Below are 226,256 nucleotides of genomic sequence, written 5' to 3'. Positions count from 1 at the left end.
GCCCTCGCTCTTGGCGCGGCCGAGCGCCAGATCGGCGTGGGACAGCAGCGCGTCGACCTCGGCACCGTCCTCGGGCGCGACCGCGATGCCGATGTTGGCGCGCAGGACGATGCGGTTGCCGTCGATCTCGTAGGGTCGGGCGATCGCCTCGTCGATCCGCCGGGCGAGGTCGCCGACCTCGCGCGGGTCGGAGAGACCGGTGCGCAGCACCGCGAACTCGTCGCCGCCGAGCCGGCCGACGATCGCCTCCTCGACGACGCAGTCGACGATCCGTTCGGCCACCAGCACCAGCAGTCGATCGCCGACGTCGTGGCCGTAGGCGTCGTTGACGGTCTTGAAGTGGTCGATGTCGATGTGGAGCAGCGCGACGCGGCGGTCGGGACTGCGCTCGATCAGCGCGGTGGCGAGGCGGGCGGAGAACTCGGTGCGGTTGGGCAGGCCGGTGGTGGCGTCGAAGCGCGAGAGATGCTCGATCTCCTCCTCCGCCCGCCGCCGCGCGGTGATGTCCTCGTGGGTCACCGCGGCGCCGCCGTCGGCGGTCGGCGAGGCGGTGATCACGACGATCCGGCCGTCGAGGTACTCGTACATCTCCTGGCGCGAACGGCCTTCGGCGACGGCGACGCGGCACAGCGGCACGTCCAGCTCGCGGGCGCCGGCGCCCATCGCCTTGCAGCGCTGCATCAGCGGCAGCAGCGGCGCGCCGACCACCAGTTCGCCGGGACGGAAGCCGTACATCGTCATGAAGGCGTCGTTCCACACCACCAGGCGCTCGTCGGCATCGACGAGGTAGAAGCCCTGCGGCATGGTGGCGATCGCCGTCTGCAACCGGTCGTACTGGCGCGAGATCTGGGTGCGGCTGTCTTCCTCGAGGCGCCGGCGGGCCGAACCGAGTTCGGAGGCCAGCCGCGCGAAGGCCCGCGCCAGGACGCCGAACTCGTCGTCGCGATGGAGCAGACCGCCGGGCAGCGGCCGTTCGAGGTCGTCGTGGCCGTGGACCTGAGCGACGTGGCGGGTGACGCGGTCGAGCGGCACGGCGATGCGCCGCCCCATGTCGCCGGCCACCCCGAGCACCAGGAGGAAGAGCACCAGCGACGTGCCGGCGACCACCGTATAGGCCTCGCCGGTGCTGGTCACCACGTCCTGTCGGGCCGCCTCGTCGAGCCTGCGGGCCGTCGCTTCGAGTGCCCGCACCGCCCGGAAATAGTCGTCGTCGATGGTGCCGAGCTCGTGGCGCAACGACATCTGCTCGTCGCGCAGGGCGATGCGGGCGCGCTGGAGCGCGATCATGCCGCGGGAGCCGACGACCAGCTCCTCGATGTCGTCCCGGACGGAGGCGAGCTCGGTGCTGTCCGACCCCAGGCCGATCTCGTTCATCACCGGTGCGAGATCGCGGATGTCGGCGTCGAGACGGGCGAGCCTGTCGCGCCGGCGACGTTCGAAGTCGTCGAGGGCGATGCGCGTGGACAGGGCGCCGACATAGTCGCTCCACGTGCCGAAGCCGCTGAACTCGGCGAGGTCGCCGCGCAGGCGCGACAGGGCGGCGAAGCCCGGCAGCAGGCGCAGCGCCCCTTTCGGATCGATGGCGCGACCTTCGCCGTCGCGCAGCGCGCCGGTCGCTCGGGTCTCGAGGGCCGCGACCAACTCGTTCGCCCGCGTCAGGTCGACGACGACGCCGTCGCCGGCGATGTCGACCTGATTCTGCAGGGCCGAATCGCGACGGCAGGCGGCGAGTACCGAAGAGGCGATCCGGTTGAAGCGCTGTTCGGCGGCGGCGATGCGCTCCAGGTCGCGCGCGGCGCCGACCATCGCCGCGCGATCGGTCAACGAACGGGTGATCCGCTCGGCGGCGGCCTCGAAGGTCCGCAACTCGCCCTCGGCGGCGTCGACCCCCAGGCACTGCTCGGCGGCGGTGCGCACCGAAGCGCGGACCCGACGGCCGGCATGGGTGATCTCGAGCACGTCGGAGAGCAGCGGCGCGGTGACTTCGGACGTGCGATGCAACGTCGTCGCGATGATGTCGACGTAGCGGAGACCGAGCCCGCCGCTGGCCAGCAGCATCGCACCCATGAAGGCCATCGCGAAGGTCAGGCGTGTTCCGAGTCGGTGCCGGAAGGGCACGCCCTCGGCCGCCCCGCGTCCACTCGCCTTCACCATCTCGCGATACTCGCGCATCACTCGTCACCAGACCGCCATACGAGGAGCGCGACGATCGCCGGGAGCGAGCGCCGAAAGTCCCCCGATCGTCGGACCGGCCCATGCCGATCGACGACCCTTCGTCGGCCGCTAACATGCTTGTAATCGTATTAACAAGTGATTGCTGACCAATGCTGTGAGGCCACTACAGAATGACGCTCCGTCATCAAAGGAGTTGGACAGAGTCTACTTGTGGCGTCCGGTCGCACCCCCGGCATATTCAGACGAAAGCCGTAGAGGCCGGATGGCGGCGGGTGCCGAGCGGCCGATGCGGCCGGCCGGGAATACCCCCTTGAAAGACGCCGCCGCTTCGCCGATATCGACGATCGACGGGCACGTCGCCCTTTTTCATCGAAGACACGACGAAGACGAACGGTATCACGATGACCGAGACCAACGTTCACCCGACGGAATCTCACGCCTTCAAGGCCGAAGTCTCACGGCTGCTGCATCTGATGGTGCATTCGGTCTATTCCAACCGTGACATTTTTCTGCGCGAGCTGATTTCCAACGCGGCCGATGCCTGCGAGAAACTGCGCTATCTCGCCATCGAGACGCCGGCGCTCCTCTCCGAGGACGGCGAACTGGCGATCTCGCTCGCCGTCGACCCGGAGGCGGGGACGCTGACGGTCGCCGACAACGGCATCGGCATGGGCCGCGACGAACTGGCGGAGAATCTCGGCACCATCGCCAAGTCCGGCACCCGCGCCTTCCTCGAGGCGGCCGGCGAGGCGGGGTCGAAGTCGTCCAATCTGATCGGCCAGTTCGGCGTCGGCTTCTATTCGGCCTTCATGGTGGCCTCTCGCGTCGTCGTCACCTCGCGCCGTGCCGGCTCTTCGGAGGCCTGGACCTGGACGTCGAACGGCATCGACGGCTTCGAGCTGACGCCCGCCGCCGAGACCGACGCGCCGGCGCGCGGCACGGTGATCCGGCTCGAACTCTCCGAGGAGGGCCGTCCTTACGCCGACCGTGCGACGATCGAACGCATCGTCGAGACCTATTCGGCGCATGTTCCGGTGCCGATCCGCTTCCTCGAGCCGGGCAAGGACGCGGCGGCGCTGTCGGACGGCTCCGCGCTGTGGGCGAAGCCGAAGTCGGAGATCACGCCCGAGGCCTACAAGGAGTTCTACGGCAACGTCTCCGGCCAGTGGGACGAGCCGGCGCTGACGCTGCACTACCGCGCCGAGGGTCGGCACGAGTATTCGGTGCTGATGTTCGTGCCGTCGATGAAGCCGTTCGACCTGTTCGACCCGGCGCGCAAGGGCCACGTCAAACTCTACGTCCGCCGCGTCTTCATCGCCGACGACGTCGATCTGCTGCCGCACTGGCTGCGTTTCGCCCGCGGCGTGGTCGACAGCGAGGATCTGCCGCTCAACCTGTCGCGCGAGATGCTGCAGCACAACCCGGTGCTGGAGGCGATCCGCAAGAACGTCACGACGCGGCTGCTCTCCGAACTCGCCAAGACGGCGGAGAACGACGCCGACGCCTTCGCCGCGATCTGGGACGCCTTCGGCGCGGTCATGAAGGAAGGTCTCTACGAGGACGCCGACCGGCGCGACGAGCTGTTCAAGATCGCCCGCTTCAAGACCACGACCTCGGGCGAGGGCACGCGGACGCTCGCCGACTACGTCGCCTCGCTCAAGGAGAACCAGACCAAGATCTTCTACGTGCTGGCCGACGACGCGGCGCGCGCCGAGGCGAGCCCGCATCTGGAAGGCTTCCGCGCCCGCGGCATCGAGGTGCTGCTCCTGACCGATCCGGTCGACGCCTTCTGGGTGCGCACCGCGCTCGGCTTCGACGGCAAGCCGTTCCAGTCGATCACCCAAGGATCGGCCGATCTCGACGCCATCCCGCTGGCGGACGAGGGCGAGAAGCCGGTCGAGGCGGAGGCCGACGGCGTCGCGGCACTGGTGGTGCGGCTGAAGGAGGTCCTCGCCGAGGCGGTCTCCGACGTCCGCACCTCGACCCGCCTCGCCTCGAGCCCGGTTTGCCTCGTCGCCTCCGAGTTCGGCCCCGATCGCCAGTTCGAGAAGATCATGGCGCGCCATCAGGGCGCCTCGCCCTTCGGCAAGCCGGTGCTCGAGATCAATCCGCACCACGCCCTGGTCGCGGCGATCGCCGCCAAGGTCGGCAGCGACGACGGGCTGGTCGAGGACGCCGCCCATCTGCTCTTCGGTCAGGCGCGCATCGCCGACGGTGACGTGCCGGCCGATCCGGCCGACTGGGGCCGTCGTCTCGCTCGCGTGATGGAAAAGGCGCTCGGTGCCTGAGGAACCAAGACCGGCGGCCCCTGCGGGGGCGAGGCCGTGCGTGATGCTTCGAGACGGGCGCCCGCTCGGCGCCCTCCTCAGCATGAGGCGCTTTTCATTTTCGAAACAGTCACATACGCCTCATGCCGAGGAGCGGACCGAAGGTCCGCGTCTCGAAGCATCGCGCACATGGTTCGGAAAGACGCTCGAGCCCGCCGTCACGCCCCCGGCGCGCGGTGGCCGTCGATGGCGCCGAAGGCTTCGCCGATGCGGCCGACCTGCGGGGCGAGGCCCTTCAGCCGGTCGGCGACGCGGTCCTTCAGCAGGACGGCGATCTCGGGATAGTTCTCCAGCATGCGGCGGAACAGGGCGCGGCGGATCGACAGCAGCCGCGTCGGCCCGACGGCGAAGCCGGAGAGCACGCGGCGGGTCTCGACGATCATCGCCATCTCGCCGATCAGGCTGCCGGCGCCGACGCGCTCGACCATGCGGGGCGGGCGGACGCTCTCGTCGATCAGGTCGATGCGCCCCTCCAGCACCAGAATGCCGCCCTCGGCCGGGTCCCCGGCGGAGAACACCCGGTCGCGGTCGATGTGCTCGCGCGGTTCGGCGGAGAAGGCGAGAAGCTTCATGGCTTCCGGCCCGATGCCCTGGAAGAAGGGCACCGAGGCGAGCAGGCGAATGTCGCGGTCGAGAGCCATGGCTTTGTCGACGACCTCCCGGTCGGTCAGGGTACGAGCTTGTAGCCGCCGGCTTCGGTGACGAGCAGCTCGGCGTTCGAGGGATCGCGCTCGATCTTCTGGCGCAGGCGGTAGATGTGGGTCTCGAGCGTGTGGGTGGTGACACCCGAATTGTAGCCCCAGACCTCGTGCAGCAGCACGTCGCGCGAGATCGCCTTGTCGCCGGCGCGATAGAGGAACTTGAGGATCGCCGTCTCCTTCTCGGTCAGGCGCACCTTGGAGCCGCGCTCGTCGACGAGAAGCTTGGAGGCCGGGCGGAAGGTGTAGCGATCGATTGTGAAGACCGCGTCCTCGGTCTGCTCGTGCTGGCGCAGATGGGCGCGGATGCGCGCGAGCAGCACGGCGAACTTGAAGGGCTTGGTGACGTAGTCGTTGGCGCCCGCCTCGAGGCCGAGGATGGTGTCGCTCTCGCCGTCGTGGCCGGTCAGCATGATGATCGGCGCCTTGAAGCCGCCCTTGCGCAGGAGCTTCACCGCCTCGCGGCCGTCCATCTCGGGCAGGCCGACGTCCATGATCAGCAGGTCGACCGAATCGTTGCGCGCCGTCTGGATCGCCTTGGTGGCACCGTCGACGGAGGTGGTCTCGAATTCCTCGTAGAGCGAAAGCTGTTCGACGAGCGCTTCGCGCAGGTCGGTATCGTCGTCGCAGATCAGGATCCTTCGGGCCGTCATGGTCGGTCTTCTCTCGATCGCGCGCGTCGGCGCGCGACGCAGGTTTGAGCAGGAGATCACCCTTCGCGAAAGGGCGCAAGTCGGGCGCGGGCCGCGGGATCCGGGCTCAGAGGACGAGCCGCGCGCGGCGGATCTCGTAGAGCATGACGGCCGTCGCCACAGCCAGATTGAGGCTGTCGGCGCGACCGGCCATCGGGATCTTGACGATGCCGTCGCAAGTCCCGACGTGGGCCTCCGGCAATCCCGACTGCTCGTTGCCCATCATGAGCACGCAGGTCTCCGGCCAATCGACCGAGCGGTAGTCCACCGCTCCCTCGAGATGGGTACCGAAGGTCGGAATGTCCAGCCTACGCTTCCAGGCGGCGAACTCCTCGAGGCTCGCGGCGTAGAGCGGCACGTGGAAGAGCGAGCCCATGGTGGCGCGGACCGCCTCGAGCGCGAAGGGGTCGGTGGTGTCGCCGAGAAGGATCACGCCCTTCGCCCCGACCGAATCGACGGTGCGGATGATCGTGCCGAGATTGCCCGGGTCCTTGATGCCCTCGAGCGCCACGAGGACGCCCTGCGGCTTCGCCAGGTCCTCGAGCCGGCCGATCTTCTGGACGAAGGCGGCGACGACCATCTGCGGATTGTCGCGACGGCAGATCTTGGTCAGCACCTCGTCGGAGGTCTCGAGCACCAGCGCCCCGGCGGCCTTGGCGGCGGCGACGGCCTTCATGACGAGCGGCTGCGACTTCACCCGGCTCGCATGGACCAGCGTGCGGATCGGCCAGCCCTCTTCCAGCGCGTCGGTGACGAGCTTCAGCCCTTCCGCGAGGAAGAGGCCGCTCTCGGCGCGCTCCTTCTTCATGTGGAGGGCGCGCAGCTCCTTCACCACCGGGTTGGTGAGGCTGGTGATCTCCTTGACCGCGCCGGCGGGGGCGGCGGGCGCCTCCGGCGGACGGGCGGGGCGGTTGTGGCCGGGGCGGCGATAGAGATCGCGCGAGGCATCGCGCGGCGGGTCGCGGCGGGTCATTGCGGGGCCTCCGGCGTCCAGCGCACGAAGAGCGAGGTGGCGAGCCGGCGGCGGACCGCGTTGCCCGGCGCTTCCGCCTCACGGATGAAGAGCTCGCCCGAGGCGAGATGACCGCCGCGGCCGGCGAAGGCCTCCGCCGCCAGTTCGTGGAACGAGGCGTAGGACGAGCGCATGGCGTAGACGGTGAGGACGAGCGCCAGCGCGTCGTCGGAGAGGAGCCTGCGGCAGGACCGCAACATCTCCGGTAGGTGCTCGAACAGCTGCCAGACCTCGCCGTCGGGACCGCGGCCGTATTTCGGCGGGTCGAGCAGGATCACGTCGTAGCGGGCGCCGCGGCGGACGTCGCGGGCGGCGAACTTGCCGGCGTCGTCGCAGATCCAGCGGATCGGCAGATGGTCGAGACCGCTCTCGCCCTGGTTCTCGCGCGCCCAGGCGATCGACTTCTTGGACGCGTCGACATGGGTCACCTCGGCGCCGGCGGATGCCGCGACGAGGCTGGCGAGGCCGGTGTAGCCGAAGAGGTTCAGGACCTTGGGCTTACGACCCTGCGCCACGGCGCGGGCGATGGCGTCGCGCATCCAGGACCAGTGCGCCACCTGTTCGGGGAAGACGCCGGTGTGGCGGAACGAGGTGAAGCGGCAGGAGAACTTCGCCGCCTCGAAACGCATCGGCCAGGTCTCGGGCATGCGGCGGGCGAAACGCCAGCGGCCGGGGCCCTCCTCCTCGACGTCGCCGGTGAACTGGGCGTCGGCGGCCTCCCAGGTCGCCTCGGGCAGCCGCGGCGACCAGATCGCCTGTTCCTCGGGGCGCACGATGGTGACGTGGCCGTAGCGCTCGAGCTTGCGGCCGAAGCCGCTGTCGAGGAGGCGATAGTCGTCCCAACCGTCGGTCTCGAGCATGCGGGCGGCGAGCGCGTCGCCGGAGGGGCGGCGGGCGGTGAAGATCTCCGGATCGACCGGCGGACGGGCCACGGCCACGGGTTCGGCGCGCTCGCGCGCGGCGGTGTCGCGCGTCGAATCGGAGCGCGCGGCCTTCTCGGGGCGCTCGGCGGGGCGGCGATCGGCCTTCGAACGGTCGATCGGCGGGCGATCCGCCGACGGGCGAGGGCCGCGATCTTTCGGGGGCTTGCGGGAACGGTCCATCTGCGATGTGTTGTCCGAAGCCTCGGCCCCGGTCAACCGCCGGGGCGGAGAAAATCGACCAGAACCGGGGTTCGCACGTCCATCCGCCGCGCAACCGCCGCAATCCGACACGATCAACCTCGTCATGATCTCGCTGCCCGCCTCCATCCCGCCCGCGCTGCGCGCCCGTCTCGAGCGCATCCTCAAGTTCGCGATGACCGGCGGCATCGGCTTCGTCGTCGACGTCGGCGTGCTGACGATCCTCAACGCCGGGCTCGGCGTCGACCCCTACGTGGCGCGCATCTTCGCCATCGCGGTGGCGATGATCACCACCTGGCTGATCAACCGGCGCTACACGTTCGAGGTCCACGACAAGGCGACCACCGCCCGCGAACTCGCCGCCGAGGGCGGTCGCTACGGACTGGTCGCGGTCGGCGCGGCGCTCTTCAACTACGCGACCTATGCCGCGACGCTGTGGACGCTGACGGCGCTCGGCCTCGGGCCGGAGCACATCCTGCCGCCGATCGCCGCGGTGGTCGGCTCGGGCCTCGCCATGTTCGTGTCGTGGTTCGGCTACTCCCGCTTCGCCTTCCGCCACGCCGACCCGCTGCCGCCGATCCGCGAGGGGTGAGGCGCCACCTCCCCCGCTTGACGCGATCGGCCCTCACCTCGAGGATGAGCGCCGAATCGGGGATGGGCGGATGAAGGTCGCGGCACTCTTCGCCGGCATCGGGGGGCTCGAGAGCGGCCTCGCGGCGGCCGGCCACGAAGCGCAGGTCTTCTGCGAGGTCTGGCGTCCCGCCGCGCTCGTGCTGGCCGACCGTTTCCCCGACCGCGACGTGCTGCCCGACGTCCGTTCGGTCGAGAGCCTGCCGGCCCACGAACTCCTCACCGCCGGCTTCCCCTGCCAGGACCTGTCGCAGGCCGGCCGCACGCTGGGCCTCGCCGGTGCCAAGTCGAGCCTCGTCGATCACGTCTTCCGCCTGATGGACGTGGCCCGTCCCGAACACGTGCTGCTCGAGAACGTCTCCTTCATGCTGCGCCTCGACGGCGGCTCGGCGATGACGCGGCTGGTCGAGGCCTTCGAGGCGCGCGGCTGGCGCTGGGCCTATCGCACCGTCGACACGCTCGCCTTCCTGCCGCAGCGCCGCCGCCGCGTCTTCATGCTGGCGAGCCGGACGCTCGACCCGGCCGAAGTGCTCTTCGCCGACGAGGCCGAGCCGGTCGAGGTCGCGACGCGGATCGACACCCACGCCCACGGCTTCTACTGGACCGAGGGCATCCGCGGCCTCGGCTGGGGGCCGGACTGCGTGCCGACGCTGAAGAACGGCTCGTCGGTCGGCATCCCGTCGCCACCGGCGATCCTGATGCCCGACGGCGCGGTCGTCACCCCCGACATCCGCGACGCCGAACGGCTGCAGGGCTTTCCGGAAGGATGGACGCGGGCGGCGGAAGATGCCGGGCTCTCGCGCTTCCGCTGGTCGCTCGTCGGCAATGCCGTCTCGGTGCCGGTGGCGCGCTGGATCGGCGAACGCCTCGCCGCGCCCGGCGCCCACGACACGACCCGCGACCACGATCTCTCCGACAGCGCCCGCTGGCCGGATGCCGCGCGCTTCGACGGCAAGACGCGTCATGCGGTGGCGATCGGGGCGCATCCGGTCGCCGGCCGGCACGAAGGGCTCACCGCCTTCCTCCGCCACCCCGGCAAGCCCTTGTCGCTGCGCGCGACGAGCGGCTTCCTCGAGCGGCTGGGACGGACGAAACTGCGCCTGCCGCAGGGTTTCCGCGAATGCATCGCCGATCACCTCGCCCGCCTGACGGCGGTGGCACCGCGGGCGGCGGAGTGAGCGCCATGGCGGAGGCGTCGGCGAAGCCGGGACGTCCCCTCCCCCAGTCGCCGGAACGCGCGCGCCTGCTCGCACGCGTGAAACAGAAGAAGACGAAGCCGGAGGAGGCGATCGCGCGCGATTTGCGCGATCTCGGCATCGCCTATCGCCGCAACGTGAAGGGGCTTCCCGGTTCGCCCGACTTCGCCAACCGGCGGCGCGGCTTCGCGATCTTCGTCAACGGCTGCTTCTGGCACGCCCACACCGGGTGTAGGCGCGCCACCACGCCGAAGAACAACCGCGCCTTCTGGGTCGCCAAGTTCGCCGCCAACCGGGCGCGCGACGCCGCGGCGATCCGGGCACTCCGGCGGGCGGGGCTGCGGGTCGTGGTGATCTGGGAATGCGAGGTCGCGGAGGCGCGCGCCCGGCTCGCCCGGATCTTCGCCTGCGAGGCGGTCGACGGCGAGACCTGCGCCGGCGCCGGGGAATCCGGGCCGACGTGATTTCGTTGGCTTTCCATCGCCGTTTCGTGCATAAGACCCGCGCAACCGACCCTGCTGGACGACATCCCGGCGGGGCCATGTCTGTTACTCGTCACCCGAAAGGATGATCACCCGATGTCGATCACGGCAGAACGCAAGCTCGAAGTCGTCAAGCAGTACGCGACCCACGAAGGCGACACCGGTTCGCCGGAAGTCCAGGTCGCGGTGCTCTCCGAGCGCATCGCCAACCTGACCGAGCACTTCAAGACCCACGCCAAGGACAACCATTCCCGTCGTGGCCTCCTGAAGATGGTCTCCTCGCGTCGTTCGCTCCTGGACTATCTCAAGGCCAAGGACGTCGCGCGCTACAAGTCCCTCATCGAGCGTCTCGGCCTGCGCCGCTGACGCCGGCGCGGGGGTGCCGGCACGGCCGGCCTCCCCGCGATCGAGCGACGAATTCCCGAGCGGCGCCCGCGTCGCTCATGGAAGAGACTCCCGGAGCGGCGCCAACGCCGCTCTTGGAAGATCATCGGAGCGGCGCTCGCGCCGCCCGAGGAAGTTTTGGAGCGGCGCCAGCGCCGCTCCGGCCTTCCGGCGGATTTCCGCCGAGGTGCCTCCGGCCGCCCGAGTACGGGTTGGCGGCCCGAGGCTCGCGGACCATGGCAGGATCGCCGGGGGCTCGTCCCGCAATCGCCCGAGCCCCCCGCCGTCTTGCTCATGGTCCAACGGACGAGGCCTCGCCCCGTCCGCCCCGAAACAGTCGACGCCCTGCCCCCTCGTGGCGAGCACGGAGCGTCGCGACGCGGCATCGCGATACGCGCGAAGCCGCAAGGACCGAAGAGACATGTTCAACGTTCATCGCGAAGTCATCGATTGGGCCGGCCGCATGCTGGTGCTGGAGACCGGCAAGGTGGCGCGTCAGGCCGACGCCGCCGTCTTCGCCTCCTACGGCGAGACCACCGTGCTGGCGACCGTCGTCGCCGCCAAGGAGCCGAAGCCCGGTCAGGACTTCTTCCCGCTCACCGTCAACTACCAGGAAAAGGCCTTCGCGGCCGGCAAGATCCCGGGTGGCTACTTCAAGCGCGAAGGCCGTCCGTCGGAGGCCGAGACGCTGACCTCGCGCCTGATCGACCGCCCGATCCGCCCGCTCTTCGTCGACGGCTTCAAGTGCGACACCCAGGTGATCGTCACCGTTCTCAGCCATGACCTCGAGAACGCCCCGGACGTCCTGGCGATGGTCGCGGCCTCGGCCGCTCTGACCCTCTCCGGCGTGCCCTTCATGGGCCCGATCGCCGCCGCCCGCGTCGGCTACATCGACGGCGAGTACGTGCTGAACCCGCAGATCGACGAGGAAGTCGAGAACAAGCTCGACCTCGTCGTCGCCGGCACCAACGACGCCGTGATGATGGTCGAGTCGGAAGCCAAGGAGCTCTCCGAAGAGGTCATGCTCGGCGCCGTCATGTTCGGCCACGCCGGCTTCCAGCCGGTGATCGACGCGATCATCCGCCTCGCCGAGAAGGCCGCCAAGGAGCCGCGCGACTTCACGCCTCCGGATCTCTCCGAGATCGAGAAGGCCGTGCTCGAGATCGCCGAGGCCGACCTGCGCGAAGCCTACAAGATCACCGTCAAGCAGGACCGCTACAAGGCCGTCGACGCCGCCAAGGCGAAGGTCATGGCCGCGCTGTTCCCGGCGGACGGCGAAGCCCGCTTCGACAAGGAGAAGGTCGCCGCGACCTTCAAGGAAGTCCAGGCCAAGATCGTGCGCTGGAACATCCTCGACACCGGCACCCGCATCGACGGCCGCGACCTGTCGACCGTCCGTCCGATCGTGGCGGAAGTCGGCGTCCTGCCGCGCACCCACGGCTCGGCGATCTTCACCCGCGGCGAGACCCAGGCGCTGGTCGTCGCCACGCTCGGCACCGGCGAGGACGAGCAGTTCGTCGACGCCCTGACCGGGACCTACAAGGAGAATTTCCTTCTCCACTACAACTTCCCCCCCTACTCGGTCGGTGAGACCGGCCGCATGGGTTCGCCCGGCCGTCGCGAGATCGGCCACGGCAAGCTCGCCTGGCGCGCCATCCACCCGGTCCTGCCGGTGAAGCACGACTTCCCCTACACGATCCGCGTCGTGTCGGAGATCACCGAGTCGAACGGCTCGTCGTCGATGGCCACCGTCTGCGGCTCCTCGCTCGCCCTGATGGACGCCGGCGTGCCGCTGAAGCAGCCGACCGCCGGTATCGCCATGGGTCTGATCAAGGAAGGCGATCGCTTCGCCGTCCTGTCGGACATCCTCGGTGACGAGGATCACCTCGGCGACATGGACTTCAAGGTGGCCGGTACCGCCGACGGCGTGACCTCGCTGCAGATGGACATCAAGATCGCCGGCATCACCGAGGAGATCATGAAGGTCGCCCTCGCCCAGGCCAAGGACGGTCGCATCCACATCCTCAACGAGATGTCGAAGGCGATCACCGCGGCCCGTCCGGAGCTCGGCGAGCATGCCCCGCGCATCGAGACGCTGAAGATCCCCACCGACAAGATCCGCGAAGTGATCGGTTCGGGCGGCAAGGTCATCCGCGAGATCGTCGAGAAGACCGGCGCCAAGGTCGACATCCAGGACGACGGCACCGTCAAGGTCTCGTCCGCCGACCAGAAGAAGATCAAGGCCGCCATCAACTGGATCAAGTCCATCGCCGCCGAGCCGGAGGTGAACGCGATCTACGAGGGCACGGTCGTGAAGTGCATGGAATTCGGCGCCTTCGTGAACTTCTTCGGTTCGCGCGACGGCCTGGTGCACATCTCGCAGCTCGCGCCGCAGAAGGTCGCCAAGGTCACCGACGTGGTCAAGGAAGGCCAGAAGGTGTGGGTCAAGCTCCTCGGCTTCGACGAGCGCGGCAAGGTCCGTCTGTCGATGAAGATCGTCGACCAGGCGACCGGCCAGGAGATCAAGAAGGAAGAGGGCGAGAAGGCCGAAGGCTGATCGCTCCCCTCCCTCGACGTTTCGAAGGGCGCCCCTCGGGGCGCCCTTCTGCGTTTCGGCCGCCCGAACGCCGCCTTACGGCAAGCTGAAGGGCCTCGTCTGGTCGAAATCGGGCGCTCGAGGCACAAGGACGGGACCCCGAAACGAGGAAACCCCGTCATGACCTCCCTGCGCTACGATCCCCTCACCCAAGCCCTGCACTGGATCATCGCCGTCGCCGTGGTGACCGCCTATGCCATCGGTCTCGTCCGCGAAGACCTGCCCAAGGGCGACTTCCGCACCTGGCTGCTGACCCTGCACATGTCGATCGGTCTCCTGGTCGTCGTCCTGTCGGTCGTGCGGATCGGCTGGCGCGTCGGCCGTGCGGCGCCGGCCCCGATCGCCGCATCGCCGGCCCTGCAGCTCGCCGCGCGCGCCGGCCATCTGGCGCTCTACGTCGCGCTGTTCGCGGTTCCCACGGTCGGCCTCCTCGCCGCCTGGATCAAGGGCCGCACCGTCGGCTTCTTCGGCCTGCCGCTGCCGTCGCCCCTCGCGGTCGACAAGCCCTTCGCCGAGCAGCTGGAGCATCTGCACGAGTTCGTCGCCCATGCCATGCTGCTGCTCGCCGGTGGCCACGCGGCGATCGCGATCGTCCACCAGTTCCTGCTGAAGGACGGCACGCTCGCCCGCATGCTGCCCTTCCTCGATCCGGCGCCGAACCGGCCGGCGGAATGACGCGACGCGGGTCGGCGGTCGATTCCGATCGCCGACCCGCTTGACCCAATCCGTTGCCGACCGGCCGCATTTCCGCGATGGTCGCGCCATGACCGAAACCGACACCCTTTCCCCGATCCGCCTCCTCGTCCTCGGCTGGGGCTATTCCGCCCGCCACGGCGTCGCCTGCCTCGGCCGCGACGTCGCATCGCTCGTCACCACCGCCCGCGAGGCCGAGAAGGTCGCGCGGTTGCGTGCCGAGGGTCTCGAGGTGATCGATCTCGCCGCACCGGACGCCGACGCCCGGCTCGCGCAGGCCGCGGCCGAAGCCACCCACGTGCTCGCCTCCGCCGGGCCGAGCGAGGCGGGCGATCCGTTCCTGGCGCGCGTCGCCGACGGGCTCGCGGCCGGCGCGACCGCCGGGACGCTCCGCTGGATCGGCTATCTCTCGACCGTCGGCGTCTACGGCAACACCGACGGCGGCTTCGTCGACGAGACGACCGTGCCGGTGCCGGCCTCGGAACGGACACGCTGGCGCGTGGCGACGGAGAGCGCCTGGAGCGATCTCGGCCGCCGGCTCGGCGTTCCGGTCGGCATCCTCCGGCTCGCCGGCATCTACGGGCCGGGGCGCAACGCCTTCGTCAATCTGGAGCGCGGCACGGCGCGACGGATCATCAAGCCGGGGCAGATGTTCAATCGCATCCATGTCGAGGACATCGGCCGGGCGATCGCCGCGGCGGCGCGGACGCGGCTCGACGGCGTCCTCAACGTCTCCGACGACGAACCGGCGCCGCCGCAACTGCCGATCGAATTCGCCGCCCGGCTGATGGGCATCGAACCGCCGCCGGAAATCCCCTTCGAGACGGCCGAGTTCACGCCGATGGCGCGGACCTTCTGGGGCGAGAGCAAGCGCGTCGGCAACGCGCGCCTGCGCGGCCTCGTCGGCGATCTCGTGCATCCGACCTATCGGGAAGGCCTCGCGTCGCTGTGGACCTCGGGCACCTGGCGCGGCAGCCCCCTCGACCAGGAAGACGCCAGCCCGCGCTTCCGGCGCTGACGCCGTTCAGCCCGCCGCACGCCCGGCGGCGGCGCGGCGGTGCGCCACCACCCGGCGGCGCCACCAGCCGGCGAGGCGGCCCTTGAGGGTGAAGGCGACGAAGAGATCGGCGAGCGGCCGATCCTCGGAGGCGAAGCCCGCCTTGTAGGCCTCGTCGCCGACGGTGAAGTCGAAGAGCGTCACGCCGTCGGCGCGCGCCGCGGCGATCAGATCCTCGATCATCACCAGACCGGGCGACCAGTTCTTCCATGCCGGATCGAAACCGGTGGCGAGGAGCTGGAAACTCGCGCCCGTGCGGGTGCCGAAGCCGGCGGCGAGCAGCTTTCCATCGAGGCGCAGCGTGGCGAGGCGGGCGATCGGGCTCGTCGCGGCGAGATGCCGCCAGAAGGCCTCGACCTCGGCGGGGTCACGGTCGCGGTTGGCTTCGGCGAAACGGGTGCGGCGCTGGGCGAGGAGCACCTCGAAGGCGTCGAGATCCTCGGCGGCGGCGGTGAGCCGGAAGACCAGATCGCCCTTGTTCGCGAGCTTGCGCCGTTTTCGCGCCAGCGAGCGGCCGAGCGTGCCGTCGATCGCCCAGTCGGGCGCGAGGTGCACGACGTGGCCGGCGTTGAGCGAGGGGGTGACGATGCCGATGCCGTGGCGCGGATCGGCGAAGCCGCCGAGATCGCAGGGCAGCTTGTCGAAGACGACGAGGTCGCAGGGCGGCAGCACCTTGACGAGGCGGCGCCAGATCGCCGCGAGGGCCGCCGGATCGGCGGCGACGTCGGGGGCGAGGATGGCGGCGTTGTAGTCGGAGGCGCCGCGATCCCAGAAGCGCAGGATGCGGACGGAGGAGAAGACCTCGAGCGACAGCGGCAAGCGCGCCACCACCCGCCCGTCACGGCCATCGCGCACGTGCGCCACGAAGAGCCGGGCGTCGAGCGCGGCACCGAAGGTCGCCGCCCAGGCGGCGAGCCATTCGGGATGCTGGAAGGGTGTGGCGACGACGGCGTCGGGGGCGTGGTCGAGCAGGGCGAGCGCCGCCGAGACCCCGTCCACGATCGTCGCCTGCCAGTCGCCGTCGTGTCGGCCGCCGTCGTCCATGATCGCCTCGTCGCGTCCCGACATCGGCCGGGATCCCTCTTGGATGCATTGGAATGCCGTGAAGTCAATCAAGGATTAACCTCGTTTCTGTTTCATGGACACCGATCGCGACGCCGTCGCGACCGGTCGACGCGTGCCGCCTCGCCGAGGACGGCTCGACCCCGACCACCGACGGCGCCCACCCGCAAAGGCGAGACCATGGCTTCTCCGACCGCCGGCCCCATTCCCGCGACCACGGAGCCCGCCGGGGCCCGGACGTCTTCGACGTCGGCCGCCGCGCTGGGCTCGCACGTCCTGTCGCGGCTGAAGACGATCGCGAAGATCGCCGCCGTGGTCTTCCTCGTCGCCGTCGCCGGTTGGGCGATCTGGCCGGCCAAGTACAAGGCGACGGCGCTCGTCGCCATCGACCCGCAGTCGCCGCGGATCTCGGGCGAAAAGGATCCGTCCTCGTCCAACGCCAACGAGGCGACCGTCGTCTCCTTCGCGGAAGTGGCGACCTCGGACAGTTTCCTGATCCCGCTCGCCCAGAAGCAGAACCTGATCGACGATCCGGAATATGCCGACGCCTCCGATCGCGGGCCGGCGGCGGTGGCGGCGGAGCTGCGCCGGAACCTCAAGGTGACGCGGCGCGGCCTCTCCTACCTGATCGACATCTCCTTCTCGTCGAAGGACGCCGACAAGGCGGCGCGGATCGCCAACGCGATCGCCGCCGAGATCGTCGAGCGCCAGCAGTCGCTCCGGCGCGGCGCCAACTCCGGCATTTCCGACGCGCTGCGCTCGCGCCTCGCCGATCTGCGCGCCGCCGTGCTCGCCTCGGAGAAGGCGGTCGCGGACTATCGCCAGGCAAACAACCTGCTCGACGTCTCGCCCGACGGCCGCGTCGGGCTGAAGCGGCTGAACTCGCTGACCGAGCAGGTCGGCCCGATCCGCGCCCGGCTCGAGGACGCCCGCGCCCGCTACGACAAGCTGCGCAAGGTCAAGGCGACCGAGGACGTCGATCCGCAGATCTTCCGCTCCGAACGACTGACCGAGCTGCAGACGCGGCTGGCCGAAGAGAAACGGCTCTCGGCCGCCGCCACCCTGACCTACGGCCCGCGCCATCCGAGCCTCGAGGCGGCGCAGGCGCGCATCGCCTCGATCGAGACGGCGATCAAGGCCGAGCGCAACCGCATCGTCGAGCAGGCCAAGGCCGAGGTCGACGTGCTGACCGAGCAGAATGCCGCCTACGAGGCCGAGATCGCCAAGCGCACCCGCGAGCAGCTGACGACCGACCAGAAGGAGGTCGTGCTGCAGGATCTGGTGCGTCAGGCTCAGGCCGATCGTCAGATCTACGAGCAGTTCCTCGCCCGCCAGAAGACCGCCCAGGAACAGGGCGACATCGGCCAGAGCGAGGCGGCCATCGTCTCCACCGCCGCGCCGCCGAGCACCACCGGTCGGCCGCCGCTGCCGATCATGGCACTCGCCGGCCTCGTCGGCGGCCTCGGCGCCGGCGTGCTGTGGGTGCTGTTCGGCCAGATGCCGTCGCCGGTCCGCCGCATCGAGCCCGAGGCACCGCCGGCGCCCGCGATCGAGACCGTCGACGTGCCGCCGCCCCCGCCGGCTCCCCCCGCACCCACCCCGGTCGTCGCGGAGGATGCGGTGCCGACCCCGCCGGCCCCCCCGACCGAGGCGGTCGTCGCGCCGCTCGTCGAGACCCCGGCCGCGCCCGTGGTGGCTGCGCCGATGCCGGTCGCCCCGATGGTCGAGGCGAAGACCGAGGCTCCCGCCGCCGTCGCGACGGTTGCGCCGGAGGTCGCGGCCCCCGTGGTCGAAGCTCCCGCGCCCGTGGCCGCGCCGGTCGCCGTCGCGCCCGTGCCGTCCGAGACCGCCGAACCCACAGCCGAAGCGACGCCGGTCGCCGCGCGCCGGTCGGCCCGACGGGCGAGTGCCGTCGCCGGCGATGCCGAGGCGGCACCCTCGGCGCGGCGCCACGATCCGGCGCAGCGGCGTCGGCGCATGCTGCGTCTGCTCGAGGCCCGTGACGTGCCGCTCGTCGCCGACGTCCGGCGCGAGGATCTGGCGAGCGACGGCGAGGGCCTCGCCGCCTTCGCCGCGACGCTCGCCGGCCATCTCGCCCGGTCACCCGGCCTCGTCGTGTCGGTCGTCGGCACCGGCGACGCCGATCTCGTCGGCGATCTCGCCGACGCACTCGCCGACGCGGTCGAGGCCGAGGACCACACCGTCGCGGTGATCGAGGGCGAGGCGGCGCTGGCGGAGCCGAGCGACGACGATCTGGTGATCGAGATTCTCGACGGCGATCTCGACCCGGAGGAGGGCGAACATCCCTTCGTGCTGGTCGCGGCCGAGGCGACGAAGAGCGGCGAAGAGCGGCTCGAGCCGCTGCTGGCGCGGTGGAGCGACGACCCCGAACGCGTCGTCGTCGCCGCCTTCGTCGGCGATCGCGCCTGAAGGATCGCGGGGCCGGGGCTCAGGGGAACGTCGTCACGGACTGGGGCGCGGCCGGCCGGGGGTCGGGGCGCGGCAGGTCTCGGGGTTGGCCGAAGCCGTCAGCGCGGCGATCAGCCAGTCGTTCCAACGGCCGGTGACCTCGTCCATCAGGGCGAAGTCGTTGGTGAGCTGCCAGTAGCTCCACGACCAGCCGCGCGCCTCGGCGGCGCGGGCCACACGGTACGTCCAGCAGAAGCGCGAACGGCTGTCGCCGCGCTCGTAGGCGCCGAATTCGCCGATCAGCACCGGCCGCCTCTCCGCCTTCGCCCAGGCGCGGATCGTGTCGAAGTCGCGCTCCAGCCGGGCGATCTCTTCCGCCGTGCCCCATTCGACGCCGGTCGCGTCCTTCAGGTTCGTCCAGTGCGTGCCCTGATGGGTGAAGGCGAAGGGCTCGTAGTAGTGGACGCCGACGATCAGATTGCGGTCGTCGGGCGGCAGCGACAGCTTGCCGAGCGCGGTGAAGTGGTTGGAGGCCGCGGGTCCGACGACCACCCGCCGCGTCGGGTTCTTCGCCCGGATGATTCTCAGCGCCATGTCGGCGAGCCGGTTCCAGGTGACGGGATCGACGGCACCGTCGGGCTCGTTGAGGATCTCGAAGACGACGCGGTCGTCGTAGTCGGCGAGCCGAGCGCCGAGCGTCGTCCAGGTCGCGGCGAGACGCCGTTCGCACGAGATCCGGTCCTTGGCGCAGGCGAAGGATTCGTGGACGTCGACGATCACCTGCAGCCGGGCGGTGAGCGCCGTGTCGATCAGGCTCCGCAGCACGCCGATCCAGCGGTCGGTCGGATGCCCGTCGGCGTCGAGATCGGCGAAGGGACGGGTGGCGAAGCGGACGTGGCCGAAGCCCAGTGCCTTCAGCCGGGGAAAGGTCGCGAGGTCGAAACGGGTGCCGTCGCCGGCGGTGAAGATGCCGTCGGAGTGGAACAGGTTGACGCCGCGCCCGAGATCCTCGGCGGCGGCGGCCGGCGTGACGGCGAGGAGGACGAAGAGGGCGGCACGGCGCCCGATCGCGGCAAGGGTCTGGGCGCGCGGCATGGCGGGCTCCGTCGGATCGATCCCGCCGTGATCCGACACGTTCAGCCGGTGCGCGTCAACAGCAGTCTGATGGCGGTGAAGTTGGTGTCGAGATAGCGCAGGCCGAGACGTCGCGGCTCGAGCATCGCCCGCCAGGCCCATTCCAGGCCGACCTTCTGCAGGAAGAGCGGCGCCCGCGAACGCTTGCCGGCGATGAAATCGAACAGGCCGCCGGCGGTCTTGATCACGCCGACCGAGGTCAGCCGGTCGAGATTGCGCAGTACGAAGTGCTGTTCGCGCGGCACGCCCATGCCGACCCACAGGATGTCCGGAGCGGCGGCGTTGATCGCCTCGACCACCGCGGTCTCCTCGGCCTCGGAGAAATAGCCGTCGCGTCCGGCGATCTCGGGCACGTCCGGATAGAGCCGGCGCAGATTGGCGACCGCGGTCGCGTTGACCTCGGCGGTGGCGCCGAGCAGGAACGAGCGGATGCCGGCCTGCGGCGCGATCGTCATGACGTCGTGGATGAGATCGGTCGTCGCGACGCGCTCGGGCAGCGGCGTGCGGCAGAGGAGCCGCGAGGCGAAGACCATCGGCATGCCGTCGGCATGGATGGCGTCGGCGGCGAGGAACAGTGCGCGGACGTCGGGCTCGCGGTCACACAGCGCCAGCACCTGGCCGTTGGCGGAGGTGACGAAGGGCGGGCGACCACCGCGGCCGCGGCGCGCGACGGCGAGATCGCAGAGGCGTCGCGCCGCGGTCGCGCGATCGGTGACGGCGATCGGCAACCCGCCGATCGTCGCGATCGCGCGTGCCTGGTCGGCGACCGGTGTTCCGTTGGCAGACGACGACAAATGGTGCTCCCGTGAACGCGGCCGGGCAATCGGCGAGCGTTCGTTTCTCGACCGTGTCCTATAGTCGCATATCGTTTCGATTTCCTCTCGTCACGCAATCTCTGCGCAACTTTTCGATCGATACGATTTGTTGGTTTTTTTCATCGCATGCTTCCCTGCGCTCGTCGACATCGCGTTTGAACGGGTTGCGATCTTGCGCTATCGAACGGGATGCGCGAAAGCGCGGGGGCGAGCCGGACGGGCGAGACATCGACCGACGGCCCCATCGCTCGGGGGAGCGGAATCGGGGTGCGCGTACTCTTCGTCCAGACACAGGTGGAGAACGCCGGCGCCCAGGAGATCTCGCGTCTCGTCGGGGCGGGCCTGGCGGCGCGCGGCCATGTCGTCCATCACCTGTTCTTCTACAGCCGCACCAGCGGGCCGGGCGATCTCGACAGCGTCGAGACCTGCGCGCCGGAGCGGCCCGACGGGCTCGTCGCCACGCTGCGGCTGATCTGCGCGGCGCGCCGGCGCATCGCCCGTTTCGCGCCCGACGTGATCCTGACCTTCCAGCACTGGGGCAATGCGCTGGGTGCGCCGATCGCCCGTTCGGTGACGCGCGCGCCGATCATCGCCAATCAGGTGTCGCCGCCCGAACTCGTCGGCTTCGCGGCGCGCGAACTCGACCGTCTGTGGGGCTTCCTCGGTCTCTACCGGACGATCACCACCAACTCGGAAGCGACGCAGACCTATTTCCAGCGCTATGCCGAGGCCTATCGCCGACGTCTGGTACCGGTGCCCTACGGCTGCGAGAGCAAGTCGAGCGACCTCGACCGTGCGGGCGCGCGGCGCGCACTGGGGCTTCCGGTCGACGCGCCGGTGCTGGGCTGCGCGGCGCGGCTGCATCCCTCCAAACGGCTCGACGCGGCGATCGCGACCCTGCCGCATCTGCCGGGGCATCACCTCGCCATCGCCGGCCAGGGCGCGGCGGAGGGCATGCTGCGCGCGATCGCGGCCGGTCTCGGCGTCGCCGACCGCGTGCATTTCCTCGGCGAGCTGAAGCCGAGCGACATCGGCACCTTCCTAGCCGCGCTCGACGTCTTCGTCTTCCCCTCGGCGGTGGAGACCTTCGGCCTGGCCGTGCTCGAGGCGGCGGTCGCCGGCGTGCCGGTGGTCGCCTCGCAACTGCCGGTGCTGCGCGAGGTGCTGGTCCATGACGGTGACGCGGCCGCGCTCTTCGTCGACGTCGAGAACCCCAAGGTCTTCGCCGAGGCGATCGCCCGTGTGCTGACCGACGGGGCGCTCGCCGCCAAACTCGCCGCGGCGGGCACCGCGCTCAGGCGGCGCCACTCGCTCTCCGGCATGATCGACGCCTATGCGGCGCTGATCGAGGACACGACCCGAGAGGGAGCGCCGCGATGAACGTCCTGCTGGTCGTCGAGACCGGGCGGACGCGGCGCTGGATGGCCGATCTGGCGGCCGATCTCGCCGCGTGCGGCCTCACCGTCCGTGTGCGCGTCACGGATACCCCGCCGGCGGCGACCATCGTCGCGCTGGCGCTCGAACTCGACCGGCTGGTGTCGCCGCGGCCGCGCCGCCGCGGCCACGAGCCCGTCGCCGCCGACGCCATCGCACCGTCGCCGGAAGACGGCTTCGCCGCCGACGCGGTCGTCGACTTCTCGGCCGAGCCGCGGCCGGTCGCGGGGGCCGCGACCTTCGCCGTCGCCTGGGGCGGCGCCTGCGGCGAGGACGCGCTGGTCGGCGCGGTGACCACCGGGCCGCTCGAGGCGACGATCTTCGACGTCGCGACCGGCACCGTGCTGGAGCGGGTGTTCCCGTCGTTCGAGACCGTCACGGGCCTGACCGACGCCGTCGGCGTCTGTGGTGCCCGCGCCGCGGCGGCGCTCGCCGCCCGTCTCGCCGCCCGGGCGCGCGACCGCGAACGCGGCCGACCCGACGGCACACGGATCGATCTCGCGCCCGCACGGCGGCCCGACCTCGTGCCCACGGCGAAGGCGACCGCGCTGCGGCTGGTGCGGCTCATCTATCACCTCGCCTGCCGGGCGCCGCACTGGCGGGTCGGCTGGCGGATGATCGACGGCCCCGGCCTCCTCGACGGCGCGGGCTTTTCCGGGCCCGCCTTCCGGCCGATCGCCGATCCGGGGACGCATTTCTATGCCGATCCCTTCGCGGTCGAGGTCGACGGGCGAACCTGGGTGCTGGTCGAGGATCTCGACCACGCCACCGACCGCGGGCGGATCGCGGCCATCCCCTTCGACGACGACGGCCCCTGCGGCCCGGCGGTGCCGGTGCTCGAGGAGCCGTGGCACCTCTCCTATCCGTTCCCGATCACCATCGACGGCGTGTTGCACATCATGCCGGAGAGCTCGACGGCGGGCGATCTCGGCCTCTATCGCTGCATCGCCTTCCCCGACCGCTGGGAGCGGGTGGCGACGCTGGTCGAGGAGCCGATCGCCGACGCCACCGTGGTCGAACACGGCGGGCAATGGTGGATGTTCTCGACCCTCGACGACCGCCGCGGCGGCTGGTCCGATCTCGGCATGATCCACCATGCCCCGTCGCCGATGGGGCCGTGGCGGCGACTCGACGGCATGCCGATGCCGATCGACGCCCGCATCGCACGACCCGCCGGCCATGCCTTCGTGCGCGACGGACGGCTCTTCCGCCCGGTGCAGGACTGCAGCCGCACCTACGGCGGCGCCGTCCACGTCGTCGAGACGACGCGGCTCGACGAGACGGCACTGGAACAGACGATCCGCTTCACCCTGGCGCCCGGACCGCACTGGCCGGGCGGACGGCTCCACACCGTCGGCCGGCTCGGCCGGCTCGAGGTCGTCGACGGCGCCGTGGTGCGGCCGAAATGGGACGCGATCGACCGACTGGTCGCCCGGCGCTTCGAACCGCGGAGCTCGGCATGATCGCGCGTCTCGTCGACCGCTTTCGCGGTCACACCATCCTCGGCGCGCTCTACGCGCTCGGCATGAAGGCGGGCGGGTCGATCGCCGCGCTGGTGATGTTCGCCCTGTCGTCCTGGACCATGGGGATCTCGGACTTCGGCGAACTCGCCGTCGTCTTCGCCATCGTGTCGCTCGCCGCGGTGATCTCGGTGCTCGGACAGGACATCCTCGTCCAGCGCGCCTGGGGCGAATATGCCGAGCATCGGCCGGATCTCGCCGCCGGCACCCTGCGTTTCGGCCTCGCCGTGACCTCGGTCGGCGCGCTCGTGTCCAGCAGCCTCTTCGTCGTCGGCGCGCACTGGGTCGACGGGCGGCTGACCGCGGCGGAGATCCTCGCCGCCGGCGCCTTCCTGCTGTCGCAGACCGGGCTGCACTTCACCTCGAACGTCGCCCGCGTCGTCTGCGGCACGCGCGTCTCGGAAGCGCCGCGCGAGCTGTTCTGGCGTCTGCCGCTGGTCGTCGCCGCCGGCGCCGCGGCGGTCTCCGACGGCCACATGTCGATCGCGCTCTTCTTCACCACCGCGGCCGCGGCGCAGATCCTGTCGATCGCCCATCTGGCGCTGCGGATCGTGGCGGCGCTGCCGCCGGCTCTGCGGACCGCGCGGCCGACCTGTCTCGTCGGCGTCTGGGCCCGGCGCAGCCTGTCGATGTGGCTGGCCGCGCTGGCGGAGGCCGGACACCAGTATGCCGACCTCATCCTGATCGGCCACTTCCTCGGGTCGAGCGCGGCGGCGGGCTATTTCGTCATCATGCGGATCGCGGCGATCTTCTCGATGCTGGCCGGCGGCATCCACAACTACGCCACGGCGAAGATCTCGACGCTCTATTTCGCCGGCCGCCTCGCCGATCTGCGGCGGCTGATCGCCCACATCTCGATGCTGACGCTCGGCGCCACCACGGTCGCCTTCCTGCCGATCCTGTTCGCCGGACCGCTGCTGCTGTCGGTGTTCGGTCCGGAATACCGCGGGCTGCAGGTCGAGCTGATCCTGATGTGCGTGATCCTGGCGGTGCAGGGTCTCGCCTGGCCGGGGCCGACGCTGATGCTCTTCATGGGGGCGGACGCGCTCTACATGAAGCTGGTCGGCGGCGCGCTGGTCCTGCGCATCGCGGCGCTGGTCGTGCTCGCGCCGACCTTCGAGATCCGCGGCGCGATCGGCGCGGTCGCCCTGTCGCTGATCCCGATGGTGATCGCGGTCTCGGCGATCTGCATCCGCCGCTTCGGCATCGATCCGACCGTCGCCTCGATCGTCACGGCACCGCTGCTCGCCGGCCGCGACGCGGAGCGGCAGGCCGAGATCGCCCGGCGGCGAGGCTCCGTCCAGAGTGGACGATCCGGCGAAAACAACCTCGATTTTACAGAAAAATAAGCAATGAATGTTCGACTCTGAATCGCCTCAGAGGAAACCGAATGCCGCGAATTCCCAAGATTCTTCATTATTGCTTCGGTCTGGCCGAAGACTTCGGCGGGAAACCGTGGAGCTTGTCGGCGCACGTCTGCGTTGCGAGTGCGGTTGCGCACATTCGACCGGACGCCGTGTTCTTCCACTACGAATACGAACCTCAGGGCCCGTGGTGGGAGCTGACGCGCAAGCTCGTGACGCCGGTGAAGATCACCGCACCGCGCGAGATCTTCGGCAATCCGGTCGATCATCCGGCGCACCGCGCCGACGTGGTGCGTCTCGAGCGGCTGATCGAACAGGGCGGCATCTATCTCGATGCGGACGTGGTGGTTCACCGCAGCTTCGACGATCTGCTCGACAATTCCGCCGTGCTCGGCACCGAGGCGATGGGACGAACGACCTTCGGAACCGCCAATGCCGTCATCCTGGCCGAGCCGAACGCGCCCTTCCTGACGCGCTGGTATCGCCACTACGACACGTTCCGCGGTCGCCGTGACAAATACTGGAGCGAACATTCCGTCCAGCTGCCGAACGCGCTGGCGGCGCGGCACCCGGACGAGATCACCGTGCTCGGTCCGCGCGCCTTCTTCCACCCGATCTGGCTGCTCGACCAGTTGGAGCTGATCTTCAACTCGACGCGGCCGATCGTCTTCCCCGACACCTGGGCGACGCATCTGTGGGACGGGCGCTCGTCGCGCTACACCCGCGGCCTGACGCCCGGCGACGTTCGGCGGCACGACACCAACTTCCATCGCTGGGCGCGGCCCCATCTCGAAGGTCTCGCCGACGACTACGGCGCCACGGGCGATCCGATCCCCTTCGAGAGCCGTCTGGCCGGGCGGGGCGAGTTGATCGTCGAGAAGCTCAGGCAGAAACTGCTCTACGAGCCCAAATACCGCCTCGCCAACCGGACGAAGACACGCTTCGACTGAACGGCCGACCGGGACGACGTCGGATGACCATGCAGGATTCGTCCATCGCTCTCCACGACCCGGCCGCGTTGCGGGCGGTGGCGGCGCGTTGGGTGGCGATCGCCGCCTATTTCCTGATCGTGATCGTCGGCATCGGTCCCTTCGCGCCGGGGCTGGTGGGCGCCGACCGCTCCGAGATGCTGCAGCAGCTCGTGATCGAGGCGATGTGGGTGACGATCGTCGCCGTGTCGCTGCCGCATCTGCGGCTCGGGCGCGTTCGCTGGGATCGCCGCGCCGGCCTCGTCGCCGCGCTGATCGGCTATGCCGTGCTGTCGTCGCTGTGGGCGATCTCGGCGGTCGGCCTCGCGGCGCCGACCAAGGGCGCCGTGCTGGCCTTCAACGCCTTCGCGACCTGGGTGCTGTTCTCGACGCGGCGCTGGGACGAGATCGTCGAGACGACGATCGCCGCCCTTGCGGTGCTCGACCTCGCCTCGCTCGTCGTCGTGGTGTTCCTGCCCGACGTCGGCGTGCTCTCGACCTGGATGCATGCGGGCCTGTGGGCGGGCGTCTACGATCACAAGCAGACGCTGGGCATCACCTCGGCGATCCTGCTCTACCTCTCGGCGACGCGGTTCCAGGCGCACGATCGCCCATGGCCGCGGGCCTGGCACGCGCTGGTGTCGATCACGGCGATCGTCTGCATGATCGGCGCCGGCTCGCGCGGCGGCCTCGTGCTGGGCGTCGGTGCCGTGGTGCTCGGCATCGGAGCCGGCCGCAGCCGTGCGATCGCCGCACTGACGAGCTTCGTGCCGCTGGGGACGATCGCCGTCGCCACGGCGCTGATGGGCACGTTGTGGATCACCGATCTCGCCTGGTTCCAGATCGGCCCCTTCGAGATCGACTTCACCGAACGCACCAAGATCTGGAAACACGCGCTCGACTATCTCGACGGCGGCAGCGCCCTGATCGGCTCGGGGCTCAACGGCTTCTGGGGTCGCAAGGACGTCGTCGATGCCTTCATCGGCAAGAACGTCTGGTTCCTCGACAACTTCCACGACGGCTTCCTGGCGATCTTCGTCGAATGCGGCGCGATCGGCCTCGTGCTCCTCACCGCGGTGACGATGGCCTTCCCCTCGAAGCTGCCCGACGCCGAGGCGTCGCGGGCCGAACGCGAGCGCAAGATCTTCATTCTCGGCTTCCTGACGCTCTACTACGTCATCAATCTGACCGAGACCTACTTCCTGCGCTCGACCAACGTGGTGTCGGCGGTCTTCCTCTACTTCCTCTTCGTGCTCTTCTCCTCGGTCGGCGAGGGCGAAGACCCGGTCTGAGCCGTCACGACCGGCCGACGACGCCCTTGTCCGCGAGACCGGTGATCTCGTCCGCCGAGAGCCCCAGCGCGCCCAGCACCGCGTCGGTGTCGGCGCCGAGCCGCGGCGAGGGACGATCCTGCACCAGCGGCGTGCCGGAGAGGCGGATCGGGTTGCGGATGCCCGGGACGGTGCCGCCTTCGGCCTCCGGGGCGGGAAGATCGAGCCGCATGCCGCGGGCGACGACCTGGGGATCGGCGAAGACCTGGGCCACGGTGTTGATCGGCCCGGCCGGCACGTGCGCCGCTTCGAGGCGTCCGAGAAGATCGTCGCGCCGGAAGAGCTTCGTCTTCGCCTCGATCATCGGCACCAGTTCGGCCCGCGCCGCGACGCGGCCGGCGTTGTGGACGTAACGCGGGTCGAAGGCGAGGTCCTCGAGATCGAGGATGGCGCAGGTGTCGCGCCACTGGCGGTCGTTGCCGGTGGCGATGACGACGTGGCCGTCGGCGACGGCGAAGACCTGATAGGGCACGATGTTGGGGTGGGCGTTGCCCATGCGGGTCGGCGAGCGGCCCGAGACCAGATAGTTCATGCCCTGGTTGGCGAGCATCGCCACCATCGTGTCGAGCAGGCTCATGTCGACGAGCTGACCGCGGCCGGTCTTCTCGCGCGCCGCCAACGCCGCCTGGATGCCGATCACCGCGTGGAGCCCGGTGAAGAGATCGGCGACCGCGACGCCGACCTTGGTCGGCTCGCCGTCGGGCTGACCGGTCAGCTCCATGTAGCCGCCGAGGCCCTGGATCATGAAGTCGTAGCCGGCGCGCGCCGCATAGGGGCCGTCCTGGCCGAAGCCGGTGACGGCGCACCACACGAGGCGCGGGTTCGCCGCCATCAGGGTCTCGTGGTCGAGACCGTATTTCTTCAGGCCGCCGACCTTGAAGTTCTCGATGACGACGTCGGCCTCGGCCACGAGGCGGCGGATCAGATCCGCCCCCTCGGGCTTCTCGAAGTCGACGGCGATCGAGCGCTTGCCGCGGTTGCAGGCGTGAAAATAGGCGGCGCCGAGATCACCGCCGTCGGCGGCCTTCACGAAGGGAGGCCCCCAGTGGCGGGTGTCGTCGCCGGCGACCGGACGCTCCACCTTGATCACGTCGGCACCGAGATCGGCCAGCGTCTGGCCGATCCAGGGCCCTGCGAGAATCCGGGCGAGCTCGACCACCTTGAGGCCGGAGAGCGGAGCGTCGGTCATCGCATCTTCCTCAGAAGAACGCCTGGATGCCGGTCTGGGCGCGGCCGAGGATCAGGGCGTGGACGTCGTGGGCACCCTCGTAGGTGTTGACCGTCTCGAGGTTCGCCGCATGGCGCATCACGGCGTATTCGATCTGGATGCCGTTGCCGCCGTGCATGTCGCGCGCCATGCGGGCGATGTCGAGCGCCTTGCCGCAGTTGTTGCGCTTGATGATCGAGATCATCTCCGGCGCCATCTTGCCCTCGTCGAAGAGCCGGCCGACCCGCAGCGCCGCCTGGAGGCCGAGGGTGATCTCGGTCTGCATGTCGGCGAGCTTCTTCTGGTAGAGCTGGGTGCCGGCGAGCGGCTTGCCGAACTGCTTGCGGTCGAGGCCGTACTGGCGGGCGCGCATCCAGCAGTCTTCCGCCGCGCCCATGACGCCCCAGGCGATGCCGTAGCGGGCGCGGTTGAGGCAGCCGAACGGGCCCTTGAGGCCGGAGACGTTCGGCAGCAGTGCGCTCTCGGGCACCTCGACGCCGTCCATGACGATCTCGCCGGTGATCGAGGCGCGAAGCGACAGCTTGCCGCCGATCTTCGGGGCGGAGAGGCCCTTCATGCCCTTCTCCAGCACGAAGCCGCGGATCTCGCCGCCGTGGGCGGCCGACTTCGCCCAGACGACGAAGACGTCGGCGATCGGCGAGTTGGAGATCCACATCTTCGAGCCGATCAGGCGGTAACCGCCGTCGATCTTCTCGGCGCGGGTCTTCATGCCCGCCGGGTCGGAGCCGGCGTCGGGCTCGGTCAGGCCGAAGCAGCCGACCCACTCGCCGGTGGCGAGCTTGGGCAGGTACTTCAGCTTCTGCTCTTCCGAGCCGTAGGCCTCGATCGGGTACATGACGAGGGACGACTGCACCGACATCATCGAGCGATAGCCCGAATCGACGCGCTCGACCTCGCGGGCGACCAGCCCGTAGGAGACGTAGCCGGCACCGGCACCGCCGTAGGCTTCGTCGACGGTGACGCCGAGGAGACCCAGGGCGCCCATCTCCTCGAAGATGGCACGATCGGTCTTCTCCTCGAGATAGGCGTCGACCACGCGCGTCGCCAGACGGTCCTGGGCATAGGCCCGGGCGGTCTCGGAGATCATGCGCTCGTCTTCGGTCAGCTGCTCGTCGAGGAGGAAGGGATCCTCCCACTTGAAGGGGGCACCCTTGGGGCTCGCCATTGTCGTTTCCTCGTTTCTTGGCCGGATGGGGGGAGACGCGATCCCGCGTCTCAGGTTTCGACGTCGAACTTGACGCCCTGCGCCAGCGGCAGGGTCAGTCCGTAGTTGATGGTGTTGGTGGCGCGGCGCATGTAGGCCTTCCAGGCGTCGGAACCGGCCTCGCGACCGCCGCCCGTCTCCTTCTCGCCGCCGAAGGCGCCGCCGATCTCGGCGCCCGAGGGGCCGATGTTGACGTTGGCGATGCCGCAGTCGGAGCCGAGCGCCGAGGTGAAGAGCTCGGCCTCGCGCAGGTCGTTGGTGAAGATCGACGACGACAGGCCCTGCGGCACGGCGTTGTTGAGCTTCAGCGCGGTCTCGAACTTGGTGTAGCGCATGACGTAGAGGATCGGCGCGAAGGTCTCCTCGACCACCGGGCCGCCCTGCGACGGCATCTCCACCAGCGCCGGGGTGACGTAGACGCCGCCCTCGCGGCCGGGAACCGTGACGCGATTGCCGCCGGTGACGGTGCCGCCGAGTTCGCGGGCGGCATCCAGCGCCTTCTTCATCCGCTCCCAGGCGGGCGCGTCGATCAGCGGACCGACCAGCGTGGCGCTGCTCGACGGATCGCCGACGGCGACCGAGCCGTAGGCGCGGCGCAGGCGGGTGACCAGCGTGTCGTAGATCGAGTCGTGGACGAAGAGGCGGCGCAGCGAGGTGCAGCGCTGGCCGGCGGTGCCGATCGCCGAGAAGGCGATGGCGCGCAGCGACAGGTCGAGGTCGGCCGAGGGCGCGACGATGGCGGCGTTGTTGCCGCCGAGCTCGAGAATGGCGCGGCCGAAGCGCTTGGCGATGCGCGGGCCGACGGCGCGGCCCATGGCGGTCGAGCCGGTTGCCGAGATCACCGGCACGCGCGGGTCGTCGACCAGGATCTCGCCGATCGGGCGGCCGCCGAGCAGCATCTCGAGCAGGCCGTCGGGGGCCTCGTTGCCGGCCTCGCGGTAACGCTTGACGGCGCGCTCGAACAGGGCGGCGACGGCGAGCGCGGTCAGCGGCGTCTTCTCCGACGGCTTCCAGACGACCGAATCGCCGCAGACGAAGGCGAGCGCGGCGTTCCACGACCACACCGCGACGGGGAAGTTGAAGGCCGAGATGACGCCGACGACGCCGACCGGGTGCCAGGTCTCCATCATCCGGTGCGACGGACGCTCGGTGGCGATGGTGAGGCCGTAGAGCTGGCGCGACAGACCGACCGCGAAGTCGCAGATGTCGATCATCTCCTGCACTTCGCCGAGGCCTTCCGACACGATCTTGCCGGCCTCGATGGTGACGAGGCGGCCGAGCTCGACCTTGTGGGCGCGCAGTTCCTCGCCGAGCAGGCGGACGAGCTCGCCGCGCTTGGGGGCGGGCACCGAGCGCCAGACGCGGAAGGCGGCGTCGGCGCGGCCGATGGCGGTCTCGGCCTCCTCCGCCTCGTGCTCGATGACGCGGCCGATCTCGGAACCGTCGATCGGCGAGGTCACCGGCAGCGTGCCGCCGCCGAACAGGGCGCGATCGACGCCGAGGGTGACGAGCAGGTCGTGGGTCTCCGCGGCGAGCGGGGTCGAAAGGGTCATGGGGCGAGCTCCGGATACTCGGCAGACAAAGGGGCTGGCCGGGCGACGCGTCCGTCGGCCGGTGTCGGGTCATGACAATCATGCTCGACAGGCCGCGAGAAAAGCGAGAAATTCTCACCAGGTCATGACAGTGAGGAATGATCCCCGTGTTTCGCCGCGGCTTCCTGCCCCCGATCGGTTCGCTGGTCGCCTTCGAATGCGCCGCTCGGCACGAGAGTTTCTCGCGCGCCGCCGAGGAACTGCACCTGACGCAGGGCGCGATCAGCCGGCAGATCCGGGCCCTGGAGGACCTCGTCGGCATCGCCCTGTTCGACCGGGTGCGCCAGCGGGTGGTGCTGTCGGAGGCGGGGCGGGCCTATCTCGCCGACGTGCGCCGCACGCTCGGTGATCTCGGCGAGGCGACGCATCGGGTGATGGGCTTCTCGGGCACGCGGGGCGTGCTCGATCTCGCGGTGCTGCCGACCTTCGGCGCGCGCTGGCTGGTCCGGCGGCTGCCGCGGTTCCTGGCGGCGCATCCGGACGTCACCATCAACATGGCGGCGCGGATCGCGCCCTTCGACTTCGCCAGCGACCCGTTCGACGCGGCGATCCACGTCGGCCAACCCGTCTGGGCGGGCGGGGTGCTGTCGCATCTGATGGACGAGGAGGTGGTGCCGGTCGCCGCACCGGGCTTCGCCGCACGCCATGGTATCGCCGCGCCGCGCGACCTCGAGGCGGCGCCGCTGATCCACCAGTCGACGCGGCCGACCGCCTGGGCCGACTGGTTCGCGGCGATCGACCTCACCACCGACGCGGTGTGGCGCGGGCCGCGCTTCGACCAGTTCTCGATGGTGTCGGAGGCCGCCGCCGCCGGGATGGGTGCGGCGCTGGTGCCGCGCTTCCTGATCGAGGAGGAACTCGACGGCGGGCGGCTGGAGATCCTCTTCCCGCTGCCGCTGGCGACGCGCTCGGCCTACTATCTGGTGCGGCCGGAAGCCGAAGGCCGCTCGGCGCTGGTCGCCGCCTTCGAGGCCTGGCTCGTCGCCGAGGCCCGGGGCGAGGGAGCACGCGATGAGGGCGCGCGCGATGGGTGATGCCGATCGCGGATCACCAGGGCTCGACCGTCAGCTCCGGCCACAGCACCGCCATCCGCGCCGCCTTGGCGGCATGGGTCGCGGCATTGTCGAGCACGCGGTTCGGCCTGACACGGAGGGCGAAGACGTCGTCGAGGCCGAAGGGGGCGTAGACGTCGATGCGGCCGTCGGCCTCCATCCGCAGCCCGACGGCATGGCAGACCGAGGCATAGCGGCCGAGCGCCTCGGCGCTCGACGACAGCGGGGCGTAGGGCGCACCGAAGCGCTGCTCGAACCAGAGATGGACACGGGCCTGATTGCGCGCCTCGACCGGGACCGGCCAATCGGCGAAGATCGCTCCGACGCGGGCGATGGCCCGGTCTTCCGCCTCGAAGGAGAGGTCGCCGGCATCGAACCAGACGAGATCGATGTCCTTCAGCCCGTAGCCGGAGGGGCGGCCGGTCAGCCGGTTCCAGACCGTCTGATAGACGGCGCCGGAGACGACGAGCCAATCGGGCAGGGCGAGATCGCGCGCCCGGACCAGCGTCGCGGCGATCAGCGGATCGCTCGCGACGATCTCGACCAGGTCCGCGCGGCGGGGTGCATCGTCGGCGAGCGGAGCGATCACGGCAATCTCCCGATGGAAGGGACCATGAAACAAAGCGATTGCGATGTCGAAACGATGAAGCGCCGGTCGCCACCGAGGACGGTGGAATGAGGCTCGTGCGCATCGCGGCGATCGTCCTCGCCTTCGCCGCGCTGTGGCCGGCGGCGGGGCTCCTCGCCCATTCGATCGGCCATCCGCCGACGCCCCTGATGCTGTGGCGCGGCCTCTCGGGCGAGACGGTGACGCGGCAATGGATGCCGCTCTCGCGCATCGACCGCGACGTCGTCGTCACCGCCATCGCCTCGGAGGACAACGGTTTCTGCGGTCACGGCGGGGTCGACTGGGAGGAACTGCTCGACGTCGTCGACGAGGAGGGCGGTCCGAGCCGCGGCGGCTCGACCATCACCATGCAGCTGACCAAGAATCTCTTCCTGTGGAACGGCCGCAGCGTGGTGCGCAAGGCGATCGAGATCCCGCTGTCGATGCTGGTCGATCTGGTCTGGTCGAAGGAGAAGATCCTCGAGACCTGGCTCAACATCGCCGAATGGGGGCCGCACGGCGAGTTCGGCATCGAGGCCGGCGCCCGGCGTGCCTTCGGCAAGGGGGCGGAGCGGCTCTCGGCCCGCGAGGCGGCGCTGCTCGTCGCCATGCTGCCCAACCCGCACACGCGCGACGCCCACGCGCCGAACGCGCGGGTCGCCCGGGTGGCGGGGATCATCGCGCGACGGGCGGCCAAGTCGCCGGAACTCGCCGACTGCATCCACCCGCCGAAGCTCTGAAGATCAGTCCAATGGCCATACAATGGTTCTTTGGAAGTCCGCATGCTCAAGCAACTCTGGCGCAACCCGAACACCTGGAAATGTTATGAGAACTATTTGCAACCCCATTGTTCTTGCCTGCTTCATCGCCGGCAGACAATCGGTATCTCCAGTAATGAGAATAATTCGTTCGACAGTCCTATTCACCGCATAATTTGCGATGTCCAGACCGATTCGCATATCTACGCCTTTTTGCTCAAAATCCGCCTTAAAATCATCGTCAGTCAGTTCCGTTCCCTTGACAGGTATTTTTTTCGGCTTGAAGCCTCGAAATTTCAAAATCCCGCGCCTGACAGCGATCAGATCCTTTGCAGCCAACTCGTGCAGCCAGTGATCAGAGCCATTGAATTCAAAATCCAAGCCAGAAACCGGTAGTTTTACTTTTCCACGATATGGCGCACAGTCATAATAAAGAATTCGTAGTAGCCACTCAGTCTCTCCGACACTCGCATGCGCTACTTTCTCGATATAATCCGGAATGTAATTGTACCCGGCCTTCCGGGTCAGTACGCGGAGATGCCCGCCATCGATCAGAACGCAAGCACGAATCATGAAAAGACCCCCGTTCGTTGCCGAGCGGGGGTCTTTTACATAAGGTGCCCGCCTACGGGCGTAGCGGATATGGAGGTATATGAGTCGCAAACACGACTCTCGTCAAGAGTCAATCTCGCATCACGCACGCTTTCGGCGAGAATTCCAAGATCACGCCTCGTCGAGCATGAACACGCGGCGCGGCATCAGTTCGCCGCGGGCGACCTCGCCGATCGCCACCAGTTCGCCGCCGCAGGTCGCGTAGACCGCGTCCTCGTCGGCGACGGCGTCGCGGCCACGCAGGATCACCGACTGGCCGCGGCGCAGACGGGCGGCGGCATCGCGGTTGATCGCCACTTCGGTCACTTCCTGGAGCCCCGCCTCGACCGGCGACATCAGCGCGCGGACGGCATCCGAACCGCCGGCCTCGAAGGCCGCCTCGAGTTCGGAGAGCGGGATCATGTCCTCTTCCTCGAAGGGACCGACGACGATGCGGCGCAGGCCGACGACGTGGCCGACGGTGCCGAGCCGCTTGCCCATGTCGCGGGCGAGCGCCCGGACATAGGTGCCCTTGCCGCATTCGCATTCGAAGACGGTGGTGTCGGCGTCGGGCATGTCGACGAGGTCGAGGCCGAGGATTTCGATCGGACGGGCCTCGAGCACCACCTCCTCGCCGTCGCGGGCGAGGTCGTAGGCGCGTTCGCCGTCGATCTTGATGGCCGAAAACTTCGGCGGCACCTGCATGATCTCGCCGATGAACTCCGGCAGGATCGCCTCGATCGCGGCGCGGGTCGGGCGCACGTCGGAGCGGGCGATGACCTCGCCCTCGCGGTCGTCGGTCGAGGTCTGGATGCCCCAGCGCACGGTGAAGCGGTAGATCTTGGTGCCGTCCATGACGAAGGAGACGGTCTTGGTCGCCTCGCCGAGGGCGATCGGCAGCATGCCGGTGGCCAGCGGGTCGAGCGTGCCGGCATGGCCGCACTTGTTGGCGTGGGCGAGCTTCTTCAGCCGCGCGACCGCCTGCGTCGAGGTCACCTCGAGCGGCTTGTCGAGCACGACCCAGCCGTGAACGTCGTCGAACTTCTTCCTGCGGGCCATGGATGGGCTGCCTTCCGTCGAATTCCGAATCTGGTCGATCGGGCGCGTCGCACCCCGAGGTCGCGGTCGCGCCTCACTTCGCCTCGTCGTCGCCGAGGTCGCGAGCGACTTCGGGACGATGCAGCACGCTCGTCACCGCGTCGTCGTCGTCGTAGCGGGTGTCGAGGATGAAGCGGATGTCGGGGGCGAACTTGAGGTCGATCCGGCGGGCGATCTGGCCGCGGAACCACTTCCGCGACCGCTCGAGCGCCGCCATGACCTTCTTGATGTCGCGACCACCGAGCGGCATCACCAGCGCGGTGGCGTTCTTGAGGTCGGGCGACATGCGCACCTCGGGCACCGTCAGGATGATGCCGTCGAGGTCGGGATCGGCCATCTGGCCGCGGGTCAGCACGTCGGCGAGCGCGTGGCGGATGATTTCACCGACGCGGAGCTGGCGCTGGGACGGGCCGGAGCCCTGTTCGTCGAAGCGGGACATGGGGTTCTTCTCTCGATGGGCCGGACGGCGGCGGCGATCGTGGACCGGCCCGAGGGTGGGCGGATCGACGCGGTCTGCCGGGCGGTCGGCGGTTCAGAGGCTCTCGCGGGGCGTCCCCTCGGCGACACGGGCCGCCACGGTCTCACGGACCGCGGCGAAGGCCGCCGCGTCGGCGAAGGCGGCGCGCGGGATCGGCAGACCCTCGCGACCGCCGGTCGCCAGGATCAGATGGGTCGACGTCTCGATGACGCGGCTCACGGCGGCCCAGGGAAAGCGCCAGTCGAAGGGACCGCCCTCGGTCTCCTTGACGCGGACCTCCTCGGCGCCGAACTCGACGGCGAGTTCCTTGTCGGCCAGCGGCATGCGGCGGAAGCCGGCGGCGGCGTTGAAGGCGACCAGTCTGTGGCGGAACAGCGTGCCGGCGACGACCAGGGCGATCAGGCCGTAGAAGGGATACCAGTCCGAGCCGCCGCGCATCGCGTCGTCGAGCATCGACTTCGCCGTCGGGTCGGTCGACTGGAGCATCGACATGACGATGGTCACCATCGACAGCAGCACGACGGTGACGGCGAGCCGGAACAGCAGCGGCCGGAACGCGACGGCCGAAGACAGCGCGACCCAGTCGGCGCGCGCCATGCGGAAACGGAAGGTCTCGGACATGTTCGTTCCTCGGTCGGGGGTCGGACCCGACGGGGATGGACGGGATCGGGCGACGCCGAGGCGTCGCCCGGATTCTTCTCACCCGATCACAGCGAGCGGGCGATCTCTTCGACGCGGTAGCACTCGATGACGTCGCCGGCGCGCATGTCCTGATAGGCCTCGAAGGACATGCCGCACTCCTGGCCCGACATGACTTCCTTGGCATCGTCCTTGAAGCGCTTGAGCTGCGAGAGCTTGCCTTCGTGGATGACGACGTTGTCGCGGATGAGACGGACCGAGGCGCCGCGCTCGACGGTGCCGTCGGTGACGAGACAGCCCGCCACCTTGCCGACCTTGGAGACCGCGAAGATCTCGAGGATCTTGGCGTTGCCCAGCATCGTTTCGCGGATTTCCGGCGTGAGCATGCCGCTCATCGCCTTCTTCACGTCGTCGACCAGGTCGTAGATGATGTTGTAGTAGCGGATCTCGACGCCCTCGCGCTCCGCCGCCTCGCGCGCTTCCTTCGACGCGCGGACGTTGAAGCCGATGATCGCGGCACCCGAGGCCGAGGCCAGCGTCACGTCGGATTCGGTGATGCCACCGACGCCGCCGTGGATGACGCGGGCACGAACCTCGTCGTTGCCGAGCTTTTCCAGCGCGCCGACGATCGCTTCGAGCGAGCCCTGCACGTCGCCCTTGACGACGAGCGTGAACTCCTTGCGACCGGCGGTCTTGAGCTGGTTCATCATCTCGGTCAGCGAGCCGCGCGCCGACGAACCGCGGGCCTGAGCCTTCTCGCGCTTGAGGCGCATGCGGTAGTCGGCGACCTCGCGGGCGCGGGCCTCGTTCTCGACCACGGCGAAGCGGTCGCCCGCCTCCGGGGTCTCCTGGAAGCCGAGCACCTCGACCGGCATCGACGGCGCGGCATCGCGCACCGCCTCGCCCTGGTCGTTGAGCAGCGCGCGGACGCGGCCCCAGGCGTGACCGGCGACGAGGATGTCGCCGACCTTCAGCGTGCCGCGCTGGACGAGAACCGTCGCCACCGCGCCGCGGCCCTTGTCGAGCTTGGCTTCGATGACGGTGCCCTCGGCGGCGCGCTCGGCGTTGGCCTTGAGTTCGAGCACTTCCGACTGCAGCAGGATGGTCTCGAGCAGCTTGTCGAGATTGATGCGCTGCTTGGCCGAGACCTCGACCTCGAGCACGTCGCCACCGAGCGATTCCACCACGATCTCGTGCTGGAGCAGGGCATTGCGGACGCGCTGGACGTCGGCCTGCGGTTTGTCGATCTTGTTGATCGCCACGATGATCGGCACGCCCGCGGCGCGGGTGTGGTTGATCGCCTCGACCGTCGTCGGCATGACGCCGTCGTCGGCCGCCACCACCAGGATGACGATGTCGGTGGCCTTGGCGCCGCGCGAACGCATCGCCGTGAAGGCCTCGTGGCCGGGGGTGTCGATGAAGGTGATCTTCTGGCCGTGGAGTTCGACCTGATAGGCACCGATGTGCTGGGTGATGCCGCCGGCTTCGCCCGCCGCCACCTTGGTGGAGCGGATGGCGTCGAGCAGCGAGGTCTTGCCGTGGTCGACGTGACCCATGATGGTCACGACCGGCGGACGGCTCTGCATCGCGACGACCTCGTCGGGGGCGGCGAACAGGCCCTCCTCGACGTCGGATTCGGCGACGCGCTTGACCGTGTGGCCCATGTCGACGGCGATCAGTTCCGCCATGTCGGCGTCGATCACGTCGTTGATCTTCATCATCTGGCCCTGCTTCATCAGCAGCTTGATGACGTCGACCGCGCGTTCGGCCATGCGGTTGGACAGTTCCTGGATGGTGATCGTCTCGGGCAGGATCACCTCGCGGGAGATCTTCTCGCGCGGCTCGAAGGACTGCATGCGGCGCTGCTGGCGCTGGACGCGGCGCTTGAAGGCGGCGACCGAACGACCGCGACCGGCCTCCTCGTCGTCGCCCGACTGGGCGGTGACGACGGTGAGCTTGCCGCGCTGCTTGTCGTCGCCCTTGGTGCGGGTCGGCTTGGGCGGCGGCGGGGCGACCATGCGGCGCTGGGCACCAGCCGGCGGACGCGAGACGGGACGACGCTCGTCCTCTTCCTCGACGGCACGGGCCGGACGCGCCGGGGCGGCCGGAGCTGCGGCGGCGGGACGGGCGGCCTCGGCGGGCTTGGCGGCGACCGGGGCCTCGACGACCTCCGGCTCGGGCGCGGGCTCGCCGCCGGCGGCGATGCGCTCGGCCTCGGCGATGCGGGCGGCCTCGACCTCGGCGGCACGGCGGGCGGCCTCGATCTCACGCTCCTTGCGCAGGCGCTCTTCCTCGATGGCGCGCAGACGCTCTTCCTCGACGCGACGGACGCGATCCTGTTCGTCACGGACGCGGGCCTCGGCGAGGGCTCGCTCGCGGGCGGCACGCTCGCCGGCCGACAGGGTCTGCAGCACGACGCCGGAACGCGGCGGGGCCGGACGGGCGGGCGCGGCCGGAGCGGCCGGCGCCGGAGCGACCGGCGCCCGAGCGGGGGTCGGAGCCGGAGCGGCGACGACCGCCGGCCGCGGCGCGGGCGCCTCGACCGGCTTGGGCGCGACATGGACCGGGGCGTGGCCGTGCTCGACCTCGCCCGGCTTCAGGATGCGCTTCTTCTTCGTCTCGACGACGACCGTCTTGGAGCGGCCGTGACTGAAGCTCTGCTGGACCGTCGCATCGGTCTTCAGCTTCAACGTCAGTTTTTTCTTGACGTCGACGTGCAGGGTCTTCTCGCCGGAGCTGTTCGTGTCGTTCATTTGCCCGTCATTCCTGCGGCTCGGTGCCGCTCGTCTGAGCGTTATCGTCGTTCGACGGTACCCGCGTGATCGCCTCGCCACGGTACCGGCCGAGCGCCGAAGCGCGCTCGAGGAAGATTTCGGCCGCTCGTCCGTGAAGCAGCGCAGCATGTATCACATTCGACCGCCCCAATGCCAAATCCAATTGGGGCCCGGCGAAGATTCGGACGACCGGACAGCCGCCTTCTCCTCCGAAGCGGCGCCTCAGCGCCGCCGTCAACTTGTTGATGCCGTCCGCGCCAGCTTCCGCGGCATGGACGACACAGACGAGACGCTCGCGCGCCACCGCCGCTTCCACCTTGGCGAAGCCGGTCACCACCAGCCCCGCCTTGCGCGCGAGACCGAACGTCCCGAGCGCATGATCGTTCATCAGCCGGTCGACCAGGGCGGGAAGCCCGGGATCGACCGTCACCTGCGCCCTGAGGCCGCGGGCGAAGAGGCGCTTGGCGACGGCCTTCTCGACGGCCGTCCGCGTCGCCTCCACCCACACCCCGCGACCGGGCAGATCCCGCTTCAGATCCGGCACCACCGAACCGTCGGGGGCCAGGACGAAGCGGATCAGATCCGCGATCGGCATCACCTCGCGCGAGACGATGCAGGTGCGCGAGACGTCCCCCTTCTTCGGGGGGCGCTCGTCGTATTCGGCCGGACCGTCGAGCGGTCCGTCTTCGTGCGCGGCCGTGCCGTCGAGCGGCGCGGCATCGGCCTCAGTCGTCGGCACTCTCCGCCTCGTCTTCCTCGGCTTCGGCGACCGGCGCCTCGATCCAGCCGGCGGCGACGCGCGCGGCCATGATGATGGCCTCGGCCTCGGCGCGGCTCAGTTCGAAGCCGTCCAGCGTGCCGCCGTGCTTCTCCACTTCACCGTTCTTGCGCTCGGTCCAGCCGACGAGATCGTCGGTGGCGCAGCCGGCGAGATCGTCGACCGTCTTGATGCCTTCCTTGCCGAGGGCGACCATCATCGCCGTCGTCACGCCGGGCACCTCACGCAGGGCGTCCTCGACGCCGAGTTCACGGCGTTCGGCGTCCTGGGCGGCCTCGAGCGCCTCGAGATGCGAGTTGGCGCGGGCCTGGATCTCTTCCGCGGTCTCCTCGTCGAAGCCTTCGATGCGGGCGATCTCGTCGACGCCGACATAGGCGATCTCTTCGACCGTCGAGAAGCCTTCGGTGGCCAGCAGCTGGGCGACGACCTCGTCGACGTCCAGCGCGTCCATGAAGAGACGGGTGCGCTCCGCGAATTCCTTCTGACGGCGCTCCGATTCCTCGGCCTCCGTCATGATGTCGATGTCCCAGCCGGTCAGCTGCGAGGCGAGGCGGACGTTCTGACCGCGGCGGCCGATGGCGAGCGACAGCTGGTCGTCCGGCACCACCACCTCGATGCGGCCGGCGTCCTCGTCGAGCACGACCTTGGAGACTTCGGCCGGCTGCAGGGCGTTGACGATGAAGGTCGCCGGGTCGTTCGACCACGGGATGATGTCGATCTTCTCGCCCTGGAGCTCCTGCACCACCGCCTGGACGCGGCTGCCGCGCATGCCGACGCAGGCGCCGACCGGGTCGATCGAGCCGTCGCGCGAGACGACGGCGATCTTGGCGCGCGAGCCCGGATCGCGGGCGACCGACTTCACCTCGATGATGCCGTCGTAGATCTCCGGCACTTCCTGGGCGAAGAGCTTGGCCATGAACTGAGGATGGGTGCGCGACAGGAAGATCTGCGGCCCGCGCTGCTCGCGGCGGACGTCGTAGACATAGGCGCGGACGCGATCGGCGTTGCGGAAGGCTTCGCGCGGGATCAGCTCGTCGCGGCGGATGATCGCCTCGCCGCGGCCGAGATCGACGATCACGTTGCCGTATTCGATGCGCTTGACGGTGCCGTTGACGATCTCGCCGATGCGGTCCTTGAACTCGTCGAACTGGCGATCGCGCTCGGCCTCGCGCACCTTCTGGACGATGACCTGCTTGGCAGACTGGGCGGCGATGCGGCCGAAGTCCATCGGCGGCAGCGGCTCGCCGATCCAGTCGCCGGGCTGGGCGTCGGGATTGCGCATGCGGGCGTCGACCAGCGGGATCTCGGTCGAGGGGTTCTGGAAGTCTTCGACCACCTGGAGGAGGCGCTGCAGACGGATCTCGCCGGTCTTCGGGTTGATCTCGGCGCGGACCTCCGTCTCGGAGCCGTAACGCGAGCGCGCGGCCTTCTGGATGGCGTCCTCCATGGCGGCGAGAACGATCTTGCGATCGATGACCTTCTCGCGAGCGACCGCATCGGCGATCTGGAGGAGTTCCAGTCTGTTGGCGCTGACTGCCATCGTCTTCTCCCTCGAGGTCCCCGGGTCGCGGCACCCGCCGGACCGTCCTCGTGACGTCTCAACTCAGTGGACGGAAGCGCCGTCCGTTTCGTCTTCCCCGGCCTCGGCCACGTCTTCCGCGGCCAGGGCATGCTTGGCCGCCCGGAAGGAGGCGGCGATGAGATCGTCGGTCATCACCAGCCGCGCCTCCGAGAGGAGCGCGAAGGGGAGCCAGACGGTGTCGGGCTGGCCTTCGGCGACATCGTCGAGACGAAGGCCGAAGGTGTCGTCGCGCATGCCCACGATCACGCCGCGGAAGCGCCGACGGCCGTCGTGGCCCTCGGACAGCTCGATCTTGGCGACGTGGCCGGACCAGCGTTCGAAGTCCGTGCGGCGCACCAGCGGCCGGTCGATGCCCGGCGACGACACTTCGAGGTGATAGGCGCGGTCGACCGGATCGTCGGCGTCGATGGCGGGGGCGAGGTTGCGGCTGATCTGCTCGCAGTCGTCGACGCCGATGGTGCCGTCGGGCCGTTCGGCCATGACCTGGACCGTGAAGCCGTTTCGGCCGGAGCACTTCACACGCACGAGGCGATAGCCGAGATCTTCGATCACCGGTTCGGCGATCGCCGCGATGCGGGCATCGAGCCCGGTTTCACGGATCAGTCGGGGTTCGTGGCGGGTGGTCAGCGGCGTGGCTCCGTCGGTCGGGATCGGCTTCGTCGGCAAAGGGGTCGTGCGACCAACACCGAAAGAGCGGGTCCCGGCGGGGGCCCACTCTCGTTTCGTCCGGAAGACGATCCAAGAATTTCTTGCTCGAGGCGCAACATAGTCGAATCGGCGCGGATTGCAAGCGGATCGCGCGTCGCGTGCCGATTCTCGTCCGATCACACCCTGCGGAAGATCAGATAGGCCGGCGTGCGACCCTCGCGGATCGCCTTCTCCTCGTAGCGCGTGCCCGGCCAGCCGGCCCAGGGCGTCTTCCAGTCGTCGGCGATCTCGGCCGTCCAGCGGAAGGCGGGATGGGCGAGGACCTCGGCCAGCGCCCAGTCGACATAGGGCGCCCAGTCGGAGGCGAAGCGGAACTCGCCGCCGGGACGCAGCACGCGGGCGATGCGGTCGAGATTGTCCTTCTGCACGAAGCGGCGCTTCCAGTGGCGCTTCTTCGGCCAGGGGTCGGGATAGAGCAGGTAGAAGCGGCCGATCGAGGCATCGGCGAGCGCGTCGAGCAGGAAGACCGAATCGGCATGGTGCAGCCGGATGCGGTCCTCTAGCGCCTCCTCGTGGATTGACACCAGCGCCTTGGCCATGCCGTTGACGAAGGGCTCGGCACCGACGAAGCCGATGGTCGGGTTCAGCTTCGCCGTCTCGACCAGATGCTCGCCGCCGCCGAAGCCGCTCTCCACCCAGACGTCGTCGACGGCGTTCGTGAAGAGCGTGCGCGGATCGAGACCGGGGGTCGAGACGTCGACGGCGAGGCGCGGCAGCAGCTCCTCGATCGCCGCCGCCTGGCCGAGGCGCAGCGCCTTGCCCTTGCGGCGGCCGTAGAAGGCGCGCGAACGGGCCTCCTCGGCGTCGTGCGGCTCGGCGGGGGGTTCCGCGGCGGGGTCGATGGTCGGGTCGATCAGAGTCGGGTCGATCACGGCGGGCCTCGATGCAGGAAGCGCACGCGGGATGTTCGTCCCGGCGTGCGCTTCGACGTGTCGCGACGATGTCGTCAGGCGCCGACGGCGGCCTTCAGGGCATCGACGAGGTCGGTCTTCTCCCAGGAGAAACCGCCGTCCTCGGCCGGCGCGCGGCCGAAGTGGCCGTAGGCGGCGGTGCGGGCGTAGATCGGCTTGTTGAGGCCGAGGTGCTCACGGATGCCGCGAGGCGACAGGCTCATCACCTCGCGCGCCGCCTTCTCGATCGCCGCGGCGTCGACCTTGCCGGTGTCGTGCAGGTCGACGTAGACGGCGAGCGGCTGCGACACGCCGATGGCATAGGCGAGCTGGATGGTGGCGCGATCGGCGAGACCGGCGGCGACCACGTTCTTGGCGAGGTAGCGCGCGGCATAGGCGGCCGAACGGTCGACCTTGGTCGGGTCCTTGCCGGAGAAGGCACCGCCGCCGTGCGGCGCGGCACCGCCGTAGGTGTCGACGATGATCTTGCGGCCGGTCAGGCCGCAGTCGCCGTCGGGACCGCCGATGACGAACTTGCCGGTCGGGTTGACGTGCCAGACGGTGTCGTCGTTCACCCAGCCGGCCGGCAGCGTCTCGACGATGTAGGGCTCGACGATCTTGCGGATGTCGGCGGAGGAGAGCGTCTCGTCGAGATGCTGCGTCGACAGCACGATCTGGGCGGCGCGCACCGGCTTGCCGTTCTCGTAGGCGACGGTGACCTGGCTCTTGGCGTCCGGGCCGAGCATCTTCAGCGGGCCGGTCTTGCGGGCGGTCGCCAGATCCTCGAGGATCTTGTGGGCGTAGTAGATCGGTGCCGGCATCAGGTCCGGCGTCTCGCGGCAGGCGTAGCCGAACATGATGCCCTGATCGCCCGCGCCCTCGTCCTTGTTGCCGGCCGCATCGACGCCGACGGCGATGTCGGCGGACTGGGCGTGCAGGTGGACGGCGATGTCGGCGTGCTCCCAGTGGAAGCCGTCCTGCTCGTAGCCGATGTCGCGGATGGCGAGACGGGCGAGGTGGCGCAGCAGGTCGTGGGTGATGCCGGCCGGGCCGCGGGTCTCACCGGCGATCACCACGCGGTTGGTGGTGGCGAGCGTCTCGGCGGCGACGCGCAGGTGCGCCGGATCCCAGCCGAGCTGCGGGCCGAGACGGAAGAAGGCGTCGACGATCTCGTCGGAGATGCGATCGCAGACCTTGTCGGGATGGCCCTCGGACACGGATTCCGAAGTGAAGAGATAGCTGGCGCGAGACACGTCTTCGGATCTTTCGGATCAGGCCCGAACGCGGATCCGCGGACACGCGTAAGGGCTCGTGGGATGGCTCGGTCCCGACCTCGCGGTCCGACCGCCGGAAGAGCCGGCGCGAGGCCGGCGAAAATGCGCTTCCCGTTTAGCAACGGCGCGCCGCGGTAGCAAGCGAGCGCTTCCGCCGCGACACGAACGTGGGAAACGTTTTTTGCCCGGAATGCGCTCTCGCGAAAACGCGCGGGACTTCCAGAAACGCATGGGGCGCGCGAACTCGCGTCCGCGCGCCCCGATCGAACGAACGGCGGGGACGATCACTCGTCCTCTTCGCCGGCCATCGCCTTGACGAGTTCGACCACCTTGCGGCGCTGCTTGGGGTCCTTGATGCGGATGAAGGCCTTGTTGAGCGACAGGCCCTCGGACGACGACAGGAAGTCGACGACGTAGGAGGTGGTCTGCGGCTCGTCGAAGCCCTGATCGCCGGCGACCGGGGCCTGGCCGGGGGCGTCTTCGAAGAAGAAGGCGACCGGAACCGAAAGCACGCGGGCGATCGCCTGCAACCGGCTGGCGCCGATGCGGTTCGTGCCCTTCTCGTACTTCTGAATCTGCTGGAAGGTGATGCCGAGGTGCTCGCCGAGCTTTTCCTGCGACATGCCGAGCATCATGCGGCGAAGGCGGACGCGGGAACCGACGTGGACGTCGATCGGATTCGGAGACTTCTTGCTGGCCATGATCATTCTTTCGCTTCTTATGTCGCTTGCGTTGGAAGGCGCCGACTCCATCGCAGGGGAACGAGCGAAACCGGCGTCGCAGCGGCTCGTCGGCGCGCATCCGCATGGCCGGTCCCCCCCGAGGACCGGTTGCGATCCGACCATGACCGGCGGGCTCTCGATCGAAATCCCGACGGCTCCAGTTCGCCATCCGCTGGTCGAACATTGAGTGCGCACGCACTCGAAGTCAACCAAATACAACCGTTTTCAAGAATCCGCTAACCGCCACGGTGAACGCGTCGGTAACCAGCCCATAAAAATACAAACAATACGAGCACCGCCGAAGGGATCATACCGAAACGTGAGAATACCGTGGATTCCGTAGACTTCGGAAGATCCGCGTCGACCACGCCGACACGACCCAAGGTCAAGTCGGCGACGATTCGTCCCATCGGATCGATCATTGCGGAGATGCCGTTGTTGGCGGCTCTTACAACCGGAAGGCCTTCCTCTACGGCACGTAGGCGGGCCTGGTGGAGGTGCTGCCAGGGACCGGGCGTCATGCCGTACCAGGCGTCGTTGGTGACGTTGAGCATCCACTCCGGCCGGTGCGCGGCCTCGACCACTTCGCCGGGGAAGACGATCTCGTAACAGACCAGCGGTGCGAAGGGCGGCAGGCCGGGCAGCGTCAGGGTGCGCAGGCCGGGGCCGGCGGAATAGCCGCCGCGCAGCTTGGTCAGCTGGCGCAGACCCACGCTCTCGAGCGCGTCCTGGAACGGCAGGTATTCGCCGAAGGGCACGAGATGGGCCTTGTCGTAGGCGGCGAGAATCTCGGCGTCGCGACCGATGGCGTAGATCGAGTTGTACCAGCGGTGACGGACGTCGCCGGCCGCCGGCGCCTCGCCGCGCACCGCGCCGGTGAAGAGCACGGTACGGTCGCCGATCAGCTGGGCGATGGTCGACAGCGCCCAGGGTTCGTTGGCGAGCACGAAGGGAAAGGCGGACTCCGGCCAGACGAGGTGGGTGATGCCGGGAATGCCGCCCGTACCGCCGGTGCCCGACCGGAGGTCGGTCGGCAGCGGCTTGCCGTCGGCGCCGAGCGCCGGTCGGCGGGAGAGCTCGACGTAGCGCTCCATGGTCTCGGTCTTGTAGTCGGCCGAGAACTTCTTCACCTGCTCGATCGCCGGCTGGACGATGCGGAAGCGGATGTCGGGAACGAAGGTGGTCGGGGCGAAGTGCAGCCGCACGGCGCCCCAGCCGACCACCGCGACGAAGACGATCGTGATCGCCGCGAGGAAGCGCAGGTCGGACTTGCGCCGGCTCGCCAACACCGCCGGGGCGGCGAAGACCAGCACCGCCAGCGGCGTCAGGCCGTAGCCGCCGAGGACGGAATCGATCTGCATCATCGGCTCGTTGGCGGCGAAGCCGTAGCCGATCAGGTTCCAGGGAAAGCCGGTCAGCACGTGACCGCGCAGCCAGTCGGCGACGAAGAAGCCGACGGCGAGCGCCGCGATCCGCGCCGGCCCCTCCGACCACAGCAGGCGGGCGAGCGCCGCGGCCAGCCCATGGAACAGGCCGAGGCCGATCGACAGCGTGGCGATGGCGATCGGCAGCAGCCAGCCGAACTCCTCGGCATCGACCAGGAAGGCGACGCCGATCCACCACAGGCCGGCGAGGAACCAGCCGAAACCGAAGGCCCAACCGACGAAGAAGGCCGGCCCGAGCCGAGCGAGGCGATGGCCCTCCTTCATGTCGGCGGCGCCGTCGAGCGCCCAGACCAGCACGGGGAAGGAGATCCAGAACACAGGGAAGGCGTGGAACGGTGCCAACGAGAGGGCGCCGAGGGCGCCGGCGAGCGCGACCAGACCGGCCCGTCGCCAACCCCAGGACAGGGTGACGGCATGGGCGATGGATTCGAGCATCGAGGGCGTCTCCTGGGCGAATCACGGCACGCGCGGCGTCGCCCCACCTCGTCGGCGGAGGACGACGACGTCAAGACGCTCGCGGCACGCTCAGACGGCGTCGACCGGACGACGTTGGAGCCGCAGGCGCTTGAGACGGCGGTTGTCGGCGTCGAGGATCTCGACGGCGAGCCCGGGCATACGGTCGGAGACGAAGATCTCGCCCACCGCCGGTACGCGACCGGCGAGCGCGACGATCAGGCCGCCGACGGATTCGACCTCGTCGTCGAGGCCGATGCCGGAGAAGTCGAAGCCGATCGTCTCGGCGGCGTCCTCGAGCGCGGTGCGGGCATCGACCAGCCACAGGTCGGGGCCGGAGGCGACGATGTCGGCATCCTCCTCCTCGTCGTGCTCGTCCTCGATGTCGCCGACCACGGTCTCGACGATGTCCTCCATCGAGACGAGACCGTCGACGCCGCCGTATTCGTCGATCACCAGCGCCATCTGGATGCGCTCGGCCTGCATCCGCGTCAGCAGGTCGTCGGCGCGCATCGAACCGGGGACGAAGAGCACCGGCCGGACGAGGCCGGTCACGCCCAGCTTCTGCCCGAGGTCGGCGCGGGCGAGGTCGAGCCGGGCGGTCGCCGGATCGTCGCCGATCTGGGCGGCACGGGTGACGTGGGTGACGAGATCGCGGATGTGGATCATGCCCACCGCCTCGTCGAGGCTCTCGCGATAGACCGGCATGCGCGAATGGCCGGAGACCATGAAGGCGAGGAGGGCGCGTTCGAGCGTGGTGTCCTCGTCGATGCCCTCGATGTCGGCGCGGGCGACCATGACGTCGTCGACGCGGGTCTCGCCGAGACGCAGGATGGCGCGGATCATCTCGCGCTCTTCGGTCGAGAACCCTTCCTCACCGGCTTCGTCGAGGGCGCTCTCGAGGTTTTCGCGCAGCTCGGCGGCGGACGGTTTCCAGCCCACCGCGGCGCGCAATCGATCGAGCCAGCTCTCGCCCGATCGGGAAGACTGTTCGCCACGGGCGTCGGCCGTCTCGGCCCTGCCCGCGGCGCCGGTACTCTGCCCCGAACCGGGGGAATTCGCGTCGCTCATCTCGCGTCGATCTCTTTCGCCATTCGAGCACCGATGGTGCGGCGCGCGGGCGGTTCGTGTCAATTCGCTCCTTCGCCGCTCTCGTCGGCGTAGGGATCGGCGATGCCGAGACCGGCCAGGATCTCGCGTTCCAGCGCCTCCATCTCCTCGGCCTCCTCGTCGGTCTCGTGGTCGAAGCCGAAGAGGTGGAGAAGGCCGTGGACGAGGAGATGGGCGACGTGGTCCTCGAGGGTCTTGCCCTCGTCGTCCGCCTCGCGCGCCGTGGTCTCGCGGGCGATCACCACGTCGCCGAGCAGCGGCCCCGGATCGTCGTCGTCCGGGTCGGCGGCGGGGAAGGACAGCACGTTGGTCGGCTTGTCCTTGTCGCGCCAGTCGCGGTTCAGCTCGCGGATGCGGGCGTCGTCGGTCAGCACCAGCGACAGCTCCGCCGCCTCCGGCACGATCAGCTCGTCGCGGGCAGCGACCGCGGCGGCGACGCGTTCGGCGAGCGGGCGCCATGCCGTCTCGTCGCCCCAGGCCTCGGCCTCGACGGCGATGTCGACGGTGATCGACGGCGTCTCGCTCACGTCCGCTCTCCGCGGTCGGGGCGGGTGATGCCGTATTTGTCGCGCAGGAGCATGTCGTCGGTGCCGAACTCGGCGCGGGCGGCGAGACGCGCCTCCTCGCGCGCCTTCTCGGCGGCGAGACGTTCGCGCGAGGCGTCGTCGTAGGCCTTGACGATGCGGCGGACGAGTTCGTGGCGCACCACGTCCTTCTCGGTGAAGTTCACCCGGATCATGCCGGGCATGCCGCCGAGGATCTCCAGCGCGTCGACGAGGCCCGAGCGGGTGCCGGACGGCAGGTCGACCTGGGTCGGGTCGCCGGTGACGATCATCTTGGAGTTCTCGCCGAGACGCGTCAGGAACATCTTCATCTGCATCGCGGTGCAGTTCTGCGCCTCGTCGAGCAGCACCACCGCGTTCGACAGGGTGCGGCCGCGCATGAAGGCGAGCGGCGCCACCTCGATCATGCCGGACTGCAGGCCGCGTTCGACCTTCTCCGCCGGCATCATGTCGTAGAGCGCGTCGTAGAGGGGGCGCAGATAGGGGTCGACCTTCTCCTTCATGTCGCCGGGGAGGAAGCCGAGACGTTCGCCGGCCTCGACCGCCGGGCGCGACAGGATCAGCCGGTCGACGTCGCCGCGCTCGATCAGGGCGGCGGCATAGGCGACGGCGAGATAGGTCTTGCCGGTACCGGCCGGGCCGATGCCGAAGACGAGATCGGCGCGGTCCATGGCGCGGACATAGGCGTCCTGCGCCGGCGTGCGGGCCGAGACGGTCTTGCGACGGGTGGAGATCTGCGCCGGGGCGAAGCGGGTCTTGGGCTCGAGGGTCGGCAGCGGCAGCTGCTCGGCCTCGCTCTCGGCCATGCGAATGGCGCCGTCGACGTCGCCGGGATGGACCTCGCGGCCGGCCTGGAGCCGTTCCCACAGGGTCTCGAGCACGGTGCGGGCGACCTCGCAGCGCTCGTGCGGCCCCTTGATCGTCACCTGATTGCCGTGGGCGACCACCGTGACCTGCAGGCGGCGCTCGATCTCGGCGAGGTTCTGGTCGAACTGGCCGAAGAGATCGGAGACGAGGCGGTTGTCGTCGAAGGCGAGGACGACATGGGTCATGTCGGAGGCGTGGCCCGTCACCGGGAAGTCGTTGGAAGACGGGCTCTTCGCATCGTTCACCGGGCACCTCCCTCGACGGCCGAATCGGACCTTCCGTCCGATGCTACACCGATCAGGCTCGCCGTCAGTGAATTCGGTGCGACGGCATCCACACGCACGCGCACGATCCGGCCGAGCAGCGTCTCCGGTGCGACGAGATGCACCGCCTGCAGCCAGGGCGAACGGCCGGCCATCTGGCCGGGGTGGCGGCCGGGCTTCTCGATCAGCACGTCCATCTCCATGCCGAGGCGCGAGGCGTTGAAGGCGCGGGTCGCGGCGTCGATCTCGGCCTGGAGCCGGGCGAGGCGCTCGATCTTCACGCTTTCCGCGATCTGGTCGGTCTCGCCGGCGGCCGGCGTGCCGGGGCGGGCGGAATACTTGAACGAGAAGGCCGAGGCGTAGCCGACCTCGGCGACGATCGACAGCGTGTCGGCGAATTCGGCTTCGGTCTCGCCGGGGAAGCCGACGATGAAGTCGCCCGACATCGCGATGTCGGGGCGGGCGGCGCGGATGCGGTCGATCAGGCGGAGATACTCGTCGCGGGTGTGGCGACGGTTCATCGCCGCGAGGATCCGGTCGTTGCCCGACTGCACCGGCAGATGCAGCCAGGGCATCAGCTGCGGCAGGTCGCGATGGGCTTCGAGAAGATCGTCGCTCATGTCGCGGGGATGGCTGGTCGTATAGCGGATGCGGTCGAGGCCGGGGATCTCGGCGAGCGCGCGGCAGAGCCGGCCGAGGCGCCAGGTCTCGCCGTCCGGACCTTCCCCGTGAAAGCCGTTGACGTTCTGGCCGAGCAGCGTCACCTCGCGCACGCCGGCGTCGGCCAGACGGCGGGCCTCGGCGAGGATGCGGTCGACGGGGCGCGAGGTCTCGGCACCGCGGGTGTAGGGCACGACGCAGAAGGTGCAGAACTTGTCGCAGCCCTCCTGCACCGTCAGGAAGGCGGTCAGGCCGCGGGCGATGGTCTTCTCGCGCGTCGCCGGGGCGAGATGGTCGAACTTGTCCTCGACCGGGAACTCGGTCTCGACGACGCGGGCGCCGTTCGAGGTGCGGGCGAGGATGTCGGGCAGGTGGTGGTAGCTCTGCGGGCCGAAGACCATGTCGACGACCGGCGCGCGCCGCGCGATCTCGCGGCCCTCGGCCTGGGCGACGCAGCCGGCGACGCCGACCAGCAGCTTCTCGCCGCGTTCCGCCTTCTCCGCCTTCAGCACGCGCATGCGGCCGAGCTCGGAATAGACCTTCTCCGAGGCCTTCTCGCGGATGTGGCAGGTGTTGAGGATGACCAGATCGGCCTCGTCGGCGCTCGCCGCCTCGACCCAGCCGTTCGGCGCCAGCGTGTCGGTCATCCGCTCGCTGTCGTAGACGTTCATCTGGCAGCCGTAGGTCTTGATGAAGACCTTCTTCGTCTCGCTCATGGAACCCGTCCGTGAAGGCTGTCCTGCAAGGCGGGGGCCTCCGGCCGCCCGCCGTATCGTTCGGCGCTCTCTATCGCAGAACGGCCGGCGGCGAAACCGCCCTGTCCGCGCAATCCGGCCTCACGCCGCGTCGCCCGCCTCCGCCTCGGCGGGCTCGGGCACCTCGACGACGATCGCCTGCACCGGGTGGAGGCAGGCGGAGAGACCGGCGCGCACGCCGGCCTCGAGTTCGGCGGTGAGGCTCTTGCGGTCGGTCCCGGCGCCGAAGGGGCGGGCCTCGCCCCAGACGATCTCGACGTCGATGCCGCCGGCGGTGGCGATGCCCCAGAGATGCGGCATCAGCTCGTCGTCGCCGACCCAGGCGACGCGGTGGCGTTCGGCCCGGCCGACCGGCAGGCCGGCGATGCGGGTGTAGGCGACGGTCATCGGCTGGACGAAGACCTCGTCGTGACCGCCGACGTCGATCGCCGCCCGCGCCGCGCCGAGCAGCGCCGAGCGGAAGGGCAGGACGCGGTCGCCCCACGACGAGGTGCCTTCGGGGAAGAGCACCATGCAGTCGCCCGACGACAGGCGGTCGGCGAGTTCGCTCGCCGCCTTGCCCGTCGCGGTGCGGCGGGTGCGGTCGACGAAGACCGAGCGCTGCAGTTTCGCGAAGAGGCCGAAGATCGGCCAGGTCGCCACTTCCGCCTTGGCGACGAAGGAGACCGGCATCAGCGAGCCGATCACCGAGATGTCGAGCCAGGAGGCGTGGTTGGGCGTGACCAGCAGCGGCCGGGCGGCGACCGGGGCTCCGGAGACGCGGATGCGCACGTCGAGCGCCTCGAGGGCGCGGCGATGCCACCAGCCGGGAAGGGTGCGGGCGAGCGGCCAGGAGAACCTGACCGCCAGCCACTGCAGGGGCAGCGCGACGACGGTGATCGCCGTCAGGCGGGCGAGCGCGATGCCGGCGCGAAAGGTCCTCATGCGCCGCTCCGATGTCTCACGGCGTCTCGGGCTCGTCGAGCGGCACGCCGTAGAGTTCGAGCCGGTGATCGACGAGGCGGAAGCCGAGTTCGCGGGCGATGAACTGCTGCAGCTTCTCGATGTCGGCGTTGCGGAACTCGACGACGCGACCGGAGCGCAGGTCGATCAGGTGATCGTGGTGCTCGTCCGAGACGGTCTCGTAGCGCGAGCGGCCGTCGCGGAAGTCGTGGCGCTCGATGATGCCGGTGTCCTCGAAGAGCTTCACCGTGCGGTAGACGGTCGAGATCGAGATGCGCTTGTCGATCGCGGACGCGCGGCGATGCAGTTCCTCGACGTCGGGATGGTCGATGGCGGCCTCGATCACCCGGGCGATGACGCGACGCTGGTCGGTCATGCGCATGCCGGCTGCGACGCAGCGATCCTCGAGCGGACCTTCTGGGTTGGCGGATCTGTTCGTCGGATGGTTCACGGGCGATCTCCCCCGGCCGGATCGAAGTCCATCATGGCGATTAACGAAGATCGGCCCGCATGACAAGCGCCGTGGCGCCCGGCACGCTGCCGTGGGCGTAGTAGCCCTTGCGCTCGCCGACCTTCTCGAAGCGCAAGCGGCGATATAGGGCGAGCGCCGCACCGTTTCCCGCATCGACCTCGAGAAAGAGCGAGGCGATGCGATCGCGGTAGAGCCGACGCATCGCCTCCTCCATCAGCGCGCGGCCGACACCGCGGCGGCGATGAGAGGGTGCGACCGCGACGGTCAGCACTTCCGATTCGTCGGCGACGGTGCGGAGGAGGACGAAACCGACCGCCGAGCGCGTGCCGAAGGCATTGGCGCGGCGGGCGACGACGCCGGTCACCGTCTCCTCCCGCAGCAGGGCGGCGAGATCGGCGGCGCTCCAGGCCGCCCCCGGAAATCCGGCGGCGTGGATCTCGGCGAGCTTCTCGGTGTCTTCCGCCCAGGCCTCCTCGAAGGAGAACATCGGCGTCTTGGCCCAGGGGCTCCACGGCGCCATCCACCAGGCGGCGCCCCACATGTCGTCCCACAGGCTCATGGCACGCCCTCCTCCGGCCCGGCGGGGCCGAGCAGCGCCGCGGGTGTCAGGCGGGCGAGACGGTGGCCGTCCTGCGGCTTGGCGTCGGCGGGGCGGACATAGAGCGGCGACGGCTTCTCGCAGACCCCGCCGCAGGCATCCAACTTGGCGAGCGCGAGGCGGGCGACGGTCTCGATGCCGGGGATCGTCGGGGCGTCGAGGCGGGTGAGCGTCGGCGCATGGGCGCCGACCAGCGCCGCGCCGGTGCCGACGAGGACGGCGTCCTCGGCAACCGCGCGGGCGGCGACGAGGGCGGGCGCGATCACCTCGGCACGGCCGAGGGCGCTGCCGTCGGCGGCGAAGCCCTGGGCATAGACCTCGTCCTTGCGGGCATCGAGGACGGCGAAGATCGCCCGGGCGGGAACGAGTGCCCGCGCCTCGGCGGCGAGCGCCTCGAGGGTCGGCACGCCGACCGCCGGACGGCCGGCGGCGAGGGCGAAACCGCGCACGGCGGCGACGCCGATGCGGATGCCGGTGAAGGAGCCCGGGCCGGTGGTCACGGCGAAGGCGTCGATCGCCGTGATCGCCGTGCCGGTGCGGGCGAGCAGCGCGTCGATCGCCCCCATCAACTTCTCGGCATGACCGCGGCCGATGATCGCGCTCGACGCCGTGACGTCGACGCGGTCGCCGTCCCGCACGAGCAGGGCGACGGCGAGCGCATCGAGCGCGGTATCGACGGCGAGGAGCTTCATGGATCGATCAATAACGCGAAAACGCACGCGCCATCAGCGCGACGAAGGTCGAGCGGACGATGCGGACGAACGCGGCCTCAGGAGGCCGCGCGTACTTCGCGGATCTCCGGCACGAAGTGCTTGAGGAGGTTCTGCACGCCGTTGCGCAGCGTCGCGGTCGAGGACGGGCAGCCGGAACAGGCACCGCGCATGGTCAGATAGACGATGCCGTCCTCGTAGGAATGGAAGGTGATGTCGCCGCCGTCGCCGGCGACCGCCGGGCGGACGCGCTCGTCGAGCAGCTGCTTCACCGTCGCCACGACGCGGGCGTCGTCCTCGGAATAGGCGCGGGAGGCGCCCTCTTCGGCGGCCTCGACCAACAGCGGCGCGCCGGACATGAAGAATTCCATGATGGCGCCGAGGATGGCCGGCTTCAGATGCTGCCATTCCGGGCCGTCCTTGGTCACCGAGACGAAGTCGGTGCCGAAGAAGACGGCGGTGACGCCCGGCACCGCGAAGAGGCGCTGGGCGAGCGGCGAGGCGGCGGCCTCGGCGGCGGAACGGAATTCGCGGGCGCCCTCGCCCATGACCTTGCGGCCGGGCACGAACTTCAGCGTCGCGGGATTGGGGGTGACTTCGGTCTCGATGAACATCGTTTCTCCTCTCTCGGTTTCAAGGGCCGAGCCGGATTTCGAGACGTTCCAGATAGGGCCTTCCGACGCAATCGTCCAGCGAGGAGAATCACGCGATGGCGGCGATGTCCTCGTCGGAGAGGTGGCCGGGGACGATGGTGACGGGCACGGGGAAGGAACCGGAGGCCCGTCCGATCGCGGTGACCAGCGGGCCGGGGCCCTCCGATCCGGTGCCGGCGGCGAGCACCAGCACGGCGATGTCCTCGTCGGCGTCGATCAGTCCTTGCACCTCGCCGGCGCGGCCGCCGAAGCGGACGACCTGTTCGGCCTCGAGCCCCGACATGGCGCGAATGCGGGCGGCGACCCGATCGAGCACCGCCCTCGCCTCGGCTTCGGCTTCGGCGCGCATCACCTGTTCGACGCCGAGGAAGCCGCGGAAGTCGGCGTCCTCGACGACATGGAGCAGCACCACCGCCCCGTCGGTATGGGCGGCGCGCAGGGCGGCGAAGACGACCGCACGGTCGCATTCGTCCGTGTCGTCGACGACGACCAGGAACTTGCGCCGGTGACCGGCTTCGTGCGAGCGGCGAGCGAGGACCATGGTGCGAGGCTGCCACGGCGCGGGCCGCGGTGGCAAGGGCGGGCGATCTCGGCAGATCGTCGCCCTCGCCGTTTCGTTTCTCAGCGCAGGAGGCCGACGATGTCCTTGACCGCGTCCATCACCGGGCGGGCGATGGCGGAGGCGCGTTCGCCGCCCTCCCTCAAGACGCCGTCGATGTAGGCCGGATCGGCGACCAGGCGCTTCATCTCGCCGCCGACCGGGCCGAGCTTGTCGACCGCGAGGTCGGTCAGCGCCGCCTTGAAGGCCGAGAACTGCGATCCGCCGTACTGGGCCAGCACGTCGGCCGCCGTGGTGCCGGCGAGCGCGGCGTAGATGCCGACGAGGTTGTCGGCCTCGGGACGCTCCTTCAGGCCCTCGACCTCGCTCGGCAGCGGCTCGGGATCGGTCTTGGCCTTCCTGAGCTTCTGGGCGATGGCGTCGCGGTCGTCGGTCAGGTTGATGCGGCTGAGGTCGGAGGGATCCGACTTCGACATCTTCTTGGTGCCGTCGCGCAAGGACATCACGCGGGTCGCCGGACCCTGGATGATCGGCTCGGGCAGGGGGAAGAACTTCGGACCCAGACCGAGCTCGGCGATGCGCTCGGCATAGTCGTTGTCGAACTTCTGGGCGATGTCGCGGGTGAGCTCGAGATGCTGCTTCTGGTCCTCGCCGACCGGCACGTGGGTGGCGCGGTAGAGCAGGATGTCGGCGGCCATCAGGCTGGGATAGGCGTAGAGACCGAGCGAGGCGTTCTCGCGGTCCTTGCCGGCCTTCTCCTTGAACTGCGTCATGCGGTTCATCCAGCCGAGGCGAGCGATGCAGTTGAAGACCCAGGCGAGTTCGGCGTGCTGGTGGACGCGGCTCTGGTTGAAGACGATCTGCGTCTTCGGGTCGATGCCGGCGGCGATGAAGGCGGCGGTCACCTCGCGGATCGAGCGCTGGAGCTCGGCCGGGTTCTGCCAGACGGTGATCGCGTGCATGTCGACGACGCAGTAGACGCAGGGATGGGTCTTCTGCAGCGCGACGAACTTCACGATGGCGCCGAGATAGTTGCCGAGATGGAGATTGCCGGTCGGCTGGACGCCGGAGAACACGCGCGGTTCGAAGGCGGCGGGAATCGCTTCGGTCATTTTGGATCCTCAGAGGCTCGGACCCGAACCCCTGTGGACGGGGAGGCGGCCTCGGGCGGCGTTATGCGCGATCCGTCGGCGCCTCGCAAGTCGCCGATCCCACCGGCGTCGGCGCCGGAGCCGCGGCGGGACGGCGGGTGAAGACGCGCGGATCGACCGCCCCGGTCGCCCACAGGAGGAGGCCGTGGACGGCGATGCCGGCGAGGATCGCGGCACCGACCGCCGTCAGCCGCAGCACCGTTCCGCCGCTCGCAAAGGCCGGATCGACGACGAAGAGGCGGGCGAGCCCGACCACCGCGGCCATGCCCAGCGCCGCGGCGAGAATGCGCGGCAGGCGGCGACGGGCGGCGGCGTCGAGGCGCCAGTGGTCGCGACGAAAGAGCGCGGCGGCGAGCAGGCCGGCATTGAGCCAGGCCGAGGCCGCCGTGCTCCATGCGACCGCCACCCAGCCGATCAGCGGCAGGAGGGCGAGCGACAGCGCGACGTTGAGACCGACCGCGACGACGCCGTGGATCATCGGCGTGCGGGTGTCGCCGCGACCCCAATGGGCGGCGGAGAACAGGCGGATCGCCACGAAGGCCGGCAGGCCGAGCGAATAGGCGGCGAGTGCGCGGGCGGCCTCGCGGGCGTCGTTCGCCGAGAAGGCGCCGCGCTCGAACAGCGCCGAGACGATCGGATGGGCGAGCAGCACCAGACCGAAGGCGGCGGGCAGCGCCAGCGCCAGGGCGAATTCGAAGGCGCGGCTCTGCACCACGTGGACGCCGTCGCCGGGACGGCCGGCCTCCTCGGCGATCTCGGGCAGCAGCACCTGCCCGACGGCGATGCCGACGAGGCCGAGCGGCAGCTGGTAGAGCCGATCGGCATAGTAGAGCCAGGAGACGGCGCCGGGTTCGCCCGAGGCGATCATCGTGCCGACGACGATGCCGATCTCGGCGAAGCCGCCGGCGACGAGACCCGGTGCGAAGGCGCGGGCGAGCCGTCGCATCGCCGGATCGGCGCGCGGCCGCGCCGGCAGCGGCAGGGCCCCGGCCCGTCCGGTGGCGGCGACGAGGAAAGCCGCCTGGGCGAGACCGGCCACCGCCACGGTGGTGGCGAGCAGTCGGCCGGCGAAGACGGCGTCGTGGCGGCCGACCACCAGCACGACGATCATCGCGACGAGCAGCAGCAGGTTGAAGAGGATCGGCGCGAAGGCCGCCGCCATGAAACGCCTGTCGGCCGCCAGGACGCCACCGAGCAGGGCGACGACGGTGATGCCGACGAGATAGGGGAAGGCGAGGCGGGTCAGCGTCACCGTCAGGGCGAGCTTGTCGGCATCGGCGCCGTAGCCGGGCGCCAGCAGCCGCACCACCGGTTCGGTGAAGACCCAGACCGCGACGGTGATCACCGCCACGGTCGCGACCAGCAGCAGTGCCGCGGCGCCGGCGAAGCGGCGGGCGGCGGCGCGGCCCTCGGCCTCGCGCACGGCGATGTAGCCCGGCACGAAGGCGGCGGCGAAGGCGCCCTCGGCGAAGAGCCGGCGGAAGAGATTGGGCAGGCGCAGCGCCACCACGAAGGCGTCGGCCACCGGCCCGGTGCCGAGCACGGCGGCGAGCATGCCGTCGCGCAGGAAGCCGAGGATCCGGCTCGCCAGCGTCGCGGCGCCGACGCCGAGGGCATTGCGCAGCAGTCTCATGCTCGGCACCCCGGATGCCGACGTCAGGCGGCGGGCTTGCGGCTGGTCTCCCGGGGCGTGCCGTCGAAGGCGCGCACGAGGTGTTCGCGGATGGTCTTCTCGCGCGACCGGTTCTCGACCTTGTGGCCGATCAGATCGGTCACGTAGAAGACGTCGACCGCGCGCTCGCCGAAGGTCGCGACATGGGCCGAGGCGATGTTGAGGTTGAGATCCGAGATCGCCCGCGTCAGGTCGAAGAGCAGACCCGGCCGGTCGAGGCCGGAGACCTCGATCACCGTGAAGCGATCCGACCAGGCGTTGTTGACCATGACGTCGGTCGGGATCTGGAAGGCCTTGAGGCGACCCTTGGCGGCGCCCTTCTTCTGCTCGACCTGTTCGGGCAGGCGTTCGGCGCCGGTCAACGTCTTCTCGATCAGCGCGGTGATGCGCTGGCCGCGGCGGCGTTCGTCGACGTCGTCGGTGAACTCGCGGCCGACGAAGATCGTGTCGAGCGCCAGACCGTCGGTGGTCGTGTAGATCTGGGCGTCGACGATGTTGGCGCCGGCCACGGCGCAGGCACCGGCGATGGCCGAGAGCAGGCGGGGATGGTCGTCGGCGAGAACGGTGATCTCGGTGACGCCCTCGAAGACGTGCGGCATGACCGAGGTGGCGAGGTGCTTGCGCCCCTGCGTCGCCTCGCGGATGAAGTTGGCGTGCTCGACCTTGCGGGCGACGTCGACGCGCAGCCAGTAGGGCGCATAGTGGCGCTCGACATAGGCCTGTTTCTCGATCTCGCTCCAGCCGACGAGCCGGTCGCAGAGCTCGTGCTTGGCGGCGGCGACGCGCTGGTCGCGGGTGATCTGCGAATGGCCGCCGGCGAGATAGGGCTCGGTCTCGTAGTAGAGCGTCCGGAGGAGCTGCCCCTTCCAGCCGTTGAAGACGCCGGGTCCGACGGCGCGGATGTCGGCGACCGTCAGGCAGAGGAGCAGGCGCAGGCGCTCGGGCGACTGGACGATCTCGGCGAAGGTCTCGATGGTGCGGCGATCGTTGAGATCGCGGCCCTGCGCCACCGAGCTCATCACCAGATGGTTCTCGACCAGCCAGGCGACGGTCTCGGTCTCCGCGGCGGAGAGGCCGAAGCGCGGGCCGACCTTGCGGGCGATCTTGGCACCGTAGAGCGAGTGGTCCTCGGGCCGACCCTTGGCGATGTCGTGCAGGAAGGTCGCGAGGTAGATCACCTTGCGATTCTGGATGCCGGGGAAGAGCTCGGTGGCGAGCGGGCATTCCTCGGCCAGCGTGCCGTTCTCCAACGCCGAGAGCTCGCCCAGCGTCCGCAGCAGGTGCTCGTCGACGGTGTAGTGGTGATACATGTTGAACTGCATCATCGCCACGACCTTGCCGAACTCCGGCACGAAGCGGCCGAGCACGCCGGTCTCGTTCATCCGCCTCAGGATGCGTTCGGGCGAATGGCGCGAGGCGACGATGTCGATGAAGAGGCGATTGGCGGTCTCGTCGGCGCGGATGGCCTCGTCGATCAGCGTCAGCGACCGCGTCAGCAGGCGCAGCGCATCCGGATGGAAGTCGAGGTTGTTGCGGTCGGCCTCGTGGAAGATGCGGATCAGGTTGACGGGATCGCGGGCGAAGACACCGTCGTCGGCGACGTTGATGCGGCGGTTGTCGACCGCGAAGGGCTCGCCGTCGCCGGTCTTGGGCTTGCGGCGACGGGTGAAGCGGCCGAGCAGGCGGTTGAGCGCCGGGGTCTGCTTGACGTGTTCCTCCTCGAGTGCCGAGCAGAAGATCAGCGTCAGGTCGCCGACGTCCTTGGCCACCAGGAAGTAGTGCTTCATGAAGCGCTCGACGGCGCGCAGGCCGCCCTTGTCGACATAGCCGAGGCGGCCGGCGATTTCGCGCTGGAGGTCGAAGGAGAGCCGCTCCTCGGCCCGGTTGGTGGCGAAGTGCATGTGGCAGCGGATGCCCCACAGGAAGTCGTCGCAGCGCTCGAAACGGCGATATTCCGACTGCGAGAAGACGCCCTCGCCGACCAGTTCGCGAGCATCCTTGACGCGATAGAAGTACTTGGCGATCCAGAACAGCGTCTGCAGATCGCGCAGGCCCCCCTTGCCCTCCTTGATGTTGGGCTCGACCAGATAGCGGCTCATGCCCTGGCGCTTGTGACGGTCGTCGCGCTCGGCGAGCTTCGCCGCGATGTAGTCGCGGCCGGTGCCCTGGACCACCTCGGCGTCGAAGCGCTTCTCCAGATCGTCGTAGAGCGGCCGGTCGCCCCAGATCCAACGCGCCTCGAGGATCGCCGTGCGGATGGTCAGGTCGGAGCGCGACAGGCGGATGCATTCGTCGACGTTGCGGGTGGCGTGACCGACCTTCAGGCCGAGGTCCCACAGCATGTAGAGGATGTATTCGACGACGCTCTCGCCCCAGGGCGTCTGCTTGTAGGGCAGCAGGAACAGCAGATCGATGTCGGAGCCCGGCGCCAGCGTGGCGCGGCCGTAGCCGCCGACCGCGGCGACCGACAGGCGCTCGGCCGAGGACGGGTTCTTGACCGGATAGACGTGGGCGACGGCGAAGTCGTAGACCACGCGGATCAGCTCGTCCTGGACATGGGAGATCCGTTCGGCGCAGAGCACGCCGCGGCGGTCCTCCATCAGCAGCGTCTGGATCTTCGCGCGCGACTCGAGCCGCGCTTCCTTGAGGATCGCCAGGACCTTGGAACGAACCTGCGGATTGCCGCCGTCGGCGCCGTCGGCGACCAGCGCGGTGAGGCGGCGGCGCAGGTCGGCGGAATCGATCAGGCCCTCGAACATCCGGGATGCGGTCATCGGCAGGCGGCGCTCCTCGTGTCGACGCGAGACGGCCGCTTCGCGGCCCTCGTCGATGTGACACCTTTGCCACGGCGCGCGAGGCTTTTCCATCGCCGATCACACCGGAATGCCTCGTTGCGCGGCATGCGACATCGGAAGGGGTTTACGTCCAACTACGTATTACCCTATCTAGGTCCGCCCTACGGGTTTCCACCGAGGGCGCGAGACGGGGACCGGGCGTGATCGTCCGAATGGTCTACCCGCTCTCGCCCATCGTCGCATCCCGCGGAGGATTTTTCGTGCTTCAGCTCTTCATCGGCGCCGTCGTCGCCACGCTCGTCTGGATCGTCGCCACCGTGATCTTCGGTTATCCGGCCCTCATCATCGGTGCGCTCACCGGCGTCGCCGTCATGTTCGCCTTCGTGATCGCGCTGACCGGCGGTGGCCTGTTCGGTTCGAAGAGCGGCTCGGCCGGTCACTGAGCGGCACGCACACGAGACGTTCGAGAGGCGACCTTCGGGTCGCCTCTTTCGTTTCCGTCTCAAGCCCCGCGGCGAAGCGCCGCGAGGGCGTCCTCGAGTTCCGGGTCGGCAGGCGGGCGCGTCGTGTCGGAGACCGTCAGCATGAAGGCGAAGAAGATCGCCGCCCAGCGGTCGTAGGCGACGGTGAGGGCGGACGTGACCGTCGCACGGCCGGCGGCGTCGCGGACGAGGAAGCCGTTCTCGACGGCCAGCGTCACGACGTTGGCGACCTGCGACTTGGTCAGGCCGTAGGTCTCGGAGAGGACGCCGAGGGTCGGCAGCGGCTGGTCTTCGCGGGCATGGGCGACGACCGTGTTGAGGACCGGCCAGCCGCATTCGTGGTGGAAGAAGCAGGCGAGTTCCGGCACCCGGCCGGTCAGCGGCTCTCCGCCGAGGAAGGCCTCGCCCATGGCGACGGCGACGTGTTCGACGAAGCCGGGTTCGGCGGCGAGGCGCTCGGCGCGACGCGCGCCCGGCTCGAGCAGGTCGAGATGGGTCATCACCCCGGCGAGCCAGGCCCGTACCGTCGCCATCAGCAGCGGGGTGGGCACGAAGATCGAGACGCGGCGATCGGCGCGACCGGCCTCGACGTCGACGAGACCCATTCGGCGCATCATGTCGAGCGTGGTGCGCACCACGCGCGGGCTGCCGCCGAGGGTACGGCGGGTCGCCGCCACCATCTCGCCGAAGGAGGCGCCGCGTTCCGATCCGACGAGGATGCCGCGGACGTGGAGGCAGAAGCAGAGGTTGACCACCCGAAACCGGATGTCGCGGCCGAGCAGCTTGTTGAGCGGCCCCCGACCTTCGCGGCGAAAGCGGTTCATCGAGACGGTGAATGCGGCGACGGCTTCGGGGAAGGCCGGGTCGGCGAGGAGCGCGTGCGCCCGTTCCGCCAAGTGATCTTCGCCGGCGATCGCCGCGTCGGCGCAAACGACCGATCGGTCCATGTCGAAACCCGTCCCCGTCCGACCGGCCCCGGCCGGATGCACCGGTGGACACGCGTCACGGCCGGCGTCGGCGACGTTATCAACGCCGATTCCGCCCCGTCAAGGCGCGTGGAAACGAATTGGACACGATTCGAGACGAAAGCCGATACGACCTGCGGCCCGCGAGTGCGGCGGTTCCGGCCCGATGCGAGACGCATCGGGCGTTCGGCCCTCGAAGAGCCCCACCGGGGCTCTTCGTCTCATCCTCGCGGAGACCCGCGAGGATGAGACCGGACCTCACCCATTGATGTCATACGCCGCCAGTGCAGCCATGTTGACGAGGTCGCTGTCGCGGGCGCCGAGAGGGACGATCTGCACCGACTTGTCGAGACCGACCAGCAGCGGGCCGATCACCGTCGAGCCGCCGAGGATGCGCAGCATGCCGGTGACGATGGTCGCGGCGTGGATCGCCGGCATGACCAGCACGTTGGCCGGGCCCTTCAGGCGACAGAAGGGATAGGCCGCCATCTTGGCCGGGTCGAGCGCCACGTCGGCCGACATCTCGCCCTCGTATTCGAAGTCGACGCGGCGGCGATCGAGGATTTCGACCGCCTCCTTCACCGACGCCGTGCGCACGCCCGGCGGCTGACCGAAGTTCGAATAGGCGAGGAAGGCGACGCGCGGCTCGTAGCCGAGACGACGGGCGGCGCCCGCCGCCTCCTCGGCGATGTCCGCCAGTTCCTCGCCGGTCGGCAGCTCGGTGATCGAGGTGTCGGCGATCATCACGGTGCGGCCGCGGGCGAGCACCAGCGACAGGCCGATGGCGCGATGGTTCGGCCGCGCGTCGATGACGCGGCGAACGTCGTTGAGCACCGTGGTGAAGTGGCGCGTCGTGCCCGACACCATGGCGTCGGCATCGCCCAGCGCCACCATCGACGAGGCGAAGTAGTTGCGGTCGAGGATGACTCGGGCGCAGTCGCGCTGGAGGAAGCCCGACCGCTGCTGCCGTTCGTAGAGGTGATCGGTATAGGCCTTGATGCGCGGCGAGGTCGCGACGTTGACGATCTCGACGCCGTCCGGCAGCTCGAGGCCGGCGGTCTCCGCCGTCTCGGCGATGCGGTCCTCGCGACCGACCAGAATGGCGGTGCCGAGACCCTGGTTGACGAAGGAGGCGGCGGCACGGATCACCGGCTCTTCCTCGCCCTCGGCGAAGACCACCCGCTTCGGCTTGGCCTTGATCTTGGAGAAGATGCGCTGGAGCGTGCCGGCGACCGGATCGCGGCGCGCCGAGAGCTGCTGGCGATAGGCGACCATGTCGACGATCGGCCGACGGGCGACGCCCGATTCCATCGCCGCCTGCGCCACCGCCACCGGGATCTCGGAGATCAGGCGCGGGTCGAAGGGCACCGGGATGATGTACTGCGGGCCGAACTTCGGCCGCACGCCGCGATAGGCGGCCGCCACCTCGTCCGGCACGTCCTCGCGGGCGAGCTGGGCGATCGCCTTGGCCGCGGCGATCTTCATGTCCTCGTTGATCGTCCGCGCCCGCACGTCGAGGGCACCGCGGAAGATGTAGGGGAAGCCGAGGACGTTGTTGACCTGGTTGGGATAGTCCGACCGGCCGGTGGCGACGATCGCGTCGTCGCGCACCGCCGCCACCTCTTCCGGGGTGATCTCCGGATCGGGGTTGGCCATGGCGAAGATGATCGGGTTCGGCGCCATCGAGGCGACCATCTCGGGGGTCAGCGCGCCCTTGGCGGACAGACCGAAGAAGATGTCGGCACCGGCGACCGCCTCGGCGAGCGACCGCTTCTCGGTCTCCACCGCATGGGCCGACTTCCACTGGTTCATGCCCTCGGTGCGGCCCTTCCAGACCACGCCCTTGGTGTCGCAGAGGATGACGTTCTCGTGGCGGAAACCCATCGCCTTGATCAGCTCGATGCAGGCGATGCCGGCGGCGCCGGCACCGTTGCAGACGAGGACCGCTTCGGAAATGTCGCGGCCGGTCAGGTGCAGGGCGTTGATGATGCCCGCCGCCGAGATGATCGCGGTGCCGTGCTGGTCGTCGTGGAAGACCGGGATGTCCATCAGCTCGCGCAGACGGCTCTCGATCATGAAGCACTCGGGCGCCTTGATGTCCTCGAGGTTGATGCCGCCGAAGGACGGGCCGAGATAGCGCACCGCGGCGATGAATTCCTCGACGTCCTCGGTCTCCACCTCGAGGTCGATCGAATCGACGTCGGCGAAGCGCTTGAACAGAACCGACTTGCCCTCCATCACCGGCTTCGACGCCAGCGCGCCGAGATTGCCGAGGCCGAGGATCGCCGTGCCGTTGGAGATGACGGCGACGAGGTTGCCCTTGGAGGTGTAGTCGTAGGCCTTGGACGGGTCCTCGGCGATGGCGCGCACCGGCACCGCGACGCCCGGCGAATAGGCGAGCGCGAGGTCGCGCTGGGTCGCCATCGGCTTGGTGGGTACGATCTCGAGCTTGCCCGGCTTGCCCTGTGCGTGGAACTGCAGGGCTTCCTGATCGGTGACGGCGAGGCGACCGGTCTTGGTCGCGGGCTTCTCGTTCGAGTCCATCTGTCACTCCGGGGGCGGGTCGAGGCGCCGCCTCTTGCTTCGGTGCGGGTTCCACGTGAAACCCTCGGGACGATGGGTCCCGTCGGGCTCCGCGCAAAAGTCGGGGGACGGCGACCTTATCCCCCGACGGCACCGCGTCAAGGCGGCGCGGGGCCGAAAACACCCCGCTTTTCGTCGTGATCGCCGCAAAAATCGGTTGTTTTCGCGATGCGGCGGTGGACAGCCTCGGTCGGCGGCGGCGAAGCGGTCGCGGCGGGGGATCGCATCGGCTATCTTCGCCCGATCCTCGCCCGTCGCCCTCCCCTGCCGCCGAGCCCTCAGCGCCATGACCGACACCTCGTCCCGCGATGCCGACCAGCGCCCGACGCCCGTCATGGAGCAGTTCCTGGAGATCAAGGCGGCCAATCCGGACAGCCTGCTGTTCTACCGGATGGGCGACTTCTACGAGCTGTTCTTCGGCGACGCCGAGGAGGCCTCCCGTGCGCTCGGCATCGTGCTGACCAAGCGCGGCAAGCACCTCGGCGAGGACATCCCGATGTGCGGCGTGCCGATCCACCGCGCCGACGAATATCTCCAGCGCCTGATCGCCCTCGGCTTCCGCGTCGCGGTCTGCGAGCAGCTCGAGGATCCGGCGGAGGCGAAGAAGCGCGGTGCCAAGTCGGTCGTCCGGCGCGACGTCGTCCGCCTCGTGACGCCCGGCACGATCACCGAGGACAGCCTGCTCGACGCCGGCACCGCCAACCATCTCCTCGCGATCGCCCGCACCGGCGGCGACGCCGAGACGGCGCGCTGGGGGCTGGCGCGCGTCGACATCTCGTCGGGCTCGTTCCGGGTGACCTGCGTCGACACCGGCCGGCTCGCCGCCGAGATCGCCCGCATCGATCCGCGCGAGATCGTGCTGGCCGAGAAGCTGTTCGAGGACGAGACGCTGAAGCCGCTGATCCGGCGCGAGAAGATCGCGCTGACCCCGGTCTCGGCGGCGCTCTTCGACGCGGCGACGGCGGAGGCGCGCATCGCCGCCTATTTCGAGGTCGCCGCCCTCGACGGCTTCGGCCGCTTCGAGCGTGCCGAACTCTCGGCCATTTCCGGCGTCGTCGCCTATGTCGAGAAGACCCAGGTCGGCATGAAGGCGCGGCTCGAGCCGCCGCGGCGCGAGGAGGATGCCGGCGGCATCCTGGCGATCGATCCCGGCACGCGGGCCAATCTCGAGATCATGCGCACGCTCTCGGGCGAGCGGCGCGGCTCGCTCATCGCCGCCATCGACCGGACCGTGACGCCGAACGGCCAGCGCCTCCTCGCCGAACGGCTGGCCGGTCCCTCGACCGCGGTCGCGGTGATCGGCCGGCGGGCCGACGCGGTCGCCTTCCTGGTCGACGACGCGACCTTCCGCCGCCAGCTGCGCGAGGCGCTCTCGACCGCGCCCGACATGCTGCGGCCGCTCGGCCGGCTGGCGCTGCAGCGCGGCGGCCCGCGCGATCTCGCCGCGATCGGCCGCGGCCTCGTCGCCGCCGGGACGATCGGCGGGGCGCTCGCCCGGCTCGCCGTCCTGCCGGAAGAGCTCGCCCGCGCCCGCGACGCCGCACTCGAGGCGCCGCAGGATCTCGCCGACGTGCTGGCGACGGCGCTGGTCGACGAGCCGCCGCTGCTCAGGCGCGACGGCGGTTTCGTGCGGACCGGCTGGTCGATCCCCCTCGACGAGGCGCGCGAGCTCTCGGCCGACAGCCGGCGGCTGATCGCCCGGCTGGAAGGCGACTACGTCGCCGCGACCGGCATCAAGTCGCTGAAGATCCGCCACAACAACGTGCTCGGCTTCTTCGTCGACACCACCCCGGCCCATGCCGAGAAGCTGACGCAGCCGCCGCATGTCGAGCGCTTCGTCCATCGCCAGACGCTCGCCAACGCCGTGCGCTTCTCGACCGTCGAACTCTCCGGCCTCGAGGCGAAGATCGCGTCGGCCGGCGAGCGGGCGCTCGGCATCGAGGGCGAAATCTTCGAGGATCTGACGCGGCGGGTGCTCGCCGCCGAGCCGGCGATCCGCGCTGCGGCGGAAGCGCTGGCGATCCTCGACGTCGCGGCCGGTCTCGCCGAGATCGCCGATGCCGAGGGCTGGGTGCGCCCGGTGGTCGAGGAGAGCCTCGCCTTCCGCATCGAGGGCGGCCGCCATCCGGTGGTCGAACAGGCGCTCAGGACGACGACCGGCGAGCCCTTCGTCGCCAACGACTGCGATCTCGGTCCGCGCGCCTCGGAGGGCGAGGGCCGGCTCGTCATCGTCACCGGGCCCAACATGGGCGGCAAGTCGACCTTCCTGCGCCAGAACGCGCTGATCGTGCTGCTCGCCCAGATCGGCGCCTTCGTGCCGGCGCGGGCCGCGCGGATCGGCGTCGTCGACAAGCTCTTCAGCCGCGTCGGCGCCGCCGACGATCTGGCGCGCGGCCGTTCGACCTTCATGGTCGAGATGGTCGAGACCGCCGCGATCCTCAATCAGGCCGGCCGCAACGCCCTCGTCATCCTCGACGAGATCGGCCGCGGCACCGCCACCTTCGACGGCCTGTCGATCGCCTGGGCGACGATCGAGCACCTGAACGCGGTCAACCGCTGCCGCGCCCTCTTCGCCACCCACTATCACGAGCTGACGACGCTGGCCGAGCGCCTGCCGCGCATTGCCAACGTCACCTCGGCGGTCCGGGAATGGAAGGGCGACGTCGTCTTCCTGCACGAGATCGTCGCCGGCGCCGCCGACCGCTCCTACGGCATTCAGGTGGCGCGTCTCGCCGGCCTGCCGCCCAAGGTGATCGAGCGCGCCAAGGCGGTGCTGCGTCAGCTGGAGGAGCAGGATCGCCGCGGCCGCCGAGACGCCTTCGTCGACGAGCTGCCGCTGTTCTCGGCGATGAAACCGGCCGCCGCGCCGGAACCCGAGCCCGCGCAGGACGACGGGCGGCTCGCGGCGCTGCTCGAGGCGATCGCCGAGATCGATCCCGACGACCTCACCCCGCGCGCCGCGCTCGACGCGCTCTATCGGCTGAAGGCGCGGGCGAAGGAGATCGAGGCCGAGGGCTGAGCGCCCTCGCCTCCCGTGCTTTCGCGGCCCTCAGGCCGCCGGCTGGGCGACGTCGAAGAAGTCGACCCAGCGCTTGGCGATCTCGGCCACCGGCATGATGACGAAGACGTCCGTCGTGCCGAACTGGTGGTCGATCACCGCGCCCTCGCCGATCTTGGCGCCGAGCTTGAGGTAGCCCTTGAGCAGCGGCGGCAGCGAGCGCATGGCGCCGCGCGGGTCGATCGCCTCCTTCGACAGACGGTCCATCGTCACGTAGCGCTCGGGAAGCGCGCGGACGGTCCAGTCGGCACCGGCGGCGAAGTGGTGATGCAGGAAGGACAGCGGCAGGGCGAGGCGCGACGGGTCGGTGCCCTCGAGGCTGGCGCAGCCGATCATCGCGTCGATGCGGTGACGACGGACATAGACCCAGATCGCCTGCCACAGCAGTTCGAGCGTCCGCTTGGCGCGCCACTGCGGCAGCACGCAGGAGCGGCCGAGCTCCAGGAACTCGAGGTCGGCGCGGGCGTCGAGCAGCGGCTGGACGTCGAATTCGCCGGCCGAATAGAAGCCGTCGTGGCGCTCGGCGACCGAGCGGCGCAGCACGCGGTAGGTGCCGACGATGCGCGGGCGGGTCTTGCCGAAGGGCTTGGACTCGGGCGCGTCGTGGTCGAGCACCAGGATGTGGTCGCAGATGGCGTCGAAGTCGTCGGCGTCGCGGCGGGTCATCGACGTCCACATGTCGGGCACCGCCGACATTTCCTCGTAGAAGACGCGGTAGCGCAGTTCCTGCGCCCGCTTCACTTCGCCGACGGTGCGGGCGAGGCGCGCCTCGAGGCTGCCGATGCGGCCGAGCGGCGCCTGGCCGCGCATGCCGCCGAGCGGCCCGAGCGGCAGCGGCAGACCGATGCCCGGCAGCACGTCGATGCGACCGGCGGGCAGGCGGCGGGGAGCGCCGATGCGGCCGAGCAGCGGAATGGGCGAAGCCGTGGAGGCGGAGGCGCGGAACATGGGCGACCCTATCGAGACGGAGCATGCCCGACGTCGACCAGCGCGCGCCGGTCCGTCGGCATGTTGTCGTCTGACCACGCCGGGGCAACACCGGCGTGACGGTTCCGCGAAGGATCGATGACGGTCCGGCTCAGCCGGCGGCGCGGCGCCCGGCGAGGGAAGCGGCGCGACGGTCGAACAGGGCGGCGAGCCGATCGCGATCGATCGGCTTGACCATGGTGGCGTCGGCACCGGCGGCGGCGGCACGTTCGGCGGCGGCCGGGGTGGCGTCGGCGGTCAGCGCCACGACGAGGGCGCGCGGGCCCTCCTCCGGTTCGCCGGCGCGCAGCGAGCGGATGGCGGCGAAGCCGTCGAGGCCGGGCATGTGGAGGTCCATCAGCACGACGTCGAAGGGGTGGCCCTCGGCGCGGGCACGTTCGGCCCGGTCGACGGCGGCGGCGCCCTCGCCGGCGACGGTCACCCGGTGGCCGGCGTGTTCGAGCGCGGCGCGGCCGAGCAGCGCGTTGATCTCGTTGTCGTCGACCAGCAGCACGTCGAAGCCGGAGGTCGCGGGCGAGGCCTGATGGCGCACGGTCGCGCGGCCGCGATCCTCGAGGGCGAGGGCTACGACACGGACGAGCGAGGCGGCGCGGACCGGGCGGACGAGATGGGCGGCGAAGCCGGCGGCGCGCAGGCCGGGCAGCGCCGAGCGACCGGTCGGCGGCACCATGACCACCGCGGGGGCGGCGATGCCGCTCGCCCGCAGGTCTTCGAGCACGGCGGCGGGATCGACCCCGCCGTGGGCGTCGACCAGCACGACGTCGAAGCCGTCACGACCGCCGAGAGCGGCGACGTCCTCGACCAGCCAGGCCTCGGCGCCGAGCGCATGGAGCCGGCGCACCAGCAGCGGCGGCTCGACGCCGGCGCGCGAGACGAGGGCGACGCGGCGGCCGCGCAACGGCCGTTCGGGTTCGGCGGCGGGGCCGACGGCGGGGAGATCGAGCACGAAGGAGAAGGTCGAGCCTTCGCCCGGCCGCGAGGCGAGGGCGATGCGTCCGCCCATGCGGTCGACGATGCCGCGGGCGATGGCGAGGCCCAGACCGGTGCCGCCGCGCGCCGGTTCGCCCTCGGCCTCGACGCGCGCCCAGGCGTCGAAGATGCGCGAGGCCTCGGCCGGATCGATGCCGATGCCGGTGTCGCGGACGCGGAACAGCACGCCCTCCTCGACCCGCTCGACCTCGATGGCGACGCCGCCGGTCTCGGTGAACTTCACCGCATTGCCGGCGAGGTTGATCAGCACCTGGCGCAGCAGCAGCGGATCGACCGCCACGGGGGCGGAGGCGGAGAAGGCGACATGGCCGACCAGTTCCAGCCCCTTGGCCTGACAGGGCGGCGCCAGCAGTTCGACCACCTCCTCGACCACCGCCTCGAGCGCGGTCGGCACCGGGCGCGGCTCGACATGGCCGGCCTCGAGGCGGGAGAGGTCGAGATAGCCGTCGACCAGACCGAGCAGCGCGGTGCCGGAGGAGCGCAGCGCGCGGACATAGGCCGTCTGTTCGGCCGTCAGGCTCGTCTCGCCGAGCAGGTCGGCGAGGCCGAGGATGCCGGTCAACGGCGTGCGGATCTCGTGGGCGGCGAGCGTCAGGAAATGGGCGCGGGCGTCGGCATCGACCGGGTCGGCGGACGGCGTCGCGGGGGTGACGGCCTCGGTGGGGGTCTCGGCGACCGGGTTGAGGCGGTCGACGATCACCGCGAGCGCGGCGACGACGGCGGCGACGATGACCAGATCGCGGGCGAATTCGGCATCGGCGACGGCGGCGACGGTCGCCAGCGCGATCGCCAGGAGCACGAAGCCGGCGTGACGGAGGTGGCCGTGGCGGACCTTCGGCGAGGCGTCGGCTCGGGCCGATCCGGGAGGGGTGTCGATCATCGCTGGTCCGCCGCGAAGAGGGTCCAGGTCGGGTCCCACGCGGCCACGGGCTTGAGCCGTGGGCAACGTCGTCGCGCGACCGGCGCGCCGCCGTCTTCGGCGTGCCTGCCGCGATCATCGCCGGCAGGCGTTGCGAAAGGTTTGACGCGCGGGCCGGCGCGGCGGTTTTCCACCGGCGACGGGGGTTTTCCACGCGTGAATCGCCGCCGGACCTGCGGCGGTCGATCGACGCATCGATCCGAGCGATCGGCAGCGGCGTTCGCTCAGGCGGCGCCGGCCAGACGTTCGCCGGCGCGGCGATAGGCGAAGCCTTCGGCGAGATGCAGCCGGGTGACGCGCGGGGCGTCCTCCAGATCGGCGAGGGTGCGGGCGACCTTGAGGACGCGGTGGCAGGCACGGGCCGAGAGCCGCAGACCGTCCGCCGCCTCGGTCAGCAGCCGACGGGCACCGGGCTCGAGATCGACCAGCTCCTCCACCAGGGCGGCGGGGATGTCGGCATTGGTGCGCAGACCGTCGAGGCCGCGCGCGGCGAAGCGCGACAGCTGGCGCTCCCGCGCCCGAGCGACGCGGGCGGCGACCTCCCGCGAGCCCTCGCGCGGCGCCGGCAGGAAGAGATCGGCGGCGGAGACCGCGCCGACCTCGACCCGCATGTCCATGCGGTCGAGCAGCGGTCCGGAGAGGCGGGCCTGATAGTCCTCGGCGCAGCGCGCGCCGCGGCGGCAGGTGTGGCCGGGCTCGCCGGCATGGCCGCAGCGGCAGGGGTTCATCGCCGCGACGAGCTGGATGCGGGCGGGATAGGCGACGCGATGATTGGCGCGCGCGATCACCACTTCCCCCGTCTCCAGCGGCTGGCGCAGACCGTCGAGCACCTGCGGCGCGAACTCGGGCAACTCGTCGAGGAAGAGCACGCCGTTGTGGGCGAGCGAGATCTCGCCCGGCCGCGCCCGGATGCCGCCGCCGACCAGCGCCGCCATCGAGGCGGAGTGGTGGGGGGCGCGGAAGGGGCGGCGATCGGTCAGCCGGCCGTCGGCGAGTTCGCCGGCGATCGAGGCGATCATCGACACTTCGAGCAGTTCGCGGGGGCCGAGCGGCGGCAGGATCGAGGGCAGACGGGCGGCGAGCATCGACTTTCCCGAACCGGGCGGACCGACCATCAGCAGGTTGTGGCCACCGGCGGCGGCGACCTCGAGCGCTCGTTTGGCGCTCTCCTGACCGCGGACGTCGGCGAGGTCGGGCAGGTCGTTCGCCGGTTCGCGCACCTTGGGCGCAGGGCGGGAGAGAACCTGCGTTCCCTTGAAGTGGTTGGCGAGCTGGGCGAGGCTGCGGCCGGCGACGATGGCGAGATCGGGGCTCGCCCAGGCGGCCTCCGAGCCGCTCTCGGCCGGGCAGATCAGCCCCTTGCCGAGCGCGCTGGCGGCGATCGCGGCGGGCAACACGCCGTTGACGGTGGCGATGGTGCCGTCGAGCGCCAGTTCGCCGAGGGCGACGTGCTCGCCGAGCTGGTCGCCCGGCATGGCACCGATCGCCGACATGATGGCGAGCGCGATCGGCAGATCGTAGTGGCTGCCCTCCTTGGGCAGGTCGGCGGGAGCGAGATTGACGGTGATGCGCCGCTGCGGCAGGGCGAGGCCGGCGGCGAAGAGGGCGGCGCGGATGCGTTCGCGGCTCTCGCCCACCGTCTTGTCGGGCAGGCCGACCAGCGCGAAGGTCGGATTGCCCGCCGTGATCTGAACCTGGACGTCGACCGGAACGGCCTCGACGCCCTGAAACGCGACGGTGGTGACTCTCGCGACCATGTTCCGCTCCTTGGCTCGGAGAGCATGGAACATTTCACGAACGATTGCAACCCGTCGGCGATCGCCACGTCGCGCAGGTTGTTTCATGCGAACATCACCGGAACGGAACCGACGATCAGTCGGGTTTGGCGAGGAGGTCGCGGCGGGTGAAGACGTCGAAGCCGACATAGACGACCTCGGCGATCGGCTTGCCCTTGCGGCGGGCGGCGAGCATCTCGGCGATGCGGGTGCCCATCTCGGCCGGACGCTGGCCGACGAGGACATGGGCGAGGCCGTCGCGCACCAGCCGCTTCTCCAGCGGCAGCGCATCGGCGACGACCAGGATCGGCTTGGCACGGTCGAGACGGTCCTTGTGGCGGCCGGCGATCTCGCGCCACACCGCCTCGTCGAGCAGCGGCCAGGCGCCGATGGAGACCACCGCGTCGAGTTCGGGATGTTCGAGGATCACCCGATCGACGGCCTGGGCGGCGACGCGGGCTTCCGCCGCGGTGGCGATCGGCGAGGCCGGGATCTCGCGCCAGTCGCCGCCGAGCGCGTCGCGTACGCCGGCGAGGCGATCGACCAGCACCGGCGAGGCGGCGTCGCCGGTGATCACCGCATAGAGACCGCCGGTCGGCCGCCAGCGCTTCAGCGAGGCGCCCAGCGCGCGGCCGAAGTCACGGGCGTCGGAACCGACGAAGGCGTCACGGGTCGCGGCCGGCAGGTCGGCGTCATAGGCGACGACCGGGATGCCGGCGGCGCGCGCCGCGGCCACGGCGGGCTGGACGTCGGACAGCGAAGCCGGCGACACGGCGATGCCGGCGACTTTCTCGGCGACGAGATCGGCGATGATCCGGCCCTGGCTGCGCGGCTCGTTCGGGCCGGGCGCCAGCATGGTGCATTCGGCGCCGCCGAGCTTCGCCGCCGCGGTCCGACAGCCCTCCGCCACCGCCTCGTGGAACTCGCTGCCGGCGGTCGGGGCGACGATCACGAAGCGATCGGCCGCCGCCGCGGCATGCCCGCCGGCGAGGAGGCCGAGGGCGAGCGATGCGGCGAACAGGCGGGACGACGGGCGAGCGGCGGGCGGCAAGGAGCTCTCCTCAGGCGCGGGCGGCGGCGATCTTGGCCTCGATCCGATCCCAGACCATGGCCGCGATGTCGGGGCCGCCGAGGCGACGGATGGCGCGGATGCCGGTCGGCGAGGTGACGTTGATCTCGGTGAGCCAGTCGCCGATGACGTCGATGCCGACGAGGATCAGGCCACGCTCTCGCAGGAACGGGCCGATCCGCTCGCAGATCTCGCGTTCGCGCGGGGTGAGTTCGGTCGCCGCCGCCTGACCGCCGCGCACCATGTTGGAGCGCAGGTCGTCGGCGGCCGGGACGCGGTTGACGGCACCGGCGAACTCGCCGTCGACCAGGATGATGCGCTTGTCGCCCTGGCGCACCTCGCTCTGGTAGCGCTGGATCACCCAGGCCTCGCGCCAGGTGGCGGCGAACATGTCCATCAGCGAGCCGAAGTTCTCGTCCTCGCGTTTCACGCGGAACACCGCCGAACCGCCGTGGCCGTAGAGCGGCTTCATGACGATGTCGCCGTGCTCGGCGCGGAAGGCGCGGATCTCCTCGGCGTCGCGGGTGATCAGCGTCGGTGGCATCAGATCGGGGAATTCGGTGACGAAGATCTTCTCCGGCGCGTTGCGGACGGAGGCCGGGTCGTTGACCACCAGCGTCTTCGGATGCACCCGCTCCAGCATGTGCGTCGTGGTGACGTAGTTGAGGTCGAAGGGCGGGTCCTGGCGCAACAGGATCGTGTCGAAGCGGGAGAGATCGACCCGTTCGACGGCGCCCAGCGTGTAGTGGTCGCCCGCCACGTCGCGGACCTCGAGGCGCTCGACCCCGGCGGAGACGCGGCCTTCGCGCAGCGCGAGGCGATCGGGGGTGTAGTGCCACAGGCGATGCCCGCGCGCCTGGGCTTCGAGCAGCAGGGCGAAGGTCGAATCGCCGGCGACGCGAATCGTGGCGATGTGGTCCATCTGGACGGCGACGTCGAGAGACATGCGGCTCGGTATCCTTCCGGGTGAGCGCGGGGGCCGACCGAGTTCTATCGCGGCGGCGGGGACGTGTCATACGAAATCCGATCGGAGAGATCGGGGTTTCGTATTCCGCTCTTCGAAAAAAACCGTTTCCGAACAATGGTTTTTTCGAAGAGTTGGATCCGGCGTCGCGAAGCGACCGGCCGGATCCCGCATCAATGCCGACGACGGGGGAGGTCGAGGTCGTCGGCGCGGAATGCATCGCTGACATGGGTCGGCCAACGGCCGGGGACAACCGCGACGATGTCGAATCGACGGTCGAGATCGGCGTGATGCGGGTGGGCGGCGACCCAGAGATCGGCGGCGGCGAGGATGCGGGCCCGTGCCGTCGGACCGACGGCGTCGATCGCGGCTGCGACCGATCCGCGCGCCTTGACCTCGACGAAGACCAGCGTGCGGCCGCGCTTCGCCACCAGATCGATCTCACCGAGCCGGCAGCGCCAACGACGGGCGAGGATGGCATGGAGCTTCAGCCTGAGCACCCAGGCGGCGCGGGCCTCGGCGGAGAGGCCGAGACCATAGGCGCGTCGACGGTCCTCGGTGCCGCGCCACGCCATGGGCGTCAACCCTCCGCCTTGATCGCCATGGCGCGTTCGTAGAGCGCCTTGCGGTCGGCACCGGTCAGCCGCGCCACCTCGGCCACCGCCTTGCCCGGCGCCTGACGGGCGAGCGCCGCGCGCAGCATGGCGTCGACGTCGGCCTCGGTCGCCTCTTCCGCGGCCGGCGGGCCGACGAGGACGACGACCTCGCCCTTGACGCTGCGGGCGGCGAAGGTCTCGGCCAGTTCGCCGAGCGGCGCGCGCACCACTTCCTCGAAGGTCTTGGTCAGTTCGCGCGCCATGACGCCGGCACGCGCCGGGCCGAAGACGGCGGCGGCGTCCGCCAGGCATTCGGCGAGGCGATGCGGGCTCTCGTAGAAGACCAGCGTCGCCGGCACGCGGGCGAGTTCCTCGAAACGATGGCGGCGGGCCTCGCGTTTCGGCGACGGGAAGCCGGCGAAGAGGAAGGCGTCCGACGGCAGGCCGCTCGCCACCAGCGCGGTCAGCAGCGCCGAGGCGCCGGGCACCGGGATCACGCGGTGACCGGCGGCGATCGCCTCGCCGACCAGCTTGTAGCCGGGGTCGGAGACCAGCGGCGTGCCGGCGTCGGAGACCAGCGCCACCGCCTTCCCCTCCTCCAGGGCGGCGAGGATGCGCGGGCGGCGCTCGGCGGCGTTGTGGTCGTTGTAGGAGACGAGGCGCGCGCGGATGCCGTAGCGGTCGAGCAGCACGCGGGTGACACGGGTGTCCTCGCAGACCACGAGATCGGCGCCGGCGAGCGTCTCGAGGGCGCGCAGCGTCACGTCGGCGAGGCGGCCGATCGGGGTCGCCACGACGTGCAGACCGGCGGGCTGACGGGGCGCGGGAAAGACGGTGGCGTCGATGCGGAAGGACGCGGCCCCGAGCGGCGCGTCGGCGCGATCGTTCGGTGGGAATTCGTCGTCGGTGGTCATGGTGGGATCCGGACAGAAACGGGGAAAAAACGGGCGGGGCGGCGGCCGAAACGCGCAGTCGGCAGGAAATCGCGTGGCGACGCTTTGACTTGTGCCGCTCGCGAGGCCAAAATTCGCCGCGATCGCGTGCCATGCGTCGAGTGGCCGACATCGACCGACGAGAGGTGTTCCTCCTTGCCGCGCAATGCCCCCTTCCTCGCCACCCGCCGAGGCTTCGTCACCGCCACCGTGGGCGGTGCTTCCGCGCTCGCGCTCGCCGGCTGCGGTTCCAACCTCTCCGGTGGCACCGGTGGGGGCGGTTTCGCCGAAGCTACACCGGGCGCGGCCCTGCCCGCCAGTGGCGACATGATCGGCACCGGATCCGTCCGCATCGGCCTGATCCTGCCGAAGTCGGCCGGTGGCCAGTCGGCCCAGATCGCCTCTCAGCTGCGCAACGCGGCCGAGCTGGCGCTGAAGGACTTCCCCGGCGCCGACATCACCATCCTGATCAAGGACGACGCGGGAACCACCGAGGGCGGCAAGACCGCCGCATCGGAAGCGATCTCGCAGGGCGCCCAGCTGCTGATCGGCCCGCTCAACGCGGTCGCCGCGCGCGGCGCGAGCGAACCGGCGCGTGCGGCCGGCGTGCCGATCGTCACCTTCACCACCGACACCACGGTGGCGACGCGCGGCGTCTATCTGATCGGCTTCCTGCCGTCGGCCGACGTCGAGCGCATCGTCTCCTATGCCGGCGCGCAGAACCGCAAGTCGATGGCGGCGATCGTCCCCGACGACGCCTACGGCGTGGTGGTCGAGGCCGCCTTCCGCGAACAGGCGGCGCGGTCGGGCATCCGCGTCATGGCGGTCGAGCGCTACAAGGGCGATCCGACCGACATGCAGACCAAGGCGGCGACCATCGCCAAGCTCGGCCAGCAGATCGATTCCGTCTTCGTCCCCGATGCCGGCTCCAATGCCGCGACGGTGATCCAGGCGATGGTCTCGGCCGGTCTCGACCGGTCGCGCGTCAAGTTCCTCGGCTCGGGCCGCTGGAACGATCCGTCGAGCCTCGCCGCGCCGGCACTCGCCGGCGGCTGGTTCCCGGCGGTCGATCCGCAGGCGGCTGACGGTTTCCGCTCGCGCTATCAGGCCGCCTACGGCTCGCCCGGCCCGCTCGCCATCCTCGGCTACGAGGCGGTGTTCCTCGCCGCCGGCCTCGTCCGCAACGCCGGCTCGCGGCCCTTCCGCGACGACGTGCTGCTGTCGCGCAACGGCTTCCTCGGCGTCACCGGCCTCTTCCGCTTCCGTGCCGACGGCACCTCGGAACGCGGCCTCGCGGTGATGGAAGTCGGCGGCGGCACCGCCCGCGCGATCTCGCCCGCCCCGAAGCAGTTCCCGCCGGGGACGTGAGGACGACGCGCCGTCCGCGTTTCGACGGGCGCGAGCCGTCGCATTCTTCGATCGACCGCCGTCGGCTCACCCCGCCTTCGGCGGTCGACGCGTTTCCAGGGCGCCGATCAGCTCGGCGAGCGTCGCGCGCAGGGCCGCCAGCCTTTCCGGGCCGATGATCCCCGCCGCTTCCGTCTCGACCTCGGCGCTGAGATCGATCAGGGCCGCCCAGACCGCCTCGCCTCGCGCGGTCGGCGTCACGAGCTTCGCGCGGCCGTCCTCGGGGTCGGGCCCGATCGTGACATAGCCGAGATCGGCGAGCGACTGCACCAGATAGGCCATGCTCTGTTTCGTCATCTGCGCCCGCTCGGCGAGATCGCTGACCCGCGATCCGGTCGGCAGGATGGTGCGGAACACGGTCGAGTGCGCCGGGCGGACGTCTGGAAAGCCGCGCTCGGCGAGACGAGCGTAGACGGCCTCCTGGAGCCGTTCGTAGGGCAACCGCAGGAGCGACCCGAGCGTCGTCTTCTCCTCCGAAATCGTTCGCGTCATCATGTGGACCCATATTGACAGAATGTCTGTCCAATTGATATGGACAGTTATTCTGTCTATATCGAGGGGCATCGAACCATGGAAGACCCGATCGAAAGAAATCTCGCGGTCGTCGCCGCGCATCTCGCCGCCGAAGGCCGCGACCCCACATCCGTCATGGATCTCTATACCGACGACATCGTCCTCGACATGCCGACCCGTGGTCTGTCCCTCGTCGGCAAACCGGCGATCGAGGCGAACTATCGGCGCATGTTCGGTGCGATGGATCTCCTCGCCATGGAGCCGATCGACCGCTTCGCCACCGAGACCCGTGTGGTCGACGAGATGCGGGCGCGATTCCGTCTCGTCCGCGAGGGCTTCGATCGGGCGCCCGTACCGATCGGCAGCCTCGTCGACCTTCATCTCCTGCACGTCTTCCGAATGCGGGACGGCAAGATCGCCCACGAAGCCGTCTTCGAGGGCTGGTCGCTGGTCGAGCCGGCCACCGCTGCGGGAGGAGCCTGACATGGCCTCCTCCTGGTTCCTGCGGGTCGGCGTCCTCTCCGCTCTCGCCGGCATGGGTCTCGGCATCGCCATGGCGATGTCCGAAGACCACACCCTGTCGCCGGTCCATGCCCATCTGAATCTGATCGGCTGGGTGACGATGTTCCTGGCCGGGCTCTTCTACGAACGCCGCCCGGCGCGCACCGCGGGGATCGCTCGGATCCATTTCGCCGTCGCGGTGATCGGGCTCGCGACCCTCATGCCGGGCATCACCGGGGTCCACCTCGGCTTCGCCTGGGGTGTCCCACTCGCCGCAATCGGATCGCTGGTGACACTCGCCTCGGCCGCGATCTTCGCGGTGGCCGTCTTCCGCGAAACGGCAGCCACGGCCGCAAGGCGCAGCCACGCCGCGTCTGCCTCGCGCGTCTGATGGCGAGCACACGAAGTCTCGACCCTTTCGAGACTTCGTGTACGACGGCAAGCCCGGCCGAGCCTCGCCCCCCTCAGGCCGCGAGATCGGCCACCACCGCATCGAGGACCGCGGCGCCGTCCTTGGTCGCGCGGACGCGGCGGGCGTTGCCGATGGTGATCGTCTCGACCATGCCGTGGGCCTCGAGATCGGCGAGACGCGCCGGATCGAGGACGCGGCCGGAGATGTCCTCCCAGCGGTCGAGATCGATGCCTTCGGTCAGGCGCAGGCCCATCAGCAGATATTCGTCGCCCTGTTCCTCGCGGGTCAGCAGCTCGTCGGTGTCGAGCGCGTTGCCGTGGGCCTCCACCAGGCGCAGCCACTTCTCCGGGTTCTTCTCGGTCGCGGTGGCGCGGCGTTCGCCGGCCTCGACGATGCGGCCGTGGGCACCGGCGCCGACGCCGACATATTCGCCGTAGCGCCAATAGACCAGATTGTGCCGGCTCTCGGCGCCCGGGCGGGCGTGGTTGGAGGTCTCGTAGGCCGGCATGCCCGCGGCTTCCAGCGTCTCGCGGGTCGCCTCCCAGAGATCGGCGGCGAGGTCCATGTCGGGCAGGATCAGCTTGCCGGCGCGGTGGAGATCGGCGAAGCGCGTCTCCTCCTCGATGGTCAGCTGGTAGACCGAGAGATGGTCGACGGCGAGATCGAGCGCCGCCTTCAGCTCCTCGCGCCAGGCCTCGACCGTCTGGTCGGGCCGGGCGTAGATCATGTCGAAGGACATCCGCGGGAAATGGGCGCGGGCGAGCGCGATGGCGTCGAGCGCCTCGGCGACGTCGTGGAGGCGGCCGAGACGCTTGAGATCGCGGTCGTCGAGCGCCTGGACGCCGAGCGACAGGCGGTTGACGCCGGCCGTCGCGTAGGCCGCGAAATTGGCGGCGTCCGCCGAATTCGGATTGGCCTCGAGGGTGATCTCGGCGTCCGCCTCGACGCTCCACAGCCGGGCGATCGCGCCGAGCACGGTCTCGACCGTCTTCGGCTCCATCAGCGAGGGCGTACCACCGCCGAAGAACACCGAGGAGACGCGGCGACCGGGGGTGCGGGCGGCGAAATGCTCGAGTTCGCGCACCAGCGCCCGGCCGTAACGCGCCTGATCGACGCCGCCGGGGCGGACGTGGCTGTTGAAGTCGCAATAGGGGCATTTGGATGCGCAGAAGGGCCAGTGCACGTAGATGCCGAAGCCCGGATCGAGACCCGCCATTCCCGTCTCCTTCGGCAGCCCACCATCCGAGCGAATCGCCCGCACGTCCGCCGCCGCGCGATGATTGCCCGAGCGCGCGGTCACAGACAACGCGCGGCGAAGGCGGAAAAGGCCCGTGCGCGATGGGAACGTCCGGTCTCGCCCGGCTTCAACCCGTGCTTCTCCTCGGCCGACATCTCGCCGAAGGTGCGGCTCTCGCCCTCCGGCAGGAACATCGGGTCGTAACCGAAGCCGGCGTCGCCCCGCGGCGGCCAGACCAGGGTGCCGTGGACCTCGCCGCGCACCGTCTCGGTGTGACCGTCGGGCCAGGCGAGGCAGAGGGCGGCGACGAAATGGGCGGCACGATCGGTGCTGCCCGACTGCGCCAACATCTCCTCGATGTTGCGCATGGCGCGGGCGAAGTCCTTGTCCTCGCCGGCCCAGCGCGCCGAGAAGATGCCCGGCTGACCGCCGAGCGCCGCGACGCAGAGCCCACTGTCGTCGGCGAGCGCCGGCAGGCCCGAGGCGAGGGCGGCGGCGAGCGCCTTGAGGGCCGCGTTGGCCTCGAAGGTCTCGCCGTTCTCCTCCGGCTCGGGCAGGTCGAGTTCGCCCGCCGACACGGCATCGATGCCGTGGGGGGCGAGCAGATCGCGGATCTCGGCGAGCTTGCCCTTGTTGTGGGTGGCGACGACGATCCGGCCGCCTTCGAGACGACGTGGGGTCATGGACGATCCTCCCTCTCCGGGCCGAGCGGCCGCGCTCAGCCGATGATGGTCTTCTGCAGGGCGACGAGCTCGCCGACGCCCTTTTCGGCGAGGCCGAGCAGCGCGTCGAGCTCGGCGCGGGTGAAGGGCTTGCCCTCCGCCGTGCCCTGGATCTCGACGATGCCACCGGAGCCGGTGATGACGAAGTTGGCGTCGGTCTCGGCGTTGGAATCCTCGGCATAGTCGAGATCGAGCACCGGAGTGCCGCGATAGATGCCGCAGGAGATCGCCGCGATGTGGTCCTTGAGGACCTCGCCCTTGAACATGTCGCGCGCCTTCATCCAGGCGAGACAGTCGTGCAGCGCGATCCAGGCACCGGTGATCGAGGCGGTGCGGGTGCCGCCGTCGGCCTGGATGACGTCGCAGTCGACGGTGATCTGGCGCTCGCCGAGCGCCTGCAGGTCGACCACGGCGCGCAGGCTACGGCCGATCAGACGCTGGATCTCGTGGGTGCGGCCCGACGGCTTGCCGGCATTGACCTCGCGACGCATGCGGTCGTGGGTGGCGCGCGGCAGCATGCCGTATTCGGCGGTGACCCAGCCGCGGCGCTGACCGCGCAGCCAGCCGGGCACGTTGTCCTCGAGGCTGGCGGTGCACAGCACGTGGGTATCGCCGAACTTCACCAGGCAGGAGCCCTCGGCGTGTTTGGCGACGCCGCGCTCGAGGCTGACGGAGCGCAGTTCGTCGGCGGCGCGTTTGGACGGGCGCATGGATATCTTTCGTTCGTTGGTCGTTTCGTAGGTCTCCCGTATCCCGCCGGGGGGCGGAGGTAAAGGCCGATCGGGGTCGCGGGACGATTGATCGGCCGCCGCCGTGATGTACGATCGAGGCCACGGCCCGATCGACGGGTCGACGGATTCAGCATGGCCCAGCCGCCGTTCCTCACCCAACCGCCTATCGCCGCCGGTGCCGGCAGCCTCGCCCAGCTCGACGAGCGCTCGCGCGAGATCTTCCGCCGCATCGTCGAGGGCTATCTCGACACCGGCGAACCGGTCGGCTCGCGCAACATCTCGAAACTGCTGCCGATGGCGCTGTCGCCGGCCTCGGTGCGCAACGTCATGGCCGATCTCGAACAGGCGGGCCTGATCTTCGCCCCGCACACCTCGGCCGGCCGGCTGCCGACCGAGAGCGGTCTGCGCTTCTTCGTCGATGCGATGCTGGAGATCGGCGATCTCGGCGAAGGCGAACGCCGCCGCATCGAGGCGGAGATCCGCGCCGCCGGCCGCACGCCGGAAGAGGTGCTGACCGAGGCGAGCCAGATGCTCTCCGGCCTCACGCGCGGCGCCGGTCTGGTGCTCGCCCACAAGGCCGATCTCAGGCTGAAGCACATCGAATTCGTCCGTCTGGAGCCGACGCGTGGCCTCGTCGTGCTGGTCGGCGAGGACGGATCGGTCGAGAACCGCGTCGTCGAGCTGCCGCTCGGCCTGCCGCCCTCGGCGCTGGTCGAGGCGACCAACTATCTCAACCGCACCATCCGCGGCCGCACCCTGACGGAGGCGCGGGCCGAACTCGAACGGCTCCAGGGCGAGCGTCAGGCCGAACTCGACGACCTGACCGCCCGCGTCGTCGAGGACGGGCTCGCCACCTGGGGCGAGGCGGCAGAAGGACGGCCGCAGCAGCTGATCGTGCGCGGCCGCGCCAATCTGCTCGACGATCTGCGTGCGGCGGAAGACCTCGAGCGCATCCGCTCGCTCTTCGACGACCTCGAGCGCAACCGCGACCTGATCGAGCTTCTCGGCGACGCCGAGCGCGGCGAGGGCGTGCGCATCTTCATCGGCTCGGAGGCGAAGCTGCATTCGCTGTCGGGGTCGTCGCTGGTGCTGGCGCCCTATCGCGACGCCGAGGCCCGCGTCGTCGGCGTGCTCGGCGTCATCGGCCCGACGCGCCTCCACTACGGCCGCATCGTGCCGATGGTCGACTACACCGCCAAGCTGGTCAGCCGGCTGATCGGGTGAGTTCGATTCGGAGGCGTTCGAATCGGATGCGAGACGATCGGGTTCCGTCTCCATCCAATTGTTTCAATTGGCGTTTTGTTTCGACTGTGGTGCGTGATGCTTCGAGACGGGCGCCCGAAGGGCGCGCCCCTCGGCATGAAGCGCATGTATTTGTTCTGAAACAGAAAAACACCTCATGCTGAGGAGCGGGCCGATGGCCCGCGTCTCGAAGCATCGCGCACCAAGGCAGGGAACCACCCCAAGGGTCCGAGAGCAGCCCCTCCGCCACCTCCGACGCCCCCATTTGCATTGTCCGCCGGGACGCCTACATGAGACGAACCGCGACGCCGTCCGCGCCCTCGAGAGACCCCCGGAGCCCCCCATGACCACGCCCACCGCTTCCTCCCCCGAGAGCTGGCACGGAACCACCATCGTCGCCGTCCGCAAGGGTGCCAAGGTCGTGGTGGCCGGCGACGGGCAGGTGACGCTCGGGGCGACCGTGATCAAGCACACGGCGCGCAAGGTGCGCCGGATCGGCCGCGGCGACGTGATCGGCGGCTTCGCCGGGGCGACCGCCGACGCCTTCACCCTGTTCGAGCGGCTGGAGAAGAAGCTCGAGCAGTATCCCGGGCAGCTGACGCGCGCCTGCGTCGAGCTCGCCAAGGACTGGCGCACCGATCGCTACCTGCGCCGGCTGGAAGCGATGATGATCGTCGCGGATGCCACCACGACGCTGGTTCTGACCGGCAATGGCGACGTGCTGGAGCCGGAAGGCGGCGTCGCCGGCATCGGCTCGGGCGGCACCTATGCTCTGGCGGCGGCGCGGGCGCTGATCGATCAGGATCTCGACGCCGAGGCGATCGCGCGAAAGGCGATGGCGATCGCCGCCGAGATCTGCGTCTACACCAACACCAACGTCGTCGTGGAGACGATCTGACATGAGCGACGGCGGCATTCGGCCCGACGATCCCGCCTTCTCCATCGGCCCGGCCGATCTCGACGCGGCGGTCGCCGCCGGCGTGATCGCGGCGGAGACCGCGACGGCGCTCGCCGCCTTCGCCACCGCGCGCGGGCGGGAACTGCCCGCCGCAGCCGACGAGGAGGCGGTGCGCTTCGTCACCTCGTTCAACGACGTCTTCGTCACCCTCGGCATCGCGCTGCTCACCGGCGCGGTCGTCGTCCTCGGCTTCCAGTTCGCGCCGATCGCGGCCGGTCCGGCCGTCGCCGTGCTCGCCTGGGGCCTCGCCGAGATCTTCACCGCGCGCCGCCGCATGGCTTTTCCGAGCATCGTGCTCGTCGCCCTCTTCGTCGCCGCCTGCGGCGGCAGCGTCGTCATGGCGAGTGGCGGCGGCGGCCCCTTCGTGGCGCTCGGCGCCGGCCTCGCCATGCTGATCGGCGGCTATGTCCACTGGCGCCGCTTCGGCGTGCCGATCTCGGTCGCCGCCGCAGCGGCCGGCGCGATCGCGATGACGGTCGGTCTCCTCGCCGGTGTCGCGCGGCCCTTCCTCGACGCCTATTTCGGCGCGGTCTGTCTGGTGTTGGGCCTCGGCGTCTTCGCGCTGGCGATGAAGTGGGACTTCTCCGACCGCGAGAGGCGGACGCGGCGCACCGACACCGCCTTCTGGCTGCACGTGCTGGCCGCCCCGCTGATCGTCCATCCGCTCGCTTCCCTGCTCGGCGCCGGCTTCGCCACCGTCTCGGGCGCGGCCCCGGCGCTGATCCTGGCGATGTTCGCGGTGATCGCCCTCGTCGCCATCGTGGTCGACCGCCGTGCCCTGCTCGTCTCTGCGCTCGTCTATTTCGGCGGCTCGATCCTGATGCTGATCCGCGGCGCCGGTTGGACCGGGTCGATCGACGAAGCCCTGACCGTCGGTCTCGTCGGCGCCGTGGTGCTCGGCCTCTCCGTCGCCTGGGCGCCGCTGCGCGCGGCCGTCCTCACATTCGTTCCGGCCGCGGTGCGCGCGGTCGTCCCCGCTCCCCGCGTCCCCCGAGGCCAAGCGTCATGACCAATTTCTCGCCCCGCGAGATCGTCTCCGAACTCGATCGCCACATCGTCGGCCAGAAGGACGCCAAGCGCGCCGTCGCCATCGCGCTGCGCAACCGCTGGCGCCGTCAGCAGCTCGAAGGCGCGCTGCGCGACGAGGTGCTGCCGAAGAACATCCTGATGATCGGCCCGACCGGCGTCGGCAAGACCGAGATCTCGCGTCGCCTCGCCAGGCTCGCCGACGCGCCCTTCCTCAAGGTCGAGGCGACCAAGTTCACCGAGGTCGGCTACGTCGGCCGCGACGTCGATTCGATCGTCCGCGATCTGGTCGAGATCGGCATCGGGCTGGTCAAGGCGCGCAAGCGGACCGAGGTCCGCGCCAAGGCCGAAATGGCGGCGGAGGAGCGCGTGCTCGACGCGCTGGTCGGCAAGTCCGCCTCACCCGCGACCCGCGACAGTTTCCGCCGCAAGCTCCGGGCCGGCGAGCTGAACGACAAGGAGATCGAGATCGAGGTGGCGGCGCCCGCCGCCATGCCGAACTTCGAGCTGCCCGGCATGCCCGGCGGCGGTTCGGTCGGCGTGATGAACCTCGGCGACATCTTCGGCAAGGCCTTCGGTGGCCAGCGCAAAGCGCGCAAGGTGACGGTCGCCGAGGCCCACGGGCCGCTGATGGCGGAGGAATCCGACAAGCTGGTCGATCAGGAGAGCGTCGTCACCGAGGCGATCCGCGCGGTCGAGGAGAACGGCATCGTCTTCCTCGACGAGATCGACAAGATCTGCGTCCGCGAGGGCCGCGGCGGTGGCGCCGACGTTTCACGGGAAGGCGTGCAGCGCGACCTGTTGCCGCTGATCGAGGGCACGACGGTCTCGACCAAATACGGGCCGGTGAAGACCGACCACGTGCTCTTCATCGCCTCCGGCGCCTTCCACGTGGCGACGCCGGCCGACCTTCTGCCCGAACTCCAGGGCCGCCTGCCGATCCGCGTCGAGCTGAAGCCGCTGACGAAGGAAGACTTCGAGCGCATCCTGACCGAGACCGAGGCGAGCCTGATCAAGCAGTACGTCGCGCTGATGGCGACGGAGGGCGTGACGCTCGAGGTCACCCCCGAAGCGATCTCGGAGATCGCCGGCGTCGCGGTCGAGATCAACGCCACGGTCGAGAACATCGGCGCACGGCGGCTGCAGACGGTGATGGAGCGGATCCTCGACGAGATCTCCTTCACTGCCCCGGACCGCTCCGGCGAGACGATCGTCATCGACGCCGCCCTGGTCCGCGAGAACGTCGGCGAGCTGGCGAAGAACACGGATTTGAGCCGGTTCATTCTGTGAGGTGGTGATCGATTCGGAAGCGATCGATTCGATTTCGAACCGATCGCCCGTCTCAAGCCCCATCCTTGGCCGCCGCCGCGCGCACCCGGTGGGAGAGATCTTTCAGCGACGCCTTCGACAGACCGCGGATGCGTTGGGCGAGAAGGTTCGCCAGTTCCGTCGCCTCCGGCGCGAGACCCGAGGTGTCGACGACGACGCGCGGGTCGGAGGCCTCGGCGAGGCGTTGGAGTTCCTCCGCCTCGTCCCAGATCACGTTGAAATAGGCGATGATGCGCTGGACCAGATACCAGGTCGGCACGCCGCGTTTGCCGTGTTCGAGCGCCGAGAGATAGGAGGCGGAGACGCCGAGGGCGCCCGCCATCTCCTTCAGCGTCACACCGCGCTCGTCGCGCAGCTGCCGGATCTTCGCTCCGAAGGGCGTCATGCCGTCCCCTCCCCGCCCCGCGGGCGCCTCAGCCGCACGTAGATCGCGCCGGCGCCGCCATGCGCCAGATGCGCCTCTTCGAAACCGATCACCCAATCGCGCAGAGACGGATCGGACAGCCAGTGCGGCACCGCGCGACGCAGGATGCCACGGTCGTGCGGGTCGCTTCCGGGCTTCGGCTTGCCCTTGCCGGTGATGACCAGAACGATGCGGGCGCCGCGCGAGCGCGCCAGTACCAGGAAGCCGCGCAGCGCCGAATGGGCCGCCTCCTGCGTCATGCCGTGGAGATCGAGCCGGTCGTCGATCGGCACGGCTCCGTTGCGCAGGCGGCGCTTGGTGCGGTGATCGATCCGCTCGAGCGAGGGCGGCGGCGCCACCGCGGGCGGCAGGTGCGACGACTCGGCGAAGTGTTTCACGTGAATCACCGGCAGGCGCCCGGACGGTTGGCGCCGCGTCGGGCCGGTCGGGCGCAGCGTGATGCGCTCGCGCGGGGGCGGGGGCGGGGGCGGGGGTTCCGCTTCGGCGACCGGCGACGGGGCGGCGACCGGAGCTTCCGCGACCACCTCCGCCGCCTCGGCGAGGGCGCGGGCGGCGGCGCGCGGGTCGAGCGGCTCGACCGTCTCGGCCACCTTGGCCCAGAGGCGGCGCTCGTCGTCACCGAGGAGACGGGTGCGGCGACGGGTGCGGCTCGAGCTCATGGCCGACCTCCGTCCCGCGGAACCAGGGCGACGAAGGCGTCCGGTACGTGGCGGATACGACCGGCAACCGCGGCAGCGGTGGGGCCGAGGCCGAAGAAGACGTCGCCGCGGGCCGGGCCGACGATGGCCGAACCGGTGTCCTCGGAGAGCATCAGCCGGTGGAAGGGCTCGATCGCTCCGTCCACGCCGGTCGGCAGATCGGCGGCGAGGAAGATCGGCGTGCCGAAGGTCATGAGCGTCCGATCGACGGCGAGCGACACGCCGGGCGTCACCTGCACGCCGGAGGCGGCGACCGCGCCGAGGTCGTCGTCGAGGCCGGTCTGCTCGGCGAAGAAGACGTAGGATCGGTTCTCGCGCATCAGGGTGCGGCCCTCGGCCGGGTGGTCGGTCAACCAGCGACGCAGGCGCTCGAGCGTCATCTCTTCCGCCGGGATCAGGCCGCGCTCGATCGCCAACTTGCCGATCGACGTGTAGGGGTGGCCCGCCTTGGCGGCATAGGCGAGGCGCATGACGCCGCCGTCGACGAGGCGGATGCGGACCGAGCCCTGGACGTGGACGAAGAAGGCCTCGACCGGATCGGCGAGATGGGCGAGCTCGAGCCCGCGGCCGGCGAGCGCCCCGTCCTCGAGCGCGGCGCGATCGTGGTAGGGGACGAGAGTGCCGTCTTCGCTCCGCCGCGCGAAGGCGTAAGAGGGATCGAGATCGGCCGGGCGATTGCCCGCGTCGACGTCGACGAGATCGTCGGGACGGGCGAGGAGCGGCACCGGGAAGCGCGGATCGTCGCTGCGGCGGGTGCCCTCGACCTCGGGCTCGAAATAGCCGGTGAGGAAGGGTTGCCCCTCGCGCGGCACGATCCGGCGGGGGGCGAACTGCGCCTCGAAGAAGGCGCGTGCGGCGGGCTCGTCGAGCGTTTCCGGCAGGTCGAGCGCCCGCGCGGACACACGGGCGAGGGCCGCGCCGTCGATGCCGAGGGCGCGTGTCTTCGGCGGCTTCGCCACGCGGTGCGGTGCCGCGCGGCGGAAGGCGGCGAAGGCGGGCGCGAGCGCCGCCTCGCCCCAGCCGGGGAGATCGGCGAAGGCGAGGGGAACGAGATCGGCGATCGCTTCGCTCATGTCGGTCGTTCCGCTCGCGGCATCGAGGCGACGGGTTGGGGCGATCAGGCGGCCGCGCGGGTTTCGACCAGGCGCCAGTTCGGATCGGACGAGCGGATCTCGCGGGCGAAGGTCCAGACGTCGACCAGATCGGCGAGGCGAGCGGCGTCACCGTCGACGACGGTGCCGTCGGCGGCGGTCGTCACCGAGATCACCTTGGCGGCGAAGCGCACCGTCAGACGGGCGACGCCCTCGGCCACCTCGGCCTCGACGATCTCGGTCCGGTCGAGACCGACGAAGGTGAAGTCGACCTTCTCGCCGCGCTTCTCGCGGGCGTCGATGCCGGCGGAGAAGCTGTCCATGACCTCCTTGGAGAGGAGCGTCTTCAGCGCCTTGCGATCACCGGCGGCATAGGCGGTGACGACCATCTCGTAGGCGATCTTGGCACCCTCGACGAAGCGGACCGGATCGAAGGCACGATCGGACGAAGCGATCATGCGCAGCGCAGCCGAGAGCGGCGTGTCGGGGGTGGTGTCGGGCACGGGCTCGGCGGCGGGCGCCGGGGCGAGGGGTTCGACGTCGCGGCGGACGGGATCGTTCGGCCGCGGCATCGGAATGACGTTGTCGTTGCCGGCGGTACCGTCGTCGGTGTCGTCGGGCAGTCGGAACGGCGGACGTTCCGATCCGTTCTTCTGACCCAGCACGCCGTAGAGGCGTACGAAGATCACCACCGCAATGGCGAAGAACACGATGGTATAGACATCCAGGCGCATTTCGATCCGATCCTCGGCGACTCGCCGGCGGGAGGCGCGGCGACGGTTCTTTCGACACGTTTCTCCTTATCTAGCAACTCCCAGCCCCATGTTCGAGGGGTAGGGGCGCGGAAGTCGCAGCGTCGCGACTTGTTCGCGCGTTCGCCCCATGCTAGCCAATCGCCACCCTTTCGGCCCGGACCGGCGTCCGGCCATTCCGGAGACTAGCGATGAGCGAAGAAAACGGCGCCGAGGCGCAGGCCCAGGCCCCCTCCCTGAACGTGCTCGTGCAGTACGTCAAGGATCTCTCCTTCGAGAACCCCAACGCCCCGAACTCGCTGGCGCCGCAGCCGGAGGGTCCGCAGATCGAGATCAACGTCAACGTCGGCGCCCAGCCGCTGTCGGCGACCGAGTTCGAGGTCGAGCTGAGGATCGAAGCCAAGGGCAAGTCCGGCGAGGCCGTGCTCTTCGCCGTCGAGCTGCTCTACGCCGGCCTCTTCCGCATCCAGAACGTGCCGGAAGAGCACCTCCATCCCTTCGTGCTGATCGAGTGCCCGCGTCTGCTCTTCCCCTTCGCGCGCCAGATCCTCGCCGAAGCGACCCGCAACGGCGGCTTCCCGCCCCTGCTGCTCGACCCGATCGACTTCGTCGCGCTCTATCAGCAGAACGCGGCCCGCGCCGCCGCCAACGTCAACTGACGTTCGCGCCGCGACCGAAGTGCACGAAGGCCCCGGAGCGATCCGGGGCCTTCTTCGTTTCGGAACCCGTGTCGGACAGATCTCACGCCTCGCCGACGACCGGAAAGTCGAGGTCGGCATATTCCGACCAGAGCGCCTTCTCACCCATCTTGGCGACGAAGGCGCGGTGGGCGGCATCGGCCTCGGGCTCGAGCCGCGAGGCGAGCGGCACCGGGCGAACGCGCGGGCCGTTGCGGGTGGCGATGCCGCCGTCGGCGCGGCGGTTGCGGCCGGGCTCGTCGGTGACGAGGCCGAGGGCCGCCTGGCGACCGCCGAGCAGTTCGACGTAAACCTCGGCCAGCAGCTCGCTGTCGAGCAGTGCGCCGTGCTTCTCGCGGCGGGAGTTGTCGATGCCGTAGCGCGAGCACAGCGCGTCGAGCGAGTTGGGGCCGGCGGGGTGGCGCCGCTTGGCGAGCGCCAGCGTGTCGACCATGCGATCGGGCCCGAGCGGCGGGAGCCCGAGGCGGGCGAACTCGGCGTTGATGAACTTGAAGTCGAATTCGGCGTTGTGGGCGACGAGGCGGGCGTCGCCGACGAAGGCGAGAAACCCTTCCGCGATCTCGGCGAACTTCGGCTTGTCGGCGAGGAACTCGTCGGAGAGGCCGTGGACCTCGAAGGCCGAGCGCGGCATCGACCGTTCCGGGTTGATGTAGACGTGGAAGGTCTGGCCCGAGACGATGTGGTTGACCAGCTCGACGCAGCCGATCTCGACGACGCGGTCGCCGGTGCGGGGGTCGAAGCCCGTGGTTTCGGTATCGAAGACGATCTCGCGCAAGGTGGCTCTCCCGGATCGGGCGCCATGGAATCAGCTCGCCGCCGCGGCTTCAAGCCTCGAGGTCGCGATGCTGCCCGTCATCCCCCGGCAAGCGCGTAGGATGCCCTCGACCTGGGCCCGCGCCGGGTCGATGCCGCGGGCGGTGTCGACGAGGAAATGCGAGCGCCGGCGCTTCTCGATGTCGGGAAGCTGGCGGGCGCGGATCTGGTCGAACTTCTCCGGCGTCATGCCGGGCCGGGCGAGGACGCGGGCGCGCTGGACCTCGGCCGGCGCGGTGACCGTCACGACGGCGTCGACGCGGCTCTCGCCGCCGGTCTCGAAGAGGAGCGGGATGTCGAGGACGACGACGGCGCGGCCCTTCGCGCTTTCGGCGGCGAGGAACCGCAGTTCGGCGGCGCGCACCAGCGGGTGAACGATCGCCTCGAGCCGCTTCACCGCCGCGTCGTCGCCGAGCACGCGGGCGCCGAGAGCGGCGCGGTCGACGCGGCCGTCGACGGTGGTGCCTGGGAAGGCCGCCTCGATCGGCGCCACGGCCTCGTTCGTGTAGAGCGCATGGACGGTCGCATCGGCGTCGTGCACGGGAACGCCGGCGGCGCGGAAGAGATCCGCGGTCGTCGACTTGCCCATGCCGATCGAGCCGGTGAGACCGAGGACGATCATTCGACCACTCCGAGATCGGCGAGGATCAGACGGCGCAGTTCCGGCGTCACCTCGGGGCGGCGGCCGAACCAGCGTTCGAAGCCGGGCACCGCCTGGTGCAGCAGCATGCCGAGCCCGTCGACGATCGGCAGACCGCGCGCCTTCGCCGCGGCGAGGAGCGGCGTCACCAGCGGCACGTAGACGATGTCGGTGACGAGGGTGCCGTCGGCGAGCGACGAAAGGTCGATCGTCATGCCGTCCTTGCCGGTCATGCCGAGCGAGGTGGTGTTGACGAGGATGCGGGCACCCGCGAGCAGCTTCGGCACCTCGTCCCAGCCGTGCGCCGTGGTGTCGCCGCCGATGCGGGCGGCGAGCGCTTCGGCGCGGGCGAGGGTGCGGTTGACCAAGCGGACGCGGAAGCCGCGGTTCTTCAGGCCCCAGGCGACGGCCGAAGCGGCACCGCCGGCGCCGAGCACGACCGCGTCGCCGGGGCGAGTATCCCAGCCGGGGGCACGATCGTCGAGATTGGCGATGAAGCCGGGGGCGTCGGTGTTGGCGCCACAGATCCGTCCACCGTCGATCCACAGGGTGTTCACTGCACCGGTCGCTTCCGCCACCGCATCCCTTTCGGAAGCGATCCGATAGGCGATCTCCTTGTGCGGAACCGTGACATTGCCGCCGACGAAGCCGGAGGCGGGCAGGTTCCGCAGGAAGTTCTCCACGTTCTCCGGGGACACGGGGATCTTCTCGTAGGAGCCCTCGAGACCCAGCGTCGCGAGCCAGTGGCCGTGGATCATCGGCGAGCGCGACTGGGCGATCGGCCAGCCGATGACGAAGGCCTTGGGAGCGGGAGCGTCGGTCATGCAGCGAGGTGTCCCGTGCGGCGCAGCTCGGCGAGGAGCGGCAGGAGCGGCAGGCCGAGGATGGTGAAATAGTCGCCGTCGATCGCCTCGAACAGCGTGATGCCCGGACCTTCCAGCTGGTAGCAGCCGACGGAGGAGAGCACGGCGTCGCCGACGGTGGCGCAGTAGGCGTCGAGGAAGGCGTCGGAGAAGGCGCGCATGGTCATGCGAGCGACCGAGACGTGACGCCAGACGACCGTCGACCCACGGGCGAGCACCAGCGCCGAATGGAGTTCGTGGGTTCGCCCACGGAGACGCTCGAGCTGGCGGCGGCCTTCGTCGCGGTTCTCCGGCTTGACGAAGCGTTCGCCGTCGAGACCGAGGGTCTGGTCGCAACCGAGGACCAGATCGGCAGGGCGGCGGGCGGCGACGTCGAGCGCCTTGGCCTCGGCGAGATGCAGGGCGATGGCGCCCGGATCGCTGCCTGCGGCGAGCAGCGGCGCCTCCACCGCGCGTTCGTCGACATCGGAGGGTTCGGCGGCAAAGGCGAGGCCGGCGCCTTCGAGAAGGGCGATGCGCGAGCGACTGCGCGAGGCGAGGACGAGGGTCTCGGTCATGGGATCCCGGGTTCAGCCGCGGCGATGGTCGCGCAGCAGATTGATGATGGCGGCGGCGGTCTCTTCGATCGAGCGGCGGGTGACGTCGATCACCGGCCAGTCGCGATCGGCGCAGAGGCGCCGCATCAGGCCGAGCTCGGCGGCGATCGACGGCCGGTCGACATAGGTCGTGTCGAAGGACTTCGAACCCATCGCCAGCACGCGGTTCTCGCGGATCTGGGCGATGCGGTCGGGGCTGGCGATGAGGCCCACCACCAGCGGCCGAGAGATGGTGAAGAGCGACGGCGGCGGCGGGATCTCCGGCACGATCGGGATGTTGGCGGTCTTGATGCCGCGGTTCGCCAGATAGATCGAGGTCGGCGTCTTCGAGGTGCGCGACACGCCGAGGATGACGACGTCGGCCTCGTCGAGGTCGTGCGGCAACTGGCCGTCGTCGTGCGCCATGGTGAAGTTCATCGCCTCGATGCGCTTGAAATAGTCGGCATCGAGCGAGTGCTGGGCGCCGGCGCGCGCGCTCTCGGTCACGTTCAGGAACGAGCGGAAGATGTCGAGCACCGGGCTCAGCACCGAGACGCAGGGTAGGCCCTGGTCACGGCAGAAACGCTCGAGCCGCGAGGAGAGCTCCGGGTTCACCAGCGTGTAGAGCACGATGCCGGGGAACTGCTCGATCTCGACCAGCGCCTTGTCGAGGTGGCGGTCGACTCGGATCAGGGGATGGATGTGCTCGATCGGCTCGATCGCCTCGTACTGGGCGGCGGCGGCGCGCGCGACGGTGATCAGCGTCTCACCCGTCGAATCCGAAATCAGGTGCAGGTGAAAGAACTTGGAGGATGTGTTCACGCAACTGTCCCCAGGCGGCGGGCAACGGTGGAGAAATCGGCGTCGGCGACCCGGCGAGGGTCACTCTCTCCCCTTCGTGCAATTCGATCAACAGGGACGAACGGCGAGAGCCGAACGGGGGTGTCGGATCGACGCGGTGGACGAGACATCGGTCTGGCGGGAATCGTCGACTCCTCGTCCACAGGCGCGATCTTCGAACGGTCTCGTCAACCTTTTGTAAAGACAGATTAACGAGAGGTTAACGAGGCGGTCGGTCGGAATCGCCCTTTCGAGACGGTGGCGCGTCGTCCGAACGGTTGGTTTCACGTGAGTCATTGTGGATCGGGCGAGATCCCGGTAATCCACCGTCAAAGAGTCACAACAATCTTCATTCGAAGAATGATTTGAAGAGTGACGGTGTGGATGGAGAGGACCCCGACATGGGCGATCGGAAGGTGATGGCGGTGCTCTCCGGCGAGAGCGTGTTTCCCCCGCCGATCTGGGTCATGCGGCAGGCGGGTCGCTATCTGCCGGAGTATCGGGCGACGCGGGCGGAAGCCGGTGGCTTCCTCGATCTCTGCTACACTCCGAAGCTCGCGACCGAGGTGACGCTCCAGCCGATCCGGCGATACGGCTTCGATGCGGCGATCCTGTTCTCCGACATCCTGGTCATTCCCGATGCGCTCGGCCGCAAGGTGGCTTTCCAGGAAGGCGAGGGGCCGGTCCTCGAACCCCTCGACTTCTCCCGTGTGGGCGATCTCGATCCGTCGACGATCCACGATCGTCTGGGACCGGTCTACGAAGCGGTCGAGATGATCCGGGCGGCCCTGCCGTCGGAGACTACCTTCCTCGGCTTCTGCGGGGCTCCCTGGACCGTGGCGACCTATATGGTCGCCGGCCGGGGTACGGCGGATCAGGGTCCGGCACGCAAGGCGGCACTGCGTGATCCCGTCGCCTTCGGCACGCTGATCGACGTCCTCGTCGAGGCCTCGATCGCCTATCTCGCCCGGCAGATCTCCTGCGGCGCCGACGCCGTGCAGATCTTCGACACCTGGGCCGGCATCCTCGACGAGTACGAATTCGCTCGCTGGGTGATCGCGCCGACCGCGCGGATCGTCGCCGGCGTGCGGGCGATCCACCCGGGCGCCAAGATCATCGGCTTCCCGAAGGGTTCCCAGGCACTGCTCGCGCGCTATGTCGTCGAGACGGGCGTCGATGCGGTCGGCATCGACTGGACCATGCCGCATGCCTTCGCCCGTGAGCACATCCAGTCGAAGGTCGCGGTGCAGGGCAATCTCGATCCGATGCGGGTCGTGGTCGGCGGCAAGGCGCTCGACGAGGGCGTCGACCGGGTCCTCGAGGGGCTCGGGAACGGGCGCCTGATCTTCAATCTCGGCCACGGCATCACGCCGGATGCCGATCCGGCCAACATGACGCGGCTCGTCGATCGGGTCCGTGCGGCCAAGCGGTGAGGTGACGGCATGGCGGCGACGCGCGAGGAAGTGGCGGTCAGGGCGAAGCGGGCGATCGTCTTTCTGGCGATCACCGGCGGAGCGCTCGGTCTCTCGGTCTGGGGCATCGGTCCCAAGGGCTACGAGTGGATCAAGTCGCTGCACGTGATCGCCGTCATCTCGTGGATGGCCGGCATGCTCTATCTGCCGCGGCTCTTCGTCTATCACTGCGGCGTCGCGGTCGGCTCCGAGGCGTCGGAGACGTTCAAGGTGATGGAGCGCAAGCTGATGCGCTACATCATCAATCCGGCGATGATCGTCGCCTGGGTGGCGGGTCTGTGGATCGCCATCGTGATGTTCGGCTTCAAGGGCGGCTGGCTCCACGCCAAGCTCGCCCTGGTGCTCGGACTTTCCGCTGCGCACGGCTATTTCGCCAAGGCGGTCGCCGACTTCGCCCGCGACGAGGGCCGGCGCGACCATCGCTTCTGGCGCTTCATGAACGAGGTGCCGACGCTGATCATGATCGCCGTCGTCATCCTGGTGATCGTCAAGCCGTTCTGACGTCCGGTCGGCGTGGGTGTCCCGCGCCCGATCTGCCGGTTCGAGACGGGGGCTTGTGCGAAGCGGCCGGAATCGCTATTTTCCCGCCACCTTCCTCAGAGACGGTTCTTCACGGCGTACGCGCCGGAAGTTCGGAGGCCCGGCAGCGCCGCTCCCCGTTTCGCTCCCCCCTCTCGCATGCCGCGGACGTCTCGTCCTTCATCGCTGCGGCATCGGACATCAAGCAAGACGTCGCCCGGCATCGTGCCGGCACCGATCGTCCATCCGTCAGAGATCCCCCCTCCATGCAGCAGCTCAAGCTCCAGGACCTCAAGTCCAAGTCGCCGACCGAACTCCTCGCCTTCGCCGAGGAACTCGAGGTCGAGAACGCCTCCACCATGCGCAAGCAGGAGCTGATGTTCGCGATCCTCAAGCAGCTGGCGGCGCGCGAGGTCGAGATCATCGGCGAAGGCGTCGTCGAGGTGCTGCAGGACGGCTTCGGCTTCCTGCGTTCGCCCGACGCCAACTATCTGCCCGGTCCCGACGACATCTACGTGTCGCCCTCGCAGATCCGCCGCTTCTCGCTCAGGACCGGCGACACGGTCGAGGGCCACATCCGCTCCCCGAAGGAAGGCGAGCGCTACTTCGCGCTGCTGAAGGTCAACACGATCAACTTCGAGGATCCGGAGCGCGCCCGTCACAAGGTCAACTTCGACAACCTGACGCCGCTCTATCCCGACAGCCGATTCAAGATGGAGCCGGAGGAGCCGACGTCGAAGGACATGTCGGCCCGCGTCATCGACATCGTCTCGCCGCTCGGCAAGGGCCAGCGCGCGCTGATCGTCGCCCCGCCGCGTACCGGTAAGACGGTCCTGCTGCAGAACATCGCCCGGTCGATCACCTCGAACCATCCGGAATGCTTCCTGATCGTCCTGCTGATCGACGAGCGCCCGGAAGAAGTGACCGACATGCAGCGCACGGTGAAGGGCGAGGTCGTCTCCTCGACCTTCGACGAGCCGGCGTCTCGTCACGTCCAGGTCGCCGAGATGGTGATCGAGAAGGCGAAGCGCCTGGTCGAACACGGCCGCGACGTCGTCATCCTGCTCGATTCGATCACCCGCCTCGGCCGTGCCTACAACACCGTCGTGCCGTCGTCGGGCAAGGTGCTGACCGGCGGTGTCGACGCCAACGCCCTGCAGCGTCCGAAGCGCTTCTTCGGCGCGGCGCGCAACATCGAGAACGGCGGTTCGCTGACCATCATCGCCACGGCGCTGATCGAGACCGGCAGCCGCATGGACGAAGTGATCTTCGAAGAGTTCAAGGGCACCGGCAACTCCGAGATCATTCTCGACCGCAAGGTCGCCGACAAGCGCGTCTTCCCGTCGATCGACATCACCCGCTCCGGCACCCGCAAGGAAGAGCTGTTGGTCCCGGCCGACATGCTCAAGAAGACCTATGTGCTGCGCCGCATCCTCACGCCGATGGGTACGGTCGATGCGATCGAGTTCCTGCTCGACAAGCTGCGTCAGACCAAGCGCAACGCCGACTTCTTCGACTCGATGAACACCTGATCGAATCGGCAGCGCATCGAACGACGAAGGCCTCGGAGCGATCCGGGGCCTTCTGCGTTTCGCGTCGTGTTTCACGTGAATCCGTGTGACACGCTCGAATCGGTGTCGATCCGACACGTGGGTCGTTCAGACGTAGCGCCCGGTTTCGAGCAGCGTCCTGAGTGGTCCCGGTTCGGTCAGCGGCAGACCGCACGAGCCTTCGCGACAGACCCAGGCCGTGGCCAAGCCGTCGATCGACGGCTTGCCGTGTGCCGGGTGGGAGGCCGGAAGGTCGGCGGTCGATTCGGTTTCGAACAGGATGACCCGCGGGTCGGTCGATTCGAAGACGACACGACGCAGCGGCGTCGCATCCGTCTCCTTCGGCACGACCAGCACCACCTCGACCGCGCCGATGGCGAAGTCGAGCGCCGTCGACAGCGAGGCCGTCGACCAGATGTCGGCGAGCATGGTGGTCGAGAGTTTCGTCAGGACCGCCTCGACCCGCTCGTGCCACCGCGCCTCGCCGGTCGGCGTCGCCAGACGGATGCAGTTGTCGAGCGCGACCGACATCGGATTGGGCGTCGCATCGTCCTTGGTCGGGGCGGGGCGCACGACCAGGGCTTCGGCATCGTCGGCGGTGAGGAACCAGCCGCCGGCCGGATCGGCATGGTGCCGGTCGAGCGCCTCCATCCAGCGCACCGCGTCGGCGAGCCAGGGGTCGCGGCCGAGCGTCTCGGCGAGGATGATCGCGGCGCGGGCCATGTGGGCGAGGTCGGAGGCGAGGCCGGGGAAGACGTCGCGGCCGTCGCGGTGGGCATGGGCGAGGCGATCGCCGCGGCTCATGGAATCGGCGACGAAACGATAGGCGCCGACGGCGAGCTCGATCCAGTCCGATCGGTCGAGCCGACGGCCGACCTCGACCAGCGCATGGATCGTCGCGCCGTTCCAGTCGGCGAGGACCTTGTCGTCGAGCGCCGGGCGGACGCGGGTCTCACGGCGGGCGAAGAGTTTCGCGCGCGCCGCAGCCAGGCGCGCCTCGCGGTCGCGGTCCCAGCGGCCGGTGTCCTCGAGGCGGGAGAGGACGACCTTGCCCTCCCAGTTGCCCTGCGGGGAGACGTCGTAGGCGGCGGCGAACTCGGTGGCGTCGGGGCCGAGGATCTCGCGGATCTCGGCATCGCTCCAGACGTAGAACTTGCCTTCCTCGTGCTCGCTGTCGGCGTCGAGTGCCGAGGCGAAAGCGCCGCCGGGCAGACGCATCTCGCGCGCCAGCCAGCCGACCGTCTCTTCGATTCGGGCGCGGAACGACGGATGGCCGGTCGAGGTCCAGGCGCGGCCGAGCAGCGGCAGGAGCTGGGCGTTGTCGTAGAGCATCTTCTCGAAATGCGGGACGAGCCAACGTTCGTCGGTCGAGTAGCGGGCGAAGCCGCCGCCGAGGTGGTCATAGATGCCGCCGCGGCTCATACGCTCGAGCGTCAGCGTGACCGCATCGGCCGCTTGCCGTCCGGCGCGCCGCCGCGAGGCCGACCAGAAGAAGTCGAGGATCGGCGTCTGCGGGAACTTCGGCGCCGAGCCGACGCCGCCGTTGACCGGATCGACCATGCCGAGCAGCCGATCGGCGACGGCATCGAGGAAGTCGACACCGAGCGACGGTGTCGGGCCGCTCGCCGCGCGCGCCGCCAGACGGCGATGGACCGCGCCGGCGTTCTTGTCGCATTTGTCGGGTTCCTCGCGCCACAGACGTGCCATTTCCTCGAGCACCGGAATGATGCCGGGATGGCCCCATTTCGCCTCGCGCGGAAAATAGGTGCCGCCCCAATAGGGCCGGCCGGCGGGATCGAGGAACATGGTCAGCGGCCAGCCGCCACGCTCGTTGAAGGCGTGGAGCGCCGTCATGTAGATGTGGTCGATGTCGGGACGTTCCTCGCGATCGACCTTGATGTTCACGAAATGCCGGTTCATCACCGCCGCGACATCGGGGTCCTCGAAGGACTCGTGCGCCATCACGTGGCACCAATGGCAGGCGGCATAGCCGATCGACAGCAGAATCGGCTTGTTCTTCTCCGCTGCTTCGGCCAAGGCTTCCGGGCCCCAGGGGCGCCAATGGACCGGGTTGTCGGCATGGGCGATGAGATAGGGGCTGGCGGTGTCGGCGAGCAGGTTGCGATCGGGCAGGGGCAAGGTCGTCTCCGCGCGGATGGGCCGTGATGAAACTGGCGCGCCGTGGCGCGTCGGCAAGGAGTTTCGAGCGAGGAATGAGCACGATCTATGCCATGGCGAGCGGTGGCTGGCCGAGCGGTGTCGCGGTCATGCGGGTCAGTGGACCGGCCTGTCGCGCCGTGCTCGAGGCGACGATCGGCCGCGTGCCCGGGCCGCGGATGGCGACGCTCGCGTCGATTCGGGACCGATCCGGTTCGCCGATCGATCGCGGTCTGGTGCTGTGGTTCCCGGCGCCCGGCTCCTTCACCGGTGAGGACGTGATCGAATTCCAGGTCCACGGCTCGCGCGCCGTGGTGCGCGCGCTCGCCGATCTCCTCGGCTCGTTCGAGGACGTGCGCCCGGCCGAGGCCGGCGAGTTCACGCGGCGTGCCTTCCTCTCCGGCCGGCTCGATCTGACCGAGGTCGAAGGTCTCGCCGATCTCCTTGCCGCCGAGACCGAGGCTCAGCGTCGGCAGGCGCTGGCGCAGAGCGAGGGGGCGCTGCGGCGGCTCTACGACGGTTGGCGTTCCGACCTGATCGATGCCCGAGCGGCGATCGAGGCCGATCTCGATTTCGCCGACGAGGACGACATTCCGGATTCGATCGCCGATCGCGCCTTCACCATCGCTGCGGCGACGATGGAATCGGTTTCGAAACATCTCGGTGACGCCCGACGCGGCGAGCGGCTGCGCGACGGCTTGCAGGTGGTGATCGTCGGCCCGCCCAATGCCGGCAAGTCGAGCCTGCTCAATCATCTCGCCCGGCGCGACGTCGCCATCGTCTCGGAAGAGGCCGGGACGACGCGCGACGTGCTCGAGGTGCATCTCGATCTCGCCGGCCGTCCGGTGACACTGGTCGACACGGCCGGTCTGCGCGAGGCCTCGAACCAGGTCGAGCGCGAGGGTATAAGGCGTGCGCTCGAGCGGGCACGGTCGGCGGATCTGATCCTGTCGGTCGGTGCACCCGACGCGGCGCACGAGTTGACCGAAGGTGTCGATGCGCCGACCTGGCTGGTCGATGCCAAGAGCGATCTCGGTATCGGTGTCGTCGCATCCGGGTCGTTCGATCCGACCAATCCGCGTTTCGCGGTGTCGACGGTGACGGGCGCGGGCATCGATGAGCTGGTCGCGGCGCTCGGTGCCTTCGCGACGGAGGCGCTGTCGGGGAGCGGTGGCGAGGCGGTTCCGACGCGGGAGCGGCATCGCGTTCTCCTCGGCGACGTGGTCGATGCACTGGGCCGAGCGATTCAGACTCGAAACGATCTCGTTCTGGCAGCGGAACATCTACGGCGCGCGACCGATGCACTGGGACGGCTCACGGGGCGGGTGGACGTCGAGGATCTGCTGGATCGCGTGTTCTCCAGCTTCTGCATCGGCAAATGATCGGTGTGTTTCACGTGAATCAGTCGATTCGATTCCGTTTCGAATCCGATGAATGACCATGACGGGTACGACATGACGAATGGCACGGTGATCGTGATCGGTGGTGGGCATGCGGGCGTCGAAGCGGCGGCCGCGGCGGCGCGGGCGGGGGCGACGACCCGGCTCATCACCCATCGCTTCGAGACGATCGGCGCGATGTCCTGCAATCCGGCGATCGGTGGGCTCGGCAAGGGTCATCTCGTCCGCGAGATCGACGCGCTCGGCGGCGTGATGGGTCGCGCGGCCGATCTCGGTGGCATCCAGTTCCGGCTGCTCAATCGCCGCAAGGGACCGGCGGTGCGCGGTCCGCGGGCACAGATGGATCGGCGTCTCTATGCCCGCGCCGTCCAGGACGCGGTGACGGCGACGGAGCGGCTCGAGGTGATCGAGGGGGAGGCGGCCTCGCTGGTCTTCGAGGGGCCTCGCGTCGCCGGTGTTCGGCTCGCCGACGGTCGGGTGCTCGCGGCCGATGCGGTCGTCGTCGCGTCCGGCACCTTCCTCAATGGGCTGATGCATGTCGGTCACGACAAGACCTCCGGCGGTCGGGTCGGTGACCCGGCGGTCGTCGGCTTCTCCGATGCGCTGGCGGCGGCCGGCCTGACGCTCGGTCGGCTCAAGACCGGCACGCCGGCGCGGCTCGACGGGCGGACCATCGCCTGGGATCGGGTCGAGATGCAGGAGGGCGACGACGTCCCCTCGACCTTCTCGATGCTCACCGACCGGATCGAGACGCCGCAGATCCGCTGCGGTATCACCCGGACGACCGACGCGACCCATGCGGTGATCCGCGCCAATCTCGATCGCTCGGCGATGTATGGCGGTCAGATCGACAGCCGCGGCCCGCGCTACTGTCCGTCGATCGAGGACAAGATCGTCCGCTTCGGCGATCGCGAGGGCCATCAGATCTTCCTCGAGCCGGAGGGGCTCGACGATGCGACGGTCTATCCCAACGGGCTCTCGACCTCGTTGCCGGCCGATGCGCAGCTGGCGCTGCTCCGGACCATTCCGGGGCTCGAGGCGGTGGAGATCTTCCGACCGGGCTATGCCATCGAATACGACTATGTCGACCCGCGCGGGCTCGAACCGACGTTGGAGGCGAAGGGTATGCGCGGCCTGTTCCTCGCCGGCCAGATCAACGGCACCACCGGTTACGAGGAAGCGGCGGCGCAGGGGCTGGTCGCCGGTCTCAACGCGGCGCGACGCGCGGGGGGCCAAGACGGTGTCACCTTCTCGCGGGCCGACAGCTACATCGGCGTGATGATCGACGATCTCGTCACCCGCGGCATCACCGAGCCCTATCGCATGTTCACCTCGCGCGCCGAGTTCCGCCTGAGCCTGCGCGCCGACAATGCCGATCGGCGCCTGACCCCGCTCGGGATCGAACTGGGGCTGGTCGACATCGAGCGGCGGCGGCGGTACGAGGCCAAGGCTGCGGCGATCGCCGATGTCGAGGCGCGGCTCGAGGGGCTGTCGCTGACGCCGAACGAGGCGGAGAAGGTCGGGCTCGCGGTCAATCAGGATGGACGCCGGCGCTCGGCCTTCGAGATTCTGGCGCATCCGGAGGTCGACTTCGCGCGGCTGGCGACGATCTGGCCGGATCTCGCCGACGTCGCCGAGGCGGTTGCCGAGCAGGTCGAGATCGACGCGAAGTATGCCGTCTATCTCGATCGCCAGGCCGACGACATGGCGCGGCTGAAGCGCGACGAGGCGGTGGCGCTGCCGGTGGAACTCGACTACGCGACCATGGCCGGGCTCTCCAACGAGATCCGCCAGAAGCTGCAGTCGGCGCGGCCGGGAACGCTCGGTCAGGCGGCGCGGATCGACGGTGTGACACCGGCGGCATTGACGCTCGTTCTGGCGCATGTACGCAAGTTGCAGGCAGCGAAGTCGGCCTGAACGATTCGAAACGGGACATGGATTCGGAACCGATACGATGACCGGCGACCCCTTTGTGCTCCTTCGGGACATCATGCCCGTTTCACGTGAAACAGAGGAACGACTCGCCATCTATGTCGAGTTGGTCCGCAAATGGCAGAAGAGCCAGAACCTCGTCGCGCCCTCGACGCTGCCCGACATCTGGCGGCGACACGTCGCCGATTCCGTCCAGACGCTCGCGGCGGTGCCGGACGCCAAGCGCTGGATCGACTTCGGATCCGGCGCGGGCTTTCCGGGTCTGGTGACGGCGATCCTGCTCGCAGACGTGGAGGGCGCGCGCGTCCATCTCGTCGAGAGCAACAAGGGCAAGGCGGCGTTCCTGCGGACGGTGGCGCGGGAGACCGGCGCGCCCGCCACGGTCCATGCCGAGCGGATCGAAGATTTCCAGCAAAAATTCGCCGAATCGGTCTCCGCGGTCTCGGCACGGGCCTTGGCGCCGCTCGAAACGCTGGTCGGTTGGGCGGCGCCACATGTGGCGCGCGGGGCCGTCGCCGTTTTCCACAAGGGACAAGATTTTGCGGCTGAAGTGCGCGAAGCCACTCTATCTTGGAATCTGGACGTGGTAGAACAGATCAGTCGGATCGATCCCGCGGGGCGGTTGATCCTCATCCGACGGATCGTTCCGAAAGACCCGGGTTCCAGGAGCATCGATCGATGACCGACCTGACGAAGTCGCCGCGCGTTCTCGCCCTCGCCAACCAGAAGGGCGGCGTCGGCAAGACCACGACCGCGATCAATCTCGGCACGGCCCTGGCGGCGATCGGCGAGGAGGTTCTGATCCTCGACCTCGATCCCCAGGGCAATGCCTCGACCGGCCTCGGCATCGCCCGGCGCGAGCGCAAGCGCTCGACCTACGACGTTCTGGTCGGCGACTGCGGCCTCGACGACGTGTTGATCGAGACCGCCGTGCCGCGGCTGTGGGTCGCGCCGTCGACCCTCGACCTGCTCGGCGTCGAGCTGGAGATCGCCTCGCATGCCGACCGCGCCTTCCGGCTGCGTCGCGCGCTCGCCGACTACATCGCCTCTGCCGGCGCCGACCGGCCGCACTTCTCCTACGTGCTGGTCGACTGCCCGCCGTCGCTGAACCTGCTGACGGTCAACGCCATGTGCGCGTCGCATTCGGTGCTGGTGCCGCTGCAGTGCGAGTTCTTCGCGCTCGAGGGTCTGTCCCAGCTCCTGTCGACGGTCGAGCAGGTCAAGACCACGCTCAACCCGCAGTTGTCGATCCACGGTATCGTGCTGACCATGTACGACGCCCGCAACAATCTCTCGGGCCAGGTGGTCGCCGACGTGCGCGAGCACATGGGCGACACGGTCTACGAGACGGTCATTCCGCGCAACGTGCGCATTTCCGAGGCGCCGTCCTACGGCAAGCCGGCGCTGCTCTACGATCTGAAGTCGGCGGGCAGCCAGGCCTATCTGCGGCTCGCCTCCGAGATCATCCAGCGCGAGCGCCGCTTCAAGGCCGACGCGGCGGCGTGAGGCCGGCCGAGACGAGTTCCGAACCGATCGACGACGGGGAGACGACGATGGAAGAGCGCAAGCGTCTGGGGCGCGGTCTGGCGGCCCTTCTCGGCGACATGGCCGAACCGGAGACGATGAGCGAGCAGGCGCGCGCCGGCTCCAAGCGCGTGCCGATCGATCTGGTCCATCCCAATCCGCGCAATCCGCGCCGTCACTTCGGCGAGGAGGAGCTCGCCGATCTGGCGCAGTCGATCAAGGAGAAGGGCGTCGTCCAGCCGATCCTGGTGCGGTCGGCGCCGGGCCGGGCGAACCACTTCGAGATCATCGCCGGCGAGCGTCGCTGGCGGGCGTCGCAGAAGGCGGGGCAGCACGACATTCCGGTCATCGTGCAGGAGGTCTCCGACAAGGAGGCGCTCGAGCTTGCGATCATCGAGAACGTCCAGCGCTCCGATCTCAACGCGATCGAAGAGGCCGTCGGTTACGAGCAGCTGATCGCCGAATTCGCCTATACGCAGCAGGATCTCGGCCAGGTCATCGGCAAGAGCCGCAGCCATGTCGCCAACACGCTGCGCCTGCTCAAGCTGCCCGATCCGGTCAAGGAGCATCTGCGCGAGGGTCGGCTGACCGCCGGTCACGCCCGCGCGCTGATCACCGCGGCCGATCCGGTGGGGCTCGCCGAGAAGATCGTCGAGGAAGGCCTGACGGTGCGCGACGCCGAGCAGCTGGCGCAGGCGCCGGCAACGGGCGAGGCGAAGCCGGCCAAGCCGAAGAAGGCGAAGGATGCCGACACGCTGGCGCTCGAGGCTTCGCTGACCGAGCTCCTCGGCCTCGCCGTGGCGATCGACCACAAGGCCGACGGCTCGGGACGGGTCGAGATCAGGTATCGCAGCCTCGAGCAGCTCGACGACATCGTGCGTCGCCTGAAGGACGGCTGAGGCCGGGCATCACGACGGGTAGAGAGGCGGCTTCGGCCGCCTTTTTCATTGCCGGAGCGGGCGTCGTGCGGAGGGTCAGCGCCGATCGGCGGCGCGAGCGGCCCGCGCCAGCGTGAGCGCGACGTCGGAGACGACCGCTTCGGCGAGCGTCGGCATGGTGCGGCTGCGCAGCAGGCCCTCGTCGAGCAGGCGGGCGGCGCGTTCGAGGCGCTCGCGGTTCCACAGGCCGAGCTGACGGACGAAGGCGTCGCGGCGGCGGAAGAAGATCGGCGGCTGGACGCCGGCGACGACGGTCGCGGCGCTGCGGCCCTGGCCGACCTCGGCGCGCAGGCGCTCGAGCAGCTGGAAATGCCGCATCAGGGCGGAAGCGGCGACCGAGACGTGGGTACCGGAGCTCGCCAGCCGCGCCAGCAGGCGATCGGCGCCGACCGGGTCGCCGCCGGCGACGGCGTCGATGAACTCGTCCATGGCGAGCGCGGAGGCATCGCCGACGATCGCCTCGACATCGGCGACCGTCACCTTCTTCTGGCCGAGGGCATAGAGGCAGAGCTTGCGGATCTCGCCGCGCGAAGCGAGGCGGTCGCCGCCGAGATGGGCCTCCAGCACCTCGCGGGCGTCGCGATCGATCGAGAGGCCGGCCTCCTGCAGTTCGCGATCGACGAGGCGGGCGATGTCCTGGGCGCCGTCGGCGTAGCAGGCGATGGCGAGCGCCGAGGCACTGTCCTCGATCTTCTTGCGCAGCGGCGCCGTCTTCTTCAGGTCGCCGGCCTCGAGCACGACGAGGCTGCCCTTGGCGGGCTCGTCGAGCAGCGGTTGGACGGCCGGCAGGATCGCCCGGGCGCCGCAGTCGCGCACCCAGACGACACGGCGCGAACCGAAGAGCGAGATGGTGCGGGCCTCGTCGACGAGGCGGGCGGGGTCGGAGACGAGCTCCGCGCCGTCGAGACGAACGAGGGAGAAGGGGTCGTCGCCCGGGCTCGCCGCGCGGACGATCGCCGTGGCGCGTTCGGTGACGAGCCCGTCGTCGGGCCCGTGGACGAGGACGACGCCCCAGCGCTCGCCGGGAGCCTTCAGGAAGGCGTCGACCTCGTGGGCCTTGAGGACCGTCATCGCGCCCGCTCCACGGCGTTCACGCCCATCAGGGCGCCGGGTGTTCGGCGAACCAGACGGCGATCTTGGTACGGATGTCGAGGGCGATCGCCTGGGCGGCGCGGTTCTCGGCATCGCGCTTGGCGCGGACGTCGGCGAAACGCTGCTGCGAATAGTCGTAGGCGGCGTTGGCGAAGGACGTGCCGGTGACCAAGGTACGGCCGGTCCCGACCTCGGTCAGCACCCAGTTGGCCGAGACCTGATCGATGTGGCCGGTCGCGAGATTGGCGTAGCGGTCGACGCCGACGGCGGTGTCGACGTCGGTCGTCGCGATCTCGAGGCGCCAACGCGGCTTCACCGGCTCGCCGGCACCGCCGGAGAAGCCGAAGACGAGGTCGTTGCGGATCTGCTGGCCGATCCGGCCCTTGGTCGAGACGTCGACATCCTTCAGCGCCGTCGTGGCGCCGCCCGAGGAGCCGTAGAGCGGGCGGATGCCCGTCGTCGTGCAGCCCGCGAGGGCGAGGCCGGCGACGAGGAGGCCCGCGACGGCGAGCGGGCGAAGGCCACGGTCAGGCGACGACATTGACGATTCTCCCGGGTACCACGATGACCTTCTTCGGCGGATTGCCGCCGAGCGCGGCGGCGACCGCCTCGAGGGCGAGGGTCGCTGCGCGCACGGCAGCTTCGTCCGCATCGCGGGCGATCGTCAACTCCGCGCGCTTCTTGCCGTTGACCTGCACCGGCAGGGTGACGGTGTCGTCGACGACGAGGGCACGGTCGACGCTCGGCCAGGCGGCGTCGGCGACGAGGCCGGTGCGGCCGAGCGCGGTCCAGCATTCTTCGGCCAGATGCGGCATCATCGGGGCGATCATCCGCACCAGTGCGTCGACCGCCTCCTCGACCGCCGCGGCGAGGCTCGCGTCGGCCTTGACCGCATCGGGACCGGCGAGAACGCGGCCGATGGCGTTGGCGAACTCGTAGAGACGGGCGACGGCGCGGTTGAAGCCGAGCTTCTCGATGTCGTCCTCGACCGCCGCGACGGTCTTGTGGGTGGCCTTGGCGAGAGCCAGGGCGGCCGCGGAACGGTCACCGGCCACCGCACCGCCGATCAGCTCGACGGCGTCGCCCACGAGCCTCCAGACGCGCTGGACGAAGCGGTGGGCGCCCTCGACGCCGGCCTCGGTCCAGATCACGTCGCGATCCGGCGGGCTGTCGGAGAGGACGAACCAGCGCGCCGTGTCGGCGCCCCAGGTGGCGATGATGTCGGAGGGGTCGACGGTGTTCTTCTTCGACTTCGACATCTTCTCGATCGAGCCGATGGCGACCGCGCCCGAACCGTCCTTCATGCGGGCGGTACGGCCGGCGTCGGTCTCGTCGATGACGATGTCGGCCGGCGAGACCCAGTGGCCGTCGGGACCCTTGTAGGTCTCGTGGACGACCATGCCTTGCGTGAACAGGCCGGCGAAGGGCTCGTCGAGGCCGACGTGGCCGGTCGCCTTCATGGCGCGGGTGAAGAAGCGCGAATAGAGCAGGTGCAGGATCGCGTGCTCGATGCCGCCGATGTACTGGTCGACCGGCAGCCAACGGTCGGCGACCGCGCGGGTGGTCGGGCCCTCGGTGTTCCACGGGTCGGTGAAGCGGGCGAAGTACCAGGACGAATCGACGAACGTGTCCATCGTGTCCGTCTCGCGGCGCGCCGGCTTGCCGCACTTCGGGCAGGCGACGTGCTTCCAGGTCGGATGATGGTCGAGCGGATTGCCCGGCTTGTCGAAGCTGGCATCATCGGGCAGCAGCACCGGCAGCTGGTCCTTCGGCACCGGCACGGTGCCGCAGTCGTCGCAGTGGACGACCGGGATCGGGCAGCCCCAGTAGCGTTGACGCGAGATCAGCCAATCACGCAAGCGGAAGTTGACCTTGCGCTCGCCCTGCGGCGCGCCGTCGACGATCGTGCCCTCGAGGCGCTTCGACACCGTGTCGAAGGCGGTGTCGACGTCGAGACCGTCGAGGAAGTCGGAGTTGAAGATCGAACCGTCGTCGACGAAGGCCACGTCGGCGACCGTGAAGGTCGCCGCATCGGCGCCCTTCGGCAGCACCACGGGCGTGACTTCGAGCCCGTATTTGCGGGCGAAGTCGAGGTCGCGCTGGTCATGGGCGGGGCAGCCGAAGATGGCGCCGGTGCCGTAGTCCATGAGGATGAAGTTGGCGACCCACAGCGGCACCGTCTTGCCGGGGACGAAGGGATGCTTCACCCGCAGACCGGTGTCGAAACCCTCCTTCTCGGCGGTCTCGAGCACGGCCACCGAAGTGCCCATGCGGCGGCACTTCTCCTGGAAGGCGGCGAGTTCGGCGTTGGTCTCGCCGAGGCTCCTGGCCAGCGGATGATCCGGCGACAGGGCGACGAAGGAGGCGCCGAACAGCGTGTCGGGGCGGGTGGTGAAGACCTTGACGGTCTTCTCGCCCTGCGGACCCGGGGTGGCGAGCTCGAAGCGGACCTCGAGGCCCTCCGACTTGCCGATCCAGTTGCGCTGCATCAGGCGCACCTTGTCCGGCCAGCGGTCGAGACCGTCGAGCGCCTTCAGCAGGTCATCGGAGAAGGCGGTGATGCGGAAGTTCCACTGCACCAGCTCCTTCTGCTCGACCAGGGCACCGGAGCGCCAGCCGCGGCCGTCGATCACCTGCTCGTTGGCGAGCACGGTCATGTCGACCGGGTCCCAGTTGACCTTGGAGGTGCGGCGATAGGCGAGGCCGGCGTCGAACATGTCGACGAACATCGCCTGCTGGTGGCGGTAGTAGCCGGGATGGCAGGTGGCGATCTCGCGATCCCAGTCGAGCGACAGGCCCATGGCCTTCAGCTGGCCGCGCATGTAGGCGATGTTCTCGTAGGTCCACTTGGCGGGATGGACCTTCTTCTCGATGGCGGCGTTCTCGGCCGGCAGACCGAAGGCGTCCCAGCCCATCGGATGGAGCACCGCGAAACCCTTGGCGCGCTTGTAGCGGGCCACCACGTCGCCCATCGTGTAGTTGCGCACGTGGCCCATGTGGATGCGTCCCGACGGGTAGGGGAACATCTCGAGGACGTAGTACTTCGGCCGGGTGTCGTCGTTCCTGGTGGCGAAGACGGACGCGTCGGCCCAGGTCTTCTGCCATTTCGGTTCGGTCGTGCGGGGATTGTAGCGTTCAACGGCCATGGGAAGGTTCGAAGTCCGTATCCGGGGATGGGGCGCGGGGCCTCGGCGCGCGGGCGCGAAGCGGCGCGAAATGCTCGGCCCGACCTTCAACAGAAAGCACCCCCTCGGTCAATGGTTCGAAGCCGCGCGGGGGCGGATTTCGGCGCGCGGAGGATGTCCCGCGACACCGATCGGGAGGCTGCCGTCGCCGTCGCGACGGATGACGCCGGCCGATCGGGCGTGATATGCGGGCGACGACGTCCCCGATCACCCGGAGAGCCCCATGACCGCCGCCGACCGTCTCGCCGACATCCGCCGCCGCATCGTCCGCGCCGAGAGGACCGCCGGTCGTCCGGACGGGGCGGTGACGCTGGTCGCCGTGTCCAAGACCTTCGGCGTCGAGGACATCCGCCCGGTGATCGCGGCCGGCCAGCGGATCTTCGGCGAGAACCGGGTGCAGGAGGCGGCCGCCAAGTGGCCGATCCTGCGCGGCGAGACCGACGGGATCGAGCTGCACCTGATCGGGCCGCTGCAGTCCAACAAGGCGGCCGAGGCGGTGGCGCTGTTCGACGTGATCCACACCGTCGACCGCGACAAGATCGCCGCGGCGATCGCTGCGGAGGCGGCGAAGCAGGGGCGCAAGCCGCGACCCTTCGTCCAGGTCAACACCGGCGCCGAGCCGCAGAAGGCCGGCATCGATCCGCGCGAGACGGTCGCCTTCGTCGAACGCTGCCGCAGCGTGCACGGTCTGGCGATCGAGGGGCTGATGTGCATCCCGCCGGTCGAGGACGCGCCGGGTCCGCATTTCGCGCTGCTGGCGAAGCTCGCGCGCGACTGCGGCGTGAGCGGTCTGTCGATGGGCATGTCGTCCGACTTCGAGATCGCCGTCGGTCTCGGCGCCAGCCACGTGCGGGTCGGCAGCGCGCTCTTCGGCGGTCGGTCGTACCCGGTCTGAGGCGAAGACACGCGGAACGAGTCGGCGGAATCGCTGCGACTCCGAGATGATTTCGAATCCGAAACGATCGACCTCGAGCGAGACTCGTGGGCGGGCATTCTCGAAGTACGACGAGGGGTTGGGGCGGAGGCGCCGGCGCGGCCGTCCTGGGCCTTCCCTGCGAATCCTGGAGGGGGTCGCGTTCCGACTCGATTCGTGAGCGATCCAATTGCATCCGAAACGAGTCGGCGGAACGGGATGCACCGATGGCGAGTCCCGGTGCGTCGTCGCCCGATCAGCCGACGACCATGACGGTGCGGCGACCGAGCCGCGGCAGCAGGCGACGCATGTCGGCGGGGGCGAGGGCGACACAGCCGGCGGTCGGCTCATAGCCCGGTCGCGCGCAATGGAAGAAGATGGCGCTGCCGCGACCGATCGACCGCTGCCGGACATTGGCGTCGAGCACGATGACGATGTCGTAGAGCCCGTCGTCGCGCCGCATCACTTCGTGCGATCCGGCGAAGGGCAGGTGGACCTGCCGATTGTAGCGGCCGTCGCCGATGTCGTCGCACCAGCCGTCTTCCGGCCGGATCGGCACGAGCGGGAAAGGGGCCGCGACCGGCAGGCCGCGATCGTTCCGTCGATAGCCGTGGAGCAGGGCGAAGCGGCCGACCGGCGTGGCGCCGTCGCCTTCCCGTTTCATCCGCGTGGTACCGGACCGACCGAGCGCACAGGGCAGCGTCAGGCCGGCGCCGGTCAGGATGCCGCGGGTCGGCCGGCCGGGCAGCGGGCGGACGCGGAGGACGATCGGTGGGCGGGGGGGGAAGACGGTGCGGCGGAGCATGGCGGGCGTGCGAATCCGGTGGAGCCGCGATCCTCGCACCCCGACCGGTCGGCGTCGAGCGCAGGGCTCGTCTGCCTACGGGTTTCGGCCGATGCCGACGGCGTCGAGCGAATCCTAGAATGCTTCGATCTTCACCGGAACCTGCGGCAGGACCGTCGTGGTCGGCCGCCACGAGAGGACGACCTCCATGTCGACGACGGACGATCTCGCATATGCCTTCGCGGGCGAATCGCAGGCCAATCGCAAGTATCTCGCTTGGGCCGAGAAGGCCGACGAGGAGGGCATGCCCGGCGTCGCCAAGCTCTTCCGCGCCGTGGCGGCGGCCGAGACGATCCACGCGATCGCCCATCTCAAGGCGATGGGCGGCGTCGAGGCGACGGCGGCCAATCTCGAGAAGGCGATCGCCGGCGAGCACGAGGAGTTCACCGAGATGTATCCGCCGATGGTGGAGCGCGCCGAGGCGGAAGGAAACCGCAAGGCCGCCCGCTCGATGCGCTTCGCGCTCGAGGTCGAGAAGGTCCATCACGAGCTCTTCCAGGCGGCGCTCGCGGCGGTGAAGGCCGGGGGCGATCTCGGCGAGATCGAGCTGCACGTCTGCCCGATCTGCGGCCACACGGTGATCGGCGCGGCGCCGGACGCCTGCCCGGTCTGCGGCGCGCGCGGCGAGTTCTACGACGCGGTCGACTGAGACGAGACCCGCTCCGCCCTGCCCGGGGCTCGATCCTCGGTCGGGCGGAGCGGCCGATGCCGGACGGGGCAGGAGGCGATCCATGAAGATCACCGTGGTGGGAATGGGCGCGGTCGGCACCGAGGTGGTCGGCCATCTGCTGAACGCCGGCGTGGCGACGGAGATCGTCGCGATCGACAAGGCGCTGGACAAGGCGCGGGCGGAGATCTGGGACTTCTCCCACATCACCTCCTTCATCTACGCGCAGAACCCACGGCTGGTGGTCGGCGACTTCGACGACGCCAAGGGCAGCGACATCGTGGTGATGACCGCCGGGGCCAACATCAAGCCCGGTCAGACCCGCGACATGCTGGTGAAGATCAACACCGCGATCATGCGCGAGATCATCGCCGAGGTGGAGCGGACGTCGCCGAACGCCATCGTGCTGATGGTGACCAACCCGGTCGACATCCTGACCCAGGTGGCGCTGCGCCATTCGTCGTTTCCGAAGGAGCGGGTGATCAGCCTCGGCACGATCATCGACACGGCGCGGTTCATGCGCATCGTCTCCGACCACGTCGGCATCGACCCGAAGAACATCTTCGGCTGGGTGATCGGCGATCATTCCGAGACGAGCTTCATCCCCTGGAGCCTGTGCAACGTCTGCGGTCTCGACATCGAGACCTATTGCTCGCTCAACGGCGTGGCGCCGATCGACCGCGACGGCGTGCGCAAGCGGGTGATCCAGATCGGCCTCGACATCCTGGCGGGCAAGGGCAACACCAACCACGGCATCGCGGCGAGCGTCTATCGCATCATCCGGGCGATCGCCGGCGACGAACACTCGGTGCTGCCGGTCGGCACGCTGCTCGAGGGCGAATACGGCGTGCGCGACGCGGTGATGAGCGTGCCTTGCGTGATCGGCCGGTCGGGCCGCGAACGCGTCGTCGCCTGCCGCTTCACGGCCGAAGAACAGGTCGCTTTCGACACCTCGCATGCCCACGTCCTGTCGTTGCTCGCCAGCGCCGAGACGTGACGGCCTTCGTCGAGGAACCTCTGTCGGAAGTACTGTATTACGTAACGTAACTATTGGCGGCCTGTAACTTTTTACAAGGGTCTCGTCGACGATCCGCCATGTGTTTCCTCGGAAACGTCTGTGAATTCATCGAACGTTAGTCATTCTCGCATTGGCTTTCCGGAGGATACGCGCGACGGCGCGTCGTCTCGATGCCGGAGGCTCCGCCGATGCGGATGAAGACACTCTTCCTGCTGATCATCGCGATGATCGGCGTGGTGACCACATTGACCAGCGGTTGGATCGCCCGCGACGCGTGGCTCCGACGGTCGGACGCGGTGGTCGCCCGGGCCCTCGTCGACGTGATGGCGGCAACCGCGCTGCTCAACGAGCGCATTGCGCTGGAGCGCGGCCCCTACAACGTTCTGCTGAACAGCGACGCGATGCCGTCGGCGAAGGGGCTGGAAGAGGCGAAGAGCAAGCGGGCGGGCAACGACGCGGCGCTCGCCGCGCTCGTCGCCGCCGTCGAGGCGTTGCCGCGCGATCTGGCGGAGAGCTACCGGACCTATGCGAACGAGGCGACGGCCAATCTCGCCAAGGCGCGCGGGATCGCCGATGCGGCGCTGACCCGGCCGAAGGCGGAGCGCGGCGAGGATGCCTTCCGCACCTTCCCCGAACTGCTGGTCACGATGACCGAGGCCGGGACGCGGGTGCTGGCCAAGCTCGAAACCGACATCATGCGCCGCGACCCGGACATCGGCCGCACCGTGCCGGTCGTCGCGGTGGCGATGGAGTTGCGCGACATTTCCGGCACGCGGTCGTCCTGGCTGACGAGCTTCGTCACCACCGGCAAGGCCTTCGGTCCCGATCTCGCCGCGCGGACCTTCGAATACGACGGGCGCATCGATCAGGTGTGGATCCGCGTCGTCCGCAGCGTCGACCAGGCCGGTCGCGAAGGCGGCCTCGGCGCGGCGCTCGACAAGGTGCGCATCGAGTTCGTCGAGAAGGCCGGCAAGGTCTACGCCGACATGGCGCGACGGGCCCGCGAGGGTCGCGAGCCGGGGCAGGACGTCGCGGCGTGGCGTCCGTGGACGACGACGGCGCTGAGCACCATCGTCGAGCTGCGCGACGCGGCGCTCGCCCGCATCGTCGCCGACGCCGATGCCGACATCGCCCGGGCGACGCACGACGTGATCTTCGCCGCGATCGCCTGGTTCGTGGCGACGGCGCTCGCCGTCGCCGCCGGGCTGCTCGCCGTCCGCCGGGTGATCCGGCCGCTCGGCCAGCTGTCGGTGTCGATCCGCTCGATCGCGGCCGGCGATCGCGAGGTCGCCCTGCCGGAGGTGCGGCGGGCGGACGAGATCGGCGAGATCGTCGGTGCCGTCGCGGTGCTGCGCGACGCGAGCCTCGAAGCCGACCGGCTGCGCGCCGAGCAGGCGGGCGAGCGCGAACGGGCGGCTCGCGAGCGTCAGGCGGCGACGGAGGAAGTCGCGGCGCGACTGCAACAGACCATCGGCACGGTGATCGGCGCCGTTTCGGGTGCCGCCCGTCTGCTCGAGGGCGAGGCGCAGGGGATGAGCGAGACGGCCGCCACGTCGGTCGTCCATACCCGCGAGGCGGCGGCGCTGTCGGCCGACGTCGCCGGCAACGTGGCGACCGTCGCCGCGGCGGCGGAGGAGCTCTCGGCCTCGATCGACGAGATCGGCGCCCGCGTCGCCGACAGCTCCGCCATCGCCCGCTCGGCCGTCGAGGAGGTCGATTGCGCCTCCGGCAAGATGCAGGGCCTCGAGGAGGCGAGCCGGCGCATCGCCGAGATCCTCGGCCTGATCGCCGACATCGCCGGGCAGACCAATCTCCTGGCGCTCAACGCCACCATCGAGGCGGCGCGTGCCGGCGAGGCGGGCAAGGGCTTCGCGGTGGTGGCGAGCGAGGTGAAGAACCTCGCCGGGCAGACCGCCAAGGCGACGGAGGAGATCTCGCACCAGATCGCCGCCGTTCAGAAGGCCAAGACCGAGGTCGCCGACGCGATCGCCGCGGTGGTCGGGACGATCCGGTCGATCGACGACCTGACGACGGCGATCGCCGCCACCGTCGAGGAACAGTCGGCGACGACCCGCGACATCGCCGCCAACATCACCCGCGCCGCCGATCGCACCGAGACCGTCGTCCACGAGGTGGCCGGCGTCGAGACCGCCGTCGAGGCGACCGGCGCCGCCGCCGGCAAGGTGCTCGACTCGGCGAGCGATCTCACCGCCCAGTCGTCGATCCTGTCGGAGGCGCTCGCCGACCTGATGCGGCAGATCCGGGCGGCGTGACGCCGACGCATCATCCGAACGAAGAACGCCCGCGGATCGGACCGGTCCGCGGGCGTTCTCGTGAAGAAAAGGGGAAGCGGGACCCTTTCGGGGGAGGTCCGATCGCGGTTTTGCCGGCCCGCGATCGGTCCCGTCGGATCCCGCTTCCCGGCTGCGTCAGGGAAGGTCGGGAGACACCTTCCAGTCGCGCAGCCTGTAGACCGTGCCGGGGCGCGGGCGCGGGCTGTCGCCGCCCTCGCGCATGCGGCGCTTGAACGAGTGGATCGGGGTGGCCAGATCGTCGACCCGCACCTCCACCACCGACGGGCCGTCGTGGGCGAAGGCGGCGTCGAGGGCCGGGCCGATGTCCTCGGGCTTCTCGGCGTAGAAGCCGGCGAGACCCAGCGCGCTCGCCGCGTCGGCGAAGTTCGGGTGGCAGCTCTGGCTCTCCAACAGCGCCGACTGCACGTTCTTGAAGAAGATCTCCTGCCACAGCTGGATCCAGCCGAGCCGGCCGTTGTTCAGGACGACGTTGACGACCTTCTGGTTCCGCTGCGCCTGGGTCGCCAGTTCGCCGATCGTGTAGGAGAAGGCGCCGTCGCCGGCCACCGTGACGATGCGGGTGCCCGGCCGCGTCTCCGCCGCGCCGATCGCCGCCGGCGTCGAATAGCCGAGGCCGCCCTGACCGCGGGCGTAGAGGAAGCCGCGGCCCGGCTTGCGGACCGGCAGGTGGTTGGCGATCCAGCCGGCCGAGAAGCTGGCGTCGGAGACGACGATGTCGTCCTCGCCGAGGCGGGCGGCGAGTTCGGCCATGACGCGGGCGGGATGGATCGGCAGCGTCTCGCTCTCGATCTCGACCCGCTTCTGCCGTTCGCCCTCGGCCTTGATCTCGACGATGCGCGCCGCCCATTCGGGATGCGACTGCGGCTCGAGCCTCGCTTCGAGCAGCAGCAGCGCCTCGCGCACGTCGCCGAAGAGCGAGACGGTCGGGTGGAAGGTGCGGCCGTGCTCGGCCGGGTCGGCGTCGATGGTGATCGTCGCCTGCTCGGGCAACGGCAGCGTCCAGTTCATCGCGGTGTTCTGGCTCGCCTTGGAGCCGCACCAGATGACGAGATCCGCCTCCTTGATCAGCTCGATCGCCGCCCAGGAGCCGAGCGGGTTGAGCGTGCCGGCGGCGTGAGGCGCGGTCTCGGGGACCGAGCCGCGGCCGGTCAGGCTGGTGACGGCGAGGCCGCCGAGCCGTTCGGCGAAGCGGGTCGCCTCGGCGCAGGCGTCGGCGCCGTGGACGCCGCCGCCGTAGACGATCGCCGGCCGCTTCGAACGCCGGATCAGGGCGACCGCCGCGTCGACGTCGCTGCCGACGGGGGCAGAGCGGACGAAGGGGGCGCGGACGGCGCGTTCGTCGACGCCGATGCGGATCGCCGCCTCGTCCCATTCGGCGTCGAAGACGTCGTGCGGGATGATCAGGGCGACCGGGCCCGGCCGCGGCGAGGTGGCGACGCGGAAGGCGGTGCGGATCATCTCCGGCAGGGCGGAGACGGAGGGCACCAGCCAGCTGTCCTTGGTGATGGTCTTGAAGAAGGAGAGCTGGTCGAAGCCTTGCGAGGCGATGCCCTTCTCCTTCAGGGTCAGCCAGTCGAGCGGCAGTTCGCCGACGATGCCGACCATCGGCACCGAGGCGTTGAGCGCCTCGATGAAGCCGGCCGGCAGCAGATTGGCGCCGGGGCCGACGGTGACGTCGCAGACGCCGGGCTTGCCGGTGAGGCGGGCATAGGCGTCGGCGGCATAGGCGGCGTTGCGCTCGTCGCGCATCAGCACGTGGCGGATGCGGTCGGTGCGGCGCGAGATGCCGTCGTGCAGCGCCGTCGTCTGTCCCCCCGGCATGCCGAACACCAGCTCGACGCCGTACTGCGCCAGCATCTCGGCAACCAGGTCTCCCATGTGGGCCATCGGTAGTCTCCTTCCTCGAAAGTCCGGGCGTTTCGCCCTTCGGTTTCCTTCGGACGCGCTCCGCCCTTCGCCGAACCGGCCGGTCGGGCCGATGCGACGGGGAGGAAGCGATCGTGATCGCCTGTTCGATGCCCGGCGGCGTCGTTTCGCGAGGGACGGGGCGGGCCGAGGAGGCTCGGCGCCGACGCCGTCAGCTCACGATGAAGTGCAGCCGGGCGTGATCCGTCCTGTAGACGGCGGTGTAGTACTCGATCGGTTCGTCGGTCTGCATGTAGGAGATCGACTCGATCGCGATGACCGGCGCCCCCTTGGGGATGCCGAGCAACTTGGCCTGTTCGGCGGTGGCGGAGGCGGCCTCGAGCCAGCGTTCCGCCCGCCGCATGGTGATGCCGTAGCGCCGCGCCAGCGTCTCGTAGAGCGAGCGGTTGTGCATCGGCACCTGTTCGAATCCGGGCGCCAGCCGCGACACGACGTAGGTCAGGACGAGGATGCGCGGCACGCCGTCGACCGCCAGCACGCGATCGAGCGCCACCACCGGCTCGTCGGGCGAGGCGAGGTTCAGCATCTCGCGCGCCCGCTCGGTCGGCTTCGACAGTTCCTGCCGCAGGATGGTGCGGCTGATGGCGTGGTCGGTGTGATGCAGCTCGCCGGAGAAGCCGATGTTGGAGCCGAGGAAGCCCTGGTCGTCGCGCTTGCCGGCGACGAAGGCGCCCTTGCCCTGCAGCTTGTAGATGACCCGCTCGTAGACGAGCTGGTTGAGCGCCTCGCGCACCACCGTCCGCGACACGCCGAAGAGATCGCAGAGCTCGGATTCCGACGGCAGGCGGGCGTTCTCGCCGAGCTGCTCGGTGACGATCATGGTCTGGATCGCCGTCTTGAGCTGCGACCACAGGGGCAGGCCCGAACCGGCCTCGCGAGGGGCGAGCGGCTTGAGGCTGGCGAGGAGATCGGGGCTCGAACGCGATGCGCGGCGGCGGGTCTCTGTCATCTCGGGCGTCCCTGAACGTCGTGGTTGTCGCCGAGGACGTCGGCGGCCGCCTGCGCCTCCTCCGCGCGACGCTCCGGCGACCACCCGAGGGCGGTGCCGACGACGTCGGCGAGTTCGGCGAGGGCGTCCGACGTCGCCCGACCGTGCAGGGCGACGAGGGTTCGCCGCAGCACGATGTCGACAAGATGCACGACGCGCTCGTTCTTCGCCAGAAAGGCGATCTCCTGGCGCGAGTGATCGGGTAGGTGGACGAGGGGAATTTCGGTTTCGCCGGCAAAACTCGCGAGCATCGCCGTCATGCCGGTGCCGTAGCGGTCGAAGAGGATCGCCGCGCGGGCCTGGGGGATGCGGAAACGCGCCGCGGTCGCGGCCACATGGGAGCCGACGTCGGCCGGCCAGTCGGCACCGCCGCCGATCGGCACGCCGGCGGTCGAGCGCCGGCGCGGGCGGTCGAGGATCTTCAGCACCGCGTCGGCGATCTCCTCGCCGCAGGCGCGGAAGGTCGTCCACTTGCCGCCGACCAGCGACAGCACCGGGAAGGGCCGGTCGCCCTCGGGTTCGAAGACGCGGATGGAGTGATCGCGGCTGATGGCGCCGGCGACGCCGTCGCTCGCCGGCAGCGGGCGGACGCCGGCGTAGGTGTGGACGATCTGGCCGACGTCGAGGTCGAGACCGGGCATCACCTCCTTCATCACGCCGAAGAGATAGTCGATCTCGGCCGGCGAGCAGACCACGTCGCCGGGATCGTCGGTGCGCAGGTCGGTGGTGCCGAGCAGGACGTGGTCGCCGTCGAGCGGGTAGGCGAGGCAGATGCGGTGGTCGGGGGTCTCGAAATAGAGCATGCAGCCGTCGAGCGCCTCGACGAAGGCGCGATGGCGCAGCACCAGATGCGAGCCCTTGGTGCCGCCGATCAGCTTCTCGCGGATGCCGAGGTCGAGGTCGACCTCGTCGACCCGGGCGCCGGCGCAGTTGACGACGACGCGGGGGTGGACGGTGAAGCACTCGCCGCTCTCGGCGTCCGTCAGCACGACGGCGTCGCCGCGCCGTCCGGCGACAGCGACGTAGGTCGCCGCCATCGCATCCGGGCAGACCGCCTCGGCTTGCGCCAGCAGTTCGTAGCCGAGCCGTTCGGGGGCGACGAGGCGGGCGTCGTGATATTCGCCCATGTAGCGGATCGACGGGTCGAGGCCGCGCATCGTCCGGCGGAACTCGCGCTTCGGCACCATGCGGTGGAGCGGCATGGTGCGGTCGCGGCGGCCGAAGAGGTCGTAGACCATCAGGCCGAGCGCCACCACCAGCGCGCCCTTGGGACCGGGCGAGCGCACGAGGCCGAGGAAGCGGCCGACCGAGGCGAAGAGCCCGCTCATCAGGTCGCGCATAGGGATGCGGACGCGGATCGGGCGGACGAGATGGGGGGCGTCGAGGAGGAGGCGATTGCGCTCCTCGACCGATTCGCGCACCAGGGCGAATTCGCCGATCTCGAGGTAGCGCAGGCCGCCGTGGATCAGCCGCGAGGAGGCGGAACTCGTCGCCGAACAGACGTCGCCGCGGTCGACCATCAGGGCGGGAACACCCTGGAAGGCGAGATCGCGGAACGTGCCGATGCCGTTGATCCCGGCGCCGATGATCAGGACCTCGGGGCTTCTTCCCGAACGCAGGACGTCGAGGATGGAATCGCGGGACGGCATCGAGAGCTCCGGTCGAAGCGGTTGGCGTGGGATCGGTGGCGAAGGCTTCCGCCTGCGAGGAGGCGACGGATGCTCCGATCTCGTTATTACAAGTTCAAGGGCATCACACCCTGTCTGAGCTGTCAATGGGAGACGATCGACAAATTTCGCCGGATCTCATCGTTTGAAAAAAGCACCAAAGGGGCATTGACGAGTCGATCGCTCTCGATATGATCCAACATGTAATGACGTGTTGAACACGCAAACGAATGATCGGCCGGCAATGTCCGGCCAGGAGGAAAGCCATGAGGGAGCGTCTGATCGGCATCGATGCCGGCGGGACGATGACGAAGGCGGCGCTCTTCGATCTCGACGGGCGGGAACTCGCCTGCGAGCGCCGTCCGAACCAGATGTTGTTTCCGGCGCCGGGCCACACCGAGCGCGACCCAGAACGCATGTGGCGGGCGGCCTGCGAATCCATCGCCTCGGTGCTCGAGGCGACCGGAACCTCGCCCGACGACGTGGTCGCGGTGTCCTGCTCGGGCTACGGCAGCGGCATCTATCTGACCGACGAGAACGGCGATCCGGTGCGTCCGGGCGTCGTCTCGACCGACAGCCGCGCCGCCGGCCTCGTCGCCGAATGGGAAGGCAACGGCCGCGCCGGCGTCTCCGCCCGGCGCATCCAGCAGCGCATCTGGCCGGGTCAGGCGATCGCGCTGATGGCCTGGTTCTCCCGCAACGAGCCCGAGGTCGTCGCCCGCACCCGCCGCGTCCTCTTCTGCAAGGACTTCCTGCGCGGTCGGCTCTGCGGCGACTTCTCGACCGATCCGACCGACGCCGGCATCGCCGGGGCGATCGACGTCGCGACCGGCACCTATTCCCGCGAGATCTTCGCCGACCTCGGCATCCCCGAATGGCTCGAGCGGATGCCGGAGATCGGCCCCTCGGCCGAGGTGGTCGGCCGCGTCACCGCCGCTGCGGCGCTCCAGACCGGTCTCAAGGAGGGTACGCCCGTCGTGCGCGGCGTCGTCGACGTCGCGGCCGCCGCGCTCGCCTCCGGCGTCGTCGGTCCCGACCGGCTGTCGATGATCGCCGGCACCTTCTCGATCAATTCGACGCTGCACCAGGCGCCGCGCCTGTCGGTCGTGCCCTTCCTGCAGATGCCCTATCCGGTCGGCGACCAGATTCTCGCGACCGAAGGGGCGGCGACCTCGGCCTCCAACTTCGAATGGTTCTGCCGCGAGATCCTCGACGGCGAGGCCCATCGCGCGGTCTCGGCCGGGCTCTCGGTCTACGACGTCTGCAACGACTACGTCTCCGAGGCGCTCGACCGCGACAACGACATCGTCTTCTTCCCCTATCTCTTCGGCGGCCCCGGCGGCGCGCCGGCGGGCCTTCTCGGCGTCAAGCGCTCCGACCGGCTCGGCGACGTGCTGCGCGCGGTCTTCGAGGGCATCGCCTATGCCCACCGGGTCGACATCGAACGGCTGCTCTCGGGCTACGACGCGGCCAAGCCGACGTCGATCCGGCTGGCGGGCGGTGCGTCGCGCTCGGAGATCTGGACGCAGATGTTCGCCGACGTGCTCGGCCTGCCGATCGAGGTGACCGACGGCACCGAGCTCGGCGCCCGCGGCGTCGCCATCGCCTCGGCGGTGGCCATCGGCGCCCATCCCGATTTCGAAACGGCGATCGCCCGCATGGTCCGCGTGCGCCGCCGTTGCGAGCCCTCGGCCGAGCGCCATGCCGCGCACGCGCCGAAATTCGCTCGCTTCCAGGCGCTCACCCGGGCGCTCGCGAGGGACTGGGCCGCCGGCTGAGGCCGCCCCTTCCACCCCCCGTCACGACGCCGCGCGGAACCCGCTTCCGCGTGCGGAGGACCCTTTTGCCATGTCGACCCGCGATCCGACCGATCGCGGGAACCCGACCCCATGCACCGACGGAACCCGATCGAGGCGCACATGTCGTTGTCGCTCCAAGGCATTTCACTACAGTCCGGAGGCGAGTGGCACCTCCGGGACATCGATCTCTCGCTGGAGCGAGGGACGGTGAACGTCCTCCTCGGACCGACGCGCTCGGGCAAGACCTCGCTGATGCGGGTGATGGCGGGGCTCGATCGACCGACCGCCGGCCGCGTTCTCGCCGACGACCGCGACGTCACCGGCGTGCCTGTCGAGCGCCGTTCGGTCGCCATGGTCTACCAGCAGTTCATCAACTACCCGAGCCTGAGCGTCTACGAGAACATCGCCTCGCCGCTGCGGGTGCAGAAGGTGGCGGCGGACCGGATCGATGCCGAGGTGCGGGCCGCCGCGCGGCTCCTCAAGCTCGAGGCCCATCTCGACAAGACGCCGCTGAAGCTCTCCGGCGGCCAGCAGCAGCGCTGCGCCATCGCCCGCGCGGTGGTGCGCGGCGCCGATCTCGTCCTGCTCGACGAGCCGCTCGCCAACCTCGACTACAAGCTGCGCGAGGAGCTGCGCGAGGAACTGCCGCGGATCTTCGCCGAGACCGGGGCGATCTTCGTCTACGCCACCACCGAGCCGGCCGAGGCGCTGCTGCTCGGCGGCAACACGATCTGCCTCGGCGAGGGGCGCATCCTGCAACACGGGCCGACCGCCGAGACCTATCGCCGGCCGGCCTCGCTCGCCGCGGCGCAGACCTTCTCCGATCCGCCGATGAACGCCATGGCGATCACCAAACACGGCGACGCGGTGCGTCTGCCCTCGGGGGCGGAGACCTCGGCGCTCGGGCCGCTCGGCGCTCTCCCGGACGGCGACTACGTCGTCGGCATCCGCGCCCACGATCTGCGGCTGGCGCCGGGCGAGGTCGAGACGATCGAACTCGTCGGCACCGTCGACGTCACCGAGATCACCGGCTCGGAGAGCTACGTCCACGTCCACACCGGGCCGCTGCGCTGGGTGGCGCTGACGCCCGGCGTCCACGAGATCGCCCCGGGCGCGCCGATCGCCGTCCACGTCGATCCCGCCCGTCTCTTCGTCTTCAGCCCCGACGGCCGCGTGGTGTCCGCCCCCGGCGCCCGTCCGTCCGCGTGAGAGGTCGACCATGGCCCGCATCGAACTCGCCGACCTCGCCCATGCCTACGGGCCGAATCCGCAGCAGCCCTCGGACTATGCGCTGAAGCCGATGAACACGGTCTGGCGCCAGGGCGGCGCCTATGCGCTGCTCGGGCCGTCGGGCTGCGGCAAGACCACGCTGCTCAACATCATCTCCGGTCTCGTCACGCCGTCGCACGGCGCCGTCCGTTTCGACGGGGCCGACGTGACGCGGCTGCCGACCGAGCGGCGCAACATCGCCCAGGTGTTCCAGTTCCCGGTCGTCTACGACACGATGACCGTCTACGAGAACCTCGCCTTCCCGCTGCGCAATCGCGGCATGGCGCAGGGGCTGGTCGACGAGCGGGTGCGCGAGATCGCCGGGCTGCTCGATCTCGGCGACGATCTCGGCCAGCGCGCCCGCGGCCTCGGCGCCGACGCCAAGCAGAAGATCTCGCTCGGACGCGGCCTCGTCCGTTCCGACGTGGCGGCGGTGCTGTTCGACGAGCCGCTGACGGTGATCGATCCGGCGCTGAAGTGGGAGCTGCGCTCGAAACTCAAGGCGCTGCATCGCCGCCTCGACATCACGATGATCTACGTCACCCACGACCAGACCGAGGCGCTGACCTTCGCCGACACGGTGGTGGTCATGCACGACGGCGCCATCGTCCAGTCGGGCCGCCCGGACGAGCTCTACGACCGGCCGGAACACACGTTCGTCGGCCACTTCATCGGCTCGCCGGGCATGAACATCCTGCCCGCGCGCATCGAAGGCGCCGTCGCCCACGTGGGGGGAAGCGCCGTCGCTCTGGCACGCGGGCTCGCCAAACCGCCGCAGGGCGACCGCATCGAGATCGGCATCCGTCCCGAACACGTCCGGCTGACCCGCGGGGCGGGTCATCCGGCGACGATCGAGCGGATCGACGACCTCGGCCGCGTGCGCTACGCGCGCGTCCTCTTCGAGGGACGAAAGCTCGCGGCGCAGGTGCCCGACGGCGAGATCCCGGCCGGTCCCGAGGCCCGGATCGCCTTCGATCCCGCACAGATCCACGTCTATGCCGACAGCCGGCGGGTGGGGTGAGAGATGACCAAATCCTTCGACAACCGAGCCTGGTTCTTCGTCCTGCCGGTGTTCCTGCTGGTCGCCTTCAACGCGGTCCTGCCGCTGATGACGGTGGTGAACTACTCGTTCCAGGACACGTTCGGCAACAACCAGTTCTTCTGGAACGGCACCGCCTGGTACTCCGAGCTGCTCGACCCGTCGAGCGAACTCGGCGGCCGTTTCTGGGAGGCCCTGGGGCGCTCCACCGCCTTCTCGGCGACGATCCTCGCCATCGAGGTGCCGCTCGGCATCCTGATCGCGCTGTGCATGCCGCGCACCGGCACGAGCCTCGCCTTCGCGCTGGTGCTGATGGCGCTGCCGCTGCTCGTGCCGTGGAACGTCGTCGGCATGATCTGGCTGCTCTACACCCGCGCCGACATCGGTCTCTTCGGCTGGTTGCTGAACGCCGTCGGTCTCGACTTCAATCCGACCAGCAACGTCGTCGACGCCTGGGTGGTGCTGGTGGTGATGGACGTCTGGCACTGGACGAGCCTCGTCGGGCTCCTGTGCTTCGCCGGGCTGAAGTCGATCCCGGACGCCTATTACCAGGCCGCCCGCATCGACGGCGCCTCGCGGCTCGACGTGTTCCGCCGCATCGAACTGCCCAAGCTCGGCCGCGTGCTGCTGATCGGCGTGCTGCTGCGCTTCATGGACAGTTTCATGATCTACACCGAGCCCTTCGTGGTCACCGGCGGCGGGCCGGGCAACTCCACGACCGTGCTCTCCATCGACCTCGTCAAGATCGCGCTCGGTCAGTTCGACCTCGGCAAGGCCGCGGCGATGTCGATCGTCTACACGCTCATCGTCCTGACGGTCAGCTGGGTGTTCTACACCGCGATCGTCGCCAGAGACAGCCGGGAGGCCTGACCATGAACCTCCGTCGACTCATCTTCTATTCCTACCTCTTCTGCCTGATGATGCCGATCTATTGGCTGATCAATCTGTCCTTCAAGGGCAACGTCGAGATCTCCACCTCGATGACGCTCTGGCCGTCGCAGCCGACGCTGAAGAACTACGCGGTGATCTTCACCTCGCAGGAGTGGTTCGACGGCTTCGCCTTCTCGCTCGGCTACGTCGGGCTGAACACGATCCTGTCGATCTCCGTGGCGCTGCCGGCGGCCTACGCCTTCTCGCGCTGGCGCTTCGTCGGCGACAAGCACCTGTTCTTCTGGCTTCTCACCAACCGGATGGCGCCGCCGGCGGTCTTCGCCCTGCCCTACTTCAATCTCTATTCGTCGGTCGGGCTCTTCGACAGCGTCTGGGCCGTCGCGCTCGCCCACTGCATCTTCAACGTGCCGCTGGCGGTGTGGATCCTCGAGGGCTTCATCTCGGGCGTGCCGCGCGAGATCGACGAGACGGCGCGGATCGACGGCTATTCCTTCCCGAAGTTCTTCGGAAAGATCTTCCTGCCGCTGATCGCCAACGGCATCGGCGTCGCCGCCTTCTTCTGCTTCATGTTCTCGTGGGTCGAGCTGCTGCTCGCCCGCACGCTGACCAACAGCAGAGCCATCTCCTCGATCATGACCCGCTCGGTGTCGGCCTCCGGCATCGACTGGGGCCTGCTCGCCGCCGCCGGCGCGCTCACCCTGATCCCCGGGGCGCTCGTGATCTGGTTCGTCCGCAATCATATCGCCAAGGGCTTCGCCCTCGGCCGCGTGTGAGGTTCGCCATGGACACCGCATGGATGGCCTGGACCTGGCAGACGGGTCTGTTCTTCGCCGTGATCGCCGCGACGCTCGCCGTGATGACCGTGCTCGCGGTCCGCGCGCCCGAGATCGAACGCGTCGGCGTGCTCGGCTTCCCGACGACGCGGGGCGACCGCCTGTTCGTCTCGCTGCTCGGCGCCGCCTTCATCCATCTCGCCTGGCTCGCCCTGACCGGGAGCGACCTGCTCTGGGCGACCGGCCTCTCTCTCGTCTGGGCGACGGCGGTGTTCCGCCGCGTCTGAGACGTCGAGACCAGCAGCCGGCGGAATGCGTCCGAAGCCGGCTCGTCGACAAGAACAGGGCGCGAAAGCTGAGGAAACGACCATGAAGAGAGCATTCGGCATTTCGTTGGCGACGCTCGCGATCGCCATGTCCGCCCACGCGGCGCGCGCCGACGAGGCGGCGGCCCGCAAATGGATCGACACCGAGTTCCAGCCCTCGACGCTCTCCAAGGACGAGCAGCTGAAGGAGCTGAAGTGGTTCGCCGACGCCGCCAAGCCCTACAAGGGCATGGAGATCTCGATCGTCTCGGAATCGCTGACGACGCACGACTACGAATCGAAGGTGCTGACCAAGGCCTTCGAGGAGATCACCGGCATCAAGGTGAAGCACGACATCATCCAGGAAGGCGATCTCGTCGAGAAGCTGCAGACGGCGCTGCAGTCGGGCAAGTCGGTCTACGACGGCTGGATCAACGACTCGGACTTCATCGGCACGCACCCGCGCTACAACCAGACGGTCAACCTGACCGATTGGATGGCCGGCGAGGGCAAGGACGTCACCGATCCGATGCTCGATCTGAACGACTTCATCGGCAAGTCCTTCACCTCGTGGACCGACGGCAAGCTCTACCAGCTGCCCGACCAGCAGTTCGCCAACCTCTACTGGTTCCGCTACGACTGGTTCACCCGACCCGACATCAAGGCGAAGTTCAAGGCCAAGTACGGCTACGAGCTCGGCGTGCCGGTCAACTGGTCGGCCTACGAGGACATCGCCGAGTTCTTCACCAACGACATCAAGGAGATCGACGGCGTCAAGGTCTATGGCCACATGGACTACGGCAAGAAGGACCCGTCGCTGGGCTGGCGCTTCACCGACGCCTGGCTGTCGATGGCCGGCAACGGCGACAAGGGCCTGCCCAACGGTCGCCCGGTCGACGAGTGGGGCATCCGCATGGAAGGCTGCAACCCGGTCGGCTCCTCGGTCGAACGCGGCGGCGACACCAACGGCCCGGCCTCCGTCTATGCGGTCACCAAGTACCTCGAGTGGCTGAAGAAGTACGCGCCGCCGCAGGCGGCCGGCATGACCTTCTACGACTCGGCGCTGATCCCCGCCCAGGGCAACGTCGCCCAGCAGATGTTCTGGTACACCGCCTTCACCGCCGACATGGTCAAGCCCGGCCCGGTCGTGAACGCCGACGGCACGCCGAAGTGGCGCATGGCGCCCTCGCCCCATGGTGCCTACTGGAAGGAAGGCATGAAGCTCGGCTACCAGGACGTCGGCTCGCTGACGCTGCTGAAGTCGACCCCGGTCGACCGCCGCAAGGCGGCCTGGCTCTACCAGCAGTTCATCGTGTCGAAGGTCGTCAGCCTCAAGAAGAGCCACATCGGCCTGACCTTCATCCGCGACTCCGACATCTGGGACAAGTCCTTCACCGAACGGGCGCCGAAGCTCGGCGGTCTGATCGAGTTCTACCGCTCGCCGGCCCGTGTGCAGTGGACCCCGACCGGCGTCAACGTGCCGGACTACGCCAAGCTGTCGCAGCTGTGGTGGCAGAACATCGGTGACGCCTCCTCGGGCGCCAAGACGCCGCAGCAGGCGATGGACGCGCTCGCCACGGCGCAGGATTCGGTGCTGGAGCGTCTCGAGAAGTCGGGCGTGCAGGGCGCCTGCGGTCCGAAGATGAACAAGAAGGAGAGCGCCGAGTACTGGTTCTCCAAGTCGGAGAAGGACGGCAACATCGCGCCGCAGCGCAAGCTCGCCAACGAGCGGCCGAAGCCGGAGACCGTCGACTACGACACGCTGATCAAGTCCTGGCCGGCCAACCCGCCGAAGAAGGGCTGATCCGACCCACCCGTCGAGACGCCTCGTCCCGGGGGACCGCCGCGCGCGCCGCGGCGTCCTCCGGGACGACGCACGTCGGTAACGGCGCGGGACCATCGATGTCGCCGAGGCCGCACCGACCCGGCAAAGGCGAGCCGTCGTCGAACGTGGTGACCATCGCAGGTATCGCGAGGTTGCCGGAGGTGGCTCCGCGAGGGCGACCGGCGGCCGGACCGGCCAGGGCCGAACGGCAGACGAGCGGGGTCACGGCGCCCGCTCGGACCCGGCCAGATCGCTGTGTCCGTTCACGCCAATGTTGGTGGTGCAAACCGCCGAAGGCTCATACAGTCTGCCCAGTACCGCGGCAAAGATGCCGCCCGAAGGGTACGGCAGATCGCGCTCGACCTCGGTGGCGCGTCGATCTGCAAGGCGGGGTGTCACGTTCGACCCGAATTCCCGCCTACCGGCCGCAATGAGGCGGCTTCGCTCCCCTCTGCAACGACGGTCGTGCAACACGGGCGATGGCCCGTGTCGTCGGATCGCGTCGGCGAAATCGGCGCGGTCGGTCGAGGGGCGTTCCGTTCGTGTCATTCCGAAGAACACCGGTCGCGCCACGGCGCGGCCATCGCACCGATCGATCTGATCGAATCGACATCGTCGAACGTTTCGTTCCGGTGGGTGGCCGTGTCCCTCGGCCCGACCGCACGCCATGAAGGACCATCGAACAATGAAGATCGCAGTGATCGCCTTCTGTGCGGCGGCGGCCTCCAGTCTCTTCGCGCAGGCCGGCCTCGCCGCCGACCCCGTTGCCGGCAAGGTCGTCTTCGGCAAGTGCGCGCTGTGTCACTCCATCGATCCCGCCAAGAAGAACATCGGCCCGACTCTCTTCGGTGTGGTCGGTCGCCGCGCGGCCTCGCTGGAGGGATACACCTATTCTCCGGCGATGAAGGGTCTCGACAAGACCTGGGACGAGGCGACGCTCGACGTCTACCTGATCAAGCCGCAGGAGTTCGTGCCGGGGACGAAGATGACGTTCGCCGGTCTGCCCAATCCGGAAGATCGCGCCAATCTGATCGCCTATCTGTCGACACTGAAATAGGCGGCGCGGCCGCAGACGCCGCCCGCACCCGACGACACCGAAGAACGATGCGAACCGAAACGCCGACGAGGCGTTTCGCAACGGCGGCACTTTGCCCGAAGAGGCGCCCGTGGGTCGATCCTTCCTCCGACTGCTGATCGCCGGACTGTCCATGGTCCTCGCCGGTGTCGTGTCGGCGCAGGCGGCCGACGGCCGTCTCGCCGAGCATCTGGCCAAGGTGCCGCCGGCCGAGCTCGTCGCGGGCGCCGACCACTACGGCGCCGTCACCGGCTCGCCGCCCTGGGCCGAGGTGCTCGCCGGCGGCAAGCGCGTCGGCTTCGCCTTCGTCAACGCCGACTGGGTCAATTCGACCGGCTATTCGGGCCAGCCGATCGAGATCCTGGTCGGGCTGTCGGTCGAGGGGAAGATCACCGGCGCCCGGTTGATGGCGCATCATGAACCGATCGTCCTGATCGGTATTCCGCCGGCGCGCATCGCCGCCTTCATCCAGGGTTACGTCGGAACCGACGTCGTCGCGCTCGGCCGCGACGCCGGTGCCGAGCGGCCGAAGGTCGACATCGTCTCGGGCGCCACCGTCACCGTCGCCGTCATCGCCGACAGCATGGTGCGGTCCGGCGTCCGCGTCGCCCGCACGCTCGGCATCGGCGGCTCGACCGCCCCCGTCGCGACCGTCGCCCGCGAGATCGATCCGAGCCACGAGGCGCCGACGGACTGGCCCGGGCTTCTCGGCGACGGCTCGGTGCGGCGGCTGGCGCTCTCGGTCGGTGAGGTCAGCGAGGCCTTCCGTCGTGCCGGGCATCCGGAAGCGGCCGACCGCCCGGAAGTCGCCGACGCGAGCGGGAGCTTCATCGACCTCTACGTGGCGCCGGTCTCGGTGCCGGCGATCGGGCGGAGCCTCCTCGGAGATCAGGGCTATGCGGCACTGGCGGCCTCGCTGAAACCCGGTCAGGCGGCCATCCTGATCGCCGCCGACGGCGCCTACTCCTTCAAGGGGTCGGGCTACGTGCGCGGCGGCATCTTCGACCGGATCGAGGTCGATCAGGGCGATGCCGGCATCCATTTCCACGACCGCAACCACACCCGCATCGGCGACGTCGTCGCACGCGGCGCGCCGAAGTTCCGCGACGTCGACATCTTCCGGGTGCCCGACACGTCGACCCTCGATGTCGCCGCGCCCTGGACCCTGAAGCTCCTGGCGCAGCGGGCGACCGGCGCGCGCGACAAGGCCTTCCTGACCTTCGACGTCGGCTATTCGCTGCCCGAGGCCTATCTGAAGCCGGTGGTGGCGCCGCCCCCCGTCGCCACCACCGGCCCGGCGGCGAAGCCTGCCGCCGCCGCCACGCCTGCGAGCCTCGATCCGAGCGACGCCGAGCCGCCGATCTGGCAGCAGCTGTGGCGCGACAAGGTCTTCGAGATCGCGGTCCTCCTCGTCGCCATCGGCGTGCTGACGCTGATCTTCTTCTTTCAGGACTGGTTCGTCCGTCGCCCGCTGTTCTACGACCGGGTGCGGCTGGGCTTCATGATCTTCACGCTCGTCTACATCGGCTGGTACGCGCAGGCGCAGCTCTCGGTGGTCAACGTCCTGGCGTTCCTCGGCGCGCTCAGGACCGACTTCCGCTGGGACTATTTCCTGATGGCGCCGCTGATCTTCATCCTGTGGTTCGCCACCGCGGCGTCGCTGCTGTTCTGGAACCGCGGCGCCTATTGCGGTTGGCTGTGCCCGTTCGGGGCGCTGCAGGAGTTGGTGAACCGCCTGGCCAAGGCCGTCGGCATCCCGCAGCTGAAGATCGCCTTCACCACGCACCAACGGCTCACCGCCCTGAAGTACATCGTCTTCCTCGTGCTGTTCGGGATCTCCCTGAGCGCGCTCGGGACGGCCGAGAAGGCGGCCGAGGTCGAGCCGTTCAAGACCGCCATCATCCTGCGCTTCGCCCGCGAATGGCCGTTCGTCCTCTATGCCGGCGCGATGATCGCGGCGAGCCTCTTCGTCGAACGCGCCTTCTGCCGCTACCTCTGCCCGCTCGGCGCCGCCATGGCGATCCCGGCGCGGCTGAGGCTGTTCGACTGGCTGAGGCGATACCGGGAATGCGGCAATCCCTGCCAGCGCTGCGGCAACGAGTGCCCGGTGCAGGCGATCCACCCGGAAGGCCACATCAATCCCAACGAATGCATCCAGTGCCTGCACTGCCAGATGCTCTACCACCACGACCAGAAGTGCCCGGTGATGATCCAACGGCGGCTGAAGCGCGAGAAATTCGCCGCCACGTCGACCGGCGACGCGCGCGCCGCCGCCGACACCCTCGTGCTCCCCAGACCGCGCCGGATCACCGATCCGGCCGGCACGGCCGACGGCCTCGGCGCCTGACACGGGTGGAGCAATCCGTCCAAGCATCCCCGCTCCGGTGGGCTCAAGGAGGAAGACCGACATGACGGACGAAACCCAGAACCCGAACCCAGGTCTCAGCCGGCGTGGCGTACTCGGCGGAACCACCCTCGCCGGCGCGGCCGCCCTGACCGGCGGCGGCGCCTATCTCAACTTCGTTCGAGAGGCGCGGGCCGCCGGCACGGGCACGCAGAGCGCCGAGGTCAAACCCGGCGACCTCGACGAGTACTACGGCTTCTCCTCCTCCGGTCAGACCGGCGAAGTGCGCGTCATCGGCATGCCGTCGATGCGCGAACTGGTGCGCATCCCGGTGTTCAACCGCGACAGCGCCACCGGCTGGGGCCAGACCAACGAGAGCCGCAAGATCCTGACCGATGGGCTGATGCCGGCGAGCCGGAAGTTCCTGGAGTCCCGCGGCGGCGTCTACCTCAACGGCGACCTGCATCACCCGCACGTCTCGTTCACCGACGGCACCTACGACGGCCGCTATCTCTTCGTGAACGACAAGGCCAACTGCCGGGTCGCCCGCATCCGGCTCGACGTCTTCAAGACCGACAAGATCATCGAGGTGCCCAACGCCTCCGACATCCACGGTCTCAGGCCGCAGAAGTTTCCGCGCACCGGCTACGTCTTCGCCAATTCGGAGCACATCATCCCGCTGCCGAACGACGGCACCGGCAATCTCGACGACCCCAAGACCTACTGGTCGGTGTTCACCGCCATCGACGGCGACAAGATGGAGGTCGCCTGGCAGGTGCTGGTCGACGGCAACCTCGACAACTGCGACGCCGACTACCAGGGCAAGTACGCCTTCTCCAGTTGCTACAATCCGAACAAGGGCACGACGGTCGCCGAGATGACCGATCACGAGCAGGCCTGGGCGGTGCTCTTCAACATCCGGCGCATCGAGCAGGCGGTGAAGGACGGCGCCTACGAGGTCCACAACGGGGTCAAGGTGATCGACGGCCGCCACGGGTCGAAATACACCCGCTACATCCCGATCCCGAACTCGCCGCACGGCGTCAACACCGCCCCCGACGGCATCCATGTGGTGATCAACGGCAAGCTGTCGCCGACGGTCAGTGTGCTCGACGTCCGCAAGTTCGACGATCTGTTCGACGGCAAGATCAAGGAGCGCGACGTCGTCGTCGCCGAGCCGCAGCTGGGGCTGGGACCGCTGCACACGGCCTTCGACAACAAGGGCAACGCCTACACCACGCTCTTCATCGACAGCCAGATGGTCAAGTGGAACATCGACAAGGCCCGCCGGGCCTTCGCGGGCGAGAAGGTCGAGCCGATCCTCCAGAAGCTCGACGTCCAATACCAGCCCGGCCACAACCACACATCGATGGGCGAAACCAGGGAGGCCGACGGCAAGTGGCTGCTGTCGCTGAACAAGTTCTCCAAGGACCGCTTCATCAACGTCGGCCCGCTGAAGCCCAACAACGACCAGCTGATCGACATCTCCGGCGACGAGATGAAGATCGTGCACGACGGTCCGGCCTTCGCCGAGCCGCACGACTCCTGCATCGTGCATCGCTCGAAGATCAATCCGGTCTCGATCTGGAGCCGTGACGATCCGATGTTCGCGGAGGCCCGCGAATGGGCGAAGAAGGACGGCGTCAAGCTGGATTCGGCCGCCGACGTGATCCGCGACGGCACCAGGGTGCGGGTCTACATGCACTCGAACGCGCCGCAGTACAGCCTCGAGAAGTTCGAGGTGAACGAGGGCGACGAGGTCACCGTCTTCCTCACCAACATGGACGACATCGAGAACCTGACGCACGGCTTCACCATCGTGCGCTACGGCATCGCGATGGAGATCAGTCCGCAGGCGACGGCCTCGGTGACCTTCACCGCCGATCGACCCGGCGTGCACTGGTGGTACTGCCAGTGGTTCTGTCATGCGCTGCACATGGAAATGTCCGGCCGCATGATCGTCCGACCGAAGAAGGCGTGAGCGATGGTTTCGCGCGCGCTCGCCCGATCTCTGGTGGTGTTCTCGGCTCTTCTCGGAGCGGGGGATCTGCGGGCGCGCGCCGAAACCATCGTCGTCGCCGCGGGCGAGGACGTCGGAGAGGCGCTGTCTCGCGCCGGCCCCGGCGACATCCTCCGCATCGCGGCCGGCGAGCATCCGGGCGACCTCGTGATCCGGGTTCCCCACCTGACGCTCGAAGGCGAGCCCGGCGCGGTGATCCGCGGCTCCGGTGAGGGCTCGACCATCACCATCGCGGCGACCGACGTGACCCTCCGCGGTCTCACCGTCACCGGATCCGGCCTGACCCTGATCGACAAGAACTCCGGCATCTTCCTCGGGCGCGAGGCCCACCGTGCGGTCATCGAGAACAATCACGTCCTCGACAATCTCATCTCGGTCTATCTCGACGGTCCGCAGGACGTCGTCGTGCGCCACAACGTCATCGACGGACTGAAGCGGCTCAGGGTCAGCGAACGTGGGCCGGCGGTGTCGCTGTGGAACACGCCGGGTTCGAAGATCCTCGACAACGACATCCGCAACGGTCGCGACGGCGTGTTCTCGGTGTCGAGCAAACGCAACACGATCAGCGGCAACACCTTCCGCAATCTGCGCTTCGCGGTGCACTTCATGTACACCAACGACAGCGTGGTCGCCGACAATCTGTCGATCGGCAGCGATGCCGGCTACGTCATGATGTATTCGGATCGGCTGACGCTGACCCACAACGTCTCCGACCGCGACCGCGACCACGGACTGCTGTTCAACTACGCCAATCAGGCGACGATCGAGCGCAACGCGGTCCGCGGCGCCAACAAGTGCCTGTTCATCTACAACGCCAACAAGAACCGCTTCTCGGACAACTGGTTCGAGGGCTGTGAGATCGGCGTGCACTTCACCGCCGGCTCGGAGCGCAACGCCATCTCCGGCAACGCCTTCGTGCAGAACCGCACGCAGGTCATGTACGTCGGCACCCGGGTGATCGACTGGTCCGTCGCCGGCCGCGGCAACTACTACAGCGACAATCCCGCCTTCGATCTGAGCGGCGACGGCATCGCCGACAAGCCCTACCGGCCCAACAACCTGATGGATCAGGTCGTCTGGCGGGCGCCGTCGGCCAAGCTGTTGCTCAATTCGCCGGCCGTGCAGGTGGTCCGCTGGGCACAGGGCCAGTTCCCGGCGCTGCATCCTGGCGGCGTCGTCGACACGGCGCCTCTGATGGCCCCCGACCCTTCGGCCGTTCCGCATTGGACCTCGCCATGACCGCCATGACACCGCTGCCGCACGACGGCGAACCGATCACGACGACCGAGGCTCGCGAGGCGACCGTCACGCTCTCCGGCGTCTCGCGTCGCTTCGGCGAACGGCTCGCGGTCGAGGGCGTAGACCTGACGCTCCATGCCGGCGAATGCATCGGCCTCGTCGGTCACAACGGTGCCGGCAAGTCGACGCTCATCAAGCTGATGCTCGGCCTGATCGATCCGAGCGCCGGTCACTTGCGCGTCCTCGGCACCGAGCCGGGCCGGCGTGCGGCGGCACCGAGCCGGGCCGCGATCGGCTATCTGCCGGAGAACGTCGCGCTCGGCCCGTCGCTGACGGGAGACGAGACGCTGGCGTTCTACGCCCGTCTGAAGGGGCTGCCGGTTCGAGCGAACGCGGAGATCCTCGATCGCGTCGGGCTGATCGAGGCCCGCCACCGTCGCGTCGGCACCTATTCCAAGGGCATGCGGCAACGGTTGGGGCTCGCCCAGGCGATGCTCGGACGCCCGCGCCTGATGCTCCTCGACGAGCCGACCACCGGCCTCGACCCGGAACTGCGCCAGGTCTTCTACCAGATCCTCGCCGAACTGCGCCGTGACGGCGCCACCGTCCTCCTCTCCTCGCACGCGTTGGCCGAGTTGGAGGGACGGGTCGACCGGATCGTGGTGATGAACCGCGGCCGCAAGGTCGCCGACGGGACGCTGAGCCTGCTGCGCGAACTGGCGGCGCTGCGCCCGAAGATCCGACTGCGCCGCGGCGTCGACGGCGGTCCCGACTGGAGCGGCTGGAGCGAGCGCCCCGGCGGGCTGGTCGAACGCGAATGCGACGAGGACGCCCTGATCGACACGCTCCGGCGTCTGCCGCGCGACGTGCGGGACATCGACATCGTCAGACCGTCCCTCGACGATCTCTATGCCTCGTTCCAACAGGAGGCGTCATGAGACAGATCTTCCTGATCGCCCTGAAGGAACTGCGCTACGGCCTGCGCAATCGCTGGGTTCTGGCGGTGAGCGTGCTGCTGGCGGCGCTCGCCTTCTCGCTCGCCTTCCTCGGTTCGGCGCCGACGGGGGTGGTCAAGGTCAATGCGCTCGCCGTCACCATCGTCAGCCTGTCGAGCCTCACCATCTTCCTGATCCCGCTCGTCGCGCTGCTGCTCTCCTACGACGCCGTCGTCGGCGAGATGGAACGCGGCACCATGGCGCTGCTGCTCGCCTATCCGGTGACGCGCTCGCAGGTGATCGTCGGCAAGTTCCTCGGCCAGGTCGCCTGCCTCGCCGTCGCGACCGTCGCCGGTTACGGGCTGGCCGGGCTCACCCTCGTTCTCAACGGCGAGAGCGATGCGACGACGATCCGGGCCTTCGCCCTCATGATCGCCGCCTCGGTGCTGCTCGGCGCCGTCTTCGTCGCCATCGGCACCCTGGTCAGCACGCTCGTGCGCGATCGCGGCATCGCCGGAGGCATCGCCATCGGCGTCTGGCTGGTCTTCGTGCTGCTCTACGACATGGCGCTGCTCGGCATCCTCGCGGCCGATCAGGGACGCCGGATGACGGCGCAGGTCCTCGACGTGCTGCTTCTCCTCAATCCGACCGACGCCTACCGCCTGGCGACCCTGACCTCGTCGAGCGAGGTCAGCGGATTCGCCGGCCTTGCCGGGTTGGGAACCGGCCACATGCTCTCCGGGCCGACGCTCTTCGGCGCACTCCTTGCCTGGATCGTCGTGCCGCTCGCCGCCGCCATGGCGCTGTTCTCGAGGAGGCAGGTATGAACAGACGACGCTTTCTCGCCGGCCTCGCCGGCCTGCCGCTGCTGTCCGCCTGCAAGGACGACGCGCTCGCCGCGCTTCCCGCCCCGCAGGAGCCGGGCAAGGACACCGAGGCCCAGATCTGCGGCATGATGCTGAGTGAGCACGGCGGACCGAAGGCGCAGATCTTTCTGCGCGATGCCGCCGATCCCCTGTGGTTCGCCAGCGTGCGCGACGGCATCGCCTATTCGATCCTGCCGGAAATGCCGAAGGCCATCGTCGCCTTCTACGTCAACGACATGGGACGCGCGACGAACTGGGATCAGCCCGAGGCCGGGACCTGGATCGAGGCGAAACGCGCCGACTTCGTCATCGGCAGTCGCAAGAAGAGCGGCATGGACACCGCCGAAGCCATCCCCTTCGGCACCGAGGCCGCCGCGCGTGCCTTCGCGGCGACCCACGGCGGGCGCGTGGTCCGTCTCGCCGACATTCCCGTCGACTATGTCCTCGCATCCGCCGCGGGAGATCCATGATGCGCATGAACCGTCGCCGCTTCATCTCCATCACCGCTGCCGCCGCCGGCCTGCCGCTGATCGGGGTCGCCGCGTCCGCCTCGGAACCCCGTCTGCGCGTCTGGTCGGGCGCCGCACTCGGCGCCGATGCGACATTGCAGATCCATCATCCCGACCCGGTGGCCGCCGATCGCCTGATCGCCGCCAGCCTGCGGGAAGTCGAGCGGCTGGAGGCGATCCTCAGCCTCTACCGATCCGACAGCGCCCTCGTGCGCCTGAACCGCGAAGGGGCGATCGACGCCCCGCCGCTCGATCTCGTCCGCATCCTCTCGGAGGCACGGGTCTATGCCGACCTGACCGGCGGCGCCTTCGACGTGACGGTGCAGCCGCTGTGGGATCTCTACGCCAGGCATTTCGCCGATCCGAACGCCGTGCCGGAGGGTCCTTCGGCGGCGGCGATCGAACAGGCGATCGCCCGCGTCGGCGCGTCGGCGCTGGAGATCTCGCCGTCGCGCATCGGGTTCGCCCGGCCGGGCATGAGCGTCACGCTGAACGGCATCGGCCAGGGCTACGTCACCGACCGCATCGTCGAGCTGCTGCGCCGGAACGGCATCGAGCACGCGCTCGTCGACATGGGCGAGGTGCGCGCGATCGGAGACCGGCCGGAGGGCGGCCCCTGGCGCGTCGGGCTCGAGGACCCGCGGAAGCCGGGGGACGTCGCCGAGCCCATCGGTCTCGCCGACCGGGCGGTTTCGACCTCGGGCGGCTACGGCACGACCTTCGACCCGAACCGGCGCTTCAATCACATTCTCGAACCGGCGAGCGGCCACACGAGCTGGCGCTTCCTCTCGGTCTCGGTCGAGGCGGCGACGGCGACGGAAGCCGATGCGCTGTCGACCGCCTTCACCCTGCTGCCGCGCGAGGCCGCCGCCGCGATCACGCGCGCACGGGGGCTGACGACGCATTTCGTCGACCCGGACGGCACACGGAGCGTCGAGCGGATCTGAGGTTCGAACCGGACGAGGCGACGATGACGGGTACGACGGGATGCATACCGGACGCCATTCGATCCGTCGGGGACCTCCTCGCCGTGGCGCAGGCGCTCGAGATCGAGGCGGCGACGCGATACCGCCGGTTGGCGGCGCGGATGGAGGCCGACGGCGCCGAGGCGGTCGCGGCGGAGTTCCGCCTGCTCGCCGAGTTCGAACAAGCCCATGTCGACATGATCGACAGCCGCGGCCGGGCGATGCTGGGCCGCGACATCGATCCCGTGTCGGCGTCCTGGCAACTGCCGCCGGGGACGAGCGAGGCGGATCTCGCGACCTCGGCCGACTTCGGTCCCTATCGGGCGCTCGCCTTCGCGGTGCGCAACGAGGAACGGGCCTTCGCCTTCTACGCCTACGTGGCGGCCGAGGCGACGAGTGATCCGATCCGCCTGCTGGCCGAGGACCTGGCGCGCGCCGAACTGACGCATGCCGCCCATCTCAGGCGCTTCCGTCGCCGGGCCTTTCGCAGCGACCCGCCGGTCACCGTCGAGATCCCCGCCTCGCTCGACGAGCTGGCGGCCATGGCCCGGCGTTGGAACGCCGCCGCCGGCGCCGCGCATCGGGGTCTCGCGGACCGGCTCGAGGTCGACGGCAATGTGGGCGACGCAGCCCTCTTCCGCGCCATTGCGGCGGAAGAGGAGGCCGCCGCCGCCGGCGAGCGTCCCGCCGTCGCCGCCCCGCTTCACCGCCATGCCGAGGGGATGCGACTGCTCGAGGCCGGTTTCGAGCGCTTTTCGACGATCGCCGAGCGCGCGGGAAGCGAGGCCGTCGTCGCCGAAGCGCTGCGCCTCGCCGAGATCATGGTCGAACGTCTGGCACGGGTCGGCGGACCCCGGCAGAATGCGCTGATTGCCGGTGTCGTGGGAAACGTGCCGACCGATTTGCCGTGGCGGCCGTCGGACCCGGGCTGATGCGGAGTCCCGTGACGGGGCGCGAAAGAGCCGGTCGAGCGATGCGGACCCACCGAGCGCGCGGATCTCGGTCATCGGGCGACCGACGAGGTCACTGCGGATGATCTCGGAGGGAGAAGTGGTGCCGCGGAAGGGATTCGAACCCCCGACCCCATCATTACGAATGACGTGCTCTACCAGCTGAGCTACCGCGGCGACCTCTGTCGGTCGCGTGATCGTGAAGGCGACGCGGAGGCCGCGTCGACGGCGATCACGCCGGACGGGCGGGTCGATAGCAACATTCGCCGCCCATTGCAAGCACTCGGGCGCGCGCGAGCCGTGCCGCCGCGCGTTTCGGCCCTTTCCCTTCGACGCGACCTGTTCTAAATGAGCCCCCACGTTTTCCCGTCTCGAGAAGGATACGGCCGATGGCTCCGCGCACGCTCTACGACAAGATCTGGGACGATCACGTCGTCGCCACCCAGCCGGACGGTACCTCGCTCATCTACATCGATCGCCACCTCGTCCACGAGGTGACCAGCCCGCAGGCCTTCGAGGGGCTGCGCGTCGCCGGCCGCAAGGTCCGCGCGCCGGAGAAGACGCTGCTGGTCGTCGACCACAACGTGCCGACCACCGACCGTTCCAAGGGCATCGACGATCCGGAATCGGCGCTGCAGGTGGCGACGATCGCCCGCAACGCCGCCGACTTCGGCCTCGAATACTACGACGCCTTCGACATCCGTCAGGGTGTGTGCCACGTCGTCGGTCCGGAGCAGGGCTTCACCCTGCCCGGCACCACGATCGTCTGCGGCGACAGCCACACCTCGACCCACGGTGCCTTCGGCGCGCTCGCCCACGGCATCGGCACGTCGGAGGTCGAGCACGTGCTCGCCACCCAGACGCTGGTCCAGGCCAAGGCCAAGAACATGCGCGTGCTGGTCACCGGCAAGGCGCCGCACGGCATCACCGCCAAGGACATCGTGCTGGCGATCATCGGCGAGCTCGGCACCGCCGGCGGCACCGGCTACGTCATCGAATATGCCGGCGAAGCGATCATGGATCTCTCGATCGAGGGCCGCATGACCGTCTGCAACATGTCGATCGAGGCGGGCGCCCGCGCCGGCCTGATCGCGCCGGACGCCAAGACGGTCGCCTATTTCGAGGGCAAGCCGAAGGCGCCGCAGGGCGAGAAGTGGGACGCCGCAGTCGCCTACTGGAAGACGCTGTTCTCCGACGAGGGCGCGCATTTCGACGCCGAGATCCACATCGACGCGAGCAAGCTCAAGCCGAACGTCACCTGGGGCACCTCGCCGGAAGACGTCATCGCCATCGACCAGCCGATCCCGGATCCGGCGGCGATCGCCGACGAGACCAAGCGCATCTCCAAGCAGCGTGCGCTCGAGTACATGGATCTGAAGCCGGGCATGAAGATGACCGACGTCAAGATCGACACGGTCTTCATCGGTTCCTGCACCAACGGCCGCATCGAGGACTTCCGTGCGGCCGCCGCGGTCGCCAAGGGCCGCAAGGTGGCCGAGGGCGTGCGCGCGCTCGCCGTGCCGGGCTCGGGCCTCGTCAAGGAACAGGCCGAGGCCGAGGGTCTCGACAAGATCTTCATCGAGGCCGGCTTCGAATGGCGCGAGCCGGGCTGCTCGATGTGTCTGGCGATGAACGCCGACCGGCTGTCACCCGGCGAGCGTTCGGCCTCGACCTCGAACCGCAACTTCGAGGGCCGTCAGGGCTTCAAGGGCCGCACCCATCTGGTCAGCCCCGCCATGGCCGCCGCCGCCGCGATCAAGGGCCGCTTCGTCGACATCCGCGATCTCGACTGATCTGCGAGCGACCACATCGGACATGCGAGAGGCCGGGGGAGACCCCGGCCTCTTTCGTCGTTCGGGCCGTGGCGGCGGTCGGCGCGGCAACCTCGACGGACTCGTGAAGGTTGTGGCTCGCCGGTCCTGCAGAGTGCCGTCCCGAGACGGGACGAAGCGGTTGCCGTGCGTTCACCATCTCGCGTCAAGTGTCTGACGACGATTCGGAAATTGGTGCGGCGGCGGGGCGTCGGCACCAGATCTCGTGGGGAACGAATCTGGAATCGGAGCGAGTCAGCGATTCGGGCCGGGTTCGTTCCAGACTCGTTCCGGTTGCCACGGAGGGGTGAACGGCGGGCGCGGGCGACGTACCGTCGTCGGCGGGAAACGATTAAGGGGGCGCAATCGCTGCGGCCCCGTGCTAAGGGTCGCTCTCCGATCCGCCCGTCGCGACCCGTTCCGGTTCGACCACGTGAACACGACCACCTCGGCGCCTCGTCCCTCCGACCTCGCCTCGCTGCCTCAATTGCCGCGCTCGGCTCGTGCGCGCACGGTCACGGCCGTGCTCGGCCCGACCAACACCGGCAAGACGCACATGGCGATCGAGCGGATGCTGGCCAACCGCACCGGTCTGATCGGCCTGCCGCTGCGGCTGCTGGCCCGCGAGGTCTACGGCAAGCTGGTGGAGCGCGCCGGCAAGCACGCCGTGGCGCTGGTGACGGGCGAGGAGAAGATCGTCCCGAAACACGCCCGCTACTGGGTCTCGACCGTCGAGGCGATGCCGCGCTCGGCCGACGTCGACTTCGTGGCGATCGACGAGGTGCAGCTCGCCGGCGATCTCGAACGCGGCCACGTCTTCACCGATCGCATCCTCAATCTCAGGGGCAAGAACGAGACGCTGCTGCTGGGGGCCGCCACGGCGCGCGATCTGCTCGAGAAGCTGGTGCCGGGCCTGATCGTGGTGTCGCGGCCGCGCATGTCGCTCCTGACCTACGCCGGGTCGAAGAAGCTGCTGCGTCTGCCCGCCCGCACGGCGGTGGTCGCCTTCTCGGCCGAGGAGGTCTACGGCATCGCCGAGCTGGTCCGCCGCCAGAGGGGCGGCGCGGCGGTGGTGATGGGGGCGCTTTCCCCCCGCACCCGTAACGCCCAGGTCGAGCTCTTCCAGTCGGGCGACGTCGACATCCTGGTCGCCACCGACGCGATCGGCATGGGGCTGAACCTCGACGTCGACCACGTCGCCTTCGCCGGCTCCCGCAAGTTCGACGGCTGGCAGTACCGCGGCCTGACGGCGGCGGAGTTCGGTCAGATCGCAGGGCGCGCCGGGCGGCATCTGCGCGACGGCACCTTCGGGGTGACGGGCCGGGTCGATCCGCTACCCGACGACCTGGTCGAGCAGCTCGAGGCCCATCGCTTCAACGCATTGCAGCGCTTCCAGTGGCGCAATCCGGCGCTCGACTTCGCGTCGATCGCGGCATTGCGGCGCAGTCTCGACCAGGCGCCGCGCGAGGAAGGCCTGACGCGGGCGCCGGAGGCGGACGACCAGCGGGCGCTGGATCTGGCGGTGCGCGATGCCGACGTCATGCGTCTGGCGCAGGGCCGCGAACGCGTGGCGCTGTTGTGGGACGTGGCGCAGGTGCCCGATTATCGCAAGATCGCGCCCGCCAATCATGCCGATCTGGTCGCGACCCTCTTTCGATTCCTCGTCGAAAAGGGCACCATCCCCTCCGACTGGTTCGCCCGGCAGCTCGCCGAGGCGGATCGGATCGACGGGGACATCGATACTCTGTCGGCCCGAATCGCGCACGTGCGCACATGGACCTTCGTCGCCAATCGTCCCGACTGGTTGACGGACCCCGTCCATTGGCGCGACAAGACGCGCGCGATCGAGGATCGACTTTCCGATGCCCTGCACGAGAGCCTGACCCGGCGTTTCGTGGATCGGCGCACTTCCGTCCTGATGAGACGCCTGAGAGAGAATGCCATGATCGAAGCCGAGATCTCCAACGGTGGCGACGTGATCGTCGAGGGCCATCGCGTCGGACACCTCCAGGGGTTCCGCTTCGTCGCAGACGCCAGCGCCGAGGGCGAGGACGCCCGCGCGCTGCGCAACGCCGCCGCCAAGGCGCTCGCCGGTGAAATCGAGGCGCGGGCCGAGAAGCTCGGACGCGGCGGCGACGGCGAGTTCGCGCTGGCCGCCGACGGCTCGATCCGCTGGCTGGGCGACGCGGTCGCCAAGCTCGCGCCGGGCGCCGACGCGTTGAAGCCCGCCGTCATCCTGCTCGCCGACGAGCAGCTGACCGGCCCGGCCCGCGACAAGGTCCAGGCCCGGCTCGAACTGTGGATCGGCGCCCAGATCGCCAATCTCTTGAAGCCGCTGATCGACCTGCGCGATGCGGCCGACGTCGACGGCATCGGCAAGGGCGTCGCCTTCCGCGTCGTCGAGGCGCTCGGCGTGATCGAGCGGTCGCAGATCGCCGAGGACGTCAAGGCGCTCGACCAGACGATGCGCGCCAGCTTGCGCAAGTACGGCATCCGCTTCGGCGCCTATCACATCTTCGTTCCGGCGCTCTTGAAGCCGGCGCCGTCGGCGCTGGTGGCGCGGCTGTGGGCGCTCGCCAATCCGGACGTCGACACCCATTCGGCGGTCGACCTCAACCATCTCTCGGCCTCGGGTCGCACCTCGATCCCGGTCGACAAGACCATCCCCAAGCAGCTCTATCGCATCGCCGGCTTCCGGGTCTGCGGTGAGCGCGCGGTGCGCATCGACATTCTCGAGCGTCTCGCCGACATCATCCGGCCGCTGATCGCCTGGAAGCCGCTCGATCCGACCGTGACGCCGCCCGACGGCGCGCTCGCCGGCGGCGGTGCCTTCACCGTGACGGTGGCGATGACGTCGCTACTCGGCTGCTCGGGCGAGGACTTCGCCTCGGTGCTGAAGTCGCTCGGCTACCGCGTCGAGAAGCGCAAGATCACCAAGACCGTCGCCGCGCCGGCCCCGGTCGCCGAGGCGGCCGTTCCGGTCGAGGTCGCGGCGGAAGCGCCGGCCGAGGAGACCCCGGCCGAGGCGCCGGCGGAGAGCGTCGAGGCCGTCGCCGAGACCGACGTCGTCGAGACCCCGGTGGTCGAGGCGGCCGTCGAGGACGCGGCCCCGGCCGAAGCGCCGGTCGTCGAGGAGGCGCCCGCGGAGGCTCCGGCCGAGGCGGTTGCGGCGGTCGGGGTCGTGGTCGAGACCGTCGAGGTCGAAGTCGACGTCTGGCGTCCGGGCCGTTTCGAGCGCGGCGAGCATCATCATCGCGGCCATGGCCACCAGGGTCATCAGGGCCAGCGCGGCGGACCGCGCCGCGAGGGCGGCGACCGTCGCGAAGGCGGCGAGGGCGGTGGTCCGCGTCGTCCCCGCGAAGGCGGGTTCCAAAATCGCGAAGGCGGCTTCCAGAACCGCGAGGGCGGCGATCGGCGCGACGGCGATCGGCCGCGCGGTCCGCGTCCCGAGGGCGGTCGTGGCCGTCCCGAGCAGGGCCGCGGCGATCGCGATCATCGTCCGCAGCGCCGCGACGACCGTCCGCAGCGCGAGGCGCGGCCGGAAAAGCCGCTCGATCCCAATTCGCCCTTCGCCAAGCTCCTCGCCCTCAAGGCCGAGCTCGAGCAGAAGGGTCCGGGCGACAAGAAGAAGTGACGCCACGCCCGCGGCGAGCGGGCGGGTGCAACCCTTCGGGGACCGTGCATGGAACACGATCGGCAGCGCATCGACCGTTGGATCTGGCATGCTCGCGTGGTGAAGACCCGCGAGTTCGCCAAGGCGCTGGTCGAGGGCGGACACGTCCGCGTCGACCGCGCGCGCGAGACCAAGGCCGGGGCGGTGGTCAAGGCCGGTCAGGTGCTGACGGTGACGCTGCCGGGCCGCGTCCGTGTCCTGAAGATCCTCGGCTTCGTCGACCATCGCGGTTCGGCCGAGGTGGCGAGCCGCCTCTACGAGGATTTGAGCCCGCCGCCTCCGCCGCGCGAGCCGCGGGTGGAGAGCGTCGTCCTGGGCACGCGCGAGGCGGGCGCCGGGCGGCCGACCAAACGCGAGCGGCGGGCGATCGATCGGCTGACCGACGGCGACGAGGGCTGAACGGGGCGTGAAGTTCGCCCTTCCCGACGATCGCATGCTTGCGCGAAGGCGCGACCTCGGCTAACCCCGATCCCGAGAGCAACTTCGAAGCGTTCCAGCCCGAGGGGCGCTCCGCCGGCCCGCGCCGGAGCCTCGAGCCCGAGAGGATTGCGACATGACCTACGTGGTCACCGACAACTGCATCAAGTGCAAGTACACCGACTGCGTCGAAGTCTGCCCGGTCGACTGCTTCTACGAAGGCGAGAACATGCTCGTCATTCACCCCGACGAGTGCATCGACTGCGGCGTCTGCGAGCCCGAGTGCCCGGCCGAGGCGATCAAGCCGGATACCGAGAGCGGCCTCGACAAGTGGCTCGCCCTCAACTCGGAATACGCCCAGAAGTGGCCGAACCTGACCTCCAAGCGCGACCACGCGCCGGACGCCAAGGACTTCGACGGCCAGACCGGCAAGCTCGAGAAGTTCTTCTCGCCGGAGCCCGGCGAGGGCGACTGAACGAAGAATTGGCCCGGCGAGGGCGACTGAACCGAGACGTCGCCCGGCGAGGGCGATTGAGCGAGATCCGAGGCGAACGACTCACGGGGCGCGGGCGCAGGCTCGCCGGGGTGCGTCGAAACGTCTCGGTCGACCGAATCCATGGACGGCGGTCCCGCGAGGGGCCGCCGTTCGCATGTGCGAAGACGGCGCGGCGGCCACGGCCGACGGCGGAAAACCGACAGTTTGTCTGAAGATCGGGGAATCGCCTGAAGAGACGATTCGCCCGGCACGCGAGTCGGGCGATCGTACCGCTTTCATGATCGGGGATTTTGTGGTATGCAATATCCCTCAGTCGTTTTCCCACCGGCTTCTCCCCAGCGGAGCTCCCCGAATGATCGTCAGGATCATCGATTGGTCTCGGACCGTGACGGCCTCCCGCCGCCCCTCGACCGAGACGAAGGATTTCTTCGCTCCGCACCCGACGATCGGGCGGGAGAGCATACGACGAACCGGCTGACAATCGAGTGATCGCGTCCATCGGGCCCCGGTGTTCTCGGGGCGGTGGACGTGTCCGCGACGATCCGATCGCGACGCGCCTCGCGTCCGCATCGGATGGTGCGACGTCGTTTCTTCGAGCCCCGGGCGGGGCCGATAGACCAGGAGTATCGGGCGTATGGCCACCACCCCCATCAAGAAGACGTCCCAGACCCGCAACGGATTCAAGGCCGGCGAGCACATCGTCTACCCGGCCCATGGTGTCGGCCAGATCACCTCGATCGAGGAACAGGAGATCGCCGGTTACAAGCTGGAGCTCTTCGTCATCTCCTTCGAGAAGGACAAGATGACGCTCCGCGTCCCGGTCTCCAAGATCGCCGCCGTCGGCATGCGCAAGCTGTCCGAGACCGCGGTGGTCAAGAAGGCGCTCGAGACGGTGAAGGGTCGTGCCCGGGTGAAGCGCACCATGTGGTCGCGCCGCGCGCAGGAATACGAGGCCAAGATCAACTCCGGCGATCTCGTCGCGATCGCCGAGGTGGTCCGCGACCTCTATCGCGCCGACACCCAGCCCGAGCAGTCCTATTCGGAGCGTCAGCTCTACGAGGCGGCTCTCGACCGCATGGCGCGTGAAGTCGCCGCCGTCGACCGCATCTCGGAGACCGAGGCGATCCGTCAGATCGAAGCCAATCTGCAGAAGAACCCGCGTCGCGTCGCCAAGGCCGACGAGGCCGGCGCCGAGGCGGAAGCCGACGCCGACGCCGACTTCGGCATGGAAGACGAGCAGGAAGAGGCGGCCTGATCGGTCGCCGTCCAGACGGGAGTTCAGCGAGGGGCCGAGCGATCGGCCCCTTTTTTTCGTCTCGGGCCCGCGAGGGGGCCGGCGGGGACCCGATCGAGCGGCGTCACGGGTGTTCACGTCATTGCGAGGCATTCGCGAATCGCATGGACGGCATGCGTTGCCACCGGCAATATACCTATCCCGCCGCGTCGATATCGATGCTATCTATTGTTCATCCAAGAACGATCGGTTCGATCGATAGCGATGAGCCGAGGCGAGAGGAGCGATGGGCATGGCGTATGCGACGAGCGAGCGGCGCCGCCTGGTCAGGGCGGCCATGGACGCACCCTTCCTCGAGCGCGAGGAGGAGCGTCAGCTGGCGATCCGCTGGCGCGAGAACGGCGACGAGGCGGCGCTCCACCGCCTGACCGCCTCGCACATGCGTCTGGTGATCGCCATGGCGGCGAAGTTCCGCCGCTACGGCCTCAATCACTCCGATCTGGTGCAGGAAGGCCATGTCGGCCTGCTCGAGGCGGCCTCCCGCTTCGAGCCGGAACGCGACGTGCGCTTCTCGACCTATGCGGCGTGGTGGATCCGCGCGGCGATCCAGGACCACGTGCTGCGCAACTGGTCGATCGTGCGCGGCGGCACCTCGTCGAACCAGAAGGCGCTGTTCTTCAACCTGCGCCGAATCCGCGCCCGGCTCATGGCCGAGAAGGGCGACATCGGCGAGGCGGCGCTGCATCGCGAGATCGCCGAGGAGCTCGGCGTGTCGCTGGCCGACGTCGAGGCGATGGCGGCGCGGCTCTCCGGCCCCGACACGTCGCTCAACGCGCCCGCCTTCGACCGCGAGGAGGACGGCGCCGAGCGGCAGGATTCGCTCGCCTCCGGTGCTCCGGCGATCGACGAGACGGTCGAGGAGACGATCGACGGCGATCGTCGCACCGCCTGGCTCACCGACGCGCTCGGCGTGCTCGACGAGCGCGAGCTGGCGATCGTGCGCGAACGCCGCCTGCGCGAGGAGGGCGAGACGCTCGAGACCATCGGTCGGCGGCTCGGCATCTCGAAGGAACGTGTGCGCCAGATCGAGGCGCGGGCGCTGGAGAAGCTGAAGGCGGCCCTGCTCGCCCGCGATCCCGATCGCGCCGCCTTCGTGTGAGGCGCGTCGCGCGACCGATCGACGAGACATTCGAGGCCGGGGGCGGAAACGCCTCCGGCCTTCGCACGTCGGCGGCGGAAACCGACGGGCGGCGTCAGGATTCGCTGACGACCTTGACCAGCCGGCCGACTTCCGGCGCGTCGTTCGAGCCGAGGCCGTTGAGGATGCGGAAGAGCTCGATCTTGCGATCGACGCCGGTCATCTGCTCGGCGAGATGCTCGATCGTGTCGCCCGCCTTGACCCGGATCACCCGCAGGTGGAGCGGGCGCAGCCGCGCCGATTCCTCGGGCGTCAGCTTGCGGAAGTTCGCCATGCTCTCGGCGAGCGCCGTCTCGAGGTTCGCCTGACCCTCCTGGGCGGCGAAGATGAAGCGGAACACCGTCTGGCCCTTGCGCAGCAGGCCGATCTGGAAGATCCAGCCGTCGGCTCGGGCGGTAGCGACCGCGGTCGGGAACTCGCCGACGTTCGACACCTTGATCGACGCCGTCTCGAGACCGTTGACCCAGCCGGTGCCGAGATAGTCGACCAGCGAGGTCTCGGGCGGCAGCGCGACGCCGTCGAAGCGCATGGCGGTGCCGGTCTGGTCGGTGCCGAGCACCGCCTTGGTGGTGTTCTCCAGCACGTAGCCCTGCGGCACGGTGAACTGGATGCCGAGGCCCTTGTGCAGGAAGGCACGGCCGCGGACGAAGCCTTCGGTCGGGTCGTCGCCGAAGACCATGCCGTCGAGGCCGAGCAGATACTGGTCCTTCTCCTGCTCGCCGATGCCCGGCGCGCCGATCTCGCGGGCGGCGCGGACGGCGAAGGCGATGCGCTCGGGCGTCGAGGGGTGGCTCGACAGGAAGTCGGGATTGCGCGAGGCACCCGCCGCGCCGCGCATCGCCCGATAGTCGGCGAAGCGTGCCATCGACGACAGGAAGCGCGACGAGGCGAAGGGGTCGAAACCGGCCTTGGCGAGGGTGCGGATGCCGATGGCGTCGGCCTCGAGCTCCTGCACCTGACTGAACCGGGCGAGCGACAGCTGGGTCGAGGCGAGCGCCAGACGCTGGGCGTCCTGATCCTGCATGACGTTGGCGACGACGCGGTTGACCTCGCTCGCCGCCTCGGCGCGGCGGGCGCGGGCGGCGGCGTGGCGGGTGGTGACGTGGGCCATCTCGTGGGCGATCACCGCGGCGACTTCCGAGGTGTCGTCGGCGAGCGCCAGGAGGCCGCGCGTCACGTAGAGATTGCCGCTCGGCAGGGCGAAGGCGTTGATCGCCTGCGAGTTCAGGATGGTGATGCGGTAGGACTGGGCCGGATCGTCGGAGGCCGCGACGAGGCGGCCGACGGCGCGCGCCACCGCCTGGGCGGCGGCCGGGTCGTCGTAGAGCCCGCCGTAGGAGGCGACGATGCGCTCGTGTTCGGGGTCGGACTTCGGCGCCGTCAGGCTCTTGTCGACCAGCGGGCGACCGGGCTGAGAGATCATCTCGTCGCGCATGCCGACCGAGCCGCAACCGGCGAGCGCCGCCACCAGCACGAGCACGACGGTGCTCCGTGCCGCTGATGCGGCGCGGACGACGCGATGCCTCGTCTGACATGCGGCGACGGACTTCCTCAACACCCTCACCTCCCGAGGCGCTCGATCGCCATCGGATCGTCGATCGTCATCCGCGGAGCCTCGGCACGGCGGCCGAGAAGGCCCCTGACGCGGACCCGACGCCCCTTCAGGTCGTCGAGAGCGATCCCCGCGCGTTCGAACCGGCTCCGGTCGTTATCGTTCATGACCACGGCGAAGTCACGCGCGATGTCTTCGCCGAAGTTCAGCCATGTCCGTCCGCGCGACCGGCCGACCGACCGCACGATGCCTTCCACGACGACGACGTCCCCGACCCGTTCGACCAGAGCGTGGTCGGCGGAACGCACCGCGAAGAGCGGTTCGCCCCACAGACCGCGCCGGGCCGCACGGGCCGCGTCCTCGCGGACGAGGAGCGCGGCGGTGCAGGTGCCGTCGCCGGCGATCGGCATCGCGCGCAACCGGCCGTCCGAAACGAGGTCGCCGTCGATCCATTGCCCGGCAGAGATGTCGACAAGATGGCCGAGCCGTCGGCCCCAACGATCTTCGCCGATCTCCAGGACCTCGAGATCGCGCCCCTCGACCCGCGTGGCGAGCGCCGCGGACGCCTCGGCGGCGAGACGGAGGGCGGCGGCGCGGGTGGCGGGGCGGGTGTCGGAGAGCGGTGGACGCGGCGCCTCGGCGCCGGCGAATCGCAGGATCCGCCCGTCGGCGAGACGGATCTCGTCGCCGGCGAGAACGGCTGCGGCCCGGACCGGTTCGCGCGGGCCGTCGAGGCAGAGGGCCTCGTCGGCGCGGGTCGGACCGGTGGACGCCAGGGCGAGAGCCGCCGCGACGAGCCGCATCGACCACCCGGCGAGGGGGCGGCGACGTCGGTGGGGGATCGTCGGGAAGGGCGACATCGGCGGCATCGTTCCTGCTGCACCATCGAACGAAACATGCTATTCGACCCGCGTCGAGACGCGAGGGCCGGCGACGACGTTCGGCCCCGTACACCGCGGCACGAGACCTCCCGGTAGCTCAGCAGGATAGAGCAACGGTTTCCTAAACCGTAGGTCAGGGGTTCGAATCCCTTCCGGGAGGCCATCGTCCGGTCACGGCCGGATCGACGGGGCGTTCTTCATCACCTGTGGCTTCATCACATTCGGCTTCGAGATGCGCTCGGGGGCGGGAAGCCTCCGTCGGTCGCGCGGTCTCGTGCGAATCGCGCCGTGGCAGCGATACGAACATGCCGTAATGGTAAATCTGATTGCGTAAAGGGTGGGGCGATGTCAGTCTCCCGAAAAACGCGTCGGCGGGGGGTCGGCGCGGCACGGAGGAGATCGACACATGCCCTTGCCCGCCGCCTTTTCGGGCCGTCTGCGTCTGCCGGCGATCGTCTCGCCGATGTTCCTGGTGTCCGGTCCCGACCTGGTGGTCGAGGCCTGCCGTGCCGGGCTCGTCGGCACGTTTCCGGCGCTGAACCAACGCACCGGCGAGGGCTACGAGGCGTGGCTCGACGCGATCGAGAGCGGGCTCGACGCAACGAGCGCTCCTTTCGGCGTCAATCTCATCGTCCACGGCTCGAACGTGCGGCTGAAGGCCGATCTCGAGACGACGGTCAGGCGCAAGGTGCCGCTGGTCATCACCTCGCTCGGCGCGGTGAAGGACGTGGTCGACGCGGTCCATTCCTACGGCGGCCTCGTCTTCCACGACGTGATCGGCCGCCGCCATGCCGAGAAGGCGGCGGAGGCCGGCGTCGACGGCATCATCGCGGTGGCGGCGGGGGCCGGCGGTCACGGCGGCACGCTCAGCCCCTTCGCACTGCTGCGCGAGATCCGTTCGGTCTTCGACGGCACGATCGTGCTCGGCGGGGCGATCTCCGACGGCGCGCAGATCGCCGCGGCGCGGATGATGGGGGCGGATCTCGCCTATCTCGGCACCCGCTTCATCGCCACGAAGGAGAGCATGGCGCCGGAGGGCTTCAAGCAGATGATCGTCGGCGCCAAGGCCTCCGACATCGTCTACACCTCGGCGATCAGCGGCGTGAACGCCAACTTCCTGCGCCCGTCGATCGTCGCCGCCGGGTTCGATCCCGACAATCTGCCGTCGCACGCCGAAATGGACATGAACAACGAGGCCAAGGCCTGGAAGACCGTGTGGTCGGCCGGCCAGGGCGTCGGTTCGATCGCCGACGTGCCGACGACCGCCGAACTCTGCGCCCGACTGATCGGCGAGTTCGAGGCGGCGAAGGCCGCGGCGGCCGGCCTGTGACGGCGAGCCCCTCTCGCGCGGTCGCGTCCGTCGTGCCATGATTTCGGCTCGGCCCGGTCGACCGCACGGAGGTTCGCCGATGAAGTCGCTCTTCCATCTCGCCTATCACGTCACCGACCTCGACGCGGCGCGGGACTTCTACGGCGGCGTGCTGGGCTGTCGCGAGGGGCGATCGACCGACACCTGGGTCGACTTCGACTTCTTCGGCCACCAGATCTCGTTGCATCTCGGCCGGCCCTTCGCGGTGACGCCGACGGGCCGGGTCGGCGACCACATGGTGGCGATGCCGCATTTCGGTCTGGTGCTCGGTCTCGACGACTGGCTGGTGATCGCCGACCGGTTGCAGGCGGCGGGCGTCGTCTTCGACATCGAGCCCTTCATCCGCTTCCCCGGCGAGCCGGGCGAACAGCGGACGATGTTCTTCCGCGATCCGTCGGGCAATCCGATCGAGATCAAGGGCTTCGCCGACTTCGACAAGGTCTTCGCGACCTGATCTCCGCCGTCAGGCCCGGAGCGATGTGGCCTCGCGGGCGAGGCGTTCGACGCGCGCCCAGTCGCGCGTCGCGATCGCGTCCTCGGGGGCGACCCAGGAGCCACCGACGCAAGTCACATTGGGCAGTGCCAGCCAGCGCGGCGCGCTCGCCGCGCCGATGCCGCCGGTCGGACAGAACCTGAGATGCGGCAGCGGCGAGGCGAGGGACTTGAGATGTCCGGCGCCGCCGATCTGCTCGGCCGGGAAGAACTTCAGCCGTGTCCAGCCGCGTTCGGCCAAGGTCATCGCCTCGCTCGCGGTGGCGACGCCGGGCAGCAGCGGCACGGGCGCCTTCTCGGCGGCGTCGAGCAGGCGCGGCGAGGTTCCCGGCGAGACGAGGAAACGGGCGCCGGCGGCGGTCGCGGCGTCGATCGCGGCGGCGTCGAGCACGGTGCCGGCGCCGACCACGGCACCGGGGAGCGTGGCCAGTGCGGCGATGCAGTCGAGGGCCCGCGGGGTGCGCAGCGTCACCTCGAGCGCCGGCAGGCCGCCGGCGACGAGGGCACGGCCGAGGCCGAGGGCGCGTTCGGGATCGTCGATCACCAGAACCGGAATGACGGGGGCGAGCGCGAGAATCGCGTCGATGGCGGCGTCGCGGGCGGTGTTCATGACGACCTCGGGGGCGAGAGGGCGGGGACGGGCGTCGCCGCCCGTCCCGAGGGCAGGGTTCAGGACTTGAGCGGCGTCGACTGGCGGGCGATCAGGCGCCAGGCGCCCTTGTCGAGCTTCCAGACCTGCAGCACGCGGATATGGGCGGTCTTCACCGATCCGTCGGGCTGGCCGACGTCGGAGTCGTAGGTGTGGCGGACGATGGCGTCGTCGCCGACCACGTCGACGATCTGGTCGGAGAAGGTCAGCGTCCTGATCGCGGTCGACCCGACCAGCGACTTGATCAGCGACGCCTTGGTGTCGACGTGGGCGTCGGAATGGACGTAGACGAGCCGGTCCGACAGCAGCGCGTCGAGGACCTCGGCCTTGCCGCCGATCATCGCGTCGCGCAGCTTGGCGACGGTGGCGGCGACGTCGGCCGCCGGTTCGGCGGCACGGACGGTCGTGGCCGTCACGGCGAGGCCGGCGGCGGTGGCGGCGAGAGCGGCGAGGGCGCCGCGGCGGGTGCTGATCAGGTCGTTCATCTCTCTCTCCTGATGGCGACGGCTCGTGGTGGCCGTCTTCTTGGCGTGCGCGATCGTTCTTCCGCGGGAGCGGGAGGGAACGGCACCGATGGATGGATGGGTGGAGGAGGGCCCGCGCGGCCCTCGGTCCCGGACGGGGGTCCCCCCGGGGTCAGCGAGGGGCGGGGACGGGCGTCGCCGCCCGTCCCCGAAACATCACGGCTGCTTGCCGATGTAGGCGAGGATGCCGCCGTCGACGTAGAGGACGTGGCCGTTGACGAAGTCCGACGCCGACGAGGCGAGGAACACCGCGGGGCCCTTGAGGTCGTCGGTGGTGCCCCAGCGGTTGGCCGGCGTCTTGGCGCGGATGAAGGCGTCGAACGGGTGGCCGGGCGTCCTGAGCGGCGCGGTCTGCGGCGTCTCGATGTAGCCGGGGCCGATGCCGTTGCACTGGATGCCGAAGGCGCCGTACTCGGAGGCGATGTTGCGGGTCAGCATCTTGAGACCGCCCTTGGCGGCGGCATAGGCCGACACGGTCTCGCGGCCGAGCTCGCTCATCATCGAGCAGATGTTGATGATCTTGCCGGCGCCGCGCGCCATCATCGACGGGATCACCGCCTTGGCGACGATGAAGGGCGCCGTCAGGTCGACGTCGATCACCTGGCGGAACTCCGAGGCCTTCATCTCGTGCATCGGGATGCGCTTGATGATGCCGGCGTTGTTGACCAGCACGTCGACCGGACCGACCTCGGCGGCGATCCGGGCAACCATCGCGGTGACGCCGGCCTCGTCGGTGACGTCGCAGACGTAGCCGTGGGCCTTCAGGCCCGCCGCGGCATAGGCGGCGAGGCCCTTGTCGACGGCGTCCTGGTTCAGGTCGCAGAAGGTGATGGTGGCGCCGGCCTCGCCGAGCGCCGAGGCCAACGCGAAGCCGATGCCGTAGGAGGCGCCGGTGACCAGCGCGACCTTGCCGGCGAGCGAGAAGGCGGAGGGAAGGGTCATGATCTCGTCCTCGTGTCGCGCTCAGCGCAGGTCGGGGGTGGCGACATGGTCCATGTCGTCGAAGGTCTGGTTCTCGCCGCCCATCGCCCAGATGAAGGCGTAGGAACCGGTGCCGACGCCGGCGTGGATCGACCAGGACGGCGAGATCACCGCATCGCCCTCGCGCACCACGATGTGGCGGGTCTCGGTCGGCTCGCCCATCATGTGGAAGACCACCTGGCCCTCGGGAATGTCGAAATAGGTGTAGATCTCCATCCGCCGCTCGTGGGTGTGGGCCGGCATGGTGTTCCAGACCGAACCGGGATCGAGCACGGTCAGGCCCATCGACAGCTGGCAGGTGTCGAGCACGTCGGGGTGGATGAACTGGTTGATGACGCGCTTGTTGGCGGTCTCGACCGCGCCGAGCGGCTTCTTCTTCGCGCCCGAGATCGGGATGAAGGTGGTCTTCGCCCGGCGATGGGCCGGCGCCGAGACCATGTAGAACTTCGCGGGCTTGGCGCCGTCCTTCGAGGAGAAGGCGACCGAACGCGAGCCCTGCGCGACGTAGAGGCAGTCGCCGCGGGTCAGTTCGAAGGTCTCGTCGTCGACATGGACGACGCCGTCGCCGCCGAGGTTGAAGAGGCCGAGTTCGCGGCGCTCGAGCACGTAGCTCGTGCCGAAGTTCTTCATCACCTCGATGCCGCGGTCGAGCGGCACGGCGCTCGTCACCGGCATGCAGCCGAAGATCACCATGCGGTCGACGTGGGAATAGACCGCGACGACCTCGTCGGGGCGATAGAGGTTCTCGACCAGGAACTCCTGGCGGATCTCCTCGGTGGTCCAGCGCTTGAAGTCGCGCTGGTTGGCGGAATAGCGGATGTCCATGGCGTTTCTCCGATCCGCCGCGTCGGGAGCGGGCGGATCCTGTTCGGGGGATTTGCGCGTCAGGCGCGGATCTTGACGACGACCTTGCGCACCGGGGCCGAGGCGCCGGCGGCGCAGCCGGGACGGTGGACGTCCCAGGGGAAGAAGACGGCGTAGGACCCGGCCTCGACGAGGCAGTCGGTCTCGCCGGCGGGCGCCTCGTAGAAGCGCACGTCGCGTTCGGCGAAGGCGTCTTCGGAGATCGTGCCGGCGCCGTCGAGCGGGGCCCAGCCGATCAGTTCGCGGCCGGAGGCGACGTACTGGATGTCGATGTAGCGGGCGTGGGATTCGGCCCGGCGCTCGGCCTTGGGGGCGCTGGCATAGTCCTGGACCAGCGCGAAGAGGCGGTCGCCGTCGATGTCGATGCGGCCGGGGGCGGTCTTTTCGAAGTCCGTCGCGGCGAGGAAGCGAAGGCCCTCGAGCACGGCGGCGGGGATGGTCGCGGCCTCGGCGTCGAGATGGGCGAGACGGGAGAGGATCATGATTTCGGCCTCCGGGGAGGGCGGCCGCGGACGGCCGGGTGTTCGGGGGTGGAACGGTCGCCCGGGGGCGACCGTTCGGGATGCGCGCCGGGGGCGACGGCGCGGGTCTCGATCACTCCGCGGGTGCGGGGGCCGCGGCTTCCGCCGGCTTGGCGAAGCGCTTCGACCAGATGCCGGTCAGGATCGGCACGAGGATCGCGGTGATCAGGCAGGAGGCGGCGACCAGCGAGGTGGCGGCGGCGGCGGCCGGTTTGAAGGCCGGGACCATCTCGGCGATGATCATCGGGTTGGCGACCGCCGCGCCGGCGGTGGAGGAGGCCGCGAGGCCGGCCGCACCGTTGCCGCCGCCGATCAGCTTGTCGGCGAGGATCAGCGGGATGCCGGTGATGACGATCACCAGGACGCCGAGCATGACGCCGCCGAGGCCGGTCTTGAGGATGACGGCGAGATCGATGCCGTTGCCCAGCGCGAAGCCGAAGAACGGGATCAGCGTGTGGACGGCCTTGCCGAAGAACTCGCGCAGGTCGCTGTCGAGGTTGCCGAGCACGAAGCCGAGCAGGAAGGGCAGCACGGCGCCGACGAAGAGACGCGGCTCGAAGGTGGCGACGCCGGCGGCGCCGAGGATCAGCATCGAGACCAGCGGACCGGATTCGACCGACATCAGCACGAAGGCGGAAGCTTCTTCCTTCGAGCCGTACTGCTGCATGATCGCGGCGTAGAGACCGCCGTTGGTCATGTCCATGGCGGCGCAGATGGCGAGCGCCGAGAAGCCGAGGAAGACGCCCGACTGGATGCCTTCGACCGGCAGGAACTTCGCCGCGATCACGGTGGCGACCCAGGCGACGAGGATCTTGGTGATCACCAGCGTGCCGGACTTGCGCAGCACCGTGCCGGTGGCGCGCAGATCGATCGTCGCGCCCATGCAGAAGAACCACACGGCGAGGATCGGCACGGTGCCGGTGATCAGGCCGTTGGTGAAGGAGCCGAAGAACTTGCCGGCTTCGGGCGAGAAGGTCTTGCACAGCGCTCCGAGCAGGAGCGGTACCAACATGAGGCCGCCGGGGATGCGGTCGATCGCTTTCTTGATCTGCATGGTGTGGTCCTCCGAGATACGGTCGTCTTGGTCTTTCGGTCTTCTTGCGCCGCCGGGTGCCACGCCGCGACGGGCGGCGTGGGGTCTCGACGACGGGAACGGTCAGGCGAGGTCGGCGAAGACGCGCGGCGTCTCGGCCTCGGGAATGATCGCGCCGCGGTGACGCACGACGGCGGCGGCGACGACATGGGCGCGCCGCGCCGCTTCCGCCGGCTCGAGCCCGAGGGCGCGGCCGAGCAGCCAGGCGGCGGAGAAGCTGTCGCCGGCGGCGGTGGTGTCGACCACGGCGACGTCGGGCACGCCGGGGACGAGTTCCGACACGCCGCCGCGCACGACGAGGCAGGGAGCGGCGCCGTCCTTGACGACGACCTCCGGGGCACCGGCGACGCCGAAGCGGAGGATCGCCGCCTCGTGGGTCTGGTCGAGACCGAGCACGGCCAGTTCCTCGATCGTCATCAGCACGTAGCGGGCGACGGCGATGACGCGCTCGTAGACGGCGCGGGCCTCTTCGGGGGATCCCCACAGGATCGGACGCCAGTTGCAGTCGAAGGCGACGGCCGTGCCGGCGGCGGCGAGCGCCTCCAGCCGGGCGAGCAGGCGCTCGCGGCTGGCGGGCTTCAGCACGGCGAGCGAGATGCCGCTGACATAGACCATGTCGAAGCCGCCGAGCGCTTCGAGCATCTCGTCCGAGCCCTCGGTCTCGAAACACTCGCGCACGGCCGCCTCGCCGCGCCAGTAGAAGAAGCGCCGCTCTCCTCGCGCATCGGTGCGGATGGCATAGAGGCCGGGGCGGCGGCCGGGGCGGCGCAGGACGTGACCGTCGCCGACGCCGTTCGCCCGCCAGAAGGCGGCCATCTCGTCGGAGAAGGGATCGTCGCCGATGGCGGTGACGTAGTCGACGGCGGCGCCGTGGTCGCGGCCGAGGCGGGCGACATAGGCGGCGGTGTTGAACGTGTCGCCGCCGAAGGTCTGGGTGATCGTGCCGTCGGGCCGCGTCTGCAGCTCGACCATGCATTCACCCATCGCGACGAATCGGAACGGGGCTTTCGGCATCGTCTTCTCCCCGGCGCCGTGCGCCGTGCTGGCCGTCGGGGCGAGCAGTCTCGCATCGAAAGAGGCTCTCGGCCTCCCGATTCGTTCCGCCCGCGGCGTCGTCTTCTTGGTGATCGAGTATCTACACCTGACCATATCGAACAACAATACGTGAATACGCAGTCGAAATAACAAATATCGTCTATTCTATTGTGCATGGCACGCAAGACGTCGTTTTCGATGGTGTCTGAAACGTCCCATCGTGGACGGCGTGAAGCATAGATCGATCGGATCGTATTTCTATAGGTCTTGTATATCAGATATACATATCAAGCAGCGCGACGTTGCGGCCCGGCGCAGCGCGACGACGACGCGGCGGACACGCGTGATCGCCGCGGATCTGTCGCGGTCCGCACCTGTCGGCGAATCGACCTCCGGGCAACGGCTCGCGCGCCCGGCGGCGGGGGCCTCGCATGCGGTAACCGGCCCTCCCACGGGACCGTGCGGACTTGGCCGGCCGGGCGGCGATGCTGTAATCAGGCGGGAAAGCACTTCACCGAGCCCCCGACGGGGCGGCAGGCGGATCTCGATGTCACGAATGACCAACGGTTCCTCGAGCGAGGACGGCGCGCGCACCGCGTCGCAGGCGATCCATCGGCGTCTGCGCGACGAGATCGTGTCGATGCGCCGCCTGCCCGGCTCGTGGATCAACGAGAAGGAGATCGCGGCCGACTGCGGCGTCTCCCGCACGCCGGTGCGCGAGGCGCTGCTCCGGCTCGCCGACGAGCGGCTGGTCGAGATCGTGCCGAAGTCGGGGACGATCGTCGCGCGCATCCCGGCGGCGGTCCTGCCCGACATCATCCTGGCGCGCCGGGCGCTCGAGCGGCAGACGGTGACGATGGCGGCGGAAAAGGCGCTCGGCAGCGAGATCGCCAACCTCCGGGCGATCGTCGAGCGCCAGCGCGAGGCCGAGGCGGCCGGCGACACGGCGGCGTTCCACGTCGCCGACGAGGCGATGCACGCGGCGATCGCCGCGACGGCGGGCCATGCGACGATCTGGTCGATGATCGAGCAGATCAAGGTGCAGCTCGACCGCTATCGCCGGCTGACCCTGCCGCGGCCGCATCGCATCGCCCGGGCGATCGAGGAACACGCCGGCATCGTCGAGGCGATCGCGGCGCACGATCCCGAGCGCGCCGGGCGCCTGATGGACGCCCATCTCGACGGTCTCTCCGACCTGCTCGACAAGCTGCACGAGATGGAACCCGACTATTTCGCCTGAGCGGCGGGACGGCGGGTCACCGTCCGGGCCTCGACGAGAGCCCCGAAACGACGAAGGCCGCCCGAAGGCGGCCTTGTCGACATTCCCTCGCGAGGAGGGAAAATGGAGCGGGCGAAGGGATTTGAACCCTCGACCCCAACCTTGGCAAGGTTGTGCTCTACCCCTGAGCTACACCCGCATCCTGGGTACCGCCCGGCGTCGCCGCCGGACGGGCGCCTCTATGCCAAAGCCCGAGGCACATGGCAACCCCCTTTTTTCACGAGATCGCCCGGGAAAGCGTTTTCCACAGGTCGCCCGGAATCAAATATGAGCGAATTCAATGGGATGCCCGTTGCGCCGGCAAATTGCACGACGGGCCGCGCGCAGGACGATTTCGTGCCCCCGACGGGCGGCGAGGGGCGGGCGGATGCATCGCGGTCGCGCGCGCGGCCGCCTTGCCAGTGCGGCGGGGCTTCCCGTAAGGTCCGGCCACCCGCCAACGACGATGTTCGGACCCCTGTCATGCCGCTCTCCCGCGCCGACCTCCTCGATCGCCTCGCCGCGCTCGGGATCGAGACGACGACCCACGATCATCCCGCCGTCTTCACCGTGGCCGAGAGCCACGCGATCAAGGCGGCGCTGCCGGGCGGCCACAGCAAGAACCTCTTCATCAAGGACAAGAAGGGGCGGATCTTCCTCGTCACCGCCGAGGGCGACGCGGCGATCGACCTGAAGACGATCTCCGAGAAGATCGGCGCCTCGGGCCGCGTCACCTTCTGCAAGCCGGAGCCGATGATGGAGCTGCTCGGCGTCACGCCCGGCTCGGTGACCCCCTTCGGCATCGTCAACGACGTCGAGCGGGTCGTCACCGTGGTGGTCGACGCAGCCATGTTAGAGCACGAGATCCTCAACTTCCACCCGCTGGAGAACACCGCCACGACGGCGATCCGACGCGAGGACTTCCTCCGCTTCCTCGAGGCCGAAGGCCATCCGGCGCTGGTCGCCGCCGTGTCGGACGGCAAGATCGCCGCGGAAGACTGACGCGGGCGCCCTCGCCGTGCGGGCGAGGCGTTGCGGAACGCCGCCGATCGCACCATGTTGAGTGCCGAAGATCCATCCGCCGGTCCCGCGCGTCGCGGTGCGACCGGTCCGTCCCGAGAAAGCCCGCCATGTCCGGTCCCAGCTTCACCTTCTCCCCCGGCCTCACGGCCAAGCCCGCCCAGGCGACGGCCGTCGGCGGTGACGACACGGTGCGCGAAACCACCACCCGCGACTTCGTCAAGGACGTCATCGACGCCTCGATGGAGGTTCCGGTACTGGTCGACTTCTGGGCGGAGTGGTGCGGCCCGTGCAAGCAGCTCGCCCCGGCGATCGAGAAGGTGGTGCGGGCGACCAAGGGCAAGGTGAAGCTCGTCAAGATGAACATCGACCACCACCCGGAAGTGGCGGGCCAGATGGGCATCCGCTCGATCCCGGCGGTGGTCGCCTTCAAGGGCGGCCAGCCGGTCGACGCCTTCATGGGCGCGGTGCCGGAGAGCCAGATCAAGGCCTTCGTCGACAAGCTGACCGCGGGTGCGGCGCCCTCGCCGGTCGATCAGCTGATCGCGGAAGGCGTGACCGCCGCCGCCGCCGGCGATCTGCAGACGGCATCGCAGTATTTCGCCGCCGTCCTGCAGCAGGACCCGGAGAACCTCGACGCGGCCCTCGGGCTGGCGGGCGTCTGCGTCGACGCCGGCGAGATCGACGAGGCGAAGCAGATCCTCGCGACGCTGCCGCCGGCCGCCGCCAGGGACCCGCGCGTCGCGGCGCTCGAGGCGCGCATCGCGGTCGCCGAGCAGACCGCGAGCCTGGGCGACGCCGCCGAGCTCGAGGCGCGGATCACCCGCGATCCCGACGATCATCAGGCCCGCTTCGATCTCGCCCTGCTGCTCGCCGCGAAGGGCCATCCCAACGAGGCGGTCGACCATCTGATCCAGATCTTCCGCAAGGACCGCACCTGGAACGACGACGGCGCGCGCCGGCAGCTCCTCACCTTCTTCGACGCCTGGGGCCCCAAGGATCCGGCGACGCTCTACGGGCGTCGGCGACTGTCCTCGGTTCTCTTCTCCTGAGGACGGGCCGATGACGCGCGCCGGCAACGAGGTCTACGACGGTCCGGGCGATCTGCCCGCGGTGCTGCCGGTGTTTCCGCTCGCGGGGGCGCTGCTGCTGCCGCGGCGGGTGCTGCCGCTGATGATCTTCGAGCCGCGCTATCTCGCCATGGTCGAGGCGGCGCTCTCGGGCAGCCGGCTGATCGGCATGATCCAGCCGAAGGTCGACGCCGGACGCGTCACCGTGGCGTCGCGGCCGCCGCTGGAGGCGGTCGGCTGCGTCGGCCGCATCACCCAGTGGGGCGAGACCGGCGACGGGCGGCTGACGATCGGCCTGACCGGCGTCGCCCGTTTCACCATCGTCGAGGAACTGGCGACGACCACGCCCTATCGGCTCTGCCGCTTCGACACGGCGCCCTTCGCCGCCGACTTCGCGCCGGGGCTCGGCGAGGATCTGGTCGATCGCGAGGCGGTGCTGTCGACGCTCGACGCCTGGCTCGAGGCCAACGCGCCGCAGATCGACCGCTCGACCTTCTCGGAGGCCGGCAACGAGGCGCTGGTCGACGGACTGGCGATGATGTCGCCCTGCGGCCCGCGCGAGAAGCAGGCGCTGCTGGAGGCCACCACGGTGGCGGAGCGGGCGAACCTGCTGGTCGCCATCACCGAGCGGTCTCTCGGCGCCGCCGGGGGCCCCACCGGCCCACTGCAATGAGGGAGACGGCGCGATGAGCGACGCGTTCCAGCCCGAGGATCGCCGGCGCGGCCGGATCGATCCGAAACTGCTCGAGCTGCTGGTCTGCCCGCTGACCAAGGGGCGGCTGGAATACGACGAGGCGGCGCAGGAGCTGATCTCGCCGGTCGCCAAGCTGGCCTACCCGATCCGCGACGGCGTGCCGATCCTGGTCGCCGAGGCGGCGCGCGAGATCGGCTGAGACGGGTCTCCGGCGGCGACTGTGTTCCGGCGGATCCCCGCCTCTCCAGAAACGACGAGGGCGGCCTCAGAGGCCGCCCCGCGCAATTCTCGGGTACGTTCCCCCGCTCACCAGTCCGACAGCGTCACGTCGTCGTTCCAGGCGACGCCCGGCACGTCCTTGACGATCGCCTGGCCGCAGATCACCCGCCCCTGCACCGGATCGAAGGTCAGCGTCGGATTGCCCGCCAGCTGCCAGCCCTTGTTGAGGGCGGCGGAGACGCGCTTGCAGAAGGCGCTGTCGTCGGGACCGGTGAGATAGCGGTAGAGCTTCATGGATGGACTGCCTCAAGCCTTGGCGGCGATGGCGTCGGCGATGGCGACGACGCGTTCGGCCATCTCGGCATGAAGCCGCTCGACCATCCGTCCGTCCAGCGAAATCACGCCCTTGGAGGCGTTTTCCGGCAGGGCGAAGGCGGCGAGGATCTTGCGCGCGGCCTCCACTTCCGCCTCGGACGGCGAGAAGGTGGCGTTGGCGACCTCGAGCTGGTTGGGGTGGATCAGCGTCTTGCCGTCCATGCCGAGATCGCGGCCCTGGGCGCATTCCGCCGCGAAGCCCTCGGCATCCGACAGGTTGTTGTAGACGCCGTCGATGACGTCGAGGCCGAAGGCACGGCCGGCGGCGATGGCCGTCGTCAGCCAGGGCAGCATGGTGGTGCGGCCGGGCACGAAGCGGGCGCGGGTCTCCTTGGCGAGATCGTTGGTGCCGAGCACGAAGACCGTCAGGCGACGGCCTTCCTTCACGCTCGCGGCCGCCGCGATCTCGCGGGCGTTCAGCACCGCCAGCGGGGTCTCGAACATCGCCCAGATCTTGACGCTCTCGGGCGCACCGAGCCGATCGAGCTCGGCGACCGCCTCGAACACGTCCTCGGCCTTCGACACCTTGGGGATCAGGATGGCGTCGGGGGCGACCGCGACGGCCGCCGCGAGGTCGTCGCGACCCCAGGGGCCGGCGAGCCCGTTGACGCGGACGACCACCTCGCGCGAGCCGAAGCCGCCGCCCTCGACGATCGCCGCCACCTGCTCGCGCGCCACGAGCTTGGCGTCGGGGGCGACGGAATCCTCGAGGTCGAGAATGACGGCGTCGGTCGCCAGCGTCTTGGCCTTCTCGAGCGCGCGCGCGTTCGAACCGGGCATGTAGAGGACGCTGCGACGCGGACGGATGGTCATGGAAGATCTCCCCGGAAATCCGATCTAATGGATTGAAGCGGGCAGGACCCTACGCGAGCCCATGTTGCACTGCAATCGGTCCTTCGGCGGAGGAAAACGCCCGTGCGCCGATCAGGTCGGCGGCTCGCCGTGGCGCACCCGCTCGATCACCACCAGGACGGAGAGCGCCAGCCACGAGGCGATCAGGATCCCCCCGCCGATCGGCGCCGCCATCGGGAAGAGATGGGCGCCGGAGAAGGAGAAGAGCGTCACGTCGGCGCCGAAGAGCGCGGCGGCGAGGCCCATGGTCAGGGCGATCTTGCCGACCGCCGTCGGCGCCCCGACGACGCCGCGCCGATAGGCGACGAGGCCGACGATGGCCGCCGCGTGGATCATCATGATCTCCGCCGCCTGGGCGAGCGGCCCGCCCGCCGTGACGTGGGCCGACAGCGCGGCGTCGGCGACGCCGGCCGCGCCGAGCACGCCGGCGAGCATCAGATCGAGTTCGGTTCTGCGCATGGTCTCGCCTCCGAGAATCAACTCACCGCGGCACGTAGGTCGCCGCCGCCGCTCCGCCGGTCGCAACCGTCACCACCGGCGCTGCCGGCTGGTCGAGCACCAGCTTGTCGGTCGGCGCGATGACCACGGCCTCGCCCTCGACCACCGCCTTGCCGTCCTGGTTCACGGCGACGCAGTCGAAGACGACGATCTTCTTGTCGTCGCGCTTCTCCTTGGCCGTCACCTTGAAGGTGATGCGGTCGCCGGGGGTGACCGGGCGCTTGAAGGCGAGCGACTGCGACAGATAGATCGTGCCCGGACCCGGCAGCTGGACGCCGAGCAGGCGCGAGACGATCGCGCCCGACCACATGCCGTGCATGATCACGCCCTTGAACCGCGTCCCCGTCGCATAGGCCTCGTCGAGATGGGCCGGATTGACGTCGCCCGACACCGCCGCGAACAGCGCGATGTCGTCGCGGGTCACCTCGCGGGTCACCTCCGCCGTCTCGCCGATGGCGATCTCGTCGTAGGTGCGGTTGGTCATCTCGGTCATGCGTCTCGTCTCCCTGCGCAGCGGCCCGTGCCGCTTCGTGCTTTGTGCTTCGTCGCGATCCTATCGCCCGGCAGACGCATCGTGACCCCGACCTTCGACGAGGAAGGGAAACACCGGACGCATGGCTCGGGTGGGTCGCTCGCGATTTCCGCCGATCTCAGGCGACGGGCGACCAGTCGACCGTCTCGCCGCCGAAGAGGGTGACGATCTCGCCCAGGCCCTCGACCGCGACCGCCTCGGCGACGAGCCGCGGCTTCTTCTCCCAGGTCACCCGCTCGTCGTTGGGGGCGAGGCCGTAGAAGGCCGGGCCGGCGAGCGAGGCGAAGGTCTCGAAGCGGTCGAGCGCACCCTCCTCCTCGAAGACCTTCAGATAGGCCTCGATCGCGGTCGGGGCGGAGAAGACGCCGGCACAGCCGCAGGCGGCTTCCTTCAGGTGGCGCAGGTGCGGCGCGGTGTCGGTGCCGAGGAAGAACAGTCCGTCGCCGGCGATCGCCGCCCTGCGCAGTGCCGCCTTGTGGGTCGCGCGCTTGAGGATCGGCAGGCAGTACATGTGCGGGCGCACGCCGCCGCGGAAGAGCTCGTTGCGATCGTAGAGCAGATGCTGCGGCGTGATCGTCCCGGCCATGCGGCCGGCATGTGCCTTGACGATGTCCACGCCCTCGGCGGTCGTCACGTGTTCGAGCACCACCTTGAGGCCGGGGAAGTCCTTCAGCACGCCCGGCAGAACCTCGTCGACGAAGCGCGCCTCGCGATCGAAGACGTCGACGTCGGCCCGCGTCACCTCGCCGTGGACGAGGAGCGGCACGCCGGCCTTCTCCATGGCGGCCAGAACCGGCGCGACCTTGGCCATCGAGGTGACGCCGAAGTGCGAATTGGTCGTGGCATGGGCCGGATAGAGCTTCACCGCGGTGATCACGCCCGCCGCATGGCCGGCGACGATGTCGGCGCCGTCGCTGTCGTCGGTGAGATAGGCGGTCATCAGCGGCTCGAAGGCGACGCCCGCGGGCACCGCGGCCAGGATCCGATCACGATAGGCGGCGGCGAGCGCGGTGGTCGTCACCGGCGGGGTCAGGTTGGGCATGACGATCGCCCGGCCGAAGGCCCGCGCCGTGTGCGGCACCACCGCCTGCATCGCCGGGCCGTCGCGGAAATGGACGTGCCAGTCGTCGGGGCGGCGGAAGGTCAGGCGGGTCATGGCGGGCTCCTCGGCGGCGGCATTCGATCCGGCCGATGGAGAGCACGCCTCGCCGACCCGTTCAAGAGAACAGGGGCGCAAAAGAAAAAAGGCCGCCTGACGGCGGCCCAAGTCTAGGGAGGAAACGCCCAAGGAGGGCTATGAAACGATCGCGACGACCGCTTCACCAGTCTTGGATAAGTCGGATCGCTTCCCGGCGCAATACGGGAAGACCCGCGTGGCAGGCATGCAGAAATGCATGACTTGGCGATGCAACGATCGCCGCGCGACCAGATGTCGCGCCCGGAATACCTCGCCTCAGAGCACTTTGCCCGGATTGAGCGTGCCCTTGGGGTCGAGCGCGCTCTTCACTGAACGCATGACTTCCAGTGCGACCGGATCTTTCACCGCGGCGAGAAGTTCGCGCTTCAGGGCGCCGATGCCGTGTTCGGCCGACACCGAGCCGCCGTGGGCGAGGACGACCGCGTGCACCCGCTCGTTCAGCTGGTGCCATTTGGCGATGTACTCGGCCTTGTCGGCACCGACCGGCTGGGTGAAATTGAAATGGATGTTGCCGTCGCCGAGATGGCCGAAGGGCACCGGGCGGATGCCGGGGATGAAGTCCTCCGCGGCGCGGATGCCTTCGGCGATCACCGCCGGCACCGAGGCGATCGGCACCGAGACGTCGTGCTTGATCGAGCCACCCTCGTGGCCCTGCACCTCGGACATGGCCTCGCGCAGCTTCCACAGCTGCGCCCGCTGGTCGAGCGAGCCGGCGATGACGGCGTCGAGCACGATGCCCTCTTCCATCGCGCCGCCGAGCCAGGTCTCGAGGTCCTCGCCGATGCCCTCTTCCTCGGCGGTCGAGATCTCGACCAGCGCGTACCAGTCGTAGACGTCGGCCATCGGGTCGCGGGCGCCGGGCAGGTGCTTGAGGACGAGCTCGATGCCGAAGCGCGGCAGCAGTTCGAAGCCGGTCAGCGACTTGCCGAAGGTCTTCTTGGCGCCCTCGAGCAGCGACACCGCGCCGGCCGGATCGGTCAGCGCCACCATGGCGGTACCGAAGGCACGCGGCCGCGGCACCAGTTCGAGCACGGCGGCGGTGATGATGCCGAGCGTGCCCTCCGAGCCGATGAAGAGATGCTTCAGGTCGTAGCCGGTGTTGTCCTTGCGCAGCTTGCCGAGGCCGTTGATCACCCGGCCGTCGGCCAGCACCACCTCCAGACCCAGCGCCAGCGCGCGGGTGTTGCCGTAGGCGACGACCTGGGTGCCGCCGGCGTTGGTCGAGAGGTTTCCACCGATGGTGCAGGAGCCCTCCGCCGCCAGCGACAGCGGGAACAGGCGATCGACACCCTCGGCCGCCTCTTGGGCTCGCAGCAGGGTGACGCCGGCCTCGACCGTCATCGTGTCGGAGATCGGATCGACCTCGCGGATCGCGTCCATGCGCTTCAGCGACAGCACGATCTCCTCGCCGCTCTGCGACGGGATCTGGCCGCCGACGAGGCCGGTGTTGCCGCCCTGCGGCACGATCTTCAGCCCGTTGTCGTCGGCGTACTTCAGGATCGCGGCGACCTCGGCCGTGGTCTTCGGCGACACCACGCAGACCGTGGCGCCGCGGTAGAGGCCGCGCGGCTCGGTCAGATAGGGCTCGGTGTCGCGTCCGTCGGCGAGCACGTATTTCTCGCCGACGATCGTCGCGAGGTGGGCGCGCACGGCATCGGGCGAAAGGGCAGCGGTCATGAACGGCATCCGGTCGTGGAAAACGGGAGCCCCTCGATACCCCCTCACTCCGCCGTTGCCAAGCGTTCGCGCCGGCGGCGCCACCACGACGAGGCCCGGTCCATCAGCAGCCAGACGGCGGGCGTGGTGTAGAGGGTGAGGAGCTGCGAGACGAAGAGACCGCCGACGATGGTGACGCCGAGCGGCCGGCGCAGCTCCGCCCCCGCGCCCGTCGCCACCACCAGCGGCAGGGCGCCGAGGAGGGCGGCGAGGGTCGTCATCAGGATCGGCCGGAAGCGCTCGGCGGCCGCCGCGCGGATCGCCTCGAGCGAGGAGACGCCGTCGTCGCGCATCACCTGCAGCGCGTGGTCGACGAGCAGGATGCCGTTCTTCTTGACGATGCCGATCAAGAGAATGATGCCGATGATGCCGACGAGATCGAGCTGCATGCCGAACATCCAAAGGGCCGAGAGCGCCCCGAGACCGGCCGGCGGCAGGGTCGAGATGATGGTCAGCGGGTGGATCAGGCTCTCGTAGAGCACGCCGAGGATGATGTAGACGACGACCAGCGCCGTCAGCACCAGCACCCAGGTCGACGAGCCCGACTTGGCGAGTTCCTTGGCGTCGCCGGCGAATTCGGCGCGCAGCGTGTCGGGCGGATGCAGACCCTCCCACACCGACTTCACGGTGGCGTTGCCCTCGTCGGCGGTGACGCCGTCGAGCAGCGACCAGGTGACGGTGATCGCCGGGAAGGCGCCCTGATGGTTGACGGCGAGCGGTGAGGTCTGCCGTTCGACCCGGGCCAGTGCCGAGAGCGGCACCTGGGTACCGTCGGAGGCCGAAACCCAGAGATCCGACAGATCGCCGGGATCGCGCGCCCGGTCGGGATCGATCTCGATCACCACCTTGTACTGGTTGCGATTGCCCCAGATGGTCGAGATCTGCCGCTGCGAGAAGGCCGACGACAGCGCCGCGTCGATGTCCTTCACCGCCACGCCCAGCCGGGCGGCGGCGACGCGGTCGATCACCATGCGCGCCTCGAGCCCCGGCGCCTGCCGGTCGGACGAGACGTCGGCCAGACCCGGCGTCTTGGAGAGCGCGGCGACCACCTTCGGGGCCCATTCGACGATCTGGTCGAGGTCGGGGCCCCACAGGGTGAACTGATAGGGCGACTTGCCCTGCCGCCCGCCGGCGCGCAGGTCCTGCATCGGGAACATGAAGACGCGGATGTCGGCGAGGTCGGCGAATTGGCGCCTGAGCCGGTCGATCACCCGTCGCGCCGGCTCGCCGCCCTCCTTGACCGACTTCAGCGAGATGAACATGCGGCCCTGGTTGACCTGTGCCCCGCCCGGTCCGGTACCGCCGGAGATCGACGAGGCGACGCCGACCACCATCGGATCCTTCATCACCCGGTCGGTCGCCGCCCGTTGCAGCGTCGACATGCGCGGGAAGGAGACGTCCGGATTGCCCTCGGTGAAGGCGAAGACCAGGCTGGTGTCGTCTTCCGGCACCATGCCCTTGGGCAGGGTGACGAAGAACCACACCGTCGCCGCCACGGTGAGCATTGCCACCAGCACCATCCACCAGGGGCGGAGCAGCACGCGGTCGAGGCTCCGTCCATAGACCGCGACGACCCTTGCCGTGACCGCCTCGGCCACCCGCTCCAGGCGATTGGGCGGCGCCGGACGGATCAGCCGGCCGCACACCATGGGCGTGACCGTCAGTGTCACCACCGTCGAGATGGCGATGGCGAAGGTCATGGTGAAGGAGAACTCGGCGAAGAACATGCCGACGATGCCGCCGGTGAACATCAGCGGAATGAAGGCGGCGATCAGCGACAGGCCGATGGCCACCACCGTGAAGGCGATCCGCCGCGACCCCTCGATCGCCGCGTCGAGCGGTGCGAGGCCTTCGGCGCGACGGCGATGGATGGATTCGATCATCACGATCGCGTCGTCGACGACGAAGCCGACGGCGATGGTCAGCGCCATCAGCGACAGATTGTCGATCGAGAAGCCGACGATCCACATCGCCACGAAGGTGCCGCAGAGCGCCAGCGGCACGGTGATGCCGGCGGCGAAGGTCGGGGTGAAGCGGCCGAGGAAGGCCACCACCACGCCCATCACCAGAATCATCGAGATCACCAGCGTCTTCTGCGTGTCGGCGACCGAGGCGCGGATCGTCGTCGTCCGGTCGGAGACGGTGGAGATCTCGAGCCCGGCCGGAATGCGGCTCTTCAGATCTTCGACCGCCTTCTTCACCCGATCGACCGTGGTGATGACGTTGGCGTCGACCTGGCGGGTGATCATCAGGAGGACCGCCGGCTTGGCGCCGAACCAGCCGACCGAACGGGTGTTGCGCACCCCGGTCGTCACCTCGGCGATGTCGGCGAGGCGGACGATCCGGTCGCCCGCCACGCGTACGACGATCTTGGCGAATTCCTCGGGCTTCGACAGCGCGTCGTTGGTGGTGATGACCTCGAAGCCGCGGTCGCCCTGGAGCCCGCCGGTCGCCTTGCGCACGTTGGCCCCGGCGATCGCCGCCCTGACCGCCTCGATGCCGAGACCGGCCGACGCCATCCGCGCCGAATCGAGGCGGACGCGAATGGCCGGCTGCTCGCCGCCGGCGACCGAGACGTCGGCGACGCCTTCGACCTGCGACAATGTCTGGACGATGGTCGTGTCGGCGACGTCGTAGATCTCGGCCGGCGACATCGTGTCCGAGGTCAGGGCGAGGATCAGCACCGGCATCGCCGCCGGGTTCATCTTGCGCACCACGGGTGCGGAGTTGAGATCGCTCGGCAGATCCGCCGCCGCGGCGTTGATCGCCGCCTGGACGTCGCGCGCCGCGCCGTCGACCTTGCGCGACGGGTCGAACTGCACGGTGATGCCGGTCGAGCCGAAGGTCGAGGTCGAGGTGAGTTCGCTCACCCCGGCAATGGCGCCGATCGAGCGTTCGAGCGGGGCGGCGACGCTCGCCGCCATGGTGGCGGGATCGGCGCCCGGCCGGTTCACCGAAATGCGGATGGTCGGCAGATCGATCGCCGGCAGGCTCGCCACCGGCAGCTGGCTCCAGGCCACCAGCCCGAGCACCAGGAGGCCCAGCGCCAGAAGCGTGGTGCCGACCGGTCGCCGGACGAAGGGGGCCGAGATGTCGATCACCGCGCCGCCTCCTCCGCCTCGCCCGCCGCCGCCCCCGGCGGCCGTGCGAAACCGAGCCGCGCCCGGATCCGCTCGACCGCGAGATAGACGACCGGCGTCGTGTAGAGCGTCAGGAGCTGCGACAGCAGCAGGCCGCCGATGATGGTCACGCCGAGCGGTACCCGCAGCTCCGAGCCGGTTCCGTGGGCGAAGGCCAGCGGTACCGCGCCGAGCAGGGCGGCGAGCGTCGTCATCATGATCGGCCGGAAGCGCAGGCGGCAGGCCTCGACGATCGCCTCGTGCGGCGGCAGTCCGCGCTCGCGCTCGGCGACGATGGCGAAGTCGATCATCATGATCGCGTTCTTCTTGACGATGCCCATCAGCAGCACGATGCCGATCAGTGCGACGATCGACAGTTCGAGCCCGGTCACCCGCAGGGCGATCAGCGCGCCGACGCCGGCGGACGGCAGGGTCGTCAGAATGGTCAGCGGATGGGCGAAGCTCTCGTAGAGCACGCCGAGCACGACGTAGATCGTCGCCACCGCCGCCAGGATCAGCCAGGGTTGCGAGGCGAGCGAGCGGGCGAACTCGGCCGCATCGGCATCCGCCCGACCGATCACGCCGCTGTCGCCGAGACCGGCGCGGATCTGGTCGATGGCGTCGAGACAGGCGTCGAGCGACCAGCCCGGCGCCGGATCGAAGGAGAGCGTCGCCGCCGGGAACTGGTCGACGCGGGCGATCGAGAGCGGCGCCGTGCGCCGTTCGATCCGCGCCACCGCCCCGAGCGGTACCTGCCCGCCGCCGGTCGCGCCGACCCGGATGCGGTCGATCACCGAGGCATCGGTGCCGCCGGCGAGATCCGCCTCGAGGATGACGCGATACTGGTTGGTCTGGGCATAGATGGTCGAGACGCGACGCTGGGCGAAGGCGTCCTGCAGCGCATCGTCGATCGCCGAGACCGAGACGCCGAGCCGTCCGGCGCGTTCGCGGTCGATCTCGACGTGGATCGCCTGCCCGTCGTCGCGGGTCTCGAGCGTGACGTGGGCGAATTCCGGCCGCCCGGCGAGCGCCTCGACCAACGCGTCGGCCTCGTGCGACACCGCGGCGGCCGAGGTGCCGGTCAGCGTGTACTGATACTGCGAGCGCGACGAACGGGTGCCGATGCGGACGTCCTGCACCGGCTGGACGTGGACCGCCGCGCCCGGCACCGTCTCACCGATCCGCCGGAGCCGGACCGCGACGTCGTCGGCGCTGGCGGAGCGTTCGTCGCGCGGCTTCAGGTCGACGGTCAGACGCGCGGTGTTGCCGGTGGCGTTGAGGCCGCCGATGCCGACGACGGAGACCACGCCGGCGACGTCCGGGTCGGCCGAGAAGGCCTGTGTGACGCGCTCCTGCAACCGCGTCATCTCGGCGAAGGAGGCCTGCGGCGCGCCTTCCAGCACCACCGAGATCAGGCCGGTGTCCTGCCCCGGCAGGAAGCCCTTGGGGCTGGCGACATAGAGGAGCGCGGTGGCGGCGAGGGAGGCCGCGGTGAGGCCGAGCATCAGCCGTCCGTGTGCCAGCGCCCAGCCGAGCGAGGCCTCGTAGCCGCGCGCCATCGCCTCGATCGGCGCCTCGGCGATCGCCAGCACACGGCCGAGCACCGAGCGCTCGTCGGTCTCCTCGCCCTTCTTCAGCAGGCGCGAGCACATCATCGGCGTCAGCGTCAGCGACACGATGGCCGAGACGACGACGGCGATCGACAGCGTCAGCGCGAATTCGCGAAACATGCGGCCGACGAGGCCGGTCATGAACAGCAGCGGAATGAAGACGGCGATCAGCGACAGGGTCAGCGACACGACGGTGAAGCCGATCTCGCCGGCGCCCTCGCGCGCCGCCTGCAGTGCCGAGAGCCCGCCGTCGCGCCGTCGCACGATGTTCTCGATCATGACGATCGCATCGTCGACGACGAAGCCGGTGCCGATGGTCAGCGCCATCAGCGACAGATTGTCGAGGCTGAAGCCCGCCGCCCACATCACCGCGAAGGTCGCGACGATCGACAAGGGCAGCGTCACCGCCGCGATGATCGTCGCGCGGACCGAGCGCAGGAAGAGGAGGACCACCATCACCACCAGCGCGCAGGACAGCACCAGCGTGAACTCGACGTCGGCGATCGAGGCGCGGATCGTCGTGGTGCGGTCGTGCACCACCTCGAGCCCGACCCCGGCCGGCATCGAGCGGGCGAGGCGCGGCACTTCCTTCATCAATCGGTCGACGGTCTCGACGATGTTGGCGCCCGGCTGCTTCTGGATGTCGAGCACGACGGCGCGGCGGCCCTTGTACCAGCCGCCGACGAAGGCATCCTCGAGCCCCTCCTCGATGGTGGCGACGTCGGAGAGCAGCACCGGCGTGCCGTTCTTCTTGGCGACGACGACGCGGCCGAAGTCGGCGGGCGTGGTGATCTGGTCGTTGGCGCCGATCGACCACGACTGGCGCGGTCCGTCGAGCGCGCCCTTGGAGCCGGCGAGATTGGCGGCGGCGATCGCCGTGCGCACGTCGGCGAGCGACAGGCCGAAACTCGCCAGTCGCTCGAAGTCCGCCTTGACCCTGAGCGCCGGGCGCACGCCGCCGGCGATCGAGACGCGACCGACGCCGGAGATCTCGGACAGGCGTTGCGAGATCAGCGTGTCGGCGAGGTCGGAGAGCTGGCGCAGCGGCGCGGTTTCGGAGGTCAGCGCCAGCGTCAGGATCGGCGTGTCGGCCGGATTGACCTTGGAATAGACCGGCGGATAGGGCAGGTCGGTCGGCAGCGTCGCCGCCGCGGCGTTGATCGCCGCCTGCACGTCCTGCGCCGCCGCGTCGATGTCGCGGTCGAGGGCGAACTGCAGCGTGATCCGCGACAGGCCGTAGGAACTCTCCGACGTCATCACCGACATCGAGGCGATCTGGCCGAACTGCCGCTCGAGTGGCGCCGTCACCACCGCGCCGGTGGTCGCGGAATCGGCGCCGGGGAGCCGCGTCGTCACCTCGATGGTCGGGAAGTCGACCTGCGGCAGCGACGAGACCGGCAGTTTCCAGAAGCCGAGCACGCCCATGACCAGAAGCGCCGCCGCGAGCAGCGACGTCGCGATCGGTCGGGCGATGAACGGCGAGGAGACGCTCATGGCTTCGGTCCGGCACCCGGCGCGGCAGGCGCCTGCGAGGGGCCGGGCGCCGGGGGCGTCCGAGACGAACCGTTTGCCGCCGGCGCTCCGGCGGCACCTTGCGGCCGCTTCGGCGCATCGGCCGGTTTGGCGGCGGCGTCGGGCGAGGCTTCGGCGTCGACCCGGACGGCGGCGCCGTCGGTGAGCCGGGCGAAGCCGGTGGTCACGACGCGTTCGCCGTCGGCGAGGCCCTCGGCGATCACCGCGCGCGTCTCGTCCTGACGGCGCACCGTGACCATCCGCCGCTTCACCTTGTCGTCGTCGCCGACGACATAGACCCAGGCCCCGTCGGCGGCGCGCTGGACCGCGGCGGAGGGGATGGTCGGCACCGCCTTCATCGTCGAGACGGCGACACGGAGATCGACGAACTGGCCCGGCCACAGCCGCGTCTCGGTGTTGGGCAGGCTCGCCTTGAGCTTCACCGTGCCGGTCGTGGTGTCGACCTGGTTGTCGATCACCGTGACGACGCCGGTCTCCACCGTCGACTTGCGGTCGGAGCCGACCACGGTCACCGGAACGTCGCCGCGTGCCTTGGCGGCGAGCAGCGCCGGCAGTTCGCGGCTGGGTACCGTGAAGACGACCGAGATCGGGTGGATGCGGGCGATCGAGACGAGGCCGGTCGTGTCCGAGGTCGAGACGATGTTGCCGACGTCGACCACGCGGACGCCGGTGCGTCCGGCGATCGGCGCCCTGACCTGGGTATGGTCGAGATCGATCCGGGCGGCGTCCATCACCGCCTTGTCGACCCGCGTCTGCGCCTCGAGCTTGGCGACCGAAGTGCGCTGCTGGTCGGCCTGCTGGCGCGAGCCGGCCTCGGACTTGGCGAGCCGCTCGTAGCGCTCGAGATCGGCGCGGGCATTGGCGAGATCGGCGAGGTCCTGATCGCGTTTCGCGCTCGCCTGATCGAAGGTCGCCTGATAGGCGGCGGGATCGATCACCGCGAGCACGTCGCCCTCGGCGACCTCCTGGCCTTCCTTGAAGCGCACTTCGAGCAGACGGCCGGAGACCTGGGCGCGCACCGTCACCATGGCATCCGCCTGGACCGTGCCGATACCCTCGACGAAGAGATCGACGTCCTCGCGCGCCACCTTCGCCGCCAGGACCGGCACCGGGCCGTCGCTGCGCATGCCGGCGCGGCGGTTGCCGGCGGGCGGGGCGCCGCCGGGCGGGCCGGGCGGCAGGCTCTCGCCCACCTGCGCCGGCTGGCCGCGGAAGAAGGGAAGCTTGCCGCTCCAGCCGAGCACCGCCACCACCACGACGGCGGCCGCTCCCAGAAGCAGGATCCGATTGCGCGTCATCGCGTCGCTCCGTCGGCGGCGATCACCGCCCCTGTCTTCGACCAGCCGCCGCCCAGCGCACCGGCGAGCGTCGCCGCCGCCCGGAGGCGGGCGAGGCGGACGCCGATCAGCGTCTGTTCGGCCTGGAACAGCGTGCGTTCGGCCTCGAGCACGCTGGTGACGTCGATCGTGCCTTCCGACAGCCGCTCCTCGGTCAGCTTCTGCGCCTTGCGCGCGGCCGCGACCACGGCGCGCTGCAGCTGTTCGTGGCGGCGGTTCTGTTCGATCGCGACGAGGGCGTTCTCGACGTCGGCATAGGCCTGATACACCGTGGTGCGATAGGTCGCGACCAGCTCGGCATGCCGCGCCGTCGCCCCGTCGAGCGCCGCGCCACGGGCGCCCGCGTCGAAGATCGGCGCCGTCAGGCCCGCCGCCACCTGCGAGGCGACCGCGTCGGGCCGCATCAGATTCTTGAGGAAGGCCGAGGCGAGGCCGGTCGACCCGGTCAGCGAGAATTCCGGCAGGAAGGCCGCCCGCGCCGCGTCGACGTTGGCCGCCTGCGCCTCGAGCGAGGCCTCGGCCGAGGCGATGTCGGGCCGGCGCGCCATCAGTCGCGACGGCACCCCGGCCGGTACGCTCGGCACGGTGACGGCCGAGACGCTCGAAACCTTCGGCTCCAGTGCCTCGGGCATCCGCCCCGTCAGCACGACGAGCGCGTTCTTGGTCTGCCGCGCGGTGATCTCGAGATCCGGGATCGCCGCGCGCTGGCTGGCGACGAGGCTCTCCTGCTGGGCGATGTCGAGCGCCGTCGCGGTGCCGACCTCGAGCCGGCGGCGATAGATGGAGAGTGTCCGCTCCGCCGTCGCCACGCTCTCGCGGGCGATTCGGATCTGCTCGCGGGCCGCACCGACGCGGAGCCAGGCGTCGACCACCGCCGTGGCGGTGGTGAGGCGCACCGCGTCGCGTTCGATCGCCGCCGCCCGCACGCTCGCTTCCTTGGAAGCCGCCAGCGCCCGCAGACGGCCGGAAATGTCGAGGGTCCACGAGCCCGAGAGCCCGAGCTGGTAGCTGTCGGAGACGCTCGCGCGGAACGGCGGCGACCACGCCGAGCGCGTCCCCGGCGTCACCGTGCGGCCGGCCTGGGCGGTTCCGTCGACGCTCGGCGCGAGATCGGCCCGGCTCGACGCCAGTTCGGCCTCGGCCTGGGTGATCCGTTGGCGTGCCGCCTCGATGTCGAGACCGTCGCGATCGGCCAGCGCCACCAGCGCCTCGAGCTCGCGGGAGCCGAAGCCCCGGACCCAGTCGGAGCCGATCTCCGCCGTCGCCTTCCCCCCGCCGGCTTCCCAGCGGGCGGGGGCTTCGACCGTCAGGTCGGGTGTCGTCGGCGTCTCGCCGCAGGCGGCGAGCGTCGTCAGCAGAGCCGCGGCCACGGCGCTCCGTATCGCCGTGCGCTCCAGCGCACGCGGCATCGCGGCAGGCGTCTTCGGATCGGGCGTCGTCGTTTCTGGCATCGCGGCGAGACCCTAGCCGGCTGCCGTCACGCCAACAAATGAAATTCCCTTCATGCGGGCGCTCCGGCCGTGCGATCCCGCGGGGGCGATGCCGTTTCGCGACACTGCCGGTCGCGGCGCCCCGAATTCTTGCTGCACCGCAATATTGCCGTTGCCCAATACGTCAACGCGAGGCATTCGAGCGCCGCCCTTCGTCGGCGCACGAAACGAGCCGCAGTAGAGAGCCGCGAATCCGTCGTCGGCATCGCGAGGCTGACCCCCGACCGAGGTCGATGAGACTATCTTCCGACGCGCTGCACTGGCGAAACACGGGCTTTTCGGGGCCGATCTCGACCAAAGTCTGCCGCCACCCTCGTAGACGCACGGATGGGATGACGCATAATGCCGGCCGGGAGAAGGGGAGGACAACTCGTCGCACCCGCGTGCGCGGCCGTCCGACCCCCGAAACAAGAGATCGAAATCCAAGGGAGGTTCAATCCATGTCCGACAACGTGTATCCGGTGCCCGGCGCGATCGCTGCCGCCGCGCTCGTCGACGACGCCAAGTACAAGGCGATGTACGAGCAGTCGGTGAAGGATCCCGAAGGGTTCTGGGGCGAGCAGGGCAAGCGTCTCGACTGGTCGAAGCCCTACACCAAGGTGAAGAACACGACCTACGACCCGCACAACGTGTCGATCAAGTGGTACGAGGACGGCGAGCTCAACGTCTCCTACAACTGCGTCGATCGTCATGCCGCCGCCACGCCGGACAAGGTCGCGATCATCTGGGAAGGCGACGATCCGAACGACGACAAGAAGATCACCTACGGCCAGCTGAAGGACGAGGTCTCCAAGTTCGCCAACGTGCTCAAGGCGCATGGCGTTCAGAAGGGCGACCGCGTCACCATCTACCTGCCGATGATCCCGGAAGCGGCCTATGCGATGCTCGCCTGCGCCCGCGTCGGCGCCGTCCATTCGATCGTCTTCGGCGGCTTCTCGCCGGACAGCCTCGCCGGCCGCATCGAGGACTGCGACAGCAAGGTCGTGATCTGCGCCGACGAGGGTCTGCGCGGCGGCCGCAAGGTGCCGCTGAAGGCCAACGTCGATGCCGCCTGCGCCAATCTGCCGGGCGTGAAGTCGGTGCTGGTGGTGCGCCGCACCGGCGGTGCCGTCGAGATGAAGGCCGGCCGCGACTTCTACTACGACGACGAGGCCGCCAAGGTCTCGACCGACTGCCCGCCCACCCCGATGAACGCCGAAGATCCGCTGTTCATCCTCTACACCTCGGGTTCGACCGGCAAGCCGAAGGGCGTGCAGCACTGCACCGGTGGCTATCTCGTCTACGCCTCGATGACGCATCAGTACGTCTTCGACTACAAGCCGGGCGAGATCTACTGGTGCACCGCGGACGTGGGTTGGGTCACCGGCCACAGCTACATCGTCTACGGTCCGCTCGCCAACGGCGCCACCTCGCTGATGTTCGAGGGTATCCCGACCTACCCGACCGCCTCGCGCTTCTGGGACGTCGTCGACAAGCACAAGGTCAACATCTTCTACACCGCGCCGACCGCCATCCGCTCGCTGATGGGCGCCGGCGAGGAGCTGGTGAAGAAGACCTCGCGCAAGTCGCTGCGCATCCTCGGTTCGGTCGGCGAGCCGATCAATCCGGAAGCCTGGATCTGGTACCACCGCGTGGTCGGCGACGAGCGTTGCCCGATCGTCGACACCTGGTGGCAGACCGAGACCGGCGGCATCCTGATCACCCCGCTGCCGGGCGCCACCGCCCTGAAGCCGGGTTCGGCCACCCGTCCGTTCTTCGGCATCCAGCCGGCGATCGTCGACGCCGAAGGCAACATCCTCGAGGGCGCGACCGAGGGCAACCTCGTCATCACCGACTCGTGGCCGGGCCAGATGCGCACCGTGTTCGGCGATCACGAGCGCTTCGTGCAGACCTACTTCTCGACCTACAAGGGCATGTACTTCACCGGCGACGGCTGCCGCCGCGACGCCGACGGCTACTACTGGATCACCGGCCGCGTCGACGACGTCATCAACGTCTCGGGCCATCGCATGGGTACGGCGGAAGTCGAGTCGGCGCTGGTCGCCCACCCGAAGGTCGCCGAGGCCGCGGTCGTCGGCTATCCGCACGACCTCAAGGGCCAGGGCATCTACGCCTACGTCACGCTGATGACCGGCGAGGAGCCGACCGAGGCGCTGCGCAAGGAGCTGGTCGCCTGGGTCCGCAAGGAGATCGGCCCGATCGCCTCGCCCGACCTGATCCAGTTCTCGCCGGGCCTGCCGAAGACCCGTTCGGGCAAGATCATGCGCCGCATCCTGCGCAAGATCGCCGAGGACAGCTTCGACAGTCTGGGCGACACCTCGACGCTCGCCGATCCGACCGTCGTCGACGATCTCATCGAGAACCGTCAGAACCGCCACTGACCCTGGCGGCAAGGGAGCGACGCGAGGGCCCCGGAGCGATCCGGGGCCCTTCGTCTTTGCCGGTCTCGCCATCCCTCATGGTTTACGAAGTCCTGCCGCGACCTCGAGACTTCGCGTGTCTTTCCAAGGATTCGTAAACCGTAGATTCTTCCGAAAATTCAACACGTCTCTGGCAAGACTCGCCCATCGTCGATCGCTCGACGGGATGAGGGGAGTATTGCGTGATGAAATCATCGAAGATGCTGGGGGCCGTCGTCGCTTCCGCCTTCGCGCTGTCCGCCTTCGCGGCGTCGGGCGCGAGTGCGCGCGAGCTGGTCGCCGTGGAGGGCGGCTTCCAGGCCGGGACGATCGTGGTCAAGACCTCCGAGCGCCGCCTCTACTACATGCTCGGCGGTGGTCAGGCCGTGCGCTACACGGTCGCCGTCGGCCGTCCGGGCAAGGAGTGGGAAGGTCAGACCCACGTCGCCCGCAAGGAAGTGAATCCGATCTGGGGTCCGCCGGCCGAGGTCAAGCGCGACAAGCCGTCCCTGCCCGATCTGGTGCCGCCCGGCCCGAACAACCCGCTCGGACCGCGCGCCATGGTGCTCGCCCACGGCCAATACGCCATCCACGGCACCAATCGCCGCGATTCGATCGGTACGCGGGCCTCCTACGGCTGCATCCGCATGTTCAACGAGGACGTCGTCGAGCTGTTCGACCGCGTCGCCGTCGGCACGCCGGTCGTCGTCCTGCGCTGATCGCCGCGACCGGACCGAAGACGCGAAAGGGGCGGGCTTCCGATCGGAGGCCCGCCCCTTCGCATGCGTCTTCCGCGTCTCACATGCCCTTGGTCAGGGCCAGGATCTTCTTGGCGACCACGACCGAGGCCGGAATGGCGATCACGAAGCCGACCAGCGAGAAGATCGGCAGCATCTTCATCGCATTGCCCTGGAGCGCGGGCACCGTCAGCGTCAGGGTGAGCGCGATGCCGGCGAAGACGGTTCCCAGCATGATCCAGACGAGCACGGCGATCTTGAACATTCGGGCATCCTCCGAAACCAGACGAAGCCGTCGGCGGCTTCGAGAACAAGGCACCCCACGTGCCTCCCTCGTCTTGGTTGGGCGAAGTCGAGCCGTCGCGCTTTGATCGAGATCAACGCCGTCCGAGGCCGGAATTCGCCGCGAATTCAGCCGAACCGGCGACGAATAGTAATCGTCGCGACGTCGCGCGCGTCTCGATCGGATCGATGCCGGAAAACTCGGATGTCGGCTCGATCTTTTCAGATCTCGCCGTGTCCACGCCTGCATCCGAAATTCTTCGATGTTCGATGAAGCTTTTCGAGATCGTCGCCTCGACGCGGCGGGGCGGTGCGCGCGCCGATCGACGACGTCGCGGGCATCCTTCAATGCTGACGCCGGGTCGTCGGGGCGTGCGGGACGTCGTCGACCCGTGCGGCGCGACGAATTGCCACTTTTTTCGCGCCCCACCCTCGACCGGAGGCCGGTGCACCCTTAAGTGTCGGACGGTCGTCCGACGAGGGGTGATGCGCATGATCCTCCGCCACGAGCGCCTGATCGAAGGCGCACGCTTCGAAGTGCTGGTCGCCGACATCACGACGCTCGCCGTCGACGCGATCGTCAATGCCGCCAACACCTCGCTGCTCGGCGGCGGCGGTGTCGACGGGGCGATCCACCGGGCCGCCGGACCCGGCCTCCTCGCCGAATGCCGCACCCTCGGCGGTTGCCCGACCGGCGAGGCCCGCATCACCGCCGGCCATCGCCTGCCGGCCGCCCACGTGATCCACACCGTCGGTCCGATCTGGCGCGGCGGCGGCGAGGGCGAGGCGGACCTGCTCGCCTCCGCCTATCGCAGTTCGATGGCGCTGGCGCGCGATCACGGCCTCGCGTCGATCGCCTTCCCGGCGATCTCGACCGGCGTCTACGCCTATCCGGTCCAGGCGGCGGCCGAAATCGCCGTCCGAACGGTCCGCGACGAACGTCACGGTTTCGAGACGCTGCGCGTGATCTTCTGTTGTTTCTCGGAAGCGGCGGCCGCTCGGCACGTCGAAGCGCTCGCGCGCCTGCCGGAGGTTCCATGACGTCCCTGCTCTCCCGCCTCGCCGCTCCGTTCGCCCGCCTGCGTCGACTGCCACTCAACCGGATCGCCGCCGCCGGCGTGCTCGCGGCGATGCTCGGCTGGATCTTCCTCGGCCATTTCGGCACCGCCGATTCGCGCAAGCCCGCGCCGCGCGAGGCGGGCCAGGTCGCCGAGACCGCGCGCCGAGTCGGTGTCGTTTCCTCGCGGGTCACCGAATATGCCCGCCTGTTGGTCGTCTCCGGCCGGACCGAGGCCAACAAGACCGTCGCCGTCACCACCCGCGGCCCCGGCATCGTCGAGGACCTGCCGGTCCCCAAGGGCTCCGACGTCGCCGCCGGCACGGTGATCGCCCGCCTCGCCGACGAGGGGCGCGCCGCCGCCCTGCGGCAGGCGGAAGCCCTCTTCGAACAGCGCAAGGCCGAATGGGAGGCCGCGAGCCGCCTGTCGGCGACCGGCGCCGGCCCGCGCCTCAATCTCGGCTCGTCCAAGGCCGCGGTCGATGCCGCCGCCGCGGCGCTCGAACTCGCCCGCGTCGAGGTCGACAAGAAGACGCTGACGACACCGATCGCCGGCATCGTCGACCAGATCCCGGTCGAACGCGGTCAGGCGATCGCCGACGGCAAGCTGGTCGCCACCGTCCTGGCGCTCGATCCGATCGTCGTCGCCGGCGAGGTGTCGGAACGCGCCGTCGGCCGCGTCGCCCTCGGCGCGCCGGCCGAGGTGCGTCTCGTCTCGGGCAAGACCGTGACCGGCAAGGTCAGCTACGTCTCGCGCGCCGCCGCCGAGAAGACCCGCACCTACCGCGTCGAGGTCGAGGCGGCGAACCCGGGCAACGCCATCGCCTCCGGCCTCACCGCCGAGATCGTGCTCACCTCGGCGAAGCTGCCGGCGACCCGCCTGCCGCGTTCGGTGCTGAGCCTCGCCGACGACGGCGCCATCGGCGTGCGCGTGGTGACGCCGGGCGACACCGTCGCGTTCCGCCGCATCGAGATCCTCGACGACACGCCCGACGGCCTGTGGCTCGCCGGCATCGAGCCGACCGACCGCGTCATCGTGGCCGGTCAGGAGTTCGTCAAGACCGGCGACAAGGTCCGGGCGGAGAGCGTCGAATGAACCCGGTCGACACCGCCGTCCGCAACTGGCGGCTGACGCTGGTCTGCCTGATCTTCACGCTGATCGCGGGCAGCTTCGCCTATGTCTCGATCCCCAAGGAGGCGGAGCCCGACGTCCGCATCCCGATCGTCTACGTCCAGCTCACGCTGCGCGGCATCTCGCCGGAGGACAGCGAGCGCCTGCTCTTGCGCCCGGTCGAGACCAAGCTGAAGTCGGTCACCAACGTCAAGGAGATGCGGAGCCAGGCCTACGAGGGCGGCGGCTTCGTCCTGCTCGAGTTCAACGCCGGCTTCGACAGCGCCGCTGCCCTCGCCGACGTGCGCGCCAAGGTCGACGACGCCAAGCGCGATCTGCCGTCTGCCGCCGACCAGCCCGCGGTGCACGAGGTCAACCTGTCGCTCTTCCCGATCCTCGTCGTGACGGTGTCGGGCGATGCGCCGGAACGCACGCTGACGCGGCTCGCCCGCGAACTCCGGCAGGCGATCGAGCAGGTGCCGGGCGTGCTCTCCGCCGATCTGCAGGGCGCGCGCGACGACCTCGTCGAGATCGTCGTCGACCCGATGCTGCTCGAGAGCTACGGCGTCTCGCTCGATCAGTTGCTGGCGGTCGCCAACGGCTCCAACCAGCTCGTCGCCGCCGGCACGCTGGAGGGCGACCAGGGGCGTTACGCCGTCAAGGTGCCGTCGCTGATCGAAGGGCTCGCCGACATCGCCGATCTGCCGATCGTCGCCGGATCGAACGCCGTCGTCCGCGCGCTCGAGGTCGCCTCGGTCAAGCGCACCTTCAAGGACGCCACCTCGATCACCCGCATCGACGGCCGCCCGGCGATCGCCATCGAAGTGGTCAAGCGCACCGGCGCCAACCTGATCGAGACCGTCGACGCGGTGAAATGGGTCGCCGGCCAGTTCGCCGCCAAGTTGCCGGAAGGCGTCCACGTCGGCTTCTCGCAGGACAAGTCGACCGACATCCGCCGTCTGCTCGACGATCTGCAGAATTCGGTGCTGATCGCCGTGCTGCTGGTCTTCGTCGTCATCCTGTGGTCGCTCGGCTTCCGCGCCTCGACGATGATCGGCCTCGCCATCCCGACGTCGTTCCTGCTCGGCATCCTGTGGCTGTCGCTCGCCGGGCTGACGGTCAACATCGTCGTGCTGTTCTCGCTGATCCTCGCCGTCGGCATGCTGGTCGACGACGCCATCATCGTCGCCGAATTCGCCGAGCGGCGGATGGAGGAGGGGATGGCTCCGGAGGCGGCCTATCGGCTCGCCGCCCGCCGCATGGCGGGGCCGGTCTTCGCCGCGACCGCCACCCGCGTCGCCGCCTTCTCGCCGCTCCTGTTCTGGCCGGGCGTCGTCGGCGAGTTCATGAAGTACATGCCGATCACGCTGATCGCGACGCTGTCGGCATCGCTGATCTTCTCGCTGATCTTCACGCCGACGCTCGGTTCGCTGTTCGGCCGGCCGCCGAAGCACGAGGTGACGAAGAAGGACGGCTGGTACATGGCGCTGGTCACCCGCGCCGTCGATCATCCCAAGACCGTGCTGTCGCTCGCCGTGGTGCTGCTGGTGCTGGTGCCGCAGGTCTACGGCCGGGTCGGCAGCGGCGTGATCTTCTTCCCCGAGGTCGAACCCGACTACGGCCTCGTTCATGTCCATGCCCGCGGCAATCTCTCGCTCTTCGAGAAGAACCTCGCCGTCGCCGCGGTCGAGAAGCGGCTGCTCGACATGCCCGAGCTGAAGCGGGTCTACACCCGCGTCGGCGAGCAGCGCGGTGGTGCCGGCGACGTCGCCGAGGACGTGGTCGGCGTCATCCAGTTCGAGATGGTCGACTGGCGCGAGCGCCGACCCGCCAAGGACGTGCTCGACGACATCCGCGCCCGTACCGCCGACATGCCCGGCCTCGAGGTCGAGCCGCGCAAGCCGCAGGCCGGTCCCCCGACCGGCAAGCCGATCCAGGTGCAGCTCTCCGCCTCCGACCCCGACAGCCTGCCGGCCGCCGCGGCCAAGGTCGCGGCGATGCTGGCGCGCCATTCCGAGATCGTCGACATCGACGACGCCCGGCCGATCCCCGGCATCGACTGGCGGCTCGAGGTCAAGCGCTCGGAGGCCGCCAAATACGGCGTCTCGGTCGGCACCGTCGGCTCGGCCGTCCAGCTCGTCACCAACGGGCTGAAGCTGACCGAATATCGCCCCTCCGACACGACCGATTCGGTCGACATCGTGCTGCGCTTCCCGCCGGAGCGCCGCACGCTCGCCACCCTCGACGAGCTGCGCATCAACTCGCCGGTCGGCGCCGTGCCGATCGGCAACGTGATGGAGCGCAAACCCGCCCAGCGCGTCGGCCGGCTCACCCGCGTCGACGGCGAGCGCGTCCTCACCGTCTCGGCCAACCTGCGCGAGGGCGTCCAGGCCGCCGACGTTCAGGGGGCGGTGACGAAGGAGCTCTCGACCCTCGATCTCGGCCCCGGCGTCCGCTTCAAGCTGAAGGGCGAGGACGAGGAACGTCGCAAGGCCTCCGCCTTCCTCGGCAAGGCCTTCGGCACGGCGATCTTCCTGATCTTCGCGGTGCTGCTCGCCCAGTTCGGCCGCTTCACCTCGGTCGGGCTGGTGCTGTCGGCGGTGGTCTTCTCGACCATCGGCGTCTTCCTCGGCCTGATGGCGGAGGGGCTCGCCTTCTCGGTGGTGATGAGCGGCATCGGCATCATCGCGCTCGCCGGCGTCGTCGTGAACAACAACATCGTGCTGATCGACACGTTCGACCGGCTGATGGACGAGGGCTGGGACAAGCGTGCCGCGGCGCTCGAGACCTGCCGCGAGCGTGCCCGGCCGGTGGTGCTGACGGCCGTCACCGCCATCCTCGGCGTGTTGCCGATCGCCTTCGGCGTCAATCCCGACCTGCTCCTGCACGAGACGACGATCGGTGCGCCCTCGACCCAGTGGTGGATCCACCTGTCGAACGCCATCGTCTTCGGCCTGGCCTTCGCCACCGTGTTGACGCTGGTCGTGACGCCCTCGGCGCTGATGGTCGTCACCCGACGGCGCAAGCGCGTCGATCCGGTCGCGGCTTGAGGCCGGGCAGCCCGCAAAGGCGCACTTGCTCTGTTCGGCTTCACCCTGAGGTGCGAGCGTCAGCGAGCCTCGAAGGGCGAAGCCACGACGGGCCGTGCCACACGGCCCTTCGTGGCTCACGAGGCCCGACTACGTCGGGCACCTCAGCATGAAGGGCCTCCGCATGGAGCTGGCAGTCGGACGATCAGAGGATCACGCCGCGGCGAATGCCTTCGGCCACCGCCTGGGTGCGGTTGACGGCGCCGAGCTTGCGGGTGGCCGAGGCGATGTAGCCGTCGGCGGTCGCCCGCGACAGGCGCAGGATCGCGGCGATTTCCCACGAGGTCTTGCCCGCCGCCGTCCACTGCAGGCACTCGCGTTCGCGCGGCGACAGGGGCGTGATCGCCACCGCCTCGCGGTCGATCGCGTCGATCATGTCGCGTGCACTCTGCATGCGGTTCATCGGCGTTTCGTGTCCCTCGGCGTCACGGCGGATCGCGCGACGGCTGAGGTACTGGAATACTACCCGCTTGCCGTGCGTCTCGGACGATAGACGACGGCGACCTCGCGTCAATTCGACGAAGCGCGAGGGCGTCACGACGGGGGCCGCGCCGCGTGACGCCCCAAGCGATTCCGCCTGCTCCGGATTTCGTGATCGACGTCGAAATTTCGTCCCAATTCGGTCAAGCGCGAGCCACGTTGGGCCGTCAGATTGCAATCATCGCAGCGGACGGTTTCGACCTTGGTGACGAACCGCCACCCCGAGCCCCCCCAATCCCCCCGGCCGTTCGTCGGGTGCCAGGGTGGAGCCGTCCGCGAGCGGCCCTGAAGCGAGATCCGTTCCCCCCTGAGATCCGCGATACGATACGGTACGATCGACCCCGTCGCCCTTCCCCCCGGGCGGCGGGGTCTTCGTTTTCCGAGGGTCTCAGCCCTGCGGCTCGGACTTCGGATCGAGCCAGAGATCGAGGAAGCGCTCCGCCCACAGCCGCATCTGACGATCGTGCTGATCGTGGCCGTCGAAGTGCTGGCGCCGCGTCTGGACGCCGGGGCCGATCATCCGGTCGAGCGCGCGGACGGTCCAGCGATGCATCATCGCCAGCGTCACTTCCGGGTGGAACTGGATGCCGTAGGCGCGGCGGCCGACGCCGATCGCCTGATGCGGAAAGCGTTCGCCGGTGGCGAGCAGCCGCGCGTCGGCCGGTACCTGGAAGCCCTCGCGATGCCACTGGTAGACCGCGGTCGGCCAGCGCGACATCATCGTGCGCCCCTCGCTCGTCGGCTTCAGCTGGAACCAGCCGACCTCGAGATCGCCGCGCGGGTGGCTCTCCACCTGCCCGCCGAGATGGCGCACCATCATCTGCGCCCCGAGGCACACGCCGAGGAAGGGCTTCTCCTCCTTCAGCGGCACGCCGATCCAGTCGATCTCGCGGCGGATCCACTCCTCGTCGTCGTTGGCGCTCATCGGGCCGCCGAAGATCACCGCCCCGGCATGGCCGGCGAGCGTCTTCGGTAGCGGGTCGCCGAAACGCGGGCGACGGATGTCGAGCCGGTGGCCACGGCGTTCCAGAATCTGGCCGATCCGTCCGGGCGAGGACGCCTCCTGGTGCAGGACGATCAGGACGGGCAGACGCGGGTCGTCGTTCACGGCGCCCCCTCGGCCGTCGGTGGTGTCGCCTCGACCGCCGCCTCCAATTCGGCCTGGACTTCCTTGCGCAGCGCCGTGCGTTCGTGGCTGGGCACGCCGAGGAGATCGGCGATGCGCCAGACCACGTTGTCCTCGAACTCGTGCACCTCGCCGTCGGCGAAGGCGAGCTTCCACAGCGAGGTCACGATCGCGCGGCGTTCGGTGATGTCGAGCGTGCGCTCCAGTCCGGCGGTGAAGCTCTGCAGCGCCGCGCTCTCGAGCTCGCGCATCCGCCCGGCCTCGGCGATCTCGTGCGCCGCGTCCGGCGCGAGCCCGTAGCGCTCCGCCAGTTCCTCGAGCAGCCGCGCCCGTTCGGTCGGACTGACCGCGCCGTCGACGGCCACGACGTGGCTCATCAGTGCCGCCACCGCCACACGCGGGTCATCGGCCGCGAAGGTGCTGTCGGGCTCGCGCGCGACGAGGTCGGAGAGGACGCGTTTCAACGTGTCGAACATGGGCGGCCGATCGGCGAAGAGGGTGTCGTCGACCGACTATCGCAGATGTTTCCGGCCCTTGCCAATCGCGACGAGGGTCACGGTGCCTTCGCCGCGGCGACCGCCTCGAAGGCCGCGTCGAGCGCGACCGCCGACGATCCGCCCATGCCGACCTCGAACCGTCCCGGCTCGACCAGATACCGGCCGTCGCGGTCGTGGAAGCCGAGATCGGCGACCGGCACCGCGATCGCCACCCGTTTCGCCTCGCCCGGCGCGAGGTCGACCTTCGCGATGCCCTTCAGCTGCCTGACCGGCCGCGACATCGAGGCGACGGGATCGTGGACGTAGAGCTGGACGATCTCCCGCCCCGGCCGCTTGCCGGTGTTGGTCACCGTCACCTCCGCCGTCAGCGTGCCGTCGAGGGGAACCTGCGTCGCCGAGAGCCGCAGGTCCGAATAGGCGAAGCGCGCGTAGGAGAGGCCGAAGCCGAAGGGCAGGAGCGGCGTCACCTCCTCGTCCATGTAGCGCGAGGCGAGATCGTCGCCCGGCGACCACGGCCGGCCGGTCGGCAGCACGTCGTAGGCGATCGGGATCTGCCCGACCGCCCGCGGCAGGCTCATCGGCAGGCGGCCCGAGGGATTGTTGGCGCCGATCAGCGTGTCGACGAGCGCCGGCCCGCCCATCGTGCCGGGCGAGAAGACATAGAGCGCCGCAGCCGCCTTCGGCAGCGCCTCCGTCATCACCATGGCGCGGCCGGCGAGGACCACCAGCACCACCGGCTTGCCGGTCGCCGACAGGCGGTCGAGCAGTTCCTGCTGATGTCCGATCAGGCCGAGACGGGTGCGCGAGGTCGATTCCGCCGTCATGTACCAGGGCTCGCCGAGCACCGCGATCACCACGTCGGCCTCGCGCACGGCGGCTTCCGCCGCCGCGAAGCCGTCGGTCGTCTTGCAGGCGTCGTCGCAGCCGGCGACGAAGGAGACCGTGGAGCCCGCCGCGCCGAAGCGCCTCGTCAGGTCGTCGAGGAAGGAGGGCACGTCGTCCCGGGTCGCCATGGCGCCCCAGGCGCCCATGAAGTCGCCGGCATCCGCCGCCGCGCCGCCGACCAACACCACCTTCTTCGGCGGATGATCGAGCGGCAGCAGATCGCCGTCGTTCTTCAGGAGCACGATCGAGCGTCGTGCCGCCTCGCGTGCCGTCTCGCGCTGGGCGGTCGTCGCCGACTTCGCCGCGGTCGTCGCCGGATCGACGTCGGGGCGTGTGCCGGGGGGCTCGAACAGGCCGAGGCGGAACTTCACCCGCAGCACCCGGCGCACCGCCTCGTCGATCCGCGTCATCGGCACCCGACCGGAGGCGATCAGCCCCGGTAGTTGCTCGGGATAGAGGCCGCTCGCCATGTCGACGTCGATACCCGCCGTGACGGCCTTGAACGCCGCCTCGGTGCGGTCGGCGGCGACGCCGTGCGGCAGCAGCTCGCGGATCGCGTCCCAGTCGGAGACCACGATGCCGTCGAAGCCCCAATCGCGGCGCAGGAGATCGGTCAGCATGAAGCGGTCGGCCGTCACCGGCACGCCGTTCAGCACCGAGAAGGCCGCCATCACCATCTGGGCGCCGGCCGAAAGACCGGCGCGGAAGGGCGGCAGATAGGAATCGTGCAGCGTCGGGGTCGAGAGATCGGCCTCCGAATAGTCCTTGCCGGCCCGCACCGCGCCGTAGCCGACGAAGTGCTTCAGCGTCGCCGCGACGCCGCCGGAGGCGAGGCCCTTCACCATCCGCGCGGCGAAGACCTGCGCCAGATGGACGTCCTCGCCGGGTCCCTCGACGACGCGGCCCCAGCGCGGGTCGCGCGACAGGTCGACCATCGGCCCGAGCACCATGTGGAGGCCGGCGGCCGCCGATTCCTCGCCGGTCACCCGGCCTGCCGCCTCGATCACGTCGCCGTCGAAGGTGGCGGCGAGGCCGAGCGGCACCGGCATCAGCGTGCGATAGCCGTGGATCGCGTCGCGGGCGAAGATCAGCGGAATGCCGAGCCGCGAGGCGCGGGCGAGCTTCTGGTAGTGCGTCATGGCGTCGGGGATGTCGATGCTCGACACGATGCCGACGCGACCCGCCGTGATCGCGGTCTCGTCGAAGTCCTTGTCCCAGCCGCCGAGATACATCTGGCCGATCTTCTCCTCGAGCGTCATGCGCGCGAGGAGACCGTCGATCCGCGTCTCGATCTCGGCCGGCGACAGGCTCGACCGACCGGAGGTCGGTGCCGCGACGAGGGCGTCGCGGACGGGCGTCGCCGGGATTTCGGCCGCGACCGGCGCGGCGACGAGAAGGACGGCGGCGAACGCGGCGGCGAGGCGGGCGGAGAGAAGAGCGGCCATGATGTCCTGTCGGCGATGGGATCGGCCGGGAGAGTGGCGAGCCGCGCGCGTCCCGTCAAATGCCCCCGAGGGCGGCAGGTCACCGTCTTGTCATCCGGCGCCGCCTCGCACATCCTGATCCCATGCGATCCGGCAGAAGGAGACGCCATGGACGATGGACAGCCGCAGGCCGCGTCCGCCACGGAATTCGGCGCCGCCGTCGTCGACTTCCCCGGCCGCGGCGGCAAGCGCGACGTGACCTTCGATCGGCGCGAACTGATGGCCATCCTCAACGTCTACGGCCGGATGGTGGCGGCCGGCGAGTGGCGCGACTACGCCATCGACCACCTGCCCGATCGTGCCGTCTTCTCGGTCTTCCGCCGCACCGCCGAGGCGCCGCTCCACCGCATCGTCAAGGATCCGAAGCTCGCCGCCCGCCAGGGCGCGTGGTCGGTCACCGACGGTCACGGCCGCATCCTGAAGCGCGGCCACGAGCTCGAGCGGGTTCTGGCGGTGCTGGAGAAGAAGCCACGGCTGGTGGACGGCTGACCCCTCAGCTCGCCGACAGGGTCGAACAGGCGCGTGCGCCGAGGATCGGGCCGGGCAGTCCGTCCTTCTCCAGCTGGACCAGCACGGCGCAGCCGAGATTGGGGTCGGCCGGTGTCTCCTGCCGCGGCAGTTCGAGGGTCAGTTCCTGCCCCTTCCACATGCCGATCGGTAGGATGGCGCGCACCAGATGGGCATAGGTCAGTGTCCGCCCGGTGTTCTCGCCCCGCCCGATCGCCACCGAACGGGAATGGTCGTAGCGCACCAGCAGCACGGTCGCATGGACCGGTTCGCCCGACTTGATCGTCGGCAGATGGACCCTGATCGCCTCGGCGGTCGATTCCACGTCGACCGTCACGGCGAGGTCGTGGCGGATCTCCGAGCCGAGGGAGATCTCGCGGCGGATTCTCTCGCGGTCGGAGCCGACCACCTGGATCCGGCCGTTGACCACCACCTGCGGCGTGAAGACGTCGCGATCGCCGCGCCGGCCGGCATAGCCCTTCTGGCGCAGCGTGAACTCCGGCTTGGCGGCGGTGTCCTTCCAGCCCATGTAGTCCCAATAGTCGACGGCGTAGGACAGCGCGACGACGTCGTTCTCGTGCGCCAGTTCCGACAGGAAGGCGTCGGCGGGCGGGCAGTTGGCACAGCCCTGGCTGGTGAAGAGTTCGACGACGGCGATCGGCCGCGCCGAGGGCGAGGTCTCGCCCGCATGTCCGGCGCTCGCTGCCGCCGCCAGACCGGCGATCGCCGCCGCGAATTGAATGATCCTGCCCACCGAACGCCTGCTCTCTGTCGATCGGCCCACCCGTGATTCGACGATAGGGAGCCCCACCCCGCCTCGCCAGTCAATTCCGGGTGAGACCGACGCGAGGTCGGGGAAGCCCCGCCGTTGCCGCGGGGCGGGGGATGCCCTAGGAAGGAAACCCCGCGGCCGAGACCGGCCGCACCTCCAGGAGAGCGCCCGCATGGCCGCACCCGTCGTCCGTCTCGAGGGCGAGAAGCTGACGCTCGACCGCGGCGGCCGTCGCGTGCTCGCCGATCTCTCCTTCGAGGCGCGCGCCGGCGTCGCTCTGGTGGTGACGGGTTCGAACGGCGCCGGCAAGTCGACGCTGCTGCGGCTGATCGCCGGTCTGCTGCGTCCGGTCGCGGGCGAGATGCGGATCGAGGGCGGCGACGCCGAGCTGACCATCCCGCAGCAGTGCCACTATTTCGGCCATCAGGACGCGCTGAAGAACCAGCTGTCGGTGCGCGAGAACCTCGCCTTCTGGCGCGACTTCTCCGGTGTCGCCGGCGAGAGCGTGCTCGATGCGCTCGATCGGGTCGGCCTCGCCCGACTGATCGACCTGCCGGCCGCCTATCTCTCGGCGGGCCAGCGCCGCCGCCTCGCCTTCGCCCGGCTTCTCGTCACGAAGCGGCCGATCTGGCTCCTCGACGAACCGACCTCGGCACTCGACGCGGCTTCCGAGACGCGGTTGATCGAGATCGTCGGCGAGCATCTCGACGCCGGCGGCCTCGTCGTCGCGGCGACCCATCTCACCCTGCCGTTCCCCCGGATGGAGGGGATCCGGCTCGGACCGGCGATCGTGGGAGCGGCCGCATGAACGCGCTCCTCGCCCTCTTCGGCCGCGAATGGAAGATCGCGACTCGCGTCGGCGGCGGTGCGCTGATGGGGGCGCTGTTCTTCCTGATCGTCGTCACGGTGGTGCCTTTCGGCGTCGGCCCCGATCTCAATCTGCTTTCGCGCATCGGTCCGGCGATCCTGTGGATCGGCGCGCTGCTGGCGACGCTGCTGTCGCTCGACCGGCTGTTCCAGGTCGATCGCGACGACGGCGGCCTCGACCTGATCCTGATGGGCGAGACGCCGCTCGAGCTGGTGATCCTGGTCAAGTGCCTCGCCCACTGGGCGGCGACCGGCCTGCCGCTGGTGATCGCCTCGCCGCTCCTCGCCGTCTTCATGAACATGGAGCCGGAGGCGATCGCCGCGACCACGCTGACGCTGCTGGTCGGCACCCCGGCGCTGACCTTCACCGGCGCCATCGGCGCGGCGCTGACCGTCACCCTGAAGCGCGGCGGCCTGCTGCTCGCCATCCTCGTGTTGCCGCTGACCGTGCCGGTGATGATCTTCGGCGTCTCCTCGGCGACGGCGGTGCTCTACGGCACCATGCCGTTCACCACGCCTTTCTCGATCCTCTCCGCCCTCGGCCTCTTCGCCCTGGTGCTCGGTCCGGTCGCCGGCGCAGCCGCGCTGCGCCACATGGGAGAATGACGCAGCCGCGCTGCGCCACATGGGAGAGTGAGGGCAGGGCGCCGTGCCGGGGAGCGAGAACGGCACCTCGCGGGCACCCCACGCGGACTTGATCCCGCGCAAGGCGAAAGTCGGCGCTTCGACGCATTGATGCCGTCGCGGACCCGATCTAGAACGAGTCCGGACCACCGCTGGCCGCGCACGAGGGGCGTCGCGGCCGGAACAACCGCCCGTGAGGGCAGACTTCGGGACGAAGCGATGCGTCTGATCGACTATGCCAACCCGACCCGCTTCATGGGGTTGGTGGACAAGGTTCTGCCGTGGCTGGCGGGCGTGACGGCGCTCACCTTCGCCGTCGGCCTGTGGCTCGTCTTCTTCCGCGCGCCGGCGGACTACCAGCAGGGCGAGACCGTCAAGATCATGTACATCCACGTGCCCTTCGCGTGGCTGTCGATGTTCTGCTACATGACGATGGCCGCCTCGGCGCTGGGCACGCTGGTGTGGCGCCACCCGCTCGCCGACGTCTCGGCCAAGTGCGCCGCGCCGATCGGCGCCGCCTTCACCTTCCTCGCGCTGGCCACCGGTTCGCTGTGGGGCAAGCCGATGTGGGGCACCTGGTGGGTGTGGGATGCGCGCCTGACCTCGGTGCTGGTGCTCTTCATCATGTATCTCGGCCTGATCGCGCTGCAGGAGACGATCGAGGATCCGCTGCGCGCCGCCAAGGCGACCGCCGTGCTGACGCTGGTCGGCGTCGTGAACATTCCGATCATCAAGTTCTCGGTCGACTGGTGGAACACGCTGCATCAGCCGGCGTCGGTCTTCCGTATGGGTGGCTCGACCATCGACGCCTCGATGCTGGTGCCGCTGCTGATCATGGCGGTGGCCTTCTCGTTGCTCTTCGTCGTCATCCATCTCCTGGCGATGCGCAACGAGATCATGCGCCGCCGCATCCGCACCATGCGGATGATCGAAGCCGCCGGAGCGGAGTGACACGATGCTCGCCCCCAACTCGACCGCGCGCGGCGCAGCGACCAACAAGAAGTGGAGCGAGTGATCATGGGCAACCACGCCGGATTCATTCTCGCCGCCTACGGTCTCTCCGTCCTGGTCGTCGTCGTCCTCTTCGTGTGGGTGGCGCTCGACGGGCGCGCCCAGCGCCGCGCCCTCGAAGAACTCGAAGCCCGCGGCGTCCGCCGCCGGTCCCGCTCCGGCCCTCAGGGAGACGCCTCGTGACCGAACTCGACACCCAGACCGCACCGGCCGCCGAGGCGTCGGCGCCGCGTTCGCGCCTCGTCGTCGTGCTGCCGCTGGCGATCTTCGCCGTGCTCGCCGGCTTCTTCCTCTACAAGCTGGAGAAGGGCGGCGATCCGTCGTCGCTGCCGTCGGTGCTGATCGGCAAGACGGCGCCCGAATTCGCCCTGCCGCCGGTGCCGGCGACGCTCGGGGACGGGTCCGCCATGCCGGGGCTCTCGGCCGCCGATCTTCGCGCGCCCGGTCCCGGCAAGGTGACGATCGTCAACTTCTGGGCTTCGTGGTGCGTCGAATGCCGCACCGAGCACGAGACCCTGAAGCGGCTGGCCAAGGACCCGCGCGTCCGCCTCGTCGGCATCGCCTACAAGGACGAGCCCGCCAACGCCGCCCGCTGGTTGCGCGACATGGGCAACCCCTATGTCGCCGCCGGTCTCGACCAGAAGGGCCGCGTCGGCATCGACTGGGGTGTCTACGGCGTGCCGGAGACCTATGTCGTGCGCGCCGACGGCGTCATCGTGCACAAGTTCATCGGTCCGCTCTCCGACGGTGCCGTGCGCGCCGTGCTCGGCCCGAAGATCGACGAGGCGCTGGCGGCGGGCCACTGACGCCAAGCGGCTGAAACATCACGAAGACGTCTTGCCAGATCGCGGCGACGGAGGGACACTTCGTCGACGTACCTCTGGCTGGAGGTTTCGCGATGACGAGCCCCGACGTCCTGCGTCTGTCGTCCAACCATGCCGGCGCGCTGGCCGCGCTGATCGCCGCTCATGTCCAGGAGACCAACGGCGGTTCTCCGCCGCGTCCGGATCGCTACTGGGCCGAGCGTCTTCTCGCCGATCCGCGCATCCGCCTCTTCGGCGCCCGCATCGACGGCGAACTGGTCGGCTTCGCCGTCGTCCACACCCTGACCGATTGCCTGAGCGGCCTCGAGACCGGCCTGCTCGAGACGATCTTCGTCCATCCCGACCGGCGCGGCCGCGGTGCCGGGCGCGAGTTGCTCGCCGCGATCGGCGCCGAGGGGAGGGCGCGCGCCTGGAGCCGCCTGCGCCGGGTGGTCGAGACCCGCTCGCGCCATGCCTCGATGCCCGATCCGATCGCCGAGGAGGCGGCACATCTCCGCCTGATCCAGCCGTCGCGGCAATGATCGCCCGTGGCGATCGGTCCGATCCGGAAACGAGGAACGGCGCCCCGAGGGGCGCCGTTCGTCATGATCACGATGCGTGCCGTTCGATCAGCGGCAGACGCGAACCGTACGGCGCTCCCAGCGCGGGCCCCAGGGGGTCATGACGCGCACGCGGCGCTCCTCGACCCAGCAGCGGCGCGGCGGCGGCGGCGCCCAGTGACGGTGCGGCGGCGGACGGCGCCAACCCGGCTCGCCCCAGGGCTGGGCGGCGGCCGGCGTGACCGAGGTGACGGCGGCTCCGATCGCCAGGGTGGCGAGGAAACCGAAGGTGGTGGCTTTCGACAGGAACGACATGAACCCCTCCCGGAGGTTCGGCGCGCCGGTTGGTCCGACGTGCCCGACGACGGGACGAACGTTCCGGCCCGCCCCGTATTCGACGGCGATCCGCGTGAACGGATCGATCCGCCCTTGGTCGGCCGAACGTCGGCCGACGGTGGAAGTCTGACACGCCGGATCGATCCGGTCGACCCGAAATGCCGTGTGTTTCGCTCGTCTTTCGACGGAGCCGCCGGTCAGTGCGGCTCCCTCCGGCGATGGCTCCGGTCAGCGGCAGATGCGGACTCGGGACTGTTCCCAGCGCGGGCCCCAGGGGGTGAAGACGCGCACCGGGCGATACTCGATCCAGCACCGCTCGCGGTACCAGTGGTGGCGATGATGACGGGGTCCGCCCCATCCGCGATCCCAGCCACCGCGGTCCCAACCACCGCGATGCCAGCCGCCGCGATCCCAACCGCCCCAGCCTTGGGCGGCGGCCGGCGCGACGGCACCGGAACCGATGACGGAAGCGACCGTGACGATCGCCAGCAGCGACTTGCGGATGATCGAATGCATGACGGCCTCCGGGGCTCGATCGTGGGCCCGAAGGGGTCGGCATCGGCCTTGCCCTTCGAGAACGATCGCACTCTGTCACGCCGCCCCTGAACCCGTTCTGAGGGTGCAATTCAGCTTCCGTTCATCGAAGCCCTTCCGGTGCCGGCGTCAGTGCCGCTCGCCGCGCATCGATCGCGGGACGTCGCCGACGATGCCTGCCGCCTCGCGGACGAAGCGATCCTTGAGCACGCCCATGCGGTCGACCAGGCCGAGACCTACGTCGCGCAGCGCCCGGATCGGCGGCAGATCGATGGCGAAGAGCCGGTCGAGGATCTCGCTCGTCGCCCCCATCTCGACCGCGTCGAAGCGGCGGCGTCGCGCATAGGTCTCGAGCACGTCGATGCGGCCGGGATCGAGACCCAGGCGTCGCGCGTCGACCACCACCTCGGCCAGCACCGCCGCGTCGCGCAGGCCGATGTTGAGGCCCTGGCCGGCGACCGGCGGGATCGCATGGGCGGCATCGCCGACCAGCGCGAAGCGTGGCCGCACCCAGTCGCGTGCCAGCGTCAGGCCGAGCGGGAAGGCGCGGGCGCGCCCGAGCGGTGCGACCGTGCCGAGCTCGCGGCCGAAACGGCGTTCCAGCTCGGCACGGAGCATGAAGTCGTCGCCCTCGACCAGCCGCGCCGCGGTCTCGGTCGCCTCGGTCCACACCAGCGACGAGCGATGCCGTCCCTCGGCGTCGTCGGTGAGCGGTAGGATCGCGAAGGGGCCGGCCGGCAGGAAATGCTCCCAGGCCCGCCCCTCGTGCGGCCGCTCGTGGACGACCGTCAGCACGATGCCCGAACGGCCGCGCTCGGTGTGGACGGTGCCGATGCCGGCGAGATCGCGCAGGCGCGAGCGGGCGCCGTCGGCGGCGACCAGAAGGCCCGTCCGCACGGTCCGGCCCGATCCGAGTTCGACCGCGATCGCGGACCCTTCGTCGGCATAGCCGACCACCCGTTCCGGCATCAGGATCTCGATGCCCGCCGCCCGCGCCGCCGCGAGCAGCGCCGCCACCATCGCCGCGTTGTCGATCATGTGGGCGAAGGGCTCGCCGCCGTCGAGCGTGCCGCCGAAGGTCAGGAACACCGGCCGGATCGCGTCGTCGAGGCGGCTGTCGGTGATCACCATGTCGCGGATCGGCTGGGCGGCGTCCGCCATCGCCGACCAGGCGCCGAGATGTTCGAAGAGCCGCCGTCCCGCCGCGGCGATCGCCGAGGCGCGTCCGTCGACCGCGCCGCCCGTCGCCGGGGTCGGATCGACCAGGGTCACCCGCATGCGCGGATCGTCCCGCTTCATCGCCAGCGCGGTGGTGATGCCGACGTGGCCGCCGCCCGCCACGAGACAATCGAACTCGAGCGCCATCCCTCGTCCTCCCACCGACCGTCGTTGCACTCGACATAGCGCGGCCGAGGCGTTTCGACCACGCCTCCCGCATCGCCGCCATTCCGAGCGGTGCTTGACGCACCGTCCGGCGGATGCCAACGCTTGCGTCATCACCCTTCCGCATCGGGCAGGATCCCACGCAGATGAACGACGCCGTCGCCGGTCTCCTCGACATTCTCGACCTCGAGACCCTCGAACTCGACCTCTTCCGCGGTCGCAGCCCGCAGGTCGGCTGGCAGCGCGTCTTCGGCGGCCAGGTCATCGGTCAGGCGCTGGTGGCGGCGATCCGCACCGTCTCGCGCCGGTCGGTGCATTCGCTGCACGGCTACTTCATCCGCCCCGGCGACCCGACCATCCCGATCGTCTATCGGGTCGAGCGTGTCCGCGACGGCGGCTCCTTCACCACGCGGCGGGTCGAGGCGATCCAGCACGGCGCGACGATCTTCGCGATGATCGCGTCGTTCCATCAGGCCGAGACCGACGCACTCACCCACTCCGTGGCCATGCCCGAGGCGCCCGATCCGGAGAGCCTGCCGGGCGAGAAGGAACTGCGCGAACGCATGCTCGCCGGCGCGCCGGAGAACGTCCAGGCCTATTGGCGGCGCGAACGGCCGATCGAACTCAGGCCGACCGACGTCACCCATTATCTCTCGGACCGGCCGCTGCCGCCGCGCCAGCAGGTTTGGGTGCGCACCACCGGGCCGCTGCCCGACGATCCGGCGATCCACGCGGCCGTCCTCGCCTATGCCTCGGACATGACGCTGTTCGACACCGCGCTCTTCGCCCACGGCCGCTCGGTGTTCGATCGCTCGCTGCAGCTCGCCAGCCTCGACCACGCCATGTGGTTCCACGCGCCGTTCCGCGCCGACGACTGGCTGCTCTACGATCAGGACAGCCCGTTCTCGGGCGGAGCCCGCGGCTTCTGCCGCGGCTCGCTGTGGACCCGCGACGGCCGCCTCGTCGTCTCCGCCGCCCAGGAAGGCCTGATGCGGCAGACCACGCCGCGCACCGCCGGCACGCCCGGCTGATCTGCCCCAAACCGAGTCATTCTGCCCGCCGGGGAAACGCCGGACCGCGGAAATCCCATGGTTTTCCGGCGGAAACGTCGCGCGAACGAGCAGGCGCCCATTTCTCGAGCACGCTCGAGGCGTGATTCGCCGCGATTCGGCCGCTTTTTCCCTGGCCCTGCTCAATAATTCATCAGACTCCGCTGCACCGCACCGTCAGGGGCGGCGAACGGCGCGCCACAGGTGTTGCCGAATCGTTGATTTCTGCGGGATTCGGCCGCTCTCGGGCAGTTGGCACGAGACTTGAAAGCCATGGCGTCGGCATCGGCCGGGCCTTCACCCGCCCGAACCGTTCTGTAGTCGGCTCCGACCCTTCCGGTCGGGCATAGGGAAACGGGATCCACCACATGAAGTTCGTAGTGGCCATCATCAAGCCGTTCAAGCTGGACGAGGTGCGCGACGCCCTCACCGCGATCGGCGTGCAGGGACTGACCGTCACCGAAGTCAAGGGCTACGGCCGACAGAAGGGTCACACCGAGATCTATCGCGGCACCGAATACGCCGTGAGCTTCCTGCCGAAGATCAAGATCGAGATCGCGGTCAACTCCGACCAGGTCGAGAAGGTCGTCGCGGCGATCTCGTCCGCCGCCAAGACCGGCCAGATCGGCGACGGCAAGATCTTCGTCTACGGCATCGACCAGGCCGTGCGCATCCGCACCGGCGAAACCGACACCGAAGCGCTCTGAGCCCGGATAGGAGCTGAACGCATGAACATCGAACGTACCCTCGATCGGGGCCTGAGCGTCGCCAAGACCGCCGCCCTCACCCTCGGCGCCCTCGCGCTGACGACCGTTCTGGCGCACGCGCAGGATGCCGCCGCCCCGGCCGCCGCCGCCGCTGCCGCCGCTCCGGTGCCCAACAAGGGCGACACCGCCTGGATGCTGATTTCCACCATCCTGGTGATCATGATGACGATCCCGGGCCTGGCGCTCTTCTACGGCGGCCTCGTCCGCTCCAAGAACGTGCTGTCGGTCCTCACCCAGACCTTCATCGGCTTCTCGCTGATCTCGATCCTCTGGGTCGTCTACGGCTATTCGCTCGCCTTCACCGGCGCCGGCAAGGCCGAGGAGGTCACCGCCCTGACGCCGTTCATCGGCACGCTCGACAAGCTCTTCCTCGCCGGCATCACGCCGGACTCGGTGGTCGAGACCTTCACCAAGGGCGTCGTCATTCCGGAAATGACCTTCGTCATCTTCCAGCTGACCTTCGCCGCCATCACCCCGGCGCTGATCATCGGCGCCATTGCCGAGCGCATCAAGTTCTCGGCGATCCTGGTCTTCCTCGTCCTGTGGTTCACCTTCTCCTACCTGCCCATGGCCCACATGGTGTGGTGGTGGGGTGGCCCGTCGGCCGCCGACGCTCCCTCGGGTCTGCTGTTCGGCTGGGGCGCGCTCGACTTCGCCGGCGGCACCGTCGTGCACATCAACGCCGGTGTCGCGGGTCTCGTCGCCGCCATCGTCCTGGGGCCGCGCATCGGCTTCAACAAGGACAACATGGCGCCGCACAACCTCGTCCTGACCATGATCGGCGCCTGCCTCCTGTGGGTCGGCTGGTTCGGCTTCAACGCCGGCTCCAACCTCGAGGCCAACGGCCTGACCGCCCAGGCGGTCCTCAACACCACCGTCGCCACCGCCGCCGCGGCTCTGGGCTGGATGTTCGTCGAGTATCTGACCCGCGGCCACGCCTCGCTGCTCGGCGGCGTCTCGGGTGCCGTCGCCGGCCTCGTCGCCATCACCCCGGCCGCCGGCCTCGCCGGTGCGGGTGGCGCCATCGTCCTCGGCGCCGTCGCCGGCGTGGTCTGCCTCGCCGCCGTGGTGTGGCTGAAGCCGCTCCTCGGCTACGACGACAGCCTCGACGTCTTCGGCGTCCATGGCGTCGGCGGCATCATCGGTGCGCTCGGCACCGCCATCGTCGCGGCCCCGTCGCTGGGTGGCTTCGGTGTCGGCGAGTACACCATCTCCGGCCAGCTGGTCACCCAGGCCAAGGCCGTCGCGGTCTGCATCGTCTGGACCGCCGTCGTCTCGCTCGTCTCGCTGATGATCATCAAGCTGGTGATCGGTCTGCGCGTCACCGAGCAGGCGGAGCGCGAGGGTCTCGACATCTCGGCCCACGGCGAGCGCGCCTACAACTGATCCCGATCGATCGGCGCGGCTTCCCCCGCGCCGATCCCCGGATCCGACGAGAAGAAGCCCCGGAGGGTTCCGCCCTCCGGGGCTTGTTCTTTTCGCGCCCGCCGTCCCGCGGAACCGTCGCCATGGATCGGCTTGGTTAACAGCCGTTTAACCGTCGAAGGCTAGGCTCGGGGCGAATCGCGATCGCACGGAAGACCATGACCCCCGACAAAGCCCGAGCCTCGACCGACGCCTTCGTCTCGCCGTTCCAGCGGCTGAACGATCTGCTCGCCCCTCACGCCCCCGGCCGGGCGCCGATCAACCTCACGGTCGGCGAACCGCGCCATGCGGTGCCGTCCTTCGTCGCGCCGGTGCTGGCGCGCGAGATCGACGGCTTCGGACGCTATCCCGCGATCAAGGGCACCGACGCCTTCCGCCGCACCGTCGCCGACTGGCTCGCCGCCCGTTTCGGCCTTTCGACCGGAACGGTCGACGTCGATCGCGGCATCCTGCCGCTCAACGGCTCGCGCGAAGGCCTGTTCTACGCCGCCCTCGAGGCGCGCCGGCGCTGGACCGGCACGTCGGACCGCCCGGCGATCCTGCTGCCGAACCCGTTCTATCAGGCCTATGCCGCCGGCGCGGTCGCCGCCGGCTGCGAGGCGGTGATGGTCGATGCCGGCCCCGAGACCGGCTTCCTGCCCGATCTCGCGGCGCTCCCCGAAGACCTCCTCGCCCGCACAGTGGCGCTCTACTACGCCTCGCCGGCCAATCCGCAGGGCGCGGTGGCGAGCCGCGCCGACTGGGCGGTGGCGATCGCGCTCGCCCGTCGCCACGGCTTCATGCTCTTCGCCGACGAGTGCTATTCCGAGATCTACCGCGAGGGTCGCCGTCCCAACGGCGTGCTCGCGGCGGCGCAAGAGACCGGTTCGCTGGACCGCGTCGTCGCCTTCAACTCGCTCTCCAAGCGCTCCAACCTGCCGGGCCTGCGCTGCGGCTTCGCCGCCGGCGATCCCGACTTCCTCGCCCGCTGGGTGGCGTTCCGCAACATGGCGGCGCCGCAGGTGCCGGGTCCGATCCAGGCGGTCGCGGTCGCGGCCTTCTCCGACGAGGCCCATGTCGCCGAAAACCGCCGGCTCTACGACGCCAAGTTCGCCGCGGCGACGCGGATCCTCGGCAAGCGCTGGGGCTACGAGACCCCGCCCGGCGGCTTCTTCCTGTGGCTCGACGTCGCCGCGCTCGGCGGCGGCGAGGTCGTGGCCGAACGGCTGTGGCGGGAGGCGGGCGTGCGCACCATTCCCGGCGGCTATCTGTCGGCCACCGGCGCCGAGGGAACCAACCCCGGCGATCCCTATCTGCGCATCGCCATGGTCGAATCGCTCGCCCCGACGGAAGAAGCGCTCGCCCGCATCGTCGAAACGCTCGGCTGAACTCGTTCGAAGGACCACGCTCATGCGCTCGACCCGCTCGGCCCATCCCAGCTACGCCCCAGGCGGCGACATGCGCCATGCGCTGGCGCGCAACCTGCGCGGCGCCGCCGGTCTCGCGGTCTTCGCCACCGTCGCCGCGGCCGCCGCGGCGCTCGCCACCTGGTCGGCGACCGATCCGTCCTTCTCCAACGCCACCGGCACCACGGCGCACAATGCGCTCGGCCGTTCGGGCGCGATCTTCGCCGATCTCGCCATGCAGCTCTTCGGCCTTTCGGCCGCCATCGCCCTGCCGCCGCTGATCGTCGTCGGCTGGCGCCTCGTCACCACGGCCGAGGGCGGGTTCGACCGCCGCTTCGCCGGCTGGTGGGCGGCGGCGCTGGTGACCGCTTCGGGTGCCCTCGCCACGCTGCCGACCGGTGCCGGCTGGCCGTTGCCGATCGGTCTCGGCGGCGTCGTCGGCGACATGCTGGTGCGGCTGCCGCTGGCGATCTTCGGCGGCGGCGACATCGCCCATCTCGTCACCGGCGTCGCCCTCGTCGGCTTCGCCGCCTGGGCCGATCTCAAGGCGCTCGGCTGGATCGCCGCCGACGCCGATCCGGACGACGACGACGAGTGGGACGACGAGGCGGTCGACCGCTGGATGCCGCTCGCCATGCTCCATCACGGCGTGCTGGTCGCCCGGGCCAATCTGATGCGGCTGATCGGCGTGCGTTCGCACACGCTCGACAACCGCCGCTACGGCTTCTCCTTCGCTCGCTTCTTCGACCGCTTCCGCCGTCCGGCGCGTCGTTTCGACGAAGACGATTCCTGGGACGAGCCGCCGCGCCCGTCGGTCGGTCTGCGCACCCGCGCCGAGCCGAGCCGGGTCGAGCCCGGCTTCGGCCGTGCCGCGCCGGCGCCGCGTCCCGCCGCCCACGACGAATGGGAGCCGGAACACGAGGCGGATGCCGCCGACTGGATGGAGCCGCCCTTCGAGGAGGAACCGGCCGACCTGCGTCGCGCGTCGGCCGCCCCGCCGCCGGTCGCGCCCGTCGAACGTCCGACCGTCGGCGCGCCCTTGCGCGGCCCTGCCGCCGCCGTGATCGATCGCCGCGTCGCCGTCACCCCGGCCGCCAAGCCGCCGACCCCGGGTCGCCCCGGCGCCCGCGACGTCGGCATGCGCGACGACGTGGTGGAGACCGCCCACGGCTGGCAGTTCCCGCCGCTGTCGCTCCTGACCGAGCCCAAGCGCCTCGGCCCCGACAAGGAGCTGACCGAGGACGTGCTGGAATCGAACGCCGGCATGCTCGAGGGCGTGCTCGACGACTTCGGCATCAAGGGCGAAGTCAATCACGTTCGCCCCGGCCCGGTCGTCACCCTCTACGAACTGGAACCCGCGCCGGGTGTGAAGTCGTCCCGCGTCATCGGTCTCGCCGACGACATCGCCCGCTCGATGAGCGCGGTCTCGGCCCGCGTCGCCGTGGTGCCGGGCCGCAACGTCATCGGCATCGAGCTGCCCAATGCGCGGCGCGAGACGGTGTTCCTGCGCGAGCTCCTTGCCTCCCGCGAGTTCGAGGGCACCAAGGCCAAGCTCGCCTTCTGCCTCGGCAAGACGATCGGCGGCGAGAGCGTCATCGCCGACCTCGCCCGCATGCCGCATCTGCTCGTCGCCGGCACCACCGGTTCGGGCAAGTCGGTGGCGATCAACACGATGATCGTGTCGCTGCTCTACCGGCTGACGCCGCAGCAGTGCCGCCTGATCATGATCGACCCGAAGATGCTCGAGCTGTCGGTCTACGACAACATCCCCCATCTCCTCACCCCCGTCGTCACCGACCCCAAGAAGGCGGTCGTGGCGCTGAAGTGGACGGTGCGCGAGATGGAGGAGCGCTATCGCAAGATGTCCAAGCTCGGCGTGCGCAACATCGACGGCTTCAACGCCCGCGTCGCCGAGGCCAATGCGCGCGGCGAGGTGCTGACCCGTGAGGTGCAGACGGGCTTCCACCGCACCACCGGCGAACCGATCTTCGAGCAGGAGGAGCTGGCGCTCGAGCCTCTGCCCTATATCGTGGTGGTCGTCGACGAGATGGCCGACCTGATGATGGTCGCCGGCAAGGAGATCGAGGGCGCCATCCAGCGTCTCGCCCAGATGGCACGTGCCGCCGGCATCCACATCGTGATGGCGACGCAGCGCCCCTCGGTCGACGTCATCACCGGCACGATCAAGGCCAACTTCCCGACCCGCATCTCCTTCCAGGTGACGTCGAAGATCGACAGCCGCACCATTCTCGGCGAGCAGGGTGCCGAACAGCTGCTCGGCCAGGGCGACATGCTCTTCATGGCCGGCGGCGGTCGCATCCAGCGCGTCCACGGGCCCTTCGTCTCGGACGACGAGGTCGAGAAGATCGTCCACCACCTCAAGCGCCAGGGCGCGCCGCAGTATCTCGACGCCATCACCTCCGAGGACGACGAGGCGAGCCCGGAGGGCGACGTCGGCGGTCTCGAGGAATCGGCCGATCTCTACGATCGCGCCGTGGCGCTGGTGCTGCGCGACCGCAAGGCCTCGACCTCCTACATCCAGCGGCGTCTGCAGATCGGCTACAACCGGGCCGCCTCGCTGATCGAACGGATGGAGAAGGAAGGTCTGGTCGGCGCCGCCAACCACGCCGGCAAGCGCGACATCCTGGTCGGCGGCGGCGACGTCGACTGATCGTCCGAAGTTCCGCCATGGTCGTGGCCGACCATGGCCCCCGAATCGTTCGCGCGCCGAGCCCCGGCGCTCTCCGGACCCGTCTTCGAGGACACCCGATGCCCTTCACCCACCGTCCCACCCGCCGCGTCGCCCTCGGCCTCGCCCTCGGCGGTCTCGTCGTCGGCCTCGCGCCGCAGGCGCTGGCCCAGCAGGCCGCGGCGGCCAAGCCCGCCAAGCCGGTGCAGGGCGGCGCCGGCGTCGCGCCCTCGGGCCTGACCCCGCAGCAGCGCGAGGCGCTCGGCGCGATCAACAAGTACTTCAACGCCGTGCGCACCATGACCGGCGAGTTCGTGCAGTTCGGCCCCGACGGCGACAAGGCCGAGGGCGAATTCCACATGGCGCGGCCCGGCAAGATCCGCTTCCTCTACGCCAAGCCGTCGAACCTCGACATCATCGCCGACGGCATCGACGTGGTGGTCCGCAACACCAAGCAGGCGACGCAGGACCTCTATCCGCTGTCGAAGACGCCGCTGCGCTTCCTGCTCGCCGACCACATCGACCTGACCTCGGAGGCGAGCGTCACCCGCGTCAGCCTCGAGCCGGATCTGGTCTCGGTGGTGCTGGAGCAGTCGACGGTGTTCGGCGACGGCCGCCTCACCATGGTCTTCGACCGCAAGTCGAACGAGCTGCGCCAGTGGACGGTGACCGACGCGCAGGGCTACGATACGGCAGTGGCGATCTACAACGTCACGGCCAACCAGCCGGTCGATCAGAAGATGTTCTTCATCGACCGCACCATCATCCGCTGACGATCGATCCCCGCACCCGTCGGGCGATCCCCGCCCGACGAGGTGACCTTTGACGTCGACGCTCTCCATCGCCACCTGGAACATCAATTCCGTCCGCCTGCGCCTGCCGATCGTCGAGCAGTTCCTCGGCTCCCATGCCCCGGACGTGCTCTGCCTGCAGGAGACCAAGTGCCCGGACGGCTCGTTCCCGACCGCGGCCTTCCGCAAGCTCGGCTACGAGCACGTCGCGATGAACGGCCAGAAGGGCTATCACGGCGTCGCCGTCGTCTCGAAGATCCCCTTCGCCCGGGAAGAGCGCCGCGAGTTCTGCGCCAAGGGCGATGCCCGCCATCTCGCGGTGACGCTCGACGTGCCCGGCCTGCCGGTCCGCCTGCACGACTTCTACGTGCCCGCCGGCGGCGACGAGCCGGATCCGGTGATCAACGACAAGTTCGCCCACAAGCTCGCCTTCCTCGACGAGCTGAAGACCTGGCTCGGCAGCGGTGCGGCCGAGACCCCCTCGGTGGTGGTCGGCGATCTCAACATCGCCCCCCTGGTCGACGACGTCTGGTCGCACAAGGCGCTCATCAAGGTCGTCTCCCACACGCCGGTCGAGACCGAGGCCTTCGAGGCGATCCGCGAGGGCGGCGCCTGGATCGACGTCATGCGCCGGGCGATCCCGGTGCCGGAGAAGCTCTACACCTGGTGGAGCTACCGCGCGAGCGACTGGTCGGCCGCCGACAAGGGCCGCCGCCTCGATCACGTCTGGGCCTCGCCCCACTTCGAGGACCGGCTCGCCGGCGTCGAGGTGCTGCGCGCGGCGCGCGGCTGGGAGCGGCCGTCGGACCATGTTCCGGTGATCGCGCGGTTCCGGATCTGAGCGGGACAGGTTCCGTGCGGGCGGGGGGCGAGTCCTTTCGGCCACACTGCCCGCAGAGCAGGCATGCCGGCGCCCGCGCCTTCTTGATGTGCAGCCGTCCTTCGCTACGATTTCCTCACGAGGCGTCGCGACGGCGATTCGACCGTGCGATGCCGGCCCGATCCGGGCGTGGCGGTGCCACGTCCGCCGGGTGCGACCGGGGGACCCGATCATGCCGCGCCTCTTCACCGGCCTCGAAGTCCCCGAAAGCCTCGGCCTCTCCCTGTCCTTCCTGCGCGGCGGCCTGCACGGCGCCAAGTGGATCGACGTGGAGAACTACCACGTCACCCTGCGCTTCATCGGCGACGTCGACGAGCGGCTCGCCGACGAGATCGCCGAGGAGATGTCGCGCATCCGCCGGTCACGGTTCGAGGTCCGCATCGAGGGCGTCATGGCCTTCGGCGGCCGCCAGCCCCATTCGCTGGTCGCCAAGGTGGCACCGAGTGCACCGCTCATCGAGCTCCAGGGTGAGCACGAACGCATCTGCCAACGGCTCGGGCTCCCTCCCGAGCCGCGTCGTTTCACCCCCCACGTGACGATCGCCCGCTGCAAGGGCGTCTCGCACGAAGGCGTGGCGGAATGGCTGGCGCTGCGCGGCGGGTTCGCGGGCTCGGCGTGGACGCCGGAGCGCTTCGTCCTCTACTCGTCGAAGGCGTCGCGCGGCGGCGGACCCTATGTCGTCGAGGGCGACTGGCCGCTGGAGCCGCGGCGCGACGGCATCATGAGCTTCTCGCGCACGCAGCGCGTCGCGCCGATCGCGGCGCGGATGTACCCGCGGTTTGCGGGAACCACCGCCTGAGGCGACGGCCTGCCGTCAGTGACAGCCGTCGCAGCCGCCGTCGGGCTTGGTCGAACACGAGCCCGAGGCGCAGGACTTGCCCCCGCCGCCGAAGCCGAAGCGGGCCTTGAGGCCGGCGGGCAGGTACTTGAGGCCGACGTAGAGCGCGGCACCCAGCACCACGCCGTAGACGATCATCGTGTCGTTCATCGCGTGAGGACCTCCACGATCCGATAGGTGGCGAAGGACGCCGCGTAGGCAAGGACGAACATGTAGGCGAAGTGGACGCCCGCCCATGTCCACGAGCCGGTCTCGCGGCGGATCACCGCGATGGTCGAGGCGCACTGCGGCGCGAAGACGTACCACGCCAGGAACGACAGCGCGGTGGCGAGCGACCAGTGCGAGGCGAGGATCGGCTTCAGCGCCTCGCCCACCTCCTCGCCGGTCGCCGACAGGGCGTAGAGCGTGCCGAGCGCGCCGACCGCCACCTCGCGGGCCGCCATGCCGGGGATCAGGGCGATGACGATCTGCCAGGAGAAGCCGATCGGCGCGAAGATCGGCGCCAGGAAGTGACCCAGCCGACCGGCGAAGGACCAGTCGATCGCCGGCCCCGCGGCGCCTTCGGGCGGCGCCGGGAAGGTCGACAGGAACCAGATCAGGATCATGATGGCGAGGATGATGGTGCCGGCGCGGCGCAGGAAGGCGCCGGCGCGGATCCACAGCGCGATCGCCACGTTGCGCGGCTGCGGCCACTTGTAGTCCGGCAGCTCCATGATGAAGGGCTCGGGCTCCTCCCGCCAGACGAGCTTCTTCAGCACGAAGGCGACGAGGAGCGCGGTGACGATGCCGGTGGCGAAGAGGGCGAACATCGTCAGGCCCTGCAGGCCGAAGCCCCAGACCTCGGCGTCCTCCGGCACGAAGGCGGCGATGATCAGCGTGTAGACCGGCAGACGCGCCGAGCAGGTCATCAGCGGCGCCACCAGGATGGTGGCGATGCGGTCGCGCCGGTTCTCGATGACGCGCGCCGCCATGATGCCGGGAATGGCGCAGGCGAAGGAGGAGAGGAGCGGGATGAAGGCCCGCCCGTGCAGACCCGTGCCGGCCATCAGGCGGTCCATCAGGAACGCCGCCCGCGCCATGTAGCCGAAGTCCTCGAGCAGGATGATGAAGAAGAACAGGATGACGATCTGCGGCAGGAACACCAGAACCGCGCCGACGCCGGCGATGATGCCGTCGACCAGCAGGCTCTTCAGCAGCCCTTCGGGCATCGCGTCGCCGATCACCGCGCCGAGCCAGGCGATGCCGCCCTGGATCGCCTCCATCGGCGGCTTCGCCCAGGTGAAGACCGCCTGGAACATCAGGAACAGCACGGCGAGCAGCACGATCACGCCGAAGACCGGGTGCAGCAGCACCGCGTCGAGGCGGCGCGTCAGCTTCTCGTCGCCGGGATGGAAGGCGCAGTCGTGCAGGATGCGGGCGGCGGTGGCATGGGTCGCGCGGATCTCCTCGGCCGAGGGCTCGCGCCAGCCGTGCGGCCGCGGATCGGGGCCGTCGAGGGCGAGACGGTCGATCGCGGCGAGCAGCGGATCGATGCCGCCCTTGCGGATGGCGACGATCGGCACGACCGGGATGCCGAGTTCCTGCGACAGCCGGTCGACGTCGACGCGGCCGCCCTGTTTCTCGACCTGATCCATCATGTTGAGGGCCAGCACCATCGGCCGGCCGACCTTCATCAGCTCGATGACGAGGCGCAGGACGATGCGCAGGTTGGTGGCGTCGGCGACGCAGACGACGGCGTCGGGGATCTCCTCGCCGGCCTGGGCGCCGAGGACGACGTCGCGGGTGACCATCTCGTCGGGGCTGCGGCCGCGAAGCGAGTAGGTGCCGGGCAGGTCGAGCACCTTCACCGTGCGCCCGCCGGGGGTGACGAAGCCGCCCTCCTTGCGCTCGACGGTGACGCCGGCGTAGTTGGCGACCTTCTGGCGCGAACCGGTCAGCGCGTTGAACAGCGCCGTCTTGCCCGCGTTCGGGCATCCGACGAGGGCGATCTCGGGAACATGGGTATTCATGGGCTCACTCGGCGGCGGTGACGAGGATCACGGCCGCGTCGCGGCGGCGCAGCGCCACCGTGGTGTCGTCGACCCGGACGGCGATCGGATCGCCGCCGATCGGACCCTCGTGCAGGATCTCGACCCGGGCGCCCTCGACCAGCCCCATCTCGAGCAGACGACGCTCGAGCTCGTTCCACGAGATCGTCGTGTTGCCCCCTGTCGGCGCGAGACCGGCGACCCAACCCGACCAGCCGCGATCGAGGCGGCCGAGGGACAGGAGTTCGCGCGAGGACGCGAGGAGGGAGACGTCGTGGCTGGGGATCATGGGCTTCATCCCGTGGCTGGAGATCTATCCGTAACGAATGTGAAAAGCATTCGCAATCAGTAGAAAGCCGACGATTCCCCCGTCGCTCCCACCGATGCCTCCGAAGAAGCAAGTTGCGCGCCGATCACGCTCCGGCCGCGGATTTCCGCGGCGTCGATGCCCGGAAACGGCAACGGCCGCGACCCGGTGTCGGATCGCGGCCGTCGCGATTGTCACATGTCGAACGGATCAGGCGCTCGCCTTGGCGAAGCGCTTGCGGTCGTTCGGGTCGAGATAGACCTTGCGCAGACGGATCGACTTCGGCGTCACTTCCATCAGCTCGTCGTCCTGGATCCAGGCGAGCGCGCGCTCCAGCGTCATGCGGATCGGCGGGGTCAGCTTGACCGCCTCGTCCTTGCCGGCGGCGCGGATGTTGGTCAGCTGCTTGCCCTTGAGGACGTTGATCTCGAGGTCGTTCTCGCGGGTGTGCTCGCCGATGATCATGCCGCGATAGACCTTGGTGCCCGGCTCGATCATCATCGGGCCGCGGTCCTCGAGTTTCCACATGGCGTAGGCGACCGATTCACCCTGGTCGTTGGAGATCAGCACGCCGTTGCGGCGGCCGGCGATCTCGCCACGATGGGGCGCATACTCGTGGAACAGGCGGTTCATGATCGCCGTGCCGCGGGTGTCGGTCATCAGTTCCGACTGGTAGCCGATCAGGCCGCGGGTCGGCGCGTAGAAGACGAGACGCAGGCGGTTGCCGCCCGACGGGCGCATCTCGGCCATCTCGGCCTTGCGCTCCGCCATCTTCTGCACGACGACGCCCGAGTACTCCTCGTCGACGTCGATCAGCACCTCTTCGATCGGCTCGAGCGTCTCGCCGGTCGCCTCGTCCTTCTTCATGACGACGCGGGGGCGCGACACGGCGAGCTCGAAGCCCTCGCGACGCATGGTCTCGATCAGCACCGCCAGCTGCAGTTCGCCGCGGCCGGAGACGAAGAACGAGTCCTTGTCGGCCGACTCTTCGATCTTCAGCGCGACGTTGCCCTCGGCCTCCTTCATCAGGCGGTCGCGGATGACGCGGCTGGTGACCTTGTCGCCCTCGGTGCCGGCGAGCGGGCTGTCGTTGACGAGGAAGCTCATGGTGACGGTCGGCGGGTCGATCGGCTGGGCGTGCATCGCCTCGGTGATCGAGAGATCGCAGAACGTGTCGGCGACGGTGCCCTTCTGCAGGCCGGCGATGGCGACGATGTCGCCCGCCTCGCCGAGCTCGATCGGCTGGCGCTCGAGACCGCGGAAGGCGAGGATCTTGGAGACGCGGCCCTGTTCGAGCAGCGAGCCGTCCTGCGCCAGCACCTTGATCGTCTGGTTCGGCTTGACCGAGCCCGACGAGATGCGGCCGGTGATGATGCGGCCGAGGAAGGGGTTGGCCTCGAGGATGGTGCCGATCATGCGGAAGGGGCCTTCCTCGACGGTCGGCTCCGGCACGTGGTCGAGCACGAGGTCGAGCAGCGGCGCCATGCCGTCGGTCTGCGGACCTTCGGGCGAATAGGCCATCCAGCCCGAGCGGCCGGAACCGTAGAGGATCGGGAAGTCGAGCTGCTCTTCGGTCGCGTCGAGCGCCGCGAAGAGATCGAAGACCTCGTTGACCACGTCCTGGGCGCGGGCGTCGTGACGGTCGACCTTGTTGATCGCCACGATCGGACGCAGGCCGACCTTCAGCGCCTTGCCGACCACGAACTTGGTCTGCGGCATCGGGCCCTCTGCGGCGTCGACCAGAACGATGGCGCCGTCCACCATGTTGAGGATGCGCTCCACCTCGCCGCCGAAGTCGGCGTGGCCGGGGGTGTCGACGATGTTGATGTGTACGTCCTTCCAGACGATCGAGGTCGCCTTGGCCAGGATGGTGATGCCGCGCTCCTTTTCGAGCTCGTTGGAGTCCATCACGCGCTCGGCGACCTTCTGGTTCTCGCGATAGGTGCCGGACTGCTTGAGGAGCTCGTCGACCAGGGTCGTCTTGCCGTGGTCGACGTGCGCGATGATGGCGATGTTGCGGAGCTTCATTGGGAACGCCTGCCGGTATCGGGCCGGCCGCAGATGCTGCGCCGCCCGTGTCTCGAGTTTCTTGGGACTTTCACGGATTGCGCCGTCTCTAACCCTTTCGGGCCTTTTTCGCAAGCGCGAGCGGGCGGAACGCCTCGCGATCGCCCCGCTCCGGCCGAGCCTTGCGCGTCGCGATCGTCTGCCATCCGGCGACGACAGGCGCATGACGGTCGACATTTGATAAGGGAAACATATCATATGGGCCGCGAACAGATCGAGAGACCCATGATCCCGCCGTCACAAGAAACCCTCGGCACGCTCTTTTCCGACGTGGCCCGCCTCTATTGGCGCCGCCTCGAACAGGCCTGGGCGGCGACCGAGGTCGACATGCGCGCCGCCGAGCTGCGCGTCCTCAAGACCGTGGTCGAGCGGCCGGGCGAGCGCCAGACGCGGCTCGCCGAGGCGCTCTTCATCGAGCCGATGACGCTGACCGGTCATCTCGACCGGCTGGAGAAGCGCGGCCTGATCGAGCGCCGGCCCGACGCCCACGACCGCCGCGCCAAGAACGTCGTCCCGACCGCGGCGGCGGCACCCGCGCTCGCGCGCCTGCTGGCGCTCGGCGCCGCGGTCCGCGCCGCACCGAGCGACGCGCTCCGGCCCGAAGAGGTGCCGCAGCTGCGCGACATGCTGGTGCGGGTGCGGGCCGCCCTCGTCGCCCTCGAAGCGCCGGAGGGCCGTTCGTGAACGAACCCGCGTCCACTCTCCCTCCGCCGGCCGAGCGACCGGCGGCGGCGATGACGCCGACCCGCGCGGCGGTGATCGGCGCGCTGTTGACCGCCCTCGGCTCGATGTCGATGGCGCTCTACACCCCGGCGATGCCGGCGCTGGTCGCAGCCTTCGGCACCACCATGAGCCTGGTCAAGGCGACGCTGACCGCCTACTTCGCCGGCTTCGCCTTCACCCAGCTCGTGGTCGGGCCGCTCTCCGACGCCTTCGGCCGGCGGCCGATCGCCTTCGTCTTCCTGGCGCTCTACGTCGTCGGCGGCTTCGCGGCGGTCTTCGCGCCGACGGTCGAGATCCTGATCGCCGCGCGTCTGGTGCAGGGCATCGGCGCCGCGGTCGGCGTGGCGGTGTCGCGCGCCATCGTCCGCGATCTCTTCACCGGCCAGGAATCCGCCCGCGTACTGGCGACCATCGGCATCGTTCTGTCGATCGGCCCGGCGGTCTCGCCGACCATCGGCGGCGTGGTGCTGCAGCTCGCCGGCTGGCGGGCGATCTTCGTCGTCATGCTGCTGCTCGGCATCGCCGCCTTCGTCGTCGTCCATCGTTTCATGGTGGAGACCAACACCGCGCCCGAGGCCGATCTCGTGCGACCGAGCCGGATGCTCGCCGCCTACGTCCGGCTCGCCGGCGATGCCCGCTTTCTCACGCCCGCCCTGTCGCTCGGCCTGTCGGTCGGCTCGATCTACGCGCTCGGCACGCTGCTGCCCTTCGTGTTGATCGGCCGCGTCGGGCTCGATCCGACGCTCTTCGGCATGGGCATGCTCGCCCAGACCGGGTCCTACTTCGTCGGCGGTCTCGCCGCCCGCGCCCTGATGGGCCACATGGGCGCCGAACGGCTGGTGACGCCGGGCCTCGTCATCGCCTTCGTCGGCGCCGCGGCGACGCTGCTGCTCGAACATCCGCTGGAGCCCGGCTGGGCGGTGGTGATGGCGCCGATCGGGCTCTATGCCTTCGCCGTCGCGCTGGTCATCCCGGCGCTGACGACGCGGGTGCTGGCACCCTTCCCGGAGATCGCCGGCTCGGCCTCGGCCCTCCTCGGCTTCCTGCAGATGGGCTCGGGCTTCCTCGGCGGCGTCGCCGGATCGTTCTTCCTCGATCCGGTCGTCGCCCTCCAGGCGGTCTTCGCCACGATGCAGGGCCTGGCGCTCGCCATCCACCTCTTCGCCCCGCGGCGGTGAGGGCGGAAAGCATCCGAAACGAGAAAGGGCGGCGCCTCGCGACGCCGCCCTTCCGAAATGTCCGACCGAAGTCGCCGATCACGCACCCAGCCGGTTCCTGCGGCGGCCGAGCGTGCGCAGACGCAGGGCGTTGAGCTTGATGAAGCCGGCGGCGTCGCGGTGGTCGTAGGCGACCTTGCCTTCCTCGAAGGTGACCAGTTCCTGGTCGTAGAGCGAGAAGGGCGAGCGGCGACCGGTGACGCGGACGTTGCCCTTGTAGAGCTCGAGCCGCACTTCGCCGGTGACGTTCTCCTGCGACTTGTCGATCAGCGACTGCAGCATCTCGCGCTCGGGCGAGAACCAGAAGCCGTTGTAGATGAGCTCCGCGTAACGCGGCATCAGCTCGTCCTTGAGATGGGCGGCGCCGCGGTCGAGCGTCACGCTCTCGATGCCGCGATGGGCGGCGAGCAGGATGGTGCCGCCGGGGGTCTCGTAGACGCCGCGCGACTTCATGCCGACGAAACGGTTCTCGACGAGGTCGAGACGGCCGATGCCGTTGGCCTTGCCGAGTTCGTTGAGCTTGGCGAGCAGCGTCGCCGGGCTCATCGCCACGCCGTCTATGGCGACGGCATCGCCCTTCTCGAAGGCGACGGTGATCTCGGTCGCCTCGTCGGGCGCGTCCTTCGGCGAGATCGTCCGCATGTGGACGTATTCCGGCGGCTCGATCCACGGATCTTCGAGGACCTTTCCTTCCGACGACGAGTGCAGCAGGTTGGCGTCGACCGAGAAGGGCGCTTCGCCGCGCTTGTCCTTGGCGATCGGGATCTGATGCTTCTCGGCGAAGTCGATCAGCGCCTCGCGCGACTTGAAGTCCCACTCGCGCCAGGGGGCGATGACCTTGATGTCGGGCTCGAGCGCGTAGTAGCCGAGCTCGAAGCGGACCTGGTCGTTGCCCTTGCCGGTGGCGCCGTGGCAGACCGCGTCGGCGCCGACGGCGCGGGCGATCTCGATCTGGCGCTTGGCGATCAGCGGACGGGCGATCGACGTGCCGAGCAGATAGTCGCCCTCGTACTGCGCGTTGGCGCGGAACATCGGGAAGACGTAGTCACGGACGAACTCCTCGCGCAGATCGTCGATGAAGATCTCCTTGATGCCCAGGAGTTCCGCCTTCTTGCGCGCCGGCTCGAGCTCCTCGCCCTGACCGAGGTCGGCGGTGAAGGTGACGACTTCGCAGCCGTAGGTCACCTGCAGCCACTTGAGGATGATCGAGGTGTCGAGGCCGCCGGAATAGGCCAGCACCACCTTCTTGACGTCGTTCGCGGCCATGTCGGCACTCCGGATCGTGGAAAGAGGAGATCGAATTCGGCCGGCACTCTAGCCGGAACGATCGTGCGCGCAAGGCCGCAGGGCGGGATTCCGCCCGGCATTCGGCGCAAGGGCGTCTGGGATCGACGTGCGAGGTTCCGGCGCTGTCCCGTTGTTCGGCTTCACACTGAGGTGCCCGGCAGAGCCGGGCCTCGAAGTGCGAAGCCTCGACGAGCCTTGCCTCTCGGCCCTTCGCCCTTCGAGGCTCGCTTGCGCTCGCACCTCAGGATGAAGGTCCTCCGCAACGGGTACGACGAATGGAAGACGTCAGGTCCGATCTCAAGGCACGAAGACGAGGAAGACGAAGGTCGCGAGCAGGACGAGATGCACCGATCCGGAGAGGATGTTGGTCCGCCCGCCGAAGAAGGTCACCATCGAGACCACCATGGTCAGCGCCAGGAGCACCATCTCGGTCTGCCCGAGCCCGAGGACGAGCGGCGTCCCCATGACGAGCGACAGGGCTCCGACCGTCGGGAAGGTCAGGCCGATCGTCGCCAGCGTCGAGCCGAGCGCCAGATTGATCGAGCGCTGGAGCTGATCCTCGCGCGCCGCCTGGATCGCCGCGACGCTTTCCGGCAGGAGCACCAGCAGCGCCACCAGCACGCCGATGATCGTCGGCGGCGCCCCGATCGCCGCGACGCCGGCCTCGATCGAGGCGGCGAAGCTCTTGGCGAAGAGCACGATGGCGACGAGCGACAGCGACAGCAGCAGATAGGGTCGCGGGCCCGGCCCGGGCGCCGCCGCCGCCGCGATCTCCGCCTCGCTCGCCGCGACGTCGAAGAAGCCGCGATGGCGCACCGTCTGGACGTAGAGGAAGATGCCGTAGAGCGCGAGCGTCACGATCGAGACGAAGACGATCTGCGCCGTCGAATAGAACGGCCCCGCCGCCGTGGTGGTGAAGCCCGGCAGCACCATGGTGATGACGCCGAAGGGGAGCAGCACCATCAGATAGGCGCGGGCCGAGGTGGCGCGGAAGGTCTGTTCGCCCCAGCGCAGGCCGCCGATCAGGAAGCAGAGCCCGACCAGTCCGTTCATCACCAGCATGAAGACCGAGAACACCGTGTCGCGCGCCAGCGCCGGGTTGCCCTTGCCCGACAGCATCACCGCGAGGATCAGCGAGCACTCGATGATCGTCACCGCCATGGTCAGCACCAGCGTGCCGTAGGGCTCGCCGAGGCGATGGGCGATCGTTTCTGCGTGATGGACGGCGATCGCCACGGTGAGGAGCAGAACGCCGAGAAGCACCAGCGCCAGCACCGGCCCGAGCGCCGGAAAGGCCGCCGGCTGGGTGCCGAAGACCAGGAACACCACCGCCAGCGCGACACAGACGATGGGCGCGGCGATCCCGTGTGCGATCGCCGCAAGGCCGGATCCCTTCTCCGCTGACGACATGGGCGCCTCGATTCGCTAGACATGGTGCTTCGACCGATATGGATATCGACCCTATCGGAAGGAAGGCGGCGGCACGATCGCTATTCGTCCACCGCGACCTCAGGAGCCGTTTTCGATGACCGCGATCTACCCGACCGCAGAACCTCTCTCCCGTCGCACCTCGGTCGCCGTCGACGTCGGCGGCGTGGTGATCGGCGGCGGCGCGCCGATCGTCGTGCAGTCGATGACCAACACCGACACCGCCGACGTGCTCTCGACCGCCGAACAGGTGCGTGCGCTCGCCCGCGCCGGGTCGGAACTCGTCCGCATCACCGTCGACCGCGACGAATCGGCCGCCGCCGTGCCGAAGATCCGCGAGCGACTGGATCGTTGGGGCGTGAAGGTGCCGCTGGTCGGCGACTTCCACTACATCGGCCACAAGCTGCTCGCCGATCACCCGGCCTGCGCCGAGACGCTGGCGAAGTATCGCATCAATCCCGGCAACGTCGGCTTCAAGGACAAGCGTGACCGCCAGTTCTCGGCGATCGTCGAACTCGCCGCCCGCCACGGCAAGGCGGTGCGCATCGGCGTCAACTGGGGTTCGCTCGACCAGGAACTGCTGACTCGGCTGATGGACGAGAACGCGGCGAAGGGCAGCCCGCTCACCGCCCGCGCGGTGATGCACGAGGCGATGGTCCAGTCGGCGCTGCTCTCGGCCGAGATGGCCGAGGAGATCGGTCTGCCGCGCGACCGCATCGTCGTCTCGGCCAAGGTCAGCCAGATCCAGGATCTGGTGAAGGTCTCCTGCGAGATCGCCGCACGCTCGAACTACGCGCTGCATCTGGGGCTGACCGAGGCCGGCATGGGCTCGAAGGGGTTGGTCGCCTCGTCGGCCGCCCTCGGCATCCTGCTGCAGCAGGGCATCGGCGACACGATCCGCTATTCGCTGACGCCCGAGCCCGGCGGCGACCGCACCAAGGAGGTCATCGCGGCGCAGGAACTGCTGCAGACCATGGGCTTCCGCAGCTTCGCGCCGATCGTCGCCGCCTGCCCCGGCTGCGGTCGCACCACCTCGACGGTCTTCCAGGAACTCGCCCACGAGATCCAGGAGCACCTCCGTCTGTCGATGCCGGAATGGCGCGAGCGTTATCCCGGCGTCGAGGCGCTGAACGTCGCGGTGATGGGCTGCATCGTCAACGGACCGGGCGAATCGAAACATGCCGACATCGGCATCTCGCTGCCCGGCACCGGCGAGATGCCGTCCGCCCCGGTCTTCGTCGACGGGGCGAAGGTCGCGACGCTGAAGGGGCCGACCATCGCCGCCGACTTCAAGGCGATGGTCGCCGACTACATCGAGAGCCGTTTCGGCAAGGGCCGCGCCGCCGAATGACGGCGCGCCCGAGCGGGCCTCACTTCTTCTCGCTCTGCGGCAGATAGGCCGTGGTGCGCGTGCCGTAGCGATCGCCGACCACTTCGGCCGCCGGCACCGCCGCCTCGATCGCCGCGACGTCGTCGGGCGACAGCGTGATCGCGACCGCGCCGACGTTCTCCTCCAGCCGGTCGATCCGCCGCGTGCCGGGGATCGGCACGACGTCGTCGCCGCGCGCCAGCACCCAGGCGAGCGCCAGTTGCGCCTTGGTGACGCCGTGGTCGGTGGCGATGCGGTCGAGCGTCGCGACGAAGCGGGCGTTGGCCTCCATCGCCTCCTTCTGGAAGCGCGGCAGGTTGCGGCGGAAGTCGGTCTCGGCGAATTCGGTCGAGGCGTCGACCGCCCCGGCGAGGAAGCCGCGGCCGAGCGGCGAGAAGGGCACGATGCCGATGCCCAGTTCGCGCGCCGTCGGCAGAACCTCGTCCTCGATGCCGCGGGTCCACAGCGACCACTCGCTCTGGATCGCCGCGATCGGATGCTCGCGGTGGGCGCGGCGCAGCTGGTCGGCACTGGTCTCCGACACGCCGACGAAGCGCACCTTGCCGGCGCGGACGAGATCGCCCATGGCGCCGACGCTCTCCTCGATCGGCACCTCCGGATCGGGGCGATGCAGGTAGTAGAGATCGATGACGTCGGTGCCGAGCCGCTTCAGGCTCGCCTCGGCGACGCGCCGGGCGTTCTCCGGCCGGCCGTCGAGACCGATCATCCGCGACGTGCCGTCGACGCCCTCCGGGGCGATCCTGAAGCCGAACTTGGTGGCGATCGTCACCTTGTCCCGCATCCCCGCCAGCGCCTTGCCGAGCAGGATCTCGTTCTCGTAGGGACCGTAGACCTCGGCGGTGTCGAGGAAGGTCACGCCGATCTCGACGGCGCGGTGCAGCGTGGCGATCGACTTCGCCTGCTCCTGGCCGCCGTAGGCGTGGCTCATGCCCATGCAGCCCAACCCCATGGCGGAAACTTCGAGATCTCGTCCGAGACGGCGCGTGCGCATGGCAAACCCTCGTGTGAAAGCGTGAGGTCGAACCCTAGGCGACGGCGATCGTTCTGATAAGCTCATGTCTTCGCAACGCCGTGTTCGATCCTGCTCATCAATGGCCCATCCATGCCCCGCGTCGACCTCGCCGATCTCGACCATTTCCTGGCGGTCGCCCGGACGCTCTCCTTCCGCGCCGCCGCGCGCGGCCTCGGGGTCTCGCCCTCGGCGGTGTCGCATGCGGTGAGCGGCCTCGAGGCGCGGCTCGGCGTGCGGCTGTTCAATCGCTCGACCCGGTCGGTCGCCCTGACCGAGGCCGGCAGCCGTCTCGTCGAGCGTCTCACGCCGGCCTTCGACGCCATCCGCGGTGCCCTCGACGAGGCGGTCGATCGGCCCGAGCGCCCGGCCGGCCGGCTGCGCCTGTCGGTGCCGCGCTCGGCCCTCGCCCTCGGTCTCGACCGCCGGCTCGCCGACTTCTGCCGGGCCTATCCGGACGTCGAGCTGGAGATCGTCGTCGACGAGGCCCGCGTCGACATCGTCGCGGAAGGGTTCGATGCCGGCATCCGCATCGGCGAGTTGCTCGACCGCGACATGATCGCCGTGGCGATCGGTCCGACGCTGCGCCTGGCGGTGGTCGCGACGCCCGGCTTCTTCGACGTCCACGGTCGTCCGGCGACGCCGCAGGAGCTCGAGGCCATGCCAGGTCTGCTGCGCCGCTTCTCCGACGGCTCGCTCTATCGCTGGGAGTTCGAGCGCGACGGCCGTGCCTTCACCCTGCTGCCGCGCCCGCGGGTGATCGTCGACGACGGCTCCACCCTGCTCGAGATGGCCCTGACCGGCCTCGGCGTGACCTGCCTCCTCTCCGACTACGTCGTCGAGGACGTCGCCGCCGGTCGGTTGGAGGAGGTGCTGGTCGACTGGATGCCGACCTTCGCCGGCTTCCATCTCCACCACCCGTCGCGCCGTCAGATGCGGCCGGCGTTGCGCGCCCTCGTGGATCATCTGTCGCGACGCTGAAGGTCGCGACGGCGCTCTGGGCGCCGGCGGATCATCTGCGCAGGTGGTGCGGAGAGGGCCGCCTCAGCTCTGCCGCTCGGCGATGAAGTGCGCGGCGGCCAGCAGCGTCGCCGCGCGTTCGTCCCAAGGGGCGAGTTCGGTGGCCGCCGCGGCGATCAGCCGGTCGAGCTCGGCGCGCATCGCCGGGATGCCGTGCAGGGCGACCAGCGTGCCCTTGCCGCGCGCGGCGTCCTTGCCGGTCGCCTTGCCCATGGCCTCGGCCGTCGCCTCGACGTCGAGCAGGTCGTCGGCGATCTGGAAGGCGAGGCCGACGATCGCGCCGAAACGGCCGAGCCGGGCGACGTCCGCGGCGCTCGCCCCGGCCATCACCGCACCGGCCTCGAGCGGGAAGCGCAAGAGCGCCCCGGTCTTCATCGCCTGCAGGCGGCGGATCTCGGCGTCGGTGAGCTTCGTCGGCTTGCCGTCCGCGCTCCAGCGGCCTTCGGCGGTGAGATCGAGCATCTGCCCGCCGACCATGCCGCCGACGCCGGACGCGCGCGCCAGCCGCAGCACCAGATCGGCGCGCACGGCCGGGTCGGCATGGGTCGTCGGATCGGCCATCGTGTCGAAGGCGAGGGTCAGCAGCGCGTCGCCGGCGAGGATCGCGGTCGCCTCGTCGAAGGCGCGATGCACCGTCGGTCGACCGCGACGCAGGTCGTCGTCGTCCATCTGCGGCAGGTCGTCGTGGACGAGGCTGTAGCAGTGCAGCATCTCGAGCGCCGCCGCGGCACGGGCGACGCCCTCGCTCTCGACGCCGAAGAGCCGCGCCGCCTCGATCATCAGGAACGGCCGGATGCGCTTGCCGCCGCCCAGCACCGCGTGGCGCATGGCGGCGACGATGCGGGGCGGCCTGACGGTCTCCATCGGCCGCGCCGTCTCGTCGATGAGCCGATCGAGCACCGCCTCGATCCGCGCACCCTCGCGGGTGAGCACGTCGAGGAAGGCGGCGGGCGAGAGAGCGACGAGTTCGAGCATGGCATCGGTCCGGATGGGCGATGCCCCGAGCTAGCGCGAATCGCCCGTCGCTCCAAGGGGATTCCGCAAGCGCGGCGCCGCCGACGACGACGCCTCGTCGGGACGCGCGAAAAAACGCCCGTTTCCTCTGGTCAAACCGCGACGAGTTCTGTATAAGCCCGGCCGATCCACCGAAAATGCGTGACTTCGGCCGGCCGACCGGAACCGATGGCATTCAGGTGCCACATGAAGTTTCGCGCCGCCCGAGAGGCCGGCGCCATTGATCTGGAGTATGGACGATGGCCGTTCCGAAGAGAAAGACCTCGCCGATGAAGCGCGGCTTCCGCCGCTCGGCGGATGCGCTCAAGGCGCCGACCTACGTCGAGGACAAGGATTCCGGCGAACTGCGCCGCCCGCATCACGTCGATCTGAAGACCGGCATGTATCGCGGTCGCCAGATCCTCGAGCCCAAGGGCGAGTGATCGCGGCGCGGGAACGAGCGATCGTTCCTCAGCCCGAAGAGATCGAAGGGCCGGCCTCGCGCCGGCCCTTCTTTTTTTCGACGCGGTCGCGGTCTATGCAGCCGAAGACCGTTCCTCGACCACACCGGGATGTCCGCGATGTTCCTCAACGTGCCGCTGACCCTCGCGCCGCTCCTCGTCTACAATCTGGTGATCGCCGGAGCCTTCGGCGCCAATGCCGGCGACCCCTGGGTGCAGCCGGTCTTCACCGTCACCATGGTCTCCGACGCACGCTTCACGCTGCTGCTCGGCGACGTGCTGATCCTCGGCGCGCTGGTCTGTCTCTTCGTCGAGATCGTCAAGGCGACGCGCACCGCCTCGCCGACCATCGTCGACCACGCGCTGTCGCTCGCCGTCTTCGTCGCTCACCTGATCGAATTCCTGACGGTGGTCGGCGCCGCGAGCTCGGTGTTCTTCATCCTGACGGCGATCGCGCTGATCGACGTGGTCGGCGGCTTCACCATCACCATCCGCGGCGCCCGCCGCGACTTCGGCTTCGACCGCGGTCCCTGACCCGCGTGCCGCCTCAGCGCGCCACGTCGACGAGATAGCCGGGCACCAGCAGCCCCTCGCCGCGCTCGACGCGGGCATAGGCGGAAACCGCTCCGGGTTCGGCCCGGCGGCGGCGACGCGTCTCGGCGAAGCCTTCGCGGTTGGCGATCAGCTGGGCGATGAAGGGGGCGAAGGGGCGATGGCGGACGATCCGCGTCGGCGCGTCGACCCGCTCGTCGAAGAGCGCGTCGGCCGGCGGCGCCGAGGCCCCACCGCGATCGCCGTCGTTCGCCGCCGTCGGCGCAGCCGGCTCCACCCGGCGCGCGCCCGAGGTCGCGGCCGCATCGCGGGACCAGATCGAGACGGATCGGCTCTCGGAAATACGCATCACACCACTCCAACCCTCCCCGATCGTCCCGTTTCGGGACGCGCTGTCAAGGATCGGTTAGGAATTGGCAAGGCGCGGGCCAGCGACCGCCCGAGACGGGCGGCGGCGGTCAGTCTCTCGCGAACGTGGTGAACTCAGCCGAGGAAGCGCCAGACGCGGGTCTTCTTGACCTCGGCGTCCTCCAGCGCGCGGGTGGTGGGAACGCGGTATTCCGCCAGCGTTTCCATGCGCTCCTTCGGCAGATAGCTGCGGCCTGGGTCGCCGACCAGCACCAGGATGCCCTCGTCGGCGCAGGCCGCGGCGAAGGCGGCGACCCTGTCGGCGAGCGGGCGTTCGAAGAAGACGTCGCCGAGCAGCACCGTTTCGGGACGATAGGGCAGGCCGGAAAGGCCGGTCTCCAGCACGTCGACGCCGGAGATGCCGATCGACACGCCGTTCATGCCGGCGTTGAGCTCGAGCGCGACGAGGGCGAAGGGATCGATCTCGGTGGCGAGCACGCGGTTCGCACCCGACTTCATCGCCGCGATCGCCTCGAGCCCGGCGCCGGCGGCGAAGGCCAGCACGTCGCGGCCGGCGACGGTCTCGGGATGGTCGAGCACCCAACGCGCCAGCGCCTGCCCGCCGGCCCAGGCGAAGGCCCAGAACGGCAGCGGCAGGCCGAGCGTGTCGAGTTGCTCTTCCGTCAGCTTCCACAGGTCCATCGCCTCGTCGGCGAGGTGGAGCGAGATCTCCGGCACGTGCGGCGGCGCCTGCAGCCGCGTGTTGGCGCGGATGAAGGCGAGCCTGTCGGAGATCTCGGCGGCGCTCACGGCACGAGCCCGCCGAGCGTGCGGATCAACGCCCATTCGGCGTCGCTGACCGGCTGGACGGAGAGGCGCGAGTTCTTGACCAGGACCATGTCGGTGAGCCGCGGATCGGCCTTGATCTCGGCGAGCGTCACGGCGCGCGGCAGGGGTTCGACCGCCCTGAGCGTCACCGCGCCGAAGGTCCCCTTGGCGTCGTTGGGATCGGGCGACCACGCCGCCACCACCTCGACCACGCCGACGACGGCCTTGCCCTCGTTGGAGTGGTAGAAGAAGCCGCGATCGCCGACGGCCATCGCCTTCATGTTGGCATTGGCGAGCGGGTTGCGGACGCCGTCCCAATAGGTGCCGGCCGCGCCGGCCGCGACCTGCGCATCCCAGGACCAGACGCTCGGTTCGGACTTGTAGAGCCAGTGCGCCATCGTCGCCTCACGCCGCCGGAGCGCCGACGACCCAGCGCCACGGCCGGATCTCGACCGAGGCGAAGAGGCCCGCCGCGGCATAGGGGTCTTCGGCGAAGGTCGCCTTGGCGGCCGCCAGATCCTCCGCCTCGATCACCACGATCGAGCCCTGCATGATCTCGCCGGTCTCGTCGAGGAAGGGCCCGGCGATGCGGACGCGCGGGCCGAGGCTCTTCAGCCAGGCGACGTGGGCGTCGCGGGTGGCGAGGCGGATCGGCAGGGCGTCGGACTTGTCGTGGCACATGGCGGCGAAGAGCATCGCGAAACTCCGGAGTTGATCGTCCGCGGAATGTAGGCGGCGGGACCCGTCGGGTCCACCCGCGGGTCCGCTTCTTCGCGCAATTCACCGAGTCGTGCGCGGTCGGCGATCAGCCGATCTCGCGCTTCAACGGCCGGCTCATCAGCCGTTCGATCGCGCCGCCGACGTCGAGTTGCTCGGCGACCACGTCGGCGACCGCCGCGGTGATCGGCAGTTCGATGCCGTGGGCGGCGGCGTATTCGACCGCCACGGCGGCGGTGTGGACGCCCTCGGCGAGCTTGGTGCCGCGCCGCGTCAGGTCGGCGACCGAGCCGCCGCCGCCGATGGCGAGGCCGAGCGAGAAGTTGCGCGACTGCGGCGAGGTCGCCGTCAGCACGAGGTCGCCGAGGCCGGAGAGCCCCATCAGCGTCTCGCTCTCGGCGCCGAGAGCCCGGGCGAGCCGCGACAGTTCGGCGAAGCCGCGCGCGGTCAGCGCCGCCTGGGCGCTGGCGCCGAGCCCGCGCCCCACCACGATGCCCGAGGCGATGGCGAGCACGTTCTTCAGCGCGCCGCCGATCTCGACGCCGACGAGGTCGTGCGAGGCATAGGGCCGGAAGGTCGAGGACGACAGCGCCCGGCACAGCGCCGACGCGACCGCCTCGTCGGCCGCCGCCACCGTGACGGCGGTCGGCAGGCCGCGCGCCACGTCGGTGGCGAAGCTCGGGCCGGAGAGAACCGCCGGGAGGGCCTGCGGGATCGCTTCGGCGATCACCCGCGTCATCGTCGCCCGCGTGCCGTGTTCGAGCCCCTTGGCGGCCGAGACGACCGGCGTGCCGGGGGGGGCGAGCGCGGCGATGTCGGTCGCCGCGGCGCGGCTCGCCTGCGCCGGCACCGACAGGATGACCATGTCGGTGTGACGAAGCGCGGCGGCGAGATCGGTCGTGGCGAAGAGGCCGGGGTCGAGCGGGATGTCGCCGAGGTAACGCGGATTGCGTCCGGTCTCGCCGATCGCCGCGATCGTCTCCGCGTCGCGGCCCCACAGGCGGACCTCTCGGCCGGCCCGCGCCGCCACCAGCGCCAGCGCCGTGCCCCAGGCGCCGGCGCCGATCACCGTCACCCGTTCGATCGCCGCCTTCGTCATGCCTTGGCCCCCCACTGGCCGGAGCCGAGCCGCGGCTCGGCGGTCTGGTCGAGCGGCCAGCGCGGCCGGGCCTGCGCTTCCATGCCGTCGACCGCGCCCGCGGCGAGCCGTTCGGCCCCCGCCCAGGCGATCATCGCGCCGTTGTCGGTGCAGAGCCTGCCCGGCGGCACCACCACGCGCCCCTTGGCGCGCGCCGCCGCCTCGCCGAGTGCCGCGGCGATCGCCTTGTTGGCGGCGACGCCGCCGGCGGTGACGAGCAGCGGCTCGGTGACGCCGGTGCGCGTCTTGAATTCCTTCAGCGCCAGCTCCGCCTTGAAGCGGACGACGTCGGTCACCGCCGCCTGGAACGAGGCGCAGAGATCGGCGATCGTCTGGTCCGACAGCGGCTGCGCCGCCTCCGCCGCCAGCCGCACCGCGGTCTTCAGCCCCGAGAAGGAGAAGTCGTGGCTGTCGCGCCGCATCAGGGGGCGCGGCAGATCGAACCGCGTCGGGTCGCCACGCTTCGCCCAGGTCTCGACCTGCGGCCCGCCGGGATAGGGGAGGCCGAGCATCTTGGCGGTCTTGTCGAAGGCCTCGCCGAGGGCGTCGTCGATCGTCGTGCCGAGCCTCGTGTAGCGCCCGAGCCCCTCGACCACGACGAACTGGGTGTGGCCGCCGGAGACCAGCAGCAGCAGATAGGGGAAGGGCACGCCGTCGGTCAGCCGCGGCGTCAGCGCGTGGCCTTCGAGATGGTTGACCGCGGCGAGCGGCAGACCGTGCATGCGGGCGATCGCCTTGGCGGTCGTGAGACCGACGATGACGCCGCCGATCAGTCCGGGCCCGGCGGTCGCCGCCACCGCGTCGAGATCGGCGAAGCCGAGACCCGCCTCGCGCATGGCGCGGTCGACGATGTCGTCGAGGAGGTCGACATGGGCGCGCGCCGCGATCTCCGGCACCACGCCGCCGAAGGGCGCGTGCTCGGCGATCTGCGAATGGACGACGTTCGAGAGGATGCGACCCCGCCCGTCGGCGTCGCGTTCCACGACCGCCGCCGCCGTTTCGTCGCAACTGGTCTCGATCCCGAGGATCCGCACGCTCTCGTCCTCAATGTCGCCGACGAAGGGACCCCTCCGGGGTCATCCCCATACCATCGGATATGGCGGGCGGGCCGTCTTTCCTCTAGAGAAGACGAAAGATCGCCCGAGGCGGGCCGTCGGGCCCGTTTTCCCGCGCCCTGCCCTATCACCGGATGGGAACGCCGTGCAATCCGAGAAGTTCGACGACAAGATCCGCATCGGCACGCGCGGCAGCGCGCTCGCCCTGGCGCAGGCCCACGAGACCCGCGAGCGCCTCGCCGCGGCGACCGGTCGCAGCCCCGACGGTTTCGAGATCGTGGTGATCAAGACCACCGGCGACCGCATCCTCGATCGACCGCTCTCGGAGGTCGGCGGCAAGGGTCTGTTCACCAAGGAAATCGAAGAGGCGCTGCTCGACGGCTCGATCGATCTCGCCGTCCATTCGTCGAAGGACATGCCGACGGTGCTCCCCGACGGGCTCGTCATCTCCGCCTTCCTGCCGCGCGAGGACGTCCGCGACGCCTTCCTGTCGCGGAAGGCCAAGTCGCTCGCCGACCTGCCGGCGGGCGCGAAGGTCGGCACCTCGAGCCTGCGTCGCCGCGCCATGGTGCGCCGCCTGCGCCCCGACCTCGAAGTGGTCGAGTTCCGCGGCAACCTCCAGACTCGATTGAAGAAACTCGACGACGGCGTCGCCGACGCGACGCTTCTCGCCAACGCCGGCCTGCGCCGTCTCGGCCTCGAGGCCGAGATCGCCTCGCTGATCGAGACCGAGGATTTCCTCCCCGCCGTCGGCCAGGGTGCGATCTGCATCGAGACGCGCGCCGACGACCCGGCGACCCTCGCCCTCGTCGGCCTGATCCATCATGCCGACACCGCCGCGGCGCTGACGCTCGAGCGCGCCTTCCTGCGGGTGCTCGACGGCTCGTGCCGTACGCCCATCGCAGGGCTCGCCAGAGTGGTCGACGGCGTGCTGCACTTCGACGGGCTGATCCTGCGCCCCGACGGGTCGGAAGCGCATGCGATCCGCCGCGAGGGACCCGTCGCGGAGGCCGAAGCCATCGGCGCCGAGGCGGGCGAGGTCCTGAAGTCGCTCGGCGGGCCGGACTTCTTCACTGTCGGATGATCGAGCGATGCGCGTCCTGGTGACCCGAGCCGAAGAACAGGGGCGTGCCACCGGCAAGCGCCTGGAAGCGGCCGGCCACGACGCCGTCACCGCGCCGCTCACCCGCACCGTGCTCGACGGAGATGCCGAGATCGCCCTCGACGGCATCCAGGGCCTGCTCGTCACCTCGGTCAACGCCGTCACCGCGCTCTGCCTGCGCGCCGACGCCGACGCCTTCCGCGCCCTGCCGACCTTCGCCGTCGGCGACAAGACCGCCCGCGCCGCACAGGACCGCGGTTTCCAGAACACCGTCTCGGCGTCCGGCAACCGCCACGACCTCGTCGCCCTCGTCGCCGGCCGGCTCGACCCGCTCGACGGGCCGATCCTGTGGGCCGCCGGCGAGGACCGCACCGTCGATCTCGAGGACGATCTCGTCGCCCGCGGCTTTTCCGTGCGCGTCGCCGTCGTCTACCGCGTCGAGCCGGTCGAGACCCTGCCGGA

206 protein-coding genes and 3 tRNA genes (2 of these 209 cut by a window edge) are annotated in these 226,256 nt (G+C 69.7%); 97 read left to right on the top strand and 112 right to left on the bottom strand.

The genetic code is table 11. The features are described 5' to 3' along the window. Window positions 1-2,172, bottom strand: partial view of a putative bifunctional diguanylate cyclase/phosphodiesterase gene (locus ACT541_RS02405; RefSeq protein WP_476133987.1) — the 5' portion only. The gene continues 852 nt to the left of window position 1, outside the view; only the first 2,172 of its 3,024 coding nucleotides appear in the window; it begins with the start codon at window positions 2,170-2,172; the stop codon falls past the left edge of the window. 404 nt (window positions 2,173-2,576) lie between these two features. On the opposite strand from ACT541_RS02405, the gene htpG reads away from it, so the two are divergent. Further along, entirely contained in the window at window positions 2,577-4,463 is a 1,887-nt protein-coding gene (htpG, locus tag ACT541_RS02400) for a molecular chaperone HtpG (RefSeq protein ID WP_476133986.1), read from the top strand. Window positions 4,464-4,660: 197 nt separating this feature from the next. On the opposite strand, the gene ACT541_RS02395 is transcribed toward htpG, so the two are convergent. From ACT541_RS02395 to ACT541_RS02380, 4 genes are all read right to left on the bottom strand, one after another. After that, window positions 4,661-5,143 carry a cyclic nucleotide-binding domain-containing protein gene (locus ACT541_RS02395; RefSeq protein WP_476133985.1) on the bottom strand — a complete coding sequence of 161 codons (483 nt, stop codon included), beginning with the start codon at window positions 5,141-5,143 and terminating at the stop codon, window positions 4,661-4,663. A gap of 26 nt (window positions 5,144-5,169) precedes the next feature. Further along, a complete protein-coding gene (locus tag ACT541_RS02390; protein ID WP_476133983.1) occupies window positions 5,170-5,853 on the bottom strand; it encodes a response regulator transcription factor in 684 nt (227 codons plus the stop codon). 106 nt (window positions 5,854-5,959) lie between these two features. Next, complete coding sequence (locus ACT541_RS02385; protein ID WP_476133982.1) at window positions 5,960-6,865, bottom strand: TrmH family RNA methyltransferase; 906 nt, start codon at window positions 6,863-6,865, stop codon at window positions 5,960-5,962. After that, window positions 6,862-8,007, bottom strand: coding sequence for a class I SAM-dependent methyltransferase (locus ACT541_RS02380; protein WP_476133980.1), 1,146 nt, complete (start codon window positions 8,005-8,007; stop codon window positions 6,862-6,864). Before ACT541_RS02380 ends, ACT541_RS02385 begins: the two co-directional genes overlap by 4 nt. A gap of 124 nt (window positions 8,008-8,131) precedes the next feature. On the opposite strand from ACT541_RS02380, the gene ACT541_RS02375 reads away from it, so the two are divergent. The 7 genes from ACT541_RS02375 to ACT541_RS02345 all read left to right on the top strand — a co-directional run bounded on the left by ACT541_RS02375 (window position 8,132) and on the right by ACT541_RS02345 (window position 15,024). Beyond that, on the top strand, window positions 8,132-8,617 hold the full coding sequence (locus ACT541_RS02375; RefSeq protein WP_476133979.1) for a GtrA family protein: 486 nt from the start codon (window positions 8,132-8,134) through the stop codon (window positions 8,615-8,617). Window positions 8,618-8,687: 70 nt separating this feature from the next. Further along, a complete protein-coding gene (locus tag ACT541_RS02370; RefSeq protein ID WP_476133977.1) occupies window positions 8,688-9,833 on the top strand; it encodes a DNA cytosine methyltransferase in 1,146 nt (381 codons plus the stop codon). Between the two features lie 5 nt (window positions 9,834-9,838). Next, a complete protein-coding gene (locus ACT541_RS02365; RefSeq protein ID WP_476133975.1) occupies window positions 9,839-10,315 on the top strand; it encodes a very short patch repair endonuclease in 477 nt (158 codons plus the stop codon). A 114-nt stretch (window positions 10,316-10,429) separates the two neighbouring features. Next, window positions 10,430-10,699 carry a 30S ribosomal protein S15 gene (rpsO, locus tag ACT541_RS02360; RefSeq protein ID WP_476133974.1) on the top strand — a complete coding sequence of 90 codons (270 nt, stop codon included), beginning with the start codon at window positions 10,430-10,432 and terminating at the stop codon, window positions 10,697-10,699. A 439-nt stretch (window positions 10,700-11,138) separates the two neighbouring features. Beyond that, complete coding sequence (gene pnp, locus ACT541_RS02355) at window positions 11,139-13,274, top strand: polyribonucleotide nucleotidyltransferase (protein WP_476133973.1); 2,136 nt, start codon at window positions 11,139-11,141, stop codon at window positions 13,272-13,274. A gap of 159 nt (window positions 13,275-13,433) precedes the next feature. Next, the gene (locus ACT541_RS02350; RefSeq protein WP_476133971.1) at window positions 13,434-13,988 is read left to right on the top strand and encodes a cytochrome b; all 555 of its coding nucleotides are present in this window, start codon (window positions 13,434-13,436) and stop codon (window positions 13,986-13,988) included. 115 nt (window positions 13,989-14,103) lie between these two features. Next, window positions 14,104-15,024, top strand: a complete 921-nt coding sequence (locus tag ACT541_RS02345) for a Rossmann-fold NAD(P)-binding domain-containing protein (protein WP_476136008.1) — start codon at window positions 14,104-14,106, stop codon at window positions 15,022-15,024. 6 nt (window positions 15,025-15,030) lie between these two features. Here ACT541_RS02345 and ACT541_RS02340 read toward each other — a convergent pair whose 3' ends face one another. Beyond that, window positions 15,031-16,131: a GNAT family N-acetyltransferase gene (locus ACT541_RS02340; protein ID WP_476133969.1), complete on the bottom strand. Its 1,101-nt coding sequence runs from the start codon at window positions 16,129-16,131 to the stop codon at window positions 15,031-15,033. Between the two features lie 174 nt (window positions 16,132-16,305). On the opposite strand from ACT541_RS02340, the gene ACT541_RS02335 reads away from it, so the two are divergent. Beyond that, window positions 16,306-18,555: a GumC family protein gene (locus tag ACT541_RS02335; protein WP_476133967.1), complete on the top strand. Its 2,250-nt coding sequence runs from the start codon at window positions 16,306-16,308 to the stop codon at window positions 18,553-18,555. A 33-nt stretch (window positions 18,556-18,588) separates the two neighbouring features. On the opposite strand, the gene ACT541_RS02330 is transcribed toward ACT541_RS02335, so the two are convergent. Continuing rightward, window positions 18,589-19,629, bottom strand: a complete 1,041-nt coding sequence (locus tag ACT541_RS02330; RefSeq protein WP_476133966.1) for a glycoside hydrolase family 5 protein — start codon at window positions 19,627-19,629, stop codon at window positions 18,589-18,591. Between the two features lie 41 nt (window positions 19,630-19,670). Continuing rightward, entirely contained in the window at window positions 19,671-20,462 is a 792-nt protein-coding gene (locus ACT541_RS02325; protein ID WP_476133964.1) for a WecB/TagA/CpsF family glycosyltransferase, read from the bottom strand. Window positions 20,463-20,750: 288 nt separating this feature from the next. Between ACT541_RS02325 and ACT541_RS02320 the strand changes: the two genes are divergently transcribed. From ACT541_RS02320 to ACT541_RS02300, 5 genes are all read left to right on the top strand, one after another. Beyond that, window positions 20,751-21,863, top strand: coding sequence for a glycosyltransferase family 4 protein (locus tag ACT541_RS02320; protein WP_476133963.1), 1,113 nt, complete (start codon window positions 20,751-20,753; stop codon window positions 21,861-21,863). After that, window positions 21,860-23,380, top strand: coding sequence for a glucosamine inositolphosphorylceramide transferase family protein (locus tag ACT541_RS02315; protein WP_476133961.1), 1,521 nt, complete (start codon window positions 21,860-21,862; stop codon window positions 23,378-23,380). The genes ACT541_RS02320 and ACT541_RS02315 overlap by 4 nt, the downstream gene beginning before the upstream one ends. Next, entirely contained in the window at window positions 23,377-24,786 is a 1,410-nt protein-coding gene (locus ACT541_RS02310; RefSeq protein WP_476133960.1) for a lipopolysaccharide biosynthesis protein, read from the top strand. The genes ACT541_RS02315 and ACT541_RS02310 overlap by 4 nt, the downstream gene beginning before the upstream one ends. A gap of 167 nt (window positions 24,787-24,953) precedes the next feature. Continuing rightward, window positions 24,954-25,751 (top strand): glycosyltransferase, encoded by a 798-nt coding sequence (locus ACT541_RS02305; protein WP_476133959.1) that lies wholly within the window; start codon window positions 24,954-24,956, stop codon window positions 25,749-25,751. A gap of 23 nt (window positions 25,752-25,774) precedes the next feature. Further along, window positions 25,775-27,061, top strand: a complete 1,287-nt coding sequence (locus ACT541_RS02300) for an O-antigen ligase family protein (RefSeq protein WP_476133958.1) — start codon at window positions 25,775-25,777, stop codon at window positions 27,059-27,061. A 4-nt stretch (window positions 27,062-27,065) separates the two neighbouring features. Here the strand turns inward: ACT541_RS02300 and ACT541_RS02295 are convergent, their stop codons facing one another. The 3 genes from ACT541_RS02295 to amaB are packed head-to-tail and all read right to left on the bottom strand — an operon-like array spanning window position 27,066 to window position 31,085. Then, window positions 27,066-28,289, bottom strand: coding sequence for a CaiB/BaiF CoA transferase family protein (locus ACT541_RS02295; protein ID WP_476133957.1), 1,224 nt, complete (start codon window positions 28,287-28,289; stop codon window positions 27,066-27,068). A gap of 10 nt (window positions 28,290-28,299) precedes the next feature. After that, a complete protein-coding gene (locus ACT541_RS02290; RefSeq protein ID WP_476133956.1) occupies window positions 28,300-29,493 on the bottom strand; it encodes an acyl-CoA dehydrogenase in 1,194 nt (397 codons plus the stop codon). A gap of 50 nt (window positions 29,494-29,543) precedes the next feature. Then, a complete protein-coding gene (gene amaB, locus ACT541_RS02285) occupies window positions 29,544-31,085 on the bottom strand; it encodes an L-piperidine-6-carboxylate dehydrogenase (protein ID WP_476133955.1) in 1,542 nt (513 codons plus the stop codon). 137 nt (window positions 31,086-31,222) lie between these two features. Here amaB and ACT541_RS02280 point away from each other — a divergent pair, with 137 nt between their 5' ends. Continuing rightward, entirely contained in the window at window positions 31,223-32,158 is a 936-nt protein-coding gene (locus ACT541_RS02280; protein ID WP_476133953.1) for a LysR substrate-binding domain-containing protein, read from the top strand. Between the two features lie 13 nt (window positions 32,159-32,171). On the opposite strand, the gene ACT541_RS02275 is transcribed toward ACT541_RS02280, so the two are convergent. Further along, the gene (locus ACT541_RS02275; RefSeq protein WP_476133952.1) at window positions 32,172-32,765 is read right to left on the bottom strand and encodes a nucleotidyltransferase family protein; all 594 of its coding nucleotides are present in this window, start codon (window positions 32,763-32,765) and stop codon (window positions 32,172-32,174) included. Window positions 32,766-32,851: 86 nt separating this feature from the next. Here ACT541_RS02275 and ACT541_RS02270 point away from each other — a divergent pair, with 86 nt between their 5' ends. Continuing rightward, the gene (locus ACT541_RS02270) at window positions 32,852-33,523 is read left to right on the top strand and encodes a transglycosylase domain-containing protein (RefSeq protein ID WP_476133950.1); all 672 of its coding nucleotides are present in this window, start codon (window positions 32,852-32,854) and stop codon (window positions 33,521-33,523) included. Window positions 33,524-33,526: 3 nt separating this feature from the next. On the opposite strand, the gene ACT541_RS02265 is transcribed toward ACT541_RS02270, so the two are convergent. The 11 genes from ACT541_RS02265 to ACT541_RS02215 form a co-directional block, all read right to left on the bottom strand. After that, on the bottom strand, window positions 33,527-34,114 hold the full coding sequence (locus ACT541_RS02265; RefSeq protein WP_476133949.1) for an NYN domain-containing protein: 588 nt from the start codon (window positions 34,112-34,114) through the stop codon (window positions 33,527-33,529). A 150-nt stretch (window positions 34,115-34,264) separates the two neighbouring features. Then, the gene (truB, locus tag ACT541_RS02260) at window positions 34,265-35,191 is read right to left on the bottom strand and encodes a tRNA pseudouridine(55) synthase TruB (protein WP_476133947.1); all 927 of its coding nucleotides are present in this window, start codon (window positions 35,189-35,191) and stop codon (window positions 34,265-34,267) included. Window positions 35,192-35,264: 73 nt separating this feature from the next. Then, entirely contained in the window at window positions 35,265-35,669 is a 405-nt protein-coding gene (gene rbfA, locus ACT541_RS02255) for a 30S ribosome-binding factor RbfA (protein ID WP_476133945.1), read from the bottom strand. Between the two features lie 93 nt (window positions 35,670-35,762). Further along, entirely contained in the window at window positions 35,763-36,329 is a 567-nt protein-coding gene (locus tag ACT541_RS02250; protein WP_476133943.1) for a YcxB family protein, read from the bottom strand. A gap of 86 nt (window positions 36,330-36,415) precedes the next feature. Then, entirely contained in the window at window positions 36,416-39,100 is a 2,685-nt protein-coding gene (infB, locus tag ACT541_RS02245) for a translation initiation factor IF-2 (protein WP_476133942.1), read from the bottom strand. 7 nt (window positions 39,101-39,107) lie between these two features. Beyond that, complete coding sequence (locus ACT541_RS02240; protein ID WP_476133941.1) at window positions 39,108-39,860, bottom strand: RNA-binding protein; 753 nt, start codon at window positions 39,858-39,860, stop codon at window positions 39,108-39,110. Then, window positions 39,847-41,439 (bottom strand): transcription termination factor NusA, encoded by a 1,593-nt coding sequence (gene nusA / locus ACT541_RS02235; RefSeq protein ID WP_476133940.1) that lies wholly within the window; start codon window positions 41,437-41,439, stop codon window positions 39,847-39,849. Before nusA ends, ACT541_RS02240 begins: the two co-directional genes overlap by 14 nt. Window positions 41,440-41,502: 63 nt before the next feature. Next, window positions 41,503-42,147 carry a ribosome maturation factor RimP gene (rimP, locus tag ACT541_RS02230; protein ID WP_476133939.1) on the bottom strand — a complete coding sequence of 215 codons (645 nt, stop codon included), beginning with the start codon at window positions 42,145-42,147 and terminating at the stop codon, window positions 41,503-41,505. A gap of 158 nt (window positions 42,148-42,305) precedes the next feature. After that, window positions 42,306-43,031, bottom strand: coding sequence for a tRNA (guanine(46)-N(7))-methyltransferase TrmB (gene trmB / locus ACT541_RS02225; RefSeq protein ID WP_476136006.1), 726 nt, complete (start codon window positions 43,029-43,031; stop codon window positions 42,306-42,308). A gap of 104 nt (window positions 43,032-43,135) precedes the next feature. Continuing rightward, window positions 43,136-44,332 (bottom strand): methionine adenosyltransferase, encoded by a 1,197-nt coding sequence (gene metK / locus ACT541_RS02220; RefSeq protein ID WP_476133937.1) that lies wholly within the window; start codon window positions 44,330-44,332, stop codon window positions 43,136-43,138. A 305-nt stretch (window positions 44,333-44,637) separates the two neighbouring features. After that, entirely contained in the window at window positions 44,638-45,054 is a 417-nt protein-coding gene (locus ACT541_RS02215; RefSeq protein WP_476133935.1) for a helix-turn-helix domain-containing protein, read from the bottom strand. Between ACT541_RS02215 and ACT541_RS02210 the strand changes: the two genes are divergently transcribed. Then, entirely contained in the window at window positions 45,044-45,262 is a 219-nt protein-coding gene (locus ACT541_RS02210; RefSeq protein ID WP_476133934.1) for a hypothetical protein, read from the top strand. The genes ACT541_RS02215 and ACT541_RS02210 overlap by 11 nt on opposite strands. Before the next feature lie 49 nt (window positions 45,263-45,311). Here the strand turns inward: ACT541_RS02210 and lnt are convergent, their stop codons facing one another. The 14 genes from lnt to ACT541_RS02140 all read right to left on the bottom strand — a co-directional run bounded on the left by lnt (window position 45,312) and on the right by ACT541_RS02140 (window position 60,722). Next, window positions 45,312-46,955 (bottom strand): apolipoprotein N-acyltransferase, encoded by a 1,644-nt coding sequence (gene lnt / locus ACT541_RS02205; protein WP_476133932.1) that lies wholly within the window; start codon window positions 46,953-46,955, stop codon window positions 45,312-45,314. A 90-nt stretch (window positions 46,956-47,045) separates the two neighbouring features. Further along, on the bottom strand, window positions 47,046-48,044 hold the full coding sequence (locus tag ACT541_RS02200) for a hemolysin family protein (RefSeq protein WP_476133931.1): 999 nt from the start codon (window positions 48,042-48,044) through the stop codon (window positions 47,046-47,048). 59 nt (window positions 48,045-48,103) lie between these two features. Continuing rightward, window positions 48,104-48,610, bottom strand: coding sequence for an rRNA maturation RNase YbeY (gene ybeY / locus ACT541_RS02195; RefSeq protein WP_476133930.1), 507 nt, complete (start codon window positions 48,608-48,610; stop codon window positions 48,104-48,106). Continuing rightward, window positions 48,607-49,698, bottom strand: coding sequence for a PhoH family protein (locus tag ACT541_RS02190; RefSeq protein WP_476136005.1), 1,092 nt, complete (start codon window positions 49,696-49,698; stop codon window positions 48,607-48,609). Before ACT541_RS02190 ends, ybeY begins: the two co-directional genes overlap by 4 nt. Window positions 49,699-49,754: 56 nt before the next feature. Next, window positions 49,755-51,152 carry a tRNA (N6-isopentenyl adenosine(37)-C2)-methylthiotransferase MiaB gene (gene miaB, locus ACT541_RS02185; protein ID WP_476133928.1) on the bottom strand — a complete coding sequence of 466 codons (1,398 nt, stop codon included), beginning with the start codon at window positions 51,150-51,152 and terminating at the stop codon, window positions 49,755-49,757. Between the two features lie 120 nt (window positions 51,153-51,272). After that, window positions 51,273-52,115, bottom strand: coding sequence for a lyso-ornithine lipid O-acyltransferase (olsA, locus tag ACT541_RS02180; RefSeq protein WP_476133926.1), 843 nt, complete (start codon window positions 52,113-52,115; stop codon window positions 51,273-51,275). A gap of 16 nt (window positions 52,116-52,131) precedes the next feature. Then, complete coding sequence (locus tag ACT541_RS02175) at window positions 52,132-52,515, bottom strand: Fur family transcriptional regulator (protein ID WP_476136004.1); 384 nt, start codon at window positions 52,513-52,515, stop codon at window positions 52,132-52,134. 109 nt (window positions 52,516-52,624) lie between these two features. Then, on the bottom strand, window positions 52,625-53,164 hold the full coding sequence (locus ACT541_RS02170; RefSeq protein ID WP_476133925.1) for a GNAT family N-acetyltransferase: 540 nt from the start codon (window positions 53,162-53,164) through the stop codon (window positions 52,625-52,627). Further along, the gene (gene tsaB, locus ACT541_RS02165) at window positions 53,161-53,895 is read right to left on the bottom strand and encodes a tRNA (adenosine(37)-N6)-threonylcarbamoyltransferase complex dimerization subunit type 1 TsaB (protein ID WP_476133924.1); all 735 of its coding nucleotides are present in this window, start codon (window positions 53,893-53,895) and stop codon (window positions 53,161-53,163) included. The genes ACT541_RS02170 and tsaB overlap by 4 nt, the downstream gene beginning before the upstream one ends. A 77-nt stretch (window positions 53,896-53,972) precedes the next feature. Beyond that, window positions 53,973-54,527 carry a NifU family protein gene (locus ACT541_RS02160; RefSeq protein WP_476133923.1) on the bottom strand — a complete coding sequence of 185 codons (555 nt, stop codon included), beginning with the start codon at window positions 54,525-54,527 and terminating at the stop codon, window positions 53,973-53,975. A gap of 88 nt (window positions 54,528-54,615) precedes the next feature. Beyond that, window positions 54,616-55,107, bottom strand: coding sequence for a universal stress protein (locus tag ACT541_RS02155; protein WP_476133921.1), 492 nt, complete (start codon window positions 55,105-55,107; stop codon window positions 54,616-54,618). Window positions 55,108-55,187: 80 nt separating this feature from the next. Beyond that, entirely contained in the window at window positions 55,188-56,237 is a 1,050-nt protein-coding gene (gene trpS, locus ACT541_RS02150; protein ID WP_476133919.1) for a tryptophan--tRNA ligase, read from the bottom strand. Window positions 56,238-56,298: 61 nt separating this feature from the next. Next, window positions 56,299-57,909 (bottom strand): murein biosynthesis integral membrane protein MurJ, encoded by a 1,611-nt coding sequence (murJ, locus tag ACT541_RS02145; protein ID WP_476133917.1) that lies wholly within the window; start codon window positions 57,907-57,909, stop codon window positions 56,299-56,301. Window positions 57,910-57,932: 23 nt separating this feature from the next. Further along, a complete protein-coding gene (locus ACT541_RS02140; protein WP_476133915.1) occupies window positions 57,933-60,722 on the bottom strand; it encodes a [protein-PII] uridylyltransferase in 2,790 nt (929 codons plus the stop codon). Between the two features lie 281 nt (window positions 60,723-61,003). Here ACT541_RS02140 and ACT541_RS02135 point away from each other — a divergent pair, with 281 nt between their 5' ends. After that, complete coding sequence (locus tag ACT541_RS02135; RefSeq protein WP_476133914.1) at window positions 61,004-61,186, top strand: hypothetical protein; 183 nt, start codon at window positions 61,004-61,006, stop codon at window positions 61,184-61,186. A gap of 59 nt (window positions 61,187-61,245) precedes the next feature. Here the strand turns inward: ACT541_RS02135 and ACT541_RS02130 are convergent, their stop codons facing one another. Both ACT541_RS02130 and ACT541_RS02125 read right to left on the bottom strand, forming a co-directional pair. Beyond that, entirely contained in the window at window positions 61,246-62,172 is a 927-nt protein-coding gene (locus tag ACT541_RS02130; RefSeq protein WP_476133912.1) for a hypothetical protein, read from the bottom strand. 276 nt (window positions 62,173-62,448) lie between these two features. Beyond that, a complete protein-coding gene (locus tag ACT541_RS02125; RefSeq protein WP_476133910.1) occupies window positions 62,449-64,734 on the bottom strand; it encodes an NADP-dependent malic enzyme in 2,286 nt (761 codons plus the stop codon). A gap of 325 nt (window positions 64,735-65,059) precedes the next feature. Between ACT541_RS02125 and mutS the strand changes: the two genes are divergently transcribed. Further along, window positions 65,060-67,792 (top strand): DNA mismatch repair protein MutS, encoded by a 2,733-nt coding sequence (mutS, locus tag ACT541_RS02120; protein WP_476133908.1) that lies wholly within the window; start codon window positions 65,060-65,062, stop codon window positions 67,790-67,792. A 30-nt stretch (window positions 67,793-67,822) separates the two neighbouring features. On the opposite strand, the gene olsB is transcribed toward mutS, so the two are convergent. From olsB to rsmI, 7 genes are all read right to left on the bottom strand, one after another. Further along, the gene (gene olsB / locus ACT541_RS02115) at window positions 67,823-68,779 is read right to left on the bottom strand and encodes a l-ornithine N(alpha)-acyltransferase (protein ID WP_476133906.1); all 957 of its coding nucleotides are present in this window, start codon (window positions 68,777-68,779) and stop codon (window positions 67,823-67,825) included. A 130-nt stretch (window positions 68,780-68,909) separates the two neighbouring features. After that, window positions 68,910-70,688: an ATP-binding protein gene (locus ACT541_RS02110; protein WP_476133904.1), complete on the bottom strand. Its 1,779-nt coding sequence runs from the start codon at window positions 70,686-70,688 to the stop codon at window positions 68,910-68,912. Between the two features lie 263 nt (window positions 70,689-70,951). After that, entirely contained in the window at window positions 70,952-72,484 is a 1,533-nt protein-coding gene (locus tag ACT541_RS02105) for a YifB family Mg chelatase-like AAA ATPase (RefSeq protein WP_476133902.1), read from the bottom strand. Between the two features lie 115 nt (window positions 72,485-72,599). Next, a complete protein-coding gene (locus tag ACT541_RS02100; protein WP_476133900.1) occupies window positions 72,600-73,553 on the bottom strand; it encodes a substrate-binding domain-containing protein in 954 nt (317 codons plus the stop codon). A gap of 10 nt (window positions 73,554-73,563) precedes the next feature. Then, a complete protein-coding gene (gene gshB, locus ACT541_RS02095; RefSeq protein ID WP_476133898.1) occupies window positions 73,564-74,517 on the bottom strand; it encodes a glutathione synthase in 954 nt (317 codons plus the stop codon). A gap of 191 nt (window positions 74,518-74,708) precedes the next feature. Next, complete coding sequence (locus tag ACT541_RS02090; RefSeq protein WP_476133896.1) at window positions 74,709-75,110, bottom strand: YraN family protein; 402 nt, start codon at window positions 75,108-75,110, stop codon at window positions 74,709-74,711. Window positions 75,111-75,115: 5 nt separating this feature from the next. Next, window positions 75,116-76,045 (bottom strand): 16S rRNA (cytidine(1402)-2'-O)-methyltransferase, encoded by a 930-nt coding sequence (rsmI, locus tag ACT541_RS02085; protein ID WP_476133895.1) that lies wholly within the window; start codon window positions 76,043-76,045, stop codon window positions 75,116-75,118. Between the two features lie 174 nt (window positions 76,046-76,219). Between rsmI and ACT541_RS02080 the strand changes: the two genes are divergently transcribed. Next, window positions 76,220-77,431, top strand: a complete 1,212-nt coding sequence (locus ACT541_RS02080; protein WP_476133893.1) for a penicillin-binding protein activator — start codon at window positions 76,220-76,222, stop codon at window positions 77,429-77,431. Window positions 77,432-77,497: 66 nt separating this feature from the next. Here ACT541_RS02080 and ACT541_RS02075 read toward each other — a convergent pair whose 3' ends face one another. After that, entirely contained in the window at window positions 77,498-77,962 is a 465-nt protein-coding gene (locus ACT541_RS02075) for a MarR family winged helix-turn-helix transcriptional regulator (protein WP_476133892.1), read from the bottom strand. A gap of 78 nt (window positions 77,963-78,040) precedes the next feature. Between ACT541_RS02075 and ACT541_RS02070 the strand changes: the two genes are divergently transcribed. Continuing rightward, window positions 78,041-78,466, top strand: coding sequence for a nuclear transport factor 2 family protein (locus ACT541_RS02070; RefSeq protein WP_476133890.1), 426 nt, complete (start codon window positions 78,041-78,043; stop codon window positions 78,464-78,466). A 1-nt stretch (window position 78,467) separates the two neighbouring features. Next, window positions 78,468-78,875, top strand: a complete 408-nt coding sequence (locus ACT541_RS02065; RefSeq protein WP_476133888.1) for a hypothetical protein — start codon at window positions 78,468-78,470, stop codon at window positions 78,873-78,875. A gap of 73 nt (window positions 78,876-78,948) precedes the next feature. On the opposite strand, the gene hemW is transcribed toward ACT541_RS02065, so the two are convergent. The 3 genes from hemW to rph all read right to left on the bottom strand — a co-directional run bounded on the left by hemW (window position 78,949) and on the right by rph (window position 81,565). Beyond that, window positions 78,949-80,112 carry a radical SAM family heme chaperone HemW gene (gene hemW / locus ACT541_RS02060; protein ID WP_476133886.1) on the bottom strand — a complete coding sequence of 388 codons (1,164 nt, stop codon included), beginning with the start codon at window positions 80,110-80,112 and terminating at the stop codon, window positions 78,949-78,951. A gap of 80 nt (window positions 80,113-80,192) precedes the next feature. Beyond that, on the bottom strand, window positions 80,193-80,816 hold the full coding sequence (rdgB, locus tag ACT541_RS02055; protein WP_476133885.1) for an RdgB/HAM1 family non-canonical purine NTP pyrophosphatase: 624 nt from the start codon (window positions 80,814-80,816) through the stop codon (window positions 80,193-80,195). A 35-nt stretch (window positions 80,817-80,851) separates the two neighbouring features. Then, complete coding sequence (rph, locus tag ACT541_RS02050; protein WP_476133884.1) at window positions 80,852-81,565, bottom strand: ribonuclease PH; 714 nt, start codon at window positions 81,563-81,565, stop codon at window positions 80,852-80,854. A 153-nt stretch (window positions 81,566-81,718) separates the two neighbouring features. Here rph and hrcA point away from each other — a divergent pair, with 153 nt between their 5' ends. The 4 genes from hrcA to hslU all read left to right on the top strand — a co-directional run bounded on the left by hrcA (window position 81,719) and on the right by hslU (window position 86,102). After that, complete coding sequence (gene hrcA, locus ACT541_RS02045) at window positions 81,719-82,810, top strand: heat-inducible transcriptional repressor HrcA (protein WP_476133883.1); 1,092 nt, start codon at window positions 81,719-81,721, stop codon at window positions 82,808-82,810. Between the two features lie 361 nt (window positions 82,811-83,171). Further along, complete coding sequence (hslV, locus tag ACT541_RS02040; protein WP_476133882.1) at window positions 83,172-83,726, top strand: ATP-dependent protease subunit HslV; 555 nt, start codon at window positions 83,172-83,174, stop codon at window positions 83,724-83,726. A gap of 1 nt (window position 83,727) precedes the next feature. Next, complete coding sequence (locus ACT541_RS02035; RefSeq protein ID WP_476133881.1) at window positions 83,728-84,795, top strand: hypothetical protein; 1,068 nt, start codon at window positions 83,728-83,730, stop codon at window positions 84,793-84,795. Next, window positions 84,792-86,102, top strand: a complete 1,311-nt coding sequence (gene hslU, locus ACT541_RS02030) for an ATP-dependent protease ATPase subunit HslU (protein WP_476133880.1) — start codon at window positions 84,792-84,794, stop codon at window positions 86,100-86,102. The genes ACT541_RS02035 and hslU overlap by 4 nt, the downstream gene beginning before the upstream one ends. 52 nt (window positions 86,103-86,154) lie before the next feature. On the opposite strand, the gene ACT541_RS02025 is transcribed toward hslU, so the two are convergent. The 4 genes from ACT541_RS02025 to ACT541_RS02010 are packed head-to-tail and all read right to left on the bottom strand — an operon-like array spanning window position 86,155 to window position 89,088. Continuing rightward, window positions 86,155-86,526: a helix-turn-helix domain-containing protein gene (locus tag ACT541_RS02025; RefSeq protein ID WP_476133878.1), complete on the bottom strand. Its 372-nt coding sequence runs from the start codon at window positions 86,524-86,526 to the stop codon at window positions 86,155-86,157. Beyond that, window positions 86,523-87,224 (bottom strand): Smr/MutS family protein, encoded by a 702-nt coding sequence (locus ACT541_RS02020; RefSeq protein WP_476133877.1) that lies wholly within the window; start codon window positions 87,222-87,224, stop codon window positions 86,523-86,525. The genes ACT541_RS02025 and ACT541_RS02020 overlap by 4 nt, the downstream gene beginning before the upstream one ends. Continuing rightward, window positions 87,221-88,336, bottom strand: a complete 1,116-nt coding sequence (gene mltA / locus ACT541_RS02015) for a murein transglycosylase A (RefSeq protein ID WP_476133876.1) — start codon at window positions 88,334-88,336, stop codon at window positions 87,221-87,223. Before mltA ends, ACT541_RS02020 begins: the two co-directional genes overlap by 4 nt. Before the next feature lie 44 nt (window positions 88,337-88,380). After that, window positions 88,381-89,088: a Tim44/TimA family putative adaptor protein gene (locus ACT541_RS02010; RefSeq protein WP_476133874.1), complete on the bottom strand. Its 708-nt coding sequence runs from the start codon at window positions 89,086-89,088 to the stop codon at window positions 88,381-88,383. A 209-nt stretch (window positions 89,089-89,297) separates the two neighbouring features. Between ACT541_RS02010 and secB the strand changes: the two genes are divergently transcribed. Further along, window positions 89,298-89,765, top strand: coding sequence for a protein-export chaperone SecB (gene secB, locus ACT541_RS02005; protein ID WP_476133872.1), 468 nt, complete (start codon window positions 89,298-89,300; stop codon window positions 89,763-89,765). 82 nt (window positions 89,766-89,847) lie between these two features. Here secB and dnaQ read toward each other — a convergent pair whose 3' ends face one another. Genes dnaQ through ACT541_RS01980 form a run of 5 tightly spaced genes read right to left on the bottom strand, consistent with a single transcriptional unit; the run spans window position 89,848 to window position 93,517 of the window. Then, on the bottom strand, window positions 89,848-90,579 hold the full coding sequence (dnaQ, locus tag ACT541_RS02000) for a DNA polymerase III subunit epsilon (RefSeq protein WP_476133871.1): 732 nt from the start codon (window positions 90,577-90,579) through the stop codon (window positions 89,848-89,850). A gap of 30 nt (window positions 90,580-90,609) precedes the next feature. Further along, window positions 90,610-91,239 carry a dephospho-CoA kinase gene (coaE, locus tag ACT541_RS01995; RefSeq protein ID WP_476133869.1) on the bottom strand — a complete coding sequence of 210 codons (630 nt, stop codon included), beginning with the start codon at window positions 91,237-91,239 and terminating at the stop codon, window positions 90,610-90,612. Then, on the bottom strand, window positions 91,236-92,081 hold the full coding sequence (locus ACT541_RS01990; RefSeq protein WP_476133867.1) for a shikimate dehydrogenase: 846 nt from the start codon (window positions 92,079-92,081) through the stop codon (window positions 91,236-91,238). The genes coaE and ACT541_RS01990 overlap by 4 nt, the downstream gene beginning before the upstream one ends. Then, window positions 92,078-92,677: a Maf family protein gene (locus ACT541_RS01985; RefSeq protein WP_476133865.1), complete on the bottom strand. Its 600-nt coding sequence runs from the start codon at window positions 92,675-92,677 to the stop codon at window positions 92,078-92,080. Before ACT541_RS01985 ends, ACT541_RS01990 begins: the two co-directional genes overlap by 4 nt. A gap of 12 nt (window positions 92,678-92,689) precedes the next feature. Then, window positions 92,690-93,517: a pyruvate, water dikinase regulatory protein gene (locus ACT541_RS01980; protein WP_476133864.1), complete on the bottom strand. Its 828-nt coding sequence runs from the start codon at window positions 93,515-93,517 to the stop codon at window positions 92,690-92,692. A gap of 419 nt (window positions 93,518-93,936) precedes the next feature. On the opposite strand from ACT541_RS01980, the gene hemE reads away from it, so the two are divergent. From hemE to rho, 3 genes are all read left to right on the top strand, one after another. Continuing rightward, window positions 93,937-94,968, top strand: a complete 1,032-nt coding sequence (gene hemE / locus ACT541_RS01975) for a uroporphyrinogen decarboxylase (protein ID WP_476133863.1) — start codon at window positions 93,937-93,939, stop codon at window positions 94,966-94,968. Window positions 94,969-94,977: 9 nt separating this feature from the next. Beyond that, a complete protein-coding gene (gene hemJ / locus ACT541_RS01970) occupies window positions 94,978-95,508 on the top strand; it encodes a protoporphyrinogen oxidase HemJ (protein WP_476133861.1) in 531 nt (176 codons plus the stop codon). 284 nt (window positions 95,509-95,792) lie between these two features. Then, on the top strand, window positions 95,793-97,058 hold the full coding sequence (gene rho, locus ACT541_RS01965) for a transcription termination factor Rho (protein WP_476133860.1): 1,266 nt from the start codon (window positions 95,793-95,795) through the stop codon (window positions 97,056-97,058). 126 nt (window positions 97,059-97,184) lie between these two features. Here the strand turns inward: rho and ACT541_RS01960 are convergent, their stop codons facing one another. Then, complete coding sequence (locus tag ACT541_RS01960; protein ID WP_476133859.1) at window positions 97,185-99,215, bottom strand: thioredoxin domain-containing protein; 2,031 nt, start codon at window positions 99,213-99,215, stop codon at window positions 97,185-97,187. Window positions 99,216-99,289: 74 nt separating this feature from the next. Here ACT541_RS01960 and mnmE point away from each other — a divergent pair, with 74 nt between their 5' ends. From mnmE to ACT541_RS01935, 5 genes are all read left to right on the top strand, one after another. Continuing rightward, window positions 99,290-100,615 (top strand): tRNA uridine-5-carboxymethylaminomethyl(34) synthesis GTPase MnmE, encoded by a 1,326-nt coding sequence (gene mnmE, locus ACT541_RS01955; protein ID WP_476133857.1) that lies wholly within the window; start codon window positions 99,290-99,292, stop codon window positions 100,613-100,615. 72 nt (window positions 100,616-100,687) lie between these two features. Continuing rightward, a complete protein-coding gene (gene mnmG, locus ACT541_RS01950) occupies window positions 100,688-102,550 on the top strand; it encodes a tRNA uridine-5-carboxymethylaminomethyl(34) synthesis enzyme MnmG (protein WP_476133856.1) in 1,863 nt (620 codons plus the stop codon). 37 nt (window positions 102,551-102,587) lie between these two features. Next, window positions 102,588-103,247: a 16S rRNA (guanine(527)-N(7))-methyltransferase RsmG gene (rsmG, locus tag ACT541_RS01945; protein ID WP_476133854.1), complete on the top strand. Its 660-nt coding sequence runs from the start codon at window positions 102,588-102,590 to the stop codon at window positions 103,245-103,247. Then, window positions 103,244-104,071, top strand: a complete 828-nt coding sequence (locus tag ACT541_RS01940) for a ParA family protein (protein WP_476133852.1) — start codon at window positions 103,244-103,246, stop codon at window positions 104,069-104,071. Before rsmG ends, ACT541_RS01940 begins: the two co-directional genes overlap by 4 nt. 47 nt (window positions 104,072-104,118) lie before the next feature. Continuing rightward, window positions 104,119-104,988, top strand: a complete 870-nt coding sequence (locus ACT541_RS01935) for a ParB/RepB/Spo0J family partition protein (RefSeq protein ID WP_476133850.1) — start codon at window positions 104,119-104,121, stop codon at window positions 104,986-104,988. A 75-nt stretch (window positions 104,989-105,063) separates the two neighbouring features. On the opposite strand, the gene holA is transcribed toward ACT541_RS01935, so the two are convergent. The 3 genes from holA to leuS are packed head-to-tail and all read right to left on the bottom strand — an operon-like array spanning window position 105,064 to window position 109,265. Continuing rightward, entirely contained in the window at window positions 105,064-106,098 is a 1,035-nt protein-coding gene (holA, locus tag ACT541_RS01930; RefSeq protein ID WP_476133848.1) for a DNA polymerase III subunit delta, read from the bottom strand. A gap of 28 nt (window positions 106,099-106,126) precedes the next feature. Beyond that, complete coding sequence (locus ACT541_RS01925; protein ID WP_476133846.1) at window positions 106,127-106,660, bottom strand: hypothetical protein; 534 nt, start codon at window positions 106,658-106,660, stop codon at window positions 106,127-106,129. Then, window positions 106,647-109,265 (bottom strand): leucine--tRNA ligase, encoded by a 2,619-nt coding sequence (leuS, locus tag ACT541_RS01920; RefSeq protein WP_476133845.1) that lies wholly within the window; start codon window positions 109,263-109,265, stop codon window positions 106,647-106,649. The genes ACT541_RS01925 and leuS overlap by 14 nt, the downstream gene beginning before the upstream one ends. Window positions 109,266-109,527: 262 nt before the next feature. On the opposite strand from leuS, the gene ACT541_RS01915 reads away from it, so the two are divergent. Beyond that, on the top strand, window positions 109,528-110,199 hold the full coding sequence (locus ACT541_RS01915; RefSeq protein WP_476133844.1) for a YggS family pyridoxal phosphate-dependent enzyme: 672 nt from the start codon (window positions 109,528-109,530) through the stop codon (window positions 110,197-110,199). A gap of 274 nt (window positions 110,200-110,473) precedes the next feature. Here ACT541_RS01915 and ACT541_RS01910 read toward each other — a convergent pair whose 3' ends face one another. Then, window positions 110,474-111,022, bottom strand: a complete 549-nt coding sequence (locus ACT541_RS01910; protein ID WP_476133842.1) for a L,D-transpeptidase family protein — start codon at window positions 111,020-111,022, stop codon at window positions 110,474-110,476. 187 nt (window positions 111,023-111,209) lie between these two features. Between ACT541_RS01910 and ACT541_RS01905 the strand changes: the two genes are divergently transcribed. The 3 genes from ACT541_RS01905 (at window position 111,210) to ACT541_RS01895 (ending at window position 115,019) form a co-directional block, all read left to right on the top strand. Then, window positions 111,210-111,710, top strand: coding sequence for a rubrerythrin family protein (locus tag ACT541_RS01905; RefSeq protein WP_476133841.1), 501 nt, complete (start codon window positions 111,210-111,212; stop codon window positions 111,708-111,710). Window positions 111,711-111,792: 82 nt separating this feature from the next. Continuing rightward, entirely contained in the window at window positions 111,793-112,725 is a 933-nt protein-coding gene (locus tag ACT541_RS01900) for a malate dehydrogenase (protein ID WP_476133839.1), read from the top strand. A gap of 209 nt (window positions 112,726-112,934) precedes the next feature. Next, window positions 112,935-115,019: a methyl-accepting chemotaxis protein gene (locus ACT541_RS01895; protein WP_476133837.1), complete on the top strand. Its 2,085-nt coding sequence runs from the start codon at window positions 112,935-112,937 to the stop codon at window positions 115,017-115,019. 156 nt (window positions 115,020-115,175) lie between these two features. On the opposite strand, the gene ACT541_RS01890 is transcribed toward ACT541_RS01895, so the two are convergent. From ACT541_RS01890 to ACT541_RS01880, 3 genes are all read right to left on the bottom strand, one after another. Continuing rightward, window positions 115,176-116,948: a thiamine pyrophosphate-binding protein gene (locus ACT541_RS01890; protein ID WP_476133836.1), complete on the bottom strand. Its 1,773-nt coding sequence runs from the start codon at window positions 116,946-116,948 to the stop codon at window positions 115,176-115,178. A gap of 190 nt (window positions 116,949-117,138) precedes the next feature. Continuing rightward, complete coding sequence (locus ACT541_RS01885) at window positions 117,139-117,936, bottom strand: GntR family transcriptional regulator (protein WP_476133834.1); 798 nt, start codon at window positions 117,934-117,936, stop codon at window positions 117,139-117,141. Beyond that, complete coding sequence (locus tag ACT541_RS01880) at window positions 117,933-119,624, bottom strand: glycerol-3-phosphate dehydrogenase/oxidase (RefSeq protein ID WP_476133832.1); 1,692 nt, start codon at window positions 119,622-119,624, stop codon at window positions 117,933-117,935. Before ACT541_RS01880 ends, ACT541_RS01885 begins: the two co-directional genes overlap by 4 nt. Before the next feature lie 284 nt (window positions 119,625-119,908). Between ACT541_RS01880 and ACT541_RS01875 the strand changes: the two genes are divergently transcribed. From ACT541_RS01875 to ACT541_RS01800, 16 genes are all read left to right on the top strand, one after another. Further along, a complete protein-coding gene (locus ACT541_RS01875) occupies window positions 119,909-121,420 on the top strand; it encodes an FGGY-family carbohydrate kinase (RefSeq protein ID WP_476133830.1) in 1,512 nt (503 codons plus the stop codon). Between the two features lie 141 nt (window positions 121,421-121,561). Next, window positions 121,562-122,650 carry an ABC transporter ATP-binding protein gene (locus ACT541_RS01870; RefSeq protein WP_476133829.1) on the top strand — a complete coding sequence of 363 codons (1,089 nt, stop codon included), beginning with the start codon at window positions 121,562-121,564 and terminating at the stop codon, window positions 122,648-122,650. A gap of 10 nt (window positions 122,651-122,660) precedes the next feature. Further along, window positions 122,661-123,731 carry an ABC transporter ATP-binding protein gene (locus ACT541_RS01865; protein ID WP_476133828.1) on the top strand — a complete coding sequence of 357 codons (1,071 nt, stop codon included), beginning with the start codon at window positions 122,661-122,663 and terminating at the stop codon, window positions 123,729-123,731. A 3-nt stretch (window positions 123,732-123,734) separates the two neighbouring features. After that, window positions 123,735-124,619 carry a carbohydrate ABC transporter permease gene (locus tag ACT541_RS01860; RefSeq protein WP_476133826.1) on the top strand — a complete coding sequence of 295 codons (885 nt, stop codon included), beginning with the start codon at window positions 123,735-123,737 and terminating at the stop codon, window positions 124,617-124,619. Between the two features lie 2 nt (window positions 124,620-124,621). Further along, a complete protein-coding gene (locus tag ACT541_RS01855; RefSeq protein ID WP_476133825.1) occupies window positions 124,622-125,413 on the top strand; it encodes a carbohydrate ABC transporter permease in 792 nt (263 codons plus the stop codon). 8 nt (window positions 125,414-125,421) lie between these two features. Beyond that, window positions 125,422-125,700, top strand: a complete 279-nt coding sequence (locus ACT541_RS01850) for a DUF2160 domain-containing protein (protein WP_476133824.1) — start codon at window positions 125,422-125,424, stop codon at window positions 125,698-125,700. Window positions 125,701-125,827: 127 nt separating this feature from the next. Next, on the top strand, window positions 125,828-127,522 hold the full coding sequence (locus tag ACT541_RS01845) for an ABC transporter substrate-binding protein (RefSeq protein WP_476136002.1): 1,695 nt from the start codon (window positions 125,828-125,830) through the stop codon (window positions 127,520-127,522). Between the two features lie 706 nt (window positions 127,523-128,228). Beyond that, window positions 128,229-128,600, top strand: a complete 372-nt coding sequence (locus ACT541_RS01840) for a c-type cytochrome (RefSeq protein ID WP_476133823.1) — start codon at window positions 128,229-128,231, stop codon at window positions 128,598-128,600. Window positions 128,601-128,709: 109 nt separating this feature from the next. Next, window positions 128,710-130,965 (top strand): 4Fe-4S binding protein, encoded by a 2,256-nt coding sequence (locus tag ACT541_RS01835; protein WP_476133821.1) that lies wholly within the window; start codon window positions 128,710-128,712, stop codon window positions 130,963-130,965. 61 nt (window positions 130,966-131,026) lie between these two features. Then, window positions 131,027-132,943 (top strand): TAT-dependent nitrous-oxide reductase, encoded by a 1,917-nt coding sequence (nosZ, locus tag ACT541_RS01830; protein ID WP_476133820.1) that lies wholly within the window; start codon window positions 131,027-131,029, stop codon window positions 132,941-132,943. A gap of 3 nt (window positions 132,944-132,946) precedes the next feature. Then, on the top strand, window positions 132,947-134,221 hold the full coding sequence (locus ACT541_RS01825) for a nitrous oxide reductase family maturation protein NosD (protein WP_476133818.1): 1,275 nt from the start codon (window positions 132,947-132,949) through the stop codon (window positions 134,219-134,221). A gap of 5 nt (window positions 134,222-134,226) precedes the next feature. Next, window positions 134,227-135,159: an ABC transporter ATP-binding protein gene (locus ACT541_RS01820; protein ID WP_476136000.1), complete on the top strand. Its 933-nt coding sequence runs from the start codon at window positions 134,227-134,229 to the stop codon at window positions 135,157-135,159. Beyond that, entirely contained in the window at window positions 135,156-135,983 is an 828-nt protein-coding gene (locus tag ACT541_RS01815; RefSeq protein WP_476133817.1) for an ABC transporter permease, read from the top strand. Before ACT541_RS01820 ends, ACT541_RS01815 begins: the two co-directional genes overlap by 4 nt. Beyond that, window positions 135,980-136,492 (top strand): nitrous oxide reductase accessory protein NosL, encoded by a 513-nt coding sequence (locus ACT541_RS01810; RefSeq protein ID WP_476133815.1) that lies wholly within the window; start codon window positions 135,980-135,982, stop codon window positions 136,490-136,492. The genes ACT541_RS01815 and ACT541_RS01810 overlap by 4 nt, the downstream gene beginning before the upstream one ends. A gap of 5 nt (window positions 136,493-136,497) precedes the next feature. Next, window positions 136,498-137,478 (top strand): FAD:protein FMN transferase, encoded by a 981-nt coding sequence (locus ACT541_RS01805; protein ID WP_476133813.1) that lies wholly within the window; start codon window positions 136,498-136,500, stop codon window positions 137,476-137,478. 23 nt (window positions 137,479-137,501) lie between these two features. Beyond that, window positions 137,502-138,428, top strand: coding sequence for a ferritin family protein (locus ACT541_RS01800; RefSeq protein ID WP_476133812.1), 927 nt, complete (start codon window positions 137,502-137,504; stop codon window positions 138,426-138,428). Between the two features lie 119 nt (window positions 138,429-138,547). Here ACT541_RS01800 and ACT541_RS01795 read toward each other — a convergent pair. After that, a tRNA-Thr gene (locus ACT541_RS01795) sits at window positions 138,548-138,623 on the bottom strand. 212 nt (window positions 138,624-138,835) lie between these two features. Here ACT541_RS01795 and leuC point away from each other — a divergent pair. From leuC to ACT541_RS01765, 6 genes are all read left to right on the top strand, one after another. Beyond that, on the top strand, window positions 138,836-140,239 hold the full coding sequence (leuC, locus tag ACT541_RS01790; protein ID WP_476133811.1) for a 3-isopropylmalate dehydratase large subunit: 1,404 nt from the start codon (window positions 138,836-138,838) through the stop codon (window positions 140,237-140,239). 574 nt (window positions 140,240-140,813) lie between these two features. Continuing rightward, complete coding sequence (locus tag ACT541_RS01785) at window positions 140,814-143,891, top strand: helicase-related protein (protein WP_476135998.1); 3,078 nt, start codon at window positions 140,814-140,816, stop codon at window positions 143,889-143,891. Between the two features lie 48 nt (window positions 143,892-143,939). Then, window positions 143,940-144,329, top strand: a complete 390-nt coding sequence (locus ACT541_RS01780; RefSeq protein WP_476133809.1) for an RNA-binding S4 domain-containing protein — start codon at window positions 143,940-143,942, stop codon at window positions 144,327-144,329. A gap of 154 nt (window positions 144,330-144,483) precedes the next feature. Further along, window positions 144,484-144,822 (top strand): ferredoxin FdxA, encoded by a 339-nt coding sequence (fdxA, locus tag ACT541_RS01775; RefSeq protein ID WP_476133808.1) that lies wholly within the window; start codon window positions 144,484-144,486, stop codon window positions 144,820-144,822. Between the two features lie 655 nt (window positions 144,823-145,477). Continuing rightward, a complete protein-coding gene (locus ACT541_RS01770; RefSeq protein WP_476133806.1) occupies window positions 145,478-146,098 on the top strand; it encodes a CarD family transcriptional regulator in 621 nt (206 codons plus the stop codon). Window positions 146,099-146,369: 271 nt separating this feature from the next. Then, entirely contained in the window at window positions 146,370-147,236 is an 867-nt protein-coding gene (locus ACT541_RS01765; RefSeq protein ID WP_476133805.1) for an RNA polymerase factor sigma-32, read from the top strand. 94 nt (window positions 147,237-147,330) lie between these two features. Here the strand turns inward: ACT541_RS01765 and ACT541_RS01760 are convergent, their stop codons facing one another. Further along, window positions 147,331-148,755: a M48 family metalloprotease gene (locus tag ACT541_RS01760; RefSeq protein ID WP_476133804.1), complete on the bottom strand. Its 1,425-nt coding sequence runs from the start codon at window positions 148,753-148,755 to the stop codon at window positions 147,331-147,333. A gap of 80 nt (window positions 148,756-148,835) precedes the next feature. Beyond that, entirely contained in the window at window positions 148,836-149,630 is a 795-nt protein-coding gene (locus ACT541_RS01755) for a thermonuclease family protein (RefSeq protein ID WP_476133803.1), read from the bottom strand. A 164-nt stretch (window positions 149,631-149,794) separates the two neighbouring features. On the opposite strand from ACT541_RS01755, the gene ACT541_RS01750 reads away from it, so the two are divergent. From ACT541_RS01750 to ACT541_RS01740, 3 genes are all read left to right on the top strand, one after another. Then, a tRNA-Arg gene (locus tag ACT541_RS01750) sits at window positions 149,795-149,871 on the top strand. A gap of 243 nt (window positions 149,872-150,114) precedes the next feature. Continuing rightward, window positions 150,115-151,038, top strand: coding sequence for an NAD(P)H-dependent flavin oxidoreductase (locus ACT541_RS01745; protein ID WP_476133801.1), 924 nt, complete (start codon window positions 150,115-150,117; stop codon window positions 151,036-151,038). A 79-nt stretch (window positions 151,039-151,117) separates the two neighbouring features. Further along, window positions 151,118-151,531: a VOC family protein gene (locus ACT541_RS01740; RefSeq protein WP_476133800.1), complete on the top strand. Its 414-nt coding sequence runs from the start codon at window positions 151,118-151,120 to the stop codon at window positions 151,529-151,531. A 9-nt stretch (window positions 151,532-151,540) separates the two neighbouring features. On the opposite strand, the gene eda is transcribed toward ACT541_RS01740, so the two are convergent. The 7 genes from eda to ACT541_RS01705 all read right to left on the bottom strand — a co-directional run bounded on the left by eda (window position 151,541) and on the right by ACT541_RS01705 (window position 157,215). After that, the gene (eda, locus tag ACT541_RS01735) at window positions 151,541-152,179 is read right to left on the bottom strand and encodes a bifunctional 4-hydroxy-2-oxoglutarate aldolase/2-dehydro-3-deoxy-phosphogluconate aldolase (RefSeq protein ID WP_476133799.1); all 639 of its coding nucleotides are present in this window, start codon (window positions 152,177-152,179) and stop codon (window positions 151,541-151,543) included. 59 nt (window positions 152,180-152,238) lie between these two features. Further along, a complete protein-coding gene (locus ACT541_RS01730) occupies window positions 152,239-152,703 on the bottom strand; it encodes a nuclear transport factor 2 family protein (RefSeq protein ID WP_476133797.1) in 465 nt (154 codons plus the stop codon). 195 nt (window positions 152,704-152,898) lie between these two features. Next, complete coding sequence (locus tag ACT541_RS01725) at window positions 152,899-153,684, bottom strand: gluconate 5-dehydrogenase (RefSeq protein WP_476133795.1); 786 nt, start codon at window positions 153,682-153,684, stop codon at window positions 152,899-152,901. 21 nt (window positions 153,685-153,705) lie between these two features. Continuing rightward, window positions 153,706-154,548, bottom strand: coding sequence for a 5-dehydro-4-deoxy-D-glucuronate isomerase (gene kduI / locus ACT541_RS01720; RefSeq protein ID WP_476133794.1), 843 nt, complete (start codon window positions 154,546-154,548; stop codon window positions 153,706-153,708). A 59-nt stretch (window positions 154,549-154,607) separates the two neighbouring features. Further along, window positions 154,608-155,069 (bottom strand): NanQ anomerase/TabA/YiaL family protein, encoded by a 462-nt coding sequence (locus ACT541_RS01715; RefSeq protein WP_476133792.1) that lies wholly within the window; start codon window positions 155,067-155,069, stop codon window positions 154,608-154,610. Between the two features lie 112 nt (window positions 155,070-155,181). Beyond that, window positions 155,182-156,162: a 2-keto-3-deoxygluconate transporter gene (gene kdgT, locus ACT541_RS01710; RefSeq protein WP_476133790.1), complete on the bottom strand. Its 981-nt coding sequence runs from the start codon at window positions 156,160-156,162 to the stop codon at window positions 155,182-155,184. Window positions 156,163-156,264: 102 nt separating this feature from the next. Further along, the gene (locus tag ACT541_RS01705; RefSeq protein WP_476133789.1) at window positions 156,265-157,215 is read right to left on the bottom strand and encodes a sugar kinase; all 951 of its coding nucleotides are present in this window, start codon (window positions 157,213-157,215) and stop codon (window positions 156,265-156,267) included. A 577-nt stretch (window positions 157,216-157,792) separates the two neighbouring features. On the opposite strand from ACT541_RS01705, the gene ACT541_RS01700 reads away from it, so the two are divergent. Then, a complete protein-coding gene (locus ACT541_RS01700) occupies window positions 157,793-158,476 on the top strand; it encodes a GntR family transcriptional regulator (RefSeq protein ID WP_476133788.1) in 684 nt (227 codons plus the stop codon). A gap of 103 nt (window positions 158,477-158,579) precedes the next feature. Here ACT541_RS01700 and ACT541_RS01695 read toward each other — a convergent pair. Beyond that, window positions 158,580-158,654: transfer RNA gene (locus ACT541_RS01695), tRNA-Gly, on the bottom strand. Window positions 158,655-158,977: 323 nt separating this feature from the next. Here ACT541_RS01695 and ACT541_RS01690 point away from each other — a divergent pair. From ACT541_RS01690 to ACT541_RS01675, 4 genes are all read left to right on the top strand, one after another. Continuing rightward, window positions 158,978-159,496 (top strand): prolyl-tRNA synthetase associated domain-containing protein, encoded by a 519-nt coding sequence (locus ACT541_RS01690; RefSeq protein WP_476133786.1) that lies wholly within the window; start codon window positions 158,978-158,980, stop codon window positions 159,494-159,496. A gap of 128 nt (window positions 159,497-159,624) precedes the next feature. Continuing rightward, a complete protein-coding gene (gene trxA, locus ACT541_RS01685; RefSeq protein WP_476133785.1) occupies window positions 159,625-160,566 on the top strand; it encodes a thioredoxin in 942 nt (313 codons plus the stop codon). 10 nt (window positions 160,567-160,576) lie between these two features. Continuing rightward, entirely contained in the window at window positions 160,577-161,257 is a 681-nt protein-coding gene (locus ACT541_RS01680; RefSeq protein ID WP_476133783.1) for an LON peptidase substrate-binding domain-containing protein, read from the top strand. A gap of 13 nt (window positions 161,258-161,270) precedes the next feature. Next, entirely contained in the window at window positions 161,271-161,477 is a 207-nt protein-coding gene (locus ACT541_RS01675; protein WP_476133781.1) for a Trm112 family protein, read from the top strand. Between the two features lie 107 nt (window positions 161,478-161,584). On the opposite strand, the gene ACT541_RS01670 is transcribed toward ACT541_RS01675, so the two are convergent. The 10 genes from ACT541_RS01670 to ACT541_RS01625 all read right to left on the bottom strand — a co-directional run bounded on the left by ACT541_RS01670 (window position 161,585) and on the right by ACT541_RS01625 (window position 175,676). Beyond that, on the bottom strand, window positions 161,585-161,791 hold the full coding sequence (locus ACT541_RS01670; protein WP_476133780.1) for a DUF1737 domain-containing protein: 207 nt from the start codon (window positions 161,789-161,791) through the stop codon (window positions 161,585-161,587). A gap of 12 nt (window positions 161,792-161,803) precedes the next feature. Beyond that, window positions 161,804-162,685 carry an HpcH/HpaI aldolase/citrate lyase family protein gene (locus ACT541_RS01665; RefSeq protein ID WP_476133778.1) on the bottom strand — a complete coding sequence of 294 codons (882 nt, stop codon included), beginning with the start codon at window positions 162,683-162,685 and terminating at the stop codon, window positions 161,804-161,806. A gap of 111 nt (window positions 162,686-162,796) precedes the next feature. Further along, window positions 162,797-163,183 (bottom strand): DUF423 domain-containing protein, encoded by a 387-nt coding sequence (locus tag ACT541_RS01660; RefSeq protein ID WP_476133777.1) that lies wholly within the window; start codon window positions 163,181-163,183, stop codon window positions 162,797-162,799. A gap of 22 nt (window positions 163,184-163,205) precedes the next feature. After that, the gene (locus ACT541_RS01655) at window positions 163,206-163,715 is read right to left on the bottom strand and encodes a MaoC/PaaZ C-terminal domain-containing protein (RefSeq protein WP_476133776.1); all 510 of its coding nucleotides are present in this window, start codon (window positions 163,713-163,715) and stop codon (window positions 163,206-163,208) included. 157 nt (window positions 163,716-163,872) lie between these two features. After that, complete coding sequence (pyrC, locus tag ACT541_RS01650; protein ID WP_476133775.1) at window positions 163,873-164,910, bottom strand: dihydroorotase; 1,038 nt, start codon at window positions 164,908-164,910, stop codon at window positions 163,873-163,875. Between the two features lie 297 nt (window positions 164,911-165,207). Next, a complete protein-coding gene (locus tag ACT541_RS01645; RefSeq protein ID WP_476133773.1) occupies window positions 165,208-166,629 on the bottom strand; it encodes an FAD-binding oxidoreductase in 1,422 nt (473 codons plus the stop codon). A gap of 44 nt (window positions 166,630-166,673) precedes the next feature. Beyond that, window positions 166,674-169,769, bottom strand: a complete 3,096-nt coding sequence (locus ACT541_RS01640) for an efflux RND transporter permease subunit (protein ID WP_476133772.1) — start codon at window positions 169,767-169,769, stop codon at window positions 166,674-166,676. Further along, window positions 169,766-172,891 carry an efflux RND transporter permease subunit gene (locus ACT541_RS01635; RefSeq protein ID WP_476133770.1) on the bottom strand — a complete coding sequence of 1,042 codons (3,126 nt, stop codon included), beginning with the start codon at window positions 172,889-172,891 and terminating at the stop codon, window positions 169,766-169,768. Before ACT541_RS01635 ends, ACT541_RS01640 begins: the two co-directional genes overlap by 4 nt. Next, window positions 172,888-174,228: an efflux RND transporter periplasmic adaptor subunit gene (locus ACT541_RS01630; protein WP_476133769.1), complete on the bottom strand. Its 1,341-nt coding sequence runs from the start codon at window positions 174,226-174,228 to the stop codon at window positions 172,888-172,890. The genes ACT541_RS01635 and ACT541_RS01630 overlap by 4 nt, the downstream gene beginning before the upstream one ends. Next, a complete protein-coding gene (locus ACT541_RS01625) occupies window positions 174,225-175,676 on the bottom strand; it encodes an efflux transporter outer membrane subunit (protein ID WP_476133767.1) in 1,452 nt (483 codons plus the stop codon). The genes ACT541_RS01630 and ACT541_RS01625 overlap by 4 nt, the downstream gene beginning before the upstream one ends. 521 nt (window positions 175,677-176,197) lie before the next feature. Between ACT541_RS01625 and acs the strand changes: the two genes are divergently transcribed. Further along, window positions 176,198-178,138 (top strand): acetate--CoA ligase, encoded by a 1,941-nt coding sequence (gene acs / locus ACT541_RS01620; protein WP_476133766.1) that lies wholly within the window; start codon window positions 176,198-176,200, stop codon window positions 178,136-178,138. A 224-nt stretch (window positions 178,139-178,362) separates the two neighbouring features. Further along, window positions 178,363-178,875: a L,D-transpeptidase gene (locus tag ACT541_RS01615; RefSeq protein ID WP_476133764.1), complete on the top strand. Its 513-nt coding sequence runs from the start codon at window positions 178,363-178,365 to the stop codon at window positions 178,873-178,875. Window positions 178,876-178,954: 79 nt separating this feature from the next. Here the strand turns inward: ACT541_RS01615 and ACT541_RS01610 are convergent, their stop codons facing one another. Together ACT541_RS01610 and ACT541_RS01605 are read right to left on the bottom strand one after the other, a co-directional pair. Next, the gene (locus ACT541_RS01610) at window positions 178,955-179,158 is read right to left on the bottom strand and encodes a hypothetical protein (protein ID WP_476133762.1); all 204 of its coding nucleotides are present in this window, start codon (window positions 179,156-179,158) and stop codon (window positions 178,955-178,957) included. Window positions 179,159-179,270: 112 nt separating this feature from the next. Next, complete coding sequence (locus ACT541_RS01605; protein WP_476133760.1) at window positions 179,271-179,669, bottom strand: hypothetical protein; 399 nt, start codon at window positions 179,667-179,669, stop codon at window positions 179,271-179,273. On the opposite strand from ACT541_RS01605, the gene ACT541_RS01600 reads away from it, so the two are divergent. The 3 genes from ACT541_RS01600 to ACT541_RS01590 are packed head-to-tail and all read left to right on the top strand — an operon-like array spanning window position 179,668 to window position 184,393. Then, window positions 179,668-180,216, top strand: a complete 549-nt coding sequence (locus ACT541_RS01600) for an O-acetyl-ADP-ribose deacetylase (RefSeq protein ID WP_476133759.1) — start codon at window positions 179,668-179,670, stop codon at window positions 180,214-180,216. The genes ACT541_RS01605 and ACT541_RS01600 overlap by 2 nt on opposite strands. After that, window positions 180,213-181,328: an efflux RND transporter periplasmic adaptor subunit gene (locus ACT541_RS01595; RefSeq protein ID WP_476133757.1), complete on the top strand. Its 1,116-nt coding sequence runs from the start codon at window positions 180,213-180,215 to the stop codon at window positions 181,326-181,328. Before ACT541_RS01600 ends, ACT541_RS01595 begins: the two co-directional genes overlap by 4 nt. Then, window positions 181,325-184,393 carry an efflux RND transporter permease subunit gene (locus tag ACT541_RS01590; RefSeq protein WP_476133756.1) on the top strand — a complete coding sequence of 1,023 codons (3,069 nt, stop codon included), beginning with the start codon at window positions 181,325-181,327 and terminating at the stop codon, window positions 184,391-184,393. Before ACT541_RS01595 ends, ACT541_RS01590 begins: the two co-directional genes overlap by 4 nt. Before the next feature lie 184 nt (window positions 184,394-184,577). On the opposite strand, the gene ACT541_RS01585 is transcribed toward ACT541_RS01590, so the two are convergent. The 4 genes from ACT541_RS01585 to ACT541_RS01570 form a co-directional block, all read right to left on the bottom strand. Beyond that, a complete protein-coding gene (locus tag ACT541_RS01585) occupies window positions 184,578-184,826 on the bottom strand; it encodes a LuxR C-terminal-related transcriptional regulator (RefSeq protein ID WP_476133755.1) in 249 nt (82 codons plus the stop codon). Between the two features lie 474 nt (window positions 184,827-185,300). Further along, window positions 185,301-186,020, bottom strand: a complete 720-nt coding sequence (locus tag ACT541_RS01580) for a glutamine amidotransferase (protein ID WP_476133753.1) — start codon at window positions 186,018-186,020, stop codon at window positions 185,301-185,303. Then, window positions 186,017-186,514, bottom strand: coding sequence for a tellurite resistance TerB family protein (locus ACT541_RS01575; RefSeq protein WP_476133751.1), 498 nt, complete (start codon window positions 186,512-186,514; stop codon window positions 186,017-186,019). The genes ACT541_RS01580 and ACT541_RS01575 overlap by 4 nt, the downstream gene beginning before the upstream one ends. A 77-nt stretch (window positions 186,515-186,591) precedes the next feature. After that, window positions 186,592-188,865, bottom strand: a complete 2,274-nt coding sequence (locus tag ACT541_RS01570; protein WP_476133750.1) for a glycoside hydrolase family 3 N-terminal domain-containing protein — start codon at window positions 188,863-188,865, stop codon at window positions 186,592-186,594. Between the two features lie 147 nt (window positions 188,866-189,012). Between ACT541_RS01570 and ACT541_RS01565 the strand changes: the two genes are divergently transcribed. Next, window positions 189,013-189,393, top strand: coding sequence for a DUF2794 domain-containing protein (locus ACT541_RS01565; protein ID WP_476133749.1), 381 nt, complete (start codon window positions 189,013-189,015; stop codon window positions 189,391-189,393). A 4-nt stretch (window positions 189,394-189,397) separates the two neighbouring features. Here the strand turns inward: ACT541_RS01565 and ACT541_RS01560 are convergent, their stop codons facing one another. After that, window positions 189,398-190,165 carry a DUF1223 domain-containing protein gene (locus ACT541_RS01560; protein ID WP_476133748.1) on the bottom strand — a complete coding sequence of 256 codons (768 nt, stop codon included), beginning with the start codon at window positions 190,163-190,165 and terminating at the stop codon, window positions 189,398-189,400. Between the two features lie 190 nt (window positions 190,166-190,355). Between ACT541_RS01560 and ccmA the strand changes: the two genes are divergently transcribed. The 6 genes from ccmA (at window position 190,356) to ACT541_RS01530 (ending at window position 194,030) form a co-directional block, all read left to right on the top strand. Further along, window positions 190,356-190,991, top strand: coding sequence for a heme ABC exporter ATP-binding protein CcmA (ccmA, locus tag ACT541_RS01555; RefSeq protein ID WP_476133746.1), 636 nt, complete (start codon window positions 190,356-190,358; stop codon window positions 190,989-190,991). After that, window positions 190,988-191,656: a heme exporter protein CcmB gene (gene ccmB, locus ACT541_RS01550; protein WP_476133744.1), complete on the top strand. Its 669-nt coding sequence runs from the start codon at window positions 190,988-190,990 to the stop codon at window positions 191,654-191,656. The genes ccmA and ccmB overlap by 4 nt, the downstream gene beginning before the upstream one ends. 237 nt (window positions 191,657-191,893) lie before the next feature. Next, window positions 191,894-192,625, top strand: a complete 732-nt coding sequence (locus tag ACT541_RS01545) for a heme ABC transporter permease (protein ID WP_476133743.1) — start codon at window positions 191,894-191,896, stop codon at window positions 192,623-192,625. A 66-nt stretch (window positions 192,626-192,691) separates the two neighbouring features. After that, window positions 192,692-192,868, top strand: a complete 177-nt coding sequence (ccmD, locus tag ACT541_RS01540; RefSeq protein ID WP_476133741.1) for a heme exporter protein CcmD — start codon at window positions 192,692-192,694, stop codon at window positions 192,866-192,868. After that, window positions 192,865-193,491, top strand: coding sequence for a DsbE family thiol:disulfide interchange protein (locus tag ACT541_RS01535; protein WP_476133740.1), 627 nt, complete (start codon window positions 192,865-192,867; stop codon window positions 193,489-193,491). Before ccmD ends, ACT541_RS01535 begins: the two co-directional genes overlap by 4 nt. A 92-nt stretch (window positions 193,492-193,583) precedes the next feature. Continuing rightward, a complete protein-coding gene (locus tag ACT541_RS01530; protein WP_476133738.1) occupies window positions 193,584-194,030 on the top strand; it encodes a GNAT family N-acetyltransferase in 447 nt (148 codons plus the stop codon). Window positions 194,031-194,117: 87 nt separating this feature from the next. Here ACT541_RS01530 and ACT541_RS01525 read toward each other — a convergent pair whose 3' ends face one another. From ACT541_RS01525 to ACT541_RS01515, 3 genes are all read right to left on the bottom strand, one after another. Continuing rightward, the gene (locus ACT541_RS01525) at window positions 194,118-194,363 is read right to left on the bottom strand and encodes a hypothetical protein (protein ID WP_476133737.1); all 246 of its coding nucleotides are present in this window, start codon (window positions 194,361-194,363) and stop codon (window positions 194,118-194,120) included. Window positions 194,364-194,612: 249 nt separating this feature from the next. Then, window positions 194,613-194,900, bottom strand: coding sequence for a sulfur globule protein precursor (locus ACT541_RS01520; RefSeq protein ID WP_476133736.1), 288 nt, complete (start codon window positions 194,898-194,900; stop codon window positions 194,613-194,615). Window positions 194,901-195,047: 147 nt separating this feature from the next. Then, window positions 195,048-196,283 (bottom strand): FAD-dependent monooxygenase, encoded by a 1,236-nt coding sequence (locus tag ACT541_RS01515; RefSeq protein WP_476133734.1) that lies wholly within the window; start codon window positions 196,281-196,283, stop codon window positions 195,048-195,050. Between the two features lie 164 nt (window positions 196,284-196,447). Between ACT541_RS01515 and tesB the strand changes: the two genes are divergently transcribed. From tesB to thpR, 8 genes are all read left to right on the top strand, one after another. Beyond that, entirely contained in the window at window positions 196,448-197,332 is an 885-nt protein-coding gene (gene tesB, locus ACT541_RS01510; RefSeq protein ID WP_476133733.1) for an acyl-CoA thioesterase II, read from the top strand. Window positions 197,333-197,718: 386 nt separating this feature from the next. Beyond that, window positions 197,719-198,057 (top strand): P-II family nitrogen regulator, encoded by a 339-nt coding sequence (locus ACT541_RS01505; protein WP_476133732.1) that lies wholly within the window; start codon window positions 197,719-197,721, stop codon window positions 198,055-198,057. 21 nt (window positions 198,058-198,078) lie between these two features. Continuing rightward, on the top strand, window positions 198,079-199,503 hold the full coding sequence (locus tag ACT541_RS01500; protein WP_476133730.1) for an ammonium transporter: 1,425 nt from the start codon (window positions 198,079-198,081) through the stop codon (window positions 199,501-199,503). A 197-nt stretch (window positions 199,504-199,700) separates the two neighbouring features. Next, a complete protein-coding gene (locus ACT541_RS01495) occupies window positions 199,701-200,909 on the top strand; it encodes an aminotransferase class I/II-fold pyridoxal phosphate-dependent enzyme (RefSeq protein ID WP_476133729.1) in 1,209 nt (402 codons plus the stop codon). 22 nt (window positions 200,910-200,931) lie between these two features. After that, on the top strand, window positions 200,932-203,598 hold the full coding sequence (locus ACT541_RS01490; protein ID WP_476133727.1) for an FtsK/SpoIIIE family DNA translocase: 2,667 nt from the start codon (window positions 200,932-200,934) through the stop codon (window positions 203,596-203,598). Window positions 203,599-203,696: 98 nt separating this feature from the next. Continuing rightward, window positions 203,697-204,389, top strand: a complete 693-nt coding sequence (locus ACT541_RS01485) for an outer-membrane lipoprotein carrier protein LolA (RefSeq protein WP_476133726.1) — start codon at window positions 203,697-203,699, stop codon at window positions 204,387-204,389. 49 nt (window positions 204,390-204,438) lie between these two features. Beyond that, window positions 204,439-205,248, top strand: a complete 810-nt coding sequence (locus tag ACT541_RS01480; RefSeq protein ID WP_476133725.1) for an exodeoxyribonuclease III — start codon at window positions 204,439-204,441, stop codon at window positions 205,246-205,248. Window positions 205,249-205,459: 211 nt separating this feature from the next. Further along, complete coding sequence (gene thpR / locus ACT541_RS01475; protein ID WP_476133723.1) at window positions 205,460-206,086, top strand: RNA 2',3'-cyclic phosphodiesterase; 627 nt, start codon at window positions 205,460-205,462, stop codon at window positions 206,084-206,086. 15 nt (window positions 206,087-206,101) lie between these two features. On the opposite strand, the gene ACT541_RS01470 is transcribed toward thpR, so the two are convergent. The 4 genes from ACT541_RS01470 to typA form a co-directional block, all read right to left on the bottom strand. After that, complete coding sequence (locus tag ACT541_RS01470; RefSeq protein ID WP_476133721.1) at window positions 206,102-206,275, bottom strand: hypothetical protein; 174 nt, start codon at window positions 206,273-206,275, stop codon at window positions 206,102-206,104. Beyond that, window positions 206,272-208,134 carry a ferrous iron transport protein B gene (gene feoB / locus ACT541_RS01465; RefSeq protein ID WP_476133720.1) on the bottom strand — a complete coding sequence of 621 codons (1,863 nt, stop codon included), beginning with the start codon at window positions 208,132-208,134 and terminating at the stop codon, window positions 206,272-206,274. The genes ACT541_RS01470 and feoB overlap by 4 nt, the downstream gene beginning before the upstream one ends. 4 nt (window positions 208,135-208,138) lie before the next feature. Next, on the bottom strand, window positions 208,139-208,441 hold the full coding sequence (locus tag ACT541_RS01460) for a FeoA family protein (RefSeq protein WP_476133718.1): 303 nt from the start codon (window positions 208,439-208,441) through the stop codon (window positions 208,139-208,141). A 228-nt stretch (window positions 208,442-208,669) separates the two neighbouring features. After that, entirely contained in the window at window positions 208,670-210,487 is a 1,818-nt protein-coding gene (gene typA / locus ACT541_RS01455; protein ID WP_476133716.1) for a translational GTPase TypA, read from the bottom strand. 264 nt (window positions 210,488-210,751) lie between these two features. Between typA and ACT541_RS01450 the strand changes: the two genes are divergently transcribed. After that, window positions 210,752-211,210 carry a MarR family winged helix-turn-helix transcriptional regulator gene (locus ACT541_RS01450; RefSeq protein ID WP_476133714.1) on the top strand — a complete coding sequence of 153 codons (459 nt, stop codon included), beginning with the start codon at window positions 210,752-210,754 and terminating at the stop codon, window positions 211,208-211,210. Further along, the gene (locus ACT541_RS01445) at window positions 211,207-212,427 is read left to right on the top strand and encodes a multidrug effflux MFS transporter (protein WP_476133713.1); all 1,221 of its coding nucleotides are present in this window, start codon (window positions 211,207-211,209) and stop codon (window positions 212,425-212,427) included. Before ACT541_RS01450 ends, ACT541_RS01445 begins: the two co-directional genes overlap by 4 nt. 78 nt (window positions 212,428-212,505) lie before the next feature. Here ACT541_RS01445 and ACT541_RS01440 read toward each other — a convergent pair whose 3' ends face one another. After that, window positions 212,506-213,732, bottom strand: coding sequence for an argininosuccinate synthase (locus ACT541_RS01440; RefSeq protein WP_476133711.1), 1,227 nt, complete (start codon window positions 213,730-213,732; stop codon window positions 212,506-212,508). A 318-nt stretch (window positions 213,733-214,050) separates the two neighbouring features. Then, entirely contained in the window at window positions 214,051-215,163 is a 1,113-nt protein-coding gene (locus ACT541_RS01435) for a calcium:cation antiporter (RefSeq protein ID WP_476133710.1), read from the bottom strand. Between the two features lie 115 nt (window positions 215,164-215,278). Between ACT541_RS01435 and ispG the strand changes: the two genes are divergently transcribed. Beyond that, window positions 215,279-216,532, top strand: coding sequence for a flavodoxin-dependent (E)-4-hydroxy-3-methylbut-2-enyl-diphosphate synthase (gene ispG / locus ACT541_RS01430; protein WP_476133708.1), 1,254 nt, complete (start codon window positions 215,279-215,281; stop codon window positions 216,530-216,532). Between the two features lie 19 nt (window positions 216,533-216,551). On the opposite strand, the gene ACT541_RS01425 is transcribed toward ispG, so the two are convergent. After that, entirely contained in the window at window positions 216,552-217,562 is a 1,011-nt protein-coding gene (locus ACT541_RS01425) for an aldo/keto reductase (protein ID WP_476133706.1), read from the bottom strand. Between the two features lie 111 nt (window positions 217,563-217,673). On the opposite strand from ACT541_RS01425, the gene ACT541_RS01420 reads away from it, so the two are divergent. Next, complete coding sequence (locus ACT541_RS01420) at window positions 217,674-218,561, top strand: LysR substrate-binding domain-containing protein (protein ID WP_476133704.1); 888 nt, start codon at window positions 217,674-217,676, stop codon at window positions 218,559-218,561. Between the two features lie 63 nt (window positions 218,562-218,624). Here ACT541_RS01420 and ACT541_RS01415 read toward each other — a convergent pair whose 3' ends face one another. Beyond that, on the bottom strand, window positions 218,625-219,575 hold the full coding sequence (locus ACT541_RS01415; protein WP_476133702.1) for a polyprenyl synthetase family protein: 951 nt from the start codon (window positions 219,573-219,575) through the stop codon (window positions 218,625-218,627). 278 nt (window positions 219,576-219,853) lie between these two features. On the opposite strand from ACT541_RS01415, the gene rpmF reads away from it, so the two are divergent. Together rpmF and ACT541_RS01405 are read left to right on the top strand one after the other, a co-directional pair. Beyond that, the gene (rpmF, locus tag ACT541_RS01410; RefSeq protein WP_476133700.1) at window positions 219,854-220,036 is read left to right on the top strand and encodes a 50S ribosomal protein L32; all 183 of its coding nucleotides are present in this window, start codon (window positions 219,854-219,856) and stop codon (window positions 220,034-220,036) included. Between the two features lie 129 nt (window positions 220,037-220,165). Beyond that, on the top strand, window positions 220,166-220,588 hold the full coding sequence (locus ACT541_RS01405) for a hypothetical protein (RefSeq protein WP_476133699.1): 423 nt from the start codon (window positions 220,166-220,168) through the stop codon (window positions 220,586-220,588). A gap of 13 nt (window positions 220,589-220,601) precedes the next feature. Here the strand turns inward: ACT541_RS01405 and ACT541_RS01400 are convergent, their stop codons facing one another. From ACT541_RS01400 to tsaD, 6 genes are all read right to left on the bottom strand, one after another. Continuing rightward, window positions 220,602-220,955 carry a hypothetical protein gene (locus ACT541_RS01400; RefSeq protein ID WP_476133697.1) on the bottom strand — a complete coding sequence of 118 codons (354 nt, stop codon included), beginning with the start codon at window positions 220,953-220,955 and terminating at the stop codon, window positions 220,602-220,604. A 134-nt stretch (window positions 220,956-221,089) separates the two neighbouring features. Next, on the bottom strand, window positions 221,090-221,800 hold the full coding sequence (locus tag ACT541_RS01395; protein ID WP_476133695.1) for a class I SAM-dependent methyltransferase: 711 nt from the start codon (window positions 221,798-221,800) through the stop codon (window positions 221,090-221,092). Beyond that, window positions 221,761-222,180, bottom strand: a complete 420-nt coding sequence (locus ACT541_RS01390; protein WP_476133694.1) for an EVE domain-containing protein — start codon at window positions 222,178-222,180, stop codon at window positions 221,761-221,763. Before ACT541_RS01390 ends, ACT541_RS01395 begins: the two co-directional genes overlap by 40 nt. A gap of 7 nt (window positions 222,181-222,187) precedes the next feature. Further along, window positions 222,188-222,478: a YciI family protein gene (locus tag ACT541_RS01385; protein WP_476133692.1), complete on the bottom strand. Its 291-nt coding sequence runs from the start codon at window positions 222,476-222,478 to the stop codon at window positions 222,188-222,190. Window positions 222,479-222,587: 109 nt separating this feature from the next. Continuing rightward, on the bottom strand, window positions 222,588-223,598 hold the full coding sequence (locus tag ACT541_RS01380; RefSeq protein WP_476133690.1) for an NAD(P)H-dependent glycerol-3-phosphate dehydrogenase: 1,011 nt from the start codon (window positions 223,596-223,598) through the stop codon (window positions 222,588-222,590). Then, window positions 223,595-224,671: a tRNA (adenosine(37)-N6)-threonylcarbamoyltransferase complex transferase subunit TsaD gene (gene tsaD, locus ACT541_RS01375; protein WP_476133688.1), complete on the bottom strand. Its 1,077-nt coding sequence runs from the start codon at window positions 224,669-224,671 to the stop codon at window positions 223,595-223,597. Before tsaD ends, ACT541_RS01380 begins: the two co-directional genes overlap by 4 nt. A gap of 166 nt (window positions 224,672-224,837) precedes the next feature. Between tsaD and hemC the strand changes: the two genes are divergently transcribed. Both hemC and ACT541_RS01365 read left to right on the top strand, forming a co-directional pair. Beyond that, on the top strand, window positions 224,838-225,776 hold the full coding sequence (hemC, locus tag ACT541_RS01370) for a hydroxymethylbilane synthase (RefSeq protein ID WP_476133686.1): 939 nt from the start codon (window positions 224,838-224,840) through the stop codon (window positions 225,774-225,776). Between the two features lie 7 nt (window positions 225,777-225,783). Further along, window positions 225,784-226,256: the 5' end (the start) of a uroporphyrinogen-III synthase gene (locus ACT541_RS01365; protein WP_476133684.1), read on the top strand. 1,966 nt of this gene lie beyond the right edge of the window; the window shows 473 of its 2,439 coding nt (coding positions 1-473); it begins with the start codon at window positions 225,784-225,786; the stop codon falls past the right edge of the window.

The sequence above is a fragment of the Pinisolibacter sp. DMC100 genome, assembly GCF_056313705.1.
This window is presented reverse-complemented; position numbering and strand designations above follow the sequence as displayed.

What these genes read in the sequence shown, in the direction of transcription:
- htpG (WP_476133986.1), top strand. Translation starts at nt 2,577, where the DNA reads ATGACCGAGACCAACGTTCACCCGACGGAATCTCACGCCTTCAAGGCC.
- ACT541_RS02395 (WP_476133985.1), bottom strand. Translation starts at nt 5,143, where the DNA reads ATGGCTCTCGACCGCGACATTCGCCTGCTCGCCTCGGTGCCCTTCTTC.
- ACT541_RS02390 (WP_476133983.1), bottom strand. Translation starts at nt 5,853, where the DNA reads ATGACGGCCCGAAGGATCCTGATCTGCGACGACGATACCGACCTGCGC.
- ACT541_RS02385 (WP_476133982.1), bottom strand. Translation starts at nt 6,865, where the DNA reads ATGACCCGCCGCGACCCGCCGCGCGATGCCTCGCGCGATCTCTATCGC.
- ACT541_RS02380 (WP_476133980.1), bottom strand. Translation starts at nt 8,007, where the DNA reads ATGGACCGTTCCCGCAAGCCCCCGAAAGATCGCGGCCCTCGCCCGTCG.
- ACT541_RS02375 (WP_476133979.1), top strand. Translation starts at nt 8,132, where the DNA reads ATGATCTCGCTGCCCGCCTCCATCCCGCCCGCGCTGCGCGCCCGTCTC.
- ACT541_RS02370 (WP_476133977.1), top strand. Translation starts at nt 8,688, where the DNA reads ATGAAGGTCGCGGCACTCTTCGCCGGCATCGGGGGGCTCGAGAGCGGC.
- ACT541_RS02365 (WP_476133975.1), top strand. Translation starts at nt 9,839, where the DNA reads ATGGCGGAGGCGTCGGCGAAGCCGGGACGTCCCCTCCCCCAGTCGCCG.
- rpsO (WP_476133974.1), top strand. Translation starts at nt 10,430, where the DNA reads ATGTCGATCACGGCAGAACGCAAGCTCGAAGTCGTCAAGCAGTACGCG.
- pnp (WP_476133973.1), top strand. Translation starts at nt 11,139, where the DNA reads ATGTTCAACGTTCATCGCGAAGTCATCGATTGGGCCGGCCGCATGCTG.
- ACT541_RS02350 (WP_476133971.1), top strand. Translation starts at nt 13,434, where the DNA reads ATGACCTCCCTGCGCTACGATCCCCTCACCCAAGCCCTGCACTGGATC.
- ACT541_RS02340 (WP_476133969.1), bottom strand. Translation starts at nt 16,131, where the DNA reads ATGTCGGGACGCGACGAGGCGATCATGGACGACGGCGGCCGACACGAC.
- ACT541_RS02335 (WP_476133967.1), top strand. Translation starts at nt 16,306, where the DNA reads ATGGCTTCTCCGACCGCCGGCCCCATTCCCGCGACCACGGAGCCCGCC.
- ACT541_RS02330 (WP_476133966.1), bottom strand. Translation starts at nt 19,629, where the DNA reads ATGCCGCGCGCCCAGACCCTTGCCGCGATCGGGCGCCGTGCCGCCCTC.
- ACT541_RS02315 (WP_476133961.1), top strand. Translation starts at nt 21,860, where the DNA reads ATGAACGTCCTGCTGGTCGTCGAGACCGGGCGGACGCGGCGCTGGATG.
- ACT541_RS02310 (WP_476133960.1), top strand. Translation starts at nt 23,377, where the DNA reads ATGATCGCGCGTCTCGTCGACCGCTTTCGCGGTCACACCATCCTCGGC.
- ACT541_RS02300 (WP_476133958.1), top strand. Translation starts at nt 25,775, where the DNA reads ATGACCATGCAGGATTCGTCCATCGCTCTCCACGACCCGGCCGCGTTG.
- ACT541_RS02295 (WP_476133957.1), bottom strand. Translation starts at nt 28,289, where the DNA reads ATGACCGACGCTCCGCTCTCCGGCCTCAAGGTGGTCGAGCTCGCCCGG.
- ACT541_RS02290 (WP_476133956.1), bottom strand. Translation starts at nt 29,493, where the DNA reads ATGGCGAGCCCCAAGGGTGCCCCCTTCAAGTGGGAGGATCCCTTCCTC.
- amaB (WP_476133955.1), bottom strand. Translation starts at nt 31,085, where the DNA reads ATGACCCTTTCGACCCCGCTCGCCGCGGAGACCCACGACCTGCTCGTC.
- ACT541_RS02280 (WP_476133953.1), top strand. Translation starts at nt 31,223, where the DNA reads ATGATCCCCGTGTTTCGCCGCGGCTTCCTGCCCCCGATCGGTTCGCTG.
- ACT541_RS02270 (WP_476133950.1), top strand. Translation starts at nt 32,852, where the DNA reads ATGAGGCTCGTGCGCATCGCGGCGATCGTCCTCGCCTTCGCCGCGCTG.
- ACT541_RS02265 (WP_476133949.1), bottom strand. Translation starts at nt 34,114, where the DNA reads ATGATTCGTGCTTGCGTTCTGATCGATGGCGGGCATCTCCGCGTACTG.
- truB (WP_476133947.1), bottom strand. Translation starts at nt 35,191, where the DNA reads ATGGCCCGCAGGAAGAAGTTCGACGACGTTCACGGCTGGGTCGTGCTC.
- rbfA (WP_476133945.1), bottom strand. Translation starts at nt 35,669, where the DNA reads ATGTCCCGCTTCGACGAACAGGGCTCCGGCCCGTCCCAGCGCCAGCTC.
- ACT541_RS02250 (WP_476133943.1), bottom strand. Translation starts at nt 36,329, where the DNA reads ATGTCCGAGACCTTCCGTTTCCGCATGGCGCGCGCCGACTGGGTCGCG.
- infB (WP_476133942.1), bottom strand. Translation starts at nt 39,100, where the DNA reads ATGAACGACACGAACAGCTCCGGCGAGAAGACCCTGCACGTCGACGTC.
- nusA (WP_476133940.1), bottom strand. Translation starts at nt 41,439, where the DNA reads ATGGCAGTCAGCGCCAACAGACTGGAACTCCTCCAGATCGCCGATGCG.
- ACT541_RS02215 (WP_476133935.1), bottom strand. Translation starts at nt 45,054, where the DNA reads ATGGCCAGCAAGAAGTCTCCGAATCCGATCGACGTCCACGTCGGTTCC.
- lnt (WP_476133932.1), bottom strand. Translation starts at nt 46,955, where the DNA reads ATGCTCGAATCCATCGCCCATGCCGTCACCCTGTCCTGGGGTTGGCGA.
- ACT541_RS02200 (WP_476133931.1), bottom strand. Translation starts at nt 48,044, where the DNA reads ATGAGCGACGCGAATTCCCCCGGTTCGGGGCAGAGTACCGGCGCCGCG.
- ACT541_RS02190 (WP_476136005.1), bottom strand. Translation starts at nt 49,698, where the DNA reads ATGACCCATGTCGTCCTCGCCTTCGACGACAACCGCCTCGTCTCCGAT.
- miaB (WP_476133928.1), bottom strand. Translation starts at nt 51,152, where the DNA reads ATGAGCGAGACGAAGAAGGTCTTCATCAAGACCTACGGCTGCCAGATG.
- olsA (WP_476133926.1), bottom strand. Translation starts at nt 52,115, where the DNA reads ATGAGGACCTTTCGCGCCGGCATCGCGCTCGCCCGCCTGACGGCGATC.
- ACT541_RS02175 (WP_476136004.1), bottom strand. Translation starts at nt 52,515, where the DNA reads ATGCGCATGACCGACCAGCGTCGCGTCATCGCCCGGGTGATCGAGGCC.
- ACT541_RS02170 (WP_476133925.1), bottom strand. Translation starts at nt 53,164, where the DNA reads ATGAGCCTGTGGGACGACATGTGGGGCGCCGCCTGGTGGATGGCGCCG.
- tsaB (WP_476133924.1), bottom strand. Translation starts at nt 53,895, where the DNA reads ATGAAGCTCCTCGCCGTCGATACCGCGCTCGATGCGCTCGCCGTCGCC.
- ACT541_RS02160 (WP_476133923.1), bottom strand. Translation starts at nt 54,527, where the DNA reads ATGTTCATCGAGACCGAAGTCACCCCCAATCCCGCGACGCTGAAGTTC.
- ACT541_RS02155 (WP_476133921.1), bottom strand. Translation starts at nt 55,107, where the DNA reads ATGGTCCTCGCTCGCCGCTCGCACGAAGCCGGTCACCGGCGCAAGTTC.
- trpS (WP_476133919.1), bottom strand. Translation starts at nt 56,237, where the DNA reads ATGACCGAAGCGATTCCCGCCGCCTTCGAACCGCGCGTGTTCTCCGGC.
- murJ (WP_476133917.1), bottom strand. Translation starts at nt 57,909, where the DNA reads ATGAGACTGCTGCGCAATGCCCTCGGCGTCGGCGCCGCGACGCTGGCG.
- ACT541_RS02140 (WP_476133915.1), bottom strand. Translation starts at nt 60,722, where the DNA reads ATGACCGCATCCCGGATGTTCGAGGGCCTGATCGATTCCGCCGACCTG.
- ACT541_RS02130 (WP_476133912.1), bottom strand. Translation starts at nt 62,172, where the DNA reads ATGGACCGATCGGTCGTTTGCGCCGACGCGGCGATCGCCGGCGAAGAT.
- ACT541_RS02125 (WP_476133910.1), bottom strand. Translation starts at nt 64,734, where the DNA reads ATGGACTCGAACGAGAAGCCCGCGACCAAGACCGGTCGCCTCGCCGTC.
- mutS (WP_476133908.1), top strand. Translation starts at nt 65,060, where the DNA reads ATGACCGACACCTCGTCCCGCGATGCCGACCAGCGCCCGACGCCCGTC.
- olsB (WP_476133906.1), bottom strand. Translation starts at nt 68,779, where the DNA reads ATGTTCCGCGCCTCCGCCTCCACGGCTTCGCCCATTCCGCTGCTCGGC.
- ACT541_RS02110 (WP_476133904.1), bottom strand. Translation starts at nt 70,688, where the DNA reads ATGATCGACACCCCTCCCGGATCGGCCCGAGCCGACGCCTCGCCGAAG.
- ACT541_RS02105 (WP_476133902.1), bottom strand. Translation starts at nt 72,484, where the DNA reads ATGGTCGCGAGAGTCACCACCGTCGCGTTTCAGGGCGTCGAGGCCGTT.
- gshB (WP_476133898.1), bottom strand. Translation starts at nt 74,517, where the DNA reads ATGTCTCTCGACGTCGCCGTCCAGATGGACCACATCGCCACGATTCGC.
- ACT541_RS02090 (WP_476133896.1), bottom strand. Translation starts at nt 75,110, where the DNA reads ATGGCGTGGCGCGGCACCGAGGACCGTCGACGCGCCTATGGTCTCGGC.
- rsmI (WP_476133895.1), bottom strand. Translation starts at nt 76,045, where the DNA reads ATGACCACCGACGACGAATTCCCACCGAACGATCGCGCCGACGCGCCG.
- ACT541_RS02075 (WP_476133892.1), bottom strand. Translation starts at nt 77,962, where the DNA reads ATGACGCGAACGATTTCGGAGGAGAAGACGACGCTCGGGTCGCTCCTG.
- ACT541_RS02070 (WP_476133890.1), top strand. Translation starts at nt 78,041, where the DNA reads ATGGAAGACCCGATCGAAAGAAATCTCGCGGTCGTCGCCGCGCATCTC.
- ACT541_RS02065 (WP_476133888.1), top strand. Translation starts at nt 78,468, where the DNA reads ATGGCCTCCTCCTGGTTCCTGCGGGTCGGCGTCCTCTCCGCTCTCGCC.
- hemW (WP_476133886.1), bottom strand. Translation starts at nt 80,112, where the DNA reads ATGGCGGGTCTCGATCCGGGCTTCGGCATCTACGTGCACTGGCCCTTC.
- rdgB (WP_476133885.1), bottom strand. Translation starts at nt 80,816, where the DNA reads ATGACCCCACGTCGTCTCGAAGGCGGCCGGATCGTCGTCGCCACCCAC.
- rph (WP_476133884.1), bottom strand. Translation starts at nt 81,565, where the DNA reads ATGCGCCCGTCCAAACGCGCCGCCGACGAACTGCGCTCCGTCAGCCTC.
- hrcA (WP_476133883.1), top strand. Translation starts at nt 81,719, where the DNA reads ATGGCCCAGCCGCCGTTCCTCACCCAACCGCCTATCGCCGCCGGTGCC.
- hslV (WP_476133882.1), top strand. Translation starts at nt 83,172, where the DNA reads ATGACCACGCCCACCGCTTCCTCCCCCGAGAGCTGGCACGGAACCACC.
- ACT541_RS02035 (WP_476133881.1), top strand. Translation starts at nt 83,728, where the DNA reads ATGAGCGACGGCGGCATTCGGCCCGACGATCCCGCCTTCTCCATCGGC.
- hslU (WP_476133880.1), top strand. Translation starts at nt 84,792, where the DNA reads ATGACCAATTTCTCGCCCCGCGAGATCGTCTCCGAACTCGATCGCCAC.
- ACT541_RS02025 (WP_476133878.1), bottom strand. Translation starts at nt 86,526, where the DNA reads ATGACGCCCTTCGGAGCGAAGATCCGGCAGCTGCGCGACGAGCGCGGT.
- ACT541_RS02020 (WP_476133877.1), bottom strand. Translation starts at nt 87,224, where the DNA reads ATGAGCTCGAGCCGCACCCGTCGCCGCACCCGTCTCCTCGGTGACGAC.
- mltA (WP_476133876.1), bottom strand. Translation starts at nt 88,336, where the DNA reads ATGAGCGAAGCGATCGCCGATCTCGTTCCCCTCGCCTTCGCCGATCTC.
- ACT541_RS02010 (WP_476133874.1), bottom strand. Translation starts at nt 89,088, where the DNA reads ATGCGCCTGGATGTCTATACCATCGTGTTCTTCGCCATTGCGGTGGTG.
- secB (WP_476133872.1), top strand. Translation starts at nt 89,298, where the DNA reads ATGAGCGAAGAAAACGGCGCCGAGGCGCAGGCCCAGGCCCCCTCCCTG.
- coaE (WP_476133869.1), bottom strand. Translation starts at nt 91,239, where the DNA reads ATGATCGTCCTCGGTCTCACCGGCTCGATCGGCATGGGCAAGTCGACG.
- ACT541_RS01990 (WP_476133867.1), bottom strand. Translation starts at nt 92,081, where the DNA reads ATGACCGACGCTCCCGCTCCCAAGGCCTTCGTCATCGGCTGGCCGATC.
- ACT541_RS01985 (WP_476133865.1), bottom strand. Translation starts at nt 92,677, where the DNA reads ATGACCGAGACCCTCGTCCTCGCCTCGCGCAGTCGCTCGCGCATCGCC.
- hemE (WP_476133863.1), top strand. Translation starts at nt 93,937, where the DNA reads ATGGGCGATCGGAAGGTGATGGCGGTGCTCTCCGGCGAGAGCGTGTTT.
- hemJ (WP_476133861.1), top strand. Translation starts at nt 94,978, where the DNA reads ATGGCGGCGACGCGCGAGGAAGTGGCGGTCAGGGCGAAGCGGGCGATC.
- rho (WP_476133860.1), top strand. Translation starts at nt 95,793, where the DNA reads ATGCAGCAGCTCAAGCTCCAGGACCTCAAGTCCAAGTCGCCGACCGAA.
- mnmE (WP_476133857.1), top strand. Translation starts at nt 99,290, where the DNA reads ATGAGCACGATCTATGCCATGGCGAGCGGTGGCTGGCCGAGCGGTGTC.
- mnmG (WP_476133856.1), top strand. Translation starts at nt 100,688, where the DNA reads ATGACGAATGGCACGGTGATCGTGATCGGTGGTGGGCATGCGGGCGTC.
- rsmG (WP_476133854.1), top strand. Translation starts at nt 102,588, where the DNA reads ATGACCGGCGACCCCTTTGTGCTCCTTCGGGACATCATGCCCGTTTCA.
- ACT541_RS01940 (WP_476133852.1), top strand. Translation starts at nt 103,244, where the DNA reads ATGACCGACCTGACGAAGTCGCCGCGCGTTCTCGCCCTCGCCAACCAG.
- ACT541_RS01935 (WP_476133850.1), top strand. Translation starts at nt 104,119, where the DNA reads ATGGAAGAGCGCAAGCGTCTGGGGCGCGGTCTGGCGGCCCTTCTCGGC.
- holA (WP_476133848.1), bottom strand. Translation starts at nt 106,098, where the DNA reads ATGACGGTCCTCAAGGCCCACGAGGTCGACGCCTTCCTGAAGGCTCCC.
- ACT541_RS01925 (WP_476133846.1), bottom strand. Translation starts at nt 106,660, where the DNA reads ATGTCGTCGCCTGACCGTGGCCTTCGCCCGCTCGCCGTCGCGGGCCTC.
- leuS (WP_476133845.1), bottom strand. Translation starts at nt 109,265, where the DNA reads ATGGCCGTTGAACGCTACAATCCCCGCACGACCGAACCGAAATGGCAG.
- ACT541_RS01915 (WP_476133844.1), top strand. Translation starts at nt 109,528, where the DNA reads ATGACCGCCGCCGACCGTCTCGCCGACATCCGCCGCCGCATCGTCCGC.
- ACT541_RS01910 (WP_476133842.1), bottom strand. Translation starts at nt 111,022, where the DNA reads ATGCTCCGCCGCACCGTCTTCCCCCCCCGCCCACCGATCGTCCTCCGC.
- ACT541_RS01905 (WP_476133841.1), top strand. Translation starts at nt 111,210, where the DNA reads ATGTCGACGACGGACGATCTCGCATATGCCTTCGCGGGCGAATCGCAG.
- ACT541_RS01900 (WP_476133839.1), top strand. Translation starts at nt 111,793, where the DNA reads ATGAAGATCACCGTGGTGGGAATGGGCGCGGTCGGCACCGAGGTGGTC.
- ACT541_RS01895 (WP_476133837.1), top strand. Translation starts at nt 112,935, where the DNA reads ATGCGGATGAAGACACTCTTCCTGCTGATCATCGCGATGATCGGCGTG.
- ACT541_RS01890 (WP_476133836.1), bottom strand. Translation starts at nt 116,948, where the DNA reads ATGGCCCACATGGGAGACCTGGTTGCCGAGATGCTGGCGCAGTACGGC.
- ACT541_RS01885 (WP_476133834.1), bottom strand. Translation starts at nt 117,936, where the DNA reads ATGACAGAGACCCGCCGCCGCGCATCGCGTTCGAGCCCCGATCTCCTC.
- ACT541_RS01880 (WP_476133832.1), bottom strand. Translation starts at nt 119,624, where the DNA reads ATGCCGTCCCGCGATTCCATCCTCGACGTCCTGCGTTCGGGAAGAAGC.
- ACT541_RS01875 (WP_476133830.1), top strand. Translation starts at nt 119,909, where the DNA reads ATGAGGGAGCGTCTGATCGGCATCGATGCCGGCGGGACGATGACGAAG.
- ACT541_RS01870 (WP_476133829.1), top strand. Translation starts at nt 121,562, where the DNA reads ATGTCGTTGTCGCTCCAAGGCATTTCACTACAGTCCGGAGGCGAGTGG.
- ACT541_RS01865 (WP_476133828.1), top strand. Translation starts at nt 122,661, where the DNA reads ATGGCCCGCATCGAACTCGCCGACCTCGCCCATGCCTACGGGCCGAAT.
- ACT541_RS01860 (WP_476133826.1), top strand. Translation starts at nt 123,735, where the DNA reads ATGACCAAATCCTTCGACAACCGAGCCTGGTTCTTCGTCCTGCCGGTG.
- ACT541_RS01855 (WP_476133825.1), top strand. Translation starts at nt 124,622, where the DNA reads ATGAACCTCCGTCGACTCATCTTCTATTCCTACCTCTTCTGCCTGATG.
- ACT541_RS01850 (WP_476133824.1), top strand. Translation starts at nt 125,422, where the DNA reads ATGGACACCGCATGGATGGCCTGGACCTGGCAGACGGGTCTGTTCTTC.
- ACT541_RS01845 (WP_476136002.1), top strand. Translation starts at nt 125,828, where the DNA reads ATGTCCGCCCACGCGGCGCGCGCCGACGAGGCGGCGGCCCGCAAATGG.
- ACT541_RS01840 (WP_476133823.1), top strand. Translation starts at nt 128,229, where the DNA reads ATGAAGATCGCAGTGATCGCCTTCTGTGCGGCGGCGGCCTCCAGTCTC.
- nosZ (WP_476133820.1), top strand. Translation starts at nt 131,027, where the DNA reads ATGACGGACGAAACCCAGAACCCGAACCCAGGTCTCAGCCGGCGTGGC.
- ACT541_RS01825 (WP_476133818.1), top strand. Translation starts at nt 132,947, where the DNA reads ATGGTTTCGCGCGCGCTCGCCCGATCTCTGGTGGTGTTCTCGGCTCTT.
- ACT541_RS01820 (WP_476136000.1), top strand. Translation starts at nt 134,227, where the DNA reads ATGACACCGCTGCCGCACGACGGCGAACCGATCACGACGACCGAGGCT.
- ACT541_RS01815 (WP_476133817.1), top strand. Translation starts at nt 135,156, where the DNA reads ATGAGACAGATCTTCCTGATCGCCCTGAAGGAACTGCGCTACGGCCTG.
- ACT541_RS01810 (WP_476133815.1), top strand. Translation starts at nt 135,980, where the DNA reads ATGAACAGACGACGCTTTCTCGCCGGCCTCGCCGGCCTGCCGCTGCTG.
- ACT541_RS01805 (WP_476133813.1), top strand. Translation starts at nt 136,498, where the DNA reads ATGAACCGTCGCCGCTTCATCTCCATCACCGCTGCCGCCGCCGGCCTG.
- ACT541_RS01800 (WP_476133812.1), top strand. Translation starts at nt 137,502, where the DNA reads ATGACGGGTACGACGGGATGCATACCGGACGCCATTCGATCCGTCGGG.
- leuC (WP_476133811.1), top strand. Translation starts at nt 138,836, where the DNA reads ATGGCTCCGCGCACGCTCTACGACAAGATCTGGGACGATCACGTCGTC.
- ACT541_RS01785 (WP_476135998.1), top strand. Translation starts at nt 140,814, where the DNA reads ATGGCGATCGAGCGGATGCTGGCCAACCGCACCGGTCTGATCGGCCTG.
- ACT541_RS01780 (WP_476133809.1), top strand. Translation starts at nt 143,940, where the DNA reads ATGGAACACGATCGGCAGCGCATCGACCGTTGGATCTGGCATGCTCGC.
- fdxA (WP_476133808.1), top strand. Translation starts at nt 144,484, where the DNA reads ATGACCTACGTGGTCACCGACAACTGCATCAAGTGCAAGTACACCGAC.
- ACT541_RS01770 (WP_476133806.1), top strand. Translation starts at nt 145,478, where the DNA reads ATGGCCACCACCCCCATCAAGAAGACGTCCCAGACCCGCAACGGATTC.
- ACT541_RS01765 (WP_476133805.1), top strand. Translation starts at nt 146,370, where the DNA reads ATGGCGTATGCGACGAGCGAGCGGCGCCGCCTGGTCAGGGCGGCCATG.
- ACT541_RS01755 (WP_476133803.1), bottom strand. Translation starts at nt 149,630, where the DNA reads ATGCGGCTCGTCGCGGCGGCTCTCGCCCTGGCGTCCACCGGTCCGACC.
- ACT541_RS01745 (WP_476133801.1), top strand. Translation starts at nt 150,115, where the DNA reads ATGCCCTTGCCCGCCGCCTTTTCGGGCCGTCTGCGTCTGCCGGCGATC.
- ACT541_RS01740 (WP_476133800.1), top strand. Translation starts at nt 151,118, where the DNA reads ATGAAGTCGCTCTTCCATCTCGCCTATCACGTCACCGACCTCGACGCG.
- eda (WP_476133799.1), bottom strand. Translation starts at nt 152,179, where the DNA reads ATGAACACCGCCCGCGACGCCGCCATCGACGCGATTCTCGCGCTCGCC.
- ACT541_RS01730 (WP_476133797.1), bottom strand. Translation starts at nt 152,703, where the DNA reads ATGAACGACCTGATCAGCACCCGCCGCGGCGCCCTCGCCGCTCTCGCC.
- ACT541_RS01725 (WP_476133795.1), bottom strand. Translation starts at nt 153,684, where the DNA reads ATGACCCTTCCCTCCGCCTTCTCGCTCGCCGGCAAGGTCGCGCTGGTC.
- kduI (WP_476133794.1), bottom strand. Translation starts at nt 154,548, where the DNA reads ATGGACATCCGCTATTCCGCCAACCAGCGCGACTTCAAGCGCTGGACC.
- ACT541_RS01715 (WP_476133792.1), bottom strand. Translation starts at nt 155,069, where the DNA reads ATGATCCTCTCCCGTCTCGCCCATCTCGACGCCGAGGCCGCGACCATC.
- kdgT (WP_476133790.1), bottom strand. Translation starts at nt 156,162, where the DNA reads ATGCAGATCAAGAAAGCGATCGACCGCATCCCCGGCGGCCTCATGTTG.
- ACT541_RS01705 (WP_476133789.1), bottom strand. Translation starts at nt 157,215, where the DNA reads ATGCCGAAAGCCCCGTTCCGATTCGTCGCGATGGGTGAATGCATGGTC.
- ACT541_RS01700 (WP_476133788.1), top strand. Translation starts at nt 157,793, where the DNA reads ATGACCAACGGTTCCTCGAGCGAGGACGGCGCGCGCACCGCGTCGCAG.
- ACT541_RS01690 (WP_476133786.1), top strand. Translation starts at nt 158,978, where the DNA reads ATGCCGCTCTCCCGCGCCGACCTCCTCGATCGCCTCGCCGCGCTCGGG.
- trxA (WP_476133785.1), top strand. Translation starts at nt 159,625, where the DNA reads ATGTCCGGTCCCAGCTTCACCTTCTCCCCCGGCCTCACGGCCAAGCCC.
- ACT541_RS01680 (WP_476133783.1), top strand. Translation starts at nt 160,577, where the DNA reads ATGACGCGCGCCGGCAACGAGGTCTACGACGGTCCGGGCGATCTGCCC.
- ACT541_RS01675 (WP_476133781.1), top strand. Translation starts at nt 161,271, where the DNA reads ATGAGCGACGCGTTCCAGCCCGAGGATCGCCGGCGCGGCCGGATCGAT.
- ACT541_RS01670 (WP_476133780.1), bottom strand. Translation starts at nt 161,791, where the DNA reads ATGAAGCTCTACCGCTATCTCACCGGTCCCGACGACAGCGCCTTCTGC.
- ACT541_RS01665 (WP_476133778.1), bottom strand. Translation starts at nt 162,685, where the DNA reads ATGACCATCCGTCCGCGTCGCAGCGTCCTCTACATGCCCGGTTCGAAC.
- ACT541_RS01660 (WP_476133777.1), bottom strand. Translation starts at nt 163,183, where the DNA reads ATGCGCAGAACCGAACTCGATCTGATGCTCGCCGGCGTGCTCGGCGCG.
- ACT541_RS01655 (WP_476133776.1), bottom strand. Translation starts at nt 163,715, where the DNA reads ATGACCGAGATGACCAACCGCACCTACGACGAGATCGCCATCGGCGAG.
- pyrC (WP_476133775.1), bottom strand. Translation starts at nt 164,910, where the DNA reads ATGACCCGCCTGACCTTCCGCCGCCCCGACGACTGGCACGTCCATTTC.
- ACT541_RS01645 (WP_476133773.1), bottom strand. Translation starts at nt 166,629, where the DNA reads ATGACCGCTGCCCTTTCGCCCGATGCCGTGCGCGCCCACCTCGCGACG.
- ACT541_RS01635 (WP_476133770.1), bottom strand. Translation starts at nt 172,891, where the DNA reads ATGAGCGTCTCCTCGCCGTTCATCGCCCGACCGATCGCGACGTCGCTG.
- ACT541_RS01630 (WP_476133769.1), bottom strand. Translation starts at nt 174,228, where the DNA reads ATGACGCGCAATCGGATCCTGCTTCTGGGAGCGGCCGCCGTCGTGGTG.
- ACT541_RS01625 (WP_476133767.1), bottom strand. Translation starts at nt 175,676, where the DNA reads ATGCCGCGTGCGCTGGAGCGCACGGCGATACGGAGCGCCGTGGCCGCG.
- acs (WP_476133766.1), top strand. Translation starts at nt 176,198, where the DNA reads ATGTCCGACAACGTGTATCCGGTGCCCGGCGCGATCGCTGCCGCCGCG.
- ACT541_RS01615 (WP_476133764.1), top strand. Translation starts at nt 178,363, where the DNA reads ATGAAATCATCGAAGATGCTGGGGGCCGTCGTCGCTTCCGCCTTCGCG.
- ACT541_RS01610 (WP_476133762.1), bottom strand. Translation starts at nt 179,158, where the DNA reads ATGTTCAAGATCGCCGTGCTCGTCTGGATCATGCTGGGAACCGTCTTC.
- ACT541_RS01600 (WP_476133759.1), top strand. Translation starts at nt 179,668, where the DNA reads ATGATCCTCCGCCACGAGCGCCTGATCGAAGGCGCACGCTTCGAAGTG.
- ACT541_RS01605 (WP_476133760.1), bottom strand. Translation starts at nt 179,669, where the DNA reads ATGCGCATCACCCCTCGTCGGACGACCGTCCGACACTTAAGGGTGCAC.
- ACT541_RS01595 (WP_476133757.1), top strand. Translation starts at nt 180,213, where the DNA reads ATGACGTCCCTGCTCTCCCGCCTCGCCGCTCCGTTCGCCCGCCTGCGT.
- ACT541_RS01590 (WP_476133756.1), top strand. Translation starts at nt 181,325, where the DNA reads ATGAACCCGGTCGACACCGCCGTCCGCAACTGGCGGCTGACGCTGGTC.
- ACT541_RS01585 (WP_476133755.1), bottom strand. Translation starts at nt 184,826, where the DNA reads ATGCAGAGTGCACGCGACATGATCGACGCGATCGACCGCGAGGCGGTG.
- ACT541_RS01575 (WP_476133751.1), bottom strand. Translation starts at nt 186,514, where the DNA reads ATGTTCGACACGTTGAAACGCGTCCTCTCCGACCTCGTCGCGCGCGAG.
- ACT541_RS01570 (WP_476133750.1), bottom strand. Translation starts at nt 188,865, where the DNA reads ATGGCCGCTCTTCTCTCCGCCCGCCTCGCCGCCGCGTTCGCCGCCGTC.
- ACT541_RS01565 (WP_476133749.1), top strand. Translation starts at nt 189,013, where the DNA reads ATGGACGATGGACAGCCGCAGGCCGCGTCCGCCACGGAATTCGGCGCC.
- ccmA (WP_476133746.1), top strand. Translation starts at nt 190,356, where the DNA reads ATGGCCGCACCCGTCGTCCGTCTCGAGGGCGAGAAGCTGACGCTCGAC.
- ccmB (WP_476133744.1), top strand. Translation starts at nt 190,988, where the DNA reads ATGAACGCGCTCCTCGCCCTCTTCGGCCGCGAATGGAAGATCGCGACT.
- ACT541_RS01545 (WP_476133743.1), top strand. Translation starts at nt 191,894, where the DNA reads ATGCGTCTGATCGACTATGCCAACCCGACCCGCTTCATGGGGTTGGTG.
- ccmD (WP_476133741.1), top strand. Translation starts at nt 192,692, where the DNA reads ATGGGCAACCACGCCGGATTCATTCTCGCCGCCTACGGTCTCTCCGTC.
- ACT541_RS01530 (WP_476133738.1), top strand. Translation starts at nt 193,584, where the DNA reads ATGACGAGCCCCGACGTCCTGCGTCTGTCGTCCAACCATGCCGGCGCG.
- ACT541_RS01525 (WP_476133737.1), bottom strand. Translation starts at nt 194,363, where the DNA reads ATGTCGTTCCTGTCGAAAGCCACCACCTTCGGTTTCCTCGCCACCCTG.
- ACT541_RS01520 (WP_476133736.1), bottom strand. Translation starts at nt 194,900, where the DNA reads ATGCATTCGATCATCCGCAAGTCGCTGCTGGCGATCGTCACGGTCGCT.
- ACT541_RS01515 (WP_476133734.1), bottom strand. Translation starts at nt 196,283, where the DNA reads ATGGCGCTCGAGTTCGATTGTCTCGTGGCGGGCGGCGGCCACGTCGGC.
- tesB (WP_476133733.1), top strand. Translation starts at nt 196,448, where the DNA reads ATGAACGACGCCGTCGCCGGTCTCCTCGACATTCTCGACCTCGAGACC.
- ACT541_RS01505 (WP_476133732.1), top strand. Translation starts at nt 197,719, where the DNA reads ATGAAGTTCGTAGTGGCCATCATCAAGCCGTTCAAGCTGGACGAGGTG.
- ACT541_RS01500 (WP_476133730.1), top strand. Translation starts at nt 198,079, where the DNA reads ATGAACATCGAACGTACCCTCGATCGGGGCCTGAGCGTCGCCAAGACC.
- ACT541_RS01495 (WP_476133729.1), top strand. Translation starts at nt 199,701, where the DNA reads ATGACCCCCGACAAAGCCCGAGCCTCGACCGACGCCTTCGTCTCGCCG.
- ACT541_RS01490 (WP_476133727.1), top strand. Translation starts at nt 200,932, where the DNA reads ATGCGCTCGACCCGCTCGGCCCATCCCAGCTACGCCCCAGGCGGCGAC.
- ACT541_RS01485 (WP_476133726.1), top strand. Translation starts at nt 203,697, where the DNA reads ATGCCCTTCACCCACCGTCCCACCCGCCGCGTCGCCCTCGGCCTCGCC.
- thpR (WP_476133723.1), top strand. Translation starts at nt 205,460, where the DNA reads ATGCCGCGCCTCTTCACCGGCCTCGAAGTCCCCGAAAGCCTCGGCCTC.
- ACT541_RS01470 (WP_476133721.1), bottom strand. Translation starts at nt 206,275, where the DNA reads ATGAACGACACGATGATCGTCTACGGCGTGGTGCTGGGTGCCGCGCTC.
- feoB (WP_476133720.1), bottom strand. Translation starts at nt 208,134, where the DNA reads ATGAATACCCATGTTCCCGAGATCGCCCTCGTCGGATGCCCGAACGCG.
- ACT541_RS01460 (WP_476133718.1), bottom strand. Translation starts at nt 208,441, where the DNA reads ATGATCCCCAGCCACGACGTCTCCCTCCTCGCGTCCTCGCGCGAACTC.
- typA (WP_476133716.1), bottom strand. Translation starts at nt 210,487, where the DNA reads ATGAAGCTCCGCAACATCGCCATCATCGCGCACGTCGACCACGGCAAG.
- ACT541_RS01450 (WP_476133714.1), top strand. Translation starts at nt 210,752, where the DNA reads ATGATCCCGCCGTCACAAGAAACCCTCGGCACGCTCTTTTCCGACGTG.
- ACT541_RS01440 (WP_476133711.1), bottom strand. Translation starts at nt 213,732, where the DNA reads ATGGCCGCGAACGACGTCAAGAAGGTGGTGCTGGCCTATTCCGGCGGC.
- ACT541_RS01435 (WP_476133710.1), bottom strand. Translation starts at nt 215,163, where the DNA reads ATGTCGTCAGCGGAGAAGGGATCCGGCCTTGCGGCGATCGCACACGGG.
- ispG (WP_476133708.1), top strand. Translation starts at nt 215,279, where the DNA reads ATGACCGCGATCTACCCGACCGCAGAACCTCTCTCCCGTCGCACCTCG.
- ACT541_RS01425 (WP_476133706.1), bottom strand. Translation starts at nt 217,562, where the DNA reads ATGCGCACGCGCCGTCTCGGACGAGATCTCGAAGTTTCCGCCATGGGG.
- ACT541_RS01420 (WP_476133704.1), top strand. Translation starts at nt 217,674, where the DNA reads ATGCCCCGCGTCGACCTCGCCGATCTCGACCATTTCCTGGCGGTCGCC.
- ACT541_RS01415 (WP_476133702.1), bottom strand. Translation starts at nt 219,575, where the DNA reads ATGCTCGAACTCGTCGCTCTCTCGCCCGCCGCCTTCCTCGACGTGCTC.
- rpmF (WP_476133700.1), top strand. Translation starts at nt 219,854, where the DNA reads ATGGCCGTTCCGAAGAGAAAGACCTCGCCGATGAAGCGCGGCTTCCGC.
- ACT541_RS01405 (WP_476133699.1), top strand. Translation starts at nt 220,166, where the DNA reads ATGTCCGCGATGTTCCTCAACGTGCCGCTGACCCTCGCGCCGCTCCTC.
- ACT541_RS01400 (WP_476133697.1), bottom strand. Translation starts at nt 220,955, where the DNA reads ATGCGTATTTCCGAGAGCCGATCCGTCTCGATCTGGTCCCGCGATGCG.
- ACT541_RS01395 (WP_476133695.1), bottom strand. Translation starts at nt 221,800, where the DNA reads ATGGGCGTTGATCCGCACGCTCGGCGGGCTCGTGCCGTGAGCGCCGCC.
- ACT541_RS01390 (WP_476133694.1), bottom strand. Translation starts at nt 222,180, where the DNA reads ATGGCGCACTGGCTCTACAAGTCCGAACCGAGCGTCTGGTCCTGGGAT.
- ACT541_RS01385 (WP_476133692.1), bottom strand. Translation starts at nt 222,478, where the DNA reads ATGCTCTTCGCCGCCATGTGCCACGACAAGTCCGACGCCCTGCCGATC.
- ACT541_RS01380 (WP_476133690.1), bottom strand. Translation starts at nt 223,598, where the DNA reads ATGACGAAGGCGGCGATCGAACGGGTGACGGTGATCGGCGCCGGCGCC.